The sequence below is a fragment of the Pseudomonas profundi genome, assembly GCF_008638305.1.
Lineage (GTDB): Bacteria > Pseudomonadota > Gammaproteobacteria > Pseudomonadales > Pseudomonadaceae > Halopseudomonas > Halopseudomonas profundi.
Window position 1 is genome coordinate 1 of the sequence record NZ_VTPZ01000002.1, and the last position, 226,785, is coordinate 226,785.

The window sequence follows — 226,785 nt, forward strand, 5'->3', positions numbered from 1 at the left end:
TCCATTTTGGTTTTGGACCTGTAGGAAAACCATACAAGGCGTGATCGGGACGCCGAACCGTCACGGCGATCTGGCCGCCAGGCCAGTTGTTGCAACGGCTGAACTAACCTCGGGGCGTCTTGCAGACGCCGTCGGGCCGGGGGCGACCTTCCTACAGGTGACCGTTGGGGCCAATTAATGCCATCATTTCAGCCGCTCAAACAAAACCGCTCAATCAACTGCCGCAGTATCTTCACGGTCGGATCAATACGATCCATCGCCAGGAATTCGTCCGGCTGGTGCGCCTGATCGATATCGCCGGGACCAAGAATGAGGGTCTGCATACCGAGCTGGTTGAGATACGGCCCTTCGGTCGCGAAGGCGACGCTGCCGGCGCTGTAGCCGGTGAGCTGTTCACAGGCCTGAACCAGCGGTGCATTGGCGGCGGTATCCAGCGGCGGAACGCCGGGGAACAATGGCAGATACTCGATCTGGATCTGTTGTTCGGCGGCAATAATTTTCAGCCGCGCGTTGATCTCGGCGCGTAGCGCATCAGGATCCATGCCGGGCAGCGGGCGGATATCGAATTCCAGCGCGCAGGTACCGCAAATCCGGTTGGGGTTATCGCCGCCATGAATGCAGCCGAGATTCATCGTGGGGACCGGCACAGAAAATAGCGGATTCTGCCAGCGTCGTTGCCAGTCACTTCTCAGCGCGACCAGCTCGCCAATAACGCTGTGCATGGCCTCCAGCGCATTGCGGCCGAGTGAGGGGTCGGAGGAATGGCCGGCCTGACCGGTGATTTCCACGCGCTCCATCAGGATGCCCTTGTGCACCCGGATCGGTTTCAATCCGGTCGGCTCGCCAATCACCGCATGACGAGCGTGGTGCAGGCTGCTCGCGACCAGCGCCCGGGCACCGGTCATGGAGCTTTCTTCATCAGCTGTCGCCAGTATGATCAGCGGCTGGCGAAACGGCCGGTCCAGATAGCTCTTCACGGCTTCGATGATAAGCGGAAAAAAGCCCTTCATATCGCAGCTGCCCAAGCCGTACCAACGGCCATCCGCTTCGGTCAGAGCAAACGGGTCCATGTTCCAGCGTTCGGGATTGCAGGGTACGGTATCGGTATGTCCGGCCAGCACCAGCCCGCCAGGTCCGCTGCCGAGTATCGCCACCAGATTGGCCTTGCCCGGCTGGCCTTCGATAGCCTGGATTTCGCAGGAAAAGCCCAGCTCCTCAAGCCAGCCTGCCAGAAGGTTGATCACCTCCATGTTGGACTGGTCATGCTCCGGCTGGGTGCAGCTTATGGACGGGGCTTTTAGCAGCGCTTCGAACTGCGCCTTGAGAGAGGGTAAACCCATGTGTGGCTCCTGGCGTGTGGTGTCGTTACGTCGCGGTCGCGTCGTCCAGCCAACGACCCAGAGCGGGGCGACGATCAGACGAGCCGCGATGAAACGGCAACACACCCTGGCGACGTAAGCTGAGCAGTCAGGTTACGTCACCGGGAGCGGCGAGTCAGCCGAAGATGCCAGTCAGGATAAAGAAGAACAGGATTGACAACGCGGCGCCGGCCGGCAGAGTGACCAGCCAGGAGCTGAAAATACGGCCAATAACGTGCAGGTTCAGTGCACCGATACCGCGCGCCATGCCTACGCCGAGAACCGCACCGACCAGCGTGTGGGTAGTGGACACCGGTAAGCCAATTGTGGAGGCGCCAACCACCGTAGCAGCGGTGGCCAGTTCAGCAGCGAAGCCGCGACTGGGCGTCAGTTCCGTGATGTGCTTGCCGATCGTGGCGATTACGCGATACCCATAGGTAGCGAGGCCGACGACGATACCCGCAGCACCCAGCAGCAGTATCCAGCCGGGCACCAGAGTGGTTTCGCCCATCTGGCCGCCGCTCTGCAACACGCCGACAATCGCAGCGAGGGGGCCCACCGCATTGGCCACATCGTTCGAGCCGTGGGCGAATGCCATGGCGCAGGCGGTGAAAATCATCAGCACCGCAAAGACCCGCTCCACGCTGGCAAAGTAAAAGTTCTTGTCAGCTTCAGGGTCAATCTTGATGCGTGACAGGAGAACCAGGCCCAGGCCAGTGATCAGCAGTCCAACCAGCGTAGCCAGTGCGAGCGCCTGCCAGCCCGCGATATCCAGACCAACGTGCTTGAGGCCCTTGGTCACTGTCATCAGGGTTACCAGGAAGCCCACCGCAAACATGTAAAACGGTACGTAGCGCTTGGCGTTGAGGAAGGGTTCTTCGGTGTTCAGAATCAGCTTGTGGACGCTGAGGAAGATACTGAAAGCGATGACGCCGGAGAGCAGCGGGGAAATCACCCAGCTCGAAACAATGGGCACAACGCCGGCCCAGTTCACGGCGTCAACCGAGACACCCACTGCACCGAAGCCAATCACCGCGCCGATAATCGAGTGGGTGGTCGATACCGGCCAGCCGCGTGTGGACGCGATGAACAGCCAGGAACCTGCGGCGAGGAGTGCTGCCAGCATGCCGAATACCATCTGCTCGGGGCTGATCATGCTGGAATCCAGAATGCCGCTTCTTACCGTCTGGGTGACTTCGCCGCCCGCCAGGTAGGCGCCCAGAAATTCGAATACGATGGCGATCATGATCGCCTGCTTGATAGTCAACGCCCGGGAGCCGACCGACGTTCCCATGGCGTTGGCGACGTCGTTGGCACCTACGCCCCATGCCATGAAGAAACCGAAAAGGCAGGCAAGGATCAGCAGCACGGTGCCGTATTCTGCGATGAGGGTCATAATTGAAATGCTCTGTTGGTGTGCGTGTAAGGGCTGGTCTTCGGGACTTCTGCCGTTTCGTTGAGCTGAAACGGCAACATCCTTAGCGGGCCATCAATAATTCCAGGCGATTTCCAACGCGTTGTGCCCGGTCTGCCACGTCACCAATCCATTCGATGATCTTGTACAGAAACATTACGTCTACTGGAGGGAGATCCTTTTCCAGCTGATACAGCTCTGCGCGCAACTTGATCTGCAAGTTGTCGGTTTCGTGCTCGATACGATCGAGTTCATCAATCAGCTTTTCAACCAGGGTTACTTCGCGGCCGGAGAAGCCTGTTTCCAGCAATTCGTCGAGCTCGTTCATCGCGCGCAAAGCTTGCGCTGCTGCGTCTACTGAACGACTGACAAAAGCTTTGAAACCGGCCTGCAAAGGCCCTGGAATGGTCATCCTGCGGCCCAGCATCAGGCCGGCGATATCCTTGGCGCGGTTGGCTACTTTGTCCTGTACACTCAGCAGTTCCAGCAGGTCCGAACGCGGCACTGGCAGAAACAGACTCTTGGGCAGGTGTACGCGGACATCTTTTTTCAGCTTGTCTGCGGCGCGCTCCAGCTCGGCGATTTCCTGCTGGATACGTTCGGCCTCGATCCAGTCATCTGCGATAACGGCGTCGATAAAGTCGTTCAACTTCGCGGCGCACTCATGAGCCTTGGCAATATGCAATTGCATGGGGCCGATAGGCGAGCGACCGAACAGGCTTAGAAAAGGATTGTTGGGCATGAAGGCTCCAAGGCTTTTTAAGGCCGCAAATTATAGATGGTGATCCCCGCCACGTCACCCAAGCGGTTCGACGTCGCGTCCGGCGAAACTATACAGAGAATTACCATGGTCAAAGAGACAGAAATCAAACTCCGTGTAACGCCCAAAACCCTGGCGGCACTGCGTAAACACCCGCTGTTAGCCGAGCGGCTATCCGGCGAATGGCATTCCGGTCCCCTGTACAACCAATACTATGACACCGCTACACGGGATCTTGCCGCAGCCAAGGTTGCCTTGCGACTGCGACGCGATGGTGATCAGTATATACAAACGTTGAAAAGTCGCGGTCAGAGCGTCGCCGGTCTGTCCGAACGCAACGAGTGGGACTGGCCGCTGAACCAGGATCATCTGGATCTCTCGCTGCTGGACGACAGCTGTTGGCCACAGGCGCTGGCCGATCTGGATCTGAGCCAGCTGCAGCCCTTGTTCACCACTGATTTCCAGCGCACCCGAGCGATGATCAAGTGGGAGCGCGAAGGCGAGCCGGTTGAAGTGGAAGTGGCGCTGGACGAAGGCAAGGTCATAGCCGGTGAGCATGAGGAGCCGATTTGCGAGCTCGAGCTGGAGGTGCGCCAGGGGCCGGCCGTCGCCGTGCTTGAGCTGGCAGCACGCCTCGCCGCCGACCTGCCATTGATGCCTTGCGACATCAGCAAGGCCGAGCGCGGTTACCGACTGTTCGATCCGGCCAGTTATGCACTCAAGCCAGCCTTTGCCCAGTGGAGCGCCGAGTCCACGGTGGACGAGGTCATTGCTGGCGCTGGTTGGCAACTGCTGGGGCACACCCAGCGGTTGGCTGAACAATATCGCCACACCGGGCAATGGAAGTTGTTCCGCGATCTGACTACCCATCTCGGTGTATTGCGCGCCTATTTTGGCGTGTTCGATCTGGCCCTGCCGCGCTCTGCCGGCCAATCCTTTGTACAACCGCTTGATCAACTGGTCGGTGCATTTCGCCCGCTGGCCCTGGCTGGCTGGGCCGATGACGAAGAAGGGCAGGCCGTGCGCGACAAAGCGCCTGCATTGTTCGATGAAGTGATTCAGGATCGCGCCTGGGGTGAACTATTCATATCGCTGGCTTTGTGGCTGCACCAATCCGGCTGGAAACAGGCGCGCCCGCCGCGCGGCGACAAGATCGGCGCGCTGGCAGTGCCGCGCTGGCTGATTGCGGCGGTCGCCAAGGAAATCCAGAGTCTCGTCGTGCCCCACCACAATGACCCGGATTCGGCGGTCAGCGAGTGGATGGATCAGCAGCCGCGGCTGGGCCGGTTGTATTTCCTGCTGTCCGGTTTCCGTCAGTTACTGGAAGTGCCCGAAGCTGATCGCCTGTTCGGTGAACTGAACAAATTACAGGCTTTGCTTGAACAGTACCCGCTGATTGATGCAGAACAGCGACCGGCCCTGCTGGCTGCGCTGCGCAAGCAGGGTCAGCGTTTGCGCCGGTTGGATGCCTGGAGAGAGCTCAACAACTGAGAGCCGAAGCCGGAAAGGGAGAGACGGATGCTGCATCTGAAGGAACTGGCGATAGCTGAAAGTGACCGCTTGCTGGACCTGACCGACCTGCTCAAGGCGTTGGTGGGGCAGGGGCGGATGGATATCGACACGGCCGAGCAACTGAGCACGCTACGGCGCTCTGCTGTTGGTGAGACCCAGTCGCTGCATCCGCTCGAGTTTATCGCCACGCAGCATCTCGACGATCTCTCCCGGCCGGGCAAAGAGCTTGACCTGGAAAGCCTCAGCCGCTGGCTCGCCGCCGAGGCGGGTCAGCCGTACTATCGCATCGATCCGCTGAAGATCAACGTCGCCGAGATCACGCCGCTGATGTCCTTCGCCTTCGCGCAGCGGCACAGGATCCTGGCGGTCGAGGTCAATGAGCGCCAGGTAACCATTGCCAGCGCCCAGCCCCTGGTAACCAGCTGGGAAGCCAATCTTAACCACGTGCTCAAGCGCGAGATACTGCGCGTCGTGGCCAGCCCGGCAGACATTCAACGTTACTCGCTGGAATTCTACCGCCTGGCACGCTCGGTCAGCGGCGCCAGCAACAGCGAGCAGAAGAACACCAGCATCGGCAACTTCGAGCAGCTGTTGAATCTCGGCAACATGAGTCAGGAGCCGGACGCCAACGATGCGCACGTGGTCAACATCGTCGATTGGCTGTTCCAGTACGCCTTCGAACAGCGCGCCAGCGACATCCACATCGAGCCGCGCCGCGAGACCGGCAGCGTCAGGTTGCGCATCGACGGTGTGCTGCACACTGTCTACAGCTTCCCACTGCAGGTGGCAGTGGCGGTGGTCAGTCGGCTGAAAACGCTGGGTCGGATGAATGTGGCGGAGAAGCGCAAGCCACAGGACGGTCGTGTGAAGACCAAATCGCCGCAGGGCAATGAAGTCGAGTTGCGGCTTTCCACCTTGCCGACGGCCTTTGGCGAAAAGATGGTTATGCGGATCTTCGATCCGGACGTCCTACTGCGCAGCTTTGATCAGTTGGGGTTTTCCGCCGAGGACAAACGCCGCTGGCAGCATATGGTTGGCCAGCCCAATGGCATCGTGCTGGTAACCGGCCCCACCGGTTCCGGCAAGACAACCACCCTGTACACCACCCTGAAAAAGCTGGCGACACCTGAAGTAAACGTCTGCACGGTGGAGGATCCGATCGAGATGGTTGAGGAAAGCTTCAACCAGATGCAGGTCCAGCACAATATCGATCTCAATTTCGCCAGCGCGGTGCGCGCGCTGATGCGCCAGGATCCGGACATCATCATGATCGGCGAGATACGCGATCTGGAAACCGCTGAAATGGCGATTCAGGCGGCGCTGACGGGGCATCTGGTGCTGTCTACCCTGCATACCAACGATGCGCCCAGCTCGGTCAGCCGTCTGATTGAACTCGGCGTGCCGGCCTACCTGATCAAGGCAACGCTGCTGGGCGTCATGGCCCAGCGTCTGGTGCGCACCCTGTGTCGGCACTGCAAGGTCCCGACGCAGGTGGATGCCGCGGCCTGGCGCGAGCTGACCCGACCCTGGAATGCGCCGCTGCCGGCCAATGCGCACAGCCCGGTTGGCTGTCCGGAATGCCGGGAAACCGGCTATCGGGGTCGAGCCGGTGTGTATGAGCTGATGCCATTAAGCGACAGCCTCAAGCCGCTGGTGCAGTCGGATATCGAGCTCAACGCACTGCGTCGCCAAGCCTACAAGGAAGGCATGCACAGCCTTCGTCTGTCAGGCGCGCAGAAAGTCGGGGCCGGTTTGACGACGATTGAAGAAGTGCTTCGCGTGACGCCAACCAGCCAGCAAAGCTGAACGATCAGCGCTGGCAGTCTGGCAAAATCGCCGCGAACGGCCGAGCCGGCTGCTTGTGGCGACCCCCTATCCATCCCTAGAATGCCGGCGTTTGCCGCTAACGAGTCCGTATTCATGAACTACCGCCACAGCTACCACGCCGGCAATCACGCTGACATTTTCAAGCACGCCGTTCTGTTGCGCATGGCGACGCTGATGCAGCGCAAGGAAACGCCGTATTGTTATCTGGACAGCCACGCCGGCACGGCAATGTATGACCTGGAAGGGGAGGCTGCCGGGAAAACCGGCGAATACCGAGACGGGATCGCCCGCCTGTGGGAAAGGGATGACCTGCCGGATATGTTTGCCGATTTGCGCAGCGCTGTAGCCACGCACAACCCGGACGCAGCCTTGCGCTATTACCCGGGTTCACCACAGTTGATTGCCGACGCGCTACGCGACCAGGACCGCATGATCCTCAGCGAGCTGCATCCGGAAGACGCGGCCACCCTGCGCGAGCATTTCAGTCATGACTCGCGCATTGCTGTGCACCAGCGCGATGGCTACGAGCTGGCCAAGGCCTTTCTGCCGGTCGCCGAGAAACGTGCCCTGTGGTTGCTGGATCCGCCCTTCGAAAAGGAAAACGAGCTGGCGCGCTGTCTGGCCTCGATGCAGACCGCGATCCAGCGTATGCGCCAGACTGTCATCGCGCTCTGGTACCCGATCAAGGACCAGCGTCTGCTACGGGATTTCTACCGCCAGATTGGTGACTCCGGACTGCCCAAGGTGCTGCGCGTGGAGCTGAATGTGCGTCCGGCTGATAACCAGCTCGGTCTGAACGGTTCCGGTCTGATGTTGGTGAACCCGCCCTGGCCGCTGTGGGAAGAGCTGGACACCGCCTTGCCATGGCTGGCAAAGGTCCTGGCGCAATCCGGTGAAGGGGAATGCCGGATGGATTGGTTGGTCGGTGGGCCCTAAACCCGCGCCCGGACTGGGCGCAGGCTGGACAGCAGGTCAGTCTTCCAGCTTGAAGGTCAGGCCGGCATGCTCGGTCAGCCGCTTGATAAGCCGCTCGCCCATGGCTGGGGCCGTGGTCCAGATACCGCCGGCAGTATCGGTGGCATCGCGAACCAGGCAGATTGCACTTTCGGCAATCATGCGTGATGTCGAGCCGTAACCAGGATCACGCTTGCCAGACACGCTGGCCTTGATGGTCTTGCCGTCATCGGACTCGCCGATGAACAGAATGTCGTAATACCCGTTCTCGCGCTCCTCTGCAGTCGGGCCTTCGCCGGGTTTCGGGGCCTTGTCGCTGGACAGCGAACGGTCCGATGCCACCGCCTCGGCCATGGCTTTTCCCTGATCGCCAGGGCCGGTCAACAGCATTTCGTCGTAGACGAAGTTCTCACCGTAGGCGTGGCCGAGCAGTGCGTTCGAGCGGTGCACATTGCGTGTGTTGATCGCCGCCATGATGAAAGGCGCTGCCCAGCTATCCAGGCTCTCGTCATATTCCGGCTTGCTTGCCGGCGGCTGTTCGGGCCCGGTGAAACCCGGCGCCAGCGCAAAGTGATTACTGAGCAGCTGATATATTTCCGGATTGGCCTTGGCCGCCGCCGTGGTCGCTTTCAGACTGGCCGCAGTTCCTCCAGAGAAGGTGCCTTTCATTTTCCGTACCCGGCCCTTGACCCGTGACGCCGGCGAGCCGAGCTGCTCATTTGCGGCCTGCTGCAGAAAGTAGACGCCCAGATCGAATGGGATCGAGTCGAAACCGCAGGAGAATACGATGCGCGCCCCGCTAGCTCTGGCGGCGTCGGCATGCGCGTCGATCATCTGACGCATCCAGGCTGGTTCGCCACATAAATCCACATAATCGGTGCCGGTTTCCGCGCACGCAGCCACCAGTTCGGAGCCATACAGCTGGTAAGGTCCGACGGTTGTCAGGACCACGCGAGTGCGCTCGACCATTGCATAAAGGCTGGCGGGGTCGCTGGTATCGGCGACCACCAGAGGCGTTCCCTGCGGAGCGCCGATCTCGTCGCGCACGGCGGCCAGCTTCTGCGCATTACGGCCCGCCATCGCCCAGCGCAATGCCTTGTCGTCGGCATATTCCTGCGCCAGGTATTCAGCGACGAGACGGCCCGTATAGCCCGTCGCCCCATAAACCACTACGTCGAATTCCGGTGTTTTTCGCATTTCCGGCTACCCTGTCAGATACGGTTGATGTCGGCTGTCTGCCGTGTCGAGACAATAGTCTGGCACAGCCAGGTGTTTCGTGGCGCGTCTGTTGTTTGGCATAACAGGTGATTTTGCGTCAGAGCAGGCGTAACAGCTGCGTGTGAAAGGCTTCAAGCGCAATTCATTTTCCCGATCGAGGGAACATTGCCGAGCCGAGGGTGGTCAAGAACATTGTAAAACACCACTTCGCTGATTCGATTTAGGAGCAAGCACATGGTAGCTGCGAATTTGGATAAGGCCGCTGATTCGGTAAAGAAAACCGTAAACAGCGAGGAAAGTTCGAAGGAAATCGATTCTGGTAAGGACGCGGTCATGGCCGCTTTCGACAAACTGATGGAGGCCAAGTCGCATTTTCTGCACGCTGCGGAAACGTCTGGCCTGGACCTAAAACACGGAGCATCGGATCAATTTATGAAAGGCAGAGAGCAAGCACAAGCACAAATCCAGCAGTACACCGGTCAAGCTACCAGCTTCATCCGGGAAAAGCCCCTGACCTCGCTCGGCATCGCCTTTGCAGCCGGTTTCGTTGTCTCCAAGCTATGCACTAAATCCAAATGAGCGAGATCCCGGATGAGTCCAGGCCGGGCGAAGGCGAGACGGCAACAGGTGAGGCGGATCTGCAGACGGAACTGAAAGCACTGGCCGAATGGGCCAAGCATGCTGCCCTGACCGGAAAGGATTTGGGCAAGCTGGCTTTCACGGAAATTCGCCTGACCATGGCCGAAAGCGGACGGATTGCCGTTCTCGGTCTGGCCATGCTGCCCCTCGCCATGCTGGCCTGGATAGGTTTATCGGTCCTGCTCGGTTGGTGGGCCTATGTGCCCAGCCAGTCGGTAACCCTGGGGTTGGTGGCGTTCCTTGCAGTACAGATCATTCCGATGCTGATTATGCTGACGATGATCAAGAGCTCCAGCAAGAACCTTGGCTTAACGACGACCAAGCAGCATATTCACGCGTTCAGACAAGGAATCAAAGATGGCGCGCAAAGACCTGATCAATGAGGTCAAGCAGATCAACGAGCAGCTCAAACTCGAAAGGGGATTGCTGAAGCTCGAGGGGATGCAGCGGATGGCGTTTCTGAAACGCCAGTCGCCGCTCTGGATTCTTGGCGGCGGACTGGCAGTCGGGCTGGCTGCAGGTCTGTCCGGCACTCTCGGACGCAAGAGTCTGCTGGCATTCAGCATTGAAGGCCTGCGATTGTGGCGTATCGCCACGTTGTGGATGCCCTCATCCTCATCGGCGCTGGAAGGCGATGCATGACCGACGAGAACGGCAGGGAGCCGTTCGCTGACCACCGCGCCCCAGCCCCGATCGATCCTGAAGCTCAGCTAGACCCGATTGCTATTCCCGCCTCCCAGCCCGGAACGGTTTCTCCGACCGTCTGGCTGGTGGGGCTTGCGGCTGTCTACACGCTATATTTCGCCAAGACGCTGTTGATGCCCATAGTGGTAGCGATGCTGTTTTCGTTATTGCTCGGCCCGCTGGTTACCGGCCTCAAGCGCATTTACGTTCCGCGGACGGTGTCTGCGGTCGTCATCATGGCCGTGCTGCTTGGCCCCTTTACCCTGCTTGTTATGCAGCTGACTGAGCCTGCCCAGAAATGGGCAAAGCAGCTGCCTGACCTGTCCGAGCAGCTCACCGAGCGGCTGGATGAATTTACCGACAGCCTTCAGTCTGAACGCAAATCTGCGCCGACCACGCCGTCACCTCCACCGGCGCAAGCCGAAGAGGAAGAAGACAGAGGCTTTCGTTTGTTTGGCTGGTTCCGAGGGGATAAGGAAGAGGAGCCCGAACCGGAACCGCCCCCGGTCGTAGTCGAACCGCCGTTGGAGGAGGACGACCAGGTAAGTGCCCGCATACGGCAGGGCGGCATGGAAGCGGTGATTTCCGTGCTGAGCGCGACTCCGCTGGTGCTTGCCCAGCTTGTGACCAGCGTGATCCTGATACTGTTCCTGTTGATTTTCGGGCCCAACCTGTTTGCCGCCTTCGTCGATGTGTTTCCGCACGCCCGGGACAAGCGCATGACGATCATGCTGGTGCGCGAGATCCAGCGTGAGCTGTCGCGTTATATCCTGACAGTGAGCATCATCAATAGCTGCCTGGGCCTGGTAACCGGCGGGGCCTTGTGGCTGTACGGCGTGGAGGACGCGATGCTCTGGGGAGCGCTGGTGGGCCTGGCAAACTTTGCCCCCTATGTGGGTCCGATCCTGGCGATGATCATATTGGCGATAGCCGGGCTGGTGCAGTATGGGCCGGAGCTTGCGGCACTGATGCCGGTGCTGATCTTTTTCTGTATCAATCTGGTCGAGGCGCAGTTCGTGACGCCAATCATGCTTGGCCGCAATATGCGACTCAATCCGCTGGTAGTCATGGTCTGGCTTATTCTGTGGGGCTGGATGTGGGGCGCGGTGGGTGTCCTGCTGGCAGTGCCGCTGCTGGTATGCCTGAAGCTCGCGGCCGCACGCATGAACATTCTGCCGGACTGGGTGCGGGTGATCGAAACCCGGGCTTGATAAGCCCGGGACGATAAGCAGTGCCTCAGGCTGGCTCGGGCGCGCGACTGACCAGAGCCAGCGCTGAGATGATCAGCAGGCCACCCAGCAGCATGCGCAGCGTCGGCTCTTCGCCGAACAGATACCAGGCAAACAGAATGCCGTACACCGGCTCGAGTGCGAAGAACAGGGATGCCACACGCGCCTTGAGCACCGTCAGGCTGGCAACGAACAATCCATGCGCCAGGCCGGTGCAGAACAGCCCGAGCAGGGCCAGCCATACCCAGTCCAGCGCATCGATTTTCATTAACGCAGTACTGGTGAATGGCAGCAGGCAAACCAGAATCACGATGTTCTGCCAGAACGCTACCTGTACCGCATGGAGGTGCCCGCTGGTCAGACGATTACCGACTGATACCGCAGCGAAGCAGAAGCCCGACAGGATGGCCCATAGCAGACCGGTCGTGGCGCCGTGAGAGAGATCAAACGCCGGGGCGACCAGTACCAGGCCGATACAGATCAAGCCCACCTTGAGCAGATCGCGGGGGCTGGGTTGTTCGCGCCAGAAGATCATCTCGAGAATGACCACAAAGGCCGGGAAGCTGGCGAATCCCAGGGTGCCGATGCCAACGCCAGCGATCTTGACCGCGTGGAAGAAGGTCAGCCAATGCACGCCGAGAAAGAAACCGCACATTGCCAGCTGCAGGAATCGCTGCCGCGTCACGCCACGCAGTATCGGGCGAGTAAACAGGCGGGCGAAGAGAAATAACGCGCCCACGGCAAACAGCGCCCGGCCGAATACGATCACCATCGGGCCGGCCTGGATCAGCTTGCCGAATATGCCGGTCAACCCGAACATCAATGCTGCGACATGCATGCTCAGCAGGGCGCGACTATGGGTCATCGGCATCATGCTGGGCAGAATGTGCGCAGGGCGACGGGATCATTCATCGTTGCTTCCCGGAAATCGATAGCTTTCGCTCGCGTCTGACTCGCGGATGATGCGGCCCGCGCGCAGATCCCGATAAACCGAGGCGCGCATGATCATCATCGAGGTAACCGGCGCGGTTAACAGCAGAAAGGCCGAGATCAGCAGCTCATGCAGCACCAGTCGGGTTTCCAGGCCGCTGAAATAGAGCATGGAGGCGAGCAGGACGCAGCCGGTACCGAGCGTGATGGTGATGGCCGGGCCGTGGACACGCTGGTAAAAGCTGGGCAATCGCAGCAGGCCGAGGGCGCCAATCAGGATGATCAGACTGCCCAGCAGCAATAGCAGCACGAAGGGGACAGCCAGCCAGAGCGGAAGATCGATATTTACCACGCTCATTCGATGATCTCCCCGCGGGTAAGAAACTTGGCCAGTGCAATCGAGGAAACAAAACCGGTCAGGGCGATCAGCAACGCCATCTCGAAATACACATCATTGGCAAAGCGAATGCCCATCACAAGCGCCAGGATCATGCCGCACATCCACAGCGTATCCAGCGCCAGCACGCGATCCTGGGCACTAGGCCCGAGTAGCAGCCGGATGGCGCAGAACAGCATGGCCAGCATGGTGCAGCCCTGGGCGAACAGAATGGTCAGGGTCAGCAATGTCGTCATGGGTTGCCCTGTTCGAAGATTTCAATGAGTGGTTGTTCGTAGCGGGTCTTGATCATCTCGACCCACCAGTTGGCGTCGTGCAGGTCAAACACGTGCAGAGCCAGGTCATTGCTGTCCGGCATGATCTCCACCCAGACTGTCCCCGGGGTCGAATTGATGATGCACGACAAAACCGCCAGCCCGTAAGGGTCGCGCAAATCCAGCGGAATACGTATGAACTGTGAGTTCAGATGCTCGTGTCGGGTAAACAGAATGATCCGGCTAACGTTGAAACTGGAGCGGATGATTTCCTTCAGCGACCAGCCGGCCAGCCGAAGCATCACCATCGGCTTCTTCACGACCACGGTGAATGGCCGCAGCGGGCGGGACAGAATGGGCGCGGCAATGGCCAGCAGCGCGCCAATCAGCAGCTGTCCCGGGGAAAGGCTCTGATTGAGCAGTAACCACATGATCAACAACGCCGCCGAGAGGATCGGCGATGGCAGCCAACGGCTCATTCGCTGCCCTCCGGGTTGACAACGCCGGGGACCGTTGGCGCGGACAGCACCCGCTGCGTGTAATCGGCAGGGTGATGCAGACCGATCGACACGCGGTCCAGATAGCTGCGCAGTGGCCCGGCCTGAACCGTGATCACCACGCAGAGAAACAGCAGGCTGGCCACTGCGCCTGCCTCGGTCAGCTGCAAGCGCGGCGGGGTGGATTCGGTCGCCCAGAAGGTACGTACGCCATAGCGCATCAGCGAAATGATCGCGGCCAGTCCGGAAACAATGATCAGTGCCATCAGCATCCAGGCTGCCAGGTTGCCGGTGTCTGCGGTCAACGCGGACAAACCGTAGGGGTTGAGCATGGCATGGAACAGGCTGAACTTGGCGATAAAGCCGGACAGCGGCGGCAGGCCCGCTATGATCAATGCGCAGGCAAAGAAGGCCAGGCCGAGGAACGCCATCGCCGCGGGTATCGGTACGCCGGCCGAGTCGGCTTCCTCGGGTGCATCGCCTATGGCAAACGCCTCCATAGTTAGTGCCAGCATGGCGGCACTGGGCTTGCGGATACGGTCGATCAGTTCGATCAGCATGACCAGCGCGGCGACCGCCAGCGTCGAACTGAGCAAATAGAACAATGCAGCGCTGATCACGTTGGGCTGGCCGTAGCCAATGGCGGCAAGCAAGGTCCCGGAGGAAATGATCGCGCTGTAGCCTGCCATGCGGCCCAGCTCCTGGCTCGCCAGCAGCCCGATGCTGCCAAACGCGATGGTTACCACGCCAATAACCAGCAGGGCGTTGGCGCCCAACGCACTGGCGACGCCGGCATGATCGGCAAATACCAGAAGCCATAACCTGAGCAGAACATAGACGCCGACCTTGGTCATCAGCACCAGCATGGCTCCGACGGGGGGCGAGGCCGCCGAGTAGGTGGTCGGCAGCCAGAATCCCAGCGGCCATACAGCGCTCTTGGTGAGGAAGGCCACCGCAAGAATGGCTGCGCCGGTCTCCAGTAACAATCGATCAGTAGGCGTCAGCCCGGTGAGCCGCGTGGCCAGGTCGGCCATGTTCAATGTGCCAGCTGCAGCGTAGATCAGTGCTACGCCGATCAGAAAAAAGAAGGAAGACACCAGGTTGATCACGATGTACTGCATGCCCGCGCGCACCCGCGCGGCATTGAATCCATGCAGAACCAGACCGTAGGAAGCGGCCAGCATGATCTCGAAGAACACGAACAGGTTGAACAGGTCGCCCGTCAGGAAAGCGCCGTTGATACCCATCAGCAGGAACTGGAACAACGCATGAAAATGCACGCCGGTGCGGCTCCAGCGGGCGTAGGCATAGAGCAGCGAAGCCAGCGCTATGACGGCTGTGAGCAGCAGCATGGTGGCGGCCAGGCGGTCGGCCATCAGCGCGATGCCGAAGGGCGTAGCCCAGTTGGCCGCGAGGTAGACGCCGATGTCCCGTGGCCAATGTTCGGTGTCAGTCAGGTAGACCAGCGCCGCCGCGTTGGCCAGCAGCGCCAGGCAACTGATCAGGTTGATGGTGAACTTCAGCTGATGGCTGCGCTGGTTGATGATAACCAGCGCTGCAGCACTCAATAGCGGTAGCAGTATGGGCGTCAGCAACAGCTGGTCCAGCCAGTGGCTGCTCATACGTCCGGCTCCCGGCCTTCCACATGGTCCGTGCCGGTCATCCCGCGTGAAGCAAGCAGTACCACCAGGTACAAGGCGGTCGTAGCGAAGCCGATAACGATGGCCGTGAGCACCAGCGCCTGGGGCACCGGGTCGGCGTACAGCGCGGGATCAATCGGGCCTTCTTCGAGGGTGAGCGGCGGCAGATTGATCGACAACCGGCCCATGATGAAGATGAACAGGTTGACGGCGTAGCTCAGCAGCAACAGCCCGGTTATGACCTGAAACGTCCGGGGGCGCAGGATCAGCCAGACGCCCGAACCGAACAGCACGCCAATGGCGATGGCGATGACGACTTCCATTAAAGGATCTCCTTGCTGGACGGCGCTGATTGCACTGATGTTCCGACAGGTACCCGGTGGCTGCGCACCGACTGGTGGGCAAGGGCGATGAGGATCAGCATGGTGCTGCCGACGACCACGCAAAACACGCCCAGGTCAAAGAGGAATGCGCTGGGTAGGTGCACTTCGCCAAAGACAGGAAGGTCAAGGTGCGCTGTATGGCTGGTCAGGAAAGGATAACCGAGCAACCAGGCGCCCAGCCCCGTCGCTGCGGTGAGTGCAAGCCCGGCAGCAATCCAGCGGTGCGGCTGCAGGCGCAGATTCGCTTCGACCCAGGCGGTGCCGGCCAGCATGTACTGGATGATAATGGCTACCGAAAGGATCAGGCCCGCGACGAAGCCGCCACCTGGCAGATTATGTCCGCGCATGAAGAAGTAGGCGGCCACCACGCCAAAGATCGGTAGCAACAGGCGCAGGTATACGCTCGGCACCATCAGGTAGCCACTGTTGGCCTGTTGTGCCGGCGTCTGGCGGGTCGCCGGATCAATGCTGTTGGCCTGCTGCGCTGGTATCGGGATGCTTTCAGGGGCGGGGCGGAATCGACGCAGCAGCGCATAGACCGTGAGCGCCACAATGCTCAGCACGGCAAGCTCACCGAAGGTATCGAAGCCTCGGAAATCAACCAGCAGCACGTTCACCACATTGCTGCCGCCGCCTTCGCTGAGCGCGCGCTCAAGGAAGAAATCGCCTATGTTGCTACCAGTCGGATGCAGCAGTACCAGATAGCTGAGCGCAGCCATCCCGGTGCCCGCGACCACTGCGAGGATGAAGTCCCGGGTGCGTCTGGTGCGTGCCATCCGGTTTACCCTGGCCTCGGTTTCTCGGTTCAGAATGCGCGGCGGTAGCCAGCGCAAGCCAAGCAGGATCAACACAGTGGTCACGGTTTCGACCATCAACTGGGTCAGTGCCAGATCGGGCGCTGACAACCAGAGAAAGGTGATGCTGACGACTATGCCTGTACCGCCGACCAGCATCAGTGCAGCCAGACGGTGATATTTGGCTTGCCAGGCGGCGGCCAGCGCGCAGGCACAGCCCACCATCCACATGGCAGCAAAGGGCAGGTTGAGCGTCTCGGGTGTTTTCAGATCCCAGCCATGCGGCACTATCCAGCTAACGGTCAGCGCAACAAACACGCCGGCCAGCATCATCAACAGGAGCTGCGGTTGCAATCGACGCGTACCAAGCAGCTTTTCAAGCCGCGCTGAGAGAGCCATCAGTTCGAGCATGGTGCTTTCATAGGCCTGCTTGCCGTTGAACCGGTGCAGAAACGGCACGCTGTCGCGCTGGGTCAGCCCGAAGCGGGTACGCAGCAGAGCGTATAGCACTACGCCTCCGGCCAGCGCGATCAGACTCATCAGCAACGGCATATTCAGCCCATGCCAGACGGCCAGGCTGTAGGTCGGCGTTTGCACGCCCAGGACCGCTTCGACAGCGTTGTGCAGCAGCGGGCCGATGGTCAACGCAGGCACAACACCGACGATCAGGCAGGACAGCACCAATAGCTCGACCGGGAGGCGCATCCAGCGTGGCGGTTCGTGCGGCGTACTGGGTAAATCCACCGCCGTCGGGCCGAAGAACACGTAGATGAAACGCAACGAGTAGGCGACGCCAAAGATGCCCATGGCGATGGCAACCAGCGACATCCACCAGTTGCTGTCAGAACCGACTTGAAGTGCTTCGGCGAAGAACATTTCCTTGGAGATGAAACCGTTGAGCAACGGCACACCGGCCATGGCTGCGCTGGCGACAATGGCCAGCGTGGCGGTATGCGGCATGGGACGGTAGAGCCCGCGTAACCTGCGCATGTCGCGGGTGCCGCACTCGTGATCGATGATGCCGACCGCCATGAAAAGCGAGGCCTTGAAGGTGGCGTGGTTAACCGTGTGGAAGATTGCCGCCACCATCGCCAGTGGCGTTCCGATGCCCAGCAGGGCGGTGATCAGGCCCAGGTGACTGATAGTCGAATAGGCCAGCAACCCCTTGAGGTCATGCTGGAAAATGGCTATGAAAGCGCCGATCAGCATGGTGCAGATGCCGGCGCCGCCAATGATCCAGGCCCACTCCGGCGTGCTCGCCAATACCGGCCAGAGCCGCATCAGCAGGAATATGCCAGCCTTGACCATGGTCGCCGAATGCAGAAAAGCCGAGACGGGCGTGGGCGCGGCCATGGCGTGCGGCAGCCAGAAGTGGAAGGGGAATTGCGCACTCTTGGTTAATGCGCCCAGTGCAATCAGTACCAGCGTGGTCAGATACAGCGGATGGTTGCGGATCGTGTTTCCGGAGGCGAGTACCACATCGAGATTGTAACTACCGACGATATGCCCGAGCACCAGAACCCCGGCAAGCAGACAGAGGCCGCCGGTTGCGGTAACCGTAAAGGCCATGCGCGCGCCGCGCCGCGCATCGGCGCGGTGGTGCCAGTAACCTATCAGCAGAAACGACATCAGGCTGGTCAGCTCCCAGAACATGACCAGCTGGATCAGGTTCCCTGAAAGCACAATCCCGAGCATCGCGCCCATGAAGGCCAACAGGAACGCGAAAAAGCGCGGGACAGGATCCTTCGGCGACATGTAGTAACGCGCATAGAGCACTACCAGCAAAAAGATACCGAGTATCAACAGGCTGAAAAGCCAGGCCAGACCGTCCATGCGCAGGATGAAATTGAGGTCCTGCCCGGGCAGCCATTCAGCGGTAAAACGCACCACCTCGCCGTTACCGATAGCCGGCAACAGATACAAGGTAATGCCAAACCCGATGAGCCCTACCAGGCCAGCCAGCCACGCTTCGGTATTGCGAGCGTTGGCCGGCAGAAACGCCGCGACGACACTGCCAAGAAAGGGTGCGAGGATGAGGATCAGTAACAGCATGGCTACTCAGGAAAGAATGGTTCAGTGCCGTGTCTGGCAATCGGCGACATGCCGGGCCCTGCATGGTACGCGCGGTGCGCTGACCGTACGGCCATAATCAAGCGACCGAAATTACCATCTCATCCGGAAATTACGCAACGTATTGATCTTCCGGGCATTCCTGCAGTCATGCGAAACGACCGGTCGATTCACGAGCGAGGCGGCATGCATACACCTGTCCCGCCGATACCGCAGTAACCGCCCGGATTTTTATCAAGATATTGCTGATGGTAACTTTCGGCATAGTAGAAGCTTTGAGCCGGAACAATTTCGGTGGTCGTGTCCGGACGGCCAGCGGCGGCCAGTGCCTGGGAGAACAGCGTGCGACTGGCTTCGGCAGCCTCGCGCTGAGCCTCGTCAGTGAGGTAGATACCTGAGCGATACTGAGTGCCGGCATCATTACCCTGGCGCATGCCCTGCGACGGATCATGGCCTTCCCAGAACACTTTGAGCAGGTCATCAAGGCTAACCCGCTGCGGATCAAACACCACAAGCACCACCTCATTGTGGCCGGTCATGCCCGAACACACCTCTTCGTAGGTCGGGTTGGGCGTCACCCCGCCGGCATACCCCGCTGCCGTGGTATACACACCCTCTAGTTGCCAGAACAGGCGCTCGACGCCCCAGAAACAACCCATGCCAAAAATGATGTGCTGCATGCCATCAGGGAAGGGCGGCTTGATAGGCGTACCGAGAACGGTATGGGTCTCGCTCGTGGGAATCAGCCTATCGCGGCCAGGCAAGGCTTCCTCTGCAGTGGGTAGGCGCATCTTATGTTCGGGAATGCTGCGGAAGAACATGGGCAGGCTCCTGCTGAGGACTTGAAAAGGGACGATCGCGACATGATCTCGCCGGACCGGGGCAGTGTCCAGCGCAAAGAGCCGGATGGACTCAGCCTAGCACCTGAGTCAGTAATTCCGATGGGACGTCGCCCATGGCCACAAAATGCCCGTTGAGCCAGGATTCCCGTGTGGGATAGGCGAAGCGTCGGCCATCCAGTCCGATCACCTGTCCGCCTGCGCCTTCGACAACCGCCTGTGCAGCAGCGGTGTCCCATTGGCTGGTGGGAGCCAGCCGCGGATACAGATCAGCCTGACCTTCGGCAACCAGACAGAATTTCAGGGAGCTACCGACGCTGACCTGCTCGATCTGCTGCAGCGTTTGTATGCGCGACAGCATGGCTTCCTGTTCCGGGCTTGAATGGCGACGACTGGCGACTACCACGAGTGGGGTAGCGGCGGGCCGGCAATGGATGGGTTCGGCGGGTTCGTTGCCTAGCTGGCGCCATGCGCCCAGGTCCTTCCCGCCCCAGTAGAGTGTGTTGCGGGCTGGCGCGCCAACGATGCCGAGCACCACCTGGCCGTTGTCAATCAGGGCAATATTGACGGTGAATTCGTCAGTACCGGCGATGAATTCCTTGGTTCCGTCGAGCGGATCGACCAACCAGAAGCGCTGCCAGCTCATACGCTCGGCCAAGGGTGCGTCAGTATCTTCTTCAGACAGCACGGGAATGTCGGGTGTCAGCGCATGCAGGCCGGCGACGATCATATGGTGCGCAGCCAGATCGGCGGCAGTCACTGGCGAGTCATCCGGTTTGTCAGTTACTTCAGGATTGTGTCGCCACCACTCGAGCGTGCGATCGCCAGCCCGACGGGTCAGGGCGCAGAGTTCCTCAACGTTTGTGGGGAGGGTCATCGCTTCAGCTCGCCGCGCTGTTCAAGCAGATCGCGCACCAGATACAGTCCGGCCAGAGCGCGGCCCTCGCTGAAGTTTTCCATCGCGGTCAGCTCTGACAGCGCATAGAGATCCACCCAGTCCACCCGTATCGGCTCGGGTTCGTCACCGGGTAAACGTTTTTCATAGAGGTCGCGTGCCAGCACTACGGAAATTTGCTGGCTCATGTAACCCGGAGACAATGAAAGATGGGTCAGCAATTCGAGTCGCTCGGCACCGAAGCCGGCTTCTTCCATCAGTTCGCGATTGGCCGCATCGAGAACGTCTTCGCCCGGCTCGACCAGTCCTTTAGGCACCGATAACTGGTAGCTGTCGAGGCCGCCGCAGTACTCCTCGATCAGCAGTGCGGTGCGGTCGTCCTTCAATGCAATGATCATGACCGCGCCATAACCCTGACCTTTGTTGATCAGGCGTTCATAGGTGCGTTCCACGCCATTGCTGAAGCGCAGCTGGACTTGCTCCACGGTAAACAGCCGGCTCTTGGCAACGATCCGGGCGTCGAGTGTCTCGGGCTTCTGCGGCATGGGGGCTCCGTGGTGGACTGATCAAGGCTTGGGTATCATAGCGGCACATGCCGCAAAGCCCAACCGCCGATGCTTAACTGGAACGAGATCGACACCGTCCTGCTGGATATGGACGGAACCTTGCTGGACCTGCACTTTGACAACCATTTCTGGGTGGAATATCTACCGCGTCGCTATGCCGAACATCACGGTCAGCCCGTGGAATGGGGCAAGGCAGAAATATATCCGCTAATGGCTGAAAAACAGGGCCAGCTCGACTGGTACTGTCTGGATTTCTGGACCCGCGAGCTGGGCGTGCCGATCGTCGAGCTCAAGCGGGAGATCGCGCATCTGATCCGCTTGCGTACGGATGCCGAAATCTTCCTCAAGGCGCTGCAGAAGAGTGGTCGGCAGGTGGTCCTCATCACCAATGCACACCGCGATTCGCTGTCTTTGAAAATGGAGCGTGTCGAGCTGATGACCTATTTCCAGCGGCTGATCAGTTCCCATGATTTCGGCTTTCCCAAGGAGGCGCAAGCCTTCTGGCACGCCTTACAGGACGAAGTGCCCTTCGATCCGCAGCGCACCCTGTTCATTGACGACAGCCTGAATATCCTGCGTTCGGCCCGCGATTACGGCGTGGCGCATCTGCTGGCGGTCCGCCAACCGGATAGCCGCGGCGCGTTGCGCGATACCGAGGAATTCGACGCGGTCGATGACTATTCGGTGCTCACTGAGGCGCTTGGTCCCCGGAGCGGGTAGGGGAACAGCCTTTCCCTGCATGGGGTCAAAAGCTCACCTGGTTTGAGTGAGGTTCCCATGCGCAATGATACAGGCGGTACACCACCACCGAGTCGTTCGCTGCTATACGCGCTGCCCATCGGCGTTGGGGTAATGGCCGCGGTAGACGAAATCATCTTCCACCAGATCCTGCAGTGGCACCACTTCTACGATCTGGCTACCCCGACCATCGGCATAATCACCGACGGGTTACTGCATTCCGCCGAGCTGATCGCCATGGTGGCGGGGCTCTTTCTGATCGTCGGACTGGCGCGTCGGGGTGTGTTGTTCAGACGCTGGGCCTGGGCCGGTTTCTTTCTGGGCGCGGGCGGCTTTCAGGTGTTCGATGGCATTGTCAGTCACAAGGTGCTGCGTATCCATCAGATCCGCTACAACGTTGACCCGCTGATGTACGACATCGTCTGGAATGCGATCGGTTTGATACTTATCGCCATCGGCCTGTGGCTGTATCGGCAGGCGAGCCGTAACCCGGTTGGCGCTGGTCGCACTATGGGGTATTGAGCGTGTTTGCCTGGTTCGCCTCGGGCTTGATCATCATCCTCGGCCTTGCCTACCTGGGCGCCGCTATGCAGCAGTGGCGGGCAGGGCGCAATTGGAGCCTGTTGCGCGTGACTGCCTGGCTGGCCGGATGTCTGTTGTTGGTCCAGGCGTTGGCGCCGGGGGCCATGCTGCTGGCGCACCACGATTTTCGCTGGCACATGGCGCAGCATCTGGTGATTGGCATGCTGGCGCCCCTGGCGTTGGTCTTGGCAGCGCCGATCACATTGTTGCTGCGCTCGCTACCGGTCAGCGCCGCGCGCAGGGTCACAACGCTACTGCGCAGCGCGTACGTCAGGTTCATCTCACATCCATTGGTTGCGCTGATACTGAATGTTGGCGCGATGTGGCTGCTGTACCTCACGCCGTTGTATCTGGCGTCACTGGAGTCAGCCTGGTTGCACGCGTTCGTGCATATCCACTTTCTACTGGCGGGATATCTGTTCTGCTGGTCGGTGCTCGCCGGGCCGGATCAGGCGGCGCATAGCCCGAGCTTCCGGTGCCGGATCGCCGCGCTGTTTCTTTCAATCGCGGCACATTCGGTCCTGGCCAAGCTGATGTACGGTTATCTATGGCCACGCAACGTGCCGCACGACCCTGAGCAAATCAGGGCGGCGGCGCAGCTGATGTATTACGGAGGGGATTTTGCCGAAGTGCTATTGCTTGTCGCCTTGTTCGCGATGACCTTTAGCAGGCGCGGCAATACGCGGCAGGCAGATGTGCGGGCTAACGCTAACGGCTAGCCCGCGACCGATCAGCCCTTGCCCTTGGTGCGGGTCTGGTTGGGGCGGCCGTTCTTCTCGATGTATTCGATGATCAGGCCGGCGACATCCTTGCCTGTTGTGGTTTCGATGCCTTCAAGCCCTGGCGAAGAATTCACTTCCATGACGACCGGGCCGTGATTCGAGCGCAAAATATCCACGCCCGCCACATTCAGCCCCATCACCTTGGCCGCACGCACAGCAGTCATGCGTTCTTCAGGGGTGATCTTGATCAGGCTGGCGCTCCCGCCCCGGTGCAGATTGGAGCGAAACTCGCCGGGCTTGGCCTGACGTTTCATTGAGGCGATAACCTTGTCGCCAACGATCAGGCAGCGAATGTCCGCGCCGCCCGCCTCGCGAATGTATTCCTGCACCATGATATTGGCCTTCAGGCCCATGAAGGCTTCCAGTACGGACTCGGCAGCCTGTTCTGTCTCGCACATGACCACACCAATGCCCTGGGTGCCTTCCAGCAATTTGATGACCAATGGCGCGCCGCCAACCATGCTGATCAGATCGGGGATATCATCGGGGGAATGCGCAAAGCCGGTCACCGGCAGACCCACGCCCTTGCGCGCCAATAGCTGCAGAGAGCGCAGTTTATCCCGTGAGCGGCTGATGGCGACGGACTCATTCAGCGGAAACACACCCATCATTTCGAACTGTCGCAGCACCGCCGCACCGTAGAAGGTAATCGAGGCACCGATGCGCGGGATGATCGCGTCAAAGGCCTCAAGCTCCTCACCCTTGTAGTGAATCGAAGGCTTGTGGCTGGTGATGTTCATATACGCGCGCAGCGTATCGATAACCCTGACCTCATGACCGCGCTCGCGACCAGCCTCTACCAGGCGGCGGGTGGAATACAGGTTGGGGTTGCGCGACAGTACCGCAATTTTCATGATTATTCGTTCAGCCTTCAGAGATTTTGGAAGTTTGGGGCTTGTCCTGTACGAAGCGTACCCCTGGATTGATGACCAGTTGGCCGTCGAGCATTGCGCGACAGCCAATCAACACCCGATAACGCATTTCCTTGCGGCAAGTCAGGGTGAATTCCACTGACCAGGTCCTGTCGCCCAGTACCATCGGCGTGCGAATGACGCAGCGCTCCTGCATATGACCGTTGGAACTCTTGATTCGTTTGGTATCGATGAGAGGTGCTTCGCAGGCTTGCTTGTGTGGCTTGTGCAGGCTGCCGGCATGGGCATTGAAACGTACCCAGGGCTGGCCGTCGCGCTCGAAATGTTCGATATCGCTGGCATGCAATGCCGATGTTTTCGCGCCGCTGTCGACCTTGGCGATCAACTGGTTGATACCCAGCTCCGGCAGGCCGATCCATTCACGTAGACCTATCACGGTGAGGTGATCAAAGGTTTTCAATGGCGCTACCTCATTTTACGGCCCGGATGGGGCGCATCATGGGGCAACTCATGAATTACCACAAGACTGTTAAACTGACGTCGTGAGTATAGGAAGCGCTGAACAATTCCTTGCGCTCTCTGGCTATCAGGCTGGTTCGCAATCGAGGCGCGGTTTTGAAGCATGCCGGGGCCTGTCGAGAAACCGCAACGACGAGTGCGGGCCAGCCTGAAAGCCCCAAAGGGCGCGGCCTGAAGCGCGCACCTGCTGCGTTGTGCTTCTTGTTAAGGGCTAAGGCCATTAACTGCGAAGCAAGCCTTGCAACTGCACGCTTCAGGTCACGCAGAGAATGCAAGGAATTGTTCAGCGCTTTCTTAGTTATTCGACAGCTGGAATCGAGGTCTGAATGAATGCAGGACACTGACAGGATTCGTCTGGATAAATGGCTTTGGGCCGCCCGTTTCTACAAGACCCGAGCGCTGGCCAAGGCGGCGATCGAAGGCGGAAAGGTGCAGGCCCAGGGTGAGCGGTGCAAGCCCAGTAAAGAGCCGCGAGTCGGCGACGTCTATGAGGTACGCCAGGGTTTCGATACCCGCACGGTAGTAGTGCGCCAGCTAAGCGGGCAGCGGCGAGGTGCGCCCGAGGCGCAACTGTTATATGAAGAGACGCCGGAGAGCATCGAGAAACGCGAAACGGCCGCAGCGCAGCGCAAAGCGATGGGGGCCGGCAGCCTGATCAGCGAGCATCGTCCGACCAAGAAGCAGCGCCGTCAGATCCATAACTTTCGCGACGAGCGCAATGCATCCGCCGACGACTGATTGGTATACTTCGCTGTTTTGAAAAGGCCGAAAATCATGCAGCTTCAGGACGTTTCCCAGCGTTTTCTATTTGAGCAGGCGGACGTGCGCGGCGAGCTGGTATCGCTCGACCAGAGCTACCGCGAGGTTCTCGCGAAACATCCCTACCCGGAATCCGTCAAATCGCTGCTTGGCGAGTTGCTGGCCGCAGCGGTGTTGCTATCCAGCACCCTGAAGTTTGAAGGGCTGCTGGTTCTCCAGGCGCGTTCCTCCGGTCCGCTCTCGACGCTGATGGTTGAGTGTTCGAGCAACCAGGAGGTACGCGGCATCGCCCGTTATGCCGACTCGCTAGAAGGGGAGCAACTGGCGGAGCTGATGCCGGACGGCATTCTCGCCATCACTATCGACCCTGATAACGGCCAACGCTATCAAGGCGTGGTATCGCTGCAGGGCACCACGCTGGCCGAGGCCCTGAATGGCTACTTTGAGAGTTCCGAGCAGCTGGCGACCCGGTTTCGTCTGCTTGCCGATGGGCGTATCGCCCGCGGCTTCATGCTCCAGGCATTACCCGCCGATCGGCAGACCGATACCGATGAGCGCCGTGAGACCTGGACACACCTGAACGTGCTGGCAGATACGCTGAAGCCGGAAGAACTGATGGCACTTGATAACCAGACATTGCTGCATCGTTTGTATCATCAGGAAGAGGTGCGTCTGTTTGACGCACTCCCAGTGGTATTCAAATGTAGCTGCTCAGCGGAACGATCCGGCAAAGCGCTTGTCAGTTTGGGGCGTGAGGACGCATTGGCATTGCTTGAGGAGCGGGGTGGGGAGGTCACTGTGGACTGCCAGTTCTGCAATACCCGGTACCGCTACGATCGCCAGGCACTCGATACCCTCTTCGAGGCAGCCGAAGAGCATGCGAAGGGTCTTCACTGATGCATGATGGGTTCCGATGATGTTAAACACATCGCGTTATGGATGTTGTCTATGCGTTGTCGGGGCCAAATTGAGCGCGGATGTCTTTTTTTTGGCATAATGGCGCGCCTGCGCGGTGGGCCAGCGCAAAAACCACTGGGAAACATTGAAAACCATCAAGCACAGGTCAGGCAAAGCGAAACGACAGGGTTTCAACGCAGTATGACCGAGCATAGTAGTTTTTCAGCGGTTCCCTAGCATTTATTAACCAGATATCCCCCACGTGCTGAGACCGGTCCTATCGGTCTTCATGGAGATTTCGGTCAAAGCCGAAGAGGACGACGTTAGATGACGCAAGCTACCAACACTGTTTATACCGACCTGAGCATCGCCCACCTGATTGAACTGGCGATCCAGCGCAACGAGGGGCATCTGGCTGACAACGGCTCGCTGGTAGTCGAGACTGGCGCTCGCACCGGCCGTTCACCAATGGATCGATTCATCGTTGACGAGCCAGGCACCAGCAGCGCTATCGCCTGGGGCCCGATCAACCGTCCGTTCCCGGCGGACAAATTCGATCCGCTGTGGGATCGCGTCGCTGCCTACCTGGCAGAGCGTACCAGCTTCGTTTCGCACGTCCATGTTGGTTCCGATCCGGAACACTACCTGCCGGTCGTCATGACCACCGAGACTGCCTGGCACAACGTTTTCGGTCGCACACTGTTTATCAATGCACCGCGCCACAACCCCTCCGACAAGCCCGAATGGCAGATCATGAATGCGCCGCATTTTGTCTGCGATCCCGAGCGTGACGGTACCAACAGCGATGGTTGCGTCATCATCAACTTTGCCCAGCGCAAGGTGTTGCTAGCCGGCATGCAGTACGCCGGTGAAATGAAGAAAGCGATGTTCTCGGTGCAGAACTTCCTGCTGCCTGCCAAGGACGTGCTGCCGATGCATTGTGCCGCCAACGTGGGTGACGAGGGCGATACTACGCTGTTCTTCGGGCTGTCCGGTACCGGCAAGACCACCTTGTCAGCAGATGAATCGCGTAACCTGATCGGTGACGATGAGCATGGCTGGGCCGAAGGCAGCGTGTTCAACATCGAAGGTGGCTGCTACGCCAAGTGCATCGACCTGTCGCAGAAGAACGAGCCGGTCATCTGGAATGCCATCAAGTTTGGCTCCATCGTCGAGAACGTGGTTATCGATCCGGAAACCCGCGTCGCCGATTACACCGACGTCAGCCTGACACAGAACACCCGCGCCGCGTACCCACTTGAGCACGTTGAAAAGCGGGTTCTCGAGAATCGTGCCGGCGAGCCCAATGCGATTATCTTCCTGACCTGTGACCTGACGGGCGTGTTGCCGCCGGTATCGATCCTGAATAACGAGCAGGCCGCCTATCACTTCCTGTCGGGCTATACCGCGCTGGTGGGTTCCACCGAGATGGGTTCGGGTAGCGGCATCAAATCTACCTTCTCTACCTGCTTCGGCGCGCCTTTCTTCCCGCGTCCTGCCGGTGAGTATGCAGAGCTGCTGATCAAGCGCATCAATGCTTTTGGTAGCAAGGTATACCTGGTCAACACCGGCTGGACCGGTGGCTCCTATGGCGAAGGTAAGCGTTTCAGTATTCCGACCACACGGGCGATCATCGCTGCCGTGCAGTCTGGTGCGCTGATCGGCACCGAGACCGAGCACGTACCGGTTATCAACCTGGATGTGCCAAAGTCCGTTCCGGGCGTTGACAGCAAGCTACTGAATCCGCGCAACACCTGGGTCGATCCGGCCAGGTACGATGCGGCTGCTCAGGATCTGGCGAAGCTGTTTGTCGAGAACTTCAAGAAGTTCGAGGTTTCGCAAGAGATCGTTCAGGCTGGGCCGCAGCTGTAATCCAGGCTTGACAAAGCCGTAAACAGAACCCGCCTATTGGCGGGTTTTGTGTTTAAACGGACGCTCTGCAGGCAAGGAATCAAAAGCTTCAAATAAAGGGTTGACACCCCCGCGCTGACCGGTAAAATGGCGCGCCTCAGCAGGGGATATGTGACGCAAGTCATTGCTTCTACTGAGGGTTTGAAGAAGTAAAGTTGTACAGGTAATTCCGCGATAGCTCAGTTGGTAGAGCAAATGACTGTTAATCATTGGGTCCCAGGTTCGAGTCCTGGTCGCGGAGCCATCTGGCAATATATCGGGGTATAGCGCAGCCTGGTAGCGCGCCTGCTTTGGGAGCAGGATGTCGGGAGTTCGAATCCCCCTACCCCGACCATTTTTGAGAATGGGTCGTTAGCTCAGTTGGTAGAGCAGTTGGCTTTTAACCAATTGGTCGTAGGTTCGAATCCTACACGACCCACCACTCAAATATCTGCAGTATCCAGTATCGTCCTGGTACGCCCTTTTATCCGTTTCATCCTGTCACTCAGCACTCCTCTGCAGTCCCATTCCGATCAGTTTTCCACTGGCCGTGCTTGCCTGATGGTTGTTGCTGTGCCTATGGTAGGGCTCGTTCAAGCCTGACCGGAACCGTCCAATGACCTATACGCTGACGCCTACCCGTGCTGCCGAGCTGATCCGCATGACGCTAGGGCATGTGCAGCGCGAATATCCGCATTCAGAAGGGGTGCGGCTCAATTCCGAGACTGACCTGGCCGCGCCTCGCTGCAACCATCCGGTGTTCTTTGGTAGCTATGACTGGCACTCCTGTGTTCATAGCTACTGGCTGCTGGCGCGACTGCTGGCCAGCTTTCCGGATCTGGATGCGACAGATGAAATTATTGCGCTGTTTGATCAGCAGCTCACCGCCGAGAATGTCGAGCAAGAGCTGGACTGGTTCCGTGCGCCGGGCAGGGGAGGGTTTGAGAGGCCGTACGGCTGGGCATGGCTGTTAGGCCTGCATGACGCCCTAAAACAGCTCCGTCATCCCCGTGCGGGGCTCTGGGCGGGCAACCTCCAGCCGCTCGCAGAGTTTCTTTCAGGCAGCTTTATTACCTATCTGCCCAAGCTCGGTTTCCCGGTGCGCACCGGCACGCACAGCAATACCGCCTTCGCCATGTTGTTCGCCTATGACCATGCGTTGCGAACGGAGAATGCCGTCCTGCGTGACCTGGTGGCGCGCCGCGCTGAAGCCTTTTATCTGAGCGATGCGCAGTACCACGGCTGGGAGCCAGGCGGAGAAGACTTCCTCTCGCCAGGCTGGCAGGAAGCCTTGTTATTGCAAAGAGTACTCAGCCGCGGGGACTTCCTGGAGTGGTTTGCCGGTTTTCTGCCAGAGTTGGCGGAGGGCCGGCCGGCCAGTCTGTTTATGCCGGTTGAGCCGGCAGACCGCACTGACGGACGCCTCGCGCATCTGGACGGACTCAATCTGAGCCGCGCATGGTGCTTGCGTGAGCTTGCCCTGGGGTTGGACGAATTCGATTCGCGGCAGGCGGTGCTGGAGTCAACCGCGCAGCGTCATTTACAGGCGGGCAGTACCCACCTGCAAGACGACTACATGGGCGAGCACTGGCTCGCCAGCTTCCTGTTGTTGGCGTTGGGTTACTAGGCTCTGCTGCTTCAACGTACCCTCGATGAAACGGCGACAGACCCTAAGCGCCTCAGTGCAGCTTCAGGCGCGGCTCGGTACTGCGCCCGATGCGATCGCTCAGCATCAGCATCATGGTCCTGGGCAGCCCGTAGAGCGCCATCTGATGCATACGGTATAGCGAAACATAGAACATCCTCGCCAGCTTGCCCTCGAGCATCACGCTGCCGGTGAGATTGCCCATCAGGTTGCCCACCGCGCTGAAGGTGGACAGGGAGATCAGCGAGCCGTAATCGCGGTAGGTGTATTCCTCCATTGGCTTGCCATCAAGCAGGCGGCGGAAGTTTTTCGCCAGCAAGGTCGCTTGCTGATGTGCTGCCTGCGCGCGTGGCGGGACAAATTTGCCTTCCTCCCGGGCCGGGCAGGAGGCGCAATCGCCAAACGCGAAAATGTGCGGGTCATCCGGAATCTGCAGTGTACGGGTAACCAACAGCTGATTGATGCGATTGGTTTCCAGTCCCAGCTCGGTCAGAAATTTCGGCGCGCGAATCCCCGCCGCCCAGACTTTCAGCGAAGCCGGGATGGTCTCGCCACTGGCCAACAGCAGGCCATCGGCCTTGACCTCTTTTACTGGCGAACCGGTATGCAGTTTCACGCCGAGATCTCTCAGGGTCTGGGTCACCGGTGTGCTGATCCGCTCTGGCAACGCGGGCAGCACGCGCGGTCCGGCTTCGACCAGATTGATATTCAGATCCTCTGGTCGGATGCGATTCAGGCCGTAGGCCTGAAGCATCTGAGCGGCATGATGCAGCTCTGCGGCCAGTTCGACCCCGGTCGCGCCCGCACCGATTATCGCCACGTTGATCTGTTCCGATGGTGCATCGTTCTGGCTGGCCTGGGCCTTCATATACTGGTTGAGCAGCAGACGATGAAAGCGTTCGGCCTGCAAGCGGGTATCCAGGAACAGACAATGTTCCGCAGCACCCTGGGTATTGAAATCGTTGGTGGTACTGCCGACGGAAATCACCAGGTAATCGTAACCGAGACGACGTTCGGGGATCAGTTCATCACCGTGCTCATCCTTGAGCGGTGCCAGGATGACCTCGCGCCGCTCGCGATCCATGCCGGACATGCAGCCAAGCTGGAATTCAAAATGATTCCACTTGGCCTGAGCGACGTAGTTGAGTTCGTCTTCAGTCGAATTCAAGGATCCGGCGGCCACCTCATGCAGCAGCGGCTTCCAGATATGGGTCATATTGGCATCGGCCAGGGTGATATGGGCTCGCTTTCGCTTCCCCAGGGTACGGCCGAGGCGGGTGGCCAGTTCAAGGCCCCCGGCGCCGCCTCCTATTATCACTATCCGGGGAGGGGCAGTTTGCAGTTCTGATTGCGACATGGACGAGACTCTTGCAATTAAGGAATCGTTCGTCAGTCGTCATGTCCTTCATATATGGACAAGCGTTGCCAGAAAGCGCGCGATCAAGCCGAGACCGATTACCGAACCGATTATCACGGCCAGCAGTAACCACACTCTGAAGGGCTTGCGTTTAACCTGGTGAATCGGGGAGGCAAGGTATTCATCGACCCGTTTCTGGTCTTCAGGATATAAGCGACTTGGCATGGCATGACCTTTTTGTGGTGTGCGCAATTCGATGTTGCGCGCTCAGGCTTGACTGACTATGCCCGCATTCTATTATGCGGATGCACAGAATGCATCTCACAGAATTTTTTCCTGCTCCAGTTCCAACATACATCGGTTTGGGTTGCTCACGCCGATTCTTTCATCGCCCGGCTCTGCACCCGTCGCAAAGACCGGCCCTGCTCGACGGAGCAGCTGCACATCCAGAGGTCTCTATGCTTGCAGCCAGCCTGCTAACCGGTTTTCAGTCCATTGTCAGTCTGCTGCTCTATGGCGGTGTATTGCTCTGGGCGCTGGCCCATGCGCCCTGGGTTGAGTTGGCAGCCGACACGCGCAGGCAGCATTTGCTGTACGGCAGCGTCTTTCTGTTGTGTGTGCTGTGGCTGATGCGCCGCGAGTTCGATAGCGGCCTGACCTTCCATTTCATCGGCATGACGGCCGTTACGCTGCTGCTGGACTGGCCGCTGGCGATAGTTGCCGGCACGTTGGCGCAGGTTGCCATGGTTATCCTCGGCATGGACGATGCGGCAGCCTTCGGTGCCAATGGACTGGTACGTATTCTCGGCCCGGTTGCGGTGACGATAGTCATCAGCCAGGCGCTTGAGCGCAGCAAACCCAGCAATCTGTTCCTGTATATATTCATCAGCGGTTTTTTTGCCGCCAGCTTTGCAGCGGTGGCTGCCGTGTTATTGGGTATGGGCATGTTGGGCTGGTCCGGCAATCTGACGCCTCCTGACACGCTCGTGGAGTTTTTTGGCTACATGCTGCTGGTGATGTTTCCGGAGGCATTTATCAACGGCATGATTGTTTCAGGGCTGGTGGTGTTCTGCCCCGAGTGGGTAGAAACCTTCAATGCTGACCGTTATTTCCAGGAGCCACACGACAAACCTTGAGCCGGATCAATGGTTGAATGCGGCGGTTGTGGTGCAATCAAATCCTGTTCACGCTTTTTGAGAGGGCTGCGCATGTCTGTCTACACACTGGCAAAAACCATCATGCAAGACGCGAGCGAGCAGGCCAGAACGGCCGGTTATAGCGAGCAGGATCTGGCGCGTGCCTTGATGAGCGAGCTCATTGCCGTCTACAAACGCGAGCGTAGTGACCAGGACATTGCGCATGAGCTAAACTTCCTCGCCGAGAACCTCGACGAGGATGCCGAATACGCTTTCATGCGACCGTGAATTAGCGCAACAGCACTTCGATCGTGCCATCGGCGCTGACTGTTACGTCCGCCTGACCGCTCTCGACGGAGGGTGCTGACATTTCCTTGTCGGCTGCCATTGCCATGGTCCGGGCACGGAACAAGGCAGGGGGCTGCGACATCTGCGAGTTCAGGTTCAGGTGCACGACTTTGTAACCGCTGCCACCCAGGCCGCGGGTAGCCAGATCAGCGCGCGCCTTGAATGCCTCGATGGCTTTCTGCATCAATTCGTCCTCGGTAGCGCGGCGGGTCACGGGCGACAGGCTGAACTGCATGCTACCAAGGCTCAGGTTACCCATGAGTTTGCCGGTCAGTTCGGTCAGTACCGCAAAGTCGCTACCTTCCAGCACAATTTCCCCGCGCTCGCGCCAGGCAACGATATTTTCACCTTCCTTGTCATATACCGGTTGGCTGCTGCGGTTGCCGCTGGAAACCTTGACGCCTTGCGCCTGTCTGGCGATGTCCAAGCCGCGATTCAGGCGTGTGGTGATGTTCTCGGCAAGTACTGACGGCTCCTTGTCCTGCTCCTCCGCGAAGAACGTCACGCGCAGGGTGTCGTGGGTGACTGATTGCTGAACTTCGGCGCGCAGGGCGACCTGGTTGTAGCGCTGTTCGTATTGGTCGGCCAAAGCAGGTACTGACGCGCAAGCCAGGCCAAGCAGGACGGCGGCGAAAAAAGGATGAGGCATGGAGTTCTCCTTGAAAGTGCAGTGCAGGCAGTGCTCAACGAAGCGGGTTCGCTGAGTAAGCGAAAAGGGTATCCTGCCGATGTTATAGATATATAGATACCAGCGCTTATCGATCTTTCCCTGACGCCGCGAGGAAAGACCAATCAAGGCTGGGGCCCAACACTGGAGCGCTAAACACAATGCAGCGGTTTTTCATCAGTCCCAACACCCTTGCGCTGTCTCCGACTCGTCAGAACCTCTGGCGTCTGATTCTTATTCGGTTGCTGGTCTGGGTTGCTCAATCATTGTCTGTCGCGGGCGCATACCTGAGCGGCTGGTTTCCTCTGCCATGGCTGCCCCTGCTTATCACGCTCGGCATATCAGCGCTGGTATCCGTGCTGACGGTTTTGCGCCTGAGTCGCGGCTGGCCAGTGACGGAGCCGGAGTACGGTCTGCAGCTGCTGTTCGATATGCTGGTGCACAGTGTTCTGCTGTACTACTCCGGCGGCCCCACCAACCCCTTCGTTTCCTATTATCTGGTGCCCCTGACTATCGCCGCCGCTACCTTGCCATGGTTCTACACGCTGCTGCTGGCATGTGTTGCAATCAGCGCCTACAGCCTGCTGCTGGTCTGGTACAAACCGCTGGACGCCTTCGAACTGCCGGTGGTCAGCCACATGATCAACCTGCACGTGATCGGCATGTGGCTGAACTTCGCCATGAGCGCTGCGTTAATCAGTTTTTTTGTGGTGCGCATGGCTGCAGCCCTGCGTCAGCACGCTGACCACCTGGCCGAGCGCCGCGAGCAGGGGCTTCGGGATGCCCAGCTGCTCGGCATCGCCAGTGTTGCAGCCGGCGCAGCACATGAGCTCTCGACCCCGTTATCGACCATGAGCGTGTTGCTCAAGGACATGCGTGCCGATTATGTCGCTGACCCGCAAATGCAGGAGGACCTGACGCTGCTCCAGCAACAGGTCGCTCAGTGCAAGGAGAGCCTGCAACACATGGTGCGCACCGCGGAGGATGATCGGCTCAAGCCGCGCCGACGGGAGCGGGCAGATGCCTGGCTGAACACAGTGCTCGCGCGCTGGCATCTGATGCGTCCCGAGGCAAGCTGGCAATGGAAGCCTTTACCTGAAGGCGAGGTGCCCTGGATTCAGACCGGTCCGGAGCTTGGGCAGGCGCTGCTCAATCTATTGAATAATGCTGCCGACGCCTGTCCGAACAATATCCAGATCGAGCTGGTCTGGGACGCGGACTGGCTACGATTGCGCATTCGCGATTATGGTCCCGGGGTGCCGCTGCATATAGCGGAACAGTTGGGTACGGCCTTTCTGACGACCAAGGGCAAGAAAGGCTTTGGATTGGGCCTGTTTCTCAGTCAGGCCGCGGTTGAGCGCCTCGGCGGCAGCGTTAGGCTTTATAATCAGGACGGAGGCGGCACCCTCACCGAGGTGACTCTGCCAACCGCAACGGAGGTGGACCTATGACTGACGAGAGTACCGAAGAGCAGCCGCTACTGTTGCTCGTTGATGATGACCCGACCTTTACCCGGGTACTCGCCCGCGCGCTGGCGCGCCGGGGCTTGCGCGTTGAGACGGCAGGCGGGGCAGAGGAAGCCATGCAGCTGGCCAAACAGGAGCGTCCTGATTTCGCAGTTCTGGACCTGAAAATGGAAGGTGAATCGGGTCTGGTGCTGATGCCGCGTCTGCTGGAGCTCTACCCCGACCTGAAGGTGGTGATTCTCACCGGGTACTCGAGCATCGCCACCGCGGTGGAAGCGATCAAGCGAGGAGCCTGCAACTATCTGTGCAAGCCAGCAGATGCCGATGACGTTCTGACTGCGTTGCTGTCCGATCAGGCCGACCCCGACACCTTGGTGCCTGACCACCCAATGTCCGTTGATCGCTTGCAGTGGGAGCACATCCAGCGCGTGCTGGCGGAGCACGAAGGCAATATTTCCGCAACCGCCCGAGCCCTCGGTATGCATCGGCGCACCTTGCAGCGCAAACTACAAAAACGCCCGGTACGTCGTTGACGCCCGGGCGCTTGGCAAATGGTTGATGCAGCGCATCAACCATTTAGATGACGTCAGCTGTTCTGACGGATTCCGCAGATAATCCACGGCTGGTTCTCGCCGGCCGCACGCTCCAGGCGCCAGCTCTCATCGAACCAGGTGCCGTCGTCTTCAGGCGTGTCGCGATCCAGACCGGTAAAGCCGACCGTGGCTATCGCACGCCCGTCGATCTCATCTACACCTTCAAGACGAACCTGCAGCTGTTCGACAAAACCGTTCGGCATCGGAGGATTGTCGCTGCGGGTAGCCAGCAGTTCTTCCAGTAACGGCGCATCCACGTATTCAGCCATGCCCTCTACATCATTGTCGCGCCAGTGCCGCTGCAAGGTGAAGAAGTGTTCTTCAGCGCCACGCAGGAAGCGTTCGCTATCAAACCAGGCAGGTGTATTCACCGGTGCTACGCTGGACGCTACCGAAGCGGGCGCCGTCGGTGCGGGGCGCGGCGGTTCGATCGGTAATTGGCGGAAGTGCCCCCCACCGGCCGGTTGCGGCTGTGGTTGACTCGCCTGGCGGCGCGCAAACAGCTTGAACAGCATGAAGGCGATCAGGCCGACGATAAGGATGTCCAGCAACTGGATGCCCTGGAAACCGTCACCGAAAAACATCGATGCGAGCAAGCCACCCGCGGCAATGCCTGCCAGCGGACCCAGCCAACGACTGGCGCCGGACGCAGCACCGGGCTGCTGCTGATTGCGCGGTGCCGCTTGTTGGTCCTGGGATTGTTGCTGTTGACGCTGAGCCGGTTGGCTCTTGTGCGCCGGAGCAGAACCGAACGCTTTGCCGCCGCCAAATCGGCGTGCTTCGGCGTCCGGAACAGTCAATCCGACCATAAGGAAGACAGTAAAGAAAGGTATCAACCAGCGCATGTGCGTTACTCCAATTTGATCAGCCGAAATAGTGCCAAACACTATTGGTCACTGACCAGCTTTAATGTGTATCGTTGTGTCAATCCCACACTATACGGGAGCCTCTGGAACGCGTTGTGAGTGATTAAGGCAAGGCGCAACCAGGTGCACCGCCAGAGCTGACACGCGCAATCGTTTTGCCGGTTGGAATCTGTCAGGTGCAGTCTGCTATCCAGGGCTTCAGGCGAGGACAGCATGTTTACACGAATGCATTCGGAAAACGTTCAGGCTTTGCATGTTTTTGCTGACCAGGCGACCGGCCTCGAAGCCGTTATCGCTATTCACAACACCCGACTGGGGCCGGCGCTGGGCGGTTGCCGTTACCAGGCCTACGCTGATTTCGATTCCGCCGTGGCGGATGCAGTACGGCTGGCTCGCGGTATGAGTTACAAGGCAGCTCTGGCTGGGTTGGAGCAGGGCGGGGGCAAGGCGGTGATTATCCGCAAGCCGCATGTAGACAATCGTGCCGCGCTCTTCGAGGCCTTCGGCCGCTGCATCCAGTCCTTGCGTGGCGGTTACATCACGGCGGTCGATAGCGGCACCAGCAGTGAGGATATGGACTGCATCGCGCGTGAGACCAGCTTCGTGACCAGTACCACCCAGGCCGGTGATCCCTCTGCGCATACTGCGCTGGGCGTGCTCGCGGGCATTCGCTCAGCAGCGCGTGAGCGTCTGGGGCAGTCCTCGCTGAACGGCGTGCGGGTCATGGTGCAGGGGCTGGGCAATGTCGGCTATGCGCTGGCGGAGTTACTGGTCGCTGAAGGGGCAGAAGTACTGGCTGCGGATATCGATCCAGGCAAGGTGCGTCTCGCTGTGGACGAACTGGGCGTGCAGCCGGTTGCTCTGGATGCTGTGTGTGAGTCTCCCTGCGATGTGTTTGCACCCTGTGGACTGGGCGGTGTTCTCAACCCTGACACCATCCGGCAACTGCGCTGCGCCGCCGTGGCCGGCTCGGCCAATAATCAGCTGGTTGATGCCGATGCCGCCGACCTGCTGGACGCTCGCGGCATACTGTACGCGCCGGATTACGTGATCAACGCTGGCGGGCTGCTATATGTAGCGCTGACTTACAAGGGAGAGCCAGCGAGTACTATAGCCGGACGCATCGACAGCATCGGTAGCCGGCTGGACAGCATTTTCGCGCAGAGCGAGGCCGAAGGTCGCTCACCGGCGACCATCGCGGATCGCCAGGCCGAAGACATTCTGTATCCCTGAAGGGCAGAGGGACGTGGCTGGCCATGCTGATCTGAACCTGGGAGTGGCCGGGCTCCATGGAGAGGTCCAGCGCGACGTCTGCATAGCCGACCAGCCTAGTACGAGCTGGTGCCCGAGCCACCCAGAAAGCGCTCGGGCATCGCGGTTATTTTCCTGGGACTTGCTCCTTCTGCGCCCGAGCGAGCGCAAAAACCCAGCCAACAACTCCGGCCTAACCCTTCCAGCTTCCAGCCTTGAGCCTCCAGCTTTAGCCCTTGTCCAAACGGAAACGTTTGCGCAGTTGCGCGTCGAGCATTGAGGTAGGCAGCCAACGTTTCAGGCTGACCATCTTCCGGCTGTTGGCGCCGATCAGCGCTTCCTCCGGGCGTAGCGGATTCTTGATATAACCCATCAGCTCCACAGCAAAGTCACGGGCCGGCGTCGAGTCGCCTTTTTGCGAAGCCATGGCGCGTGCCTGGACGCCTTTTTCCCAGGGCTTGAACCAGGAATTGTCGTCGATGGTAATGGCGGCTGTGGCGTTGTTACCAAAGTCGGATGCAATGGATCCCGGTTTGACTGTCAGCACCTTGATTCCGAACGGCGTGAGCTCAAGACGCAGAGCATCGGACAGCGCATGCAGGGCCGCCTTCGAAGCGCAGTAAACACCGGAGAAAGGCGTGGTGGTTACGCCGGAGACGCTGCCGATATTGACGATCAGACCCTCGCTTGCACGAAGCAGATCGGCCGTAGCGCGCACCAGCTGGAGCGGAGCAAACACGTTGGTGTCGAACTGCTTGAGCAGCGTCTCGCGATCAGCATCAAGCACCGGGCCCATTGCACCGTAGCCTGCGTTATTGACGAGCACATCCAGCCGGCCGGCTTCGTTTTGCAGGCGTGCGGCGCAGGCAGCGCGCTGTTCGGCATTGTTCACATCCAGCTCTACCGCGACCGCGCCACGTTCGACCAGCGCCGAAAGGCTGCCAGGTTTACGCGCGGTGGCCCAGACCTGGTACCCCGCGTCGATCATTACCTCTGCCAGCGCTTGGCCAATGCCGGATGAGCAACCGGTTATCAATGCTACGGGTTTGTTCATGCTGCGATCCTGATTGTTATTAGTTATTGAAATTCGGCACGGACGTCGTCCATCCGATAGTCCAGATCCGGTGCCCGATAACCGGTGCGCAGACGAGGCACCCGGTAACAGCCCGTCCAGTCACCGTCGGGGGGAATCGACTGGTCAACGCGGTAAGTGGCGGCGGTGGTACTGGTATCTACCAGATTGGTGTTGAATCCGGGCTGTGCGGCCAGCAACCGCCAGCTGATAAGGGTAACGGTATGCGCGCTGTTGTTGATGATATCGACGCGCAGTGGTTTACCGAACTCGCAGGCGTCTGGTGCGTAGGCGACGCTCATATCCAGCTGATCCGCTCGTCGGCCGTCTAGCCACTGCATGGTCGCAACGATAGCTCCGAGCAATAGCGCCAGGCCAACAAGGACCAGACTCGCAGGAACCATGGGCCGCGGGAAGCGTACCAGCAGGATCAACCAGGCCAATAGCAGGACAATGCCCAATGCCATGAACAGCTCCTTGTGTGGAATGGTTGGTAAGTGTGACGTCCGGACGACTCTAACAGACCTGGCGCTTTGTGGATGACCAGCCGAATAATTCACAACTGTTATCGAGGCAGGCCTGAGCCAGCTCTTCGGTTGCTTCGCCGCGCAGTTCGGCCAATTGGCGACAGATTTCCGGTAGGAACTCGGGGCTGTTGCGCTGGTATGCCTGGAAGCTGGGGGCCATATCCGGCGCATCGGTTTCCAGTACCAGACTTGATTGAGGCAGTTCAGCAAGGGTCCGACGCAAGCGTGTGGCCTGCGGCCAGGTCGCCGCGCCGCCGAGACCGAGCTTGAATCCCAGCTTTATATATTCTCTGGCTTCTTCGCGGCTTCCTGCAAAGGCGTGCACTATGCCCGCGCGTTTCAGACGAAAGCGTTTGAGGGTGGCAATCATTGGCGCATGGGCGCGACGAACATGCAGGAGCGCAGGCAGATTGAAATCACTGGCCAACTGCAGCTGCGCCTCGAGCAGCGTCTGCTGTCGCTCACGGTTCAGTTCGGGCAGGAAGTAGTCGAGCCCGATTTCTCCTACCGCGCAGCACTGCGGATGACCGGACAGGGCGGCGAGGCGCGTCTGTAGCGCGTCGATATCCTCTTTACGGTGTTCGCCGAGAAAAACCGGGTGCAGCCCGAACGCCCCGAACAGCGCCGGATCTGACAGAACCAGTTTCCATAACCGGTCCCAGTTGGACCCAGTGATGCCCATGATCAGAATCCGCTCGATTCCTACGGACTTCGCATTACTTATAACTTTCTCGCGATCCGCGTCAAAATCCGGACAGTCGATATGAGTATGGGTATCGATATAACGCATAATTGACATATTCAGAGAGTAGGTTGCTAAATAGCATGGCACATTTAGCCGGGTCTGATTCGAATGCAGACGTCCCGGAGCGAAGTGCACGCTTTCAGTGCAGTGCCTGAATGATGGCACAACGCGGTGCGCTGAGACGAAGAGAAATTGGTTGGATAATCTATAAAATCTAGATATATCAAATGCATGCAGCGATGGTTCGCTTTTTGCTTGGGTGATTTGGTCCTGATCGGGTAGCCCCGCTCAGAGTGTCGTCCATGGAATGGATGCTGCCCCATGTTTGATTTGTCGGACCGGGAATCCCCGGAAGGCGACATTAGCCGGGAGACGGTTTTCTGTCAGTAGCAGATCGCAAACGGAGTGTGATAGGCATGATCTACAAAACTAACTGGGTACGTTCGGGTGTCGGCATGTCGGTAGCGGTGATATGTCTGATGGCGACTGCCTTCGGGATGCAGGCGCGTCATGAACTATCCGCACAGGGAGACGTAACCTCGATATCCAGTCTGCGCTTGTGTTATGAAGCCGCTCAGCCGGGCATCAAGAGTGGTCAGCAACAGGTGTCTGATAGGTTTACATCAGCCCGTCGCTGTGGAGAACTGGCACAGTACAATGCTTTCGACAGTTGGACTTCGGGTACTGTCGCTTCACAAGCGCAACGCATCCCGGATGGTGATTGCCTGGCAGGTCGTCGGTCGAGCCGGGGCAGCGTGCATCAGTCGGCATTTTTACACGCTGGCTGCGAGAAAGCCCTGAACGGCAGTTTATCGCAGCAGGCCGAGCGGTACTGGTTCTGATTGGGGCTTTGCTTGAATGGTAGATAGCGACCCGTTTTGCCGGGCCGCTCGATAACAGCAGATTAGTGCGTTTCCCGTGTCGCGCGGAAACGTATATCCGGCCAGCGCTCCTCGGTCAGGTTCAGGTTGACGCGCGTGGGCGCAAGGTAAGTAAGATGCCCGCCACCGTCTATGGCCAGATTCTCCATGGCCTTGTTCCGGAATTCCTCAAGTTTCTTCCTGTCGCCTGATTCAATCCAGCGCGCTGACCAGACGTTGATCGGCTCGTAGAGGCACTCAACCTTGTATTCTTCCTTGAGCCGGCTGGCGACCACATCGAACTGCAATATTCCCACGGCGCCGAGGATGATGTCATTGCTGCGCTCGGGGAAGAACACCTGCGTTGCGCCTTCCTCGGCCAGTTCCTGGAGGCCCTGACGCAGTTGCTTGGATTTGAGCGGGTCCTTCAGGCGTACACGGCGGAACAGCTCCGGAGCGAAGTGCGGGATGCCGGTAAAGCCGATCTTCTCGCCCTGGGTGAATGTATCGCCGATCTGGATGGTGCCGTGGTTGTGCAGACCAATGATGTCGCCCGCCCAGGCTTCTTCCAGGTGCTCGCGCTCGGAGGCGAAGAAGGTCAGCGCATCAGGCATGCGCATGTCCTTGCCGGTGCGCACATGGTGCATTTTCATGCCTTTGTCGTAACGCCCGGAGCAGATACGCATGAAGGCGATACGGTCCCGGTGCTTGGGGTCCATGTTTGCCTGGATCTTGAAAACGAAGCCGGTGAAAGTATCCTCGACCGGTTCCACGGTCCGCTCGTGAGCGGGGCGGGGCAGCGGTGCCGGGGCCCAGCGGACGATGGCATCAAGTACCTGCTCAACACCGAAGTTACCCAGAGCGGTACCGAAAAAGACCGGGGTCATCTCGCCGCGCAGGAACGCAGCCTGGTCGAACTCATGGCAAGCGCCCTGAACCAGCTCCAGTTCATCGACAAAATTGTCGTACAGATCACCCAGGTGTGAACGGGCCTCATCCGAATCGAGCTTGTGGATGATGCGCGCCTCGGTACGCTCATGCCCATGGCCTGGCTCGTAGACGATGATGTGGTCCTGGGACAGGTTGTACACGCCCTTGAAATCGCGATAGCAACCGATCGGCCAGGTGATGGGAGCGGCCTTTATGTTCAGTACCGACTCGATTTCATCCAGCAGCTCGATGGGGTCGCGGATATCACGGTCCATCTTGTTGATGAAGCTGACGATGGGCGTGTCGCGCAGACGGCAGACATCCATCAGCGCGATGGTACGCGGCTCGACACCCTTACCGCCGTCCAGCACCATCAGCGCTGAATCCACAGCCGTGAGTGTGCGATAGGTATCCTCGGAGAAATCCTCGTGACCGGGGGTGTCCAGCAGGTTGACCATGCAATCACGGTAGGGGAACTGCATCACCGAGGTCGTAACAGAGATGCCCCGTTGTTTCTCCATCGCCATCCAGTCGGACGTGGCGTGACGATCGGATTTACGCGCTTTTACCGTGCCTGCCACACTGATCGCCTGGCCCATCAGCAATAATCGTTCGGTAATGGTGGTCTTACCCGCGTCCGGGTGAGAAATAATCGCAAAGGTGCGGCGTTTGCCAACCTCGCGCTGAATAGCGGTGTTTGTCATCTGTTGAATCTTCTGATGTGCGGGCGATAGGGCCAACCGGGCGGCATACTGTATATCGGGGTTGGATACGCGCAGGGGAATAACCTGGCCGGCATTTTCGTTGATTTCGCGTCATGACTCAATGCATGGCTGCATACAGGCGGATACGGCGTGGAAAAGACCGAGTCATGACACCGGTTTTTTGTGGGAGGGTCGCCCCCGGCGCGACGGCGGCCGCAGGACGCCCGGGCTAAACGTCGATCTCGCTGGTAACAGGCGGCGCCAATACCAGCTGATCAAGCATTACATGCGTACCGAAGTGAAATCCCTGCGCATAATCCACTCCGATCGAGGATACCGCTTCCAATATCGCGGCATCCGCCACGTATTCCGCAATGACCTTCTTTCCCAGGAAGTGTCCCATCTCGGTAATCGACCGGACCAGCGCAAAATCGACCGGGTCCTCGGCGATGTTGACGACAAAAGACCCGTCGATCTTTATGAAGTCCACTGGCAGGCGTTTCAGATAGGAGAATGACGATTGCCCGACGCCAAAGTCGTCCAGCGAGAAGCGGCAGCCGATGCCGCGCATCTCGTTGATGAAATCGGAGGCATCTTCGAGATTGGCGACAGCCGTGGTCTCAGTAATCTCGAATATGAGCTTGTCCCGTGGGACCGGATAGCGGATCAGGGCGTCGAACAGAAAATCGGTGAAGGTCTCATCATTCAATGAATGGCCGGACAGGTTGATGGAGAAGCCACCAAGATGCTCAAGGCCCGGCAGGTGTTCGGTCATCCAGCCGAACACGGCTTCAATCACCCAGCGATCGACGGCCGCCATGCGATTGAACTCCTCTGCAGCCATGATGAATTCGCCCGGCGGCAAATGGTTGCCTGAGTCGTCCACCACTGTCAGCAAAATTTCATAGTGCGGCAACACGGAGCCTTGAATCGGATTGATCGCCTGACACCGGAGCTTCAGCGAGTTTTCATCGAGCGCGCGATTTATGCGGGTTACCCAGTTCATTACCTCGTTTCGCTCTTCGAGTCGGGCATCGCCTGGATGAGCGACCTGGATCTTGCGGCGGCCGGCCTTTTTGCTGATCTCGGCAGCGACCTCCACCGTTCTCAGCAATTCCATTATGCGGTCGTTGGTATGGTCGAAACCGAGCAGCGCCATCGCGGTATTGATAACAAAGCTGTGACCGCCTTCCTCGAAACGTGTGCTTTCGATTTCAACCTTGATTGCCGAGGCAAGCTGGAAGCCTTCGACTTCGGCATCGAGCGGAACTACAACGCCGAATTCGGCTGCGCCGATGCGGCCGACGATTGCTTCGTCACCGGCGACAGCCTGTAAGCTCCGCGAAAGCTCTTGCAGCAAGCGGTCACCGGCTTCGTAGCCGCAGGTGTTATTGACCAGTTTGAACTGCAATATGTCGATGAAGATGAGCGTGTGGCGTCGCTGGTGCTCCTTGGCGTTGGCGACACTCTGGGCGATGCATTGGGAGAATTCCCTGCGCGTGCACAAACCGGTGAGCTGGTCATGAGAGGCCTCAAACGCCAGTTTCTCGTAAATCTTTTGTACCAGCGTGTCCAGGCCCTGTTCAACGGCTGGCAGAGCGGCATGTTCAAGCGCAGAAAGTGAGCGGTGGCGCAGCTTCTGAGCCATTTCATGCAGGGACAATTCAGCGACTTTCTTGCCCTGCTGGTTGGCCAGAATGAACTGGCTGAAGTCATCCGCTACCCAGGCAAGCTGATACAGGACCGGGGATTGTGGCGGCGCCAGGCATTCCAGCCATTGGCCCTTGCGCAGCCCCTTGGCCCGCTTGATCCAGCGCAGGGCAGTCGCATCGTTCTCGTTCGGCTCCTCCTCAGGCTCCGTTGTGCTGCGATACACCAACGAGGCGAACGCCTGTCCGTTCAGCAGATTTTCGATATTTTCAAGGAGTTGTTCATGCCGGCCCTCGGCATCGTGCACCTTGGCCAGGCCCTTGCCGATCAGCCTGAGCAGGGCATCGATGCGGATCAGGTTGCCGGACGCTTCTTCAGCATCAGAAAGCGTGCGCGCGACCAGCTGATCGACAATCGCCAGCGTCAGATCCCAGGACCTGCTGTCATCGCCCTGCCTGAACAGGCACAGCATCATCAAGCCTTTCCAGCCGTGTTCGAGCAGCTCAAGCACCGGAGCAGGGACCGGGCGGGACCCGAGTCGACGAACAAGCTCGCGATCAATCAGCTGATGGGCTTTGCGAATCCGTTGCTGGCCGTCGGCCGCTTCCGCAATGCGGCGCAGGTTGCGTTCGACGAGTCGTTTTTCCTTGGCGACGAGCTGGTCGAGGATAAGCAGCGAGCGGGTGAACCCTTCGTCATCACTGCTCTCAAGGATCGTGGTGATCGCGTTAATCACCGCGGCCTTGTTGTGCGCGGCGTGCGTGCTGCCTTGATCCGACAACAGGGCTATATGGTTGACCGCCTGGCGCGCAGGGTGGAAGTCGGCGGTGAACAGGCTCTGGTCCTTGAGCATCACGCGCAGGACCGGCACCTCCAGCTTGCGCACTTCATCGCGCAAATCGTCTGCAACCTGATCGCTCTGCACGATGTTGTCGAACAGGTTTTCGATCATATCGGCAGAGTCTTCTTCAAACTCTGACAGCTGCACGCCCGGATCGCTGGCTTCAATCAATTGCTTGAGTGCGCCGGGCTTTGCCAGATCGGCATGCTGCGCAAGCAATTGTTGTTGCATCTGCTGCAGTGCTGAAAGAGTCGCACGACTCGGCTGGGGCGGCTCCGCTGGCTCGTCGGGCAACGTTAGCCGCCCGGCTGTGCCGTTATTCAGGCGCTTATGCGCGGACCACAAGCGCGTGGCGGTGTTGAAGGCGCTCGGTGTTGCTTTCGCATCACCAGGCGCTGTCTTCGGGGCATCGGCCTGCACCGGCTGCTGCGGTTCAGGCGGCGGGACAGGAGGCGTGATCTTTGCCTCGGCTTGCGGCGACTCCTGGTCCCTGCTCGGGTCGCTGGCCTTGCGCTCGCGTATGGCCTGTTCAGTCAGATACTGCTCTACATCGATATCGGGGAGTACGCCGGCCTCGATAAACAACCGGTTCAGGCTGCGGTAGAGCGTGGCAAGATTGCTTAGCAATACATCGTAAAGCACCTTGAAGGCAACGACCTGAACCTTGCCGGTGAGGCGCCAGTCACGAGTGACCTCGGCGAACCCGTAACACAGCGCACTGGGCGAGTAGGGGTTGTAACAGTGAGATGCGTCGGGCGAGCCAAATGCCGCATCCAGCCGCAGCTGCAACTCAAGCAATTGTTCCCGAAGGATGATTTCGGCCTTGGAGATGGCCTTGCGGATGACCAGCCAATCCTCGAACTCATTCTTCTCGACCAGGGACAGTCCGGCGCGCTCGTTACGGGGTTTCCGCGCTTGCCAGGCCTCAATGAAGCGACCATCGGCCGCCTCCGCCGCGTCCGCACTGATCTTCGCTGAAAGGTCAGGTACAAGATGCATCTGCTGCGTACGGATGATGCCCAGCGTGTCGAAGAAAGGTTGCTGAGCCGTCTGGCTGCGTTGACGGTCAGCTTCGGTGATCAGCGCATCTTTGAGAGTGCCTATATATTCCGGGAAGCAGCGATTGAAAAACTCTGCGACGTGATGGTTGGTCCTTTTAATCAGCTGCGCCTTGCTGAGTGGATCAAGCGGTTGCTGCGTCGGCGCGACGATGTTTACCGCCGGCGCTGACTGTTCCACGGCGAAGAGTCTGGCTGCGCGTTGAATATTGAGTACGAAACGAGAATCCTGCTGCGCCAGCTGCAAGCCGATGCCCTGACGGCTGACATGGGCCACACTCACGTGGACTGCGATATTCCTGCCCTCGAGCTGGTAGATAACCGTGGCCCGCTTGTCGACCTTGAGCAACCCGCGGAGTCGGCCCAGCTGCCCGGCGCCTGTCAGTATTACCAACATGCCGCCCTGGCTGAAATCGCTGATCACACAGTCAAATTCGTCCTGGTCGCCTAGCACTAGCGTGCCGGCAATCGAAGCTGATTGACGGGTGAATTTACGTTTTTCCGCCGTCACGATTTCCCCGGTTGGCTGTCCTGTTCCTGCACGATCCATTCTAGTGCATAGGGATCGGGTGCATAGGTACGATAATTCAGTTCGCATGGTCAAAGCCAGCCATGCGCGGATTTCCTGTGAAGAAGATCGCGGCGCTGTGCGCTGGGCGATTCGGGGATCATACGCTAACGGTTTGTGCGTTGTGATTGGCGCAACCGGAGCAGCTATCAAATGCCCGTGCCTGGCGAGGCACGCATCCGGTTTCAACTGTCTGTTCCGGGGCGCAGCAGCAGGGTGTAGCGCGACCGCCGGTTCGCTCGTTGCGGAATGCAGCGCCGATGCCATGGTCTACTCTGAACAGCAATCAAGTGGCCAGGGGGTGGCGCGCCTGCCTGGCTCCTGGTTGGATTGAAGTGTCCGCAGGGAGATTTTCGGGACGGGTATTGACCCCGTGTACGCAAGGTTCTATGGTTCGCCGCGAACGTTGAGGCTGGCACGATCCATACGGCTCAAGTACTGACGACGAGACAGCAAGACCGCAGGTTGCGGGCTTATTGCTTTCGGCGCACGCCTTGGGAAGTAGGCGAACCAAAGTGGGGATACTGATCAGACGTTCGCACCCCCGGGTTGTGTGTTGGCTACGCGTTCAGAGTCGCTTCCGTCGGAAGGCGCCGCTCTCTTTTATCCGAGAGTCAGGCCGTCTGTCTGCCCTGCATCTGATCATCCATGTCCTCACCCGCCCCGAAACTGAATTCGTAGCTTTGGAGCCATGCCATGTCTATCAAACTTGAAGACTACTTCGACAAAGAAACTTTCAACCGCATCAAGCAGCGTGCCGACCAGCATGAAACGCCCTTCCTGGTGGTTGACCTGAAAACCATCGATCGCGCCTATGACGAACTGGTCGAAGGCTTTCCTTTCGGCAAGATCTACTACGCGGTTAAGGCCAATCCATCGAACGAAGTGCTGAATCTGCTGAAGAATAAAGGTTCGAACTTCGATATCGCCTCCATCTATGAGCTGGAGAAGGTCATGGCGCTGGGCGTCAAGCCGGAACAGATCAGCTTCGGCAATACCATCAAGAAGTCCCGCCATATTCGCGCTTTCTACGAAAAGGGCGTGCGTCTCTATGCCACCGACTCCGAAGCTGACCTGCGCAACATCGCCAAGGCTGCGCCGGGCTCCAAGGTCTATGTTCGCATTCTGACAGAGGGCTCAACCACGGCCGACTGGCCGCTGTCACGCAAGTTTGGCTGCCAGACCGATATGGCCATGGACCTGCTGGTGCTGGCCCGCGAGCTGGGTCTGGAACCCTATGGTATTTCCTTCCATGTCGGCTCCCAGCAGCGCGATATTGGCGCCTGGGATGCCGCCATCGGCAAGGTGAAGGTGATCTTCGAACGTCTGAAGGAAGAGGACGGCATTGTTCTGAAGATGATCAACATGGGCGGTGGTTTCCCGGCCAATTACATCACCAAGACCAATACCCTTCAGGTCTACGCTGAAGAGATCACCCGGTTCCTGCACGAGGACTTTGGCGACGAACTGCCCGAGATCATCCTGGAGCCGGGCCGCTCGTTGATTGCCAATGCCGGCATTCTGGTCAGCGAAGTGGTGCTTGTGTCGCGCAAGTCGCACACCGCTTTGGAGCGCTGGGTGTACACCGACGTCGGCAAATTCTCCGGCCTGATCGAGACCATGGACGAGTCGATCAAATTCCCGATCTGGACAGACAAGAAAGGGGAGCTTGAGGAAGCAGTGATCGCCGGACCCACGTGCGACAGCGCCGACATCATGTACGAGAACTACAAATACGGCCTGCCGCTGAACCTCGCCATCGGCGACCGTATGTACTGGCTCTCCACCGGCGCCTACACCACCAGTTACAGCGCCATCGAGTTCAACGGCTTCCCACCGCTGGAAGCGTTTTACGTTTGAGCCAGAGGACGCAGCGGGTCCGCCTGCTCTTTTTGTGAGAGGCTGCGGGTCCGCTGTCTTTTGTAGGAGGGGCGACCCGCCGCGATGGCGTCCGCGGGACGCCTTATGGTTCACCAAAACGACCAAGTCTCCCTTCACTCACAAACCTCGAACCAGCCCAGCCCAGCTCGAGGCTCCTTCAGCTCCTTCTTTAACTAAGCTTCTGAATATTCGCCATCAGCTCACGCAGCGCCTCGATATTGTCCTTCGGATGCACCGCATTCTCGAAGCTGCACAGCTGCTCGAAATTCGCCGCTACATCTTCCGGGCTATACCCCTCGTCCGGGTTGAAACCGATACCCAGTGAACGCTCCCAACGCACCTTGCCCATCCAGCCACCGCCAACTTCGAACAGGCTGCCGGTTTCCTTGCACTGTTCTGAGCAGAGAAAGGCCACCAGCGGGCTGACCAGCTCCGGCTTCAACTTTTCGAACGCACCAGGCGGGAACAGACCTTCGGTCATGCGCGTACCGCCAGTCGGGGCAATGGCGTTGACGAAGATGTTGTTCTTGCGGCCTTCGATTGCCAATGTGCGCGTCAGACCGTAAAGGCCCAGCTTGGCCATGCCGTAGTTGGCTTGTCCGAAGTTACCGTAGATGCCGGAAGTCGAAGCAGTGAAAATGATCCGACCGAAGTTGCTGTCCTTCATATACGGCCATGCCGCATGCGTGACCTTGTAGGCGCCTTCAACGTGGACCTTGTAGACCAGATCCCAGTCAGCGTCGGTCATCTTGGCAAAACTCTTGTCACGCAGGATGCCAGCGTTATTGACCACCACGTCGACACGGCCAAAGTTATCCATCGCACACTGCACGATCTTGTCGCCGTCGATTACGTTGTCCGGGTTGGCTACCGCAGTGCCGCCGGCGGCCTTGATCTCTTCAACGACTTTCAACGCCGCTTCGCTGTTCGCGCCTTCGCCCTGTGCGCTACCACCCAGGTCGTTGACGATGACCTTGGCGCCATGCTTGGCGAACAACAGCGCGTGCGCACGACCAATACCGCCGCCGGCGCCGGTTACGATGACGACCTTGTCGTCAAAACGGATATCGCTCATGAAATGCTCCTAATCTATACGGGCGTTGAAAAAGGACTGCCAGTGTTAAACACTTGTTTCAATTCGCCAAGGGATAAGGTCAACGTGAATAGCCCGGCATAAGCCGGTGAATATCGGTTCGTGCCACGTCCTGAACGGCCGCAGGCGAGGAACCGCTGCAGAACGCGAATCTAACGGAAGTACGTCACAAAACGTGCGCTGCGCGAAAACTTACACCTGAAATCCAATCCAATACTACTGCCGCCTATGCCGCACAGCAGAGCGGCTGCGCCTATCTGCACCAACAGCTAACGGTCCGAGACTATAAAAATGAAACGACTTCTCCTGCCAGCATTCGCTGTTTCCGTTTTCGCGTTAGCGGGTATCGCCGTATGGGTCCATGCTGGGCCACCATCCGAAGTGTCTGCTGCCTATCTCGGGGTTGAGCGTCAACTGGCCGATCTCGAGTCGCACACAGTTGATATTCCTGGCTTCCAGGTGGCCTATCTCGAAGGCGGCACGGGGGAACCGTTGCTTCTGATTCACGGTATGGGCGCCAACAAGGACGAGTGGAACAGGGTTGCCTATCACCTGACGTCCCACCATCGGGTGATTGCGATAGACCTCCCTGGGTTTGGCGACAGCGACAAACCGGCCGGTGGACAGTATTACACGCCTGATCAGGTTCGCTACCTGAGCGACATTATTGAGGCGCTGGGGCTGGACAAGGTGCATCTGGGTGGTAACTCCATGGGCGGCCGCATTGCTGCTGCCTATGCCGCCCAGTATCCCGACAGGGTTGAAAGTCTATGGCTGCTGGCGCCGTCGGGCGTCATGAGCGCCCAGCCCAGCGAAGTGATAAAGCGCCTACAACGCGGCGAGCAGTTGCCACTGGTAGCGAGCAATCGTGAAGAACTGGACGAATCACTCAAGTTGACCACACAGCAGCCGCCTTATTATCCCGATCCGGTCAAGGATGCCTTTGCTGAAAGCGCCGCCGAGAACTACAGGCTCCACAGCCGAATCATGGCAGAACTCAATCAAGAGGCGGCAACGCAGCCGCTCGAACGCATCGCCGCAGGCCTGTCAGTCCCCACGCGTATTGTATGGGGCCAGGAAGACAAGCTGTTCCATCACTCCTCGGCTGAGGTCCTGCACAACCTGATCGACGGCAGCTCTGTATTTCTGGTCCCCGACACAGGCCACCTGCCGATGATGGAAGCGCCGGCCGAAGTGGCGGAAGACTACCAGGCGTTTCGAGCTTCGTTTGGGGAGCGTTCTTAGCGAGGCAACAGAATGCTAGGCGGCTGGGGCCGCACACGGGCGTGGACGATAGGCCTGTCTGCGGCTTACCGTCGGGCGAGCAAGGCAACTTGCTCCATCGGTATTTTTATTAAGGAAAAGTGATGTACGCACCAGCATATCCTCAGGACGAACTCAGCCTCTTATACCCCGGTGTGTATCTTCTGCATGGCAGCATCAAGATGGGGCCCGGAATGTGGATGAATCGAAACATGATCGTGCTCAAGAACGGAGACGAGTTGACCTTGGTTAATCCAGTGCGCTTGACGACCAGTTCTATCTCGATACATATAACTGCGAATTCTGGGAGCAGGAGGGTCAGAAACCGTACAAGATTCCGCGGCCCTTGTTGGCGAATGTGCAGTTGTGATCATGGAAGCCGAATTCGAACACAGCGATTCGATTATGGAAACGGTAACGGTTAACAAATCGAGTGATGAGTGGCAAGTGGTTGGCTATATTGTCAAGTAATACACTTGGTAATCGCAGGCACGGCGATGCACATTCCATTGCGCCTTCAGCTTCATTCCAGGGCTGCGCATGCTGAGGGCGTTAACTCCAAGGATCGAACATGCAACTATTAGCGAAATCAGATGCGGCGATATTACAAGTCGTGAGTCCATTGATGGACAACCTGATGGAGGGCTGCACCGAAATCGACTACGAAAAGCACACCAAAGACTTTTCCTCGCGCATAAAGATCCAAATGTCGCCGAGCAGGCTCGGGTCTTAATTGGGGTCAGTTGAACATTCTTTGCTAAAGTTCCGGATCGTTGACATCACCACGCACCTCCAGAAAGCGCGGGACAACAAAGCACATTCCTAACAACTGGTTCAAACCGTTCGCTCTGCTCACTGGGACGGGCTGAAGCCCGCCCCTTAACCAAACGTTGGACGACAAGAAATTGGGGGGTTGAATCGGCGCAAGTAAGCAGTATGATATTGTCATACTTCCTGATTTGTTAGGAGCTCAGCCATGAGCATGCACCGGAAGACCATCACGCTGACTGAACAGCAAGACGATTGGGTGAAGGGCCAGATTGAGAGCGGTCACTTTGGCAATGATAGCGAGTATATCCGCGATCTCATCCGGAGAGACCAGCAGGCCAAAGAACGTCTTGCCACGCTGAGGCAGGCCCTCGCTGAAGGTGAGTCAAGCGGGAAACCTAAGCCGCTCGACATATCGGCCATCAAAGCGGCTGGCCGTAAGCGAATGAAGGCGTCGGATTAGTGCTTAGGTTAACCGTCACGCCGAAGGCGGAATCTGATCTCACCGGAATCTGGATATATACCTGCGAAGAATGGGGGGTTGATCAGGCGGATAGTTACCTGGATCAGCTTGAAGCAGGAATGAATCAGCTGATTAATCATCCATCTCTCGGCTCTAACTACGCCCATGTTCTTCCCGGATATCGCAGATTGCAGGTAGAGCATCACGCTGTTTTTTATCAAGTGCTAGAGCCGCAAGTGCTCATTGTTCGTGTTCTGCACGAGGACATGGATGCACCGCAAAGGCTTCTGGATTAGCTGGCGGCTACCTTTTGGTGCAGCGCATGTTTTCCATCTAGGTTCCGTGCTGTTGTCGCCCACGTCGTCGATGGCTTCTTAGTCCACACCTCGATGATTGGCGCATCTGGGATGGAAAGCTTCCGCTTGCCCCGCCCCGCCAGCCTTGATTAACATCTGGCGGCCGCGCTGCCTAGCGCCTCTATTCTTCCTTGGCGGCGTATTTATCTTTCATCAGATAAGCATAGGCAGTATTGAAGGCAACCTCCTGATAGGCCTTGAGGTCAGTTTCGGCATAGTCAATCTGGATCGGGTTGCGCTTCAGTGATTCCTTGATCTCGGTCGGCGACATGATTATCACGTCCAGATCGCTGATCAGTTCGATGGCTGCTTCCAGCTTGAAACCGACCGCGCCGCCAGCAAATTTGCCCTTCATCGGTCGCTGCCGGACAACCACACGGTCTACCTTGTAATCCTGCATCAACTTGGCGAAGGTCTGCTGAAAATAGCGCAGCTCATGTGTGCTGTTGATGTCTGTCAAGGTCAGCCGCCGGGAGCGAAAATCGGGCAGCTCAAAAATTTCGTCTGTCAGCGACAACAAACATACGTTCACGTCATTACTGCTGATTTCAACACCACACACTTTCATAGAGCACCCGGTTTGGCTAGACCCGCGCATTGTAGCGCAAATTTGCGAGGTGATTTTGGGTGTTGTCGCCAATTGTCTCCAGACCTCATCTGGCGGCGCTGACAACCTCGCTGTGGTTCTTGAGTGCTTGTTCTTTACTGTCTAAGATAGCTGGCTTTATCCCAGCTCAGGACCGCCGCATGAACGATGCCAAATCGCTACCTCCCTTACCGGATAGACTGTCGAGTAATCCCCGTAGCCCGCATTACGTAGAAGCAATTTTCGAACATGATATTGGCATTCTGTTGAATGGAAAAGAACGTACCAACGTCGAGGAGTATTGCATCAGCGAAGGCTGGATAAAAATCCCTTCGCCTAAGGGATTGGACCGCCGGGGACAGCCACTACTGATCACGCTAAAAGGTACGGTTGAAGCCTTTTACAGCTAAACCAAACCCCCAGATACTTTCTGTATGACGCTTGGATTATATGAAAACCAGGAATTGAAATTTGACTAACAATGATATTTTACGCCGCTTACGCTATACATTTGATTTAAGAGATGCCGCTGTGGTCGATATATTCGCCTTGAGCGATATTGACGTGAGCGAAGAGCAGGTGGCTGCCTGGTTGAAAAGAGAGGAGGACGACGGATACCTCAGAATGAATGACAGTGACATGGTAGCTTTTCTGAATGGTTTTATTAACTTCAAGCGTGGCAAGCGTGACGGAGCGCAACCACCGCAAGAAAAGCACCTCAACAATAATATGGTATTGCAGAAATTACGGATTGCTCTTAATTTGCAGGCTGAAGGCGTATTGCAGATGTTAGAGCTGGCCGGATTTCGTTTAAGCAAGCATGAACTAAGTGCTTTTTTTCGCAAGCCGGAAAATAAGAATTATCGAGAATGCAAAGACCAGATCCTTCGCAAGTTTCTGCTCGGCATTCAGCTTCATTTGAGGCCTGGTGAGGTTGATCCAGAGTTACAATAAAGCCGTCCATTTCGCCCGTTAGCTGCCCCAGGAAGCCATGACCATCGAGTACAGAACCAACGCCCTGGTTACCACCGACGAATTCATAGACTTGCTGTTGCGGTCCACGCTGGGGGAGCGGCGACCTGTGCAGGACCGTGAATGCATGGAGGGCATATGATCGCCGGTATCAACCACATCACCTTTTCGGTCCGGGACCTGAGCTCGTCAATCGAATTCTACCGTGATCTTTCGGGAATGAAGTTACATGTCTTCTGGGACACAGGCGCTTATCTGACGGCAGGTGATACCTGGGTATGTTTGAGTTTAGGACAGGCTGACCCCGCCAAGGACTACACGCACATCGCTTTCAGTGTCGGCGAAGACGCGCTCCTGGGGCTACGAGCGAAACTGGACTCTGCTGGCATTGAAAAATGGAAGGTAAATACCAGCGAGGGCGACTCCATCTATTTACTCGACCCAAATGGGCATCGCCTTGAGCTCCATTGTGGAACATTGGCAACCCGCTTGGCTGAGCTGGAGCGCTCACCTTATAAAGGGATGGTGTGGTATTGAAATAACATACTGATTCGGCAGGAACGCAGCTCCGCCGCTCCAGCCCGCCCAAAGCCGGCCGACCGGTGGAAAACCACAAATGGATGCAGATACGACAAGAACAAAACCTCTGTCGACGCGCGAGCAAGAGCCAATCCCACTGACTGCACGTGAATTGGATCAACAGTTCCCCGGCGTTCTGGATGGGATTTCGCTTTTGGGAGGTGGCGCGAATGTCATCCTGCAATTGGCGCGGCCCGGGGTAGGCTACGGCGTGCTGGAAAGCCGTGTAGAAAGCGGGCAGATATTCCGTCGTCCTCTCAAGCGAACGCGCACGACACTGACCTATCTCGCCGTAGCCCTGGCCGGTACGAACCAAGAAAAACAGGCGTACCGGCAAGCGGTTGATGAAGTGCATGCGCAGGTTTATTCAACACCGCAGTCACCTGTGCAATACAATGCCTTCAATCACGACCTGCAGTTATGGGTGGCGGCTTGCCTTTACTGGGGTTTTGCTGACACCTGGCGTCAGTTGCGCGGCGAGCCCGATCCGGCAACGGCTGGCAGCTTTTATCAGCGTGCCGCTGCATTGGGGACCACACTTCAAGTACCACCGGAGCGTTGGCCGTCTGACCTTGCGGCTTATCAGACCTATTGGCAGCAAGCGTTGGCGCGGATCCATATCGATCCTCCGGTGCGCGCCTATTTGACCGACATTGCAGAGCTGAAATTTCTGCCCACAGTATTCAGTCGCAGCTTGGGGCCGCTGAATCGTTTCATTACTGCCGGCTTTCTTCCGCCTCAGGTGCGTGAGGAGATGCACTTTACCTGGGGAGAAAAGCAGCAGAAAAAATTCGATAGACTCATATCGACTGTCGGACTTGTGAACCGCTGCCTGCCCCGGGTTATTCGTCAATTGCCTTTCCTCGTTGTGCTCTGGGATTTTCGTCGGCGTCTGCGCAATGGGGCACCGTTTATATGACGGGTAAGCCAACGACGGATGCCGTGTCAGGTCGTCCCACCGCTCTGCTTTCTATTCGTCATTCGCAGCGGGCAAGCAGGCTGGAACTCTAGAGACCTGACGCTAGACTCCAAATAATGAGACTGCTCACGTAAAGGATTGTCTTCCGTTAATGCCGCAGTCTTTCAAGCTTACTAGCGCGGCGGCGAGGCGTGATGCGACATGACTATCTCAGCAAAAAACACGATTTGCCTCTGGTTCAACGGCGATGCCGAAGACGCGGCACGGTTTTATGCCGGTACTTTTCCCAACTCTTCCGTAGAGGCTGTTCATCGTGCGCCGGGCGATTTTCCTGCGGGTAAGGAAGGTGACGTTTTGACCGTTGAGTTCAGCGTCATGGGTATTCCTTGCCTGGGGCTCAACGGCGGGCCGGCGTTCAAGCACGACGAGGCGTTTTCGTTTCAAGTCGCTACAACTGATCAAGCCGAGACAGATCAGTACTGGAACGCCATCATCAACAACGGCGGCCAGGAGAGCGACTGCGGTTGGTGTAAAGACAAGTGGGGGATTTCCTGGCAGATAACCCCTGTCGCCTTGACGCAAGCAATCACCAGCCCGGATCGAGCCGCCGCCAAGCGCGCCTTCGACGCAATGATGACGATGCAAAAAATTGACATAGCGACGATCGAACAAGCATGCCGTGGCTGAAGCTTGAGACTACCGGTGTGATGATGGGCGGCCCGTTGCTCAGTGGACGCGCACCGACGCAGCAGTAGAATAGGACTACACATCGCGCGGCGTCAGGCCCCTCTGGAGAGTACATGTCGGAAATCAAGTTCACGAAAGACGAGAAGGCAGTCATCGTTCACAAGGTTCAGCGCTACTTCACCGAAGAGCTCAAGCAAGAAATTGGTCAATTTGACGCGGAGTTTTTGCTCGACTTCTTCTCCGGAGAGGTTGGTGCATATTTTTATAATCGTGGGCTATCCGACGCTCAGTTAGTTCTGTCCAACAAGCTCGATGACTTATCCGAGTCGATCTGTGAACTTGAGCGTCCCACGGAATTTCGGAAATAAGCATAGCAGTGCCGTTTGGGCGAACGGAGGAGATCGAAGGAGTCGACAGGGCCCGCCACACACGAGCGAAAGGCATTGCCGAACCCTATGGTCATCCAGTGACTTGCGGGCCGTTAGCCGACTTGATTGCTCTAGAACGGCATTTCCGCCTAAAGCGTAAGGTTAATCCGCCGATACAGTGAATGCTGGTATTAAACGGACTTTGCCTGGGTGGGCTTCCAGCTTCCCGAGTGCACTATCGCTGGAGTTGACTATGTTCAAGCTGTTCCGCAATCTTGGCTTTCGCTGGAAGCTGACCCTGCCACTGGGTTTGCTGGTGGCGCTGTTCTGCGCGCTGGGTGGCGTTTCGTTCATCGCTGTGAAAGATCTTTCCGCCCGCCTTCAATTATTTTCTTCTGCCCTGCTACCGCAGGCGACCGCCCTGCTTGAAGCCGACCGGGACCTGTATCAGGCGCTCGTGGCCGAGCGCACGCTTGTGCAGCTTGCCGGTAACGGCAGCCAGCCGAGCCTGGAAGCCGAGCATCGCGAAAATATGCAACAGGCCTTCGACCGCGTGCAAGCCTTCGCCAGCACGACGGAATCGATGCAGGCCAGGGCGCTGGCGGACAGGTTCTCCCAAGCTTTTGACGCCTGGAAGCGTGGTAGTGAAGAGGTCGTTACCCTGGCGCGCAGCTCATCTTTTGCAGATAACGACCAGGCTCACGAGCTGAGCTTTGACACTTCATACGAGCGCTTCAGCGCGGCGCGCGAGCTGATCGATCAGATGACCCAGCAGGTCGATAGCCAATCCGCAGCAGAAGTCGCCGCAGCCGAAGCGGCCGTTGCGCGCGATACCGGCATCTTCAGTACGGTCGCGCTGGTCGGGCTGGTCATTTGCGCGTTGCTGATTGCCTTTCTGCCGGGCCTTATTCTCAAGCCATTGCTGGCGATCCTTGCACGCATTCGCGATATCGCTGATGGCGAAGGCGATCTGACCAAGCGTGTCGAGGTCACCTCTACTGACGAAATTGGCCAGCTCGGGCAGAGCGTTAATCTGTTCCTTGAACAGCTGCAGACACTGATCCAGCAGGTGGCCGACTCGACCATGCAGGTCGCCTCGGCCTCGCAGCAGATGAGCACCATAGCCGTGACCCAGCAACAGCTGGTGAGCGAGCAGTATATGGCAATCGATCAGGTCAGCACCGCAGCCACGGAGATGAGCGCGGCCATTCACGAAGTATCAGGCAACGCCCATAACACTGCCGAAGCCGCACGGCAGGCGGACAAACAGGGGCATACCGCATCGGAGCTGGTCGGACACACCATGGGTGCGTTGCGCAGATTGGCCGGTGATGTAACCGAGGCCGCGGGCGTGATCAACCGTCTTGAGCAGGATAGCGAGCGGATCGGCGGCGTGCTGAGCGTAATCCAGGCGATTGCCGAGCAGACCAATCTGCTGGCGCTGAATGCCGCGATCGAGGCGGCCCGTGCGGGGGAGCAGGGCCGTGGTTTTGCGGTGGTGGCCGACGAGGTGCGGGCTCTAGCCGGTCGCACGCAGGCCTCCACGCAGGACATCCAGAAAATGATAGAAAGCCTGCAGGCAGGCAGTGCCCAGGCAGTCAGCGTGATGCAGCGCAGCGCAGCAGTAGCGGCCGGAAGCGTGGATCAGGCGGCAGGCACCGAGCGCGCGTTGGGTGACACGGCCCAGGCGGTAGTACGCATTAACGACATGGCTACGTAGATCGCCGCGGCCTGCGAAGAGCAGAGCCAGACCACCGAAGAAATCGCCCGGAACATTAGCGGCATCCGCGATCTATCGAACCAGGCTGCACAAAGCTCCGAAGAAAGCCGCGGCGCGAGCAAGTCTCTGGCGCGTCTGGCAGAGGGTCTGCAACAACAGGTAAGGCGGTTCAGAACCTGATCGCACCCCTGGTATCAGTTGAACATTCGTCGAACCCCGGTGGGCATGGATCCCGCTGCTATAATCGATTAACCGTTCAGCCAGCCAGGGTGTGAGAACATTATGGTGGAAGCAAATAGTAGCCCTAAGGTCGATTCAAACCGAAGAACAAGTCCAGCGGCCTTTTTCCGTGGGTTCTTGCGGGAGCCGAGTCAGGTGGGTTCGGTTATCCCCAGTTCGCGATTCCTGGAGCAGCGAATCGTCGATGCTTCCAGACTTTCTACGGCCAAGCGGGTGGTTGAGCTAGGACCGGGTACCGGTGGCACCACGCGAACGTTTCTACAGCACCTTGCCCAGGATGCGCAGCTGCTTTCAATCGAACTAAGTCCTTACTTCCATGAACTGCTTGGCGAGATCGCAGACCCGCGCTTCACCAATCACCTGGGCAGAGCCGAGGATCTCGCCGCGATCCTGGCGTTGCACGATATGGGGAAGCCAGATGTGATTATCTCCGGCATTCCCTTCTCGAAAATGCCGAAAGCGGTTGCTACCCGCGTTGCGCAGGCGGTGAAGGACAGCCTGGCCGAAAATGGGCGTTTCATTGCGTATCAGTTTCGCCGGGATGTAGCCTGGGTTACCGACCCGATCATGGGGGCGCCTGCTTCGTGTACGCTGGAACTACGGAATATCCCGCCGATGCGGGTTTATAGTTGGTTAAAGACTGCAAGTGGCTGAGCCGGTTACCACAGCGGATACGGGGGTTGTTCGGGGAGCCACAGGATCAGATCCTTTCAGGAGGCTTCCCTGAACGTCGGAATCTATATCTACGACAACGCAGAGGTCCTGGATTTTTCCGGTCCCTTCGAGGTGTTCTCGACGGCCAACCGGATTTCCGGCCCCACCGAGCCGTTCAAGGTGTTTTTGCTGGCCGAGGACACGAAACCTGTTATCGCCCGCGGTGGGTTTAGCGTCAATCCGGATTATGCGTTGGACCAGCATCCCGGTATTGATGTACTGATCATCGCTGGAGGGGTGCATGCCGACCAACTGATCAAGCCCGCCGTCATCGATTGGGTGGTGAAGCAGGCAGAGAGGGCGCGGATTGTCGCTTCGGTATGTACCGGCGCCTTCATTCTCGCCGAGGCTGAATTGCTGTCAGGCCTGGACGTAACCACCCACTGGGAAGACCTTGCCGAGCTCGCCAGCCGATACCCTGAACTCAGGGTGGTAGAGGGCAGACGCTGGGTCGACACAGGCAGGTGCGTTACGTCGGGCGGTATCAGTGCAGGCATCGATATGAGCCTGCACCTTGTCTCCAGACTGGGCGGCATGGCGTTAGCCAAGCTAACTGCAAGTCAGATGGAGTTTGATTGGCCCTAGGGTCAGCGCCAATACCAGCGCAGAGGCATGGTTTGCTGTCCCGTTGCGCAACGACAAGCGGCATGACGGTCCGCCTTGCGCAAGGTTCAGCTATGGCTATTCATCTACAGCGAAGGCATCCACCGGCTTGTCGAAGGAAATAAACAGCACACAATCTTCCTCCGACTGGCAGGTTGCTACGTGGGGAAGCTCCGGCGGACCATAGGCGTAGGTCCCTGGCTCCATCACCACAGGTTCCTGATTATCGTAATCCACCCTCATTTTACCGGACAGCAATATCATGCGTTCTGCGGAGGTGTGCCAGTGGTGCGGTGCAGTAGTGTCGCTGCGCAGGCGGAAGAGCACATCGGTGTTCTCCTTCCTGGGGTCGCCCTGCAGTACGGCCAGACCGCAAGAATCCGGCATAAAGGCGGGGCAAGGACCCCATTCAATGTCGGCACTCGCATGATCCCGAATAAAGGCTTGCTCATCTGCGGCAATCGACCAGCCGCCCGCCAGGAGCAGTGCGCTCATGATGCCTATTCGCACCGAGAGTCGGGTCATTGATTTTTCGGTCATTCGCAATGATTCCATGATTGTTCCTCCTCTTTGTTAATGGACTCCCATAGTGGTCAAATGATTTCGGAAACCTCGAAACTGATTGGCGACAGGGCGATCAATGCCGGGCTCCGTATTAGCGAAAGTCATCGGCCAGATCGCTGTCACGCGATGCTTTCATCTCGTTTGCTTGGTACTGAAGGCCTTTGGTAGGCGCGTTTTGAGGGGCAGGGAGGAGGCAGGACGCTGTGATTTGTGGTGGGAAATGCGAAGGAAGGGGAGGAGTGATTGGGGCAGTGGCGGAATAGCTGAGTACATCAACCATTCCGCCCGAGCAGGGTCAGATCAGTTCAATCGCCACCGCAGTCGCTTCGCCGCCCCCGATGCATAGCGAGGCGATGCCGCGCTTGCCACCAGTTTTCTGCAGGGCGTTGATCAGCGTCACGATCAGGCGCGAACCGGTGGAGCCGACCGGGTGGCCCTGGGCACAGGCGCCGCCGTAAATGTTGACCTTGGCGTGATCAAGATTGTGCTCACGCATCGCCAGCATGGTCACCATGGCGAAGGCTTCGTTGATCTCGAACAGGTCCACATCATCCTTGCTCCAGCCAGTCTTGTTGAACAGGTTGCTCATGGCACCGATCGGGGCCAGCGTGAATTCGCTTGGATCCTGGCTCTGGGTCGCATGGCCGACGACGCGGGCCAACGGCTTCAGGCCGCGACGCTCGGCTTCGGCGGCTGTCATCATGACCAGGGCGCTGGCGCCATCGGAAATCGAGCTGGCGTTGGCTGCGGTAACCGTGCCGTCCTTGCTGAACGCCGGACGCAGGCTCGGAATTTTCTCGATATTGGCATTGTGCGGTTGCTCGTCGTCCTTCACTACCACCTCGCCCTTGCGGGTCTTGACCGTGACCGGGACGATTTCGCTGTCCAGCGAGCCATTCTCGATGGCAGTTTTGGCGCGCTTCAGCGATTCGATGGCATAGGCGTCCATATCTTCACGGCTCAGGCCGTTGCTGTCCGCGGTTTCCTGGGCGAAAGAGCCCATCAGCCGACCGGTGCGGGCATCTTCCAGACCGTCGAAGAACATGTGGTCCTTGATCTCACCATGGCCCATGCGCAGGCCGTTGCGGGCTTTTTCGATGAGGTAGGGCGCGTTGGACATGCTTTCCATACCACCGACAACCATGACCTCGTTGGTACCGGCCTTGAGTGCATCATGCGCGAGCATCACGGCTTTCATGCCGGAGCCGCAGAGCTTGTTGATAGTAGTACAGCCGGTGGAGGCGGGTAGGCCGGCATTCAGGCTGGCCTGGCGGGCCGGGCCCTGCTTTAGACCAGCGGGCAATACGCAGCCCATGATGACTTCCTGCACATCTGCGCCCTGAATGCCTGCTCGCGATACGGCTTCGCGGATGGCGAGTGCGCCGAGTTCTACTGCCGACACGCTGGCCAGACTGCCCTGAAAACCGCCCATGGGTGTGCGGACGCCACTGACAATAACAATGCTGTTATCAGACATGCTCTACTCCTGGTATGTGACTGAGTCGGTTATTCAGCCGGGTTGAGGGCGCAGATTATACTCGGTTTTCGCAAGTTCATACTTTGGAACGATAGGTAGGCTGTGCTGACGTTGGCTATAGTCCGATGACTGGTAAGCTGCGACATTTGCCAAAACCTAACAACTCAAAAAGAAAAAGCAGGCCATCCCATGTTGAACACTCGCATTCTCAAGCCAACCGATAACGCCCACTCCACCCCGTTGTTGATCAAAAGTCTGCTGCTGTCCGGAAGCCGCTACGAGCGTAGCCAGGAAATTGTCTACCGGGATATCAGCCGGTATGATTACGCGACCTTCAATGAGCGGATCTGCCGCCTGGCCAACGCTTTGACTGCCGCCGGGGTCAAACCGGGCGATACGGTGGCGATGATGGATTGGGACAGTCACCGTTATCTCGAGTGCATGTTCGCCGTTCCCATGATTGGTGCTGTCCTGCACACGGTCAATATCCGTCTCTCGCCCGAGCAGATTCTCTACACCATGAACCACGCTGAAGATATCTTCGTGCTGGTTAACAGTGACTTTCTGCCTATCTATCAGGGCATTGAGAGCGGTCTTACTACCGTAGAGAAGACCATCCTGCTGACCGATGGCGATAGCAAAACAGCCAAAATGGCAGGTCTGGTAGGCGAGTACGAGGAGCTCCTGGCCGCCGCAGAGCCAAGCTATGAGTTCGAAGATTTCGACGAGAACTCCGTTGCGACCACCTTTTATACCACCGGCACCACGGGCAACCCGAAAGGCGTGTACTTCACCCACCGTCAGCTCGTTCTGCACACTCTGACCCAGGCTGGCACCATGGGCGGGCTAGACAGCGTGCGCCTGTTTGGCAACCGCGACGTGTATATGCCGATCACGCCGATGTTCCACGTACATGCCTGGGGCATCCCCTATACCGCGACGTTGCTTGGCGTGAAGCAGGTCTATCCCGGTCGTTACGAGCCAGAATTGCTGTGTCAGCTGATCAAGAACGAGAAGGTTACCTTCTCACATTGCGTGCCGACCATTTTGCAAATGCTGCTCAATGCAGACACAGCCAAGGGTATGAGCTTCGATGGCATGAAGGTCATCATCGGCGGCAGCGCGCTGAACCATGGGCTGTATAAGGCGGCCACCGCGACGGGCATGACCCTGTCGGCAGCCTATGGCATGTCCGAAACCTGCCCGTTGATCTCTGCCGGGTACATCAATCTTGAGCTTGAAGCGGGCACTCAGGAAGAACGTGAGACCTTCCGCTGCAAGGCCGGCGTGCCAGTGCCGCTGGTTGATGCACGCATCATGGACGCCCAGGGCAATTTTCTGCCTAAAGACGGCACTACCCAGGGTGAGCTTGTGCTGCGCGCTCCCTGGTTGACCCAGGGATATTTCCGCGAGCCGGAGAAGAGCGCTGAGCTGTGGCAGCACGGCTGGATGCATACGGGTGACGTGGCGACCATCGACGAGATGGGCTTTATCGATATCCGCGACCGTATCAAGGACGTGATCAAGACTGGCGGTGAATGGATCTCTTCCCTTGAGCTTGAAGACTTGATCAGCCTAAGCCCGGCGGTGAAAGAAGTGGCTGTGGTCGGTGTGCCTGATCCGCAATGGGACGAGCGGCCCTTTGCGTTGATTGTTCCCGCTGAAGGTCATGAGATGAACGCCCGGGTGTTGCGCGATCACTTGAAGAGTTATGTCGATGAAGGGCGCATCAACAAATGGGCAGTCCCCTCGCAGATCGCGACTGTTACCGAAATACCCAAAACCAGTGTAGGCAAGCTCGACAAAAAACGGATTCGTGTCGAGATCGGGCAGTGGCAGGAAAGCCAGGCGCCGTTCCTCTCCACCATCTGATCCATGTCGGCGGGTCTCACATTGGTGCCGGCCCGCCTCGATTCTCGCTTGCAGCCTTATCAGCGCATCTGGTTGTCGTGTTTGAGACAGGATGCAAATCTGTACCAAAATCATACTTTGGATTGATCCCGGATACCGGCGACTTGGTTATAGTTCGCCGCTGTATCCGTTCCGTGCTGCGCGTTATCAACGCGTCGACTGCGCCACCGTCAATACCTCAGGGTCTCCCTGATTCCGCTAGCAGAGAATTCATGATGAAACCTACGCTTCTGAAAACCGCTGTCCTGGCTGTTGCCATTGCCGCGGGCAGTGTCCACGCAGCCTCCGAGCAACAAATTGCTGAACTGGGCAAGAGCCTGACACCGATTGGTGCAGAGAGGGCCGGTAACGCGGCAGGCACCATCCCTGAATGGGATGGTGGCCTGGTACCTGATGCCGGAGAGTTCAAGGATGGTTTTCTGACCAACCCTTATGCCGGTGACCAGCCGCAGTTCGTCATCACGGCTGACAACTACGAGCAATACGCTGAACAATTGGCCCCGGGCCAGATAGCCATGTTCAAGCGCTATCCAGAAACCTACCGCATGCCGGTTTACGAGACCCAGCGTAGCGTCGGCATGTCGGATGAGATCTATGAGGCCGCCAGGCACAACGCCGCCCAGTCGCAACTGGTCAAGGACGGCAATGCGGTCACCGGCTACAAACTGGCGCATGCTTTCCCGATCCCGTCCAATGGCCTGGAAGTCATCTGGAACCACATCACCCGCCTCCGCGGTCATTCCTTTGAGCGTGTGGTTACCCAGGCGACCCCTCAGGTCAACGGTAGTTTCGGCATCGTCCGCTTCGTTGAGCAATACGCCCTGCCAGCAGCGTTGAGCGATTACGACGCCGAGAGCATGGGCAACATCCTTTATTACTTCAAACAGCAAGTCACCGACCCGAGCCGTCTGGCCGGTAACGTATTGCTGGTGCACGAAACCGTCGATCAGGTCGAGACCCCGCGTATGGCGTGGATCTACAACGCTGGCCAGCGCCGTGTGCGTCGTGCTCCGCAGGTGTCCTATGACGGCCCAGGCACAGCCGCCGACGGCATGCGTACTTCGGACAATCTGGATATGTTCAACGGTGCCCCTGATCGCTATGACTGGGAGCTGGTCGGCAAGCGCGAGCTGTTCATTCCTTACAACAGCTACAACCTGGGCTCGCCGGAGCACGAGTACAGCGACATCATCAAGGCCGGTCACATCAATCAGGATCTGACCCGTTACGAGCTGCACCGGGTGTGGGAAGTGGTTGCGACCGTGAAGCCCGATCAACGGCACATCTATGCCAAGCGTCACTTCTTTATCGACGAGGATTCCTGGCAGGCTGCGCATATCGACCACTACGATTCCCGCGGGACCCTTTGGCGCGTAGCGGAAGCCCATGCCCTGCATCGCTACAAGGATCAGGTGCCTGGCTACGCTCTGGAGACGCTGTATGACCTGGTCGCCGGTCGTTATCTGGCAATGGGCATGAACAACGAAGAGAGCCGGGATTACGATTACAGCTATCGTGCCAGCTCACGGGAGTTCACCCCGACAGCGCTGCGCCAGTCCGGCGTACGCTGATCCACTCTGACCTGGCGGCCCCTTGAGGCTGCCAGGTTTTTTCTTTTGCGCCGGTTCCCGGTAGCGATACAAACTGCATGACCCACAGACCGTGCAACCGATACACTTGGTGCCATGGTTTCGACGATTCCCCTGCACCCCGGCAAGATCTATCGGCCTCCGTTACCGGCCGACCATTTGCCCCGCCCCGAGCTTATAGCACTACTTGAACAGGCCGCTTCACGTCGGCTTGTAATGGTTTGCGCGCCCGCCGGTTTCGGCAAGAGCACATTGGCGATTGAGCTCTGTGAAGGCCTGTCTGCTTCGCGTCGCTCCGTCTGGATCTCCCTCGATCATCACGACGCTCTGGCAGGGCAGCTGTTGCACAGCCTGATAGCTGGCTTGCGTACTCTCTATCCGGAACTGGGCGAACCGGAGCTGGCACTGCTGCAGCAAAGTCACAGTGAGCAACCGCTGGCATTGGAGCAGCTCACGTTGTCTGTGCTGGATAAGCTCAATCAGCGCCACCCGGCTGAACAATCCGTCGTGCTGGTGCTGGACGACTATCACCTGGCTCAAAATCCGCAGTGCGACCGCCTTTGCGCGTTGTTGCTGGAGCGCTTGCCTGCCTCGTTTCAGCTGTTGCTGACCAGCCGGCAGCGGCCGGACTGGCACCTGGCACGCCTGCGTGTTGCCGGCAAGTTGCTCGAAATAGGCGAAGCGCAGCTGCGTCTGAACGAAGAAGCAGCCGCAGCTTTCCTGAGCCGTGCGGGCATGGTTGCGAATGATCCCGAATGGTCTCGGCATATGGTCGAGCGGAACGAAGGTTGGATCGCCGGCCTGCGGCTGGCGACGGTTGCAGCGGAACAGGCGGCTGCTGTCGGATACGCCCGTAACCTGCCGGTCATGCCCGGGCCGCTGATTGGAGAATATCTGCTTGAAGAGGTGCTGCAGTCACTGCCGGAGCGGGTGCGGCAGTTTCTGTTTGCGATTGCCTGGCTGGATCGGTTCTCGGCGCAGCTGTGTGATCGGGTTCGTGATCGCAACGATAGCCGGGAGATCATCGACTTCCTGTTACAGCACAAGGTCTTCCTGGTGCCTCTGGATCAGACGGGTGACTGGTACCGCTTTCATCATCTGTTCTCCGACTTCCTGCTCGATCAGGTCGTCAGGACTGATCTGCAGCAACGTCAGCTGGCGCATGCGCGTGCGTGCCAGTGGTTTAAAGAACAGGGTCGGATCAGCGAGGCGGTCGAGCATGCGTTGGCCGCTGAAATGCCTGAGCAAGCAGCGGGCCTGGTTCAGTCTTTGCCCCTCGATCAGCTGCTGGCGGCGCAGCCGGTGGCCATGCTCCTGCGCTGGAAGGCTGAATTGCCAGCCGTTCTGCAGGGCAGCTCGGCGCAGCTGGTTCTGGTACATGCCTGGACGCTCGCGCTCGCGTGTCAGCTGGAGGATGCCGAAGACATGCTGAGCCGGCTGTCACGTTTTATGCCACAGCCGAACGCCACCGGGCAGGCGACTTTGATTGGTCAGGCGCTGGTTTTGAGGAGCTACCTGGCGCGGGCGTCGGGACGGATCTCCGAGGCTGTCGAGCTGGCTAATCAGGGACTGACATGCCTTGCGGACGCGGATGCCGGTAGTCGACTTATGGCGATGCTGACCCTGGCCGAAGGCGAGCTGAGCCGACACCAACTGGAAGCGGCCCGGAGCTGGGCCAGCAACGCCATTGAATTGGCTCAGCGAATAGGTGATCCGCTGTTCGAGGCGCAGGTGGCGCTATTGCGTGCGCGGCTGTTACAGGCGCGTGGCAAGGTAGAACGCGCAAGACAGTTAATAACAGCGCAGCGCACCGACCTTGCAAGACGCCCGCTGCGCTCGGATGAATCACCCATTCACGCCCGGCTAATGCTCTACGAAGCGCACCTGCTCAGTCTGCAGGGCGAGCGCAATGTTGCCGCCGCGTTGCTGCGCGAAGGGATCGCCGAGGCGCGGCGTCATCGGGATGTCTTCGTTCTGGTGGGCTTTTGCCAACAGGCAGCACTGCAAGCTCAAGTCGATGGGGCGGTGACTGAAGCCTTCGAGACCCTGGCCGAGGCTGAGCGGCTGATGTATCAGTGGGACATTCCGCCGGTTTATTATCTGGGCTGGATTACCGCCATCAAGAGCGACTTGTGGATCAGCACAGGGCGCCAGGAGCTGGCTGAGCAGTGGTTGCCCCGCCTGTACCAGACCTATTGCGCCGAAGCGTCGGCTGCTCCGCCGCCTGTTTATCACTCCTTGCCGGTTCTGGTAGGCCTGGTTCAAGCGCGCCTGTTATGGGTTCAGCAGGAGCCGGCGGCCTGCGAAGCGCAACTGCAGATCTTGCTGGTCCGTGCGCGAAGGGCAGGCGAGCGTTTGCAGGAGCTGAATGTACTGGTCTATCTGGCATGGTTGCAGTTGGAGGGCAGCCGGCCAGGGGAAGCAGAACAAACCCTGCGTCGGGCGCTGGCACTTGCTGAGGATGACCGGCTGATCGGTTGTTTTTTCCCCTTGTTGCGTGGCGCGCCGGCCGGACTTGGAGAAGCATTGCGCCGGGCGCCCGAATCGGCGTTGCGTGAAGCGCTGTGTGCCCGGCTACCCGCCAGAGATGCCCCCGACGTGTCGATTCCTGCTGCGATGAATGAGCCGCTTAGCGCCAGGGAGCTGGAAGTGCTGCGTTGCATCGCATTGGGCTATTCCAACCAGCAGATCAGCGAAACCTTGTTTATTTCGCTGCATACGGTCAAAAGCCACGCGCGGCGCATCAACAGTAAACTCGGCGTGGCGCGACGCACCCAGGCGGTGGCGCAGGCCAAAACGATTGGCCTGTTAACCTGAGAGCAGGCCGGGCCGCCTGAAGATCTCTGCACGTGGTTAAAAGGCATTTGATGTATCCTTTTTATTCCAATTAATTGTGCGGAGCCGCGAGCCATGCCAAGCCTGAATCGCCAGATCATTATCGCTGCCTGTCTCGGTGTGCTCGTTGGCTGGCTGTTGAGCGGTATGCCGGACGAGGCAGGCATCAGGGAAGGGGTGCTATACGCGAGTACCCTGGCCGGCAGCGTGTTTATCGGCCTGCTGAAAATGATCCTGGTGCCGCTGATCTTCACCTCCATCGTGGTGGGGGTCGCCAGTCTCAGGGCGCATCACCAGGTGCATCGAGTCTGGGTCACGACTTTGGTGTATTTCGTGTCGACCCTGGCGCTGGCGATGCTGGTGGCATTGATCGCGGCGAATATCTTCAAGCCGGGCGCGGGGTTGTCATTATCCCTGTTCGCCGAGGCGATGGAGAACTTTGAAGCGCGGCAACTGACTCTTTCAGAGTTCTTCCTGCACTTTTTCACCAACCTGTTTCAGAACCCCTTCACAGCCTTTTCCAACGGCAGCATTCTCGCTGTGGTGGTGTTCGCGTTGTTTCTGGGCGTCGCCCTGGTGTCCGGTGGCGAGCGCTACGCAAACATCCTGCAGGTGATGGAAGAGTTTCTCGATCTGATGCTGCGCATCGTCGGCTGGATCATGCGTCTGGCACCCATCGGTATCATGGCGTTGTTGATACGGCTAGTGGCCGAGCAGGATACGTCTTTGTTGGTTACCATGCTCGGGTTCATCGTTCTGGTATTTGCGACCACCATTTTTCACGGAGCAGTGGTTCTGCCAGCAATACTTTATGCCGTCGCGCGCAAGTCACCCCTGTGGCTCTGGCGCGGCGCGCGTGAAGCATTGATTACCGCCTTCGCCACCAGTTCCAGCGCCGCTGCGCTGCCGATCTCCATGCGCTGCGCGGAACACAATCTTGGCGTACGACAAAGCGTTGCCGGCTTCGTTTTGCCGCTGGGCGCAACCATGAATATGGATGGCACCGCGCTGTATGAGGCTGCGGCTGCGCTGTTTGTCGCCAATCTAGTCGGCATCGAGCTGAGTTTTGCGCAACAGATGGTGGTGTTCTTCACCGCCATGATCGCATCGACCGGTGCGCCCGGCATTCCCAGCGCGGGCATGGTTACCATGGTCATGGTGCTGCAGGCAGTGGGACTGCCCGCCGAAGCTATCGCCATCCTGCTGCCGATTGATCGTTTGCTGGACACCGTGCGCACGGCTGTGAACGTAGAGGGCGACATTGTGGGCAGTGTGGTGGTGCAGACTGTGACGGATCGGGCTGAGGCGCGTGTAACGGGTTGATAATAGAAGGTAAAAAGCTAAACCCGTAATCCCCCCTAGCCCCCCTTTTTCAAAGTGGGGAACGGTCCGAGCAGCGGCTGCATCGATGTCCAAGGATTAGTCCGAGCAGCGGCTGGCATTATTGCCGGCATGCATCGCTATCCGTAAACGGAGACCTAGCCGGATCACAAAACCAGTCCCCCACTTTGAAAAAGGGGGGTTAGGGGGGATTCGCTTTTGCGAGGTGTGATTTCAGCCCCGAAGCCCAAGCCGATTCTCGAGCTCAACACATATCACATTCAGGACATCCTCCAGCTCAACCAGCACTTGGCGATTATCAAACCGGACGACCTTCAAGCCCAACCCTTCAAGCTGAACAGTACGGCGCTGGTCCTTGACCAGTTCAGCAGGCTCGAAATGCTGACCGCCGTCCAGTTCGACAACCAGTTTCGCCGCGGCGCAGTAGAAATCGGCGATATACCCAGCTAGAGGTTTCTGCCGGTAGAACTGTACGCCCAGCACCTGCTTGCGACGTAGCCTGGCCCAGAGCAATTGTTCCGCATCAGTCATGTCCTGGCGCAGCGCTCGCGCTCGTGGTTTGAGTTCTTTCTTGTATGGCAACATGGTTCGTCCCTGACGTTGACAGGGAAACCCTAGCGCCATCGCCTGCCCCAATCCAGCAACGGATATCAAGGCTGTGAAATGCATGTTGAAACCCGCAGCCGTTGCGGCCATCCTTGCCGACTCGTGCATTTTTCATAGGACCCGCTCATGCAAGCCCCCAGCACCGCCCTGATTCGCGAAACCTTTCCCGTCGGCCCGTTGCAGTGCAACTGCACCATTATCGGCGACCCGGTAACCGGCAAGGCGATTGTGGTAGATCCAGGCGGCAATCATCAGATGATTCTCGATCGTCTGGAGGCGTTGGGGCTGAAGGTGGTCAGTATCATCCATACCCATGCGCACCTGGATCACTTTCTCGCATCAGGCGAGATGAAGAAAGCGACGGGCGCGACCTTGCACCTGCACAAGGAGGATCAGTTCCTCTGGGATAATCTGGAGATGCAGTGCAACATGTTCGGCATCCCTTACACGCCCGTCCCGGCCCCGGATCAGTGGCTTCAGGATGACGAGGAGCTGGCATGCGGTTGTGGGGTGGCAATGCATACTCCGGGACATACCCCCGGTTCGATGAGCTTCTGGTTCCCCAGGGATAAACTGCTGATTGCCGGCGACACGCTGTTCCGTGGCGGTATAGGTCGCACCGATCTGTGGGGTGGTGACTCGAAGGCCATCGAGCAATCCATACGCGGCCGCTTGTATAATCTCGATGAGGAAGCCGTCGTGGTAACCGGACATGGTCCGGATACGCGCATTGGTGATGAAATGCGAGCTAATCCCTTTGTTCGCGCATGAATACTGGCAGCGGTTTTACTCGTTCTTTACGTTATGCATACACTGCTGCGATGTTGGCGATGTATTCTCTCGCATAACTCGTGTTACTACGTTCAAGGAAATATTATGAAGATTAAAGGTTTGATGGTTGCCGGTCTGTGTTCAGTGGTGCTGGCGGGCTGTACCTCCAACCCTTATACGGGTGAGCGCCAGGCGGGCAAATCCTCTATTTACGGTCTCGGCGGCGCAGCCGCTGGTGCCGTTATCGGCGCCGCGACGTCCAGCAAGAAGGATCGCGGCAAGGGCGCGCTGATTGGCGCTACCGTGGGCGGCGCAGCGGGTGCGGGGTATGGTTATTATGTAGACCAGCAAGAAGCTCGCCTGCGTCAGGAACTGCAAGGTTCAGGTGTTCAGGTCATCCGTAACGGCGACAATCTGCAGCTGGTTATGCCAGGCAACATCACCTTCGCCAGCAGCTCTTCGGATATTTCCAGCAGCTTCTACCCGACGCTCAATTCACTGGTTCGGGTGTTCAAGGAATTCGACCGTAACGGCATCGATATTGTTGGGCATACCGACAGCACCGGCTCCATGGACCTGAACATGCGTCTGTCCCGTGAACGTGCCACCAGCGTTGCGTCCTACCTGACAGGTCAGGGCATTGCCGGTCCGCGTATCAGCAGCAGCGGAGTTGGACCGAGCCAGCCGATCGCGAGCAACGACAGCCAGTCGGGTCGCGCTCAGAACCGTCGCGTTGAAATCAACCTGCGCCCGCTTTAAACCTTCAGTGTCGGGCTGACCCTGTGGGTCAACCCGGCATGCGCGTAAGCCGCTCTGAACCCTAGCGCTTTGCGCTGGGATATTCCCGGTGCAGCTCATCGAGCAGCACATCCTTGTCCTGCCACAGACTACTGATCCAGCCCTGGAAGTGTTCCCGGAACAGCTGGTCGTTCTGATAATCCTGACCGAGAAACTCGGCTGGGATCGGACGTAGCTCGCAACGCATGACCACCTTGCGAACCCGGCCACTCAGCAGATCCCAGAAGCTCGGGCTGCCGTCGGGGTAGTGGATGGTGATGTCGACCAGCGAGCGCAATTGTTGCCCCATCGCATCCAGCACGAAGGCCACGCCGCCGGATTTTGGGCGCAGCAGATGGCGGTAGGGTGATTGCTGCACGGCGTGCTTGGCAGGTGTCAGGCGCGTGCCTTCGAGAAAGTTGAACACGGCCACTGGCGTTGTCATGAACTTTTCGCAGGCGCGGCGGGTGGTGGCCACGTCCTGCCCGGCTTTTTCCGGATACTTGTCGAGATAGGCTTTGGTGTAGCGTTTCATGAACGGGAAATCCAAAGCCCACCAGCAGATGCCGATGATCGGAACCCAGATCAGCTCCTGTTTCAGGAAGAATTTGAGCATGGGCATGCGCCGATTCAGATTATGCTGCAGCACCAGAATATCTACCCAGCTTTGGTGATTGCTGGTCACCAGATACCAGCCGTCGTAGTCCAGCTGGTCGCGGCCCGTAACATCCCATTCGATGTTGCCGGTCAAGCGCATCCAGCCGCTGTTACACAACATCCAGAACTCCGCGATGCGAATCAGTATCCGGGTGCACAGAGTTTGCAGCGGTTTGTACGGCAATAGCTTGAGCATTGCGAGGGGGAACAACACGCTGAAGCACAGCAGTGTGTTGATGATCAGCAGCAGGGAGGCAATGATGCCGCGAAGGGGCGCGGGCAAAAATTTCAGCATTCTGATTGCTCAATAAATGACCCGGCGCTGACGCCGGGTTTGGGTCCGTTTTCATTTATCGCAGCCGCATCGAGGCGGCAGCAGATCCTGGGTTACTTGTTATTGTCGGCCTGAATAGCGGTGAGGGCGATGGTGAAGACGATGTCATCCACCAAAGCCCCGCGAGACAGATCGTTGACCGGCTTGCGCAGGCCCTGCAGCATCGGGCCGACGCTGATGACATTGGCGCTGCGCTGCACAGCCTTGTAGGTCGTATTCCCAGTATTCAGGTCCGGGAAAATGAATACAGTGGCCTTGCCGGCCACCGGGCTGTCCGGTGCTTTTTGCAGGCCGACGCTGGCGATGGCCGCGGCATCATATTGCAGTGGGCCGTCAATCAGCAAACCTGGCTCCCGCTCACGGGCGATCCGCGTGGCTTCGCGAACCTTCTCCACATCCAGTCCGGTTCCGGATTCCCCGGTCGAGTAGCTGATCATTGCGACGCGCGCCGGGATGCCGAAGGCCTCAGCTGACCGGGCACTCTGGATCGCGATCTCCGCCAGCTCGGTCGCATCCGGATCGGGGTTCACCGCGCAGTCGCCATAGACCAGCACTTGCTCGGGCAACAGCATGAAGAATATCGAGGACACCAGGTTGTACCCGGGCGCGGTCTTGATCAGCTGGAACGCCGGGCGGATGGTGTTGGCGGTGGTATGGATGGCACCTGAGACCAGGCCGTCGACTTCATCCAGCGCGAGCATCATGGTGCCCAGCACCACGTTGTCTTCCAGTTGCTGTAGCGCCATGGGCGCGTTCAGACCACGGCCCTGGCGTAGCTCGACCATGGGCTCGACATACCGCTCGCGAATGACATCCGGGTCGAGGATCTGCAGCCCTTCAGGCAGCGTAATGTGTTGCACCCGCGCCACCGCTTCGACAGCTTCGGGTTTGGCCAGCAGAACGCACTGTGCAATTCCGCGGCGCTGACAGATCGCCGCAGCCTGCACGGTCCGGGGTTCGTCACCCTCGGGTAGCACGATGCGTTTGCGTGCCTGTTGCGCCCGGCGCACCAGCTCATAACGAAACGCCGGCGGCGACATGCGTACTTCGCGCGGCGTTCCGCAGCGTTGTTGCAACCAGGCCTGATCGATATGCGAGGCGGCGAAATCGGTGACCATTTCGGCGCGCTCCAGGTCATCGACAGGTATTTCGCGATTCATGCGGTCCAGCAGGGACGCGGTGGCAAAGCTGCCGGTCGGAACGGTGATGATTGGCAGGCCATTATCCAGCGCGGGCTGACATAGCTGCATGACGCGTGGGTCAGGGGTGATATCACCCGTCAACAGCAGCCCGGCCAGCGGTGTTCCGGACAGGGACGCCAGGCTACTGGCGATAATGATGTCGTCGCGGTCGCCGGGCACCACCAGCAAGGTGCCGGGCCGGAACAGGTCGATGGTATTGGGCACGGTGCGGGCGCAGAGGATGATGTTCATGACCCGGCGGGTCTGCATGTCGCCGGGATGCAGGGTGCCGGCGCCGAGCAACGCGGCCACGTCAGCGGTGCGCGGCGCATTGAGTTCATCTTTCCAGGGAATACAGCCGATCAGGCGGAAGTCGCCGGTATCCAGCGCACCGGATTGTTTTTTCAGCGCCTGGGAGAAATCCTTCAGCGTGCGCTTCAGTTCGGTCCGGTCGGCGGGAATATCATCGCCGGTATCCAGGCCCTGCACCTTGTTGACAATCACGCCGATGACCTTCGGATCCTGCGGCCCGCCGAAGCTGTGCGCGTGCAATTCGATACGGTTGGCCAGGTTGGCGAGATTATCGTCGTCGGGCGCGGAGACCAGTATGACGTCCGCGTCCAGGCTTTTCGCCAGGTGATTATTGATGCGCGCGGCATAGCTGGCCTGGCGGGTCGGGACCATGCCTTCCACTACCACGACGTCCGCATCGATTGCGGCCTGCTGATAGCGGCTGATGATGTCCTCAAGCACACCGTTGAGATCGCCGACCGCCAGACGATGCTCGACATCCTGCAATTCAAGTGAAGCCGGCGGCTTCAGACCCAGCGTGCGGGAAATCAGCTCGCTCGAGCGTTCCGGCCCTTCGTCGCCGGGGTGTGGCTGGGCGATCGGCTTGAGAAAGTGGACACGCAAACCGGTGCGCTCAAGGGCGCGGATCAGACCAAGGCTTATGGACGTCAGGCCTACGCCAAAGCCTGTAGGAGCGATAAAAAAAGTATGCATGGTGTTCCTGTTTCAATGAGTAGGTGCGGAATCCAGCAGGGAGAGACTTTCCTCTCCGATCTGACGCTCTTCGTCAGTGGGTACCACCAGAATAGCCGGTGAGTCCGGCATCTGAATCGTGCCGGCCTGGCCGCGCGGTAGACTATTGTTGCGCTGCGTATCGATTTGCAGGCCGAAAATCCCAAGGTGGCTGGCAGTAAGCTCACGCACCAGAGCCGAGTTCTCGCCGATGCCCCCGGTAAATATCAGACCGTCCAGACGCGGCAGCGCCACCGCCAGCCCGGCCAACGATCGGGCCAGTCGATAACAGAACACGTCAATGGCCAGTTCTGCGCCGACATGCCCTTCGGCGCGCGCTTCCACCAGCTGGCGCATATCGTTGGACAGCCCGGACAGACCAAGCAGGCCACTTTCCCGATTCAGCAGTTTTTCGATACGCAGAAAATCCCAACCGAGGGTGCGCACCAGGTGGAAATGCAGATTGGGGTCGACATCGCCACTGCGCGTGCCCATCACCAGTCCCTCCAGTGGCGTCAGTCCCATGCTGGTATCCAGGCTCTTGCCATCCAGCACGGCACAGGACGAGCAGCCATTGCCAAGATGCGCCGTCAGCCAGGCGCCTTCGCCGGGCTGCCGTCCGCTCATCAGGCTCGCCTGGTTGGTCACGTAGTGATGACTGGTGCCATGGAAGCCGTAGCGCCGCACACTGTGCTGTGTGTAGAGCTCTTCGGGCAGGGCATAGCGGTAGGCGCGCGGCGGCATGCTCTGGTGAAAGGCGGTGTCGAAAACGACGATATGTGGTGTCTCGGTGAACACCTTCATTGCCGTCTCAATGCCCATCAGGTTGGCCGGGTTATGCAGCGGAGCGAGGGGCGCACTGGCGCGGATGGCGGTGATCACCCTGTCATCGATAACCTGTGCGCAGGTGAAATGCTCGCCTCCATGCACCACGCGGTGGCCTACTGCGCTCAACGGTTGGTCGGCATATTCGTCAATCAGCGGCAACAGGCTGGCCATTGCCGTAGTGTGTTCTCCATCGGCCAGATTGATCTGCTGTTTACTGTCGCCGGCCTGCCAGTTCAAGGTGGCGTTGTCCGAATACAGCCTTTCAGCCAGACCACTCAACAGGGGTTCATCGACGCCCTCACGGCGCAGGGCAAACTTGATGGACGAGCTACCACAATTGATCACCAGAACCAGCCGACTAGACATGTACATTCCGTTTCGCTGAGAAGTGTACGACAGATATTAGCGGGTTTTGCCCGGGCGTTGGGCATCTGCGGCCACTCGTCCCATGTGTCGGTCAAACCGTGCGTTTCGAGTTCAAGGTGCGTAGACTAGCTGGCTTATTGAAAACGACAGGGGCCGAACTATGCAGATTGCTGCCAAAAAAGCTGTATCGATTGACTACACTTTGACCAACGATGCAGGTGAAGTTCTCGATTCATCCGCTGGCGGTACTCCGCTGGTTTACCTGCACGGCGCGGGTAACATTATTCCTGGTCTTGAGCAGGCGCTCGAGGGCAAGCAGGAAGGCGACCAGGTAAATGTCACCGTCGAGCCTGAAAATGCATACGGCGAATTCAGTCCTGAGCTGGTTGCGGTTCTTGGCCGTAACATGTTCGAAGGTGTGGATGAGCTGGAAGCAGGTATGCAGTTTCATGCGTCCGGACCGGACGGCGGAATGCAGATCGTGACCATCACTGGTGTCGAAGGTGACGAAGTCACCGTAGATGGCAACCACCCGCTGGCAGGTCAGCGTCTGACGTTCGACGTCAAGGTTGTCGGTATCCGCGATGCCAGCGATGAAGAGATGGAGCACGGTCACGTGCACGGCGAAGGCGGCGTGGAGCACTAAGCTCAAGCTGCTATCGTCCGTCAGGACGGCAACACGAAAGCCTCCTTATTACGGGGGCTTTTTTGTGGGCGGTAGTTTGGCCTTGTAATCCTTCGCGATAGCAGCCTATCAATTTGAGTGATTAAGCGTGGCAATGCTATCAGGCTGAAATGACCAGTCGTATAGTGACGCCCATGAACAGTATTCAGGACAAGCGCGCAAGAATTCTCGAAGCTGGCACCAGTGTCATGCTGCGCAAGGGGTATAGCGGCACGGGCGTGCAGGAAATCACCCGGAGCGCTGGCGTGCCCAAAGGCTCCTTTTACCACTATTTCGAGAGCAAGGAAGACTTCGCGGTTCAGGCCCTGCATTTTTACTATCTGCCGCGACTGGAGCGGTTTGCCCGTGCTCTGGATGACCAGGACGTCTCGCCTCGGGAGCGAATCCTGCGATTCTATCGGGATCTGGTAGGTCACTTTGCCAATCAGGGCGAGCCCTCCAGCCAGTGTTTTATCGGCAGCCTCTGTCATGAGATGGCTGACGAGAGCCAGCCAATCGGTTGTGCCGCCAGCGCTGTGTTCAAACGATCCAGCGAGCTGCTGGCTGGCTGCCTGGAAAAGGCCCGGGAAGCGGGCGAGCTGGCTGTCGAACAGGATCCTGCTGCCCTGGCGGGATTTATCGGCGCGGCCTGGGAGGGCGCGCTGCTGCGCATGAAGCTGGACCGGCAAGTGGCTCCGCTGCGCGCTTTTATTGATCAACTGGAAAGGCTGTTGCGTCCCTGATCACCCACTAATGGATACGAGACGACCGGTCATATTGGTTGGCGTCGCGTGCTTGTCACACTTTCTACAATCGCCAGGAGTAACTGATGGCTGCTGATATTCGCCCGCTGTTCCAACCCTTCACCATGGGTCCCTTGACGCTGAAAAACCGTATTGTCATGCCGCCGATGACCCGCCATTTCTCACCCGGCGGCATGCCGACTGCAGCAGTTACCGACTACTATCGCCGTCGCGCCGAAGCGGGCGTTGGCTTGATCATCACCGAAGGCACCACAGTTAACCACCCAGCCTCCTCCGGTGCCGGTGACATCCCCTGGTTCCATGGCGAAGCGCTGGCGGAGTGGAAAAAAGTCGTTGATGCCGTGCACGCCGCTGGCGGCAAGATAGCGCCGCAGCTGTGGCATCTGGGCAGCGCACGCCGTCTCGGCAGTGAGCCCAATCCGACCGTGCCAGCCTATGGCCCGATGGAAAAGATCAGCAAGGGCGTCAAGGTCGTTCACGGCATGACCAAAGAGGACATCCAGGACGTAGTGAGCGCCTTTGCCCAGGCTGCCCGCGATGCCAGGGAGCTTGGTTTTGATGCCATTGAGCTGCATGGCGCCCATGGGTATCTGATTGATCAGTTTTTCTGGGAAGGCAGCAACCAGCGCACCGACGAGTATGGCGGCAGCATGGAAAACCGCGGCCGTTTTGCGCTTGAGATCGTTCGCGCAGTACGCGACGCGGTGGGACCGGATTATCCGATCATCTTTCGTTACTCGCAGTGGAAGCAGCAGGATTACACGGCGCGTCTGGCGCCTACCCCTGAATTGCTGGAAGCTTTCCTCGCTCCGCTGGTCGAGGCGGGCGTGGATATATTCCATTGTTCACAGCGTCGTTTCTGGGAGCCCGAGTTCGAAGGCTCCGATCTGAACCTGGCAGGCTGGACCCGGAAGATAACCGGCAAGCCGTGCATCACTGTCGGCAGCATCGGGCTGGACGGGGAGTTTATCCAGTTCATGGTGGATACTGACAAGGTAGCGCAAACGGCCAATATCGACGATCTGCTAGAGCGTCTGAGTAACGATGAATTCGATCTGGTTGCGGTGGGCAGGGCGCTGATTGTCGATCCCCAATGGGCGGCCAAAGTGCAGGAAGGCAGGTTCGACGAGATCCTTCCGTTTAGCCGCGAAGCGCTGAACACGCTGGTGTAAGGCGGCAATAACCGGTGCCCGGCGATAAGGCAGGGCACCGGTGTGTAATCAGGGAGGTCCGTTCATGGGCCGTTCGCGCACCCATAACAGCGTCGATCCGGCCACGGCCGTTGGCATCACCAGCAGGTTGACCAGCGGAATCAGCATGCCGACATACACCGGCAGACCAAAGCCAAGTGACAGGGCCCTGCGGCCCTTCATCCAGCGCAGCATGTCAATGAAACTGACCTTGTCGTTGTCCGCCTGATAATCCACGTACTGCACGGCCATCATCCACACGCCGAACATCAGTAACAGCGGCGATGCAACGAGATTGACTACCGGGATCAAGGTCAATAGCAGTAGCGCGATCAGGCGCGGCAGGTAATAGCTGATCTTGCGCAATTCCCGCCCAATGCTGCGCGGGACCGTCATCAGGATCTCGGTGTAACTGGTGGGCGGACTGACCAGGCCCCGCTCCTGTTCAGCGATCTTCTCGGCGAGAAATCCGTAAAAAGGCGAGGCAATCATGTTGGCCACCAGGCTGAAACTGAAAAACAGAATCAGCAAAATTACCAACGCAAAGAGTGGCCAGAGTAGCCACTCGACGAAGCTGAGCCAATCCGGCAGGGTGGGTACGAGCCGGTCCATCCAGATATTGAACTGCCTGATGCCCCAGCTGATCACAGCGATAAAGAGGGCAAGATTCAGCAAAAGCGGGATCAGGATAAAGCGTCTCAAACCTGGCTGGCGGATGGTTCGCCAGCCTTCCTTGAAGTATTCGGGGCCACGTAGCGGCGCCGGTGTGTTGGCCATGCGTTGCATTCCTTGAATAAGTGGGCGGTCAGGTGAATGTACGAACCAGCTTATAGGCGTAAACTATCCGCTTCATTGAGGCTATGAAATATCCCATCTGCCTGTCGGTGAACTAGGATTCGTCGATCCATTTGCCGCCGAGGCGCACAAGGAGTTTGCATCATGAGTGTTCTGGTCAATCGTCCCGCTCCGGATTTTATCGCCCCGGCCGTACTGGCTGATGGCGCGATCGTTGAGGAGTTCGATTCTGCCTCATTGCGCGGTAAATATGCGGTGGTGTTCTTCTGGCCGCTGGACTTCACCTTTGTATGTCCTTCCGAGATCATCGCGCACAACAACCGCATCGACAAATTTCGCGCACTGGACGTAGAGGTGGTCGGCGTGTCGGTTGATTCGCAGTTCACTCACTACGCCTGGCGCAATACGCCAGTCGAGAAGGGCGGCATCGGACCCGTAGAGTTCACCATGGTCGCAGACGTAAAACACGAAATCACCCGTGCGTACGGGATCGAACATGACGACGGCGTTGCGCTACGCGCCTCGTTTCTGATTGATCGCAACGGCATCGTGCAACATCAGGTAGTAAACAACCTTGCGCTCGGGCGTGAAGTCGATGAAATGATCCGCGTTATCGAGGCGCTGCAATTTACTGAAGAACACGGTGAGGTCTGCCCGGCTGGCTGGCGCAAAGGTCAGAAGGGGATGAAAGCCGACGCAGAAGGTGTTGCAACCTACCTCGCAGAAAACGCCAAACAACTTTGAGTTTTGTGAGCGGTCAGCAGGGCTTACTCCTTCGCCAGGCTACCGCTCCTTTTAAATTTCGCACACCGCGCATGCGGTGCCTAGGAGGCATTGATGTCTGAAGTTCGTCATTCCCGTCTGATTATTCTGGGCTCTGGCCCGGCCGGTTACAGTGCGGCGGTATACGCTGCGCGCGCCAACCTCAAGCCATTGCTGATCACTGGCATGCAGATGGGCGGTCAGCTGACTACCACCACCGAGGTCGATAACTGGCCGGGTGATGTGGAAGGGTTGCAGGGGCCGGACCTGATGGAGCGTATGCGCAAGCACGCAGAGCGGTTCGAGACCGAAATTCAGTTTGACCATATCAACAAGGTTGACCTGGCGAATCGCCCGTTCACCCTCTGGGGCGACAGCGGTGCTTACACCTGCGACGGGTTGATCATTGCAACAGGCGCCTCCGCGCGTTACCTGGGCCTGCCCTCTGAAGAAGCCTTCATGGGCAAGGGCGTTTCGGCCTGCGCTACCTGTGACGGCTTTTTCTATCGCAATCAGGATGTGGCTGTCATCGGCGGCGGCAATACCGCAGTGGAAGAGGCGCTGTACCTGGCCAATATCGCCAGGAAGGTCACCGTTGTCCATCGGCGGGAAATTTTCCGCGCCGAGAAGATCCTGGTCGACAAGCTGCTGGCCCGGGTATCCGAGGGCAAGATCGAGCTGCGCCTGAATGCCACGCTCGACGAAGTGCTGGGCGATCAAAGCGGTGTGACCGGTATGCGCATCGCGCATAACGAAGGCGGCACCGAGGACATCGCCCTGAGCGGTGTCTTCATCGCCATCGGTCACACCCCGAACACCGGTCTGTTCGAAGGTCAGCTGGACATGAAAGACGGCTACCTGAAAATCAAGAGCGGCACAGAAGGCAACGCCACCGCAACCAACATCCCGGGCGTGTTCGCCGCCGGCGACGTCGCCGATCACGTCTATCGCCAGGCCATTACCTCGGCTGGTGCCGGCTGTATGGCAGCGCTGGATGCCGAGAAGTTTCTGGACGAGCAGTAAGCGGGGCGTAGGGCTATGGAGGGCCGGGTTCCATCCCGGCCAGCGCAGTTGCTGCAAGGCGCGCTGTATCGAGATGGAACTCGACACTCCATAGGTCAGCGTTCAATAGCCTCGCTGCGAGCGTTGTACGCTGGGTTGGCGTGAACGAGCGATACGGCGAGGTAACTGAATACTGGACTGGTTTGGAGCCGGCGGTGTGGGCACGAGGCCTTTCCCCTCGAAGCCTTTGGCGTAGGGGCGCGTATTTGACCGAGTCGGTCAAGCCCCAAGCTTGCCCCTGAACATTCGGGCTGCGAGGCAACGTACGGGAACTGTAGACAACAAAAAACCCGCACAGGGCGGGTTTTTCGGGGTGTTTCGGGTCTTGCTGATACCATCTTAAAACTACAGATGGTGCCTCGAGGGAGAATCGAACTCCCACTCTGTCACCAGAAACGGATTTTGAATCCGCCGCGTCTACCAATTCCGCCATCGAGGCTTTGCGCTTCAAGCAAGCCGGCGCGGAGTATACGAATCGGATGCGGGCGAGGTCAATGGTTTGATACCAGTATTTCCGCTAATATACGCGGCCTTTTCATCCCCACCGGATCGACCTCAGCATGCGTGTCAGCGATTTTCAATTTGATCTCCCGGATGACCTGATTGCTCATCATCCGTTGGCCGAGCGGCGGGGCAGTCGCCTGTTGTGTCTGGACGGCCCGTCCGGCGAGCTGGAGCACAGGCAGTTTGTTGATCTGCTTGAGTTTCTACGTCCTGGAGATCTGATGGTGTTCAACAACACCCGGGTTATTCCGGCGCGGCTGTTTGGCCGCAAGGAAACTGGCGGTCAGCTGGAAATCCTCATCGAGCGCGTACTCGATTCGTATCGCGTGCTGGCCCATGTGCGTTCCAGTAAGTCGCCGAAACCCGGCAGCAGGATTGTGTTGGATGGTGATGCCCAGGCTGAAATGCTCGGCCGGCATGACGCCTTGTTCGAGCTGGCATTCAATGAGCCGGTGCTGCCACTGCTGAACCGCGTTGGACACATGCCCCTGCCGCCCTATATCGACCGTCCGGATGAAACCGCGGACCGTGAACGCTACCAGACTGTCTATGCGCAGCGTGAGGGGGCGGTCGCGGCACCCACCGCGGGTCTGCATTTCGACAACCAGCTGCTTGAGGCCATTGCCGAGAAGGGCGTGGAAACAGCGCAGGTGACACTCCACGTCGGGGCGGGCACCTTTCAGCCAGTTCGGGTAGAGCGCATCGAAGAGCATCACATGCACAGTGAGTGGCTGGAGGTCAGCCAGGCAGTGGTTGACGCCGTCAATGCCTGCAGGGCGCGCGGTGGACGTGTCGTCGCAGTGGGTACAACCAGCGTGCGATCTCTGGAAACCGCCGCGCAGGACGGCGAGCTGAAGCCTTTCAGCGGCGATACCGATATTTTCATCTACCCCGGCAAACCCTTTCATGTGGTTGATGCGCTGGTAACCAATTTTCACTTGCCGGAGTCAACGCTGCTGATGCTGGTCTCGGCATTTGCCGGTTATACGCAGACCATGGCGGCTTATCGCGCCGCTGTCTCCGAGCGCTACCGTTTCTTCAGTTACGGTGATGCCATGTTCATCACCCGCAACCCGGCCGCAACCGGACCCGAGGATATTCAATGAGTCATATGCAGTTCGAATTGTTGGCCACCGATGGCAAGGCCCGTCGTGGCCGGCTGACTTTTCCGCGGGGTGTGGTGGAAACGCCAGCTTTCATGCCCGTAGGTACATACGGTACGGTGAAAGGCATGTTGCCGCGCGACGTTGAAGCGATTGGCGCGCATATCATCCTTGGCAATACATTCCACCTCTGGTTACGACCCGGTACCGAGGTGATCAAGAAGCACGGCGACCTGCATGATTTCATGCAATGGAAGGGGCCGATCCTTACCGACTCGGGTGGATTTCAGGTGTTCAGCCTGGGCGCGATGCGCAAGATCAAGGAAGAGGGCGTGTATTTCTCCTCACCCGTTGATGGTGCCAAGGTGTTCATGGGGCCTGAGGAGTCAATGCAGGTCCAGCGGGATCTGGGCTCCGATATTGTCATGATCTTTGATGAGTGCACGCCTTACCCTGCCGAGGAAGACGTAGCGCGCCGTTCGATGGAGTTGTCATTGCGCTGGGCCAAGCGTTCAAAGGCTGCCCATGAAGGTAACCCGTCGGCGCTGTTCGGGATCGTACAGGGCGGTATGCACGAAGATCTTCGCATGCGTTCGCTGGATGGGCTGGAGCAGATCGGTTTCGACGGACTGGCGATTGGCGGGCTGTCGGTAGGCGAGCCCAAGTCTGAAATGATACGGGTGCTGGATTTCCTGCCGCCGAGAATGCCTGCGGACAAGCCGCGCTATCTGATGGGCGTAGGCAAGCCGGAGGACCTGGTTGAAGGTGTGCGTCGCGGGGTCGATATGTTCGATTGTGTGATGCCAACCCGCAACGCGCGTAATGGTCATCTGTTCACCGATAGCGGCGTGATCAAGATCCGCAATGCGGTGCATCGTCATGACGATTCGCCACTTGATCCGGGTTGTGATTGTTACACCTGCCAGAACTTTACCCGGGCCTATCTGCACCATCTCGACAAGTGCGGCGAAATGCTTGGCAGCATGCTCAATACCATCCATAACCTGCGGCACTATCAACGTGTTATGGCCGGTTTGCGCGGTGCCATTCAACAGGGTACATTGTCCCGCTTTGTAGATGATTTCTACGCTCGGCTCGGCCTGCCGGTACCTCCTCTTGAGGCTTGAAAAGCGCCAGGGAGGCCCCATTATTCTTTTCTTGCGCGTTCATAACAGGAGCTACACATGAGTTTTTTCATTCCCGCCGCCATGGCCCAGACCGCTGACGGAGCTGCGCCTATGGGCGGCGGTTTCGAGTGGGTTTTCCTGCTCGGCTTTCTGGTCATTTTCTATCTGATGATCTGGCGCCCCCAGGCCAAACGTGCCAAAGAACACAAGAATCTGATCGGCGGCCTCAGCGTCGGCGATGAAGTGGTTACCGGTGGTGGCATCCTGGGCAAGGTTCGCAAAGTCACCGACGAGTTCATCGTGCTTGAAGTGGGCGATGGCCATGAATTGAAATTCCAGAAGGGCGCTGTAGTCGCTGCATTGCCGAAGGGCACGCTGAAAGCCATCTGATTCGTCAATAATCATCTTTCCGGGCGCCTCAATTGGCGCCCGGATCGTTAGCGGGCCCTCACATGCTCAATCGTTACCCTCTCTGGAAATACCTGCTGATCCTCGTGGTCCTCGGGCTCGGGGCAATTTACGCCTTGCCCAACCTCTATCCGGATGATCCGGCCATACAGATTTCCGGCGCAAGCTCTACCCAGACTATCAACGAGAACGACCTCTCGCGCATCGAATCGGCGCTGGAGCAGGCCGGAATCGCGACTAAGGGCGTCGAGGTTGCAGACAACGACAGTTCCGGCCTGGTTCGTCTGGTTAATCGCGGTCAGCAATTGCCGGCGCAGGACGTGGTCAAGCGCACTCTGGGTGGCGACTACATTGTGGCGCAGAACCTGGCGCCAACCACTCCCGAGTGGTTGATGAATATCGGTGCTGGCCCTATGACTCTCGGCCTGGATCTGTCTGGCGGGGTGCATTTCCTTCTGGAAGTCGACATGGAAAAGGCGATTGAAAACCGCCTGAATGTCTACGAAAGCGAAGTGCGCAGCTTGCTCCGCGGTGAGCGCGTGCGTTATCGCAGCCTGCCGAATCAGGGCAATATGTTGCAGTTCGGCTTCAACGATGACGAGGAGCTTGACCAGGCGCGCCGGATCGTCTCCCGGCAATTCACCCAGTTTCAGATCACCACCGGCACGCGTCAGAATCTTCAGGTGCTGCAGCTGACCCTGACCGATGCAGAGCTGTCGGAGATTCGGGATTACGCTGTCAGCCAGAACCTGACCACCGTGCGCAACCGGGTCAACGAGCTGGGTGTCGCCGAGCCGCTGGTTCAGCGCCAGGGCGCCAATCGCATCGTGGTTGAGCTGCCTGGTGTGCAGGATACGGCCGAAGCCAAGCGGATTCTCGGCAAGACGGCGAACCTGGAATTCCGTCTGGCTGCCGAGCCGAATGCGCCGCGCGCCACGGTGGAAAGCTTCGAGTTCCGGCAGGAGGGACGGCCACCGGCGGATATCGAACGCAGTATTATTCTCACCGGTGATCAGGTCACGGACGCCCAATCGAATTTCGACGAGAACGGCCGGCCGCAGGTGAATATCCGCCTGGATGGCCATGGCGGCGAGCTGATGACCCGTGCCACGCGCAATAATATCGGTCGCGGTATGGCGGTGCTCTTTATCGAGCAGCGCCAGATCAGCCGCGAGGTCCAGCAGGAAGTCGACGGCGAAATGCAGACTGCCGAGGTTCCGGCTTTCGTTGAAGAAAAGTCCATTATCAGTCTGGCGACCATCCAGAGCACGCTCGGTAACCAGTTCCGCATTACCGGTCTGGATTCCCCGGCTGAGGCCTCCGAGCTGGCGTTGCTGCTACGCGCTGGTGGTCTGGCGGCACCGATGCATTTTGTCGAAGAGCGGACCATCGGCCCGAGCCTGGGTGCAGAAAACATCGCCAAGGGCATTTCGGCCACTCAGGTCGGCTTTGTTCTGGTGCTGATTTTCATCCTGGTGTTGTACAAGGCGTTTGGCCTGGTCGCTGGCGTTGCGCTGACGTTCAACCTGGTGCTGTTGCTGGCGCTGATGTCCATGTTGGGCGCTACGCTAACGCTGCCGGGTATTGCAGGTATCGTACTGACGCTGGGCATGGCGGTGGATGCCAACGTACTCATCTTCTCCCGTATAAAGGAGGAGATTGCCGCGGGCATGACTCCGCAGCGCGCATTGCATGAAGGTTATGACAAGGCGTTCTCGGCGATCATTGACGGTAACCTGACTACTTTGCTGGTGGGTGTGATCCTGTTTGCCATGGGTTCTGGCCCCATCAAGGGCTTCGCGGTTACGTTGTCGCTCGGGATCCTGACCTCGATGTTCAGCGCCATCATGGTGACACGTGCCATGATCAACTTGTCCGTCGGTGGACGTGACATCAAGAAGCTGTGGCTGTGAGGGCTCATCATGCTGACTAAAAACACCATCAAATTCATGAGCCTGCGCAAGTTCTTCTTTGCGGTCGCAGTGGTCCTGATGATCGGTTCCATTGCCAGTCTGGCTATCAAACAGCTCAATCTGGGTCTGGACTTTACCGGTGGCGCGCTGATCGAGCTCAATTACGCTGAGCCGGCTGATCTGGAGTCGATCCGTGGAACGCTTGCCGACGCGGGTTGGGACGGTGCGGTCGTGCAGAACTTCGGCTCCTCCCGCGACGTTCTGATTCGACTGGCCAGTGAAAACCCTGACCTGGGTGCAGAAATCGCGCGGCTGATTCAGACTGAAGAGGGCGGCGACGTTACGATAAAGCGCGTCGAGTTTATTGGCCCACAGGTGGGGGAAGAGCTGCGCGACAAGGGCGGCCTGGGCATGCTGCTGGCCATGGGTGGCATCCTGCTGTACGTGTCCCTGCGCTTCCAGATGAAATTCGCGGTTTCCGCGATTGTGGCGCTGGTGCACGATGTCATCTTTACGCTTGGGGTGTTCTCGTTCTTCGGTCTGTCCTTCGATCTGACCGTCCTCGCTGCGCTGCTGGCGGTGATCGGTTATTCGTTGAACGACACCATCGTGGTATTCGACCGGGTGCGGGAAAACCTGCGATTGATGCGCAAGACGGAGCTGGAAGAGGTTATCGACATCTCCACCACCCAGACGCTGGCGCGGACCTTGGCGACGTCGGCTTCGACTTTGCTGGTGCTGTTCGCTCTGTACTTTTTCGGCGGTGAGAATATTCAGGGCTTCGCGTTGGCGTTGATAGTCGGGGTGGGTATCGGTACCTACTCCTCGATCTATGTGTCAAACGGTCTGCTGATGACGATGAACCTGACCCGCGAGGATCTGATCCCGCCGCAGCTGGAGGAGGCAGCGGTGGATGATCGTCCGTGAACCGGCGTTGAGGCGACATTAAAAAACCCGGCTCTGCGAAGAGCCGGGTTTTTTGTGTGGCGTTACCGCTGCCAGAGCAAAATCAGCGTTTCATTGCCGGTGTCAGGTGCGGCTGGATAGCAGTGAGCACCGCCTTGAAACACTTGGGGTTGCCGGCCACGACATGGCCTTTCTCGAGGAACAGGTGGTTGCCGGTGAAGTCGCTGACCAGACCGCCGGCTTCCTGAATAAGCAGACTGCCTGCAGCCATGTCCCATTCAGCCAGACCGAACTCCCAGAACGCGTCGTAGCGCCCCGCGGCGACGTACGCCAGATCCAGGCTGGCAGCGCCGGCACGGCGGATGCCGGAAGTTTGTCCCACCAGGCTACGGAACATGCCGAGATAATTGTCCAGTGCGTCGAGCTGGTTTTCCTTGAATGGAAACCCTGTTCCAAGCAAGGCGCCTTCCAGGCTCTTGCGTGCGCTGACGCGCAGGCGTTTGCCATTCAATGCGGCGCCACGACCGCGACTGGCGGTGAACTCTTCCTGACGGACGGGATCCAGTACGACCGCGTGTTCAATGCGACCTTTGATACGGCAGGCGATGCTGACGGCGAAGTGAGGCACGCCGCGTACAAAGTTGGTGGTGCCGTCCAGAGGGTCGATGATCCAGACCACATCGGCGCCTTCACCGCTGCCAGGCTGAAAGCCGGACTCTTCGGCATGGATGCCATGGTCCGGATAGGCTTTGCGCAAATGGTAGATGATGGTCTGTTCTGCAGCTCGATCGACTTCGGTGACGTAGTCATGCGCCTCTTTTTCGTTGACGGTCAGAACATCAAGACGTTCTATGGAGCGGTAGATCTGTTCTCCAGCGCTGCGCGCGGCGCGCAGGGCGATGTTCAACATGGGCTGCATACGTGTATCTCTTCAGAAGGAGCTGGAAAAGCGGCGAATTGTAGCAGATTTGTTGGCGTTTAGTCGCCGCTGCGACAAACGCAACAGTCTTGATGCGAATGAACAGCGTAGTCATGGCGTTCAGGCTTTTGTACCATGCACGCCTTATTTTCCTCAGAGCATTCCGGGAGTGTCCAGTGTTCGACAGAGTTCGCGTGGTCTTGGTCAATACCAGCCATCCCGGCAATATCGGGGGTGCAGCGCGGGCCATGAAGAATATGGGATTGACCCGTCTGGTGCTGGTGGATCCGGAGCGCTATCCCGATCCGAACGCGCAGGCCAGAGCATCCGGTGCCGACGATGTACTAGCCGGCGCACAGGTCGTCGCCACGCTGGAAGAGGCTATTGCCGACTGCACGCTGGTGATGGGCACCAGTGCCCGCGATCGACGGATCCCCTGGCCAGTGGTTGATCCCCGCGAGGCGGCTAGCAAGGTACTGGATCAGCTCGAGGAGCTGGACAGCGCCGAGATCGCCCTGGTGTTCGGTCGCGAGGACTCGGGGCTGACCAGTGAGGAACTGCAGCGCTGTCAATTCCACGTACATATCCCGTCGAACCCTGAGTTCAGCTCGCTGAATCTGGGCGCGGCTGTGCAGGTGCTGGCCTATGAGCTGCGCATGGCCTACCTGCAACGCCAGGGTCAGCCGACCAAAATGCACAAGCTGGAAACCACCAACCGCCAGAACGAGATCCCGGCCACGGCTGAGGATCTGGAGCGTTATTTCACGCACCTGGAGCAGGTGTTGATGGAGATCGGATTCCTCGATCCGGCAAAGCCGCGCCAGTTGATGCCGCGTCTGCGCCGCTTGTACGGCCGGGTGCAAATAAACCAGGTGGAAATGAATATATTGCGCGGTATCCTGACCGAAACCCAGAAAGCCATCGGCGTACAGGCGTCCGGTGAGCGGAGACGTTAAGCCAATGTTCAAGCGCATGAAGGAAGACATCGCCAGCGTGTTTCACCGGGACCCGGCGGCCCGTAATACGCTCGAGGTGCTGTTCTGCTATCCAGGGCTGCACGCCATTTGGCTGCATCGGCTGGCGAATGCTCTGTGGGTTCGAGACGCTCGGCTGCTCGCGCGAATGGTTTCCAATTTCGCACGCTGGGCGACGGGTATCGAAATTCATCCCGGCGCGAGGCTCGGCAGGCGATTCTTCATCGATCACGGCATGGGCGTAGTGATTGGGGAGACAGCCGAAATCGGCGATGACGTTACGCTTTACCAGGGTGTCACGCTGGGCGGAACCAGCTGGAACAAGGGCAAGCGCCACCCGACGCTGGAAGACGGTGTGGTGGTTGGCGCGGGGGCCAAAGTGCTTGGTCCCTTTACGGTAGGCGCGGGTGCGAAGATCGGTTCCAACGCCGTGGTCACCAAGGCAGTGCCTGCCGGCGCTACTGCTGTCGGTATCCCTGGACGCATCATTCTCAAGGAGCCCGCCGCTGCGGCCGACGCCAAGACTGCCAAGCGTCAGGCAATGGCTGAAAAACTCGGCTTCGACGCCTATGGTGTGACCAACGATATGCCGGACCCGGTTGCCAAGGCGATCGGCCAGATGCTCGACCATCTGCATGCTGTCGATGGCCGGCTCGAAGGAATGTGCGACGCGCTCAAGGAGTTGGGCAGTGATTACTGCGCCAAGGATCTGCCGACACTGAATGATGAGGATTTCGAGGCGCTCAAGGATGAAGCCTCAACCGAAGATGAAGCCGTTGCAGCCGAGTCGGCTCCGCAACAGGCGCAGCGCTGAGGGTTCCATGAAACTTCCGATTTATCTTGATTACGCAGCGACTACTCCGGTCGATCCGCGCGTTGCGGAAAAGATGATGGGATGTCTCACCATGGACGGCAATTTCGCCAACCCGGCATCGCGCTCGCATATCTATGGCTGGCAGGCCGAGGAAGCGGTTGAGCTGGGGCGTCGACAGGTAGCTGATCTGGTGGGTGCCGACCCGCGCGAGATTGTCTGGACTTCCGGCGCCACTGAATCCAATAACCTGGCGATCAAGGGCGTGGCGCGCGCCTTGCGTGATCGCGGCAGCCACATTGTGACGTCGCGCATCGAGCACAAGGCGGTGCTCGATAGCTGCAAGCAGCTTGAGCGCGAAGGCTTTGACGTCAGTTATCTTGAGCCTGGTGCTGAGGGTGTCATCCCGGTCGAGACGCTCGAGGAAGCGATTCGCAGCGACACCGTGCTGATCACTTTGATGCATGTAAACAACGAAATCGGTACGATCAACGATCTTGCGGCGCTGGGAGCCGTTGCGCGCGAGCGTGGTGTGCTGTTTCACGTGGATGCGGCGCAGTCCACCGGCAAACTGCCCATAGATCTCAAGACGCTGCCAGTCGACCTGATGTCATTCAGCGCGCACAAGACGTACGGCCCCAAGGGTGTCGGTGCATTATTTGTGCGTCGCTCGCTCGATGTGCGTCCTGATGCGATCATTCATGGCGGTGGTCATGAGCGTGGCATGCGCTCCGGGACGCTGCCGACGCACCAGATAGTCGGAATGGGCGAGGCTTTCGCCATCGCCGGCGCGGAAATGAAAACTGAGCGCGAGCGTATCAGCAGCTTGCGCGATAGCCTGATGCAAGGGCTGAGCGGATTATCCGGCGTGCATCTCAATGGCAGTGCTGAGCAGCGTATCCCGCACAATCTCAATCTCGCTTTCGAGGCCGTGGACGGCGAGCTTTTGCTGCTTTCTTTACGCGACCTGGCGCTGTCCACTGGTTCTGCCTGCACCTCGGCCACGGTGGAGCCTTCCTACGTGCTGCGCGGTATCGGTTTGCCTGACGCGTTGGCGCACAGCTCCATTCGCTTGTCGCTGGGTCGCTTCACCAGCGCCGAGGATGTTCAGCGCGCAGCGACAGTGCTGTGTGAAGTGGTCGGGCGCCTGCGCCAGGCTGGCTAGTCTGGCTCAGGCTTTTGTTTCCGGATAAGACCGGCGCCGCTGCTGTTACGTATTTCCATGCAACCTGCGTATAATCCGCGGGTTAACAAATCCTTGTAATCCACTATCCTCAACTTATCTATCTGGAGAGTTTCATGGCCGTTGAACGCACCCTGTCCATTATCAAGCCCGATGCCGTTGCCAAGAATGTCGTTGGTCAGATCCTTAGCCGCTTCGAGCAGGCCAATCTGAGCATTGTTGCTGCAAAAATGGTACAGCTGTCACAGGCCGACGCTGAAGGCTTTTATGCCGAGCACAAAGAGCGTCCCTTCTTCAAGGATCTGGTTGGCTTCATGACTTCCGGTCCGGTTGTTGTCCAGGTGCTGGAAGGCGAAGGCGCAGTCCTGAAGAACCGTGAGCTGATGGGCGCTACCAATCCGAAGGAAGCCGATGCCGGCACTATCCGTGCTGACTTCGCTGAATCCATCGACGCAAACGCTGTACACGGGTCTGATTCCACTACCTCCGCGGCACGTGAAATCGGCTACTTCTTTGCTGAAACCGAGCTGTGCTCACGCACTCGCTGATCAGCAATTATCCATACCAAAGTGATGTGAACGCCATGACTGATGCAAACGGCAAAATCAATCTGCTGGGTCTGACCCAGCCGAAAATGGAAGCCTTCTTCGAGCAGCTCGGGGAAAAGCGTTTTCGTGCCGGTCAAATCATGAAGTGGATCCATCACTGCGGTGTGGACAGCTTTGATGATATGACCAATATCAGCAAGGCCCTGCGCGAAAAGCTCAGGGCTGTTGCTGAAATTCGCGGCCCGGAAGTGGTCAGCGAAGATATTTCCAAGGATGGCACGCGCAAGTGGGTGGTGCGCGTGGCGTCTGGTAGCTGTGTTGAAACTGTCTATATTCCGCAGAACGGGCGGGGCACTCTGTGCGTTTCGTCCCAGGCTGGCTGTGCGCTGGACTGCAGTTTCTGCTCGACAGGCAAGCAGGGTTTCAACAGCGACCTGAGCGTGGCCGAAATCATTGGCCAGGTGTGGGTGGCGAACAAGTCTTTCGGTAGCGTTCCGGCCACGGCGGACCGGGCCATTACCAACGTCGTGATGATGGGCATGGGTGAGCCTTTGCTTAACTTCGACAACGTTGTGGATGCCATGACGCTGATGATGGATGACCTGGGCTACGGTATATCCAAGCGCAAGGTGACCCTGTCCACTTCGGGTGTGGTGCCGATGATCGACAAGCTGGCGACGGTGACCGATGTGGCACTGGCATTGTCGTTGCACGCCCCGAATGACGAGCTGCGCAATCAACTGGTGCCTCTGAACAAGAAGTACCCCCTGAAAATGCTGCTCGAAGCGTGCAACAACTATATGAGTCGGCTCGGCGAAAAACGCGTGCTGACGGTTGAGTACACGCTGCTCAAGGATGTGAACGACCAGCCTGAGCATGCTGAGCAGATGATCGAGTTGCTGCGGAACACGCCGTGCAAGATCAACCTGATCCCGTTTAACCCGTTTCCGCATTCCGGTTACGAGCGCCCAAGCAACAACGTGATTCGCAGGTTTCAGGATATTCTGCACAAAGCGGGTCATAACGTGACGGTGCGCATAACACGGGGCGAAGATATCGATGCAGCCTGCGGTCAGTTGGTCGGCCAGGTGGCCGACAAGACGCGCCGCAGTGCGCGCTATATTGCGGTTCGACAGCTCGCAGCTGATGAGCAGGCAGAGCTGCAGCAATCAGCCGTTGGCCGCTGATAGCCTACCACCGGCAAGGTAATTCTATGATCAAGCCTGTAGTCGCAATATGGATATTGAGTCTGGCGTTGAGTGGCTGTGTAACGACTGGGGATCAGTCGCGCAAGCCGTCCGATCCGAAAGCGGCGCGCGACGCCTATATTCAGCTCGGCCTGGGATATATGCAGCAGGGCGAAACCGACAGGGCCAAGGCGCCTTTGAGCGAAGCGCTGAAACTGGATCCGAATTCGGCTTCGGCCCATACCGCGCTGGCGCTGGTTTATCAGCAGGAGGGCGAATATCCTTCGGCGGAGAAGCATTTCCGTTCAGCGCTGCGTATTGACGGTAACAATCCGCGCATTCTCAATAATTACGGTGCCTTTCTGCTGAGTCAGGAGCGGTATGAAGAGGCGCTTGAGCATTTCGAGAAAGCCTCCACCGATACGCTCTACAGCGAGCGCTCCAGAGTGTTCGAGAATCTGGGGATGACGCATCGGATGATGGGCAATACCGAGCAGGCAAAAGCCAGTTTCGAAAGGGCGTTACGGCTTAACAGTCGGCAGCCGCAGTCGATGCTGGAGTTGGCCAAGCTGGAATTTCAGGAGCAGAACTATGTTCCTGCCTGGGAGTATTACCGACGTTTCGAGCAGTTGTCGGGGCAGAACGCATCCAGCCTTTGGCTGGGCGTCCAGCTGGCACGCCGGTTCGGCGACCATAATCGTGCCGCGAGCTACGCCTTGCAGTTGCGTCGTTTGTATCCCTCAAGCGCAGAGGCCAGAGCGCTCAAGGAGTCTGAATCCTCATGAATTCCCGCGAGTTTGATACCACTGGTAGCCAGTATTCGCAGGGAGCCCTGGACGCCGGGGCTGTGTTGCGCGACGCACGGTTGCGTCATGGCTTGAGTGAAGACGAGGTGGCCAGCAGCCTGAGGCTGTCTCCGAAAATCCTCGAATATATCGAAACGGGACAGTTCGAGCGGTTACCGGGCGAGACGTTCGGGCGGGGTTATATCCGCGCTTACGCGCGTCTGATGAATCTCGACGCGGACCCGCTGGTGCTTGAATACGATCGGCAGATGGGCGTCAAGGAACGCGCACGCGCGGTGCATGGAATCGACAAGACTGATCGCTATACAGCGGGGCGCAGTAACAGAATGTGGCTGCGCCGCGGTGCGCTGATTATTTTCCTGCTGATAGCCGGTGCGGTCTTCCTGTGGTGGTATGAAAACCGCGAAGCTGAGCAGCCCGCTGTTTCGCAGCTGGACGAGCGTCTGTTTGAAGAAGTGCTGGTGGACTCGCTGCCATCACCGGTGCCGTTGCCAGGCGTACGGCATGCGGCAGGTCAGTATATTGCCTTGATCGAGCCTTCGACGCCCGGCTTGTTACAGGTCGCAGCGGTCGAGACGGACGCAGCCGGTAACGTCCAGCAGACGGCAGAGCCAGCGGCCGAGCGGACCGAATCGGCGGACGATTCCACGGCAAACGCTGAGCAGCCGATTGAGGCAGAGCAGACCGAAGCCGCCACGGACGCGCTGTCAGCAGGGCGGGCAACCAATGGACTGCACATGCGATTCAACGATACCTGCTGGGTACAGGTCAGTAGCGCGGATGGCAAGGCGCTGCATACCCAACTCATGCAGGCGGAGCAGTCGCTCGATATCGATCATGAAGGCCCGCTGCAGGTCGTCATCGGAGCTATCGAAGCCGTATCCGCCATCGAATACCAGGGCACCAGGCTGGATACCGCAGCGTACAAGCCAGCGGGTGTCGTCCGGCTCAAGCTGGGCCAGTAGGAGTTAAAAACATGCACCAGGAATCACCTATCAAACGCAGAGTCTCACGCCAGATTCGCGTGGGCTCGGTACTGGTTGGCGGTGATGCGCCTATATCAGTACAAAGCATGACCAACACCGAAACCTGTGACGTGGCCGCGACCGTCGACCAGATCCGCCGCCTTGAAGCGGTCGGCGCGGATATCGTCCGGGTTTCGGTGCCAAGCATGGAGGCGGCTGAGGCTTTCGGCCAGATTCGCAAACAGGTCTCGATTCCGCTGGTTGCCGATATCCACTTCGACTACAAGATTGCGTTGCGAGTGGCGGACCTGGGCGTGGACTGTCTGCGTATCAATCCGGGCAATATCGGGCGCGAAGACCGGGTTCGGGCGGTTGTCGATGCGGCGCGACATAACGGGATTCCTATCCGGATCGGTGTAAACGCCGGATCGCTGGAGAAGGATCTGCAGAAGAAATACGGCGAGCCTACCCCGGCGGCGCTGGTCGAATCCGCACTGCGCAATGTCGAGTTCCTCGACAAGCTGGATTTCCAGGAATTCAAGGTCAGCGTCAAGGCCTCGGATGTATTCATGGCGGTCGGTGCTTACCGTTTGCTCGCACAACAAATTGAGCAACCATTGCATCTGGGCATCACAGAAGCAGGTGGATTGCGCTCGGGTACGGTGAAGTCCGCTGTGGGCCTGGGAATGCTGCTCGCCGAGGGGATCGGCGACACCATTCGTATTTCGCTGGCGGCTGACCCGATTGAAGAGATCAAGGTCGGGTTCGATATCCTCAAGTCGCTGCGGTTGCGGTCCCGGGGCATCAATTTCATCGCATGCCCGAGTTGTTCGCGCCAGAACTTCGACGTGGTGAAGACCATGAACGAGCTGGAAGCGCGTCTCGATGATGTGCTGGTCCCGCTGGACGTCGCGGTTATCGGGTGCGTGGTCAATGGTCCGGGTGAAGCCCGCGAGGCCGATATCGGCCTGACCGGCGGCTCACCGAACAACCTGGTATACGTTGATGGCTCGCCGAGCGAGAAACTGGTCAATGAGGGCCTGGTTGACCGTCTGGAATCGCTGATTCGCGACAAGATTGCCGCCAAACAAGCACTGGATGCCAACACCATCATCCGCGGCTGATTAAGGAAATACGCTTTGAAGACCCTGCAAGCCGTGCGCGGCATGAACGATATCCTGCCCGCCGATAGCGCCCTGTGGCAATATTTTGAACGCACCGTGGCGGACCTGCTCGCAGGCTACGGTTACCAGCAGATCCGTCTGCCGATTGTGGAACCGACCGAGCTGTTCAAACGCTCCATCGGCGAAGTCACTGACATCGTCGAAAAGGAGATGTACACCTTCGCCGATCGTAACGGTGATTCCCTGACCCTGCGTCCCGAAGGGACTGCCGGTTGCGTTCGGGCAATGCTCGAGCATGGCTTGCTGGGTGGGGGCGTCAGTCACAAGGTGTGGTACACCGGCCCCATGTTTCGTCATGAGCGTCCGCAGAAAGGCCGCTATCGCCAGTTTCAGCAGATCGGGGTCGAGACTTTCAATCTCAGTGGCCCGGACATTGATGCTGAGCTGATTATTCTCAGCTGGCGCCTTTGGCAGAAGCTCGGTTTGGCGGAGGCGGTAACCCTTGAGCTGAACAGTCTCGGCAGTTCGGAAGATCGGGCCCGTTACCGTGAGGCGTTGGTCGAGTATCTAAAGGCCCGGTTCGAGCAGCTGGACGAGGACAGTCAGCGTCGGCTGGAAACCAATCCGCTACGGGTGCTCGATAGCAAAAACCCGGATACCCAGGCGCTGCTGGTCGATGCGCCGAAACTCGCCGATTATCTGAACGACGAAGCGCGGCAGCATTTCGAAGGGCTGCGGGCGTTGCTTGATAGCGCGGGTGTGCCCTACGTCATCAATCCGCGGCTGGTCCGCGGGCTGGATTATTATGGCCTCACCGTTTTTGAATGGGTGACCGACAAGCTCGGTGCTCAGGGCACAGTCTGTGCTGGCGGCCGGTATGACGGTCTGGTTGAACAGCTCGGCGGTAAACCCGCGCCGGCTGTGGGGTTTGCCATGGGTATGGAGCGGTTGTTGCTGTTGATCGAAACCTTGGGCAAGATCCCCGAGGAGCTGTCCCGTCAGGTCGACGTCTATATGGTCATGCTTGGCGCCTCCGCAGCAACGGCAGGCTTCCGACTCGCAGAACAACTACGGGATGCCTTGCCCGGTCTGCGGCTTGTAGTGCATTGTGGCGGCGGCAGTTTCAAGAGCCAGTTCAAAAAGGCGGATAAGTCGGGCGCACTGTATGCCCTTATCTTGGGTGAGGACGAAACCGCCGCGCAGCAGATCGGGCTCAAGCCATTGCGCGATCGCAGCGAGCAGGAAAATATTGCCTGGCAGGACCTGCCGGCACGACTTAAACAATTGTTGTGAGCAGTACGGCAGCGCAAATAATTCGGGAAGGAGCGTAGGGTGGCTTACCAGACAGAAGAAGAACAGGTAGAGAAAATCAAGGAATTGTGGCAACGGCATGGTATGCCGTTGCTCACCGGCGCGATGCTTGCCCTGGCGGGCGTATTCGGCTGGAACGCCTGGACTGATTATCGCGACACCCAGGCAGCCAATGCTTCGGCGTTATACCAGACGATGCTTGAGTCGGTATTGGGGCAGGAAGAGACCACTGTTGAGGGGCGTACCCGTGCAGCAGAACTGGCGCAGCAGTTGCGCGATGAGTATCCGGGCTCGCGTTATTCCCGCTACGCAGGATTGATGCAGGCGCGGCTTGCGGTTGAGGCAGGGGATTTCGCCACGGCTGAGCGTTTGCTGAACGAAGTCGTCGAAAATGCTGATGACGAAGCGCTGAAAGAAATCGCCAAACAACGTCTGGCGCGGGTGCTGGCCCAGCAGGAGCGGGCAGAGGAAGCGCTCGCGTTATTCGACTCGGAAGTGTCCGGGCCATTGCTGGCCGGACGCGAAGAAATACGCGGCGACTTGCTGCTGGGCCTTGGCCGTACCGAAGAAGCCCGTGAAGCTTATCAGTCCGCGCTCCGTGCAATACCTGATCGGCAGGCCCGCCCCCAGTTACAGCTGAAAATCGACGATCTGGCGGAGGAAGCCTAGTGAAGCAGATGTCCCGATACCTTGCCATTGGCGTGGCAGCCATCATGGTTGCCGGCTGCGGTAGTTCCGGCAAGAAAGAGCTGCCGCCGGCGGAGCTGGAAAAATTTACCGCCGAGGTTGAGCTGGAGCGGAGCTGGAAACGCAATATCGGCGTGGGTCAGGGTGATCTGTACAACAATCTCAAGCCGACGCTGGATGGCCTGGCACTGTATGCTGCCGACGCCAAGGGCCGTGTCATTGCCATGGACCGGGACGACGGCTCGGTACGCTGGCAGACCAAGCTGGATGAACGCACCTCTGGTGCGGTCGGCGCCGGTGGCGGTCGCGTATTCGTCGGTACGCTGGATGGCGAAGTGATCGTTCTCGATGAAGAGGATGGCAGTGAGTTGTGGCGTGCTGAAGTGAGCAGCGAAGTGCTCGCGCCGCCGCAAACCAATGGCGACGTGGTCGTGGTACAGACGCAGGATGACAACATTGTCGCGCTGGACATCTCTGATGGTGATCGCCGCTGGCTGTACGAATCGAGTCTGCCAGTCCTGACCGTGCGTGGGCATGCCACGCCAGTCGTCAGCTTGCAGCAGGTCTATGCGGGCCTCGCCAGCGGCAAGGTAGTGTCGCTGGCAGCCGAAAATGGCGTGCCGATCTGGGAGCAGCGTATAGCGCAGCCCCAGGGCCGTTCGGAACTGGAACGCATGGTCGATATAGACGGCGATCTGCTGCTGGATGACCGGACACTGTACGTTGCAGCGTTCCAGGGCAATCTGGCTGCGTTGAATGCTGAAACGGGCGAGCCGCTGTGGCAGCAGCCTGCTTCCAGCTACGGCGGCCCGGGTGTTGGCTTCGGCAGTGTCTATCTCAGTCACTCCGATGGAGCCGTCGAAGCATTTGATGCCAACCGTCCGCGTACGCTGTGGCGCAACGAGGATCTGCTGCGCCGGAAGCTGACTGCGCCGGTTGCTTTCAGTAGCTACGTGGCGGTCGCCGACTACGAAGGTTATGTGCACCTGCTGGCCCAGACGGATGGTCGGCTGGTCGGCCGGATACGCGTTGACCGCAAGGGCGTGCGGGTAGCACCTGTTGTTCAGGGCGACACGCTCTACGTTTATGGCAACAGCGGTGATCTGGTCGCGCTCAAACTGCGCTGATCACAAAAAAGGTTATACTTTCCCGGCCGTTGCCCATTAGGGGGCAGCGGCCGTTTTGTTTTTGTCGGCACGCCAGGCGTGCGCGGAGTAATCATGGTTCCTGTAATCGCTCTGGTGGGGCGTCCCAACGTCGGAAAATCCACCCTGTTCAACCGTCTGACCAAAAGCCGTGACGCTATCGTCGCTGATATGTCCGGGCTTACCCGCGATCGCCAGTATGGCGAAGCTGTCTGGCAGGGCAAGAAGTTCATCGTGGTGGATACTGGTGGTATCAGTGGCGACGAGCAGGGCATCGATACTGTCATGGCCGGGCAGTCATTGCTGGCTATTGAAGAAGCTGATGCAGTGCTGTTTCTGGTCGATGCGCAGGCTGGTCGTACCGCCGCTGACGAAATGATCGCAGAGCACCTGCGCAAGCGGGACAAGCACACCTTTCTGATCGCCAACAAGCTGGATGGCGCGCAACAGGACTCCATTGTCGGCGAGTTCTCCTCCCTGGGCCTGGGAGCGCCTATTGCGATCGCAGCCGCGCATAATCGCAACATCAACCCCATGCTGGAAGCCGTATTCGGTGATGAGGGCGTTATCGGTACCGAGCTTGATGAAAACGGCGAGCCGCTAACGCCGCGCGTAATCAAGCCGATAGGGACCAAGATTGCCATTATCGGGCGGCCTAACGTCGGCAAGTCGACGCTGGTCAATCGCATGCTGGGTGAGGACCGAGTGGTCGTATTCGACCAGGCAGGGACGACCCGCGACACTATCTATATCCCGTATCACCGGCACGACAAGCCATACACCCTGATTGATACAGCGGGGGTGCGACGTCGCGGCAAGGTGTTCGAGGCGGTCGAGAAGTTCTCGGTGATCAAGGCTTTGCAGGCCATTGAAGATGCCAACGTAGTGATCTTCGTGGTGGATGCGCGCGAAGGCATAGTCGATCAGGATCTGCATCTGCTCGGTTTCGTGCTTGAGGCGGGGCGTGCGCTGGTCGTTGCGGTCAACAAGTGGGACGGGATGGATGAAAGCGAGAAGGACTACGTCAAGATCGAGCTGCAGCGTCGGCTGATCTTCACTCAGTTTGCTGATCTGCACTTCATCTCGGCCTTGCATGGCAGCGGCGTGGGTCTGCTGTACAAGTCGGTGGACAAGGCCTACGAAAGCGCCATGACCAAGATCCCGACCAAGCGCATGACCGAAATCCTGGAAGCCGCTGTGGCAGAGCATCAGCCACCCTTGGTCAACGGTCGCCGGATCAAGCTGCGTTACGCGCACCTCGGTGGTTCGAATCCGCCGATCATCGTTGTTCATGGCAATCAGGTCGACGCTGTTCCGCGCTCCTACACCCGCTACCTGGAAAACACCTTCCGTAAAGTGCTGAAGCTTGCGGGCACGCCGATTCGGGTGGAATACAAAGGCGGCGATAATCCCTTCGCTGATCGCAAGAACGCACTGAGTGAGCGCCAGGTCAACAAGAAACGCCGTCTGATGAGTCACCACAAGAAAGCCGAGAAAAAGCGCAAGGACAAGCGCTAACGCGATGCGCAGGGTTTCCTGGGTTGTTGAGCGCCTGCTCAACGACGGGCCCTGTAGCAGCTGAAAGCTCGGCGTAGCGCAGGCGCGCTACATCCCCAGGGGTCGCAGCGTGGCACGTGGAGGCTTCCCCGGGGTTGTAGCGCCTGTTCATCGACGGGCCCTGTAGCAGCTGAAAGCTCGGCGTAGCGCAGGCGCGCTACACCCCCAGGAGCCGCTTGTGATGTGCGGGGTTGCCTGGGGTTGTTGAGCGCCTGCTCAACGACAGCTCCGCCGCAGCTGAGGAACCCGACCTAGCGCAGGTGTGCTTCAGGCCGCTTGCCTTGCCGCTTCGCCCAGTGCGCGGTTCAGTGCGCTAAGCAGCGCGCGGAAGCTTGCAGTGGTCAGGTTCTCGTCGATACCCACACCGTGCAGGGGTCGTCCGTTATCCAGACGTATTTCCACATAGGCTGCGGCCTTGGCGTTGGTGCCTGAACCGATGGCGTGCTCGTGGTAGTCCATGATCTTTACCTGATCAGGCAGGCCGGCCACCAAAGCTTCCAGAGGACCCTTGCCCAAGCCTCGCCAATGTTGGGTTTCCCCTTCGTTGAGTATTTCCACATCCACCGCGCTGGTGCCGTTCTCCTCCTGCAAGCGATGGCGGATCAGTGCGTAGGGCGTGCTGGCTTGCAGATATTCCTGATCAAGCAACTGGTAGATCTGGTCGGCGGTCATTTCCAGCCCGAGGCGATCGGTTTCACGCTGCACCACTTGACTGAACTCGATCTGCATGCGGCGGGGCAGGCTGATGCCATACTCCTGCTCGAGCAGATAGGTAATCCCGCCCTTGCCTGACTGGCTGTTGACCCGGATAACGGCTTCATAGCTGCGGCCGATGTCCGCCGGGTCGATGGGCAGATATGGGACCGACCAGATACCATCAGGATCCTGCTGGGCGAAGCCCTTGCGGATCGCGTCCTGATGCGATCCGGAAAACGCGGTATGCACCAGGTCACCCACATACGGATGGCGCGGATGCACCGGCAATTGATTGCACTCCTCGACTACCTTGCGCACTGCATCGATATCGGAGAAGTCCAGCCCCGGATGCACGCCCTGGGTATACATGTTCAGGGCGACGGTCACCAGATCCACGTTGCCGGTACGCTCGCCGTTGCCGAACAGGCAACCCTCAACCCGATCCGCCCCGGCCATCAGGCCAAGCTCGGTAGCGGCCACGCCCGTGCCGCGATCGTTATGCGTGTGCAAACTGATCAGTACGCTGTCACGCCGATTGATATGCCGCCCGAACCATTCGATCTGGTCAGCATAGATATTCGGTGTTGCAGCTTCGATGGTGGCCGGAAGGTTGAGGATCAGTTTGTTCTCAGGGGTGGGCTGGAATACATCAATCACAGCGTTGCATACCTCCACCGCAAAGTCGGTTTCGGTGGAACTGAACACTTCCGGTGAGTACTCGAAGCGCCAATCAGTCTCGGGGCGCTCCGCGGCTAGCCGGGTGATGATTTGCGCTGCGCTGACCGCAATATCCACTACGCCAGCCTTGTCCTGGTTGAAGACAATGCGGCGGAAGCTGGGCGCAGTGGCGTTGTAATAGTGAATAATCGCGCGCTTGGCGTTCTTGACCGAATCAAAGGTGCGCTCAATCAGGTCCTCGCGGGCCTGGGTCAATACCTGGATGGTCACGTCATCCGGAATATGGCCGCCTTCGATGAGCTCACGTACGAAGTCAAAATCAGTCTGTGAGGCAGACGGAAATCCGACCTCGATTTCTTTGATGCCCACCTGCACCAGCGTCTTGAAGAAGCGCATCTTCTTGTCGGCGTCCATCGGCTCGATAAGCGACTGGTTGCCGTCGCGTAAATCCGAGCTCAACCAGATAGGTGCTTCGGTAATGGTCCGCGATGGCCACTGGCGGTCCGGGATGTCCAGGGTTGGAAAGGCGCGGTAGCGGCTGGATGGGTTATCGATCATTGGCATCTTGTGAATCCTGTTCGGGTTTGGCCTTTTGGGCCTGAAAAATAAGAAGGCAGCGCTGGGTAAGTCTGTGTGTCAGGTACGCAGTCGTGCACTGACCAGACGAAGGCAGGCGTATTGGCGCAAAGTGAAGCGGATAGTTGATGTTTGCATGGATGAACACTATCGAGGGGGATGATATATGGCAAGCCAGTAATGAATAACGCTGGTTTCCAGCCTTATCCATTGGTTTTCGGCAATAATATTGCAAAGCGTGGCCTTTATCGTTGCGAGGATGGCGCAGCTCTGAAAAGGTCTGAGCGCAAAGGCTCAGACCGGGTATCTCAGGTGCCCAGCGACGTCACCCCGGGTTCGGACTCTGCGTTAGCCGCGCTCGGCAGGCGAATATCTCGGAGATCGCGCAGGTCCATGCCGCTGGGGTGCTGATACACGCGCAGCCCGAACTCCGGCAGGATGGCAAACAGGTGGTCGAAGATATCCGACTGGATGCCTTCATAGACGCCCCATGAAACCGTATTGGTAAAGCAGTAAATCTCCAGCGGCAAGCCATCGGCCGTCGGGTTCATTTGCCGCACCATCAATGTCATGTGCTGATGAATGCCGGGATGGCTGCGCAAATACCGCTCGACATAGGCGCGGAAGGTGCCGATGTTGGTGATCCGGCGGGTATTGACCGGCTCCTTGCCCTGCTCAAGCAACTCCTTGTTCCAGGCCTCGATCTCGTCCTGTTTTCCGTTGAGATATTCTTTCAGCAGCCGGAAGCGCCGCAGGTGGCTGGTTTCATCACTGTCGAGGAAATGAACACTTTGCTGGTCCAGCATGATGCTGCGCTTGATGCGCCGGCCACCGCTTTCCTGCATGCCGCGCCAGTTCTTGAGTGGCTCGCTGATCAGCCGTTTGGTAGGAATAGTGGTTATCGTTTTGTCCCAGTTCTGCACCTTGACGGTATGTAGTGCGATATCGATCACATCGCCGTCGGCGCTGAGCGCCGGCATTTCGATCCAGTCACCGACGCGCAGAATATCGTTGGAGCTGATCTGCACGCTGGCGACCAACGAGAGCAAGGTGTCCTGGAAGATCAGCATGAGGACCGCAGCCATTGCCCCCAGACCCGACAGCAGGATGAGCGGTGAGCGGTCAATCAAGGTGGCGATCATCAGAATGGTCGCAAGTGCATAAATCACGATATTGACGATCTGCACGTAACCCTTGACTGGCTTGAGATGCGCCTTGGGCCGCCTTTCGTAGATCGTGTTTATCAATGTCAGTGTATTGGTAATGGCCAATGCGATGGTGAGGATGATGAACGCACTGCACACGTTACGTACTACGATGACCACGACTTCCGGCATGCCCGGAACCAGTCCGATCCCGACAGACAGGATGATGGCTGGCACGACGTTGGCGAGTCGCGAGATGACATGTGACTGGCGCACTTCGGAGGAGCCACTGCCCAGGGGCGTCGCTCTGATCAGGCGCAGCAGGCCGCGGATCAGGACTTTCTTGACGATCCAGTTGGCTATCCAGGCGGCCAGGATAAGTAGCCCCAACGCAATCACTGTGTACAGGTAGGGGTAGTGCTCAAGCCATTCCTGGGCATCGGTATAAAGATCGATCATGGTGCTCTCGTTAGAATCAGTGACAATGGTGATGTTGAATAACCCGAACAGGGCTCAGGGCGTGAAAGCGCCAATGAATATTGCCGGGTCGACCCGGACATTGTTCAGGCTGACGTTCCAGTGAAGATGGGGGCCGGTGGCGCGCCCGGTTGCACCGACCTTGCCGACCTTTGCGCCACGCGCCAATTCATCGCCTACTTGCACATCGATGGCAGACAGATGACAGACCATGCTTATGAGCCCCTGGCCGTGGTCAACGAAGACGGTTTTGCCGTTAAAGAAATAGTCGCCAACAAGGATAACCTTGCCCGCCGCAGGCGTTTTGATCGGCGTGCCGGCAGGCGCAGCGAAATCCAGACCTGAATGCGGATTGCGTTCCTCCCCGTTGAAGAAGCGACGCAAGCCGAATGCGCTGGACAGCCGTCCCTCAACCGGCCGGTCGAACAGAAGATTGCTCGGCTGCCGTGGGCTGAAGGTCTGGTAGGCGCTGGTCTGTTCCACCAGCTCCCGCTGGATGCGCTTGAGCCGTGCGGCATCAGGTGTCACCTGTTGCTGATTCTTCAGCGTGATGTGTTGGGATTCATATTCTCTGGTCTCGACCTTGAACGGCACGCGGACGCCGCCCGCCAGGACAATGTGCTCGGTGCCCGCAGAGACGCTTAGGGGAATGCCCGCGATGGCAATCCAGCGCGAGCCGTCCTCCCGAATGACCAGCAGCGGATTGTCGCGATACCTGGCACGGGGCGCCTGTGGCTGTTCCGGCAGTTCGATGACGGCTACGCCCCCGGGCACCGGTTTGTTGAGCAGCCGGGTAAGGAAGCCATCAGCCAAAGCGGAAAGGCTCAGGCAACTTAATAAACACAGAAGGATCAGTTGGCGAATCATGTTCAGTCTAATAGGGGAAGTGTGTGTGGCTCGGATGAGTCTGATTCGACCCGAAGCGCGAGGCGCCCGTCGCTGAGGCGAGCTTCAAGGCGCTGTCCCGGCCGTGCATCAGTGTGACTGCGCACGGCGCGGCCCTGCTGATCAAGCAAAATACTGTAGCCGCGTCCAAGCGTGGCCAATGGACTGACCAGATGCAAGGTCTGGCCGAGATTGCCGAGTCGCTGACGACGCGCCTCAAGCGATTGGTGCATGGCCCGCGGCAGGCGTTGATCCAGATGCTCTAATTGCTGGCGCAGCAATACAAGCGTCTGGCCCGGGTGCTGCGCCTGCAGCCGCCCTTGCAGGCGCTCGAATCTTTGCGTGAAACGCAATTGCTGCTGCATCTGTGCGCGGCGCAGACGCAGCTCCAGGTCGTCCAGCTTTTGCGCCTGCTGCGCGAGCCGCTCGCCAGGATGGCGCAATCGCTTGCGCAGGTTATCCAGAGCCGCTTGCTCACGACCCAGGTGGGCGCGCATGCATTGGCGCAGCTGGCGCTGTACGCGCTCAAGTTGCAACAGCATCGCCTGTTGATCGGGGCTCAGCAGTTCAGCAGCGGCCGAAGGGGTTGGAGCCCGCACGTCAGCGACAAAGTCACTGATGGATACATCTGTTTCGTGTCCGACAGCGCAGACTGTCGGCGTAACGCAGGCATGCAGCGCACGGGCAACAGTCTCCTCGTTGAACGGCCAGAGATCTTCCAGCGAGCCGCCGCCGCGGGCCATGATCAATGCATCGAAACCGCTACGGTCGGCCAGCTGGAGGGCTCTGACAATTTGTGGTGCGGCGTCGCGACCCTGCACGGGTGTCGGTACCACTACCAGCTCCACGAAGGGCGCACGGCGACCGAACACACTAATGATGTCGCGCACGGCAGCACCACTGGGCGAGGTAATGACCCCGATGCGCCGTGGGTGGGTCGGCAATGCCCGCTTGCTGGCAGCATCGAATAACCCCTCGGCCTGCAGTTTGGCCTTGAGCGCCTCGAACGCCTGGCGTAACGCGCCGTCTCCGGCCGGCTCGATGCTGTCGAGGATCAGCTGATAGTCGCCGCGCCCCTCATAGAGGCTTACGCGGCCGCGGGCGCGGATCAGCAGCCCGTCACGCAGATCCAGGCGAACCCGCGCTGCATGCTGGCGAAACAAGGCGCAGCGCACCTGAGCCTTGCTGTCCTTAAGGGTGAAGTACATGTGCCCCGAGGACGGGCGCGATAGATTGGACAGCTCGCCTTCGACCCAGATACGCGGAAATACCTCTTCCAGCAGGCCGCGCGCACGCGCGTTGAGCTGGCTGACGGTGAGAACTTCGCGCTCGGTATTCAGGCGCTGGAAAATGGCATTGTCATTCATCGGTGCATCTTAACGCGTGTTAACGTCTGAACACAGCGGCTGGCGCGCGCGGCCAAGCATCAGCAGTCCTGAGATAAAATCGTCCGCCTGAGTGATTCCAATTGAGTGCCACCCAGCTGATAGGTATAATGACGCGCTTCCATTTTTCCCGCTCGGGAGCCTCCGTTATGCTGCGAATAAGCCAAGAAGCCCTTACCTTCGATGACGTTCTGTTGGTGCCAGGTTATTCTGAAGTACTGCCCAATGATGTCAGCCTCAAGACCCGGCTTACCCGGCGTATCGAACTGAATATTCCGCTGCTGTCTGCTGCCATGGATACCGTGACCGAAGCCCGGTTGGCGATTGCCATGGCCCAGGAAGGAGGCATGGGAATCATCCACAAGAACATGACGATTGACCAGCAGGCTGCTGAAGTTCGCAAGGTCAAGAAATACGAGTCGGGCGTGGTCAAGGATCCGATTACCATCGACGCCAGCGCCACGGTGGGTGATCTGATCGAACTGACTCGCCAGCACAGCTTCTCTGGTGTGCCGGTACTGTCCAACGGCGGCCTGGTGGGTATTGTCACCGCCCGCGACGTACGCTTCGAAACGCGTATGGATGCGTTGATCAGCGACGTCATGACGCCCCAGGACAAACTGGTAACGGTCAAGGAGGGCGTCAGCGCCGCCGAGGTGCGCGAACTGCTGCACCGTCACCGGATCGAGAAAGTGTTGATCGTCGATGACGCTTTCCATCTCAAGGGCATGATGACCGTCAAGGACATCGAAAAAGCCCGCGCCTATCCCAACGCTGCCAAGGACGATCAGGGTCGCTTGCTGGTCGGAGCCGCGGTTGGCACTGGTCAGGAAACGGCTGACCGCGTAACGGCACTGGTCGCAGCCGGGGTCGATGTGGTGGTAGTCGACACTGCCCACGGCCACTCCAAAGGGGTGATTGACCGCGTTCGCTGGGTAAAAGAAAACTTTCCCGAGATCCAGGTCATTGGCGGCAATATTGCCACTGGCGCAGCCGCGCTGGCGCTGGCCGAAGCAGGTGCCGATGCGGTCAAGGTGGGTATTGGCCCGGGCTCCATCTGCACTACCCGTATCGTGGCGGGCGTCGGTGTGCCTCAGATCTCGGCAATTGCCGATGTGGCCGCAGCCCTGAAGGATACCGAGATTCCCTTGATCGCCGATGGCGGCATTCGCTTTTCAGGCGACCTGTCCAAAGCCATTGCCGCCGGTGCTTCAGTTGTGATGATGGGTTCGATGTTTGCGGGTACCGAAGAGGCACCAGGCGAAATCGAGCTATTCCAGGGCCGCTCTTACAAAGCCTATCGCGGCATGGGCTCGATGGGTGCCATGGCTCAGAGTCAGGGATCATCCGACCGCTACTTCCAGGATTCCAGCGCCGGCGCAGAGAAGCTTGTCCCCGAGGGCATTGAAGGTCGTGTGCCGTACAAGGGATCACTTGGCGCCATCATCCATCAGTTGATGGGCGGGCTGCGTGCGTCCATGGGCTACACTGGCAGCGCCTCGATCCTGGAGATGCGCAGCAAGCCGGAGTTTGTCCGGATCACTGGAGCGGGCATGAGCGAATCCCACGTGCACGACGTGCAGATCACCAAGGAAGCGCCCAATTACCGGGTGAGTTGATTGAACTGATCCTGCCCGCGTTCAGCGCTGCGGCAGGCTCGCCTGAGTTTCCAGCAAATAAAGGTGCCGGAAGCGGGCGGCGGGATGCGAAGTCACTTCGCCGTCCCGCTACCGGCTTCCGGCTTTTGGCTACACGCTCTTTCCGAAGGAAAGCACATGATTCACGATATTCACGCGCACCGGATCCTGATCCTCGATTTCGGCTCACAGTACACTCAGTTGATCGCCCGCCGCGTACGCGAGATCGGTGTCTACTGCGAAATTCGCGCATGGGATATGGACGAAGCGGATATTCGTGCTTACGCCCCCAAAGGCATTATTCTGGCTGGCGGACCGGAATCCGTGCCGAACGAGGGCTCACCACGTGCGCCAGAAGTGGTATATGAACTGGGCGTGCCAGTATTGGGCATTTGCTACGGCATGCAGACCATGGCTGCGCAGCTCGGCGGTAGCGTCAAGGGTTCTGACAAGCAGGAATTCGGCTATGCGCGGGTGGATATCGTCGGCAAGAGTGCGCTGCTGGACGGTATAGAGGATCACGTCGACGCCGATGGCATGTTCGGGCTGGACGTGTGGATGAGCCATGGCGATAAGGTAATGGACCTGCCTGAGGGCTTTCATATCATCGCCAGCACGCCCAGTTGCCCGATCGCGGCAATGGGCGATGAGAGCAGACACTTCTACGGCGTGCAATTTCACCCTGAAGTAACCCACACCAAGCAGGGCTTGCGTCTGATGTCGCGCTTCCTGCTGGAACTGTGCGGCTGCGAAGCGCTGTGGACGCCGTCCAACATTGTCGAAGACGCCATCGCTACAGTGCGCGATCAGGTCGGCGACGCCAAGGTGCTGCTGGGGCTTTCCGGTGGCGTGGATTCCTCAGTCGTCGCTGCCTTGTTGCATCAGGCTATCGGTGATCAGCTTACCTGCGTATTCGTTGACAACGGTCTGCTGCGCCTGCACGAGGGTGATCAGGTGATGGCCATGTTCGCCGAGAACATGGGTGTGAAGGTGATCCGTGTTGATGCCGAGGATATGTTCTTGTCCAGGCTGCTGGGCGTGACGGATCCTGAAGAGAAGCGCAAGATCATTGGCCGCAGCTTCATCGAGGTATTCGATGAGGAAGCGACGAAGCTGGAAGGTATACGCTTCCTGGCCCAGGGCACTATCTATCCGGATGTGATCGAGTCGGCCGGCGCCAAGACAGGCAAGGCCCACGTGATCAAATCTCACCACAACGTGGGCGGCTTGCCGGACGACATGGCATTTGATCTGGTTGAGCCACTGCGTGAGCTGTTCAAGGATGAAGTGCGCAAGATCGGTCTGGAGCTTGGGCTGCCCTACGATATGGTCTACCGTCATCCGTTCCCCGGGCCCGGCCTGGGCGTGCGGATTCTGGCGGAAGTGCGCAAGGAGTATGCTGAGATTCTGCGGCGTGCCGATCACATCTTCATCGAAGAACTGCGCCGGGCTGACCTCTACCAGAAGACCAGCCAGGCGTTCGCAGTGTTCCTGCCAGTGCGCTCGGTCGGAGTCGTTGGCGATGGTCGTCGTTACGAGTGGGTCATTGCGCTGCGCGCGGTGGAAACCATCGATTTCATGACGGCGCGCTGGGCACATCTGCCCTACGAGTTCCTTGAACTGGTATCGAACCGCATTATCAATGAAATCAGTGGTGTATCACGCGTCACCTACGATATCTCGAGCAAACCGCCGGCGACTATCGAGTGGGAATGATGTTGGCGTGACGGACTTGGTCTAGAGAGCCCAGAGAGCCCCGCTTTTACAAGCGGGGTTTTTGTATGTGCTGCTGGAGGCCGCTGCGAGGTGTCTTACTGGCTAGGCTGTTTGTCTCGCGCCTGCAGCACCTGCAGTGTCCAGGGTAGCAATTCGGCGACGAGCTTTTCGCTGGCTTGACCGTATGCGGCGACCACGCCGGGCAGCTGCTCGTTTTTCAGAGTCTGGCGGGTAACGAATGTCCGGTCCGAGAGCACCCGCAGCGTGCCAGCTTCCACCAGGCGTGCGTCGAGCTCGATAACTACTTCCGTGCCGTCAGCGTATACCACCTGAAAGCGGCGCAGATTGCTGCTCAGGTGTACGTCGGCGTGCAGTCCGTGCTCGTCGGTACTCACCGTAGCGATACCGCCATGCTGATTGAATGACTGGGCGATGTATTCACGCAGCAGGGCCGGAGAGGGGTCGGACCAGCGAGCGCCCTTGTAGGTTTTCAACTCGTGCCCGTCAGGATTGACCAGAATACGCGGGCCGGCCAGAGCAAAGCCGGTCAGCGGCGTGTTGATCCGCAGTGACAAGGGTATCGCTTCACCAGAGTCTGCGGTGTGCATTGGCGGCGCTGGAAACTGGTATACCGTCACGGGTTCGGATTCAGGCAGCACGGTGCAGGCGCCGAGCCACAGCAGGCCGCCGATCAGCGTGCTGGTGCCAAGCAGGCGAGAAAGCATGTTCACGGTTCGAACTCCTCAAGCGAGTCGCGACCCAGAATGAAACGGGTCGGGTTGTCTTCGAGTCGACGAGTTATATTGCGCAGCGACGACAGGCTGCCGCGTAGCTCGCTGATCGCCGGTTCCAGCTGGCCGAGCCCGCGCATGCCATTGGCAAACGCCTCGCTATTCTCGGTCAGCATGTTCTCCAGCACCGCGCTGGTACGTGCTATCGAGTTCAATGCCTGGTCGGCGCCATCGAGGGTTCTGCTGCCTTGTTCGGTGAGTAGCGTGTTGGCATTGCTCATTAGCTGGTCGGTCTGCTCGAGGGTTCGGGTTGCCTGGGCGCTGATCTTGGTCAGCTCGGCCAACAAGGACTCAAGGTCTTCGCCCTGACCGGCAATCACGCCGGTGGCGCGCTCGATTGAAGCGAGTGTATTGCCGATGCGCTCGACGTTCTCCTCGGAGAGAATGTCGCGGGCGCTGGCGACGAGCTGGTTGATATTGGTCATCAGGTCTTCGCCGTTGGCCAGCAGTGTCGAGATAGGCGAGGGCGACGCGACAATCACTGGCGGCTCGCCGTTCGGGGCGCGCAATGGTGGGCTTTCGGGAGTGCCCTGGCTAAGTTCGATAACGGAAGTGCCGGTGATGCCCGTAAGCTGCAGGCGTGCCTGGGTGTCCTGCTTGATCGGAACATCCGGTTCGACCCGGATATTCGCCAATACCTTGCGCGGATCCTCGGGATCCAGGCGCAACCGGGTGATATCCCCGATGCGGATGCCGCTGTATTGCACTGCGCTGCCGGTGGACAGTCCTGTCACCGTCTCGTTGAAGATGACCACATATTCCTTGTAAGCCCGGCTGGAGCTGGCGTTGCTCAACCAGATGGCGAAGACGATGGCTGCCGCTGCGGCAAGCAGGGTAAAGAGTCCGATCAGTACATGATGCGCGCGGGTTTCCATCAATCTCACTCCGGTTGCTGGGGCAGGCTGGCAGCGTTTGCCGCGGACCGACCGCGAGGGCCATGAAAGTAATCCTGAATCCAGGGGTTGTCGGTGGCGGCTACGCGGTCCAGGCGATCAGCTACCAGCACTCGCTGTTCTGACAGCACCGCTACGCGATCGCATATCGCATACAGCGTGTCCAGGTCGTGGGTGACCAGAAATACGCTAAGGCCCATCGCGTCGCGCAGTGTCCTGATCAGCTGGTCAAAGGCGGCGGCGCCAATCGGATCGAGCCCCGCCGTGGGTTCGTCCAGAAACAGTATGTCTGGATCCAGTGCCAGCGCACGGGCCAGCGCCGCGCGTTTGATCATGCCGCCTGATAATTCAGACGGGTATTTGCTCCCTGCGTTCGGCGGCAAGCCAGCCAGAGCGAGTTTCATGCATGCCAGATGTTCGGCGTCTTCTCTGCTCAGGCCGGCATGTTCGATCAATGGCAGGGCGACATTTTCGCTGACGGTCAAGGACGAGAACAGTGCGCCGCGCTGGAACAGCACGCCGAAACGCTGCTCCAGACGCGAGCGTTGCTCGGCATCGAGCCGGGCAAGGTCCTGCCCGAAGACCTTGACGCTGCCAGCATCCGGCGGTTTGAGCCCTATGATCGAACGTAACAGTACCGACTTGCCGGTTCCGGAGCCGCCTATCACGCCGATGATCTCGCCGCGGTGAATATCCAGGTCGAGATTCTCATGGATAACCTGGCTACCGAACCGGTTAACCAGGCCGCGTACTTCCACCAGCGGTGTGTGATGTTCGTGGCTCACCAGCCCATCTCCATGTAGAAAAGGGCGGCCATGGCATCTACCAGAATCACCACAAAGATGCATTGCACGACCGCAGAGGTCGTATGTTCGCCGACCGACTCCGCGCTACCGCTGACCTTGAACCCTTCAAGGCAGCCGATGATCGCGATGAGGAAGGCGAACACCGGCGCCTTGGCCATGCCGAGCACAAAGTGCTGCATGTCGACGTTCTGCTGCAGAATGCCGATAAACATGGTGGGTGATATATCCAGTGCCAAAGCGCAGACCATGCCGCCGCCGAACAACCCCGACAGGATGGCGATAAAGGTCAAGGCTGGCATGGCAACCAGTAATGCCAGTACCCGCGGTATCACCAGCAGGTCGAGCGGGTTCAAGCCCAGTGCGCGGATGGCGTCGATCTCCTCGTTCGCCTTCATCGAGCCGATCTGGGCGGTAAAGGCGCTGGCCGTGCGACCAGCCATGAGGATGGCCGTCAGCAGCACACCGAACTCACGTAGAAAGGAAAAGGCGACCAGATCGACCGTGAAAATACTCGCGCCGAACTCCGCCAGTACGGTGGCGCCGAGGAAGGCGATCACTGCGCCCACCATGAAACTCAGCAGGGCGACTATCGGTACGGCATTGAGCGCTGTCTGTTCAATCTGGGCCACGACCGCGGTGATTCGCCAGTTGCCAGGCTGCAGGAGATTGCGTGCGAGACCGGCTAGCGTCAGGCCGATAAAGCCGAGCAGTGAAATCAGGTGCTCCCAGAACAGAAGCATGCTCTTGCCCACCTGCGCGAGCATGTCGCCAAGCGCATTTCCGGGTGGTCGAGGTGCGCTCTCTGGAGCGAGGCTGCGGGCAATGCGACGTAGCAGGATGCGACGTTCTTCCGGCATGTTTGGCTGCTGTTCGGCAGCGGTTTCGAGTAATTCGCTACCCAACAACTCAGCCAGCAGCTGACCGCCGGCCGTGTCCAGCTCGCCCAGACCGCTGAGGTCGGCTCGCATGAGAGCGGTCTTGGCGCCGCCATGGCCTGCAATCAATTGGCGCAGCTCTGAGTAGTACTGCAAAGTCCAGTCGCCGGTGATGACCAGATGCAGCGCGTCGCCCGGGCAATGGGACAGAAAAGGATTTTCGGGGAGCGCCGGCATGTCAGGATCCCGAGGTTAGCCCTGCACTGAGCGTGCAGGGGCAGCCGTTAGCGCTTGTGCTTGACGCCGTATTCTTCCGACAACGTGCCGGGGCTGTCTTCCATTTTGGGAGCGTAGTCGCGCGGCGGCTCGAAGCTGTCAAACACCGGTTCAAGCCGTTCGCGTCTGCTGGTATGGATGGGATCGGAATCGTCCTCCAGCGCTGCGAGCAAGCGCTGGCGCGTCATTTCGTCAGGAGCGAGGTTAACCGCTCCCTGGGTCAGATGCGCTTGCATTTCCTGATGGCTACGGTTGAGTTTCGATACCAGGCTCGCGGTTGTATTGAAATGACTGGCGACTTCCTGCTGGTATTCCTCGAACCGCAGCTGCAAACCCTCAAGCTGGGCTTGAGTACCGGTTCCGCCGCTGCCGCCGACGCCTTTGGTCAGGCGGGCAATGACTACGCCAATCACGATGCCCAGCGCCAGGGAAATAAGTACTGCAATCCAGAGGTTTTCGTTTGGTTCCACCTTGGTTCCTCATTAAGTCGATCACTGCATGGGGTTACGGTAACGGCATTTGCACAACAAGGCTAGGGTCTGTTGCCGTTTCATCACGAGCCGCGTTGCTGTGTCAAATGGCGCCAGGCAAGGCGCGGGACGCAGGTAATGGTTGTTCCCTTGCCAAGTCCCGCAACGCCGCATGGCGTCATTTGCCGCGCAACCCGAAGGGACGGGACCCGTTTAGCGCAGCACTGCGTTACTCGTCGCTCATTTGGAACAACCAAATTTCACTCCTCGCGCCTTGTTCTGCACTAAACGGGCCTCCGTCGCGGCCGCGATGAAACGGCAACAGACCCTAGAGTCTGTTGATCTTTGTGTCGCGCGCGCCTGCGCCCGGGCAGCAGGACTTTGTGCGGCAGATCTAATGAAGCGCCTGGTTGTACATTCGAGGCGCTTCCGGCGTGTATGTCAGCCGGACCACCTGATAGTCTTGTGAGCATGCGACGCCATTTGATCGTAAACAGTCACGGGAGCGGGCCATGAGTCGAAGAGCAGAACAAACCCAATTGATAGAAGGGCCCGCCGGCCCGCTTGAAATGCTGGTAAGTAAAGCAGAGGGTACAGACAGGGTAGCCGTGATCTGCCATCCGCACCCTTTGCAGGGTGGCACCATGCAGAACAAGGTCGTACATACGTTGACGCGGGCAGCGCGCGATCAGGGCGCGAGTACCATTCGGTTCAACTTCCGTGGCGTCGGGAAAAGCGCTGGCGCGCATGCCGACGGCATCGGTGAGGTAGAGGACTGCCTGGCGGTGATCGCCTGGGCGCGAGCCAATCTCGGCATGGACAAGCTTTGGCTGATGGGGTTCTCCTTTGGCGGCTACGTGGCTGCTGCGGCCGCCAGTCGATTGGATAGCTGGCCGGCGCGCCTGGTGTTGGTCGCCCCTTCGGTAGAAAAGCTGCCCTTTGACAAGTTGATGCCGCTGGCAGGGCCGGCCGCCGTCATGATGGGCGAGGCGGACGACGTGGTCGCGTCCTCCGCGGTATTCGAGCTGCTGGAAGGCAAGCCGGGCGTAGCCATGGAGCGCTTTGCTGATACCGGGCATTTCTTTCACGGTCGGCTGGTCGAGCTCAAGGAAGCGGTGGAGCTGTACTTACGTCAGATTGCCAACGCCGGATCTGACGGTTAGAGTATCGGCCCTCCCGGTATCCCAGTGGACCCAGCATGACGCCTCTTTCACGCTATCAGGCGGACCTCCAGCGTCCGGACTTCTTTCACGATCCTGCCCAGGAAAATGCCGTACGCCACTTGCAGCGGTTGTATGACGAACTGGTGGCCAAGGAGTCCGCCAGGCCGGGTTTGATCGGCAAGTTATTGGGCAAGAAGCCGGAGCCTGTGAAGGGGTTGTATTTCTGGGGCGGCGTAGGGCGCGGCAAGACTTACCTGGTAGATACCTTTTTTGATGCGCTACCGTTCGAGCGCAAGATGCGCACGCATTTTCACCGTTTCATGCAGCGCGTTCACCATGAGCTGGATAAGCTCAAGGGTGAAAAAAATCCCCTTTCACTGATTGCCAAACGCTTTGCTGATGAAGCACGGGTGATCTGTTTTGACGAATTCTTTGTGTCAGATATCACCGACGCAATGATCCTCGGAACCCTGATGGAGGAGCTGTTTCACAACGGCGTTACGCTGGTGGCAACCTCCAATATCGTACCTGACGGGCTGTACAAGAACGGCCTGCAGCGCGCTCGCTTTCTGCCTGCCATTGCTTTGTTGAACAGTCACACCGAAGTGGTGAATGTTGATAGTGGCGTGGATTATCGGCTGCGCGCTCTGGAGCAGGCGGAGCTCTACCATTGTCCTCTGGACGATCAGGCTGAAGCCAGTCTGCGTCGCAGTTTCGAAAGCCTGGTGCCGGAACTGGCTGATGTGGTCGAAGGGGAAACGCTCACTGTTATCAATCGGCCGGTGCAGTCGGTCCGGGTGGGTGATGATGTGGGCTGGTTCGAGTTCCGCGAGCTGTGCGACGGCCCCCGGAGCCAGAACGATTACATCGAGCTGGCGAAGATCTTTCACGCGGTATTGATAGCCAATGTCGAGCAGATGGATGTGTCCAAGAACGACATGGCGAGGCGCTTCATCAATATGGTTGACGAGTTCTACGACCGGAACGTGAAACTGATCATCTCCGCGGAGGTCGAGCTGAAAGACCTGTACACCGGTGGTCGACTCGAGTTTGAGTTCCAGCGCACCCTCAGCCGCTTGCTGGAAATGCAGTCCCACGAGTTCCTGTCGCGTCCGCATAAGCCGTAACTGAAAAGGCCACCTCAAAGGTGACCTTTTCAATAGCGCAGGGTGTCGGCGTCTAGGGGGCAGGATTGGGCTGGCTACGGTGGATAGCCGCTATGGCCTCGAGAATGGCATCAGACAGCCCCATATTGATGCTGCTCAGGTTGCGGTTGAGCTGGTCCATGTTGGTGGCGCCGATAATATTGCTGGTCACGAATGGCTGGCGTGTCACGAAGGCTAGCGCCATCTGCGCCGGGTCCATTCCATGATCACGGGCAAGCTGCACGTAACGCGCGCAGGCGTGTTGCGCTTCCGGATTGGTGTAACGGATGAAGCGGCTGAATTGCGTGAGCCGCGCTTTCTCCGGTCGCAGGCCGTTCAGGTATTTGCCGGTCAGGGTGCCAAAAGCCAGCGGGGAGTAAGCCAGCAAGCCGGTCTGTTCGCGCATCGACATTTCTGCCAGGCCCACTTCGTAACTGCGGTTGAGCAAATTATAGGGATTCTGGACCGATACGATGCGCGGCCAGCCGCGGGTTTCTGCCAGATGCAGGAATCGGCTGACACCCCAGGGCGTCTCGTTCGATACCCCGATGTGACGAATCTTGCCGGCCTGTACCATTTCATCCAGCACCTCCAGCGACTCTTCAATCGGAGTGAGCTGCTCGTCGAGGTCATGGCGATAGCCGAGATCGCCGAACATGTTGGTGCTGCGGTCTGGCCAGTGCAGTTGGTAAAGATCAATGTAATCGGTATGCAATCGCTGCAGGCTGGCGTCCAGCGCTGCGGTAAGGTGCTCCCGGTTGAAACGTGTCTGGCCGCCGCGGATGTGGCGCATGTCCCGGTTCGGTCCGGCAATCTTGCTGGCGAGTATCCATTTGTTGCGATTTCCACGCTCGCGGAAATAGTTGCCGATGATGGTTTCGGTGGCCGTATAGGTTTCACCGCGTGGCGGGACGGGATACATCTCGGCGGTATCGATGAAATTAACGCCGGCATCGCGGGCGCGGTCGATCTGTGCAAACGCTTCTGACTGGGTATTCTGCTCACCCCAGGTCATGGTGCCCAGGCACAATGCACTGACTTTGAGCTGGCTGCGGCCGAGAGGGCGGTATTGCATGGGCGAGACTCCTGCTGCTGGCGAAAGCCTTTATTAGTACCACGGCTGGAAATAAAGGTTGAAATTTTTGCCTCCCTTGGCATAATGCCCGCCACTTTCGACAGGATGCCTAGCCTGTCGTGGTTTACAGCGCAGATGCCACCAGACCCACAGAGCCCCCACTGAGTGTCTGTCTAGGCTTTGTTGTCTTGTAAAAACACATTTCATTCTGTAAGATTCGCCCTCTTGTTTATTAGAGTGGCCTCTGAGGCTAGGATTAATGAAAACCTTTAGCGCCAAACCGGAAACCGTCAAACGTGATTGGTACGTAGTAGATGCCAGTGGGCTTACCCTGGGTCGTCTCGCTACCGAAATCGCTACACGTCTGCGCGGCAAGCACAAGCCCGAATACACCCCACACGTCGATACCGGTGATTACATCGTTGTCGTTAACGCCGAAAAGGTGCATGTGACCGGTAAAAAGGCTCAGGACAAGATCTACTACAGCCACTCCGGCTTCCCGGGTGGTATCAAGTCGATCAATTTTGAAAAGCTCATCAATCGTGCTCCCGAGCGCGTGATCGAGTCTGCCGTAAAAGGCATGTTGCCGAAAAACCCCTTGGGTCGTGCAATGTACCGCAAGATGAAAGTGTACAAAGGTGCAGCTCATCCGCATGCGGCTCAGCAGCCTCAAGAACTCAAGATTTAAGGGATCTCATTATGTCGGCAACACAAAACTACGGTACCGGCCGTCGTAAGACTGCCACTGCTCGGGTCTTCCTGCGTCCGGGTAACGGAAACATCTCCATCAACAGCCGCAGCATCGAGAACTTCTTCGGTCGCGAGACTGCGCGCATGGTCGTTCGTCAGCCGCTTGAGCTGACCAATAGCACCGAGAAGTTTGATGTTTACGTCACCGTCAAGGGTGGCGGCAGCTCCGGTCAGGCCGGTGCGATTCGTCACGGCATTACTCGTGCATTGATGGAATATGACGAGACTCTGCGTGGCGAACTGCGCAAGGCTGGTTACGTGACTCGCGATGCCCGTGAAGTTGAGCGTAAGAAAGTCGGTCTGCGTAAAGCACGTAAGCGTCCGCAATACTCCAAGCGTTAATTCCCGCGCTTGCGTCACCAGCGCCCGGTCTCCCAAAAGGATGCCGGGCGTTGTTGTATCTGCGACATGGTGTCACGCGCCTGGGGCGCTGCATGTATAAGCCCCGAATGACGCGCTCTGGCAGCGGGTTGCGCCGTAGAGTTGGGATGGATATCTCCTTGTCAAAAAAGGGCTTTTTCATTACCATCTGTTTCATTTTGTGCAAGCAGTACAAAAAATTTCAAAGCCTTGTAAAAAGGCCTGTTTAGCTGATGGGAGACGACTGGATGAGTAATGACGGCGTTAATAACGGCCGGCGTCGCTTCCTGGTGGCAGCCACGAGTGTTGTAGGCGCCGCCGGTGTAGTGGGGGTAGCAGTTCCCTTTGTGGGGGCCTGGTTCCCGAGCGCCCGAGCCAAGGCGGCTGGTGCGCCGGTGAGGGTGAATATCAGCAAGCTGGAGGCAGGTCAGCAGATCGTTGCCGAATGGCGTGGTCAGCCGGTGTTTGTGTCTCGTCGAACGCCCGAGGCATTGGCGCTTCTCGAGGAGAACACAGGCATCCTCGCCGATCCTCAGTCCGAGTCCTCCGTTCAGCCCGAATACGTCGATGCTGCGACCCGTTCCATCAAGCCTGAAATTCTGGTGGTGATGGGTATCTGTACTCACCTGGGTTGTTCGCCGCTATTCCGTCCCGAGGTTGCTTCAGCTGACATGGGGACAGAGTGGAAGGGTGGTTATTTCTGCCCGTGCCATAGCTCCCGCTACGACATGTCCGGTCGGGTACATCGGGGCCAGCCGGCACCGCTGAACCTCCCGGTCCCCCCGCATTCCTATGAGACCGACGATATCCTCGTGATCGGTCTGGACCAGGAGACAGCCTGATGAGCAAGCTTTGGACGTGGGTTAACGAGCGGATGGCGGTCAACGAGGTGATCGAGAATCACCTGACCAAGTATTACGCTCCCAAGAACTTCAATTTCTTCTATTTCTTCGGCTCGCTGGCAATGCTGGTGCTGGTTAACCAGCTTATTACCGGTATCTGGCTGACCATGAGTTACGAGCCGTCCGCGGCTGGCGCGTTCGCCTCTGTCGAATACATCATGCGTGATGTGGATTATGGTTGGCTGTTGCGCTACCTGCACTCCACTGGTGCTTCCGCCTTCTTCGTAGTGGTCTATCTGCATATGCTTCGCGGCATTATGTATGGCTCCTACCAGAAGCCACGCGAGCTGGTGTGGCTGTTTGGCATGCTCATCTATCTGGTACTGATGGGTGAGGCATTCATGGGTTATCTGCTGCCCTGGGGCCAGATGTCCTATTGGGGTGCTCAGGTAATCATTTCGCTGTTCGGGGCGATTCCATTCATCGGTCCTGATCTGGCGCAGTGGGTACGGGGTGATTATCTGATCTCCGGCATTACTCTGAACCGCTTCTTCGCGCTGCATGTCATTGCATTGCCAATCGTGCTGCTGGGGCTGGTGGTATTGCACCTTATCGCGCTGCATGAGGTGGGCTCCAACAACCCGCTTGGCGTCGATATCAAGAAAGCCAAGGACGAGTCGGGCAAGCCGCTGGACGGCATTCCCTTCCATCCTTATTACACCGTCAAGGATATCGTTGGTGTCGTGGTCTTCCTGTTCGTGTTCTGCACCATCGTGTTCTTCTTTCCGGAGATGGGCGGGTATTTCCTGGAGCATCCTAACTTCGAAGTAGCCAACCAGCTGAAGACGCCTGACCATATTGCTCCGGTCTGGTACTTCACGCCGTTCTACGCCATTCTGCGCGCCGTACCGGCAATTGGTGGCTCTGCATTCCCGGGTGTACTGGCAATGGGTGCTTCGATCGCGGTGCTGTTCGTACTGCCCTGGCTGGATCGTAGTCCGGTCCGCTCTATCCGTTACAAGGGCTGGATGAGCAAGCTATGGCTGGCTATTTTCTGCATCGTATTCGTGATTCTGGGTATTCTGGGCGCTATTCCAGGTAACGATACCCGGACGCTGATTTCGCAGATTTGTACAGTCCTGTATTTCGCCTTCTTCATACTCATGCCGTTCTATACCCGCATGGAGAAGACTAAGGCCGTTCCGGAGAGGATTCCTGGCTAATGAAAAATCGACTAATTGCCCTGTTATTTGCCCTGATGCCCTGTGTTGCGCTGGGCGCTGCCAGTGGATACGAGCTGGACGAGGCCAATATTGATCTGACCGACAAGGCTTCACTGCAGGATGGCGCACGTACTTTTGTTAACTACTGCATGGGCTGCCACTCCGCTCAGTTTCAGCGTTACGAGCGTGTAGCTACGGATCTGGGTATCCCTGAAGAGCTGATGCTGGAAAACATGGTATTCACCGGTGCGTTGATCGGTGAGCACATGGAAAACGGCATGCGGCCGGAAGATTCCAAGGTATGGTTCGGCGCTGCGCCGCCGGATCTGACCATGGTTTCTCGCGTGCGTGGTGAGGACTGGTTGTACACCTACATGCGCACCTTCTACGCAGATCCCTCGCGTCCGCTGGGTTCCAACAATATGGTCTTCCCGAATGTCGGCATGCCTAACGTTCTCGCCGAGCTGCAGGGGCATCAGGTTATCGGCTGCAAGGCGATGCCGGTCATGGAAGATGGCAAGGCGATGCGCGATACGCTGACAGGTGAAACTGTTCAGGAAGAGCAGTGCGATGTGCTGACGGTAGTGCCTGGTACTGGCACTCAGACCGAAGAGGAATTCGACGAGACAGTTCGGAACCTGGTCGCCTTCCTGGCTTACTCGGCTGATCCGATCAAGCTGGAGCGCCATCGTATCGGTATCTACGTGCTGCTGTACCTGGCTTTCCTGTTCATCTTTGCTTACCTGCTGAAACGTGAGTATTGGAAAGACGTTCACTGATCCTCTGCTTTAACTGGATCAATTGCGCGCGCCCTTAGGGGCGCGCGCCTGTTTCTGGGGTATAATGCCTGCCTAATTGATAGCGGCCGGGGTATCTCTGGTCAGCGCGGTCGTGGCATCGCATGCAGGCTGCTACCGCAACGCGCTAAGGATGAGGGTTGATATATGGGTGTTACCGCCAGCAAACGTTCGTCGATGGCTTTTTTCTCAGATCCACGGGACCATTATTGTCACCGCGTGCGCATTGTTCTGGCAGAGAAAGGGGTTACCGTCGATGTGATCAACGTCGAGTCAGGCGATCATCCGCAGGAGCTTATAGAAAACAATCCCTACAACACTGTCCCAACGTTGCTCGATCGTGATCTGGTGCTCTACGAGCCCAACATCATGATGGAGTATCTGGACGAGCGTTTCCCGCACCCTCCATTATTGCCGGTCTATCCTGTGGCCCGTGCCAATACGCGCTTGCTGATGTATCGGGTGCAGCGTGACTGGTGCAACCTGGTGGACGTGATCGCTGACCCGAGGACGCCGGCCGCGGCTGCGGCGAAAGCCCGCAAGGAGCTGCGTGAAAGTCTGACCGGGGTCGCTCCGGTGTTCGCTGAAATGTCTTTCTTCATGAGCGACGAATTCAGCCTCGTGGATTGCTGCATTGCACCGATTCTCTGGCGTCTGCCCATGCTGGGGATCGAGCTGCCCAAGCAGGCGAAGCCCTTGCAGGATTATATGGACCGCATCTTTCAGCGTGATGGCTTTATTGGAAGCCTTTCGTCCGCTGAGAAGGATATGCAGTAGCCATTCATTCTATTTTCAGGAGGCATGCATGGCTCAGATGAGTTCAAGCCGGCCCTATCTGGTGCGGGCGCTGTACGAGTGGATTCTCGACAATCAGTGCACCCCCTATCTTCTGGTTAATGCAGAGTATCCGGATACCGTAGTGCCCGACAGTTTTGTTGAAGGCGGTCAGATCGTTCTGAATGTATCGCCCAGCGCGATCCGGCATCTCGAAATGGATAACGACAAGATCAGTTTTGACGGTCGTTTCGGTGGCCGCCCGCAGCAGGTGTGGTTGCCTGCTCAGGCTATTATGGCAATCTATGCGCGCGAGAACGGGCAGGGCATGGTCTTCGAGATAGAGCCGGTTACGCCGCCGCCTGAGGACGACAAGGGTGGAGCCGATGACGCCAGGCCGGAAGCCAAGCCGTCCGGGCGTCCGTCACTGAAAGTTGTCAAATAGAAGGATTTGTCGAAGCTGATCGGGCTTCGATTGAGGATGGTGTGGGCCGGCTGCTGGATGGCCGGCCCGGATTTTCAGTCAATGTACTCGAATAGTTTCACGATACGCTGCACTCCACCTACCTGTTGTATTGCTTGCACCGCCAGATCGGCTTCGCTGCGTCTGACCAGCCCCATTAGATAAACCACGCCCGCTTCAGTGACGACCTTGATACGCCGCCCCGGTATGTTGCTGTCCGCTAACAGGCGGCTCTTGGCGCTGGTGGTAATCAAGGCGTCGTTGTTGCGCGCCAGTAATGACAGTTTCGGACCGACTGTGAGTTCGTTGTGTACCACCTTGACGCGCTGCACTTCGCTGGCGACCCGCGCCGCGGTCTTGCGCAATGCTTCGGTCGGTACCTGGCCGACAAGCAGCACTACGCCGTTGAAGCTGGTTACCTCGATGCGTGAGTCACGCTCTAGTGCTACGTCGGCCTTGGCTATGTTGACGCTCGTGCGGGTTTCGATCAGTTGATCGTCAATGGTGCTGCCGAGCGTTCGGGTGCCATGGTCGCCCTGCATAGGCGTGTCCCGGGTAGCGGTCAGCACGCCACTGCATCCGGAAAGGGTTGCCACTACCATCAAAATGCAGATTCCTCTGAGCATCATTCTTCACTCCCGAACAGCTGCCGATCAATCAGGTCGCACAGGCAGTGAATGGCGAGCAGGTGTACCTCCTGTATGCGCGCGGTGGAGCGCGCCGGTACGCGAATTTCGACGTCTTCCGGAAGCAGCAGGGAGGCCATTGCGCCGCCGTCCCGTCCGGTGAGCGCAACCACCAGCATGTCGCGGTCGTGTGCGGCCTGGATGGCTTGAAGCACGTTGCCGGAATTCCCGCTAGTGGAGATGGCCAGCAATACATCACCCGGCTGTCCAAGCGCACGAATCTGCTTGGAGAAAATTTCTTCGTAGCTGTAGTCGTTGGCAATGGAGGTGACGGTCGAGCTGTCTGTTGTCAGCGCGATAGCCGGCAGGCTGGGGCGTTCACGCTCGAAGCGATTAAGCAGCTCCGAGGAGAAGTGCTGCGCATCCCCGGCCGAGCCACCGTTGCCACAGGAGAGCAGCTTGCCTTCATTCAGCAGGCTGTTGACCATTACCTGGCTCGCCTGTTCTATGCTTGGTCCTAGAGCTTCCATGGCTCTGGTCTTGGTTTCGATACTGTCTGTGAACAGTTGCCTGATGCGGTGCTGCATATCCATAGGAAGGAACTCGTTAGCAAGTAAAAGCTTCGCGGATCCATCGATAGGATGCAGGATCCGCAGGACTGCCATCGGCGGCAATGACGTCGAAGCGACAGGGCTGGTCGGCCAGATGGGGATGGGTCAGTAGATAATGTTGAGCCGCAGCGATAACGCGCTTTTGCTTGCGTCGGTCGACTGTCTCCACCGCGCTGCCCCATTGGCCCGTGCGCCTGAAGCGTACTTCGACGAATACTACTGTATCTGCGTCGCGCATGACCAGATCCAGCTCACCCAGCTTGCAGCGGTAATTGCGTGCCAGGAGCCGCATACCCGCTTTGACGAGGAGTTGCTCTGCGAGACGCTCGGCCTGATTGCCAAGGATCTGCTTGGCCGTCAGGCGGATCATGGCGCGCTGATGACCTCGTCGACCGGAACGATGCGGCCTTCACTGATCACGCCCCAGCCGAGGCTGCGGTGCACGCGACCATCTGCACTCAGCGACAGACGCCCCGTCGCACCTTCGATGCTGGCTTCTTCGTAGCGTTGTAGCTGTGGCAGGCGGCTGAATAAGCGCTGAGCATCGGCGCCCATGGCGTACAGGCGTCCCATCGGGCCAGTTGCCTGAGGCCAGCTGCTACTGACGGTCTCGTACAAGGCATCCGAACGGGTGAGCAACCAGGGAATCTCCGCTACCAGCAAGCCGTCGAGATCAGCGTTGTCAGCAGCGTCCGCACCTAGTTGGTAGGCGTGTGAGGTGGCGTAAACCGGCAGATCGGCTGCGTATTGAAAGGCCAGCGTCGGTTTGATCTGCCGGGCCTGTTGTGGCGTGGCGGCAAGGAACAAGGCGTGCAGATCCTGGCGCGGCGTAGGCTGCACCACCACTTCGTTGCCCAGCGTACTCTGGATGCGGGCGCCGCGTTGCTCGCTCTCGCGGATATTCAGCAGGTCTGCAATCTGGCTTGAAATGGTTGCAGGTTCGTTGATTATCTCGCGACCAACCAGCTTGCCGCCCAGAGCTTCCCATTCGGCCCGGAACGCCTCGAAGGAACGCTGGCCCCAATCGGTCTGAGCGGCGAGTACTGCCATGTTTCTGTGCCCATCGTCCCAAGCTCGCCGTGCGGCGGAGCGGGCCTCGTCTTCAGGTGCGAGGCCGAACTGGAAGAGTGTCTGATCGGAGCTGATCGAGCTATCGGTATAGTTAAGCGCGAGAGTCGGCAAGGGAAGTTCTGTCATACCCGCCAGGCGGCTCACCTGATCGCGCTCCAGCGGTCCGATTACCCACTGCACGCCATCGGCCTCGGCGTCGCGATAGAAGGCCATCAGGTCAGCATACGCCGTGCTGTCATAGAGGCTGACTTGCGGCTGCTCCAGGCCTTGACTGTGGGCCTGGTATTGGGAGGCCATGAACCCATCTCGAAGGGCTTGGGCTGCACCAGCCAGCGGGCCCTCGAAAGGCAGGAACAGGGCGATATGGGTAGGGCGATTGGCATGCAGCTCGAGCAGCTGAGCAATCGAGTCAGGCATCAGCCTGGCTGCAGGATGGTCGGAAAAGGTTTCCTTCCACTTGTTCACGCTTTGCACCTGGAGATCCAGATTGCTCTGTTCCCGGCTAATCAGGGCCAGCTGCACCCAGCCAGCGAACTCGCCTGTGGCCTCGCCAGCCGCCTGGCGGAGATCTTCCAGCGGGGCGCGATTGAGATCTTCCCAGATCGCCTGGCGGTTCGCTTCACGTTCGCCCGGCGGAAGCATGCCGTCAATGAAGGCGCGCTCACGGGCGGCATTCAGCGGGTCGCCAGTAGCCTGGAAGGCCTCTGCGCGCAGCTGCTGAATGGCCAGCTGCTCTTCGATTGGCTGAGTCTCAAGATGGATCATCGAGGGATGTCGCAGCGCGAGCAGCGCCGCTTCCGGCTGCTCCAGCGCCAACGCGCTACGCGCCTGGAGTTCGGCGAAACGTAGCTGCTGGTCCGGTGGCAGTTCGCTCTGCGGAATCCTGCTGAGGATGCTGCGAACCCGTTCAGGCTGATTGGTGCTCCACGCGGCCTGTGCCGCATACAAACGCAGCAGGTACGCTTCGGCGCCAGAGTAGCGCTCGGCATCCTCGAGAATCTCTTCTACCGTCGCATCCGGTGTGCGCGGCAGATCGGATAATTGAGAGGGCGGTGGGGTTGCGCAGCCCCCAAGCATTACGGCAATGGCCAGGGCTGTAAGCGACAGGCGATTCATGCGGGGCATCAGGCAATCCTTACACGGTGAGCCTTGCTGGCAAGGCTCCGTAACTGTGAGGCAGTCATTGTAACCAAGGGGCAGGGTGACCGCCATGCGCTTCGCGGGAACCTGCTCACGTCCTGTACAATGCCGGCTTCAGTCTCGTTTTCAGGTAATGATATGTCTGCCAGCGCCGGTACCCTGTACGTTGTCGCCACGCCAATTGGCAATTTGCAGGATCTCACGCCAAGAGCATTGAAAGTGCTCCGGACTGTGCAGCTGATCGCCGCTGAAGACACCCGTCACAGCGCCCGCTTGCTGCAGCATTTCGGAGTGACCACCCCGACCACCGCCTGCCACGACCATAATGAGCGGGACAAGAGTCAGCGCCTGATCGAACGCATGCTTGGAGGCGAAGACATGGCGTTGATATCCGACGCAGGGACGCCGTTGATTTCCGATCCTGGCTACCACCTGGTGCGTCAGGCCCGCGAAGCCGGGATTCGGGTCTGTCCTGTCCCGGGCCCCTGTGCGCTGATAGCTGCCCTCAGCGCAGCGGGTCTGCCGTCTGACCGATTCGCCTTTGAAGGTTTTTTGCCGGCGAAGTCCCACGGTCGGCGGTCGCGTATTCAGGCGCTGAGCACTGAGTCCCGCACCTGGATGGTCTACGAGGCGCCGCATCGGCTGCTTGAGTGCCTTGAGGATATGCTTGCTCTGCTTGGTGCTGCGCGGCATGTAGTGCTTGCCCGGGAGTTGACCAAAACCTTCGAGACAATAAAGGGCGCGCCGCTCTCCGAATTGGTCGAATGGGTGCGTAACGATTCTGATCAGCAGCGGGGTGAGTGCGTCCTGGTGATTGAAGGCATGCCGGCACTGCCGGAGGGCGAGGGCCTGGATCCGGAGGCTGAACGCGTCCTGGATATCCTGCTGGCCGAGTTGCCCGTGAAGCAGGCTTCGGCCCTCGCTGCCCAGCTGACCGGGGTAAAGAAAAACCGCTTGTACCAGATAGCGCTGGAAAAGGCAGGCAAGGTTTAAGGCTGGAGGCTGCAAATTGGAAGCTGGCCGGGAAAGGGTGCCGACGGTGCTTTTTGCTGGTTTGGAAATTCTTTTTGCTGAAAGGCTTGTTGTAGAGCGTTACAAGAGTGCTTGCTCATCGCGAGGAAGCTGGTTAACCTTGCGCCCAAGAGTTGGCTGGACAGTCGCCGTACCGCTTGCGGTAGGGAGGAAAGTCCGGGCTCCATAGGGCAGAGTGCCAGGTAACACCTGGGGGGCGTGAGCCTACGGAAAGTGCAGCAGAAAATATACCGCCTAAGCGCGCAAGCGCCGGTAAGGTTGAAATGGTGCGGTAAGAGCGCACCGCGCAGCTGGTAACAGTCTGTGGCTAGGTAAACCCCGCTCGGAGCAAGACCAAATAGGAACCCGTTGGTGTGGCCCGCACTGGGTTCGGGTAGGTTGCTAGAGGCAGTCAGTGATGGCTGTCGTAGAGGAATGACTGTCCTCGACAGAACCCGGCTTACAGGCCAACTCTTATTTTTTCCCGCCTATCGCATTCCTGTTTCTGCCCAAAAATTATCCCTGGTAACAGTTCACATTAAGTTTCACTCATATCTGATTGAAACGTCAATATTTTGTCTGACGCCCTCGTCCCCGTATACCACAGTATTGCTCCGCTTTTTTGCTAACCCTTCGTCATTAAAGGCTTTTCAGTGAAATGCTCACTTGACGGTCTATTGGCGCATTCCTATAGTGTGCCGAAGTGGTGTGATGTGGACGAAAGTGGGATTTTTTGGCAAGGATAGCCATTCAGTGGGGGTAGCAGGAGCGTGTTTCGAGGAACGAGTGCCATCAATCTGGACGCCAAGGGGCGCCTCGCCATGCCGGCTCGGTATCGCGATCGGCTGCTCGAGTCCTGTGGTGGCCACTTGATTGCGACGATTGCCCTCGAAGAGCGCTGCCTGTGGATCTATCCGCTGCAGGAATGGGAACTAGTAGAACAGCAGTTAAAGAAGGCCCCCAATATGAACCCTGCAGTAAAGCGGCTGAACCGGTTGTTGATAGGTAACGCCAACGAGATCGAGCTGGACGGTAACGGTCGTTTCGTAGTGCCGCCGTTGCTGCGCGAGCACGCCGGTCTCGACAAGAAAGTCATGCTGGTTGGTCAGCTGAACAAATTCGAACTGTGGAGTGAAGACGAATGGAACGCGACTACCGAAGCCTATCTTGAGGTGCAGGATGCTGGCGAATTGCCGGTTGAGCTGCAGTCGCTGAGCCTATGAGTCAGACTCCCGTGTTCCAGCATATAAGTGTCCTGCTTGAAGAAGCGCTCAAGGGTCTGGCGGTGCAGCCGGACGGGTTGTACGTGGACGGTACATTTGGCCGAGGAGGCCATAGTAGAGCCATTCTCTCGAAGCTTTGCAAAGACGGACGGCTCATCGGTTTTGATAAGGACCCGGAGGCAATTCGGGTCGGAACTCAACTGGCGGCCGATGACGGCCGCTTTGTCGTTGTACGCCGCAGCTTTGCCGACATGGCTGAAGAGCTGCGTCAGCGTGGTTTGCACGGTCAGGTCAATGGTGTGTTGCTGGATCTGGGCGTGTCCTCGCCCCAACTCGATGACGCCGAGCGCGGCTTCAGCTTTCTGAATGATGGTCCTCTGGATATGCGCATGGATCCTGCTCAGGGCCAAAGCGCGGCGGAGTGGATCAACAGCGCCGACGAAGCGGATATTGCCACTGTCCTGAAAGAATACGGCGAGGAACGTTTCGCCCGGCGGATGGCGCGCGCCATTGTCATGCGCCGTGCCGAGCAGCCTTTTACCCGCACTGCCGACCTGGCGGAAGTCATCAAGGTGGCCAATCCTGCGTGGGAGAAACACAAGCACCCGGCGACCCGCGCTTTCCAGGGCATTCGCATATTCATCAACCGGGAGCTGGAAGACCTGGCTGACGGCCTCAAGGCAGCGCTTGATGTATTGGCGCCAGGCGGCCGGCTGGTGGTGATCAGCTTCCATTCGCTGGAAGATCGCCTGGTCAAGCAGTTCATGCGCCGCGAAGCCAAGGGTGCGCCGATTCCCCGCGGGTTGCCCATACGTGAAATCGATATCCCGGTCAGCATCAATCTGATCGGCAAAGCCATCAAACCCTCGGCCGAAGAAGTCGCGGGTAATCCACGTGCCCGCAGTGCGATGCTGCGAATCGCGGAGAAGCGCTGATGACTGAGCAGATGCCGCTTCAGGAACGCACTGGTCTGCCACGTAGCAGTGGCTGGCTGATGGTGGTCGGCCTGCTGATTCTGATCAGTGCGCTGGCGGTGCCCTATAGCGCCCATTGGAGCCGTACTCTGCTGAACGAACTCGATGCCGAGATGAAGCAGCGCGAAAAGGCGCAGGCCGATTGGGGCCGGCTGGTTCTCGAGCAAAGCACCTGGACCGCCCATCACCGTGTTGAAAGCATCGCCCGCAGCAAACTCGACATGCGCGTGCCGTCGGCGGTCGAAGTGGTACTGGTGAAGCCATGATCAGGATCAAGCCCAATGGCAGCCTGCACCCGTGGCGATTCCGCATCGTCATCGGTGCGTTGGGCGTCTGTTGCGCGGTCATTGCCTGGCAAATCGTGCAGCTGCATGTGCTTGATGGCGGGTTTCTGCGTAACCAGGGCGACAAGCGCAGTCTGCGCCATGTGCCGATCACCGCGCATCGCGGGCAGATTACCGATCGTAACGGCGAGCCTCTGGCAGTCAGTACGCCGGTGCTGACCCTCTGGGCCAACCCGACACAGCTGATCCATCAGGAACAGCATTGGCCCCAGCTGGCCGAGGCGCTGGGAACTGATCTGGCCACCTTCAGAGAGCGGCTGAAAGCCAACGCCGAGCGCGAGTTCATCTACTTGCGTCGCCGTATGACGCCGCAGGATGGTGCCGCCGTCGTCGCCCTCAAAGTTCCCGGTGTTTACAGCCAGGAAGAGTATCGCCGATTCTATCCGGCAGGTGATGTCACCTCGCATCTGGTCGGCTTTACCAATGTCGACGAGCACGGACAGGAAGGTCTCGAGCTTGCCTATAACGAGTGGCTGCAAGGTGTTCCGGGAAGCCGTCAGGTGTTGCAGGATCGTCGCGGCCGTTTGATCAAGGATGTGCAGGTCGTCAAGAATGCCCGTCCCGGCAACGACCTCGCCTTGTCCATCGATTTGCGCCTGCAGTATCTGGCCCACCGGGAGCTGCGCAAGGGGCTGGAAGAGTTCGATGCCAAGGGCGGCTCCCTGGTAATGATTGACGTACGAACCGGTGAAGTCCTGGCCATGGTCAATCACCCGAGTTACAACCCCAACAATCGCGCCAATCTCAAGCCCGAGATGATGCGCAACCGCGCGCTGATCGATGTGTTCGAACCCGGTTCGACCATGAAGCCGTTTTCCATGAGCGCTGCCCTGGCTACAGGCCGCTGGAAAACCACTGATGAAGTAGACGTCTATCCTGGCACGCTGAGGATTGGTCGCTACACCATTCGCGATGTTTCCCGCGCGCCGGGCGGCAAGCTGGATCTGGCCGGTATCCTGCTCAAATCAAGTAACGTTGGCATGAGCAAGATTGCTTTCGATGTTGGCGGTCCGGCCATCCGTGAAGTTATGCAGGGCGTGGGGCTTGGCGAATATTCCGGCCTCGGTTTTCCGGGTGAGCAGGTCGGCAATCTGCCCAGCTACCGGGAATGGGGTCAGGCCGAAACCGCAACGCTATCGTATGGCTACGGTTTGTCGTTGACCACTGTTCAGCTGGCGCAGGCGTATTCCGTGCTGGCCAATGGAGGACGCAAGGTTCCACTGTCGCTGTTGCGGGTCAAGGATGTCCCGGCGGGTGAGCAGGTCATTTCCGCGGATGTCGCCAAGGCGGTCCAGGGAATGTTGCAGCAGGTTATCGAAGGCCAGGGCGGAACGCATCGCGCGCTGGTCCCCGGATATCATGTCTCCGGTAAGAGCGGTACCGCACGCAAAGCCAGTCATACCAGCAAGGGTTACAAGGAAGACTCCTACCGCTCCCTGTTTGCCGGCTTCGCACCGAGCACCGATCCGCGCATCGCCATTGCTATCGTAGTCGACGAACCCAGCAAGGGCGGCTATTACGGCGGGCTGGTCGCAGCGCCGATATTCAGTGATCTGATGGCCGGTGCGTTGCGGCTGATGAACATCGCACCGGATAACATGCCGGAGCTGCAGCAAGTGGAAATCCCCCCGACCAAGGGAGGGTTTCGCGGATGATGACTTTGCGTCAGCTATTTCCGGAGTGGCAAGGCCAGGATGTCAGAGTTACAGGCCTTGCGCTGGATAGTCGGCAGGTAAAAAGCGGCTATCTGTTTCTGGCAGTGCCCGGACTGAAAGTGGATGGCCGCGATTACATCGGCCAGGCCATCGAAGCGGGCGCGGTAGCGGTTGCATATGACGCCGCCGGCGATTGTCATTATGAAGGCGCCGTGCCAATGCTGGCTGTGCCGCAGCTGGCTGGCCAGATTTCCGCGATTGCCGGCCGGTTCCATGGCGAGCCTTCCGCCGCCCTGACGCTGGTCGGCATAACCGGAACCAACGGCAAAACGTCGGTCAGCCAGATGCTGGCGCAGGCATTGAACGAATTGAATACGCCTTGCGGTGTGATCGGGACGCTGGGTAGTGGCATGCCGGGTGCGTTGATTGATCATGGTATGACCACGCCCGATGCGGTGAATGTTCAAGGTCAACTCGCGCAATTGCGCGACGCTGGTGCCGAAGCGGTGTGTATGGAAGTGTCATCCCACGCTCTGGACCAAGGCCGGGTCGCCGCGCTCGGTTTTGACGTTGCTGTATTTACCAATCTGACGCGTGATCATCTCGACTATCACGGCGACATGGACAGCTATGAAGCCGCCAAGGCTCGCCTGTTTGATGCTGCCGGGTGCCACGCGGTGATCAACCTCGATGATCCGGCCGGGCGTCGCCTGGCGGAGAGCTGTCCGCCGCGCAAGGGCACCGCACGGCTGCTCGGTTACAGTCTGCGGGATACTCCCGCGCTGCTGCACTGCAGTGAGGTGCGCTATGACGACGCGGGCATCCATGCGTTGCTGCATTTCGAAGGCGAGCAATCGACCCTCCATAGCGAATTGCTCGGCGACTTCAATCTCAGCAATCTGCTGGCCGTGACAGGCAGCCTGTTGGTGCTCGGATTCAAACTGCCACAGGCTGTAGAACGCGCTGCCGGGCTGCGCGCTCCCGCCGGCAGAATGCAGCGTCTGGGCGGCGGTTCGCGCCCTCTGGTTGTGGTCGATTACGCTCACACGCCCGACGCATTGGAGAAGGCACTGACTGCCCTGCGTGCCCACGTTAGTGGCCGCTTGACGTGCATATTCGGCTGCGGTGGCAATCGGGACGCGGGCAAGCGACCGCTGATGGGCCAAATCGCCGAACGCTATGCCGACCGTGTGGTTGTAACAGACGACAACCCCCGCAACGAACCGTCCGCAGGCATCATCGGGCAGATCTGCCAGGGTCTCGGCAAACCCCAAAACATCACAGTCCTTGCCAATCGTGCCGAGGCGATCGCGCACACCATCAGCCGCGCGCACCGCGAAGACGTCATTCTGTTGGCCGGCAAGGGCCACGAAACCTATCAGGAGATAAACGGCGTGCGCCACGCTTTTAACGACATCGAACAGGCCGAACGTGCCCTGCTGCAGTGGGAGGCGAGTCATGCTTGACGCCATGCGCCTGTCCGATCTGGTCAGCCCTCTCGCTGCAACCCTGAAGGGTGTTGACGCCGAGTTTGACAGCGTCGCCTTTGACAGCCGCGCGATTCAGCCGGGTGGCTTGTTCGTCGCGCTTGCGGGAACGCGCACCAATGGTCACGACCACCTGGCCGATGCCCGCGCGCGCGGCGCAACCTGTGCGATGGTCGAATATCTGGTGGAAGATCCGCTCCCTCAGCTCCTGGTGCACGATAGTCTGCGCGCGCTGGGTCAGTTGGCCGGCCTTGCCCGAGCTGCCTATAGCGGCCCGCTGGTGGCAATAACCGGCTCCAGCGGCAAGACAACCGTCAAGGAAATGGTCGCTGCGATCCTGCGTCCGCTTGGCTCGGTGCTAGCGACTCAGGGCAATCTGAATAATGAGATCGGCGTCCCGATGACGCTGCTTGGCCTGAGCAATGAACACCGCTACGCCGTTATCGAGATGGGCGCTGCAGCCCGTGGCGATATTGCGTACAGCATGGAGATCGCCAAGCCAACGGTTAGCGTATTGACCAATGCAGGCAATGCACATGTCGGCCGCTTCGGCAGCCTGGACAATATTGCCAAAGCCAAGAGCGAGATTTTCAGCTGCCTGAGCACCAAGGGCAAGGCCGTGATCAATCTGGATAGCCCCTGGTTCGAAGACTGGTACCAGTTGCTGGGCAAGCGCAAGAGCTACGTGTTCAGCCTCAAGAACCCGACAGCTGAAGTGCGCGCCGAGTCAATCAAGCTCGATGATCGCGGATGCCCGGGCTTTCTGTTGGTAACGCCTAAGGGCGAAGTCAATGTTCAGCTGAACTTGCTGGGCCAGCACAACGTTGCCAATGCACTGGCAGCTACGGGGGCCGCCCTGGCGCTGGATGTCGAACTTGAATACATCCAGCGCGGTCTGGCCAGTGTTCAACCGATGCAGGGCCGCGCGGCCAGTCGCCAGGGTCGGCAGGGCTCCGTCATCATTGATGACAGCTACAACGCCAGCCCGGCTTCGGTGAAGGCGGCGATTGATCTGCTCGCCTGCTTCGATGGGCGTCGTATTCTGGTTCTGGGTGATATGGCAGAACTGGGCGAGTGGGAGAGCGACTGCCATCAGGAAATTGGTGAACACGCACGCCAGCAGGGCCTCGATGGGCTTTATGCGGTTGGCCGGCTGTCCGCCCTGGCTGCGAATCGCTTTGGCGAAGGTGCACAGCAGTTCGCCAGCAAGAGCGAACTGGTCGAAGCGCTGAAAGCACAGCTTGGCCCGGACGTTCGTGTGCTGGTCAAGGGTTCGCGCAGCGCAGGCATGGAGGAGGTGGTCGCAGGATTGGTCGCCACTGTGGATGACGATAACGACAGGAAGGTCGGCTAATGTTGCTTTTACTTGCCCAATACCTGCAGCAGTTCCATACCGGATTTTCGGTATTTCAGTACCTCTCGCTGCGGGCGATTCTGGGTGTACTTACTGCACTTGGCCTGGCGTTGTTCGTAGGCCCCTGGATGATCCGTTCGTTGAGTTTCCGGCAGATCGGCCAGTCGGTGCGCAATGATGGCCCGCAGTCCCACCTGTCCAAGGCCGGTACTCCGACCATGGGCGGCGCGCTGATATTGGTGGCTATCGCTATCGCCACGCTGTTATGGGCAGACCTGCGTAACATCTATGTATGGGTCGTGCTGGGTGTCACGCTGGCATTCGGCGCGATCGGCTGGGTGGACGATTACCGTAAGGTCGTAGAGAAGAACTCACGCGGCCTGCCGTCGCGCTGGAAGTACTTCTGGCAGTCAGTGTTCGGGCTGCTAGCCGCCGTGGTGCTTTATATGACTGCCAAGACGCCGATCGAAACCACCTTGATCGTGCCGTTTTTCAAGCATGTCGAGTTCCAGTTGGGCATGGGATTCATCGTCCTGACCTATTTCGTCATTGTTGGCTCGAGCAACGCCGTGAACCTGACTGACGGGCTGGATGGCCTGGCGATCATGCCGACGGTTATGGTAGGCGGGGCACTCGGCATTTTTGCGTACCTTTCAGGTAACGTGCGTTTCGCCGAATACCTGCTGATTCCCCATGTCCCGGGCGCTGGCGAGCTGATCATCTTCTGCGGTGCGCTGATTGGCGCCGGGCTAGGATTCCTCTGGTTCAACACCTATCCCGCTCAGGTCTTCATGGGCGACGTGGGCGCGCTGGCACTCGGTGCTGCACTGGGCGTGATCGCCGTGATCGTCCGCCAGGAAATCGTACTGTTCATCATGGGCGGCATTTTCGTCGTCGAAACACTCTCGGTCATTGTCCAGGTCGCGTCGTTCAAGCTGACCGGCAGGCGGGTGTTTCGCATGGCCCCCATTCACCACCATTTTGAATTGAAGGGCTGGCCCGAACCCCGGGTCATCGTGCGTTTCTGGATCATCACCGTCGTACTGGTGCTGATCGGATTGGCCACCCTGAAGCTGCGCTGAGGAAGACACTGTGTCACTGATAACCACGGACAAGAAACGGATCATCGTCGGGCTCGGCAGCACCGGGCTTTCGGTCGCCCGTTTTCTGGCGGGCCGTGGGCTGCCTTTCGGCGTGGCGGATACGCGTCAGCACCCACCGGGCCTGGATCAGCTGAAACGTTTTGCACCGATGGCGGATCTCCATCTCGGTGAGCTGGATGCGGACGTACTGTCTTCGGCTGCGGAGCTGGTGGTTAGCCCGGGTATCGCCTTGTCGACACCGGCGTTGCAGCGGGCGCACGAGGCCGGCGTCAAACTGGTGGGTGATATCGAACTGTTTGCCCGCGAGGCCAAGGCGCCGATCATCGCAATTACCGGCTCGAACGCAAAGAGCACAGTGACCACATTGGTTGGTGAAATGGCATACGCTGCTGGCATCCGCGTGGCGGTCGGCGGCAACCTCGGCACGCCGGCACTGGACCTGCTCGACCACAACGCTGGCCTGTATGTGATCGAGCTTTCCAGCTTTCAACTGGAAACCACCGAGCGGCTCAATGCCGAAGTGGCGACGGTCCTGAACGTCAGCGAAGACCACATGGATCGCTACGCCAATCTGGCGGCTTATCACCAGGCCAAACACCGGATCTTCAGCGGCGCGCGTCAGGTCGTCATCAACCGCGACGACCTGCTCTCGCGGCCGCTGGTGGCTGATCAGTTGCCGCAATGGACCTTTGGCCTGTCGCGCCCCGACTTCAAGGGCTTCGGTCTGGTTGAGGAGGAGGGCGAAACCTGGCTCGCCTTCGAATTCAAGGCGCTGATGCCGGTTGCCGAGCTGAAGATCCGCGGCGCGCATAATCAATCAAACGCGCTGGCCGCGCTGGCGCTGGGTCATGCGGCTGGGCTGCCGTTCCCGGCCATGCTTGATGCGCTGCGCAGTTTCACCGGCCTGCCACATCGTTGCCAGTGGGTCGGCAAGCATTCCGGCGTGGATTATTTCGACGATTCCAAGGCAACCAATGTGGGTGCCGCGCTGGCCGCTATCAATGGCTTTGGCGCCGACCTGGACGGCAAGCAGGTATTGATTGCTGGCGGCGATGGCAAGAGTGCTGATTTCGCGCCGCTGCGTGAGCCGGTCAGCCGCTATTGCCGGGCCGCCGTATTGCTGGGTCGCGATGCGGCGGAGCTGGGTCAGGCGCTGGGTAATGCTGTACCGGTTATCCGTGTCGACTCGATCGAACAAGCGGTTACTGCGGCCGCTGATGTGGCACAGCCGGGTGACATAGTGCTGCTGTCTCCGGCCTGTGCCAGCCTGGATATGTTCAAGAACTTCGAAGAGCGCGGCCGTCTGTTCGCCGAAGCGGTAGGGAGGCTGACACATGATCTTGACTGATGTGCTGCAGCGCTCCGCCGCACCGTTGCTGGGTGAGCGGCGTTTCGACATGGATATGCCGCTTCTGGTAGCAGCGCTGTGCCTGCTCGGTCTGGGTGTGGTCATGGTGACTTCATCGTCCATGGAAGTGGCCGCCGGCCAACTGGGCAACCCGCTGTTTTATATGATCCGTCAGCTGATCTATCTGTTGATTGGTGTTGGCGCGCTGGTAGCGGTGTTGTCCATCCCGGTGAATCTCTGGCAGCAATTTCGCTTTCCGTTGTTGTTTGTGGGATTCGGGTTGCTGATTGCCGTGTTGATTCCTGGCATCGGTCGTGAGGTCAACGGTAGCTGGCGCTGGATCGCGGTTGGCCCGATCAACATTCAGCCGTCCGAGCTGGCGAAGCTGTTCGCGGTCGTATTCCTGGCCGGCTATCTGGTGCAGCGTCAGAAAGAGGTCAAGGAAAAGTGGTTTGGCTTCATCAAGCCATTCATGGTGCTGGGCCCGATGGCCTGGCTGCTGGTCATCGAGCCGGATTTCGGCGCGACGGTAGTATTGATGGGCGCCGCCACCGGCATGCTTTTCCTCGGGGGCGTCGGCCTGTTCCGTTTCACCCTGCTATTCGGCTCGCTCGGTGCGCTCGGCGGGCTTCTGGTGGCTTTTGAACCGTACCGGCTGCAACGTTTGACCAGCTTTCTGGATCCCTGGACCGACCCATTCGGTACCGGTTATCAGCTGACCCAGGCGTTGATCGCCTTTGGGCGCGGCAGCTGGCTGGGCACGGGTCTGGGCAATAGTGTGCAGAAGCAGTTTTACCTGCCCGAAGCGCACACCGACTTCGTATTCGCCGTGCTGGCCGAAGAGCTGGGGCTGATCGGTGCGCTGGCCGCCTTTGGTCTGTTGGTGTTCGTGGCGATTCGTAGCCTTTATATAGGGCTGTGGGCTGAGCGCGCTGGTCGGCTGTTCTCCGCCTACCTGGCGTACGGTCTGGCCATCATGTGGTGCGGCCAGATTCTGATTAACGTTGGCGTGAATGTCGGGCTGCTGCCGACCAAAGGGTTAACCCTGCCATTCCTGAGCTACGGGGGCAGTTCCCTGGTGGTGTGCTGTATCAGCCTGGGCCTGTTGCTGCGGATCGACTGGGAACGCCGTCAGGCGTTACGGGAGGCCGGCAATGAAAAATAGCGTGCTGGTCATGGCTGGTGGTACCGGAGGACATGTGTTCCCCGCTTTGGCCTGCGCGCGTTTGCTGCGCGACAAGGGCTACGACGTGCATTGGCTGGGTACACGGCGCGGTATCGAAAGCGAGTTGGTGCCTGCCGCAGACTTCCCGATCCACTACATCGACATCCAGGGACTGCGCGGCAAAAGCAAGGCGGACCTGTTGAAGGCGCCGCTGAGCCTGATCCGCGCTCTGCGTCAATCACAGCAGGTGATTCGGTCGGTGAAGCCTGCCTTCGTGCTGGGCGCCGGCGGATATGTCACGGGTCCTGGTGGATTGGCTGCCTGGATGAAGCGCATTCCTGTGATCATCCATGAACAGAACGCAGTGGTGGGCACCGCCAATCGCATGCTGGCGACGATCGCCGCACGCCGCTGCGAGGGCTTTCCCGGCAGCTTTGCCAATGACAGTAAACGCCGCAGTACCGGTAACCCGGTGCGTGAAGAAATTTTCCAGGTACCGGCAATGAGTTGGGACGGCCAACGTCGTCCACGCCTGCTTGTACTCGGTGGCAGCCTTGGCGCGCTACCGCTTAACCGCATGCTGCCTGAAGCTATGGGCGCAGTGGATGCATCCAGACGGCCGGAAATCTGGCATCAGTGCGGCAAGCTGCACATCGAGCTGACCAGCGAGACGTACAAGGGCGCTGACGTCGAGGCGAAAGTCGAGCCTTTTATTGCTGATATGGCTGCGGCCTATGCCTGGGCTGATCTGGTCGTGTGCCGGTCCGGCGCGCTGACTGTGTGTGAGCTCGCTGCAGCAGGTCGACCTTCATTGCTGGTCCCGTTGCCCCACGCGATTGACGACCACCAGAGCGCGAATGCGCGTTTCCTGGCCGACTATGGCGCGGCGGAGCTGTTGCCCCAGGCGACACTGACCAAAGAGCTACTGGCTGAACGAATGGAATACCTTTTTACCCATCCGGAGATTTTGCAACAGATGGCAGACAATGCCCGTAACCAGGCCGCACCCAACGCAACCGCAGACGTGATCAACGCTTGCCTGGAGGTCGCCCGTGGGTAATAAACCCCGCTCCCAGGCGACTTTCGCTCTGCCGGAGATGCGCCGCATCCGCCGTATCCATTTTGTCGGCATCGGTGGAGCAGGCATGTGCGGCATTGCCGAGGTGCTGTTGAACCTGGGTTATCTGGTTTCCGGTTCGGACCTCAAGCGCTCGGCAGTCACCCAGCGTCTGGAAAGCTTTGGTGCGCGGGTGGATATTGGTCATCGCCCGGAAAATGTTCAGGAAGCGGATGTGCTGGTGGTGTCCAGCGCGATCAATACCCAGAACCCGGAAGTCTCGGCCGCACTGGAGCGCCGCATCCCGGTAGTGCCGCGTGCCGAAATGCTTGCTGAGCTGATGCGCTACCGGCATGGCATCGCCGTAGCTGGCACGCACGGCAAGACCACGACAACCAGCCTGATCGCCTCGGTGCTGGCGGCTGAAGGCCTGAGTCCGACCTTTGTGATTGGTGGGCGATTGACCAGCGCAGGCACCAACGCACAGTTGGGCGAGAGTCGCTACCTGGTCGCCGAAGCGGACGAGAGCGATGCGTCCTTCCTGCATCTGCAGCCCATGGTGGCCATCGTCACCAATATTGATGCCGACCACATGGCGACCTATGAGGGCGACTTCAATCGGCTCAAGCGCACCTTTATCGAATTCCTGCACAACCTGCCTTTTTACGGTCTAGCTGTGCTGTGCATCGATGACCCGGTCGTGCGTGAGATTCTGCCGCAGATCAATCGGCAGTTTATTACCTACGGCCAGTCCAGTGATGCGGATGTACGCGCGGTGGACATCCATCAGAGCGGCATGTCGACGTATTTTACGGTGCAACGCGACGGCCACGATGACTTGAAGCTCTGGGTCAACATGCCAGGCGTACACAACGTGCTGAATGCGCTTGCAACGATCGCTGTGGCCACCGATGAAGGCGTTAGCGATGCGGCAATCGTCAAAGGCCTGACCGGATTCGAAGGTGTGGGACGGCGGTTCCAGGTATACGGCGATTACGCGCTGGACGGCGGCGAAGTGATGCTGGTTGACGACTACGGTCATCACCCCCGCGAGGTTGGGGCAGTGATAAAAGCCGTGCGCGCTGGCTGGCCCGAGCGACGTCTGGTGATGATTTATCAGCCGCACCGTTACAGCCGCACGCGCGACCTCTATGAAGATTTCGTGCAAGTGCTGGGCGAGACCAATGCCTTGCTGCTGATGGAAGTCTACCCGGCCGGAGAAGAACCGGTACCGGGTGCGGACAGCAAACAGCTATGCCGCAGCATCCGCCAGCGGGGCCAGATTGATCCGATTTATGTGGAGCGGGACGCTGACGTCATGCCGCTGCTGAAAGCGGTGTTGCAACCTGGCGATATTCTTTTGACCCAGGGCGCTGGCGACATCGCCGGACTGGCACCACAGCTGGCCGAAGCGCTGACACGCTTGAGCGCGCAGGGAGGGCAGGTCTGATGATTGAACCGTCCCAGTTCGGCAAGGTCGCAGTCCTCTACGGTGGCACGTCCGCCGAGCGTAAGGTATCGCTGAAATCCGGCGCTGCCGTGCTGGAGGCATTGCGCGGTGCAGGCGTCGACGCCTATGGCATCGATGCAGGCGCGGACCTGGCTCAGCAGCTGATCGCGAACCGTCCTGACCGGGTGTTTATTGCCCTTCATGGTCGTGGCGGTGAAGACGGTAGCCTGCAGGGTCTGCTTGAAAGCCTGAAGATTCCTTATACCGGTAGCGGCGTGATGGCCTCCGCGCTGGGTATGGACAAGCTGCGTACCAAATTGATCTGGCGCAGCCTTGAGCTGTCCACACCCGAGCATGCCTTGTTGCGCGACCGCGCCGACTGCCCGTCGATCATTGATTCGCTGGGTACGCCGTTGATCGTCAAGCCGGTCCATGAGGGTTCGAGCATCGGCATGGCCAAGGTCAATAACCTGGCAGAGCTCGAACAGGCCTGTGATGACGCCCGCGCCTATGACGACCAGACGCTGGTCGAACAATGGATTACGGGTGCCGAGTTCACTGTCGCGATTCTGGATGGCCGTGCGTTGCCGGCGATCCGCCTGAGCACGCCGCACAGCTTCTACGACTACGACGCCAAGTATCTGGCCAATGACACTCAATATCAGTGTCCCTGTGGCTTGCCCGCCGATAAGGAAGCCGAACTGGCAGAGCTGTGTCTGCAGGCATTTCATGCCGTGGGTTGCCGGGGCTGGGGCCGCGTAGACGTTATGCAAGACGAGGCGGGGCGTTTCTACCTGCTGGAAGTGAATACTGTGCCCGGCATGACCGATCACAGTCTCGTGCCCATGGCGGCTGCGGCCGCGGGGATGACATTTACCGATCTGGTGCTGGCGATTCTTGCCGGCACCGGGTATTGAGGGCCGGATCATGTTGGGGTTGATGGTGCGTGATCAGCGTACGAGCAAGTCCCTGGTGCGACGTCAGTCGCCGGCTCGGGGTGCTGTGCGCGTCGTAACACCAGCTCCACGCAAATGGTCCCGCCCGAATCTGCGTTGGCCCAGGCTGCAGGGTCTGGGCGAACGGATGCAGCAGGTGATGTGGCCAGTGCTGCTGTTATTGCTCGCGGTCGGCCTGTACGGGCTTGGCACCCGGCTGATGCCCCAGGCAGACCGGGCGATTAGTGTGATCAGTGTTGAAGGCGACCTGCAATATATCGACCGTGACGCGGTGCAGGAGGTTATCCAGCCGTATCTGGATGAAAGTTTTCTCGGCATCGATATCGACGGGCTGAGTGCCGAACTCAACGCCATGTCCTGGGTAGCCGGGGCGTCGGTAAAACGGGTGTGGCCGGACCGCCTGGTGGTCAACCTGGATGAACAGCTGCCGGTTGCGCGGTGGGGCGATACCGCACTGTTGAATAATGCGGGTGAGGCGTTCTCGCCTGAGCGTATCGACCGCTTCGATGAGCTCCCGCGGCTGACTGGTCCGGAGCGCGCCAAGCGCAGGGTCATGCAGAATTATCAGCAGTTCAACCGTCTGCTGCGGCCTTACGGTCACGGTGTGGCTGAACTGGAACTCCGCGAGCGCGGCAGTTGGTTCATGACCACCCGCGACGGGATCCAGATACTGCTCGGACGCGATGACGTAGTGGAAAAAATGAAGCGATTTCTGACCATCGATCAGCTCGTGTTGTCAGAGCGGCGGGATCAGATAGCGCGGGTTGATCTGCGCTACAGCAACAGCATGGCAGTAGCCTGGCACGAGCCGGCTGCTCAAGATGAAACGGGAGAGTAACCGAAAGATTATGGCTAGCAAGCAGGGTACCAGGATGATAGTCGGGCTCGATATTGGCACCTCCAAGGTGGTCGCGCTTGTGGGTGAGATTGGCTCGGACGGCGAACTCGAAATCGTCGGCATTGGCTCTCATCCCTCCCGAGGTCTGAAAAAAGGCGTGGTGGTCAATATCGAATCCACTGTGCAGTCGATCCAGCGCGCGATTGAAGAAGCGGAGCTGATGGCTGGCTGCCAGATTCATTCTGTATTTGCCGGGCTGGCAGGCAATCACATTCGCAGCCTGAACTCCCACGGCATCGTGGCGATTCGTGACCGGGAAGTGGTCAAGGCCGATATCGAGCGCGTTCTTGATGCAGGCCAGGCCGTTGCAATTCCGGCTGACCAGAAGGTGTTGCACATCCTTCCGCAGGAATACGTGATTGATAACCAGGAAGGCGTGCGCGAGCCGCTGGGCATGTCCGGCGTGCGCCTGGAAGCCAAGGTGCATCTGGTGACCTGCGCGCTGAATGCAGTACAGAACATCGAGAAGTGCATCCGCCGTTGCGGGCTGGAAGTCGAGGATGTGATCCTCGAGCAGCTCGCATCCAGCTACGCCGTACTCACCGAGGACGAGAAAGAGCTGGGCGTGTGCATGGTCGATATCGGCGGCGGCACCACTGATATTGCCATCTTTACCGAAGGGGCTATCCGGCATACGGCGGTGATCCCGATTGCCGGTGATCAGGTCACCAACGATATAGCGATGGCGCTGCGTACGCCCACGCAGTACGCCGAAGAGATCAAGATCCGTTATGCCTGTGCCTTGGCCAAATTGGCCGGGCCGGAAGAAACCATCAAGGTCCCGAGCGTGGGCGAACGTCCGCCCCGCGACCTGTCTCGCCAGGCACTGGCGGAGGTGGTCGAGCCGCGCTATGACGAGCTGTTCACCCTGATCCAGGCTGAGCTGCGTCGTTCAGGATTCGAAGACATGGTTCCCGCCGGCATCGTATTGACCGGCGGGACCGCAAAAATGGAAGGCGCCGTGGAATTGGCAGAAGAGATATTCCACATGCCGGTACGCCTCGGCGTACCACAGGAATTCAAGGGACTGACTGATGTGGTCCGTAACCCCATCTATTCAACAGGGGTCGGCTTGTTGCACTACGGCATCAAGCACCACGAGCAAGGTAGCAGTAGCCCGGAGCAGGGCAAAACATCGCCGTTGGGACGTATGAAGAAGTGGTTCCAGGGCAATTTTTAAACAGACCCGTTAAAGCGGGCCGAAATAACGAAACGAGTTAAAACTCAGGAGATGGAACCATGTTTGAATTAATTGATAACGTTCCTCAAAACGCAGTTATAAAAGTAGTGGGTGTCGGTGGCGGCGGCGGTAATGCGCTCCAGCACATGGTCATCAACAATGTCGAAGGCGTGGACTTTATCTGCGCCAACACTGATGCACAGGCGCTGAAGAACATCAGCGCACGTACCGTGCTGCAGCTCGGCTCCGAAGTCACCAAGGGCCTGGGCGCTGGCGCGAACCCTTTGATCGGCCGTGAAGCGGCCATCGAAGACCGCGAGCGTATTGCCGAGGTCCTGCAAGGCTCGGACATGGTCTTCATTACCGCAGGTATGGGTGGCGGTACCGGCACCGGTGCGGCGCCGATCGTTGCTGAGGTTGCCCGCGAAATGGGCATTCTGACGGTTGCGGTAGTGACCAAGCCGTTCCCGTTCGAAGGCCGCAAGCGCATGCAGATTGCCGAAGAGGGCATCCGCGAGCTGAGTCTGCATGTGGATTCCCTGATCACCATTCCCAACGAGAAGCTGCTTACTGTTCTTGGCAAAGACGCCAGTCTGCTGGCTGCTTTCAGCAAGGCCAACGACGTGCTGCTCGGCGCAGTACAGGGCATTGCCGATCTGATCATGCGTCCCGGTATGATCAACGTCGACTTTGCCGACGTGAAAACAGTCATGAGCGAGATGGGCATGGCCATGATGGGTACCGGCCACGCGAGCGGCCCGAACCGTGCGCGTGAAGCGGCTGAAGCGGCTATCCGCAGCCCGCTGCTGGAAGACGTGAACCTGATGGGCGCTCGCGGCATTCTGGTCAATATCACTGCCGGTCCGGACCTGTCTCTGGGTGAGTTCTCCGAGGTGGGTAGCACTGTTGAAGAGTTCGCCTCAGAGACTGCTACAGTAGTAGTAGGCACAGTGATTGACCCTGAGCTGCGTGACGAGCTGCGTGTGACTGTCGTTGCAACAGGCCTGGGTCCGCGCATCGAGAAGCCGGTCAAGGTCGTCGACAATACATCCGCCACTCACCACCGTCAGGCCGAAGGCACTACGCCGAACTACCGTGATCTGGACCGTCCAACTGTCATGCGCAACCCGACTGTTGGGGGTAATGCTGCGGCGGCGCGCCTGAGCCAGCCGGCCGAAGATCTGGATTATCTGGATATTCCGGCGTTCCTGCGCAGGCAGGCTGACTGAGAGATAGACTCTGTCAATCACTCGTATAGGTCTGATCAGTATTCAACAAAGGCGTGTTTTGCTATGATGCACGCCGACTTGTTGAAAACTATTCGCAACTAAGCGGAACCCGTACATGATTAAGCAACGCACACTGAAGAACATCATCCGGGCCACTGGTGTTGGTCTGCATTCGGGTGAGAAGGTGTATCTCACGCTGAAACCCGCGCCAGTGGATACCGGGATTGTGTTCTGCCGAGTGGATCTTGACCCTGTGGTCCAGATCCCGGCGCGTGCCGAGTTCGTAGGCGAGACGACCATGTCCACCACCCTCATAAAGGATGGTGCCAAGGTCGACACCGTTGAGCACCTGCTGTCCGCCATGGCGGGCCTGGGCATCGACAACGCATACGTGGAACTCAGCGCCCCAGAGGTGCCGATCATGGACGGCAGCGCCGGGCCTTTCGTATTCCTGATTCAGTCTGCAGGAATCGAGGAGCAAGACGCGGCCAAGCAGTTCATCCGCATCAAGCGTGAAGTAACGGTTGAAGAAGACGGCAAGACAGCGACCTTTGTCCCCTTCGAGGGATTCAAGGTGGCTTTCGGTATCGACTTCGATCATCCGGTATTTCGTGGTCGTAGCCAGTTCGCCAGCGTGGATTTCTCCAGCACTTCCTTCGTCAAGGAAGTCAGTCGTGCGCGGACCTTCGGGTTCATGCGCGATATAGAATATCTGCGCTCACAGAATCTGGCGCTCGGTGGCAGCGTGGACAACGCCATCGTGGTGGATGAATACCGTGTGTTGAATGAAGACGGCCTGCGCTATGAGGACGAGTTCGTAAAACACAAGATACTCGACGCGATCGGCGACCTGTATCTGCTGGGCAAGAGTCTGGTTGGTGAGTTCCGTGGATTCAAATCTGGACATGCTCTGAATAACAAGCTGCTTCGTTCTCTGCTTGCTACCAAGGATGCGTGGGAAATAGTAACTTTCGAAGACGCCGGTACAGCGCCCATCTCCTTTATGCGCCCGGCGGCTGCGGTCTAAACCGTTTCGTTTCGTTTCTGCGGCCACTTATGTGGCCGTTTTTTTTGCCTTCAGAGCCCTGGAGCAGAATGCAGGCCGCCAGGCTTTCCTCCCGTTTTTGGCTACTTCACGCGATGTTGAACTAAAAGCACTGCGCCAGCTCAGATAGCTGTGAGCCGATGGGTCTTCAGTCGCTCTCGTGATGCCTTGCCAATCGCTCAAGCGCTGCTCTGAGTGATGGGTCTTCAATCTGAACTGCCGTTTCTCGCAGGCTGGCTGCGGCTACCCTGGAATGCTTCATTTTGCGAACTGGTGGTGCCTTTTTGACCAGTGGCGGTTGAACCTTGCAATGTATTTTCGTTAAGGTTGCAAACTCTGTGTACGCCTGCAATTGGCGTATCAGCCGTTTTTGCTGGTAGCGCATCCGGGTCGCCCAATGGCTGTCCGTGACCACGAGTCGGAGAACACCATCGCGCAAGGATGCAACACGGCAATGCTCACGCGCAGCCGGTTCCATGACTGTTTCCAGCAGTATCTGCAGGCGCTCAACTGCTCGAGCCTTTGCGAACAGGCCTTTCAGGGTCGAATGGGTGCGTATCAAGTCACCAGGTTGGCGAGCATCCAGCGGAGTAAAAGCCATGAGAGAGAGCGAACCGGAGTTATTGAGCAACAGGCATCCTATCAGAATGACGAAGCCAGTTGTCTGGGGATCATGACGTGAACATTATTATACTTACTGACCGCCACGGCTCCGCCAGGGCCCTCACTTTAAGCACGCCCTGGGTAATTCTTGCAGCGGTAATCATTCTTGCAATGCCCGCCGCAGCTGCCGTCCTGACCTGGCAGGCGCTGGATTCCAGGCCTACCTTGTCCAGCCAGGTTGTCGATTATGACCAGTTGTGGCATGACACACTGCAGGAGTATCAGGCCGACGCCTCTTCCGAAGAATCCCAGGCCCAGCTGGAACGCATGACCCAGCAGCTGGGACGGCTGCAAACCCGACTTACCCGTCTGGATGCGCTCGGCGAACGCCTGACCGAGCTGGTCGATATGTCCGACGGTGAGTTCGATTTCAATACCGACCCTGGCATGGGTGGTCCTGAGTTGCGGAAGGACAGCATGCGCTATGAAGGGCCAGAGGTTCAGTCGGTGATCGATCAGTTGGCTGAACGTATCGACAATCGCACCCAGCAGTTGAGACTGCTCGAAGAGCTCGTGCTCAACCGCCAGACCGATGCCAACGCGCTGCTCGATTTCAAACCCGTGTCCGAGGGCTATATATCTTCGGGCTTTGGTCGGCGTACCGATCCTATCAGCGGTCACATGTCCCACCACTCCGGTCTCGATTTCGCCGCGCCACGCGGCACGCCGATACATGCTGTCGGAGCGGGTGTGGTAACGTTCTCGGGGCGCAACGGGGCGTATGGCAACATGGTCGAGATCACTCACGGAAGTGGCCTCAAGAGCCGCTACGCCCATGCGCACAAACTCGAAGTCGCGAAGGGTGACCTGGTAAAGAAGGGCGAAGTCATTGCCCAGGTCGGATCGACCGGACGCTCTACTGGCCCGCATCTGCACCTGGAGATCTACAGCAATGGACGGGCCGTGAACCCCGCGCGTCATATTGCTTTGAAATAACCCTGCTGCATTCCTTTCTCCGCCGTACCAGCCCGCGCTTTCCGAGTCGCGGGTCAGTTATCTGAGCGCCAAAAGTCTGCGCTCCTTCCGTTACCTGTTTGTCCGTCGTGGTAGGCTGCGCTGCGACGTGTCTGTTGCCAATCGGCCGCATGCTCGGGCTGATTTTCGTGCGGTTTATTGTCTCGTCGGATTCAGAGTAGAATGCCAGATCCCCGGCAACGGCCAGGTCGGATTGATCTGGACCCGCCCACCATCAAACGGATATCGAAGTCGACTATGTTTGCGCCTTTATTGAAGAAACTGTTTGGAAGCAAGAACGAGCGTGAGCTGAAGCGTATGAACAGGATTGTCAGCGCTATCAATGCTCTCGAAGAAAACCTGAACTCGCTTAGCGATGAACAGTTGAAGGCTAAAACAGGCGAATTCAAAGAGCGGGTCGCCAAGGGCGAGACCCTTGATCAGATACTGCCGGAAGCCTTTGCTCTGGTGCGCGAAGCCAGTAAGCGCATCCTGGGCATGCGCCATTTTGACGTCCAGTTGATCGGTGGCCTGGTACTGCATGAGGGCAAGATCGCCGAGATGAAGACCGGTGAAGGCAAAACCCTTGTGTCTACGCTGCCGGCCTATCTCAATGCGTTGTCCGGCAAGGGGGTGCACGTTGTCACGGTAAACGATTATCTGGCGCGTCGGGACGCAAACTCGATGCGTCCGCTGCACGAATTTCTCGGATTGACTGTGGGTGTGGTGGTTCCCTTTCAGGATCCGATGGAGAAGCGCCAGGCCTATCAGTGCGATATTACCTACGGCACCAACAATGAATTCGGCTTCGACTACCTGCGCGACAATATGGCGTTCCGGCTGGAAGACAAGGCCCAGCGGGAGCTGAACTTTGCGATTGTCGATGAGGTGGACTCGATCCTGATCGACGAGGCGCGGACGCCGTTGATCATTTCCGGCCCGGCCGAAGACAGCTCGCAGATGTACACGGCGATAAACAAACTGATCCCCATGCTTAAGCGGGGTTATCCTGCAGAAGAAGGTCAGGAAGAAGTCGATGGCCATTTTTACATCGATGAGAAAACCCGGCAGGTCGAGCTGAATGAAGGCGGTCACCAGTACGTCGAGGAGTTGCTGGTGAAAGAAGGCCTGCTGCCTGAAGGCGACAGCCTTTACGCAGCACAGAATCTCGGGCTGCTGCATCATGTTCATTCAGCACTGCGGGCGCACACCCTGTTCCACCGCAATGTTGAATACATCGTCCAGAATGACCAGGTGTTGCTGGTAGATGAGCACACTGGCCGTACCATGCCGGGCCGTCGTCTTTCCGAGGGGCTGCACCAGGCCATCGAGGCCAAGGAGGGGCTCAAGATCCAGGCTGAGAGCCAGACGCTGGCCTCTACCACTTTCCAGAATTACTTCCGTCTGTATAACAAGCTGTCCGGCATGACTGGCACAGCCGATACCGAGGCGTTCGAGTTCCGCCAGATCTATAACCTGGATGTGGTCGTCATCCCGACCAACAAGCCGATGATCCGCAAGGATTACAACGATCTGGTCTATCTGACCATCGAAGAGAAATTCGCTGCGATTGCCGCTGACATCAGAGGATGTCGGGAAAACGGTCGTCCGGTTCTGGTCGGTACCGCTTCGATTGACTCCTCGGAAGTTGTCTCCCAGTTGCTGAATAAGGAAGGTATCGAGCACAAGGTACTCAACGCCAAGTACCATGAGAAAGAAGCGGAGATCATCGCCCAGGCGGGCCGTCCAGGCGCCGTCACCATTGCAACCAACATGGCAGGGCGCGGTACTGACATTATCCTCGGCGGTAGCTGGGAAGCGGAAATCGCCAGCCACGAGGATCCCTCTCCGGAAAAAGTCGCGCAAATCAAGTCCGATTGGCAGGAGCGTCACCAGCAAGTACTGGATTCCGGCGGCCTGCACATTATCGCCTGTGAGCGTCACGAATCACGGCGTATCGACAACCAGCTGCGTGGTCGTTCCGGTCGTCAGGGTGACCCGGGTTCCAGCCGCTTCTATCTGTCCCTGGAAGACAATCTCATGCGCATCTTTGCCTCTGACCGGGTGAAGAACTTCATGAAAGCGCTGGGTATGGAGAAGGGCGAAGCGATTGAGCATCGTATGGTTTCCAACGCGATCGAAAAAGCGCAGCGCAAGGTCGAAGGCCGCAACTTCGATATCCGTAAACAGTTGCTGGAATATGACGACGTAGCCAACGAACAGCGCAAGGTGATCTACGGCCAGCGCAATTCCATCCTCGCTGCAGAGAACGTCGAAGACACCATCACTGCGATTCGTGAAGACGTAGTCGCGTCAGCGGTCAGCCAGTTTATCCCACCGCAGAGCTTGCCTGAACAATGGGATGTGTCGGGCCTGGAGCAACACCTGGCGAACGAGTTTGCGCTCAAGCTGCCCGTACAGGAGTGGCTGGACGAAGACGACCGCTTGCACGAAGAAGGCTTGCGTCAGCGTATCCTTGAAGAGTTGGTAAAAGCCTATAAGGAAAAGGAAGAAATGACTGGCGCCGACGCGCTGCGGACTTTCGAGAAGCAGATGCTGCTGCGTGTACTGGATGACCTGTGGAAAGAGCATCTGGCAACCATGGATCATCTGCGCCAGGGCATTCATTTGCGCGGCTATGCGCAGAAGAACCCCAAGCAGGAATACAAGCGCGAAGCCTTCAACATGTTTGAAGAGATGCTCGAGTCCATCAAGCACGACACCATCCGCATCCTCAGTCACGTCCAGGTTCGCCGCGAAGACCCGGCTGAAGAGGAAGCTCGCCAGCGCCGCCAGGCTGAAGAAATGGCCAAACGCATGCAGTTCAAGCATGAAGAAGTCGCCCCGGTAGGCGAAGAGCTTGATCAGGAAGAACAGAGTACTGCGGCACCGACTGGCGCTCCGGTTACCCGGGAAGGCCCAAAGGTCGGCCGCAACGATCCCTGTCCGTGCGGGTCCGGCAAGAAATACAAACACTGCCACGGCCAGATCTGATCTGAAGCCGGCAAACCGGAGCGCCGCGTCCGGATAGCAAGTCCGGACTCCGGGAGGGTTGAGCACCACGGGCCGCGATCGGACTAGACCGGCAGCGTCAACGGATATAACGCTGATCGGGATAAAACGCTGCGCTTTGGAGGGCCGTGCTTCACCTCGACCTGCAGCGTTGCAGGTGAGCATGCGCGCTATGGAAGGTCGAGTTCCATCTCGACCAGCAGCGTCTCCCGCGAGCTCCTTGGCCGGGATGGACCCCGGCCCTCCATTGAACGTGCCGTCCCCACCTGTCATGCCGGCAAGCACGGGAGTCCGCATCTCGGACCGAAACCCTCTCTGATTACTCAACAACCTACGCTGCTCACTCTATGCGCCATCGCTCGCTCAGCTGTATCATCCCCGCTTTGAATCCCAATTGGAGATAACCCCATGGCAGTCGGACTTGGCCCGCTTCCAACCCTTCATCCGGTCCCTGGTTTTCGTCTTGGTATCGCCTCGGCAGGCATCAAAAAGCCCGGCCGCAAAGATGTGGTAGTGATGGAAGCAGTTGAGGGCTCGACGATTGCTGGGGTGTTCACCACCAATGCGTTCTGCGCCGCTCCGGTTACCCTGGCCAAGCAGCATATGCAGGCCGCCCCGCGCTATTTGCTGGTCAATACTGGCAATGCCAATGCCGGCACCGGCAAACCTGGTATGCAGGCCGCACAGCAGACGTGCGAGACTCTGGCTGGGCTGGCGAAGGTATCTTCCGAACAGGTGTTGCCCTTCAGCACCGGTGTGATCGGCGAGCTGCTACCGGCAGACAAAGTGATTAGCGCGCTGCCGGCTGCCCTGGAGAACCTGAGCCCGGATAATTGGGCCGCAGCCGCCTCAGGCATCATGACCACCGACACCTTGCCCAAGGGCGCGAGCAGGCACCTACAGCTTGCAGGGCAAACGGTGACCATCACTGGCATCTCCAAGGGCGCGGGGATGATCAAACCCAACATGGCAACCATGCTTGCGTACGTAGCCACCGACGCCAAGGTGGCTCAACCGGTATTGCAAAGCCTGTTGCGCGAAGCGGCTGATCTCTCTTTCAACCGCATCACCATCGACGGCGACACCTCGACCAACGATTGCTGCATGTTGATCGCGACGGGGCAGGCCGACATGGCGCCAATCAGCGATACCGCCGGTGCGGAATATCAGGTGCTGGCCGAAGCAGTAAAATCCATCATGCTCGAGTTGGCCCAGGCAATTGTCCGGGACGGTGAGGGCGCGACCAAGTTCGTTACGGTTCAGGTGAACGGCGGCGGCAACCGCGATGAGTGTCTGGATGTAGGATACGCTGTGGCTCATTCTCCGCTGATCAAGACTGCGCTGTTCGCCTCAGACCCGAACTGGGGGCGGATTCTTGCCGCGGTAGGCCGTGCTGGCGTGCCGGATCTGGACGTGGAAAGGATTAACGTTTATCTGGATGATGTTTGTATCACGCGCAGCGGTGGCAGGGCGGAAGAGTACTGCGAAGAACAGGGCGCCAAGGTAATGGCTCAGGCAGAAATCACCATCCGCATCGAGCTGGGCCGGGGCGATTTCAAAGAGACGCTTTGGACAACTGACCTCTCCCACGAATACGTACGTATCAACGCTGAATACCGTACCTGAACACCAAGCGAGACCCTCGCTTGAGGGCCTCGCTGCTGCGTCAGCTAGAGCAATATTGTGTATCTATCACTTCGCGTTCCAGTCGCACGCGACCAATCCGGTTGATAATGAGCTTTCTGCCCTCCGCCTCGGCTTTGCGAGGACAGAAGCGGAAGGTTCCCGCCTGAAAACCACCATTCAGCAACACTGACTCGCCGTGCGGGTTGTAACGTACATAGTTCGCGACGTTGGTGTTGGCGTGAACGAAGGCGACATCGGCCGGAATGTCTTCACGCAGCAGTGTCTCTCCAGCGTCATGAACCCCATTGTTGTTTCGGTCGAGGAAAATGCGCCAACCAGCGTTCCAGTCAGCGCCAATTGGCGAAACGGTCACCGGCCGATTTCGACGTACTGCTTCGGTGCGGGTGTAGTTCAAACCGCGCACCAGCCCGTTAACGCCATCATCCATTCGCTGACTGTCGATTACAGTGCCAAACGCAGGCACCCCAATTGCGAGCATGATGCCGAGAATGGCGAGCGCCACCATCAGCTCCAGTAAAGTAAATCCGTAGGACCGCATGGCCCGTCCTCCTTGACGTAAGCGGGCTACAGCCATGTGCCCGGAATGAACCGAAGCGGTTCGATACGGGAATTGTAGGTCAGCCATTCGTGATGGATCCGACCTTCCGTTGGGTTTGTGTGCGAGTTCTCGTTGGGATTCGGTCAGATGATCAATCTGTGCTTGGATGGACATTCTTTCTGTCTGGAGTCCTTTCTCCGTGTCTTTCTGACGATAGGACGCAGCGGATCAGGTGAACTGACACCGGTTGTACGGACACCTGGTTAAGAGACAGCGTTTCGTTGCTCATACTCGAATGGCGTCATGTAATCCAAGTAGGAGTGCCGGCGCTGTCGGTTGTAAAAAATCTCAATGTAATCGAATAAGCTTTGTCTAGCCTGCTCACGAGTCCGGTAGCGGTGGTGCCTCACGTGCTCAGTTTTCAAGGTGTGGAAGAAGCTCTCCATCGCTGCGTTATCCAGGCATTTCCCCTTGCGGCTCATGCTAGGCTCGATACCGTTTCTGGCTAGGATTGCTTGATACTGGCCAGTCCGGTACTGCACCCCTTGATCGGTGTGGATCAACAGTTCGCAAGGTTTGCCGCGTCGACCTAATGCCATTTCCAAGGCATCTGTTACTAGGCTTCGATTAGGACTTCCATTCATCGCCCAACCTACGATCATTCTCGAGTACAGGTCCATGAACACTGATAGATATAGCCATCCTTCAGCGGTGGAGATAAAAGTGATGTCACCCACCCAGCGTCGGTTTGGCCCAGATGCTGAGAAACGTCTGAGCAGTTTGTGTTCTGCAATGTGTTCAAAAGTCCGGCCTCCGCAAGAGCTCTGCCACACTTTGGCTTGAACTGTGACTAGCCCTGCCTGGCGCTTTAGCTTCGCAATCCGATTCACGCCAGCCTGTATGTCCTTGCTCAGCAACTCTCTGCGAATTCGGATAGGCCCATAGGTCTGGCGGCTCTGCCGATGAACCTCCTCGATCTGCTGCAAAAGCGCTCTGTTGGCCTTTAGCCGCGTAGATTCAGGTCGTGCTTGCCAAGCGTAGTAGCCGCTTCGCGATACGCACAGGGAGCGGCATAGGGTGCGCACTGGATAATACTTCCTGTGATCCCGAATAAAGGCGTACTTCACACAAGGCTCTTGGCAAAGTACGCCGCGGCCTTTTTTAAGATTTCGTTCTCCTGCTTCAAGCGTTCATTCTCGCGCTTGAGCTTGGCGAGCTCACCCTCCTGGCCAGCGGGTCGCCCCGCCCCTGGAAACGCATCATCCGACTTCGTTTCCAGCTCACTTTTCCACTTGTAGAGCTGGTTCACCCGGACGCCCAGTTCACGAGCTAGCTGGGTGCAGTGCTTGTTGGAATCCGACATCTGACGGACAGCTTCGCGCTTGAACTCAGGGGTGAAGCTGCGATAGTTGCGTTCGGTTGTCATGGTCCACCTCCCATACTCTGGGTATAGTCACTTTTGAGGTGTCCGTACAACCGGTGTCAGTTCAAGGCAACAGCATTTCTCCCCCTTTCCGATCAGAGTACTCTGTGACTGGATCCGAATAAAAAGCATGTCCCGAGGCGTACCCATGCAAGCTCTACAATCTCCCAATATCTTCTTCCGCCGCGTAATTTTTGATGTGACCGCCACCGAATGCCAGGTGGCAATGGAAGATGAGCATCACTACTTTGTACTCAATATAGGGCATGACGGCGAGCGCATAACCTCGGTCACCAGCACCGCACGTCGCACTCCATGGACCATCTGTCCACAGGCCGCGGCCAAGCTGCAGGAGTTCGTCGGCCAACCACTGCGTCAACGCATCGCTGTCAACCTGTCGGATATTGACGGCAAACAGCAATGCACCCACCAGTACGACCTGTTGATGGTCGCGCTCTCACAGGCGCTACGCCCAGGGCGACGCGAATATGTAGTGAGAGTGATTGGTGCCATGCACGAACACCGTCACGCGCAGCTGTGGCTCGATGGCGAGCAGCTGCTGGACTGGCGACTGCGTGGCACGCTTATCGACAGCAAGGACCAGTTTGACCAAAAAGACCTGCGCAGCATATTCCCCTGGGCAGAAGAGGAACTCGACGACCGGTTGCTCGAAGCGCTATACGTTCAACGACGCGCGGTCATGGTCGCTGCGAGCAAGGGCATCGATCTGGATCAGATCCGGGATGCGGGCCAGGTGCTGAAGGCACGCTCCGGGGCCTGTTTTGTGTTTCAGCCTGAGCGGGCTGCCAGTGCAGTGCGTGTGATTGGTAGCACGCGGGATGATGTGCATCAGGCGGCGGATTTGTTGGTGGGGTGGGGCGAACCGGCGGGAACGATCTAAATATTCGCAAGACTTCCGCCCCAGCATATCCAAGTCGAATAAAGCTGCTGGTCAACCTGGATTTACCGTCTGTCTGCTTAAAAGGGTAATCAGCGCTGGTACTGGCTAGGATGGCATCGATGAAAAATGGAGATTTTGCTATGGATCGCATACGGGGTTTCACCCTGCTTGAGTTGATGATTACCCTGGTGATCGCAGCCGTAATTTTGGGTTTGGCTGTGCCTTCCTTTCAAAACACTATTTCCCGGAACGCGGTCAAGGCAACGACCAGAGATCTTGTCTCCACCCTGAATACCGCCCGAATGCAATCGATGAGCAGCCGAGCACCGGTAACGGTGAAGCCGGCCGCTGGCGGGTGGGCTGATGGCTGGGAGCTCGTGTATTCGTCCTCGGTCGAACCTGACCGCACCTTCGAGCCGTCCCGCAAAGCTAAAGTCATATCAGCTGCCAACAGTTTGCTATTCCGAGCTGAAGGCGGGTTAACGGGCGCCGCTAACACTCTGTTTGTATGCCACGCCGATTCAAGTATCCCCGGGCGGAAGATCACAGTGTCGTTTCTCGGCAAAGTGACCACCGCTATCGACAGTTCAAAGTGTTGAATATGAAAAAGCCTTCAATGATTACCTCGCAACGAGGGATTTCGATGCTCGAAGTGCTCATTGCGCTGCTGGTCTTATCAATCGGTGCACTGGGGTTCGCCGCTATTCAGTTGGTAGCCATGCAGCATGCGGAAGATGCGAACTACCGAAGTTACGCAATGCTTATTGCGCAAGACGCGGTCGAACGTATACAGAGCAATCCGGACGATGTCGAAAGCTATCTGAGCGCAACCCCTCCTAGCCCGCCGGCCACTGCTCCGAATCAAGCGTGCACAAAATGCGCAGCAACTGACGACATGGCCCAGTTAGCATGGTCTGCGAGTCAAAGCTTACCTAACGGGCGAATCAAGATAGACGAATGCGACTTCAACGGAATGTACTGCGTCGTGCTCAACTGGGGAGACAAGGCTGAGGATGGCGCCAAGAACATCGACGCATGCATGACCGGTGCTGGAATCAACTCATCTATGGATTCCAATTGTCTCGTAATGGAGTTTAGTCGATGAGAAATTCCCAGTTAGGTATCAGCCTAATCGAGCTGATGATTGCGTTGTTGCTAGGTCTTGTGTTGAGTCTGGCGGCCGTACAGTTACTGTTAACCAATCAAAGGACCTTCTCTCTCCAGGATGCCGTTACCAGCCTGAATGAAGACGGCCAGATGGCACTCAGATATATAGCGGCCGATATTCGTAATGCTGGACGAGCCGGTGGCGATATCGGGTTCACACAACCCGTCATCCTGAATTTGTCTGTAGAGAACGATGAGAGTGAGCTAGTCAACTTTTCCGCTGCAGATGGGGCAAGTGGGGGGAATGATACTCTTGCGGTGAGTTATCTAGGCTTGTCAGCTTGCCAGGGCGCGGATCTTACCCAAGGGGGCGCCCAACCGGAAGGAGCCATCGTAGTAAATAGATACTACGTGGAGAACGGCGCGTTGCGTTGTGCCAGCTTGCGCAAACTGGGGCCGGCGTCAGGTTATGAGCTCTTGTCTCCCGAATCCGTTGAGCTGTTGCCCGGTGTCGAAAGTTTTCAGGTTCTGTATGGCTTGGACGACGAGAAAGATGGAGATATGGGCACAAAACGTTTTGTGACCGCAGGAGCCCTCGGAGCGGACTCGGTGGTTACATCAATCCGCATCGCACTTTTGATCCGAAGCAATGATAGCACCCTCCCGGTTCCGTCAGGGAGTCAGACGCTCAATGTGCTAGATGAAACTGTCACGAGCCCAGGCGATCGTGCGATCCGTCGCGTTTTTACTACCACGACTAACTTGCGTAATGTCTATTGGGAGAGCATCTGATGTCCAAAGTTTTTACGGATGGTCAGCAGCGGGGCTCCGCACTTATCGTCTCATTAGTTATTTTGCTTATGGTTTCAGTGCTGGGCTTGTCCGCAATGCGAGCCAGTATCTTTTCGACCAAGGTGTCTACAGGTGTTCAGGCAGACACTATGACGTTTGATGCTGCCGAATCAGCCATCTCCTTGACCTTTCAGAAGCTCGAAGAGTTGACGAACAAGCAATTGTCGACGGCGGTGCTCAATGGAAAGTCCATGCAGGCCTGCGTTAATTCTGATGGAATCTTGAAGAATGAGGCCTGTGCAGAGTCAGATCATATGGACTCCCGCCAGTTGTTGCGAGCCGGCAGCTACATTACACATCTGAAAAATCGCTGTCGTATGGTTTCAGGGAGCGACATCGAATCATATCGTGACTACGTAATTGATGTCCTTGGGGAAAGTGAAATGCCATCCTACGATATTGAAGATAACCACTTGCAAGAAGCTCTGAAATTCGGGCTGGATTGTATCGAAATTTAATCGCGAGGTTCTAAACATGGAAGCTCTGGCCCGTATATTGACAGCAGCTGTGCTTACGCTTGGCACTATGGTCGCTCCGTCCACTTCATTAGCAGAGGACGTAGAAATTTACTACTCGGATGTTCTTTCCGACGACTCAGTTAATAAGAATGTTGCCAATGTTCTAATCATGCTTGATACCTCCGGCTCCATGCGGAACTGTCAAACAGGCAGTGGCGCAACATGGTGTGATGATCGACCAAATCGGCGGATCAATATTCTGCATGATGTGATGGAAAATATTCTTGATGATGCAGCCGAAAATATAAATATAGGATTAGGGCGGTTCGACGGAGACAGCGGTGGAAGAATAATTCTCCCGGTAATGCCAGTTAATGAAAAAACCCGACCCCACTTTGATCAAGCTTTGGATGATATAAACCCTCGTCGTAATTCCGAGCAAAAGGGTGATGTAATGCCTCGTGGAGGTACGCCCACTTCGCTTGCGTTTGATGAAATGGCAAAGTATATGCTTGGTAAGAAAAATGATGTTTATTACGACAATGACGGCGGGCAGTACTGTGTTGAGGACGAGTTCGAGGAGCAGTGTACAACTGATATTGAGTACTCTGATGGCGTGCCTGTTGATTATTGTGATGAGGCAACGCCTGGATGCAGTGTAAACCTAGTATCGGAGCGCCTTGCTCCGGGTGCTACATGTGACCCCGATGCGGATAATTGCGAGATCCAGTATGATCCGCCGGTAAGCCGTTTTTTCTGGGAGTCACCCGCTTGCTCGCCTAAAGGCCCTTTATGCTTACAGTCGAACTGGTATCTGGGGGTCACGTATCAAGTCGGGCATTACTATCAACAGACACGAACTTACTCGCAGAGCGAGGTCGCAAACGAAGTTACCTCATGCGAAATGGTAAAAACTGGCAAATGTGCCAAGTTTGCGCAAATTGAATCTGGTTCTAATTATGTGTCCCCGATAGTTGAGGCTAACCAGTGCGAAAGCAATCATGTAATTCTTTTTACTGATGGAGAGCCTTCAGGAGACGATCCCAGGTCTGTAGATTTGGTATCGTGCAATAATAACTCCTATAGCTGTCAGGTCAATATTGCGAAGCTTCTGGATCGCGATAGTAATGCGGTAAAGAGAGCAATAAAGACGCATAATATTGGTCTTCATATGAGTGCGTCCACTTTGGAGAATATGCAAAAAGTCTCTGGTGCCGGGGGCGGAAGTACTTATAATTCCGATAACGCAGAAAGCTTGTTGTTGGCCTTCAAAAAAACCTTAGATCTGATCGCCGATGAAGCCAATACAATGGTCTCTCCGGGCGTAGCGGTGAGCCAGAGCGAGCGATTCCAGCACTTGGACGAGATGTACTATGCATTGTTTAAGCCTATCCAGAGCAGTTATTGGCAAGGCAATCTCAAGAGATACAAAGTCAGTATCGATAAGGAAGGGGAGTCATCTGTCCTGGATGCGCAGGGCCGCAATGCGTTAGATGATACAGGCGCATTTTCATCTGGTTCTCGCAGCTGGTGGGGTGCAGAAAACGATGGAGCGGATGTGCTAAAAGGCGGTGCGAGGGGAAGGCTGGCTTCCTCTTCCCGCCGTCTGTTTTACTCTCCATCTCCGGGCGGAACACTGAAGCGTTTTAACTTGAGTGACCTCACCAACGCTGAGTTGTTGTTGCCTGCCGAAGCGACTGATGCAGTGCGCCAAAACGTAGCTAATGAATTGTTGAACATGTGGGGCGATCCGCTGCACAGCCAGCCGATCATGGTCAATTATGGCGGGACTACGGTTGGTGAAAACTTCATTGAGGACAATACTGTTTTTGTGTCTACCAATGCTGGCATGCTCCACGCGATAGACACGAAAACTGGTGACGAAAAATTCGCTTTTATGCCTTACGAATTTATTTCTCAGGCATCTAGTTTTACCGTTAATCGCTTGCCGTTGAAAGCTGGAAATAAACGGCAGACTTATGGTCTTGACGGTACGTGGACAGCTTGGCGTCAGCGCGGTGCCACGGTTGAGTCGGCACCTTCCCAAGTAATGCTGTACGGCGGTATGCGTAGGGGAGGTAATAGTTACTTTGGACTGGATGTTACTAACGTGACAACACCTGTCCTAAAGTGGCAGATTACTGGCGGAACGGGAGATTACAAAGATCTTGGCCAGACGTGGTCTACACCTAAAGTCGCTCGCTTCCCCACCGCAGACGGCGGCAGTATTCCGGTCGTGATATTCGGAGGCGGCTATAGCCCCGACGATCACGACGAGCATAAATCTCGGCAAAACCAGGATGCCAAAGGCAATGCCATCTACGTTGTCAATGCTAACTCTGGGGAGCTGGTGTGGTCCGCCGGTGGTCGGAGCGGCAATGTTATGACCCACGTTAACGAAATGACCCATTCGATAACGGGTAGCTTGGCAGTTGCAGACTTGAACTCAGATGGTGTGGTGGACCACCTTTATTACGCTGATCTCGGCGGTCAAATTTTCCGTGCAGATATCGATAGTTCCAAAGAGTTAGCCCACAAGGTTGTGAAGCTGGCTAATCTGGGTGGTAGCGGTGCGGACCATCGTCGCTTCTATGAACAGCCAACCGTTGCTTTTGTGTCGAATGGTAATAACCCTTCCCTGTTCATCGCTGTCGCCTCGGGCTATCGTGCTCATCCTTTGAGTACCGTCAGCAAGGAAGCACTTTTCGTGTTGCGTGATCACCAGCCCTTTGGTGGTACTGCGCGTACCGCAGCCGGGATTGCCGACTTTAGCGATATAACGTCGGGGACACTGCCTGACTCTACCAAGCGGGGATGGTTCTACTATTTAGAGCACACGGAGGGTGAGAAGGCATTATCCTCTCCGGTGGTTTTTGATAACACGATATTGTTCACTACGTATTCCCCTAATGTAGAGACTGAAGGTGAACGTGATCCTTGTTCGGTTAACTATGGTGCTGCGTTTATTCACCGGGTTGATTTGTTAACGGGCGAGCCTGCTAAGCGTGATGATGAGGAAGCGCCAAGCCGTCGTCAAAGGCTCGGTCAAACAGGGTTGCCTCCTCGTCCGACTGTTTTGCTGGGCGAAGATGGCAGGACAGCAGTTCTTGTTGGCAGCGAGCCGATCGGCGGAACGAAATCAAGCCTCCTCGACAAGCTGCGCAAAGGCCGGTGGATGCAACTGACACCTTCTGCAGCCGGTGCGATCAAGCTGCCTGCCGACGCTGAAGACGACACTCCCTAAGGAGGTTGACGGTGAATATGGAAAAGCAACCTGACAGTCAAAGGGGCTTCACACTGATCGAGCTGATGATAGTGGTAGTGATCATCGGCATCTTAGCCGCAATTGCGTACCCCTCGTATACCAGATTCATTCAAAAGAGCAGGCAGGCTGAGGTTCAGGGGCAAATCATGGACTTCGCTAGCCAGCTGGAGGCTTTCAGGTCCAAGAACCTTGAGTATCCGGCCAACGAAACCGCGGCTAAGCCGTTAGGGGGTGAGTTGTATTCCAATGCGCTTTTCAACACGGTTTATGCGAGGAGTGATCGGCATGCATTTACCATTACATCCAGCCCAAAGGGAATGATGTCGGGCACTGATACCATGAAGTTCGATAGTAAAACCGGACAATCCTGGGATAGCCCGTAAGCGCGTTATCAGAAACGGCAGCCTCGGGGCTGCTGTTTCGCTTTCTGTTTATTTTTCTCTGTTAGTTAGCCGGGGCAGCTGAATCGTTCTCAATCCCTTCGGTGAGCATGGTAATACTGCATCTGTAGCTGTCACGCATTGTGGCGATGGATGGCTACGGCTAGAGCAACTGCCTCTTTGCAATTTAATTTCCACGCATTCATTGACGCACCTCCTGATCCCCAAGCATTCACCGCGCCAATCCACCCCCTCCGCATTGGCGCTATCGCCCCCGCTTGGATAGTCTCAAGTCACAACAAAACCAAGCCAGAGTGCTTACGCCGTGAATAAATCACAAATAATGGGGGTGACATTGGCTACTGTCCTGTTGTCTGCGCAAGGTGCTGCTGCGGAGCTGCCCGAACCCGAGTCGGTGCGCACTGACCGTTTGCAGTTGATGGTAGGTTTCCCGCCGCCAGCGGAGAAGCAAATCACTCACGCCGGATTTATGCGGCCCTATCCCAATCCCCGTTGGAGCTTTCACCATGCGCGGGAGCTGTTTCCGTCTCGGCGTGTGGCCCGTGGTAATGAGGGCGTGTTTGTTTTGCCACGCGCTGACGGGTTGGCGCAGACAATCGCCGAGCTGACCTTTACCGGGCCGGATGGCGAGCCGATGAGCTTTGCCCAGTACCTGGATTCAACCTACGTCGACGGCGTGCTGATCATGCAACACGGCAAGGTGCTGTTCGAGCGCTATCAGGCCGGGGTGCCTGAGGATGAGCCACATATTCTCTGGTCGGTGACCAAATCAGTGGTGGGACTGCTCGCGACGCAGTTGATCGAGGAGGGCGAACTGGATCCCGATGCGCTGGTTGTTCGCTATCTGCCGGAGCTGGAGAACAGCGGTTGGCGAGGGGCGACGGTGCAGCAGGTGCTGAACATGACCGCGGATATCGATTACAGCGAGGTCTACGCTGATCGTACCTCCGATGTCGCCAAGTATTCACGGGCCGCTGGTATGAGCGCGGTGCCTCATGACTACACCGGTGCGCGGGATCTGTATAGCTATTTGCCGACCATTGGTCCTGGCGTGGATGATCACGGCAAGGCGTTCCGTTATCGCACCACGCATACGGAGACCCTGGGCTGGATCCTTCGGCGAGTCACTGGCCTGTCCACGGCGGCGCTGATCGAGCAGCGTATCTGGAGCAAGCTGGGTGCGGAGCAAGATGGTTATATGCTGCTGGATTCGAAGGGTACCGAGTGGGCGGGCGCGGGTTTCAACGTGACGCTACGTGATCTGGCCCGCTTTGCTGAGATGGTGCGCTTGGATGGACAGTTCAACGGCCAGCAGGTGGTGAGTCCCGGGGTGGTTCAGATGATCCGCGAAGGTGGGGACCGGGAAGCATTCAAGGCAGCCGGACGGGATTTCCAGCCGGGCTATTCCTATCGCAACCAGTGGTGGATCAGCCATAACGACGACGGCGCGTTCGAGGCGCTGGGTGTGCATGGCCAGATGATTCACATTAACCCGGCGGTCGGGATGGTGATGGTGCGGTTGTCTTCGCACCCGGTTGCGACCAGTGCCGAGACGATGCCCGCAACCATTTCGGCAATGGCGGCGTTGGCGAACCTGTTGCGCGCAAACGCGGACTGATAGCGCTCGTGCAGTAGAAGCTCGGAGGGTAAAGCCCTTCGAGCTAGCGCTTTGAATACCCCTCATCGTACTGTTCTGACCAGCTGCACCCTATGTTCTGACCGTGCAGCTGGTCCCGCATGCCCGTCCCGCTGGCACATTCAATCAAGGCTAAAGGCTGCCGTCGTTACCAGCGCTGGTTTGTACAGCAATGCCTTGCGACCCTTTGCCCCCTTCTGTTGTCAGAATCCCTAACAACGCTCTAGAACGGTCCAGGTTGATCAGGGGTGGCTGCGGGTTTATTTCTGTGGCAGCACATCCCGATTGTTGATCGTGTTTCCTTTACCCAATCGGAGCTTATCCATGCAGTCGACGCTGCTACGCAAGCACAAGCCAGGCACTCGCCTTAACAAAGCCCGCGCTTTCACCTTGATGGAGCTGCTGATTGTCATCGTGATTGTCGGCATTCTTGCGTCCATCGCGCTACCGTCATATCAGGCCTATATCAAGAAGAGCCGGGCCAAAACCGCGGCGGCTGATCTCGTCTCACTGGCCGCGGTAGTGGAGGGGCGGTTCCAACGCTCGCTGGCGTACCCGACGTCTGATATCAACGGCACCGCAGCGCTGAAATCAGCGTTCGGCCAGTGGAGCCCCGCCCAGGCTGAGCATTTTTCCCACGCCTTCATCGCGGGCTCACCCTATCGGTTGACCGCGACAGGTAGCGGCCCGATGCAGGGCTGTACGCTGAGTCTGGATGCTGAGAACCAGCGTACGGCATCACCCGAGTGCGGATTCACCTCGTGGTAGTTCGGGGTCGCAATCTGCAGGCGGGCTTCACCTTGATCGAGCTGGCGGTGGTGCTCCTGATCATCGGGTTACTGGCGTTGGCCGCTTCGCCCCTCACGTCCTCCTGGACGACCAATTCGGATCTGCACACCGCGGCGGGTCAGCTGAATCAGGCTTACAACCATGCGAAAGCGGCGGCTCTGCGTAACGCTTCGGGTGCTGTGGGCGATGAGCCAGCGGCACGTATCGCCTTTGATCCTGCGGTCAGGGAATTGAAGGTGTGTAAAACCCCGACCGGTGCCTGCAGCAACGTACTGTGGCGAGCCACTTTACCCTCCGGCGTGAAGCTGAGCCTGACGGGGGTGAGTCTTCCTGTTGAGCTGAACAATCGCGGGCAGCCCGTTACGCCGTTCACGGCAAGTCTGTCCAAGGGAGGTGAGACTGATGTTCACACATTCAATTGATTCGACGTCGCGGTCCCCCCAGCGAAATCAGCAGGGCGTCTCGCTTATCGAGGCGCTGATCAGCGTGTTGTTGGTGGCAATCACCGGTCTGGGTCTGGCGTTCATCACTGCTCAGGGGCTTTCTACACAACGCTATGCGACTACGCAAAATCAGGTGCTTTTGGGCCTGCGCGAAGCGTTGCTTGCAGAGCCCGACGTCACATCAATAGACGTGGCCGGGAGCGCCGTCGGCTTCAGTCGTGAACTCGAGACACTACAGCTGCAAGTGCGCATCGGGAATGTCGAGAAGACTGTCTCTGTCGAAACCGATACGCTGGTTGTGACGGACGACCCCGGCGGTCTGATTGGCGGTGACGGCGCTTTCCGGCTTGGGTACTAGACTCATGATTGTCGGGACGCAAAGCCAGCAGCGGGGTGTATCCCTGATCAGCCTGATGATCGGGCTGCTGATCTCGCTTATTGCCGTGGTGGGCATGATGGCGCTGTACCGTACGGTCGTACACACCACGGCAGAGTCGGGCAGTTATGCACGCCTGACCGGCGATCGCTCGGCGGCTGTGCTGACGGCGCATGTGCATTTGCAGGAAGCTGGATTCGGCATCGATGAGGCACGCTTGGGAGCTGATCTCGCGTTCTGTTCCGGCAACCTGGCGCAGGGGTTGTTGACCATTGGTACCTGCTCCACCAGTCGCCGTGGCACGTTGTTGTTATGGCGCACGCAATCTACCGGGGAGCGCTGCGCCGGGCTGTATATGGCGCCCACCGGTGATTTGCAATACTTGAAACCCCAGCCGTGCGCAGGCGCAGCGCTGGGAGGCGCCTGGCAGCAGCAGGACCGCGTCAGGCTCTATACCAAAAGCCTGGACGGTGCGGTTTTTGATTCAATGGAGTTGCGCGAGGAGAGCTGCCAGGCGCTGGGTGTGGCCGGCGCGGGTGCCCTCAAGGTGAACCTTGTCGCCCATCATCCGGTGGCAGAACAGTACGATGCCGCCGGCCCCGACACCTTTGTGCTGATCAACAGCAGTACCTGTCTGATTAACTTCCAGTGAGGCCAGGATGACTCTTCCATTTGCGGCCAGAAAGCAGCACGGCATCGCCACCATACTCACCGTGGTATTGCTCGGCCTGTCGCTGGCGTCCGCTACTCTGGTGGGCGTTTCACATTTGCGCTCCAGTCAGGAGCTCAGTACCAGCCTACATGCGCAAACCATGGCACAGAAACGAGCGTGGTTGGCCGCCGATGCGTTTGGCGATTTTCTGAAACAAGTGATACAGGATCAAGCTGATTGGCAGACCTTCGACGAGGCGGCTCGAACGCAGCCCGCCTCCTTGCAGATGGGCGGATTGGACGGAGTGGCGCTGCGCCTCGCCAGCTACGACGACACTCTGCCTTCTGCCCGCACGCTGGCGCTTCACATAACCGCCACCGCTGCACAGGGTTCCCGCGCCGCCGCATCTACCACTCTGGAAGCGGTGTATCAAATCACACCGCCAGGGGTGACCGAGGGGGAGGGCCCGCAACCGGACCGTCGCGTCATCCAATTCCGGGACGGTCTGAACATCAGTGGCGATCTGCGCGTGCTGACGCTGCCCGGTGAGAGTTACCAGATCACTGTGGATGGCGACGTGAATCTGGGAGGGTTATCAGCCGGCGGGATCGATGTGATTCGTTCCACCAGGTCGATCCGCTTTGTTGGGGGCTCTTCCACTGACTTCAGGGAGATGCACGCCAACTGTGACGTGCAGCTGAGTAACGGCGCGTTCAGCGTGGAGACCGTCAAGGCGACACGTAATGCCTGCCTGGCTAACACCATCAACAGTCAATCGATCGTTGCAAATGGCTCGGTTGAGGTGACTGGCGGTGTGCATGGCGATATTCGTGCATTGGCCAACAAGCCGGCGGGGGGGGCGCAGTGCGCAGCCGGAGCTGCGCAGCTTTGCGCAATCACGCCGACCTTTGGTGTGCGCACCAGACCGTCACCACGCATCGCGAATATCTATTCCAGAAACCACGTTGAGTTCCACAGCAGTGTCAACGTGGGGCGGGTCCAGGCGGAAGGTGACCTGATGATAGAGGGGTGCTCGCCAGATTGGACCACGGCTACCTACGGCGGCAGTTTTGCGAATAATCCTGCCTGCAGCCGCTCGGCTACCAGAATCACTCAGCCTATGTTGCTGGATCCGGTGCCCGCTGTGGAGGTCGGGCCGGAGGTCTTCGACGCCAATGCGCTGCGTGATAACGCCAACTACATCTATTCGACAACAGATGCGGGAGTGCGAGTCAAGATCCAGAACGTCGACGGGATTCGGGACTCGGCGGACGAGCTCAACCCGTTGGACGTACGCCAAAACGGTTACTACTTTCGTGCCGCCAATATCATCGACCCCACTAACCCGGGCTGGACCAGCCGCACCGTGGCCAGTTACGCCTGTATCAACAACAACGCGCCGTCGCGCCGCGATGAAACGGACGGACATTGTCTGGCGCAGTTAGGGCGCTCGCATAATCTCACCACCCCTTTACCCCAGCTCAGCAGCAACAATGTCTGGCGTTTCAACGGTGACAGTCACGCCCCGGGCATTGTTCTGGTCGAGGGCGATATGGAGATCGGCAGCGGTACTTACACCAATACGTTCATCGCGACGGGCAATCTCCATGTGACCACTGCAGGCGGGGCGGTATTTGCGCTGAATTATGCTGGTCGCGACGGCGTCACTGTAGAAGGCCATACGGCCATGGGCGTATGCAACAATTCCATCTATCCATTCCGGCCGACGGAGTTCTGCAAGGATGGCGGCTATGACCATCGCGCTTATGGCGCGATCGGTAACTATGCTCTGCTCGCAGGGAGTTGCCCGCCAGGCAGCCCGGACGGTTGTGCCAGCAATCTTTATTCGGGTGGAGATATTCGGGTCGAGAAAGCCGTATTCGGCGCTACGAAAGCGGGCAATCTGTTCAGCAGTTCCGGTAGCGCCAGGCTTTACGGGTACGTCTCGTCGCTGGCCCAGCGCAATAACGGTACGACTATCAACATGATGGGGGCCAGCACGACCATTAATCTGCAGGTCCCGGTCGAACTGCAGGAACGATATGATCCCGCCGGCGGTGTTGTGGTCAACGAAGGTGGCGGCACGAGCGGAACGCCCGGCGAAGCGACACCGGGCGCTGTCGAGTTGCGTTGGGGGCGCTACCTGTAGTTTTGTTGGATTGGGGCGGGTGAGATCAACGGCGCTTGCTGCCCATTGACCTCACCCTGACCGGTTATTGTGCCGCTACGCGCCAGACCGTATTCGACAGGTCGTCCGCAACAATCAGCGCGCCGCGTGGATCTACGGTCACCCCAACAGGCCGGCCACGTGTGGTGCCGTCCTCATCGCGAAAACCCGTGACAAAGTCGACCGGTTCGCCGGATGGACGACCATCACTGAAGGGCACAAAGATGACCTTGTAGCCAACGGGGTCCTCGCGATTCCAGCTGCCATGCTCGCCAATGAAAGCACCTTCAGAAAACTCCGCGCCCATTACCTCTGACGAGAAATCCAGGCCGAGTGCGGCCACATGTGAGCCCAGGCTGTAATCGGGGGTAATGGTTTCGGCCACCTTGTCGGGGTCCTGCGGGCGTACCCGCGGATCGACATTCTGGCCCCAATAGCTATACGGCCAACCGTAGAAACCACCCTCCTGCACAGAGGTAAGGTAGTCCGGCACGAGATCAGGTCCGAGTTCATCTCGCTCGTTTACCGCTGCCCAGAGTTGATCGGTTCCGGGCTTGATAGCGAGCGCGGTGGGGTTGCGCAGACCTGTGGCGTAGGGCTTGTAAGCGCCAGTCTCGGTGTTGATTTGCCAGACCATCGCCCTATCTACCTCAGCCTCCATGCCGCGTTCGGTGATATTGCTGTTGGAGCCTATGCCGACGTACAAAAAGCGTCCGTCGGGGCTGATAGTCATTGCCTTGGTCCAGTGATGATTGATCTCGGAAGGAAGGTCGACGATCTTTTCCGGCGGGCCACTGGCCTGGGTCTGGCCTTCCTCATAATCGAAGCGCACCAGGGCGTCCTGGTTGGCGACATACAGGTTGCCATCGTAGAACGCGAGCCCATAAGGCGCATTGAGATTGTCCGCAAAGACGCCCTGTTCTTCGTACGTGCCGTCGCCATTGCTATCGCGCAGCAATGTCAGCCGGTTTCCGCTTTCAACAGAGGTGTTGCCCTTGGCCTTTATATACCCGGCGATCACGTCTTTTGGCTTGAGTTTTGGAGCGTTCCCTCCGCGGCCTTCGGCCACCAGAATATCGCCGTTGGGCAGCACCAGTGTCTGGCGAGGAATCTGCAGCTCTGTGGCAATGGCCGTTACGGTGAATCCATCCGGGACGATTGGCCGTTTATCGCCCCATTGTTCCGGTTCGGCAATTTCCATACTCGGCAACAGGCCGCGCTGGGGTTCGGGTAATTCGGGGTCGGGACCATGTAGATTTGCCGATTCCTGTTGTTCCCCACCACAGGCGCCCAGCATCAACGTCAGTAAGCTCAACGATAGCGTTTTCGAATATTTCATTCTGCTGCTCCCGAGCGAAGGTTCGTAAGGCCAACCCAGGTGGCGGCACAGGCGAGCAAGGTGACGATAACTGAAAGCACAAGGCCGGTGGGCATGATCGCCCAGGCGTCCTTGGCGTGCTGAAGCGCGTTGATGAAACCCAGGATCCAGGTCGCAATCAGGAGAATGAGATACAGAACGTATTTCCCACGTTGGGCGCCGGCGCGAAATACGCCAATGATCGCGCATAGTATCGCCAGACCGTTGAATACCAGGCCGCCAGCGAGCAGCCAGGAGGCGAAATTGCTCCATTGAATCTGGAAGGTATTGAAATAGGCGATATCACTCAGCAGCGCGCCAAGAAAAAGCGGAATGGTGCTGGCGAGTAGGGTGGCGTGTAATGGGTGTATCGTTTGGTGCTGATAATGTCGGTCGACAGTCGCGGTCACGGCGGATTCCTCATTGCTGATCCAGTGATGCCCTGGAGCGGGACGCGCTCTAAAGCATTGCAAAGTTGTGCGTGCAAGGGCGTCGTACTGCCGGAGTATAGTTCACCGCGACCCGCTGGCCAGGCGGGTTTCCATTAATGCAGCGGATTCCGCGTGAAGATGTAAAACGAATGAACTGATGCCGCTTTCCGGATCGTTAAGCGCTAAGCGCTAAGCGCTCGCTGACTTGATACGCCCGTCTGGCCCTGTTTCGGTTATTGAGTCATATCGTCTGAATGGTCCTGAATCTCATCGCAGGCCTTTTGCTGCTCATCTTTGGACAGGCCTTCCCATCTCGCTTCTGCTTCTCTCATGCCTGCCATATAAGCCTGCTCGAAGCTGTCCTCGTCCATGCCATTTTTTGCCAGGGTTTGCTGCTGTTGCGACTTGAGTTCATTGAGCTGCTCTTCCGAATAGCCTCCGCATATCGAAGCAGTCAGATGCATGGCACCGCCGAATTTCGCCAACTGTGTTTGCGAGTCGTCCACCGGCGGCGTCTCCTGAGCCTGGCTGATGCCAGAAGCGCAGACCAGCGCGAGAGCGGACAACAGGGCAAGGCTGGTGCGCTTTTGGGTTTTGAATATCGACATAAGCATTCCTTGTGTGATCGCAGGGATAGGTCTGCAACTGCGTTGGACCCTGTCGTGGGGGAAAATGCTCATAAGCGTGGCGGATTATTGGTGGACTGTTTCGAAGGTCCGGCGGTTCTCGCAATTCCCGCAAAGCGAGTGCAGCCCCGACGCACGACCGAGACAGGTGATAACTCAGTGGCTAAAGCGCCCGGAACGCTGGATGTACATGGACCCAGCGCAATACATAGAGCGCTGAAAATAGATGCTTCGTGCAGCTAGACTTTACATAATTACTGCAATACGCCCAGATTATTGACAGCCGTCTCGGCTCCACCGGAGAGGAAATTATGAGCATCGGTAAAGAGTTCAAGGCTTTTGCAATGCGTGGCAATGTCATCGATATGGCAGTGGGTATTGTCATTGGTGCTGCGTTCGGCAAGGTGGTGTCGTCATTTGTAGACAATATCGTGATGCCGCCGCTGGGGATGTTGATTGGTGGGGTGGACTTCAGTGACTTGGCCATTGTGTTGAGGGAAGCCCGAGGCGATCTGGAAGCAGTCACCATAGGCTACGGTGCTTTTATCCAGAGTGTCGTTGATTTTCTTATCATTGCTGCAGCGATTTTTGTTGCAATACGGGTGATGAACAGCCTCAAGCGCAAGGAAGAAGAAGCGCCTCCAGCGCCGGTTGTGCCTAGCATCGAAGAGGTGTTGCTGACGGATATCCGTGATCTGCTCAAGGGGCAAGCAAAAAGCAGCAACCGTGACGGGTAAAACTCCCTTCAAGGAACACTCATAGTAGGACGAAGTTGTCGCCTTGGCTCTCGTTGGGTTTTTTGGCGGGTGATGCTCCATTGTAGTAACTATTGATTGAAGCTGATAATGGCACTTTGCACTATGTCGAACCTAGATGCACCATCTCAGCGCATCGGTGAAGTTGCGAAAGTTGCAGTTATTGTTGTGGATATTGCCTAATTGGTTGATAAATAAAGGTTTAAAAAAGCTGGCAAGCTTAATGCTAAAGACTTCATACCAACTTTCTTCGCACCTTGGATTAAGCAAACATGGAGTACTACCGCATGATGAAAAAACTTGCCGCTGTCGTTGCCGCTGCCAGCTCGATTGGTTTTGCCAGCATTTCTCAGGCTGAAGCCTTTGATACTGCTGTGGGAGAGCTCGATGTAAGCATGACCGCTACGCTTGCCAGCGATTACATCTGGCGCGGCCAGTCTCAGACCGATGGCTCTGGTGCCGTTCAGGGCAGTCTGGATATCGCCCATGAAAGCGGCCTGTATGTCGGTGCCTGGGCGTCCAACATTGATGGCTCGGAGGACGGCTTTGACGGTGCGAGTATTGAGATCGATTATTACGTCGGCTACGGCGGAGACATCACTGATAACGTCAGCTATGACCTCCAATGGGCCACCTATACCTATCCGGGGAACAGTTCCTGGGACGTGGATGAAGTTATCGGCAGCCTCGCATTCTACGGTTTCAATACAGGCGTGAAGTATGCGTATGAGGTTGATCCGGAGCCGCTCTATTATTTCCTCGATTACGGTTTCAGCCTTCCATATGAGCTGGGTCTCGGACTGCACTATGGCTATGCCGATGCCAACGACAGCGAGGTTGACAACTATAGTGATTGGGCCGTAAGTCTCGGCAAGAGCATGCTGGGTCTTGATCTGGCGCTAATGTATTCAAATACCGATATTGACGGTGGTTGCAATGGCAACTGCGATTCAAACGTAACCTTCTCGGTATCCAAGACACTCTGATTCGTCGGCGTTTGCTACGCCCCGGACTCATCGTCTGCATTTACGCCGGTTCCGCTCTCGGGCCGGCGTCTTTTTTACTTCCTCCGAACGCTCCAGAGCTGGTCGTGGCCAGAGCTTTGCGCCCCTGGCGTTATCCCGCCCGGCACACTGCTTGTGCAGTATCAGAAGGCGCGCTGTTATCATCCAGTGATGTACCCCTGATGAGCGCTAACCGATGAAAAGCTGGATATTCCTTTCCGTGGCAATTGTCGCTGAAGTGATCGGGACCACCGCATTGAAAGCGAGCGCCGGGTTCAGCAAACCATGGCCGTCGGTGCTGGTTGTGGTCGGTTACGGCATTGCTTTCTACCTGCTGGCGCTGACGCTGCGCACTATCCCGGTGGGTGTCGCCTACGCCGTCTGGTCAGGCGCAGGCATAGTGCTTATCACTGCGGTGGCCTGGCTGCTGTTTGGCCAGAAGCTGGACCTGCCAGCGTTTATCGGGATGGGACTGATCATTTCAGGTGTGATCGTCCTGAACGTGTTTTCCAAGGCGGTGGTGTAGTCAGGATGCGGTCCGTGGCAGGCCTGGTCTGAAATGTGGTTAGGCAGGTAACGTGGTTGTGGCTCGCCGGCCGGTCTATTTGGTGCCCATCCGGTGAGCTTTCTGGTCCCGCTGGGGGGCCCGTTACCCGAAGGCAATCCGGGTCACCCGGCGGTTTATGATTCCAATACGCTGCAATGCCGAGACGCAGGATGTTGAGAATGGTGCCGTCCTGCTTACCGCTGCACCAACTTCTCAATAAGGCTGACGAAGCGGTCCATGTAGCTCTTCACGAACTGATGGCTGTCTTCGCCGATCTCGCCGTTCTCGGTAATCAGGCCGGGGCGGAATTGCAGATAGGCTTCACCGCCCAATACCACCGAGCCAAGAATACCCATGATTTGACGAAGATGCTGCTGGGCCAGCGCTGCGCCCATTGCACCTGGCGATGCGCCGGTGATAGCGACGGGCTTGTCGAACCAGACGTTCTTGTCCATCGGCTTGGAACCCCAGTCGAGGGCGTTTTTCAGCACTGCGGGGAGCGATCTGTTGTGCTCGGGTGTGACAATCAACACTGCATCGGCTGCACGGATCTCGTCAGTAAAACGGTTCACGCTGGCTGGGCGCTCGCCTTCCAGATCAAGGTTATATAACGGCAGGTCATCAATCTGGGGGTAGCTGACCTCGATGTGGCCGGGCAGCAGTTTGGCAATAGCTTCGGCTAATTGGCGGTTGGTGGATTCGAGGCGGTTGCTGCCTACGATAATAGCCAGGTGGTAAGTACTCATAGTTGACTGTCTCCGTTCAGCGTCGGGCGAGCTATTCGCCGACTGGCTTGGTTGCTTTGATGGGCCATTATTGGACAGGTAATCAGATATAAAAAGGGCAATAATTGCTGGATTGTTATCGATTAATTGGATTGTTTGCGTCGATTTTGCTACATGGAGAAAAAGGCTGCTTGTTTCCCGGCACAATAAAAAGGCAGCCTCAGGGCTGCCTTTTTGTTCCGCGATCACGTTCCGTGGCTTGTCAGTGGCCATGTAGGCGATTCAACGCCGCTCCAGCAGAACCCCCGACTCCATATGGTGGGTATAGGGGAACTGGTCGAACAGTGCGCAGCGGGTGATGCGGTGGGTTGCGTTCAGCTCTTCCAGGTTAGCGGCAAGTGTCTCGGGATTACACGAGATGTACAGAATACGCTCATAACCCTTCACCAGATCCAGCGTGGCGGGGTCGAGGCCAGCGCGGGGCGGGTCGACGAATACCGTGCCGAAGTTGAAGTCGTTCAGCTCGATGCCGCGCAGACGGCGGAATTCCCGTACTCCGGTGAGTGCCTCGGTGACTTCTTCGCTGGCCAGGCGCACCAGGGTTACGTTTTCAACCCCGTTGGCTTCCAGGTTTTCAACCGCCGAGTATACCGAGCGCTTGGCCAGCTCCGTGGCCATTACGCGGCGGAAGCAGGTGGACAGCGGCAGGGTGAAGTTACCGTTGCCGCAATAGAGTTCAAGCAGATCATCATCGTTCTGGCCGGCGGCCTCAACGGCCCAGCTCAACATGTGCTGGTTGACCTGGCCGTTGGGCTGGGTAAAGCCGCCTTCAACCTGCTGATAGCGCCAGGTGCGCCCAGCGACGGTGAGTTCTTCCTGCACGTGATCACGCTGCAGAACACGCTTGCGTCCGCGGCTGCGACCGATCAGCAGGATATCGAGCTGTTCGGCCAGCCGCTCGGCAGAGGCGTCCCATTGCTCATCAATCGGGCGGTGATAGCAGAGCGTGACCAATGCTTCATTGGTGAGCGTGGTGAGAAATTCCACCTGGAACAGCTTCTTGCCCAGCACCGGGTCGGCTTTGCAGGCTTCCAGTAAGGGGCCCATCAGCTCGTTGATGCGTTTGCTGGCTATTGGCAGCTGTTCGATCAGTATCGGTTTATGTTTGTCGCCCTGCTCGAACATGGCGTAATGCGGAACGCCACCTTCATACCACAGGCGAAACTCGGCGCGTAGCCGGAAGTGTTCCAGTGGCGAGGTGAACACCTGTGGCTCGGGCGCACCGAAAGGGGCGAGCAGGTCAACCAGGCGCTGGCGCTTGGCGGCGAGTTGCTGGTCGTAGTTGGCTGGATCGAATTGCACGCCCATTAGCTGAACAACGCCAGTTTGATAACGAACAGACCGGCCAGTGCGTACAGGCTGAGGTTCAGGTCCCGATGCCGTCCGGCGAGCAACTTGATGACAACCCAGGCGATAAAGCCAAGGGCGATGCCGTTGGCAATGGAGAAGGTCAGCGGCATGACCAGCGCAGTGATCACCACCGGAGCAGCTTCGGTCAGATCCTCCCAGTCGACCTGTACCAGTCCGCCCGTCATGAGGACGGCGACAAAGAGCAGGGCCGGTGCGGTGGCGAATGCTGGAACAGCGCCAGCCAGCGGAGAAAAGAACAGGCAGAGCAGGAATAGCAGGGCAACTACGCAGGCAGTCATACCGGTACGGCCGCCGACCGCTGTCCCGGCTGCGGATTCTACGTAGCTGGTGGTGGTCGAAGTACCCAGCATCGAGCCAGCCATGGTTGCCGTGCTGTCGGCCATCAACGCGCGGCCAAGACGCGGCAGATTACCGTTCTCGTCAACCAGCCTGGCCCGTTGCGCCACACCGATGAGCGTTCCGGATGTATCGAACAGGTCAACGAACAGGAAGGCGAAAATGACGCTGACCAGACCGATATCCAGCGCCCCGCGCAGATCCAGTTCCATGAAGGTGGGTGCCAGACTGGGCGGAGCAGACATCAGCCCGTTTGTCTGGGAAATTCCGCTAAGCAGGCTGATACCCGTGATGAGCAGTATTCCTATCATCACTGCGCCGGTTATCTTCCGATAGGACAACGCAACAATCACTGCGAATCCCAGAGCGGCCAACAATGGCGCTGGCTGGCCGAGATCGCCGAGCGTGACCAGGGTGGCCGGGTGATCGACCACGAACCCTGCGTTTTTCAGCGCGATCAATGCCAGGAACAGCCCGATACCCGCGGCGATGGCTGAGCGCAGCGGCAGGGGGATGCTATTGATGATCCATTCGCGAACCTTGAAGATGCTCAGCAGAAAGAACAGAAAGCCGGAGATGAATACCGCGCCAAGCGCGACCTGCCAGCTGTAGCCCATCGACCCGACGACGGTATAGCTGAAAAAGGCGTTCAGGCCCATGCCCGGAGCCAGCGCTATCGGATAGTTGGCCCAGAGGCCCATGATCAGTGAGCCGATCGCGGCGGCCAGACAGGTCGCTACGAAGGCGGCGCCGGGGTCAATACCGGCATCGGCCATCATCATGGGATTGACGAAGACGATATACGCCATGGTCAGGAAGGTGGTTACGCCGGCAAGAATTTCGGTGCGTACCGTAGTGCCGTGGGCTTTGAGTTGGAACAGCTTTTCCAGCATGGGAGGTCTCGGTTAGGTGGGGCCGAAAACGCGGCATTTTATCCTAGTTGGATGCGATACAGAAACAAAACGGCTGGCTGAGTGAGTTGGCTGTTTGCGCCTGACCCAGCGGCTGATCCATTGATGGGCCCGGTGTGGGTGAATTCGGTCACGGATTATGTCAGGCTTTACGGCTAATCAATCGGCGGAGACAGCCATGAGCAACGAAATCAATACCGACGAACAGCGCGTCAGCTATGGCATAGGCCGCCAGATGGGCGACCAGCTGGTATCCAGCGGCATCCCGGATCTGGATATCAATCTGGTCCTCGCTGGCCTGCGTGACGCATTCAATCAACAGCCCAGCCCGGTCGATGAAGAAACCATGCAGACCGCATTCCAGGGTTTGCAGCAGAAGATGGCTGTCGTGGCAGAAGAGTCTGCCCGCGCCGCTGGTCAGGCCGGGGCGGAATATCTGCAGCAGAACGCACAGCGTGAGGGTGTCGTCACGCTGCCTTCCGGCCTGCAATATGAGGTCATTAACGAAGGCACTGGCGCTACGCCGGATGCCAGTTCAACGGTGCAGACTCATTACGAAGGCACCCTGATCAATGGCGAAGTCTTCGACAGTTCCTACAAGCGCGGCCAGCCGGCCGAATTCCCGGTGGGTGGTGTAATCGCCGGCTGGACCGAGGCACTGCAACTGATGAAGGAAGGCGCCAAGTGGCGGCTATATATCCCTTCCGAGCTGGCGTACGGCGGGCGCGCTGCGGGCAGCATTCCGCCGCACAGCACGCTGGTGTTTGATATCGAGCTGTTGAAGGTGCTTTGAGGTAGCTTGGCGAGGGGGGGGTGAGCTGCGCTGCGCTGAATCCCCCCTGGCCCCCTTTTTTTCAAAGAGGGAATATCCGTGCGAGCGGCAAAGGTTGTGCGGTGTCGGACGGAGTGGTTTTCCAGGCGGGGCGCCGCTGGTTTTAGTTAAAACGGATAATCAGCTACCAGGGCGTGAGTCAGTACTTTCGGTCTACGGCGAAGCGCGCAAGCTGCTCCAGGGAATCCCGAAACTCGGATTCAGGCAGAACCTGCAGCAGATTGACGGCTTCTTCGCTCATTTCGCGGGCCAGCTTTTCGGTATATTCAAGCGCGCCGCTTTCGCGTACCGCTGCCTGGATTGCTTCAATTTCATCCGCGCCGCCTTTCTGTATTGCTTTTCTAACCAGCTGCGCCTGCTCTTCCGTGCCTTCGCGCATGGTGTAGATCAAAGGGAGCGTAGGCTTGCCTTCAGCCAGATCATCGCCGACATTTTTGCCCATGGCTTCAGCGTCTCCGCTGTAGTCCAGCAAGTCGTCGATCAGCTGGAAGGCGATACCCAGGGCGTCACCGTATCGACGCAGGGCTTCTGTCTGCTCGGCGGTTGCGCCGGCAAGCATGGCGCCGGTATGGGATGAGGCCTCGAACAGCATTGCCGTCTTGCTGCGAATGACCTTCATATAGGTGGCTTCGTCAGTATTGGCGTCACGCACCTTGGTCAGTTGCAGTACTTCACCCTCGGCAACCACGTTGGTGGCATTGGCCAATACGCGCATGATCTCCATGTCGCCCATCTCCACCATCAGCTCGAAGGCGCGGGTAAACAGGAAATCTCCGACCAGGACGCTGGGTGCATTACCCCATAGCGCGTTGGCTGTGGAGCGGCCGCGCCGCAGGTCTGACGTATCTACTACATCGTCGTGCAACAGTGTGGCGGTGTGCAGAAATTCGATAATGGTCGCCAGGCTGTGCTGGCGCGGATCGTTCATGCCGCAGGCGCGGGCTGATAACAGTACCACCAGTGGTCGCAGGCGTTTGCCGCCGGCACTGATGATATAGCTGCCGATTTTTTCTACCAGCGGAACGCGTGAATGCAACTGACGCATGATCAGTTGATTGACGGCTTCAAAATCGTCCGTGACCGCAGTGTAAAAAGGCAGGGTTGTCATTGACCGCACGCTTTGTGGTGTGTTGCGCGGCATGCTAGGCGGCAGGCATTGCGCTGTCAAGAAAAGCGGCTGGGAATGGGCTTTCTGGCGTTGCCCGTCGCGTTTAGGGATGTTTCAGCTGCCGGAAGCGGTCGCTCAATGGCCACCCCTGATGCGGCACGCATGTTCGAATTCCCTATAAATGCACGGCCGCTTTCTTCGGCATGCCCCTTGGGACAAGGTAAGGCTTGCTCACGGGGCGCCATTTGCGTAGAATCCCCGCCCCTGAAAACCCGATTTACAGCATCCCTGTTTTGACAATGGCAAGGTAGGGCCCGATAGGCGGGTTCACTTGCAGCCATGCCGGCCACTAACGATTATACCCAAGCGCCGGGTGAGCAGGATTACGGAGAAAGCATCATGTACGCAGTGATTGTTACCGGTGGTAAGCAATACAAGGTCACCGAAGGTGAATACCTGAGAGTTGAGAAGCTGGACGTGGAAACCGGTGCCAGCATCGATTTCGATCGCGTACTGCTGGTCGGCAACGGCGACGATATCAACATTGGCGCGCCGGTTGTTGAGGGTGCCAAGGTGACTGCTGAAGTTAGCGCCCATGGCCGTGGCGATAAGGTCCGGATCATCAAGTTCCGTCGTCGTAAGCACCACATGAAGCGTCAGGGCCACCGTCAGTGGTACACCGAAATCAAGATCACCGGCATCTCTGCCTAAGCCCATTGAGGAGATAAACACCCATGGCACACAAAAAAGCAGGCGGTTCCACGCGCAATGGTCGCGATTCAGAATCCAAACGATTGGGCGTCAAGCTGTTTGGCGGCCAGGTAGCAACAGCTGGTAATATCATTGTTCGCCAGCGTGGTACTGAGTTCCACCCCGGCAAAAACGTCGGTATGGGCAAAGACCACACTCTGTTTGCCAAGGCAGACGGCGTGATCAAATTCGAAGTCAAGGGTGAGTTCGGTCGCCGCTACGTGAATGTCGTAGCCGCTAACTGATCCCCTGATGGATTTGAGAAAGCCCCGTCTTGCGACGGGGCTTTTTTGTTTGTAGCTTGATTCCTTAATTCCACCCATCCCGTCAGGGAGGGAGCAAGATGAAATTTGTTGATGAGGTGTCCATCACGGTCAAGGCCGGAGATGGGGGTAATGGTTGCATGAGCTTCCGTCGGGAAAAATTCATTCCCAAGGGCGGCCCTGACGGTGGTGATGGTGGTGATGGCGGCTCGATCTATCTTGAGGTCGCGGATAACTGCAATACCCTGGTTGATTACCGCTACACGCGGCGTTTCAATGCCAAGCGTGGTGAGAATGGTCGCGGCAGCGATTGTACCGGCGCCAAGGGTGAGGATATGGTTCTGGCTGTGCCGATCGGTACGACCGTCATTGACGCCGGCACCCAGGAAATCATCGGTGACCTGACCGAGCCGGGCCAGCGCTTGCTGGTGGCGCAGGGCGGTTTTCACGGCCTGGGTAACACGCGTTACAAGTCCAGCGTCAATCGCGCGCCGCGGCAGACCAGTCAGGGCAGTCTGGGCGAGCAGCGTGATCTCAAGCTTGAGCTCAAGGTGCTGGCGGATGTGGGTCTGCTCGGACTGCCGAATGCCGGCAAGAGTACGCTGATTCGTGCCATTTCTGCTGCCAAGCCCAAGGTTGCGGACTATCCCTTCACGACCATGGTACCGAACCTCGGTGTCGTCGATGTCGGGCGCCTGCGTAGCTTCGTGATCGCCGACATTCCGGGCGTTATCGCCGGCGCTGCGGAAGGCGCGGGTCTGGGCACGCGTTTCCTCAAGCACCTGTCGCGTACCCGGTTGCTGTTGCACCTGGTTGATATGGCACCAATGGATCAGAGCGACCCGGTTGAAGCAGTGGAAACGATCATCCACGAACTGGGCAAGTTCAGTCCGTCCCTGACCCTGCGCGAGCGCTGGTTGGTGTTGAACAAGGCGGACCAGTTGCTGGAAGACGAGCAGCAGGCAATTCTTGATGATGTTGTCGAGCGCCTGGAATGGGAAGGCCCGGTATTTGTGATATCGGCTGCGGAGCGGCAGGGTACAGAAGAGCTGGCCAAGGCCGTGATGAACTGGCTTGATGAGCGGACGCGGCGCCTGGAAGACGACGAAGAATATGCCGCAGAGATGGCCGAGCTGGACAAGGCAATCGAAGATGAGGCGCGCGCACATATTCAGGCTCTCGATGACCGACGTGCTCTGCGCAAGCAGGGGCTGAAGGCGCGCGAGGATGAAGATGACGACGATGATGATGAAGACGATGAGGACGGTGCGGAAATCATCTACGTGCGTTAATTTGGAAGCTGCTTCGGCAGCTTCTTCTCTGTTCACAACGGAAAAAGCAGCATGCGACAGAAGGTAGCCGACGCGCGACGTTGGGTGGTCAAGATTGGAAGTGCCTTGTTGACGAGTGATGGCCGAGGACTCGACCAGGGCGCCATGGCAGTCTGGGTAGATCAGCTGGTAGCCCTGCGCAAGAGCGGGGCAGAGCTGGTGCTGGTGTCGTCGGGCGCGGTAGCGGCAGGTATGAGCCGCCTGGGTTGGACTGAGCGGCCGCGGACTATCCATCAGATGCAGGCTGCAGCAGCTATCGGTCAGATGGGGCTGGTGCAGGCCTGGGAGTCGAGCTTCCAGGCGCACGGTCTGTCGACCGCTCAGGTGCTGCTAACTCACGATGACCTGTCGGACCGCAAGCGCTACCTCAACGCCCGCAGCACCTTGCGGGCGTTGCTGGATCTGGGCGTGATTCCGGTGATCAACGAAAACGATACCGTGGTAACAGACGAAATTCGTTTCGGTGACAACGACACGCTCGGCGCCCTGGTGACCAATCTGGTTGAGGCGGATCTGCTGGTTATTCTTACTGACCGCGACGGTCTGTTCACGGCGGATCCGAGTACGGATGCCAATGCTGAACTGATAAGCGAAGCCATGGCCGACGATTCCAAACTGGATGCGATGGCGGGTGGCAGTGCGGGTGCGCTCGGGCGCGGTGGTATGCAGACTAAATTGCGTGCCGCGCGACTGGCGGCGCGCTCAGGTGCAGGTACGGTCATCGTGGGCGGGCGCATCGAGCGCGTGATCGAGCGGCTGCAGGCGGGAGAGGAGCTGGGTACTTTGTTGCGGCCGGAAAAAGGCATGCTTGCTGCGCGTAAGCAGTGGCTGGCCGGGCATCTACAGACGCGTGGTCGACTGCTGATCGATAAGGGCGCAGTCGCTGCGCTGACGGCGGGGCGACGCAGCCTGTTGCCGGTCGGTGTGACTGCGGTGGAGGGCAACTTCCGGCGGGGTGAAATGGTGGTATGTGTCGGGCCGGATGGTTCTGAGGTTGCCCGGGGGTTGGTGAATTACAGCTCCCAGGATGCTGCGCGTATCATCGGCCAGTGCACGGACTCGGTACAGCAAATTCTCGGGTACATCGACGAACCTGAGCTGGTCCATCGGGATAACCTGGTGCTGGTGTAGGCGGGCGTGCTGCTGGTAAACCGCATCGACTTTCGTGTCTGATTGCGGTTTGCCCGGTAGTGAGGCTACTCGACGCTGCGAAACACCCATAAAAAAACCGGCTCATTGAGCCGGTTCTTTCATCAACAATTAACGCTGGATCAAGCGGCGGTAGCCATTGCCTTGATGTGTGCGTTCAGGCGGCTCTTGTGGCGAGCGGCCTTGTTCTTGTTGATGATGCCTTTGTCAGCCATGCGGTCGATAACCGGGACGGCTGCAGTGTAGGCGCTTTGTGCTTTCTCAAGATCCTTGGCGTCAATTGCCTTGACGACGTTCTTGATGTAAGTACGGACCATGGAGCGCAGGCTTGCATTGTGAGTGCGGCGCTTCTCGGCCTGCTTGGCGCGTTTCTTGGCTTGAGGTGAGTTGGCCACCGTCGTGCTCCTCAGAAAATCTGGATGAATAAGGTATAAATAAGGCCGCGTACTATGCCGCTGCCCTACTGTATTGTCAAGACCCGTCAGGCGCTCTGAGACGTCGGACCGGGAAGCCGCGCATTGTACATCCAGTACGCAATGAATGTCAGGTTTTGTTCGCTCGCATGACGGCCGTTCGAACGCTATGATCGCGCTTTTATTCGGCGTCGCGTTCCATGACAGATACCACTCCTCCAATCGCTCCCGTTCCTAGGGCCCCCAGTTTGCTGCGCTCGGGCATGGTTGTCAGCATCATGACCATGCTGTCGCGGGTGTTGGGGATGGTGCGGGACGTGGTCGTTGCGGCGTATTTTGGTTCGCAGTCAGAAGCTGATGCTTTTTTTATAGCCTTCAAAATCCCCAACTTCATGCGCCGGTTGTTTGCCGAAGGGGCATTCAATCAGGCGTTTGTGCCGGTTCTGTCCGAGTATCGATCCAGGCGTAGCCTCGCCGAAGTGAAGCAGCTAGTGGATTATGTGGCCGGTACGCTAGGGATTACGCTGGTGGCGATCACCGCGATCGGAGTCGCTGGCGCGCCCTTGCTCATCACCCTGTTCGCCCCGGGCTTTTATGGCGATACCGAAAAGCTGGGGTTGGCCGCCGACATGCTGCGGATCACATTTCCCTATCTGCTGCTGATTTCGCTCACAGCGCTCTGTGGTTCCATTCTGAACAGTTACAATCGCTTCGCGGTACCGGCCTTTACTCCGGTTCTGCTGAATCTGAGCATGATCAGCGCAACGCTGTTCCTGACGCCATACTTTGATCAGCCGATCATGGCGCTGGCATGGGGTGTCCTCATTGCTGGCGTGGCGCAGTTGCTGTTCCAGTTGCCGTTCCTTGCGCAAATACGACTGTTGCCTGTACCCAAACCGAATCGCAGGGATGAAGGCGTAAAGCGCATCATGACCCTGATGCTGCCCGCTTTGTTCGGCGTTTCGGTCAGCCAGATCAACCTTTTGCTGGATACCGTGCTGGCATCGTTCCTCGAGACCGGCAGCATTTCCTGGTTGTATTACGCTGATCGGCTATCCGAGTTGCCGCTGGGTGCTTTCGGCATCGCCATCGGTACGGTTATTTTGCCTGCCCTGTCTCGCCAGCATGCCGGAGATGACCCCAAGGCCTTTGCCAAAACACTGGATTGGGCGGTGCGCATGGTGCTGCTGGTCGGCTTGCCGGCGGCGCTTGCGCTGTTGCTGCTCGCTGAGCCGCTGATCGCCACGCTGTTTCACTACGGCGCCATGACCGAGCGCGACGTGGTCCAGGCTGCAGGCGCGTTGCGTGCCTATGCGCTGGGCGTCATGACCTTCATGCTGATCAAGGTGTTGGCCCCCGGCTTCTTCGCGCGTCAGGATATGAAAACGCCGGTGAAAATTGCCGTGACCTGCATGGTTTTCAATATGGGCTTTAACCTGATCCTGATCTGGCCGCTGGCACATGTGGGCCTGGCGCTGGCCACCTCGCTATCTGCGTTGTTGAATGCCGCATTGCTCTGGTGGGGGCTGCGTAAAGCTGGCATATTCCAGGCGCAACCTGGGTGGATGGGTTTCAGTATCCGCCTGGCGCTGGCGTGTATCGCCATGTCCGCCGTCGTGCTCTGGCTGGTCCCCGATGTCGAGCAGTGGTTTGCCTGGGAATGGCAACAAAAGACCCTGGAGATGGCGATCCTGGTAACTGCCGGTATTGCTGCCTTTATAGTCACGCTGCTTCTGGCGGGAATGCGCATGCGACACCTGCGGCACTGAGTCGCCGCCTTGCCTGTTGTAGGAGGGACGACCCCGGCCCGACGGCGTCCGCAGGACGCCCTGGGGTTTGGGTCGGGTTATGCTAACCTGGCCTTAAAACCCCTAATTGCCGGTTTCAGTCGAGATCGCGCCTCCCGCAAATTGTCGTCCTGAGCTAGAAGTAAACCTGTGGGAGGGGCGACTCGCCGCGATGGCGTCCGCAGGACGACTTGGGTAAAACTTTACTAACTGACCTGTAGACTCGTTTATGCCTAGTTGGCCTTCTTAACCGCTGGCCTTGCGGCCAGATCGCCGTGGGTCACGCCTCCCACGAATGTAATCCGAACTCGTAATCACACCGCAGCCTTCCGATGACGCCGGCCCTTCTAACCCTGTATACTTTCCGGCTTTGATCTCTCTACCAATCAACGAGCATTATGGAACTGGTCCGCGGCCTACATAACCTGCGGCCCCGACATCGGGGTTGCGTGGTAACAATCGGTAACTTCGATGGTGTGCACGCCGGGCATCAGGCCATTCTCGAGCGCTTGCGCTCGCATTCAGAGCGGCTTGGTCTGCCTGGATGCGTGGTGATATTCGAGCCTCAGCCCCGGGAGTTTTTCGCTCCCCAGGCGGCGCCGCCCCGTCTTACCCGTCTGCGTGACAAGCTCGCCCTGTTCGAAGAGCAGGGCATCGATCGCGTGCTCTGCCTGGCGTTCAATCGCCGTTTACGCGAACTCAGCGCTGAGGAGTTCGTGCAGCAGGTACTGGTCGACGGGCTGGGCGTGAAGCATCTCGAGGTGGGGGACGATTTCCGCTTTGGCTGCGACCGTTCAGGTGACTTCGCTTTCCTGCAGGAGAGCGGCAAACGCCACGGCTTTACCGTCGAGTCCACCAATACCGTTGCCGAGAGCGGCGAGCGTATCAGCAGCTCGCGGTTGCGCCAGGTGCTGGAAGAGGGCGATTTCGAGCTGGCCGACCGCTTGCTGGGTCGCCCATTCAGTATCACCGGCCGTGTTCTGCATGGTCAGAAGCTCGGGCGCCAGCTCGGTGCTCCCACCGCGAACGTCCAGCTCAAGCGTCTGCGCGCTCCGCTGAACGGTGTCTACCGCGTCAGCATGGAGCTCGACGGCGTGATTCAGAAAGGGGTCGCCAACATTGGCACCCGTCCCACGGTAGAAGGCGAAGGCCAGCCACACCTCGAGGTTCACCTGTTTGATTTCGATGGTGATCTCTATGGCCGCCGCGTCACCGTGGTGTTTCATGAAAAACTGCGTGAAGAACAGCGATTCGAGTCGCTGGAAGCCTTGAAGTTGGCAATCCAGGCTGATTTTGCCGCCGCCCGGGCCCAGTGGGGCCTTTGACGAACCAAGTGTGGATTAAATGACTGATTATAAAGCGACGCTGAACCTGCCCCAGACGGCATTTCCAATGAAGGCTGGCTTGCCCGTGCGCGAGCCGGAAACCCTCGAGCGCCTGAACAGCATTGACCTCTACCAGAAGATTCGCGAGATCAGCCAGGGTCGTCCGCAGTTCGTACTGCATGACGGCCCGCCCTATGCCAACGGCAGCATCCATATTGGGCACGCGGTGAACAAGATCATCAAGGACATGATCGTTCGGTCCAAGACCCTGTCCGGCTTTGACGCGCCCTACGTGCCAGGCTGGGACTGTCATGGTCTGCCGATTGAGCACAAGGTAGAAATCACCTACGGCAAGAACCAGCCCGCCGACAAGACCCGCGAGCGCAGCCGCGAATACGCCGCCAAGCAGATCGAAGGGCAGAAGGCCGACTTCGTCCGCCTGGGCGTTCTGGGTGAATGGTACAACCCCTACAAGACCATGGAATTCCCCAACGAAGCCGGACAGATCCGCGCGCTGGCGAAGATGGTTGAAGGCGGTTTTGTGTTCAAGGGCCTGAAGCCGGTGAACTGGTGCTTCGATTGCGGCTCGGCCCTGGCCGAAGCTGAGGTCGAATACCAGGACAAGCAATCCGACGCCATCGACGTTGCCTTCGAAGTTGAAGATGCCGGCCAGCTCGCTGCCGCCTTCGGTCAGGCTGCGTTGAGCAAGCCGGCCAGCATGGTCATCTGGACGACCACGCCCTGGACCATTCCGGCCAACCAGGCGCTGAACGTCCACCCCGAATTCATTTATGCGCTGGTGGATACCGGCGACAAGCTGCTGGTGCTGGCAGAGGAGCTGGTTGAGTCCTGCCTGCAACGCTACGAGCTGCAGGGCGAAATCATCGCCCGCTGCGAGGGCACTGCGCTGGAGAATATCCGCTTCCGCCATCCGCTGTACGAGCGTTTCTCGCCGGTCTATCTGGCGGAGTACGTTGAGACCGGATCCGGTACCGGCATCGTGCATTCGGCCCCTGCGTATGGCGAGGACGACTTTCGTACCTGCAAGCATTACGGCATGGATAACGATGACATTCTCAGTCCGGTGCAGAGTCACGGCGTCTATGTCGCGGATCTGCCGTATTTCGGCGGTCAGTTTATCTGGAAGGCCAACCCGGCCATCGTCGAGAAACTGCGTGAAGAAGGCGCATTGCTCAAACACGAGTCGATTCAGCACAGCTACATGCATTGCTGGCGTCACAAGACGCCGCTGATCTACCGCGCGACGGCGCAGTGGTTTGTCGGCATGGACAAGGTTGTCAGCGACGGCAGCTCGCTGCGTCGCCGCGCGCTGGATGCCATCGAACAGACACAATTCGTTCCGGCCTGGGGCCAGGCGCGCCTGCACGGCATGATCGCCGGACGCCCTGACTGGTGTATCTCGCGTCAGCGTAACTGGGGCGTGCCGATTCCGTTCTTCCTGCATAAGGAAAGCGGCGAGCTGCACCCGCGTACCGTCGAGCTGATGGAAGAAGTGGCCAAGCTTGTTGAGCAGGCAGGCATTGAGGCCTGGTTCAGCCTCGATGCCGCCGAGCTGTTGGGCGTCGAAGCCGAACAGTACGAGAAGATCAACGACACGATGGACGTCTGGTTCGATTCCGGCACCACCCATTGGCACGTGATGCGCGGCTCGCACCCTATGGGGCACGAACAAGGCCCGCGCGCCGATCTGTATCTGGAAGGCTCTGATCAGCATCGTGGCTGGTTCCACTCTTCGTTGCTGACCGGCTGTGCCATCGACGGCCAGGCCCCGTACAAAGGCTTGTTGACCCACGGTTTTGTGGTCGACGAGAACGGTCGCAAGATGTCCAAGTCGCTGGGCAACGTGGTTGCGCCGCAGGAAGTGAACGACAGCCTGGGCGCGGACATTCTGCGTCTATGGGTGTCGTCGACGGACTATTCCGGTGAGATGGCTGTGTCCAAGCAGATCCTGCAGCGCAGCGCCGATGCCTATCGCCGCATCCGCAACACCGCACGCTTCCTGCTCTCCAATCTGAACGGTTTCGACCCGAAGGAGCACTTGCTCGCACCCGAGCAAATGCTGGATCTGGACCGTTGGGCAGTCGACCGCGCGCTGCTGTTGCAGCAGGAAATCATCGAGGCCTACGACACCTACAAGTTCTGGAACGTCTATCAGAAAGTGCACAACTTCTGCGTACAGGAGCTGGGCGGCTTCTATCTGGATATCATCAAGGATCGGCAGTACACCACTGGCGCTGACAGCACCGCGCGTCGTTCCTGCCAGACCGCGATGTACCACATCGCCGAGGCGCTGGTGCGCTGGATCGCGCCCATTCTGTCCTTCACCGCCGAAGAGCTGTGGCAGTACCTCCCCGGCGAGCATAACGACTCGGTGATGCTCAATACCTGGTATCAAGGCCTGACTGCGCTGCCCGCCGATGCAACCCTGGGCCGTTCCTTCTGGGAGCAGGTCATGGAGGTCAAGGTCGCGGTCAACAAGGAAATGGAGACCCAGCGCAATGCCAAGGTGATTGGCGGCAACCTGCAGGCCGAGGTAACCCTGTTTGCCGATGACGCGCTACACGCGAGCCTGACGGAACTTGGGGATGAGCTGCGCTTCGTGCTCATCACCTCGCGCGCCGATCTGGCGCCGCTGTCCGAGGCAGGCGAAAACGCCGTCCAGACCGAGCTGCCTGGCCTGAAGCTGAGCCTGATCAAGTCCGGACACAGCAAGTGTGCGCGTTGCTGGCACTTCCTTGCCGACGTCGGCAAGCACGCCGAGCATCCCGAAATTTGTGGCCGTTGCGTAAGCAACATCGAAGGTCCGGGCGAGGTGCGCCAGCATGCCTGATTGGCGGCGCAGTGGGCTGGTATGGCTCTGGTTGGCAGTGGTGGTAATAGCGCTCGATCTGCTGACCAAGTGGATCGTCGCCGGCCAACTGATCCCATATCAGAAAGTCCATTTGATCGAGGATTTCTTCGCGATCACGCTGGCTTTCAACACCGGCGCCGCGTTCAGCTTCCTGGCTGACGGCGGCGGCTGGCAGCGCTGGTTCTTTATCGCCATTGCGGTGGGCGTCAGCGTCATGCTGCTGGTCTGGCTGGCGCGCCTCCCCAGGGAAAAAACCATCGAGTCGGTGGCCCTGGTGCTGGTGCTGGGCGGAGCGCTCGGCAACCTCTACGACCGGATCGTGCACGGACACGTCGTCGACTTCATACTGGTCCACTGGCATAACAGCTGGTATTTTCCGGCTTTCAATGTCGCTGACAGTGCGATTACAGTAGGTGCTGCGTTGCTGATATTTGATATGTTTCGGTCCGAGAAGAAAGCTGCCTGAACTTAGTCGCCGCCACTTGAGCGTGCCAGCGGTTCATCAGACAAACATCGGCCGACTAACGTGCACGGAACCAACTCCCCCCTTTGAAAAAAGGGGGGCAGGGGGGGATTCCAGCGGACCACAAGGACCAACCGAATCCCACCACACCACCAAGAGACACAACCATGACCGACATCCGCATCAGCCAAGACACTGAAGTCACTCTACACTTCACGCTCAAGCTACCGAGCGGCGAAGTGGTTGATTCAACCGTCGACAAATCGCCAGCCACCTTCAAAGTCGGCGACGGTAGCCTGCTTCCAGGCTTCGAACAGAGCCTGTTCGGCCTCAAGGCCGGCGACAAACGCTCCTTTGATATAGACGCAGAGCGCGGCTTCGGACCAGGCAATCCACTCAACATCCAGACCGTCCCCCGTGGCCAGTTTGATGAAATGGAGCTCGAACCCGGCCTGCTGGTGATCTTTCAGGACGCTGCCGGCGGTGAATTGCCTGGTGTGGTCAAAACGGTCAACGAAACCACCGTTGATGTGGATTTCAACCATCCACTCGCCGGCAAGACCATCACCTTTGATGTCGAAATTATTGAAGTAAAACCTGCGTAACCTGTACGCATCCACTACGTCCGAGGCTTCCATGCAGATCAAACTGGCCAATCCCCGCGGCTTTTGCGCCGGCGTCGACCGCGCCATCGAGATCGTGAACCGCGCCCTTGAAGTGTTCGGGCCGCCGATTTATGTGCGTCACGAAGTGGTGCACAACAAATTCGTGGTGGAAGATCTACGCAACCGCGGCGCCATATTCGTCGAAGAGCTCGATCAGGTGCCCGATGATGTGATCGTCATATTCAGCGCCCACGGTGTCTCCCAGGCGGTTCGTCAGGAAGCCGACAAACGCGGCTTGAAGGTGTTTGACGCAACCTGTCCGCTTGTCACCAAGGTGCATCTGGAAGTCAGCAAATACAGCCGCGACGGCCGCGAATGCATCCTCATTGGCCACGCCGGGCACCCTGAAGTCGAAGGCACCATGGGCCAGTACGACACCAGCAAGGGCGGCTCGATCTACCTGGTTGAAGATGAAACGGACGTCGCCGAACTGGATATACGCGACCCATCGAGCCTGGCTTTTGTGACGCAAACCACCTTGTCAATGGATGACACGGCAAAGGTCATCGATGCGCTGCGTGAGCGTTTCCCTGCTATCGACGGACCGCGCAAGGATGATATCTGCTACGCCACACAGAACCGCCAGGACGCCGTCAAACAGCTCGCCGCCGAGTCTGATCTGGTCCTGGTAGTAGGCAGCCCTAACAGCTCCAACTCGAACCGTCTGCGTGAACTGTCGGAGCGTATGGGCACACCGGCTTACCTGATCGATGGCGCTGAAGAGATTCGTGCCGAGTGGCTGGAGGATGTGGGAAGCATCGGCATTACTGCGGGAGCGTCAGCCCCAGACATTCTGGTGCGCCAGGTGATCGATCATCTGCATTCGCTGGGTGCGACAGACGCGCAGGAGCTTGACGGGCGGCCGGAAAATGTTGTGTTCAGTATGCCCAAGGAACTGCGAGTTGTGGAGGTCGAGTAGGGCTGGTTGTTGAGCTTGCTGAGTTCTGAGATCACAACGAAACCCGGAATCCCCCTAGCCCCCTTTGTCAAAGGGGGGATCAGATTGTGCGCTTTTATAGCTATATGCGTTGTCCAGGCTGTGTCAGCAAGTCAGCAAGTCAGCAACAGAAAAGCCGTGCATTGCTCTAAGCTCGCCAGATACGCCGACCAAGTGTGCGCACTGCCCATGCTTCTTTACCAAGGGGATGGTTCGTGCCCTGTGCTCGGTGCGTGTATTGGCTACTTGAAATGTAGTGCTCGGTTTTCCTACTATCTCGCAAGTACAGCAAATGCGCGCAAATTGCACCAAGACATCAGGCTGCTCAGTCCAATTCCCCCTTTGACAAAGGGGGCTAGGGGGATTTGCTTTTCAGCCCGGCAATTCCCAGATCCCACGAATACCCGCAACGCCCTGACCACCCACTTCAAACGCCCGCTCCAGATCCGCTAAACCAAGCCCACCAAGCAAGTACACCGGCATATTTACCTGCGCAATCAGCTCAGCAGCACGATCCCACCCAAGCGGTTTTGCATCAGGGTGACTCTGTGTCGGCAGTATTGGCGACAGGGTAACGAAATCGACCCCAGCCCGCGCAGCCAATCCCAACTCCTCAGCATCATGACAGGACGCCGCCAGCCAACCGTCAAACCCGTCCCGCTGCCGGCCTGCGGCCGCCATCATACGTAACTGGGACGAAGTGAGATGCCATCCGGCCCCGGCAATGGATGGCGGCACGTCGCCCTTGAGCATAAAGGTAAAATCCGTCCCAAAGCGCTCCACGACAGCATCCGCCCAAGCTTGATACTCATCCGCAGCAAGCTGCGTCTGCCGCAACTGAACCACCCGTACACCTCGCCGCCGCGCACTCTCCAGCCCACTCAGCAGAATGCCCAAATTGGCGACATCAGGCGTTACGAGATACAGCTCAGGCAGTCGCGCGGCGGCGACGATGGGTACATTCGCTTCAGGAAAGGAATATTCCTTGAGATACGCCGGAGCCACCCAGCGCACCGGCTGACCCTCGGCACCATGCGCTTTACCGGTGAACGCAGTCACGCGCCACACATCAAGCCGTACAGACTTATCCGAATAGTCATGACGAATATCCAGCAGCGGACGCGCCTCGGTTATCTCGACCCCAAGCTCTTCACGCAACTCTCGCCGTAGCCCATCGAAACGCGATTCACGGTCCTCCAGCTTACCCCCAGGAAACTCCCACAACCCGCCCTGATGCGCATGATCGGGTCGTTTGGCTATGAGAATTTCTCCGGTAGGGTTGTAGATGACCGCAGCCATCACGTGAATACGTCGCATCAGCAGCGCATCCTTACCTAGTCCCGCTCCGGGAAATCCTCGGAGAACAGGTCCTGTTCCAGTTCATTGCCGGGAATAGCATGCTCTTCTGAAGCCCATGCGCCCAGGTCGATCAGGCGGCAGCGATGGGAGCAGAAGGGGCGGTCGGGAAAGCTGTCGTCCCAGGTTACGGGTGCTTTGCAGGTGGGGCATTCTACGGTCAGGGTCATGATCGGGCTCCTTCGGCGATTGCCAGGTAGCGTTGATGGAGCGCGTCCACTTGCGCGTGCAGAGCGGCCAGGTTCTTGTCGTTGGTAATGACGTCATCGGCATGCCGCAAACGGTCATCGCGCTTGGCCTGTGCCTGCATGATGGCTTTGATCTGTTCTTCTGACACCTGATCGCGCTGCCTGGTGCGGGCGATTTGTATCTCTTCGGGTACATCGACCACCAGTACACGTTGCGTCATCTGATACCGGCCGGATTCGACCAGCAGCGGCGAGACCAGCAAGGCGTAGGCAGAGGTGGCAGAAGCGAGGTCGCTGATGATCTCATCGCGGATCAAGGGATGCAGCAATTGTTCGAGCCAGAGGCGCTGTTCGGGGTCTCTGAATACCTCTTCGCGTAGCGCAGCGCGATTCAGGAAGCCGCCCTCCAGCAACATGTGTTGACCGAACCGATCAACAATCTGGCTTAATGCGGGGCGGCCCGGCTCTACGACGACGCGGGACTTAACGTCCGCGTCCACAACATGAATACCATGAGCCTGCGCGAAGCGGTCGGCGGCGGCGCTCTTGCCGCTGCCGATTCCGCCGGTCAATCCAATGATCATTCTATAATCCGGCAAATCTGAGATAGGTGCCGGTAATTGTGTCACCCCAGATCAAGGCAATCCACCCGGCAATCGCCAGGTAGGGGCCGAAGGGCAGGGGAGTGGCGTTGGAATCGCCGCGGCTTTTCAGAATGATGATGCCGAGAATCGCGCCGACGAGAGATGAAAGCAGGATGGTTAGCGTCAATACCTGCCAGCCACCCCAGGCGCCGATCATTGCCAGCAGCTTGAAATCCCCGTAACCCATGCCTTCCTTGCCGGTGATCAGCTTGAACAGCCAATACACGGACCATAAGCTGAGGTAGCCGAACACGGCGCCCCACAAGGCAGTATCGAGATCGGTAAACACGCCGAAGCTGTTGACGATCAGCCCCAGCCACAACAGCGGTAGAACGATGACATCAGGAAGCAGCTGGGTGTCGGCATCGATCAGGCTCAGCGCGACCAAACCCCAGGTCAGCACCAATAGCCCGCCGGCCGCCCAGCCGAAACCAAGCTGCCAGGCCACGACCATGGATAGCGCAGCCGTCAGCAGCTCAACCAGCGGATAGCGCGGGCTGATGCGGTTATTGCACTGGCCGCAGCGGCCGCGCAGGAATACATAACTCACCACGGGCACGTTTTGCCAGGCTTTGATCTCGGTCTGGCAATGCGGGCAATGGGAATGGGGCAGAACGAGATTGTAGGTAGGCTCGTCGGGGTGCTCAGTGCCAGGCTGGAGAATCTCCCGCGCCTGTATGCGCCAGTCCCGCTCCATCATGCGCGGCAAGCGGTGGATCACGACATTGAGAAAGCTGCCGATGATCAAACCCAGCAGGCCAGCAAGCAAAACAAAGGCCAGCACGTGGCTGGCCAGGTAATCAATAAGAGTCATGTTTTATACAACAGAGCCCAGCTGGAAGATTGGCAGGTACATGGCGATGATCAAACCGCCGACGAGCACCCCGAGCACGCTCATGATCAGAGGTTCCAGCAGTGTGGTCAGGTTGTCGACCTTGTTATCCACTTCAGCCTCGTAATAGTCTGCGACCTTCTCAAGCATGCCATCGAGGTTACCGGATTCCTCGCCGATGCCAGCCATCTGCACAGCGAGTGAGGGGAACACGTTGGTGGTGCGCATCGAGAAGTTCAGCTGGGAACCTGCCGATACATCTTCCTTGACCTTCATCACAGCATTGCGGAAAACCACGTTACCCACCGCGCCACCGACCGAGTCGAGCGCATCCACAAGCGGTACACCGGCAGCGAAGGTGGTGGAGAGGGTGCGGGCGTAACGCGCCACGGCGGCTTCGTAGATGATCTTGCCCACGACGGGCGCCTTGAGCAGCGCCCGATCCTGTGCGTCGCGGAACTTGAGGGATTTCCGGTTAACCTGCGTATAGACGTAGCCCAGCACAATCAGGCCGATCAGGATAATGAACCACCAGGACTGCAGCCATTCAGACAACCCGATGACGAAAAGCGTGAAGGCCGGCAACTCGGCACCGAAGCTTGAAAACACTTCCTTGAACTGTGGAACCACCTTCAGCAACAGGATCGCCGTTACCACGATGGCAACGACTACCACCGCGATCGGGTAGGTCATGGCCTTCTTGATTTTGGCTTTCAGCGCTTCGGTCTTTTCCTTGTAGGTCGCGATCCGGTCCAGCAGGGATTCGAGTCGGCCCGATTGCTCACCGGACTCAACCAGGTTGCAGAACAGATCATCGAAATACTTGGGATGCTGACGCAGCGAATCCGCCAGCGTATTACCGGCGGCTACATCCGTTTTGATGGTGTTGACGAGTTTGGCCAGACTGGGGTTTTCAGCACCCTCGGCGATGATCTCGAAGGCCTGCACAATAGGCACGCCGGACTCCATCATGGTCGCTAGCTGACGTGTGAAGAAGGCGATATCAAGGGGTTTGATCGCCTTGCTACGTTTGCCGAACAGGGTGGAGCTTTTGTTGATCCTGGTAACGAGAATGCCCTGCTTGCGCAGCTGGGCCTTGATCAGCGCTGGGTTGGTTCCCTGGATTTCGCCGGAAATCTTCGTGCCCTTGCGATCCTTGCCTTCCCATTTGAAGGGATAGATCTTAGGTTCCTTGGCCTTCTTTTTCGCCGGGGCCGGCTTCCTTTTTAGCGCTGCTGCTTGCTGAGCCATGACTTAATCCTTTGTCACTCGGTTAACTTCCGCCAGACTGGTAACACCCTGTTCTGCTTTCATCAGGGCCGACTGGCGCAAGCTTCTGAAACCTTCCTGTTGGGCTACGTCTGAAATCTGAATAGAGTTGCCGTCTTCCATGATGATGCGTTGCATGGCTGGCGTGATTTTTACCACTTCATAAATACCAACACGCCCTTTATAACCGTCTTTACAGTTTTCGCAACCTACTGGCCCGTAAATCGTCAACCCTGCATCAATTTTTGCGGGGCTGTAGCCTTCTTCGATGAGCGTCTCGCGCGGCACCTCGAAGGGCGTCTTGCAGGTCTTACAGAGCCGACGCGCGAGGCGCTGGGCGATGATCAGGTTGACGGATGTGGCGATGTTGAATGAGGGCACGCCCATGTTGCGCAAACGCGTCAGGGTTTCGGCCGCGCTATTGGTGTGCAGCGTGGAAAGCACCATGTGACCGGTCTGCGCCGCCTTGATCGCGATCTCGGCGGTCTCCAGGTCCCGGATCTCCCCGACCATGATGATGTCCGGGTCCTGACGCAGGAACGCACGCAGCGCCTTGGCAAAATCCAGACCCTGCTTGGGGTTCACGTTGACCTGGTTGATGCCTTCCAGGTTGATCTCCACCGGATCTTCTGCGGTGGAGATATTGCGTTCCATGGTGTTGAGGATGTTCAGACCGGTATACAGCGACACCGTCTTGCCCGAACCAGTGGGCCCGGTTACCAGAATCATGCCCTGGGGCTTCGCCAGTGCGGAGAGGTACATTTCCTTCTGGTCTTCTTCATAGCCCAGCGCATCGATGCCCATCTTGGCGCTTTCAGCGTCAAGAATACGCAGCACCACCTTCTCGCCCCAGAGTGTCGGCAGGGTGTTTACCCGGAAATCGATGGCCTTGTTCCGCGAGATCTTCATCTTGATGCGGCCATCCTGCGGCTTGCGCCGCTCGGCCATATCCATGGATGACATGACTTTCAAGCGTGCCGCGATGCGCACGCCAAGCTGCACCGGCGGCTTGGCTATCTCATGCAGAATGCCGTCAGTACGAAAGCGCACGCGGTACATTTTTTCATAGGGTTCGAAATGCAAGTCCGATGAGCCCATGCGCACCGCATCCAGCAGCATCTTGTTGACGAAGCGCACGATAGGCGCGTCGTCCGCATCGCCGGTACCGGTCGCTTTGGCATCTTCGGTTACCGACTCAACCTCAAGGTCATCCAGGCCCGAGTCATCCATATCCCCAAGCCCGCCAGTGGGGCTTTCCAGATACTTGTCGATGGCGGCGTGGAGCTTGTCGTCTTCGACCATGACCGCATCAGTCATCAAGCCGGTATTGAACTGGATATCGCTCAACGCCTGCTGATTGGTCGGGTCGGACATGGCCAGGAACAGCCGCGAGCCCCGCTTGTATAACGGCAGCACGCAATGCTGGCGGATCAGTTTCTCGCTGACCAGTTCCTGCGGCTGATGATCCTTATCCAGTGACCCGAGATCAAAAAACGGATAGCCGAATTCGTCCGCACAGGCCATCGCCAGGTCGCGTGAACTGGCCAGCTTGTTCTGTACCAGATAGGTAATGAGGGGAATCTTGTCTAACGTGGCCTGTTTGCTGGCCTTGCTGGCAACGGTTGCGTCCAGCAACTGATCCTGAACGATCCTTCGTGCCAGACCAGAGAGCGCGGGGGTATCCATAGGCGACTATTGGTCTCGGAGCTGTGTTGGCTGTATAGCGTTTTATCGGCTGACTATATTACAGGTTTAGGGCCGTGCACACCGTTGGGGATGAAAAGCGGCTGGGCGGCGGGTGCGTGAGGTGACGTTTATTGTCAGCTTTGGTCGGAATTTGGAAATCGGATGGTTGCCTGGGGCTGATTTCGTGTGCTGGCGCCTACGGTTGGAAAAGTCAGTGATTCGTTGTCAGGTGCGCAGTATGCGGCCTGGTTGGCATTTTGAGCGGCGATTGTCGCTTCGTAAAGGCGGTTCGGCTGGGTTGGCACGCGGGGTGCTTAGTGTGTCGCAGCCCAACGGCTAAATCACATAATGGAGTTATAAGATGAAAGCTCAAATGCAGAAAGGTTTTACACTTATCGAACTGATGATCGTGGTCGCGATTATTGGTATTTTGGCGGCGATTGCTATTCCGCAGTATCAGACCTATGTAGCTAAGTCCCAAGTCAGCCGGGTGATGTCTGAGACCGGTAGCTTGCGCACGGCGGCCGAAGCTTGTTTGTTGGATGGAAAAACAACTATTGGCACTGGAGCTGGCCAATGTGATATAGGTGCAACGGATTCTAATTTGCTGACAGGTGGTACGCCTACAGTTACATTGACCACTACCCCGGCCACAATCGTAGCGAACTTTGGAGACAGTGCAGCTACCGCGTTGGCTAGTGATAGCTTAACCTGGGAGCGTTCGGCGGCAGGAACTTGGACATGCTCTACCACCGTGGATGATAATTTCAAACCCGCAGGTTGCACTGGTTCCTAACCAGCGTCGTTATAATAAACACCCCGCTCCAAGCGGGGTGTTTTGTTTGAGGTCGTGGCATGACTACAAAGTTACTCTTACAAAAAAACTCTAAGCTACGTTTCGAGTTTCTTCCGAAAACTATCATGTCAATATTGCTAACGTTTGCTATTCCAAACGGGTTGCTTTTTTTGTTGGCGCAATGGATGGGGGTTGGGCGGGATCTCATCAATCTGGATTATTCTCTTATCGTGGTGTTGGTTGCGGCGAATATATACTTTCTAGCAATTCCGCTGTTTCTATTATTTTTACTAGTAGACTTATTCAATATTTTCGGTCAAGTCTATCCATTTGTTAGGTTAAATGACGCGCTTTACTTGGTGAGGTTTATATTATATGGTCCTGGTTATTACAGAATTGCTTTAGTGTTTATCGGATGTGCTGCACTGTCTAGCGTATGGTTTATGCTTACATGGGGAAGGGTTTCATTGTCGTCTGCACTTTTCGCCTTCAATGCTTCATTGGTCGGTTATATGTTTAATGTTTATGGTGAAGGCGATGACGTTAACAGATTTTGGAGGGTGTCTAATTCGCATATTGTAGGCAGTCAGGCGTTGTATTTTTATGAGTACAGGTCTAGAGGGTTTATTCAATCCTATTTTATTGATAATAAAGATGTTTTATTGCCAGCGGAATATTCTAGAATAACTGAGGCGCTAAATGACAGTGAGTCGCTTCTTCCAGAAAAGATTCTATTCATCGTGAATGAGTCATGGGGGGTTCCGCTAAATAAAGATATACAGAAAGAATTGGTTGCTCCGTTAAAGAAAGTTTCGGAAGATAGGGTTTTCGAGTTTGGCGATTTGTCGTTTGTTGGAGCGACCGTGGCGGCGGAGTTAAAAGAGCTCTGTGGTCTGCACCCGATACATTTTAATCTTTCCAAAGTTACCGTTGGGTTCGAAGAATGTCTACCAAATAAAATGAGGGCGCTGGGTTATTCTACGAGTTCTTTCCACGGTGCGGTAGGGCTGATGTATGATCGCATACATTGGTACCCCAGAGCGGGTTTCGATAAATCGATATTCTACGAAAGTAGAGCATGGGAAAAGCGTTGTTATTCATTTCCTGGGGCTTGTGATTCGGAGCTGGCCGCGTATGTTGCCGAAGAACTTGGTCAAGAAGGGAAGCGCTTTGTATACTGGCTTACGTTAAATACTCATTCCATATACGATGATAGGGATTTGGAAGTAGATAGTTTTTCTTGCGAAAGCTTTAATATTTCCTCGGGAGAGGTGTGTAGAAATATGAAATTGCAGGCTCAGTTCTTTCATACGGTTTCGCGTATGCTCCAAGACTATGATCTGGCTGATGTGGAGGTTGTCGTGGTGGGCGACCACGTTCCTCCTGTATCAATCCTAAGTGAGCAGGAAGAATCATATGAGACTGGTAAGGTTGGCTGGGCGAGGGTGAGCTCTGCGACAGTTAGCCAAACTCAGGATGCTGCGGTAGCTCATCGGTAATCACGAACCATGGGCCTTGCTGCGTACGAAAATATGCCGTTTCGGCCGGACTTCTGGATCGGTATCCAGCGTTCCCAGCGGAAACCGTACACCTCGGGTTTGGCATCAAACCTGGTGTAGAGGCTGGAGCTGCAAACTGTAGTTAATTGGGGTCAGATGAGAATGGCACTTGCTTAAGCGCTAAGTACTTGAATTGAAATGAAAAGGCTGACTCGGAGTCATATGGTGAACGCGACCAAGCGATCACCCAACTCCGGAGCCAGCCTTTCTCCACCGCTGAAGGATGGCTATATCTATCAGTGTTCAAGGACCTGTACTCGAGAATGATCGTAGGTTGGGCGATGAATGAAAGTCCTAAAAGTCCTAATCGAAGCCTAGTAACAGATGCCTTGGAAATGGCATTAGGTCGACGCGGCAAACCTTGCGAACTGTTGATCCACACCGATCAAGGGGTGCAGTACCGGACTGGCCAGTATCAAGCAATCCTAGCCAGAAACGGTATCGAGCCTAGCATGAGCCGCAAGGGGAAATGCCTGGATAACGCAGCGATGGAGAGCTTCTTCCACACCTTGAAAACTGAGCACGTGAGGCACCACCGCTACCGGACTCGTGAGCAGGCTAGACAAAGCTTATTCGATTACATTGAGATTTTTTACAACCGACAGCGCCGGCACTCCTACTTGGATTACATGACGCCATTCGAGTATGAGCAACGAAACGCTGTCTCTTAACCAGGTGTCCACACAACCGGGGTTAGTTCAGGTGAACATTAATTTCTCGCTGGCTTTTCAGTCTGCATAGAACCCTGTCGGCGAGCCCGAACGCGGCCTGAGACGCTCACCAACCCCAGAGTATCGCTACGCATCTCATCGGGCTTGGGTCGTAGGCGAACCTTCGCAACCAAAATTACGGTTGCTTAACCGGCCGCCCGACTTTTCCCCGTCCGGCCAGCTTACCCGTCAGCATCTCGATCTGATTCCGGAATCGATCATTGCCTAGAGCCAGCCCACTGCGTGTTGATTGGTTGATTTCTTCAATGAGTTCGACCGGTAGTTGCTCGGTGAACAGGGCGCGGTAGGCTGTTTGTCGGCTTTCAGCTGTCGGGCCGAGCTTGTGTAAAGATCATGTGGAGCGAGTAACATCGACGGCTTGCCATGCGCATTGCTGCGGTAGCTGCTCCAGCGATATTCGGCGGGAGCGGCTACTATGCCCGCCCTTACTGGATTCATCTCGATATAGCGTTGACAGGTGAATAGGTAGGCTTCGGAATCAACCAGGCAGGAGCGATAGCGACCTTCCCATAAGGTGCCGGTGCGGCGATAGCGGCGGTTGAAGTAGCGCACGTAGCGGCGGCCGAGGGCCTGCATCAACAGGGAAACGCTGTTGAAATCGACTGGCGTTGCGAGGACATGGATATGGTTGGTCATGAATACCCAGGCATGAACGGCAACACCATACTCGGCAGCGTAATCGGTCAACCATTGAGCAAAAATATACATGTCTTCGTCGTCACCGAAACACACCTGACGGTTGTTTCCGCGTTGGATGATGTGCTGGGCGATACCTGGGTAGGAGAGGCGTTGGCGTCGTGCCATAAGTACGTCCGTGTAGCTGCAATCAGTCCTCGATTATGCTCGATGATGGTCGCATCCGTTGAATTGGGGTTGCGGTGTTAGTTGTTGAGTGTGGCTGAATAGTTGGGCTTGGCGCCATGGTCGGAGCGGAAACCGATTCGGTCAGGACGTCCGGCGTTTGATTTGGGCATGCTTGGGCAACTGGTATTGCTCAGACTTCATCAAGAGACCGGGCAATAACCGCTGCGAAAGCTCTGAAATCAGCCAAATGACGTGAGGCGATGGCATGGACAATTGCCCAGTCCAAATCATCATAGTTGTGCACCGCAATATTTCTAAAACCTACGGACTTCTTCATCCGGTCCGCGAGCTGACGGTCCAGCACTTTCGCGTCTGCCATCCGGTCAAAGGTTTCTCCCATGGTATTGGGAGGCGTTTGGTCCAGGCTTGATAGCATGTGAGCGCCCAGATCGACACACATCTGAACGGCTCTGCTCAGATTCAAGACAATTACGTCCTGCAGGTCCAGGTCGGCTAGAAGGTCTACTTCGTTCGCCGGACACTTTTCACTGACGCGGTTAAGGCATCGGTATACCAATCGAGCTTTTGCCAGGAAACCTCTGAATAACTACTGCGCTCGGCCATGCTGCGTTGAAATCCTCCTCAAAATGCTCATTTACAACACGTAAACTGGTGCGCCAGGCCGGTGCGCTTTATCGTCGGATTTCGCCTTGCCTGGCCTTCGCTCGCTACGTTATTCAGAGGCTCCCTAGATAACTAGCTTGTCCATGACACTGCGCTCCGCGAGCATTCTGCGTACGTAAGGCAGAAAGTCTTCGCTATCGAATATGTGGCGCCGCATCAGTTCGGCGTGCAACGTGTCGGTGCCTTTCAAGCGGATCCCGTGGCGTAGAATCTGCCCGAGAAGGGGTTCTCCAGTTTTACGCAGATCGATCAAGTCTATTGGTCGACCGGTTGCCAGGGCGATTTCTTCAACCAGGGAGATCTTGGTCTAGACAGTCAAAGGAGCACGGGTTTGCACGGCTATATCCGCATCGCTAGTGGAGATTGCACTGCCTGCGGCCATCGATCCGAACAGATAGGCTAGCTGTATATCTGGATGCTCGGCTAACACGTTTTGAATCTTATCCAGCGACATATTTGGCTATCCTCAGTCGGTTGAGTTCTGAGTGTATACGCCTGGGGGTGTAGTGCGCCTGCGCTACGCCGGCCTTTCTCGCTTGTATGAACCCTGTCAGCGAGTCCGAACGCGGGCCGAGGCGCTCACCAACCCCAGGTTGTCGTACCATTCCATCCATGAAGAGCGGTAGCCGCGCGCTTTGCGTAGCAGGTTGTCTTGTTTTGCCATCTCAAGGCTTAATCGCCACCTTCAACACCCCATCCCGCTGATTCCCAAACAGGTCATAGGCGTCAACGATGTTATCCAGCTTGTACTCATGGGTAACCAGCGGCCCTAGATCCAGCCGGCTGGATTCCAGCACGTTCATAAGGCGACGCATGCGTTCCTTGCCGCCGGGGCAGAGGGCGGTGTTGATCTTGTGATCGCCCAGCCCGGCGGCGAACGCGCCGAGGGGGATTACGAGGTCTTCGGAGTACACACCCAGGCTGGACAGCGTGCCGCCGGGTTTGAGGACTTGCAGTGATTGGGCAAAGGTTTGCTGGGTGCCGAGGGCTTCAATGGACGCGTCCGCGCCACGGCCACCGGTGAGCTTCATGACTTCGTCTACAACGTCGCAGTTACGGTAATCGAGGGTGATGTCAGCGCCCATCTGGCGGGCCATACCCAGGCGGTGATCGTTACCGTCGACGGCGATGATGGTGGTGGCGCCGAGCAGTCTGGCGCCGGCGGTGGCGCAGAGGCCGATCGGGCCCTGGGCGAAGACGATGACGGTGTCACCGATACGGATATTGGCGTTTTCTGCGCCTTTGAAGCCGGTGGACATGATGTCAGGGCACATCAGCACCTGTTCATCGGTCAGACCGTCGGGAATAGGTGCCAGGTTCGCTTGAGCGTCCGGCACCAGCACGTATTCGGCCTGGGTGCCATCGATCATGTTGCCGAAGCGCCAGCCGGCGGTCGCCTTGTAGCCATGGCAGCCGCACCTGCCATCGGCAGTCAGATAGCTGCCATCCTGCGAGGCGAGGCCGTCCTGCGCCGCGTAGGAATTGAAGTTGGGGCAGATGGCGCCGGCGATAACACGCTGGCCTTCCTCGTAGCCCTGCACCGCCCTGCCGAGTTTTTCGATGACGCCGACGGGTTCGTGGCCGATGGTCAGGCCCTTGGCAACAGGATATTCGCCTTTGAGAATGTGGATGTCGGTGCCACAGATAGTAGTGGTGGTTATGCGGACCAGCGCCTCGTTGGGCCCGACGTCGGGGATGGGCTTGTCCGCCAATTCGATTCGTCCGGGCTCGATAAAAATCGCCGCCTTCATCATGTCAGCCATGGGAATGCCTCCAGAGAGTGGAGCAGATCATCAGGTGATGATCCGCATAATCCACTTCAGCCTAGAACAGTCTCGCCTTGGTTGGCCTGACCTGGGTCATGAATCGACCGACTCAGCGTCGGGCGAAGCGCTCCACCAGTGCCGCTTGAGCCTTGGCCGTATTCGCCAGCTCATCGCTGAGATCGGCACTGCGGTTCGACTGGGTGGAGGTGATGTCCGATAGTTCGGCAATGCTGGTGATGTTCTGGCTGATCTCTTCGGCGACGGCGCTTTGCTCTTCGGCGGCGCTGGCGATCTGCCCAGCCATTTCGTTGACGCGTTCGATCGCGGCGCGGATGCCTTCGAGTGCTTCGTCAACTTCAACTACCCGGGCGCTGCCAATCTCGGCCTGCTCATGGCCGGTTTGCATGGTATCCACGGTGCGTTTGGCGGCCGATTGCAGGTTGCCGATAAGGGTATGGATCTGTCCGGTTGAGGCGGCGGTGCGGCTGGCCAGGGCGCGCACTTCGTCAGCTACTACGGCAAAGCCGCGGCCTTGCTCACCGGCCCGGGCGGCTTCGATCGCGGCGTTAAGGGCGAGCAGGTTGGTCTGTTCTGCAATGCTCTGGATCACATCCACCACGCCGCCAATTTCACGGGCATCTTCAGACAGGCGATTAGCGACGCTGGTGGCCGAGCGCACGGACTCGGAAAGTAGTTCGATGGCCTCGCGGGCTTCGCTGGCAACCTGTTTGCCGTGTTGGGCCAGTGTGCTGGCGTCGGCTGTGGCGTCCGCCGCGCGGTGCACATTGCTGGTTACTTCCTGGGTTGCCGCCGCCATCTCGTTAACGGCGGTAGCCACCATGTCCGTCTCCTGACGCTGGCGCGCCAGTCCCTGATTGCTGCCGTGGGCCAGATTGCTTGCTTCGCCGGCCTGGGCCTGGAGATTGTTGGCGCTGTCGAGTATCCGCGCGAGACAGGTGCGCAGCCGGGCCTGTTGGCTGTGTATGGCCATTTCCAGTTGGCTGAGGGCGCCATGGTTGGGTGTATACATCTGTGCCAGCAACGGATCGGTTATTGCGTTGTCAGCCGTGTCGATCACCCGTCGCAGCGTGCTGTCGCTTACCCGTTTGTGTCCGAACCCGGCGGCAATTCCCAGCAGGCAGCCAGTGGCAATGCCCCAGCCTCCGAAGCCCAGCGTCAGCCCGCCGGTTACCCCGGCCATGGCCACTGCAAGCACAGTCGGTTGCAACAGGCCTGACCAATCGAACGCCACGCCGTTGCGCCCTGTGTTCAGTCGGGCATATATCGCTTCGGCACGGCGGATCTGGTCCGGGCTGGCGTTAATACGAACCGACTCGTACCCGGCAATCTGGCCTTTATCCCAGACCGGCGTCACGAACGCATCGACCCAATAATGATCGCCATTCTTGCAGCGATTCTTGACGATGCCCATCCAGCTGCGCCCGGCTTTCAGGTCGCGCCACATCTGTTCGAACACAGCGGCCGGGGTATCGGGATGTCGCACCAGATTGTGCGGACTGCCGGTCAGCTCTTGTCGCGTGAACCCGCTGACTTCAACGAAGGCGTCGTTGCAGTAGGTGATCTTTCCACCGATATCGGTTGTGGAAATCAGACGGTATTCGGGGTTGAAGCTGCGTTGACGCTGGGTGACGGGTTGGTTATTGCGCATGAAGATCCTGAGACGGAGTGAATATTTTCAGAGGAGTCTGGGCAGCCGTGACGCTGGCTACATTGCTTCGATCCAGAACATTGGCTGCGACTGCTCGAGAGGTCTTGTAAAAGCCCCTTTGCTTGCTGGTTGTATCGTCCGCGTTGCGATTTTCTTGAGAGTTTTCTAATGGTTAACACTTCGCGCTGCTTTCAGATAATCGAAACCAGATCATCACCGCTCCGTCATCTGCGACTGTTTCACTCAGGGTCCCGACAAGAATCTTAAGAGGACCTGATGATGACCACTGATACGACCGATACCAGCCGCCGCAACCTGTTGAAAGGCGGCATGGCCCTGGCTGCCGCTGTTCCCTTCGTAACGACCTTGCAAGCGTTCGCCACGCGTCAGGCACATGCGGCCAACCCGTTGCCACGCATGGCCGGGCCCTACGGCAGGTTGAAACCCGTTAAAGACATGACCACAGGGCTGGAGCTTTTGCAGTTACCTGACGGCTTCAATTACAAGACGTTCTCCTGGACCGGCGATCTGATGATCGATGGTCAGCCGGTGCCCGGTTCGCACGACGGTATGGGCGTGGTAGGCGTCAACAAGGGACGCGGCGGGCGCGAGATTGTACTGATCCGTAACCACGAAGTGGGCAGCAGCTCGCGGGGCATTCCAGCTCCGGCCATTTACGACACTGTTGCGCTGGACAATGGCCAGCAGCCGGGCGGCGGCAATACCACCATTCGTTTTCCGGTAGGCATCGGTAAAGAGGTAACTACCGAGCCGAGCCTGGGCGGCACACTGGTCAACTGTGCAGGCGGTGTTACGCCCTGGGGTACATGGCTGAGCTGTGAGGAAACGACAAGCGACCTGACGGCATCCGGCGGCCGTAAACATGGCTACGTGTTCGAAGTGCGGCAGAAGGCTGATGAAACCACTGGCCAGCCCATTGTGCAGATGGGCCGCTCCAAGCACGAAGCTGTCTGCGTTGATCCGGACACCAGCATCGTTTATCAGACCGAGGATCAACGGAACGTTGCCGGCTATTACCGGTTCATCCCGGATAACACCAGCAAGCGTGCGGGCGCGCTGGAAGAGGGTGGCCGTCTGCAGGCTGCCAAGGTCAAGGACGTAGACGGGACCATGTTGCTGGCACCGAAGCTGGGTGATGAATATCAGCTCGAATGGGTCGATATTGCCGATCCGGACGCGGCACCGCAGGGCAGTGCCAGTGGCCCCTATTCGCAGGCCAGGGCAGCCGGTGGCCTGACCATGAGCCGCGGCGAAGGCATCTGGTATCACCAGGGCAAGGCCTACATTGTCGATACCAGCGCCGGCCGCGACGGTCAGGGGCGCGAAGGCCAGGGCGAGGGCTGTGTATGGATGCACGATCTGAAGACTGATCGCATCAGCTGCATTTTTGCTTCCAACGACTCCGTCATCGCCAACAATCCGGACAACATCACCGTCAGCCCCCGCGGTGGCGTGTTGCTGTGCGAAGACGGTGGCGGCGTACTGGATGATTACGGCTTTGGTGAGCGGTTGATCGGCCTGACCCGCCGCGGTGAGTCGTACATCTTCGCCAAGAACAACATCGTTTTCAACGATGTCGAGGCAGCGTCCGCTGGTAAAAACGTGCCGGGTGGCGATTACCGTAATCGGGAATTCGCTGGCGCGTGTTTCGATCCGAGCGGGCATTTCTTGTTTGTTAACGTGCAGACCCCGGGTATCACCTTCGCAATCTGGGGGCCCTGGAAGCGCGGTTCGCTGTAGCGCTCCGGTTCTGCCAATAGCGCCCGCCTTCTGGCGGGCGCTTTGGTAGAAGGCAATAGGCTACTATTCTGATTTTGCAGCAGAATCAATAACTTGCCTTAACGTGGATCCTGTCACAATTCGCCTAACCCATTCGGGTGAAATCGCCTCGGTTACGTTGAATATCGAAAATTCGCTTCTAGACTCCCTCGGGTGCTCGTCGTCCGTGCCTGGATGAGGACGCATACACTCCAAAAAAAATAATCGTAGTCGGAGCCGTAATGAACAACAAAAATATATCGAAGTCGTTCCTCTCTATGCTCGCAGCCGGAGCGCTGTTATTTTCCGCGTCTGCCATGGCTGGCAACCCAACTGTTCCACCCGAAGATGTCACCGATGAATATCAGCGCGGGCCGAACCCGACTGAAAGTATGCTCGAAGCGCGCGACGGTCCGTTCTCGGTGCGAACGTCCCGTGTGTCCGGGCTGGTCAGTGGTTTCGGTGGCGGCACCATCCATTATCCCACTGGCACGACCGGTACCATGGCGGCTATCGTCGTGATTCCGGGGTTTGTGTCGGCGGAGTCATCCATCGAGTGGTGGGGGCCGAAGTTGGCTTCGCACGGCTTCGTGGTCATGACGATCGACACCAACACGGGTTTTGATCAGCCGCCGAGCAGGGCGCGTCAGATCAACAATGCGCTGGATTATCTGGTGGATGAGAACAACACCTCGCGCAGCCCCGTCAACGGCATGATCGACATCAACCGTCTGGGTGTTGTGGGCTGGTCGATGGGCGGTGGCGGTACCCTGCGTGTGGCTTCGGAAGGGCGCATCAGTGCGGCTATTCCCCTGGCTCCATGGGACACCACGAGTTTCCGCGACGTTCAGGCGCCTACGCTGATATTCGCCTGTGAGTCAGATGTGATTGCACCGGTTCGCCAGCATGCTGACCGCTTCTACGAGCAGCTGCCAAGTGGGTTGTCCAAGGCCTTTGTTGAGCTGAACATCGGCTCCCACTACTGCGGTAACGGTGACAACAGGTACAACGACCAGCTCAGCCGTCTGGGTGTGTCCTGGATGAAGCTGCACCTGGACAAGGATCAGCGCTTTGCGCAGTTTATCTGTGGTCCGGATCACGAGAGTGATCGCAATATCCAAGAATTCCGCAGCACCTGTCCGTAAGCAGATCCTGGGTATCTGACACTCTGGCTCGCAAGGGGCCAGAGTGTCTCTATCGGACCCTAGGTCCCCCGCCCCTTGCTGATTTCTTCTCACTCCCTTCCTACCAGCCCGTCCCGCCTGTTCAATTCAAGGTCATCGGGATCCAGTAGCTGGCACCGTTTCAGCCGTTCGGCGCAAAGACGCGCAGGTAACGCCGGCGCCAACTACGCTGAGTCTGGACACATCCCCAATCTGAACAGGAGTTAACGCCATGCGTCGCACTCTGATGTTTGTTGCTGCCGCTGTCTTCTCGCTTCCGGTCCTGGCCATGCACTGCCCCAAGGATATGGCCGAGATCGATGCCATGCTCGAAAGTAACCCACCCGCCGATACAGAGGTGCGCGAGCGCGTTGCCGAGTTGCGTGCCGAAGGTGAAGAGCTGCACAACGCTGGTAAACACGAAGAAGCTGTCGAGGTATTGGGCGAGGCGCTCGAGCTGCTTGAGAGCACCGGCTAACGCCAATCCTGGCCCGGTTGTTGGTGGTCGGGCCGGGTTGTTCCACACGCTTTGGTGCATCAACCGATTCCGGTTTATCCAGACCTGGCGGTTCGCCATCAAGGCCCGTTTCGCTTGGGGCCAATAACGGTCAGCAGGTTGAGCAAAGCAGCTGGCGAAATGAAATGATTGGGGGCCAGCCGGTCCTGCTTCGGCCGGCTCGATAGTTTTTTGACGTACGGTCAAATTATTGGCCTGATCCTGTTTCGCGATGTTTTACAAGCAAAAAAGTTCCGGATTATCAACGAACTAACCCGTTTGTGACTGGTAAGGCAGAACAGTCAAAACGGCAAAATGTCTCCCTCCTCGCTGTCCTATAATGCGGCAATTCGGCGCAACCCCATTGCAATTACCCGCTTATATGCTTGATTGAATACACAGCGCACGCACCCCTTTGACACCAAATCAGGATGTGTCTCGGCACGTCCATTTATCCGGACGAGGAACCGTTCCATGAAGCAACTCACCCCCATGGATTCGCATTTTTTTTATTTCGAAACACCGAACCAGCCGATGATGATAGGAAGTCTCTGGCTATGCGATCAAAGCAGTGCGCCTGGCGGGCTGGTGAGGCACAAGGACATTCTTCAATATGTATCCGACCGGCTGAATACCACCTCCTATTTCCGCCGCAGACTGGAGCAGGCACCTTTTCAGCTGGACGATCCCTACTGGCTGCAGGATGAGAATTTCGATCTGGAATATCACGTGAGGCATGTTGGCTTGCCCCAGCCGGGGGACTGGCGCCAGCTCTGCATCTTCACGGCGAGAACCATGTCGCGCAGCGTGGATATGGAGCGCGCGCCATGGGAGATCTACATTATTGAAGGGGTGAACAATGTAGAGGGAGTGCCGGAAGGGAGCTTCGCTGTATTGATCCGCTTTCATCATGCCTATGTGGATGGCAAGTCGAGCTTCGAGCTGAGCACCGCCATGATGGAAAGTACAGCTGCTCACGAATACGGCCGTCGCGACCGGGTGGAGATAGCCGAGCGCGCGCCGACCCGGCTGGAAATGTGGGCCCGTACGACGCCGCGCATGCTGTCGCAGTCCTACCGTAGCTTCAAGGCCAGCCTGCTGTTCGGGCGCAAGAGCGCAGAGCTTGCCTGGCGTCTGCGTGATGAAGAACACCTGGAAAAGCTCCGCGCACCCATGAGCATTTTCAATGCCGCAGTCACACCGCACCGGAGCTACGGCGGCTATGCCTGGAGCATCCCTGAGCTCAAGCGAATGCGGATGTTGCATCAGGGCGCCAGCCTTAACGATGTCATCATCGCCATTATTGCCGGCGGCATGCGACGGTACATGCAGATGCACAACTGTTTGCCGGAGAAGACCTCGCTGGTGTCCATGTGTCCGGTTTCGATACGTCCTGAAGAGGCTCGCCATGATGGCGGCAATCTGGTGTCGGCCATGTATATCCCCATCGGTACGGACATAGAGGATCCGCTGGAGCGGTTGGCAGCGATACGCGAACGAACCCGTAAAGGCATACCGTTGGCCAAGGAAGTGCTCTGTGACCTGAGCAATGCAGCAGGTGAAATGATTCCGCCCTATGTCCGCGCACTGGCAGGTTGGGTGGAAAACAAGACGCGCATCGCGAGCAAGGTTCCGTTGTTCAACACGGTGATTACCAACGTACCCGGATTACCGGGCATGGAGCCCAAATATTTCGCAGGTGCGACGATCTCCTCAGTATTTCCGCTCGTTCCGGTGTCTGATGGTATGGCGATAAGTCATGGCATTACTGGCATATACGGGTCGTTGAATGTCGGTGTGCTGGCTGACCGCAAGGTGGTCCCGGATATGGATAACTATATCGCATGCATCGATGCATCCACCCTTGAGTACAAGGGGTTGCTGGAACAGCTGGAGCGGCCATCCGTTGAGGAGGTGGCGCAGGCCGAGCTGGTCCAGGCCATCGCAGCGGAGATGGTTGCCGAAACGCTTGAACAGGCGGCGCCGATTGATGGCGAGGCGATAGTTGAGGCCAGCGAACCGACCGCCGAGCTGGAAACGGAAGCGGGTTCTGATACCACGGCTGAGCCGGTGGGCGGCCAGTCTGACAAGTCGAAGCGGGAGAGAATCGCCGCTTCCAATCCGCGGCAGCGGCGCAAGCGAGACGCCATCAAGCCGGCGGCCGAAAGGCGTAACGCCGGCGTTTGATACCAGCCCCGTATTCAGGGGGTGATCCTAGTGCGAGGTGCCAATGAAAATATTACAGCGAACCCGATCCAGGCAGGTGTTGAAGGAAATGGAAACCGCGACCAGTTATCGGCAGTGGTCCGAGCTGGCGGCTCGTTACGACGCCGATAATGGTCTGGATGACTGGAAGCGGGACGATGTCTGTGAGAGCTATGATTATCAGGCGATTCGTTATCGACTGGAGATAATCAAGGACCTGCGGGCACGCGAGGAATACCACAAACTGCTGTTCAGCTTGAATGAAGGCATTCACGGCAACTATGGCGGTATGGGCAAACCTTCGCTGTACAACAAGGCCAAGCTTGGCACCAAGCACTTGATCACCAACTACATCAACGAGTTGTGTGCTGCGCTGCGTGATCTGAACGAGGTAGACGATTCAGTCATATCTCTGGAGGAAAAACAGGACTTTTTTGTCAGAGCAAGCCACTGCTACGGCCGTTCAGCCCTGATGTTGAGCGGCGGTGCAGTGCTTGGCTACTTTCATGCAGGTGTGCTCAAGGCGCTGTTTGACGAGGGGCTGCTCCCGGAAATTATCTCGGGTAGCAGCGCCGGTTCGATTCTCGCCGCAGCCGCCTGTTGTCATACCGATGATGAACTCACTCATCGCCTCGGTCTGGATAATCTGCATGACGATGCGGACGAAACCGAAGCGATAAGGCCGAACCTTCTCGGTGTGGTGCGTAAGCCGAATATCGACGCGGACAATCTGCGCGATTACCTGGCCAGAATTTTGCCGGATCTTACTTTTCAGGAAGCATTCGAACTGACCGGCCGCAAACTCAACATCACCGTGACCGGTCTGTCGACACGTCAGGCACCGCGGCTGTTAAACGCGACCACCTCGCCCAACGTATTGATTCGCACGGCTGTTCAGGCGTCCTGCGCCATTTACGGTATTTATCCGCCGGTCACGCTGCAGTGTCGTAACGCTGACGGCAAGACCGTGCCTTATCTGCCGGGCGACAAATGGATAGATGGCTCCTTCGCCGACGACCTGCCGGCCAAGCGTCTGGCGCGGCTATATGGCGTCAACCATTTCATTTCCAGCATGACCAATCCTGCCGCGCTGGCGATTACACCTGACCCTGATGCGGCGCCGAGCCTGTTGCGCAACGTGATGAACTATCAGGCAAGCTTCATCAAGCATTCGACGGCCGAAGCGCTGCGCTTTACCCGTGACAACATTCGCATCAAGTCGCCGGTACTAAGTCTGATGCAGCATCTGACCTATGGGGTGCTGGCGCAGGAATACACCGCTGACATCAATATTTTCCTGCGTAACCGCTGGGATCACCCGTTGCGGCTGCTGGCGCCGCCTTCCCGCGAAGCCATGCACCGCCTGATATATGAAGGGGAGCGCTCTACCTGGGAAAAGATTGAAATGGTGCGCAACTGTACCGCGATCAGTCGTACGCTGGATGCGATCCTGCATTCGCGCGGCTGGGAGAAGTAGGCGTTCAGGCTTGTGTCCGGCTGGCCAAGGTTTTCTAATCGTGGCTACTGCAACACAATGTCTCCTTCCCTAGCCATTCGGATACAGCCATGACGGAACAACCTCTGCCTCTACAAGGGCGACGCATCGCCCTACCTGAAAGCCGCGAGCTTAATCTGTTCGCGGATATGTTGATCAAGCGTGGCGCAGAGGTGCTGCGTTGCCCCCTGGTATCCATTCACGATGCGCCGGACCAGGCGCCTGTGCTCGAATGGATCCGCACTTTTGTAGCCCAGCCGCCTGAAGATCTGGTCCTGCTTACCGGTGAAGGATTGCGGCGGCTGGTCTCTGCGGCGGAACGCGCCGGTGGCTCACTGCGCGATGACTTCGTCGGTGCGCTGGCAAACGTCCGCACCATCACCCGCGGCCCCAAGCCTGGCGCGGCATTGCGCAAGATCGGATTGAAAGCTGATGTAGCCGCCGTTGAACCAACCACCGACGGGGTCATTGCCACGCTTAAAGCGGAGAACCTGCAGGGACGGCGTATTGCTGTTCAGCTGTATGGCACTGAGCCCAACCTGCCATTGATGGACTTCCTGCGCGGTGCGGGCGCCATTGCCAGCAGCGTTTCGCCCTATGTCTATGCCGACGATATCGAGAACGAGCAAGTCGAGCGCCTGGTGGATGCCTTGATTGGCCGCGAGGTCGACGCCATCGCCTTCACCAGCGCTACCCAGGTGCGCCGCCTGTTTCAGGTGGCGCGGCGTCACGTCGGTGAGGCGGCGCTGCTGGATGCGTTTGCCAGCATCGTGGTCGCTTCGGTTGGTCCGGTGGTGACCGAGGAGCTGGAGCAGCGCCAGGTGCGCGTTGATCTGATGCCTGAGAGTAGTTTCTTCATGAAGCCCCTGGTGCGTGAGCTGGTAAAGGTAATGGGCTCAGGGCCCGATGCGTCCCTGACCTGACTGGCATTCACTCGCCGCGCGCCGGAATCGGTTGTTTACTCTTGTCAGGCTCCGGCTGCGCGGCAACAATGCCGGGAACAAATATGCTCCGCTCAAGGACGTTCAATGACCGATACACCAGTACCCCTTCGCCTCACTCCTGAACAGCTCACCGTCCCCATCGACCTGGATAGTCTCGGTTTCGTTACCACCGATGATCTGGAACCCTTTCGCGGCATTCTTGGCCAGGAGCGGGCGGTTGAAGCCTTGCAATTCGGGGTGGCAATGCACCGCCCGGGCTATAACGTATTTGTCATGGGTGAGCCGGGTACTGGACGTTTTTCCTACGTCATGCGCTACGTGCAGGCCGAGGCCAAGCGCCAGGTCGCACCCAATGACTGTATTTTCGTCAACAACTTCGACGAGCCACGCGAGCCCTGGGTGGTGAGTCTGCCGCCGGGGACGGCTGGCGAACTGATCAGTGATATTGAAAAGCTTATCGATAACCTGCTGGCGACCTTTCCCGCGGTATTCGAGCATCCGGCGTTCCAGCAGAAGAAGAGCGCCATTGACCGCGGCTTCAACCAGCGTTACGACCGCGCCATTGATTCGGTGGAGCGGCAGGCGCTGGACAAGAATGTAGCCATCTACCGCGACGCACAGAACATCGCGTTTACGCCAATGAAGGATGGCAAGGCGCTGGACGAGGCCGAGTTCGCCCAGCTGCCGGACGATGTGCGCGAGCAATTCCATGCCGATATCGCGGCACTGGAGGAGATACTCAACGAGGCGCTGTCGAGCCTGCCGCAATGGAAGCGCGAGTCCAGCAACCAGCTGCGCGAGCTCAACGACCAGACCATCACCGACGCCATACAGCCATTGTTCGAGCCGCTTGTTGAGCGCTACGCCGGCAATCAGGCGGTTTGCGACTATCTGCAGGCCATGCGGCAGAACCTGTTGAAGACGGTGATCGATCAGTTGGTCGAAGAACGGGGTCTGGAAGTGCGACCCGATGCGTACAAGAGGCTGCTCCTGATCGAGCAATATTGCCCGAGCCTGATTGTCGGGCATTGCGATACGGGCGGGGCGCCGGTGGTGCACGAGCCGCATCCTTCCTATGACAACCTTTTCGGCCGCATCGAGTACAGCTCCGAGCAGGGCGCGCTGGTGACCAGCTATCGGCACATTCGCCCGGGTGCGTTACACCGGGCCAATGGCGGCTATCTGGTGCTGGAAGCGGAAAAACTGTTGAGCGAGCCCTTCGTCTGGGAAGCGCTCAAGCGCGCCTTGCACGCCCGTCAGCTGAAAACCGAGTCGCCCTGGGCGGACATGGGGCGTTTGACCACAGTCACGCTGAATCCCCAGGTGATCCCGTTGGCGGTCAAACTGGTATTGATCGGCTCGCGCCAGGTGTATTACGCATTGCAGGAGCTGGATCCGGACTTCCAGGAAATGTTCCGGGTGTTGGTGGATTTTGATGAAGACCTGCCGCGCACACCGGAAAGCATTGAAGGCATGGCCCAGCTACTCAAGACCCGTACCTCCGAGGAAGGGCTGGCGCCACTGACCGCCGCCGCCGTTGCCCGGGTGCTGACCTACAGTGCGCGTTTGGCAGAGCACCAGCGGCGCCTGTCAGCGCGCATCAGCGATATCTTTCAGCTGGTCGCTGAGGCCGACTTCATTCGCCAGCTGGCGGACGATGCCTTGATCGACACGGCGCATATCGAACGGGCGCTGCGGGCCAAGGAAGGACGTACCGGGCGCGTCAGTGCGCGTATTCGTGAAGATATGGTGTCCGGCGTGATTCTTATCGATACCGATGGCGCAGCGGTTGGCAAGTGCAACGGCCTGACGGTTCTGGAGGTAGGCGATTCAGTCTTTGGCGTGCCTGCGCGTATCAGTGCGACCGTCTACCCGGGCGGCAACGGTATTGTGGATATCGAGCGTGAGGTGAGCCTGGGGCAGCCCATTCACTCCAAGGGCGTGATGATCCTGACCGGGTACCTGGGAAGCCGTTTCGCACAGAATTTCCCGCTGGAAATTTCCGCCAGCATCGCGCTGGAACAGTCCTACGGGTATGTGGACGGGGACAGCGCGTCACTCGGTGAAGTATGCGCACTGCTCTCCGGCTTGTCGCGCACGCCGTTGAAGCAGTGCTATGCGATCACCGGCTCGATCAACCAGTTCGGCGAGGTGCAGGCCGTTGGTGGCGTCAACGAGAAGATCGAGGGCTTCTTCCGACTGTGTCACGCCCGCGGGCTCACGGGAGAACAGGGCGCGATTATTCCGCGTTCCAATGTGCCCAATCTGATGCTCGATGAGACCGTTCTCGAGGCGGTGAGGGCAGGCCAGTTTTCGGTGTATGCCGTGAGCCATGTGGATGAAGCGATGGCGCTGCTGGCGGGTCGCGACGTGGGCGTCAGTGATGAAAAGGGAGACTTTCCTGAGGGTACGGTCAATGCCCTCGTGGTAGCGCGCCTGCAGGAGATTGCCGAGCGCGAACAGGAGAGTACTGAGCGAGCCGTAGAAGCGCTGGTTGCCGAAGCATCCGAAAAGAACTGATCAGTCCCTGATCAATACAAGCCAGGCCTTGTACGGTCTGGCTTGTGACACCCTTTCCCATTCTTGCTAACAGACTTATCCACAGTTTTTGTGCATGGTCCTTTGGTCTATCAGTTCGCATATTTCCTGTCAATCACCCGCTCTGAAATCTGGGTACAATCCCGGCGAAAAAAAGTTCCCGGTATTTTGGTGAGCGTTATCTCACTCTCCACTATTTGCCCGGCTGATGTGCGGCGCGATGTCTGGTCTGGTATTTGATATATAGAGTAACTGATTGAAATATAACTATATTATCGGAAGCGCCAGATTTTTGTTCGCTTACAACAAAACGCGCTTATGCCTCACAATTTTTTGTCACTTCCGGCTCTGTTTGCTCAAAATTGTGCAATTTACCCGATTTGACGGGGCGAAATCGGCGCGGTGATCGCTTTTTGATCGATTTTGGCGGAGGCTGCAGAAACGGGGCTTTGGAGCAGTTGGTACAGCTCTGCCCACAGAGTTATCCACAATATCTGTGGACATGATTCGACGGCTTTCGGTTGCACGAAACCGGGCATGGTATCGAGCCATCAAGGGTCCAGTTATATCTGGATAAGCGGCATTACCGCGAGCAATCGCGTCACGGGAATGTGGGGTTTCGGAGTGTCGAGTTCCATCTCGACAAGCGGCGTTACCGGCGAGTGCTTTGGCCGGGATGGAACCCGGCCCTCCATAAAGCGTGCAACCATGAAATCGCGTTCGATCTGAATCAGCGGCGTTACCGCGAGCGCTATGGCGGGGATGAGCCCTCGGCCCTGCTTCAGTTTGAGGCGCGCAGCACCACGAACTTTGAGGTGGCGGAAATCTGCTCCACTCGGCCGAACCAGCGCTTGAGCTTCACGTGATAACCAAGATGCCGGTTACCCACAACAATCAGGGCGCCATCTGGCATGAGTACGTTGCTTGCCTGTTCGAACAGGCGCAGCGCTATTTCATCACCCACTACCTGTTGTTGGTGAAAAGGCGGGTTGCACAGGATAAGTTCCGCGCTGTTGTCGGGCATGCCCACCAACCCGTCTGCCACCAGAAACTCCGCTGAGCGGTCCGGGGCAGCAGCCTTCATGTTGATGCGTGCCGAGGCGATTGCCGTATGGGATTCGTCAATGAAGGTAAGTGACGCCTGTGGATTGTGCAGCGCGGCCATGATGCCGACGGCTCCGTTGCCGCAGCCAAGATCAATGATCCGCACCGGTCCCGGGTCCGAGGGTATGCATGACAGCAGCGCGCGTGTGCCGATATCGATGCGCTCACGGGCGAATACCCCCGGCAGGTTGGTCAGCTGTATGCCGGTCTCCGGCAACTCGTAGGCTGTGGCGAGCCGGGGCGTTTCGGGATGCAGGTCAGCGTCGAACCTGGCGGTCAGCAGGCGGGCTTTTTTCCAGGCCAGCGACGCCTGATAGGGGCCGACATACTTCGCCAGCAAATCACCGGCACTGTGCGGCAGATGCTTGATCATTGCGCCGGCGATCACTTCGGCGCCTGACGCCAGGTGCGGGCGCAAACGTATCAGTTGATCTTCCAGCAGTGCCAGGCTCTTGGGGATGCGTAACAGCACGCGGTCATAAGGCCCGTCGAGTTCGCTCTGGCTATCAATGATCTTTACTGAATCCGGTTGCAACTGATTGGCGAGCAGGTTGTTGTGTATCGCCACGCTGGCCAGGTGCGAATCGGTGAAGCTGTGCGGGCTTTGGCCAGCCAGCGCGCAACTCAACGCCCCGAAATTGTCGTTGATTACCAGCGGAGCTGCGGCCGTGCCCGGGTTCTGCGCCAATGTTTGCAGTAAATACTGATCCGCCGCATCGAAGGCTTGCAGAGTCGGATTGCTGGTGGGCGGGTAACGTTCGAGCTGGAGCGTGCCGAAGGGCGTTTCACAGGATTGCATGGGGTAACCGGATTATCGCGGAAGGGCACGCATTATAGCCCACCGAACACTGCCCTGCGTGCGGTGCCCTGTGGGCGGGCTTGTCTGCCATTCATTTTCTTATTGCAGCTCTGTTTCCAGGGTATCGCACAGGGTCCTGAGTACGGCGATGCGTGCATAGCGCTTGTCTTCAGCCGGAATCAAATGCCATGGTGCGTTTTCGGTGCTGGTCTGGTCCACAATGTCATCAATGGCTTGCTCGTAGGCTGGCCATTGCTTGCGATTGCGCCAGTCTTCATCGGTCAGCTTGTAACGCTTGAGTGGCGATGTTTCCCGGGCCTCGAAGCGCTTGAGTTGCTCCTCAGCGGTAATCGCCAACCAGAATTTGACCACGATAATGTTCGCCTCCTGCAGCTGCCGCTCGAAATCGTTGATCTCGGAATAAGCGCGTTGCCAGGCCTCCGGTTCGGCGAAGCCCTCAACCCGCTCGACCAATACCCGACCGTAGTAGCTGCGATCAAATACGGCAATTGAGCCGGGCGCGGGCAGGCGGCGCCAGAAGCGCCATAAATAGGGATGGCTGCGTTCTTCGTCAGTGGGTGCGCTGGTACCAAAAACACGGAACCGCCGCGGATCCAGGCACTGTGTGATACGTCGTATTGCGCCGCCCTTGCCAGCAGCGTCAGTACCTTCGAACACCAGTAGCAGGGCGCGCTGGGCGAAGCGGGGATGCTGCACCAGTTCGCGCAGTCTGGCCTGTTGTTGTTCAAGTTCATCCTTGTAGACAGGCTTGTCGAGTTTGGCGGAATAATCCAGCTGGCGCAGGTGCCGAGTGGTGGAGGGGCGATATTCAACCGGCGGATCGCCTGTTGGGGCTTGCTGCATGGCTTTCAGCACGATCTGACCGATGAAGATGTCGCGATAGTTCGGATCATGGCTGCGCACGCGGATCCAGGGCGCCTCGGCTGTTGAGGTGAGCTGGCTCATCAGCTCCGCGCCGGCGCGTACCCGCTCATAATCCGCTGCGCTGAAATCGCCCCATTCACGCATCGCGACGGTTTCGTCAAACAGCTCCGGCGCAGGAGGTGCCCGGTTAGGTTCGTCAGGCGTCAGATGCAGCCACAACTTGATGATCGCGACGCCTTCGTTGATCAGCACCCGCTCGAAGCGCACGATTTCTTCCATATCCTTGGCAAACTGTTCTTCTGTGAGCTTGCCGCTGCTGAGCAACATCAACGGCTGGTGATACCAGGAGCCAAGATAAAAGCCGATCTGCCCCGCTGGGGGCAAGCTGCTCCAGTAGCGCCACAGCCGTGGCATCCGCCGTTCAAGCCCCTCAGGCAAACTGAACGCGCGGGTATCGAGGAAGCGGTTATCGAGGCGCTCATAAAACGCGTAAATGGCCTCGGCCTTGCCAGCAAAGTCGTTGCCGCTGATCAGAACCAATACCGGTCCGCGTCCGGATTTGCGCAGCTCGTACTGGGCTTCGAGTAGCGCCTCGGTGAGCGCTGCGTTCTGCTCTTTGAAGGATTTCTTGTCGATCGCGTATTCAGTCATTAGCTTTCCCGTTGCGCGGAGCTGGTTGGCCGTCGCTGCGTGACAGAGTCTAGTGTGCCTGCTGCCAGTCACTGTGGTCGGGTAATTCAGCGCGACTGGCCATACAATGTGCCTTTTGGCCGGTACCGACCCGTTCGGATAAAATATCGACCGGCTTTCGCGGTGCAGGGTTCATGAGAGGGTGAGATGGCGAAAAACAAGCGGATCTATGGCTGCACGGAATGCGGTGCGACATTCAGCAAGTGGGCGGGGCAATGTGGTGAATGCCAGGCCTGGAACACGCTGGTTGAAACCGTAGTCGATACCACGCCCACCGGCGGCAGTGCCGGGCGAACCTCGAATTGGGCAGGGGAGCTGGCGCAGGTCAAAACCCTGGCCGAAGTCTCCACCGAAGAGATGCCCAGGCAGCCAAGCGGCTCTTCCGAGCTGGACCGCGTGCTCGGTGGTGGGCTGGTGGCCGGGTCGGTCGTGCTGATCGGCGGTGATCCGGGAATCGGCAAGTCCACTATTCTGTTGCAGACCTTGTGCCGTCTGGCGCAAACCATGCCAGCGCTGTACGTGACCGGTGAAGAATCGCAGCAACAGGTGGCCATGCGCGCCCGGCGTCTGGCATTGCCTGAAGACAAGCTGATGGTGATGACCGAGACCTGTATCGAAAGCATCATCGCCACGGCGCGCCGCGAGAAGCCCAAGGTGATGGTGGTCGACTCGATCCAGACGATCTTCACCGAACAGTTGCAGTCCGCCCCCGGCGGCGTAGCCCAGGTGAGGGAGAGTGCTGCGTTGCTGGTGCGCTACGCCAAGCAGAGCGGCACGGCGATCTTTCTGGTTGGACACGTGACCAAGGAGGGCTCGCTGGCCGGCCCGCGAGTGCTTGAGCACATGGTCGACACCGTGCTGTATTTCGAAGGCGAATCGGATGGCCGGCTGCGTATGCTGCGGGCGGTCAAGAACCGTTTCGGTGCTGTAAACGAGCTGGGCGTTTTCGCCATGACCGATAAAGGTCTGAAGGAAGTGTCCAACCCCTCGGCGATATTTCTCTCACGTTATGAGGCGCCCATTCCCGGTAGCGTCGTCATGTCCACGTGGGAAGGCTCGCGTCCCATGCTGGTCGAGGTACAGGCGCTGGTGGACACCAGTCATCTGGGCAATCCACGCCGGGTAACCCTGGGGCTGGATCAGAATCGCCTGGCAATGCTGCTGGCTGTATTGCACCGGCACGGCGGCGTACCCACCTATGATCAGGACGTATTCGTCAACGTGGTTGGCGGGGTGAAGGTGCTGGAAACCGCATCGGATCTGGCGCTGCTCGCCGCCGTGATGTCCAGTCTGCGTAACCGGCCCCTGCCGATGGATCTGATGGTCTTCGGTGAGCTTGGTCTGTCAGGCGAGATTCGGCCGGTGCCCAGCGGGCAGGAGCGTTTGAAAGAGGCCGCCAAGCATGGGTTTGCCAAGGCCATTGTGCCCAAGGCCAATGCACCAAAGGAGTCACCGGAAGGAATGGAAGTGATTGCCGTGACGCGCCTGGATGAAGCGCTCGACGCGATCTTCGACTGAGGAATCTCCGAAAACTACTGCGCTTTTTAGAGATTCCTTACTTGTCAGAGCAGTGCCGCCAGTTCCCGGTCCAGCAGGTCGGCATCGCCAAGATTCAATGCAAGCAACCGTCTGAGATGGCTGACTGAATCCAGATCGATATGTTCGCAGCGAAAGCCGAGCAGGCCTTCTTCGGAGTGCACCAGGCGGACTTCCATGCTTATCTGACTGCCCTCGTCGAGATCGATGGCCACGACGAAGGGCTCAGTATTGCGGCTGGCCTCCCAATCGGCGGGCTGGGTGACCAGCAATCCGCGCAGGGAAATATCCACAAGCTGAACGGAAGTGCTCCAGCCGTCCTGTTGCAATCGGGTCACCGCATCGAACGGGACCCGGGTAAAGCGACGCCTGTCATCGCTCATGGAATGCCTCCTGTGGCCTGCCATACAGCAAGCCCATTACAGATTTCATACCACTATAGCGTCTTTGATGAAAATCAGACCACGCCCTGGGCCAGCATCGCGTCGGCTACCTTGACGAAACCGGCAATGTTCGCGCCTTTCACGTAGTCAATGTAGCCATCCGCTTCGGTGCCGTATTCTTCACAGGCCTTGTGGATGCACTCCATGATGTTCTTCAGCTTGCTGTCGACTTCTTCGCTGCTCCAGTTCGTGCGAATTGCGTTCTGCGACATTTCCAGACCGCTTACCGCAACGCCGCCGGCATTGGCTGCTTTGCCCGGTGCAAACAGAATGCGCGCCTGCTGGAACACATCAATCGCTTCCAGCGTGCTGGGCATGTTGGCGCCCTCACTGATGCAGAAGCAGCCATTCTCGACCAGCTGGGTGGCGGCGACGCCGTCGAGTTCATTCTGCGTGGCGCAGGGCAGGGCAATGTCACAGACCAGCTGCCAGGGCTTTTGCTTGGCCAGGAACTCGCTACCGGTTGCGGCTGCGAAATCCACCAGGCGACCGCGGCGCTCGTTCTTCAAGGTCATCAGTGCTTCCCACTGCGCCTGGGTCATGCCCTCGGCGAAATACAATGTGCCGCCGGAATCGGATACGGAAATCACTTTGCCGCCCAACTCCATGACCTTTTGCGCAGCGTATTGCGCTACGTTGCCTGAGCCGGAGATCGCAACGCGCTTGCCTTCGAAGGAATCACCCTTGCGCTTGAGCATCTCATCGGCGAAATAGACGCAGCCATAGCCGGTCGCTTCGGGGCGAATCAGGCTGCCGCCGTAGCTCATGCCTTTGCCGGTAAGGACCGATGTGAACTCATTACGCAGGCGCTTGTACTGGCCATACAGATAGCCGATCTCGCGTGCACCGACGCCGATATCGCCGGCCGGGATGTCCAGATTCTCGCCAATGTGGCGCGACAGTTCGGTCATGAATGACTGGCAGAAGCGCATGACTTCGCCGTCAGTCTTGCCCTTGGGATCGAAGTCAGAGCCGCCTTTACCACCGCCCATGGGCAGGGTGGTCAGCGCGTTCTTGAAAACCTGTTCAAAGGCGAGAAACTTCAATACGCCCAGGTTGACCGACGGGTGAAAACGCAGGCCACCTTTATACGGGCCGATAGCACTGCTCATCTGTACACGGTAGCCGCGGTTCACGTGTACCTGACCACGATCGTCAACCCATGGCACGCGGAAGATAATCACGCGTTCGGGCTCGATAAGCCGTTCGATAATGCCACTGTTCAAGTACTTCGGGTTGGCTTCCAAGAACGGCCAAAGCGTGGACAATACTTCTTCAGCAGCCTGATGGAATTCAGGTTGACCCGGATCACGCAGCTTGAGATGTGCCAGACAGGAAGCAAGAGTATCGGTCATGGAAAGAGTCACTTTTAGGCAAGTTTTTGACGAATTGGCGCAACTCTACCAGAACCGCTAAGGTGCAGAAAACCAGACTTACAAAAATAATGCTATTTTTTGGGGCATCCGGGGAACCTTGTAGCACAAGGCCTCCAAGGGAGTGGGCGGGTTGAGCATGCTGCTCATGCCCTGGATTGGTGCATGAAGCGAAGCGGGAAGCCGTAGCCGGCTTCCCTGTTCCACTGAGGTCAGGCTCAGGCGAGTTTCTTGTAGCGAACCCGGTGAGGCTGCGTTGCGGATTCGCCGAGGCGCTTCCTGCGATCAGCTTCGTAGTCGGTGTAATTGCCTTCGAAGAAAACGACCTGGGAGTCATCCTCGTAGGCGAGGATGTGCGTGGCGATGCGGTCAAGGAACCAGCGATCGTGGGAGATCACGATGGCAGAGCCAGGGAAATCCAGCAGCGCTTCCTCGAGTGCACGCAGGGTTTCCACGTCCAGATCGTTGGACGGTTCGTCCAGCAGCAACACGTTGGCGCCCTGTTTCAGCGTCATCGCCATATGCAGCCGTCCGCGTTCACCACCGGAGAGATCCTTGACGAACTTCTGCTGGTCGGCGCCCTTGAAGTTGAAACGGCCGACGTAGCCGCGCGATGGCATTTCGTGATTGCCGACCTTGATGATGTCGTAACCGTCGGATACCTGCTGCCACACGGACAGATTGCCGTCCAGGTTCTCGCGGCTCTGGTCGACGCTGGCGATCTGCACGGTGTCGCCGATGTCGATGTTGCCTGAGTCAGGCTGTTCCTTGCCGGTAATCATGCGGAAAAGCGTGGATTTGCCCGCGCCATTGCCGCCAATAACGCCGACAATGGCGCCCTTGGGTACGCTGAACGACAGGTTGTCAATGAGCACCCGCTCGCCATAGCGCTTGCTGACATTGTTCAGCTCGATGACCTTGTCGCCCAGACGTGGACCGACCGGGATAAAGATTTCGTTGGTCTCGCTGCGCTTCTGGAATTCCTGCGACTGCATTTCTTCGAAGCGTTGCAGACGAGCCTTGGATTTTGACTGGCGGCCTTTGGGTCCTTGGCGTACCCACTCCAGCTCGGCTTTCATCGCCTTGGCGTGGGAAGATTCCTGCTTGGATTCCTGGGCCAGTCGCGCTGCCTTGGATTCGAGCCACTGGGAATAATTGCCTTCGAAGGGAATGCCATGGCCACGGTCGAGCTCCAGAATCCAGCCGGCGACGTTGTCGAGGAAGTAGCGGTCGTGGGTGATCGCGACCACGGTTCCGGAAAAATCGTGCAGGAACTGTTCGAGCCAGGCGACGGAGTCCGCATCAAGGTGGTTGGTCGGCTCGTCGAGCAACAGCATATCGGGGGCTGACAACAATAACCGGCACAACGCCACGCGGCGCTTTTCACCGCCGGACAGATGCTCGATCTGAGCGTCCCAGGGAGGCAGGCGCAGTGCATCGGCGGCCACTTCAAGCTGGCGCTCAAGGTTGTGTCCGTCCGATGCCTGAATGATTGCTTCGAGCTTGGCCTGTTCGGCAGCAAGGGCGTCAAAGTCCGCATCGGGCTCGGCGTAGGCGGCGTATACTGCGTCAAGGCGCGTCTGGGCTTCTTTTATCTCGCCGACCGCTTCTTCCACGATGTCACGAACTGTCTTGCTCGGGTCAAGTTCTGGCTCCTGCGGCAGATAACCTATCTTGATGCCGGGCATCGGCCGTGCTTCACCATCGATTTCAGTGTCAACTCCGGCCATAATCCGTAGCAATGTGGACTTGCCTGAGCCATTCAGGCCCAGCACGCCAATCTTGGCGCCGGGAAAAAACGACAGGGAAATGTCCTTGAGAATCTGACGCTTCGGGGGGACAACCTTGCCCACCCGATGCATGCTATACACATATTGAGCCATGGATACGTAACCTGTTGACTATAGAACGAGCTGGATTGTCCGTGGGCGGACAAATTGCAGGCAAGGCTAGCCCAACTGGTCGAGGAGGGCAAACCTCCTCCACCCGCTGGGCGCGGCCGGACATTTGTCAGTGGGCGCAGCTGTGGGGTGATCGTGATTAACCGACCAGAGCCGGCTGACTCCAACCCCAGGCCTGCCCAGGTATCGATCACCGGTCGCCCGGCCGCCGGACTGGCGCTGGTCATTCTGGCAGCGGTATTGCTCGCTGCATTGATGGTCTGGCAGGCCTGGCATGATTTCACGCTGGTTCGCAGTCAGCATCAGACGCAGATAGAAGAAAGCGTGTGGCTGACGGCCGAACAGGTCGGCCGCAATCTCGAGCTGAAATCCGTGGCGATCGAACAGTTGCTTGCGACGCAGCAGGACAGTGCTGCTGCGTCCCCGATGCAACTGATAAACGGGCTTGAAGAAGTCATTCGCGTCGATCTCAGTGAAGCGGATGCGGTTCACCCCGATCAGCCATGGATGCGAGTGGTGCACCGGCTGGCGTTGAGTGAGCAAACCTACACGGTCGCAGCCGACCCGGTTACCGGCCTGTTGCACTGGATCGTTGCCAGCCGTAACCCGGGCGAGTACTGGGTACTATTGGTCAGCGAACAGGCCATCGCCGAGCTGGTGTCGGCGTATCCGTCGCGCGGTTACACCTGGCTTCTTGAGGATACGGCCAGTGTGCGGGTGCTGGCGCGGCAGCGGACCGACCATCTGATATTTCTTGAGAACGCGCAGATGACGCGCGAAGAACGACAGCGGGTCTATGTCAGCGCGCCGGTCGAGGGCACGCTTTGGCAGGTTCGTGGCCTGGTCGATGAGGGCTACTACCGGCAGCAGCTCGGCCAGTTGATCAGCGCCAAGGCGTTGGTAGTGGCCGCGTTTACGGCAGTATTGCTGTTGATTCTCTGGGTGCTGTCGCAAATGCAGCGGACCAATCGCAGTCTTGAAGCATTCAACGCGGAATCCTACCGAACCCTGCAGCAGGCGGAGCGCCGTTACCGGGATATTTTCCAGAATGTCGATATGGCCCTGGTGCAGCTGGATCTCGCCGGCCTGCTTGGCTTTCTCGAGCAGCAACACCTGGCCAGCAGTGAAGAGCTGGATGTCTGGCTGAACAACAATCCACAGCGACATGACGAGCTGATGGGCCCGATCCGCGTGATCGACGCCAATCAGAATATGCTGGACCTGTTGGAGCTCGACTCGGTTGCCGCGCTGCAACAAGCCGTACAGCATAACCGCAAGCAGAAGATCGAGCGTAGCGGCTTCCGTTACGGTCTGGTCGCTGCGCTGGTAAACCGACAGACACGCTTCGAGATGGAAACACCGTTGCGGTCAGTCGGCGGCATCCTGCGCTACGTCTGGATAGTGATGCGGTTGCCGCCACAGATTGAAGAGCTGAACGCGGTAACGGTGAGTATTGCCGATATCACCGAGCGCAGACGCATTGAAACGACCATGTCCGAGCGCGAGGATTTCTGGGCCGGGGTGGTCAAGGCCGTGCCAGATATCGTTTACATCAAGGATGTTCAGCACAACCAGGTGGTGTTTGCCAACCGCTCCCTTGCACGATCATTAGGCTATAGCCGGCAGGAAGAGGCAGCGTTCCCGGCGGACCCTCAGCAGACCTTGTTGCATCCGGATGACGTCGAATATATGCAGATCAACCGCAATCTGCAGCAAGTATTGCCCGATGAGAAAATCCTCGACTGGCGCATTCGCTGGCGCCGCCGCGATGGCGGCTGGAACTGGTTCGCCCTGCGGGTAAAGGTCATGTCGCGGCTGCCTGACGGGCGAGTGCATCAGGTTATCGGCACGGTCAAGGATGTAACCCACCAGACAGGTATCACCGAGAGTCTGAAGACCAGTGAGCAGCGCTATCGGCTACTGGCTGAAAACATCAGCGATGTCATCTGGTCTACGGATATGGACTTCCGGCTCGACTATGTCAGTCCCTCGGTAATCGGCGTGTTGGGCTTCAGCCCCGAATTCATCATCACCAACGGTTTTGAAGAAGTTGTCGCGGGTAAACGTTTCACCCAGTTCATCACCGCGCTGGTACGCGAGATCAGGCCGCAGCTGGCAGATCCGGCGGCAGCGGAACGTTTGCGTCATGAGGGTTTCAATCGCCATACCAGTTTCGATTGCATCAAGGCTGATGGACACACCTGCCCGGTCGAACTACGAGTATCGCTGATGTGGAGCCCATACGGCCGGTTTCTCGGGTTGCTGGGTATCGCCCGCGACATTACCGAGCAACGGCGCACAGAGAATCGTCTGCGCATGGCCGCGACAGTCTTTGAAAATACCACCGGCGCGATTGTGGTTACCGATCCGGCTGGTTATATCGTTCAGATCAACGAGAATTTCAGTCGCATCACTGGCTATACGCCCGATGAGGTGCTCGATCAGTTGCCTTTGCTGCTGGCTTCCGACTATCACAAACCCGCTTTTTACCAGGAGCTCAGAGCCGAGCTTCGCGCAAACGGCCGATGGGAAGGCGAGATCTGGCAGAAACGCAGAAACGGTGAAGACTACCCGACCTGGGCAGGTATCAGCGCTGTGCTTGATAGCGATGGCGACATGGTCAGCTATATCGGGTTCTTCGTGGACATCAGCGAGCGCAAGGCAAGCGAAGCACGTATCGAAAGCCTGGCATATTTCGATGCGCTGACCGGGCTGCCCAATCGCACCCTGTTCCAGGATCGGCTTGCTGGCGCATTACAGGTTGCCGAACGTCGCAAGGAATGGGTGGCAGTATTGTTCCTTGATCTCGACCGCTTCAAGCCGATCAATGACACGCTGGGGCATGCGGCCGGCGATACCATGTTGAAAGAGGTTGGCCGACGGCTGCGCTCATGCATTCGTGAGAGCGATACCGTTGCGCGTATGGGTGGCGATGAGTTCACCATGCTGCTCATCGGCCTGCAGACGCGGGACGCCGCACTTAAGGCCAGTATTCATGTAGCGGAAAAAGTACTGCGGGCGCTCGCGCCGGGCTTCCTTTTGCAGCAGAAGGAGTTTTTCATCAGCGCCAGTATCGGCATTGCCCTCTATCCGCAGGACGGCGTTGAAACGACCGTGTTGCTGAAGAACGCCGACACCGCCATGTACCATGCGAAGGAAATGGGCAAGGACACCTTCCGCTTCTATCAGGCGGAGATGAATGCCCGTGCAGCTGAACGCCTGAATCTGGAAAACGACCTGCGCCGCGCCTTGCACAACGACGAGTTCACGCTGGATTACCAGCCGCAGTTCAGTTGCTCGGACCGTCACCTCACCGGTGCGGAGGCGTTGCTGCGCTGGAGCCATCCTGAGCTTGGGAATGTGTCGCCGGCGGTGTTCATTCCTATCGCCGAGGAGATAGGCCTGGTCAGCGCTCTTGGCGATTGGGTGCTGGATCGCGCTTGTCGCCAAATGGCCAGTTGGCACGACGCTGGTCATTTGCTGCCGCGTCTGGCGATTAACCTGTCTGCCCGGCAGTTCAGCGCAGGGCGCCTGGCCGAACAGGTCGCCGAGGTCATCAGTCGGTATCGACTCGAGCCCGGTTGCATCGAGCTGGAGCTGACCGAAAGCATCCTGCTGCAGGATGTCGAAGACACCATGCGAACGCTGGCCAGTCTCAAAGAGCTGGGCGTGCAGATTGCGATTGATGATTTTGGGACCGGCTATTCGTCGCTCAAGTATCTCAAGGACTTCCCCATCGACACCTTGAAGATTGATCGCAGCTTTATCCATGCGATGTATGAAGGCAGCCGCGATGCGTCATTGGTGCAGGCAATCGTTGCCATGGGACGAAGCCTGAAGCTGAGGGTGGTTGCCGAGGGCGTGGAAGGACCGGGACAACTGTCGTTGCTGCGCAATTTCGATTGTGACGAGGCGCAGGGCTTTCACCTGGGCCGCCCAGTGCCGGCTGATGAGCTGCTGGAAACCTGGCTGCAGGGCACATGAGTGGGTTTCGCGAGGGGGCTGAGCGCTTTTCATGTGCCAGCTCGCCCGCGTTGAGGTAAAATGCCGCCTCTTTTCGAACGACCTAGCGGGGGCCGTCACAATGTTTAGCCGTTCCAACGATATCGCCAGCTTCGATGCCGAACTCTGGGAAGCCATGCAGCAGGAGGCTCAGCGTCAGGAAGAGCATATTGAGCTGATCGCATCCGAGAACTACACCAGCCCGGCCGTCATGCAGGCGCAAGGTTCTGTACTGACCAACAAGTACGCCGAAGGGTATCCGGGCAAGCGGTACTACGGTGGTTGCGAGTATGTAGACGTCGCGGAACAGCTGGCCATTGATCGGGCCAAGCAGCTGTTTGGCGCTGATTATGCCAACGTCCAGCCGCACGCCGGCTCCCAGGCCAACAGCGCGGTATTCCAGGCACTGCTGACGCCTGGCGACACAGTGCTGGGCATGAGCCTCGCTCATGGCGGCCACCTGACACACGGCGCCAGCGTGAATTTCTCCGGCAAGCATTACAACGCGGTGCAGTACGGCATTAATACTGATACCGGTCTGATCGACTATGACGAGCTGGAAGCGCTGGCCGTCGAGCACAAGCCGAAGATGATCATCGCGGGTTTCTCAGCGTACTCACAGATCCTGGATTTCCCCCGTTTCCGCGAAATTGCCGACAAGGTTGGCGCGTACCTGTTCGTCGATATGGCGCATGTGGCGGGTCTGGTGGCTGCCGGGGTGTATCCGAACCCGGTGCCTTACGCAGACGTAGTGACCACTACGACGCATAAGACCCTGCGCGGTCCACGTGGCGGTCTGATTCTGGCCCGCTCCAACGAGGCGCTGGAGAAGAAGCTCAACTCTGCTGTGTTCCCGGGCGGGCAGGGCGGTCCCTTGATGCACGTGATCGCCGCCAAGGCGATCTGTTTCAAGGAAGCGATGAGCGACGAATTCAAGACCTACCAGCAACAGGTAGTGAAGAACGCCCAGGCTATGGCGGAAGTCTTTATCGGACGCGGTTTTGACGTGATCTCCGGCGGGACCAAGAATCACTTGTTCCTGTTGTCGCTGATCAAGCAGGACATCACCGGCAAGGACGCGGACGCTGCGCTCGGCCGTGCGTTCATCACTGTTAACAAGAACGCGGTGCCGAACGATCCGCGCTCGCCCTTTGTCACCTCAGGGCTGCGCATCGGTACCCCCGCGGTCACCACGCGCGGTTTCAAGGAAGAGGATTGCCGTCAGCTGGCTGGCTGGATCAGCGATATTCT

209 protein-coding genes, 4 tRNA genes, 1 other RNA gene and 2 pseudogenes (1 of these 216 only partly in view) are annotated in these 226,785 nt (G+C 58.1%); 138 read left to right on the forward strand and 78 right to left on the reverse strand.

Annotation, left to right across the window (positions count from 1 at the left end):
• Positions 1-188 precede the first annotated feature (188 nt).
• The 3 genes from argE to FZE95_RS03005 form a co-directional block, all read right to left on the reverse strand.
• On the reverse strand, positions 189-1,340 hold the full coding sequence (gene argE, locus FZE95_RS02995; RefSeq protein WP_150299360.1) for an acetylornithine deacetylase: 1,152 nt from the start codon (positions 1,338-1,340) through the stop codon (positions 189-191).
• A 154-nt stretch (positions 1,341-1,494) separates the two neighbouring features.
• Positions 1,495-2,754, reverse strand: a complete 1,260-nt coding sequence (locus FZE95_RS03000) for an inorganic phosphate transporter (RefSeq protein ID WP_150299361.1) — start codon at positions 2,752-2,754, stop codon at positions 1,495-1,497.
• An 82-nt stretch (positions 2,755-2,836) separates the two neighbouring features.
• Positions 2,837-3,514 carry a TIGR00153 family protein gene (locus tag FZE95_RS03005; RefSeq protein WP_150299362.1) on the reverse strand — a complete coding sequence of 226 codons (678 nt, stop codon included), beginning with the start codon at positions 3,512-3,514 and terminating at the stop codon, positions 2,837-2,839.
• Between the two features lie 105 nt (positions 3,515-3,619).
• Here FZE95_RS03005 and FZE95_RS03010 point away from each other — a divergent pair, with 105 nt between their 5' ends.
• The 3 genes from FZE95_RS03010 to FZE95_RS03020 all read left to right on the forward strand — a co-directional run bounded on the left by FZE95_RS03010 (position 3,620) and on the right by FZE95_RS03020 (position 7,807).
• Positions 3,620-5,023, forward strand: a complete 1,404-nt coding sequence (locus FZE95_RS03010) for a CYTH domain-containing protein (protein WP_150299363.1) — start codon at positions 3,620-3,622, stop codon at positions 5,021-5,023.
• A gap of 27 nt (positions 5,024-5,050) precedes the next feature.
• On the forward strand, positions 5,051-6,850 hold the full coding sequence (locus tag FZE95_RS03015; RefSeq protein ID WP_150299364.1) for a GspE/PulE family protein: 1,800 nt from the start codon (positions 5,051-5,053) through the stop codon (positions 6,848-6,850).
• 114 nt (positions 6,851-6,964) lie between these two features.
• Positions 6,965-7,807, forward strand: a complete 843-nt coding sequence (locus FZE95_RS03020; protein ID WP_150299365.1) for a 23S rRNA (adenine(2030)-N(6))-methyltransferase RlmJ — start codon at positions 6,965-6,967, stop codon at positions 7,805-7,807.
• 36 nt (positions 7,808-7,843) lie between these two features.
• Here the strand turns inward: FZE95_RS03020 and FZE95_RS03025 are convergent, their stop codons facing one another.
• Positions 7,844-9,022, reverse strand: coding sequence for a saccharopine dehydrogenase family protein (locus tag FZE95_RS03025; RefSeq protein WP_150299366.1), 1,179 nt, complete (start codon positions 9,020-9,022; stop codon positions 7,844-7,846).
• Between the two features lie 255 nt (positions 9,023-9,277).
• Between FZE95_RS03025 and FZE95_RS03030 the strand changes: the two genes are divergently transcribed.
• The 4 genes from FZE95_RS03030 to FZE95_RS03045 are packed head-to-tail and all read left to right on the forward strand — an operon-like array spanning position 9,278 to position 11,577.
• Complete coding sequence (locus FZE95_RS03030; RefSeq protein ID WP_150299367.1) at positions 9,278-9,622, forward strand: hypothetical protein; 345 nt, start codon at positions 9,278-9,280, stop codon at positions 9,620-9,622.
• On the forward strand, positions 9,619-10,065 hold the full coding sequence (locus FZE95_RS03035) for a hypothetical protein (protein ID WP_150299368.1): 447 nt from the start codon (positions 9,619-9,621) through the stop codon (positions 10,063-10,065). Before FZE95_RS03030 ends, FZE95_RS03035 begins: the two co-directional genes overlap by 4 nt.
• The gene (locus FZE95_RS03040; RefSeq protein ID WP_150299369.1) at positions 10,040-10,324 is read left to right on the forward strand and encodes a hypothetical protein; all 285 of its coding nucleotides are present in this window, start codon (positions 10,040-10,042) and stop codon (positions 10,322-10,324) included. Before FZE95_RS03035 ends, FZE95_RS03040 begins: the two co-directional genes overlap by 26 nt.
• The gene (locus FZE95_RS03045) at positions 10,321-11,577 is read left to right on the forward strand and encodes an AI-2E family transporter (RefSeq protein WP_150299370.1); all 1,257 of its coding nucleotides are present in this window, start codon (positions 10,321-10,323) and stop codon (positions 11,575-11,577) included. The genes FZE95_RS03040 and FZE95_RS03045 overlap by 4 nt, the downstream gene beginning before the upstream one ends.
• A gap of 25 nt (positions 11,578-11,602) precedes the next feature.
• Here FZE95_RS03045 and FZE95_RS03050 read toward each other — a convergent pair whose 3' ends face one another.
• The 10 genes from FZE95_RS03050 to nudE form a co-directional block, all read right to left on the reverse strand.
• Entirely contained in the window at positions 11,603-12,460 is an 858-nt protein-coding gene (locus FZE95_RS03050) for a DMT family transporter (RefSeq protein ID WP_150299371.1), read from the reverse strand.
• A 39-nt stretch (positions 12,461-12,499) separates the two neighbouring features.
• Complete coding sequence (gene mnhG / locus FZE95_RS03055) at positions 12,500-12,883, reverse strand: monovalent cation/H(+) antiporter subunit G (protein ID WP_150299372.1); 384 nt, start codon at positions 12,881-12,883, stop codon at positions 12,500-12,502.
• Positions 12,880-13,158, reverse strand: coding sequence for a K+/H+ antiporter subunit F (locus FZE95_RS03060; protein ID WP_150299373.1), 279 nt, complete (start codon positions 13,156-13,158; stop codon positions 12,880-12,882). Before FZE95_RS03060 ends, mnhG begins: the two co-directional genes overlap by 4 nt.
• The gene (locus FZE95_RS03065; RefSeq protein WP_150299374.1) at positions 13,155-13,655 is read right to left on the reverse strand and encodes a Na+/H+ antiporter subunit E; all 501 of its coding nucleotides are present in this window, start codon (positions 13,653-13,655) and stop codon (positions 13,155-13,157) included. The genes FZE95_RS03060 and FZE95_RS03065 overlap by 4 nt, the downstream gene beginning before the upstream one ends.
• A complete protein-coding gene (locus tag FZE95_RS03070; protein WP_150299375.1) occupies positions 13,652-15,295 on the reverse strand; it encodes a monovalent cation/H+ antiporter subunit D in 1,644 nt (547 codons plus the stop codon). The genes FZE95_RS03065 and FZE95_RS03070 overlap by 4 nt, the downstream gene beginning before the upstream one ends.
• Positions 15,292-15,636, reverse strand: coding sequence for a Na+/H+ antiporter subunit C (locus FZE95_RS03075; RefSeq protein WP_150299376.1), 345 nt, complete (start codon positions 15,634-15,636; stop codon positions 15,292-15,294). The genes FZE95_RS03070 and FZE95_RS03075 overlap by 4 nt, the downstream gene beginning before the upstream one ends.
• Positions 15,636-18,542 carry a monovalent cation/H+ antiporter subunit A gene (locus FZE95_RS03080; protein WP_150299377.1) on the reverse strand — a complete coding sequence of 969 codons (2,907 nt, stop codon included), beginning with the start codon at positions 18,540-18,542 and terminating at the stop codon, positions 15,636-15,638. Before FZE95_RS03080 ends, FZE95_RS03075 begins: the two co-directional genes overlap by 1 nt.
• A gap of 188 nt (positions 18,543-18,730) precedes the next feature.
• On the reverse strand, positions 18,731-19,381 hold the full coding sequence (gene msrA, locus FZE95_RS03085; RefSeq protein WP_150299378.1) for a peptide-methionine (S)-S-oxide reductase MsrA: 651 nt from the start codon (positions 19,379-19,381) through the stop codon (positions 18,731-18,733).
• 91 nt (positions 19,382-19,472) lie between these two features.
• Entirely contained in the window at positions 19,473-20,276 is an 804-nt protein-coding gene (gene cysQ, locus FZE95_RS03090; RefSeq protein ID WP_150299379.1) for a 3'(2'),5'-bisphosphate nucleotidase CysQ, read from the reverse strand.
• Entirely contained in the window at positions 20,273-20,839 is a 567-nt protein-coding gene (gene nudE / locus FZE95_RS03095; RefSeq protein ID WP_150299380.1) for an ADP compounds hydrolase NudE, read from the reverse strand. The genes cysQ and nudE overlap by 4 nt, the downstream gene beginning before the upstream one ends.
• 69 nt (positions 20,840-20,908) lie before the next feature.
• Here nudE and yrfG point away from each other — a divergent pair, with 69 nt between their 5' ends.
• The 3 genes from yrfG to FZE95_RS03110 are packed head-to-tail and all read left to right on the forward strand — an operon-like array spanning position 20,909 to position 22,899.
• Positions 20,909-21,580 (forward strand): GMP/IMP nucleotidase, encoded by a 672-nt coding sequence (gene yrfG, locus FZE95_RS03100; RefSeq protein WP_150299381.1) that lies wholly within the window; start codon positions 20,909-20,911, stop codon positions 21,578-21,580.
• A 57-nt stretch (positions 21,581-21,637) separates the two neighbouring features.
• Positions 21,638-22,120 (forward strand): DUF2243 domain-containing protein, encoded by a 483-nt coding sequence (locus FZE95_RS03105; protein WP_150299382.1) that lies wholly within the window; start codon positions 21,638-21,640, stop codon positions 22,118-22,120.
• 2 nt (positions 22,121-22,122) lie between these two features.
• Positions 22,123-22,899 carry a cytochrome c oxidase assembly protein gene (locus FZE95_RS03110; protein ID WP_218573634.1) on the forward strand — a complete coding sequence of 259 codons (777 nt, stop codon included), beginning with the start codon at positions 22,123-22,125 and terminating at the stop codon, positions 22,897-22,899.
• 11 nt (positions 22,900-22,910) lie between these two features.
• Here FZE95_RS03110 and rimK read toward each other — a convergent pair whose 3' ends face one another.
• Both rimK and rimB read right to left on the reverse strand, forming a co-directional pair.
• Complete coding sequence (gene rimK / locus FZE95_RS03115) at positions 22,911-23,816, reverse strand: 30S ribosomal protein S6--L-glutamate ligase (RefSeq protein WP_150299383.1); 906 nt, start codon at positions 23,814-23,816, stop codon at positions 22,911-22,913.
• A 10-nt stretch (positions 23,817-23,826) separates the two neighbouring features.
• Positions 23,827-24,294 (reverse strand): retropepsin-like aspartic endopeptidase RimB, encoded by a 468-nt coding sequence (gene rimB / locus FZE95_RS03120; protein WP_150299384.1) that lies wholly within the window; start codon positions 24,292-24,294, stop codon positions 23,827-23,829.
• Between the two features lie 389 nt (positions 24,295-24,683).
• On the opposite strand from rimB, the gene FZE95_RS03125 reads away from it, so the two are divergent.
• The 7 genes from FZE95_RS03125 to FZE95_RS03155 all read left to right on the forward strand — a co-directional run bounded on the left by FZE95_RS03125 (position 24,684) and on the right by FZE95_RS03155 (position 29,526).
• Complete coding sequence (locus FZE95_RS03125; RefSeq protein WP_150299385.1) at positions 24,684-25,091, forward strand: RNA-binding S4 domain-containing protein; 408 nt, start codon at positions 24,684-24,686, stop codon at positions 25,089-25,091.
• 36 nt (positions 25,092-25,127) lie between these two features.
• Positions 25,128-26,009, forward strand: coding sequence for an Hsp33 family molecular chaperone HslO (gene hslO / locus FZE95_RS03130; RefSeq protein ID WP_150299386.1), 882 nt, complete (start codon positions 25,128-25,130; stop codon positions 26,007-26,009).
• A gap of 327 nt (positions 26,010-26,336) precedes the next feature.
• Positions 26,337-27,881: a phosphoenolpyruvate carboxykinase gene (locus FZE95_RS03135; RefSeq protein WP_150299387.1), complete on the forward strand. Its 1,545-nt coding sequence runs from the start codon at positions 26,337-26,339 to the stop codon at positions 27,879-27,881.
• Positions 27,882-28,088: 207 nt separating this feature from the next.
• A tRNA-Asn gene (locus FZE95_RS03140) sits at positions 28,089-28,164 on the forward strand.
• 13 nt (positions 28,165-28,177) lie between these two features.
• Positions 28,178-28,254: transfer RNA gene (locus tag FZE95_RS03145), tRNA-Pro, on the forward strand.
• A gap of 11 nt (positions 28,255-28,265) precedes the next feature.
• A tRNA-Lys gene (locus FZE95_RS03150) sits at positions 28,266-28,341 on the forward strand.
• Positions 28,342-28,515: 174 nt separating this feature from the next.
• Positions 28,516-29,526: a DUF2891 domain-containing protein gene (locus FZE95_RS03155; RefSeq protein ID WP_150299388.1), complete on the forward strand. Its 1,011-nt coding sequence runs from the start codon at positions 28,516-28,518 to the stop codon at positions 29,524-29,526.
• A gap of 52 nt (positions 29,527-29,578) precedes the next feature.
• Here the strand turns inward: FZE95_RS03155 and FZE95_RS03160 are convergent, their stop codons facing one another.
• Positions 29,579-30,901, reverse strand: coding sequence for an NAD(P)/FAD-dependent oxidoreductase (locus tag FZE95_RS03160; protein WP_150299389.1), 1,323 nt, complete (start codon positions 30,899-30,901; stop codon positions 29,579-29,581).
• Between the two features lie 48 nt (positions 30,902-30,949).
• On the reverse strand, positions 30,950-31,126 hold the full coding sequence (locus FZE95_RS03165; RefSeq protein WP_150299390.1) for a DUF3094 family protein: 177 nt from the start codon (positions 31,124-31,126) through the stop codon (positions 30,950-30,952).
• Between the two features lie 233 nt (positions 31,127-31,359).
• On the opposite strand from FZE95_RS03165, the gene FZE95_RS03170 reads away from it, so the two are divergent.
• Positions 31,360-32,037: an energy-coupling factor ABC transporter permease gene (locus tag FZE95_RS03170; protein WP_150299391.1), complete on the forward strand. Its 678-nt coding sequence runs from the start codon at positions 31,360-31,362 to the stop codon at positions 32,035-32,037.
• A 72-nt stretch (positions 32,038-32,109) separates the two neighbouring features.
• Complete coding sequence (locus tag FZE95_RS03175) at positions 32,110-32,325, forward strand: hypothetical protein (protein WP_150299392.1); 216 nt, start codon at positions 32,110-32,112, stop codon at positions 32,323-32,325.
• 1 nt (position 32,326) lies between these two features.
• Here the strand turns inward: FZE95_RS03175 and FZE95_RS03180 are convergent, their stop codons facing one another.
• Complete coding sequence (locus tag FZE95_RS03180) at positions 32,327-33,034, reverse strand: SIMPL domain-containing protein (RefSeq protein WP_150299393.1); 708 nt, start codon at positions 33,032-33,034, stop codon at positions 32,327-32,329.
• 194 nt (positions 33,035-33,228) lie between these two features.
• On the opposite strand from FZE95_RS03180, the gene FZE95_RS03185 reads away from it, so the two are divergent.
• Together FZE95_RS03185 and FZE95_RS03190 are read left to right on the forward strand one after the other, a co-directional pair.
• Entirely contained in the window at positions 33,229-34,503 is a 1,275-nt protein-coding gene (locus FZE95_RS03185) for an ATP-binding protein (RefSeq protein ID WP_371923565.1), read from the forward strand.
• Positions 34,500-35,051, forward strand: a complete 552-nt coding sequence (locus tag FZE95_RS03190) for a response regulator transcription factor (RefSeq protein ID WP_150299395.1) — start codon at positions 34,500-34,502, stop codon at positions 35,049-35,051. Before FZE95_RS03185 ends, FZE95_RS03190 begins: the two co-directional genes overlap by 4 nt.
• A gap of 53 nt (positions 35,052-35,104) precedes the next feature.
• Here FZE95_RS03190 and FZE95_RS03195 read toward each other — a convergent pair whose 3' ends face one another.
• Positions 35,105-35,956 carry a Tim44 domain-containing protein gene (locus FZE95_RS03195; protein WP_150299396.1) on the reverse strand — a complete coding sequence of 284 codons (852 nt, stop codon included), beginning with the start codon at positions 35,954-35,956 and terminating at the stop codon, positions 35,105-35,107.
• A gap of 234 nt (positions 35,957-36,190) precedes the next feature.
• On the opposite strand from FZE95_RS03195, the gene FZE95_RS03200 reads away from it, so the two are divergent.
• Positions 36,191-37,210, forward strand: a complete 1,020-nt coding sequence (locus tag FZE95_RS03200) for a Leu/Phe/Val dehydrogenase (RefSeq protein ID WP_150299397.1) — start codon at positions 36,191-36,193, stop codon at positions 37,208-37,210.
• A gap of 247 nt (positions 37,211-37,457) precedes the next feature.
• Here FZE95_RS03200 and FZE95_RS03205 read toward each other — a convergent pair whose 3' ends face one another.
• The 3 genes from FZE95_RS03205 to FZE95_RS03215 are packed head-to-tail and all read right to left on the reverse strand — an operon-like array spanning position 37,458 to position 39,617.
• Positions 37,458-38,282 carry an SDR family oxidoreductase gene (locus tag FZE95_RS03205; RefSeq protein WP_150299398.1) on the reverse strand — a complete coding sequence of 275 codons (825 nt, stop codon included), beginning with the start codon at positions 38,280-38,282 and terminating at the stop codon, positions 37,458-37,460.
• A gap of 23 nt (positions 38,283-38,305) precedes the next feature.
• Positions 38,306-38,767: a hypothetical protein gene (locus FZE95_RS03210; protein WP_150299399.1), complete on the reverse strand. Its 462-nt coding sequence runs from the start codon at positions 38,765-38,767 to the stop codon at positions 38,306-38,308.
• A gap of 49 nt (positions 38,768-38,816) precedes the next feature.
• Positions 38,817-39,617, reverse strand: coding sequence for a TatD family hydrolase (locus FZE95_RS03215; protein WP_150299400.1), 801 nt, complete (start codon positions 39,615-39,617; stop codon positions 38,817-38,819).
• Between the two features lie 371 nt (positions 39,618-39,988).
• Between FZE95_RS03215 and FZE95_RS03220 the strand changes: the two genes are divergently transcribed.
• Positions 39,989-40,414 carry a hypothetical protein gene (locus FZE95_RS03220; RefSeq protein ID WP_150299401.1) on the forward strand — a complete coding sequence of 142 codons (426 nt, stop codon included), beginning with the start codon at positions 39,989-39,991 and terminating at the stop codon, positions 40,412-40,414.
• 62 nt (positions 40,415-40,476) lie between these two features.
• Here the strand turns inward: FZE95_RS03220 and FZE95_RS03225 are convergent, their stop codons facing one another.
• Positions 40,477-42,066, reverse strand: a complete 1,590-nt coding sequence (locus tag FZE95_RS03225) for a peptide chain release factor 3 (protein ID WP_150299402.1) — start codon at positions 42,064-42,066, stop codon at positions 40,477-40,479.
• 229 nt (positions 42,067-42,295) lie between these two features.
• Complete coding sequence (locus FZE95_RS03230; protein ID WP_190324482.1) at positions 42,296-46,126, reverse strand: DUF1631 family protein; 3,831 nt, start codon at positions 46,124-46,126, stop codon at positions 42,296-42,298.
• Between the two features lie 753 nt (positions 46,127-46,879).
• Here FZE95_RS03230 and FZE95_RS03235 point away from each other — a divergent pair.
• Positions 46,880-48,043, forward strand: a complete 1,164-nt coding sequence (locus FZE95_RS03235; RefSeq protein WP_150299404.1) for a type III PLP-dependent enzyme — start codon at positions 46,880-46,882, stop codon at positions 48,041-48,043.
• 190 nt (positions 48,044-48,233) lie between these two features.
• Here FZE95_RS03235 and FZE95_RS03240 read toward each other — a convergent pair whose 3' ends face one another.
• A complete protein-coding gene (locus FZE95_RS03240) occupies positions 48,234-49,139 on the reverse strand; it encodes an SDR family oxidoreductase (RefSeq protein WP_150299405.1) in 906 nt (301 codons plus the stop codon).
• Between the two features lie 309 nt (positions 49,140-49,448).
• Between FZE95_RS03240 and FZE95_RS03245 the strand changes: the two genes are divergently transcribed.
• The 4 genes from FZE95_RS03245 to FZE95_RS03260 all read left to right on the forward strand — a co-directional run bounded on the left by FZE95_RS03245 (position 49,449) and on the right by FZE95_RS03260 (position 51,947).
• Entirely contained in the window at positions 49,449-50,402 is a 954-nt protein-coding gene (locus FZE95_RS03245; protein ID WP_150299406.1) for an alpha/beta fold hydrolase, read from the forward strand.
• Positions 50,403-50,723: 321 nt separating this feature from the next.
• A complete protein-coding gene (locus tag FZE95_RS20025) occupies positions 50,724-50,891 on the forward strand; it encodes a DUF4019 domain-containing protein (RefSeq protein ID WP_223824966.1) in 168 nt (55 codons plus the stop codon).
• A 505-nt stretch (positions 50,892-51,396) separates the two neighbouring features.
• Positions 51,397-51,651 (forward strand): type II toxin-antitoxin system ParD family antitoxin, encoded by a 255-nt coding sequence (locus FZE95_RS03255; RefSeq protein WP_150299408.1) that lies wholly within the window; start codon positions 51,397-51,399, stop codon positions 51,649-51,651.
• Positions 51,651-51,947: a type II toxin-antitoxin system RelE/ParE family toxin gene (locus FZE95_RS03260; RefSeq protein ID WP_150299409.1), complete on the forward strand. Its 297-nt coding sequence runs from the start codon at positions 51,651-51,653 to the stop codon at positions 51,945-51,947. The genes FZE95_RS03255 and FZE95_RS03260 overlap by 1 nt, the downstream gene beginning before the upstream one ends.
• Positions 51,948-52,128: 181 nt before the next feature.
• Here the strand turns inward: FZE95_RS03260 and FZE95_RS03265 are convergent, their stop codons facing one another.
• Entirely contained in the window at positions 52,129-52,605 is a 477-nt protein-coding gene (locus FZE95_RS03265) for a DUF3010 family protein (RefSeq protein WP_317845772.1), read from the reverse strand.
• 149 nt (positions 52,606-52,754) lie between these two features.
• Between FZE95_RS03265 and FZE95_RS03270 the strand changes: the two genes are divergently transcribed.
• The 10 genes and pseudogenes from FZE95_RS03270 to FZE95_RS03315 all read left to right on the forward strand — a co-directional run bounded on the left by FZE95_RS03270 (position 52,755) and on the right by FZE95_RS03315 (position 59,377).
• A complete protein-coding gene (locus FZE95_RS03270; protein ID WP_150299411.1) occupies positions 52,755-53,003 on the forward strand; it encodes a DUF3297 family protein in 249 nt (82 codons plus the stop codon).
• A gap of 61 nt (positions 53,004-53,064) precedes the next feature.
• The gene (locus tag FZE95_RS03275; RefSeq protein ID WP_150299412.1) at positions 53,065-53,547 is read left to right on the forward strand and encodes a YehS family protein; all 483 of its coding nucleotides are present in this window, start codon (positions 53,065-53,067) and stop codon (positions 53,545-53,547) included.
• 156 nt (positions 53,548-53,703) lie between these two features.
• The gene (fos, locus tag FZE95_RS03285) at positions 53,704-54,102 is read left to right on the forward strand and encodes a fosfomycin resistance glutathione transferase (RefSeq protein ID WP_150299413.1); all 399 of its coding nucleotides are present in this window, start codon (positions 53,704-53,706) and stop codon (positions 54,100-54,102) included.
• A 79-nt stretch (positions 54,103-54,181) separates the two neighbouring features.
• A complete protein-coding gene (locus tag FZE95_RS03290; RefSeq protein WP_150299414.1) occupies positions 54,182-55,063 on the forward strand; it encodes an oxygenase MpaB family protein in 882 nt (293 codons plus the stop codon).
• Between the two features lie 207 nt (positions 55,064-55,270).
• The gene (locus FZE95_RS03295) at positions 55,271-55,750 is read left to right on the forward strand and encodes a VOC family protein (RefSeq protein ID WP_190324496.1); all 480 of its coding nucleotides are present in this window, start codon (positions 55,271-55,273) and stop codon (positions 55,748-55,750) included.
• A 113-nt stretch (positions 55,751-55,863) separates the two neighbouring features.
• Complete coding sequence (locus FZE95_RS03300; RefSeq protein ID WP_150299416.1) at positions 55,864-56,118, forward strand: DUF2164 domain-containing protein; 255 nt, start codon at positions 55,864-55,866, stop codon at positions 56,116-56,118.
• Between the two features lie 253 nt (positions 56,119-56,371).
• Positions 56,372-57,160, forward strand: a pseudogene (locus tag FZE95_RS20165) (HAMP domain-containing protein); the annotation flags it as partial.
• Between the two features lie 318 nt (positions 57,161-57,478).
• Positions 57,479-57,838 (forward strand): annotated as a pseudogene (locus tag FZE95_RS20170) (methyl-accepting chemotaxis protein); the annotation flags it as partial.
• Between the two features lie 375 nt (positions 57,839-58,213).
• Entirely contained in the window at positions 58,214-58,732 is a 519-nt protein-coding gene (locus FZE95_RS03310; RefSeq protein ID WP_223824945.1) for a class I SAM-dependent methyltransferase, read from the forward strand.
• Positions 58,733-58,801: 69 nt separating this feature from the next.
• Entirely contained in the window at positions 58,802-59,377 is a 576-nt protein-coding gene (locus tag FZE95_RS03315) for a DJ-1/PfpI family protein (RefSeq protein WP_150299419.1), read from the forward strand.
• A gap of 96 nt (positions 59,378-59,473) precedes the next feature.
• Here the strand turns inward: FZE95_RS03315 and FZE95_RS03320 are convergent, their stop codons facing one another.
• Entirely contained in the window at positions 59,474-59,950 is a 477-nt protein-coding gene (locus tag FZE95_RS03320; protein ID WP_223824946.1) for a cupin domain-containing protein, read from the reverse strand.
• A 304-nt stretch (positions 59,951-60,254) separates the two neighbouring features.
• Entirely contained in the window at positions 60,255-61,436 is a 1,182-nt protein-coding gene (locus FZE95_RS03325; RefSeq protein WP_150299420.1) for an acetyl-CoA C-acyltransferase, read from the reverse strand.
• Positions 61,437-61,625: 189 nt separating this feature from the next.
• Between FZE95_RS03325 and FZE95_RS03330 the strand changes: the two genes are divergently transcribed.
• The 4 genes from FZE95_RS03330 (at position 61,626) to FZE95_RS03345 (ending at position 69,094) form a co-directional block, all read left to right on the forward strand.
• Positions 61,626-63,308 (forward strand): fatty acid--CoA ligase, encoded by a 1,683-nt coding sequence (locus FZE95_RS03330; protein ID WP_150299421.1) that lies wholly within the window; start codon positions 61,626-61,628, stop codon positions 63,306-63,308.
• A gap of 254 nt (positions 63,309-63,562) precedes the next feature.
• Positions 63,563-64,918 carry a DUF1329 domain-containing protein gene (locus FZE95_RS03335; protein WP_150299736.1) on the forward strand — a complete coding sequence of 452 codons (1,356 nt, stop codon included), beginning with the start codon at positions 63,563-63,565 and terminating at the stop codon, positions 64,916-64,918.
• 114 nt (positions 64,919-65,032) lie between these two features.
• The gene (locus tag FZE95_RS03340) at positions 65,033-67,753 is read left to right on the forward strand and encodes a LuxR C-terminal-related transcriptional regulator (protein WP_150299422.1); all 2,721 of its coding nucleotides are present in this window, start codon (positions 65,033-65,035) and stop codon (positions 67,751-67,753) included.
• Positions 67,754-67,846: 93 nt separating this feature from the next.
• Positions 67,847-69,094 (forward strand): dicarboxylate/amino acid:cation symporter, encoded by a 1,248-nt coding sequence (locus FZE95_RS03345; protein ID WP_150299423.1) that lies wholly within the window; start codon positions 67,847-67,849, stop codon positions 69,092-69,094.
• A 231-nt stretch (positions 69,095-69,325) separates the two neighbouring features.
• Here the strand turns inward: FZE95_RS03345 and FZE95_RS03350 are convergent, their stop codons facing one another.
• On the reverse strand, positions 69,326-69,697 hold the full coding sequence (locus tag FZE95_RS03350) for an endonuclease domain-containing protein (protein ID WP_150299424.1): 372 nt from the start codon (positions 69,695-69,697) through the stop codon (positions 69,326-69,328).
• A gap of 147 nt (positions 69,698-69,844) precedes the next feature.
• Between FZE95_RS03350 and FZE95_RS03355 the strand changes: the two genes are divergently transcribed.
• Positions 69,845-70,489, forward strand: coding sequence for an MBL fold metallo-hydrolase (locus FZE95_RS03355; RefSeq protein WP_150299425.1), 645 nt, complete (start codon positions 69,845-69,847; stop codon positions 70,487-70,489).
• Between the two features lie 105 nt (positions 70,490-70,594).
• Positions 70,595-71,248: an OmpA family protein gene (locus tag FZE95_RS03360; protein WP_150299426.1), complete on the forward strand. Its 654-nt coding sequence runs from the start codon at positions 70,595-70,597 to the stop codon at positions 71,246-71,248.
• 61 nt (positions 71,249-71,309) lie between these two features.
• Here FZE95_RS03360 and FZE95_RS03365 read toward each other — a convergent pair whose 3' ends face one another.
• From FZE95_RS03365 to FZE95_RS03375, 3 genes are all read right to left on the reverse strand, one after another.
• Positions 71,310-72,218 carry an acyltransferase gene (locus tag FZE95_RS03365; RefSeq protein WP_150299427.1) on the reverse strand — a complete coding sequence of 303 codons (909 nt, stop codon included), beginning with the start codon at positions 72,216-72,218 and terminating at the stop codon, positions 71,310-71,312.
• 92 nt (positions 72,219-72,310) lie between these two features.
• Entirely contained in the window at positions 72,311-74,443 is a 2,133-nt protein-coding gene (pta, locus tag FZE95_RS03370; RefSeq protein ID WP_150299428.1) for a phosphate acetyltransferase, read from the reverse strand.
• Between the two features lie 12 nt (positions 74,444-74,455).
• Entirely contained in the window at positions 74,456-75,655 is a 1,200-nt protein-coding gene (locus tag FZE95_RS03375) for an acetate kinase (RefSeq protein ID WP_150299429.1), read from the reverse strand.
• Between the two features lie 160 nt (positions 75,656-75,815).
• On the opposite strand from FZE95_RS03375, the gene FZE95_RS03380 reads away from it, so the two are divergent.
• From FZE95_RS03380 to FZE95_RS03390, 3 genes are all read left to right on the forward strand, one after another.
• Positions 75,816-76,301, forward strand: a complete 486-nt coding sequence (locus FZE95_RS03380; protein ID WP_150299430.1) for an FKBP-type peptidyl-prolyl cis-trans isomerase — start codon at positions 75,816-75,818, stop codon at positions 76,299-76,301.
• A gap of 173 nt (positions 76,302-76,474) precedes the next feature.
• On the forward strand, positions 76,475-77,062 hold the full coding sequence (locus FZE95_RS03385) for a TetR/AcrR family transcriptional regulator (protein WP_150299431.1): 588 nt from the start codon (positions 76,475-76,477) through the stop codon (positions 77,060-77,062).
• Between the two features lie 86 nt (positions 77,063-77,148).
• Positions 77,149-78,255 carry an NADH:flavin oxidoreductase gene (locus tag FZE95_RS03390; RefSeq protein WP_150299432.1) on the forward strand — a complete coding sequence of 369 codons (1,107 nt, stop codon included), beginning with the start codon at positions 77,149-77,151 and terminating at the stop codon, positions 78,253-78,255.
• 48 nt (positions 78,256-78,303) lie between these two features.
• Here the strand turns inward: FZE95_RS03390 and cysZ are convergent, their stop codons facing one another.
• Positions 78,304-79,050, reverse strand: coding sequence for a sulfate transporter CysZ (gene cysZ, locus FZE95_RS03395; protein ID WP_150299433.1), 747 nt, complete (start codon positions 79,048-79,050; stop codon positions 78,304-78,306).
• A 162-nt stretch (positions 79,051-79,212) separates the two neighbouring features.
• Here cysZ and FZE95_RS03400 point away from each other — a divergent pair, with 162 nt between their 5' ends.
• The gene (locus FZE95_RS03400) at positions 79,213-79,812 is read left to right on the forward strand and encodes a peroxiredoxin (RefSeq protein WP_150299434.1); all 600 of its coding nucleotides are present in this window, start codon (positions 79,213-79,215) and stop codon (positions 79,810-79,812) included.
• A gap of 93 nt (positions 79,813-79,905) precedes the next feature.
• Positions 79,906-80,853, forward strand: coding sequence for a thioredoxin-disulfide reductase (trxB, locus tag FZE95_RS03405; protein ID WP_150299435.1), 948 nt, complete (start codon positions 79,906-79,908; stop codon positions 80,851-80,853).
• A 391-nt stretch (positions 80,854-81,244) separates the two neighbouring features.
• On the opposite strand, the gene FZE95_RS03410 is transcribed toward trxB, so the two are convergent.
• A tRNA-Leu gene (locus FZE95_RS03410) sits at positions 81,245-81,331 on the reverse strand.
• Positions 81,332-81,452: 121 nt separating this feature from the next.
• Between FZE95_RS03410 and queA the strand changes: the two genes are divergently transcribed.
• The 5 genes from queA to secF all read left to right on the forward strand — a co-directional run bounded on the left by queA (position 81,453) and on the right by secF (position 86,874).
• Positions 81,453-82,502: a tRNA preQ1(34) S-adenosylmethionine ribosyltransferase-isomerase QueA gene (queA, locus tag FZE95_RS03415; protein ID WP_150299436.1), complete on the forward strand. Its 1,050-nt coding sequence runs from the start codon at positions 81,453-81,455 to the stop codon at positions 82,500-82,502.
• A gap of 5 nt (positions 82,503-82,507) precedes the next feature.
• Complete coding sequence (tgt, locus tag FZE95_RS03420) at positions 82,508-83,626, forward strand: tRNA guanosine(34) transglycosylase Tgt (RefSeq protein WP_150299737.1); 1,119 nt, start codon at positions 82,508-82,510, stop codon at positions 83,624-83,626.
• 57 nt (positions 83,627-83,683) lie between these two features.
• Positions 83,684-84,016 (forward strand): preprotein translocase subunit YajC, encoded by a 333-nt coding sequence (gene yajC / locus FZE95_RS03425; protein ID WP_150299437.1) that lies wholly within the window; start codon positions 83,684-83,686, stop codon positions 84,014-84,016.
• Positions 84,017-84,078: 62 nt separating this feature from the next.
• Complete coding sequence (gene secD / locus FZE95_RS03430) at positions 84,079-85,947, forward strand: protein translocase subunit SecD (protein ID WP_150299438.1); 1,869 nt, start codon at positions 84,079-84,081, stop codon at positions 85,945-85,947.
• 9 nt (positions 85,948-85,956) lie between these two features.
• The gene (secF, locus tag FZE95_RS03435; protein WP_150299439.1) at positions 85,957-86,874 is read left to right on the forward strand and encodes a protein translocase subunit SecF; all 918 of its coding nucleotides are present in this window, start codon (positions 85,957-85,959) and stop codon (positions 86,872-86,874) included.
• A gap of 82 nt (positions 86,875-86,956) precedes the next feature.
• Here the strand turns inward: secF and suhB are convergent, their stop codons facing one another.
• Positions 86,957-87,772: a type III secretion system regulator SuhB gene (gene suhB / locus FZE95_RS03440; protein ID WP_150299440.1), complete on the reverse strand. Its 816-nt coding sequence runs from the start codon at positions 87,770-87,772 to the stop codon at positions 86,957-86,959.
• A 176-nt stretch (positions 87,773-87,948) separates the two neighbouring features.
• Between suhB and trmJ the strand changes: the two genes are divergently transcribed.
• The 12 genes from trmJ to der all read left to right on the forward strand — a co-directional run bounded on the left by trmJ (position 87,949) and on the right by der (position 100,031).
• A complete protein-coding gene (trmJ, locus tag FZE95_RS03445; protein WP_223824947.1) occupies positions 87,949-88,728 on the forward strand; it encodes a tRNA (cytosine(32)/uridine(32)-2'-O)-methyltransferase TrmJ in 780 nt (259 codons plus the stop codon).
• 4 nt (positions 88,729-88,732) lie between these two features.
• On the forward strand, positions 88,733-89,560 hold the full coding sequence (gene cysE / locus FZE95_RS03450) for a serine O-acetyltransferase (protein ID WP_150299441.1): 828 nt from the start codon (positions 88,733-88,735) through the stop codon (positions 89,558-89,560).
• 7 nt (positions 89,561-89,567) lie between these two features.
• A complete protein-coding gene (locus FZE95_RS03455) occupies positions 89,568-90,722 on the forward strand; it encodes an IscS subfamily cysteine desulfurase (protein WP_150299442.1) in 1,155 nt (384 codons plus the stop codon).
• Between the two features lie 134 nt (positions 90,723-90,856).
• Positions 90,857-91,288 (forward strand): nucleoside-diphosphate kinase, encoded by a 432-nt coding sequence (ndk, locus tag FZE95_RS03460; protein ID WP_150299443.1) that lies wholly within the window; start codon positions 90,857-90,859, stop codon positions 91,286-91,288.
• A gap of 35 nt (positions 91,289-91,323) precedes the next feature.
• A complete protein-coding gene (gene rlmN / locus FZE95_RS03465; RefSeq protein ID WP_150299444.1) occupies positions 91,324-92,475 on the forward strand; it encodes a 23S rRNA (adenine(2503)-C(2))-methyltransferase RlmN in 1,152 nt (383 codons plus the stop codon).
• A 26-nt stretch (positions 92,476-92,501) separates the two neighbouring features.
• Complete coding sequence (gene pilW, locus FZE95_RS03470; RefSeq protein WP_150299445.1) at positions 92,502-93,260, forward strand: type IV pilus biogenesis/stability protein PilW; 759 nt, start codon at positions 92,502-92,504, stop codon at positions 93,258-93,260.
• Entirely contained in the window at positions 93,257-94,246 is a 990-nt protein-coding gene (locus FZE95_RS03475) for a RodZ domain-containing protein (protein WP_150299446.1), read from the forward strand. Before pilW ends, FZE95_RS03475 begins: the two co-directional genes overlap by 4 nt.
• An 11-nt stretch (positions 94,247-94,257) precedes the next feature.
• Positions 94,258-95,370 carry a flavodoxin-dependent (E)-4-hydroxy-3-methylbut-2-enyl-diphosphate synthase gene (gene ispG / locus FZE95_RS03480; protein ID WP_150299447.1) on the forward strand — a complete coding sequence of 371 codons (1,113 nt, stop codon included), beginning with the start codon at positions 94,258-94,260 and terminating at the stop codon, positions 95,368-95,370.
• A 15-nt stretch (positions 95,371-95,385) separates the two neighbouring features.
• Positions 95,386-96,663, forward strand: a complete 1,278-nt coding sequence (gene hisS, locus FZE95_RS03485) for a histidine--tRNA ligase (protein WP_263398678.1) — start codon at positions 95,386-95,388, stop codon at positions 96,661-96,663.
• A gap of 39 nt (positions 96,664-96,702) precedes the next feature.
• Positions 96,703-97,350, forward strand: coding sequence for a YfgM family protein (locus tag FZE95_RS03490; RefSeq protein WP_150299448.1), 648 nt, complete (start codon positions 96,703-96,705; stop codon positions 97,348-97,350).
• A gap of 8 nt (positions 97,351-97,358) precedes the next feature.
• Positions 97,359-98,495: an outer membrane protein assembly factor BamB gene (bamB, locus tag FZE95_RS03495; protein WP_150299449.1), complete on the forward strand. Its 1,137-nt coding sequence runs from the start codon at positions 97,359-97,361 to the stop codon at positions 98,493-98,495.
• Between the two features lie 93 nt (positions 98,496-98,588).
• Complete coding sequence (der, locus tag FZE95_RS03500) at positions 98,589-100,031, forward strand: ribosome biogenesis GTPase Der (RefSeq protein WP_150299450.1); 1,443 nt, start codon at positions 98,589-98,591, stop codon at positions 100,029-100,031.
• 306 nt (positions 100,032-100,337) lie between these two features.
• Here der and leuA read toward each other — a convergent pair whose 3' ends face one another.
• The 4 genes from leuA to xseA all read right to left on the reverse strand — a co-directional run bounded on the left by leuA (position 100,338) and on the right by xseA (position 105,894).
• Positions 100,338-102,008: a 2-isopropylmalate synthase gene (leuA, locus tag FZE95_RS03505; protein ID WP_150299451.1), complete on the reverse strand. Its 1,671-nt coding sequence runs from the start codon at positions 102,006-102,008 to the stop codon at positions 100,338-100,340.
• Positions 102,009-102,328: 320 nt separating this feature from the next.
• Positions 102,329-103,624, reverse strand: a complete 1,296-nt coding sequence (locus FZE95_RS03510; RefSeq protein WP_150299452.1) for a mechanosensitive ion channel family protein — start codon at positions 103,622-103,624, stop codon at positions 102,329-102,331.
• A gap of 54 nt (positions 103,625-103,678) precedes the next feature.
• A complete protein-coding gene (locus FZE95_RS03515; protein ID WP_150299453.1) occupies positions 103,679-104,509 on the reverse strand; it encodes a peptidoglycan DD-metalloendopeptidase family protein in 831 nt (276 codons plus the stop codon).
• A 2-nt stretch (positions 104,510-104,511) separates the two neighbouring features.
• A complete protein-coding gene (gene xseA, locus FZE95_RS03520; protein ID WP_150299454.1) occupies positions 104,512-105,894 on the reverse strand; it encodes an exodeoxyribonuclease VII large subunit in 1,383 nt (460 codons plus the stop codon).
• Between the two features lie 167 nt (positions 105,895-106,061).
• Between xseA and guaB the strand changes: the two genes are divergently transcribed.
• Together guaB and guaA are read left to right on the forward strand one after the other, a co-directional pair.
• Complete coding sequence (gene guaB / locus FZE95_RS03525; protein WP_150299455.1) at positions 106,062-107,531, forward strand: IMP dehydrogenase; 1,470 nt, start codon at positions 106,062-106,064, stop codon at positions 107,529-107,531.
• A 156-nt stretch (positions 107,532-107,687) separates the two neighbouring features.
• Complete coding sequence (gene guaA / locus FZE95_RS03530; protein ID WP_150299456.1) at positions 107,688-109,265, forward strand: glutamine-hydrolyzing GMP synthase; 1,578 nt, start codon at positions 107,688-107,690, stop codon at positions 109,263-109,265.
• A 95-nt stretch (positions 109,266-109,360) separates the two neighbouring features.
• Here the strand turns inward: guaA and FZE95_RS03535 are convergent, their stop codons facing one another.
• Genes FZE95_RS03535 through FZE95_RS03555 form a run of 5 tightly spaced genes read right to left on the reverse strand, consistent with a single transcriptional unit; the run spans position 109,361 to position 113,376 of the window.
• Positions 109,361-109,990 carry an ABC-type transport auxiliary lipoprotein family protein gene (locus tag FZE95_RS03535; RefSeq protein WP_223824968.1) on the reverse strand — a complete coding sequence of 210 codons (630 nt, stop codon included), beginning with the start codon at positions 109,988-109,990 and terminating at the stop codon, positions 109,361-109,363.
• A 2-nt stretch (positions 109,991-109,992) separates the two neighbouring features.
• Positions 109,993-110,931 carry an MlaD family protein gene (locus FZE95_RS03540; protein ID WP_150299458.1) on the reverse strand — a complete coding sequence of 313 codons (939 nt, stop codon included), beginning with the start codon at positions 110,929-110,931 and terminating at the stop codon, positions 109,993-109,995.
• A gap of 5 nt (positions 110,932-110,936) precedes the next feature.
• Positions 110,937-111,734, reverse strand: a complete 798-nt coding sequence (locus FZE95_RS03545; RefSeq protein WP_223824948.1) for an ABC transporter ATP-binding protein — start codon at positions 111,732-111,734, stop codon at positions 110,937-110,939.
• Positions 111,731-112,867, reverse strand: a complete 1,137-nt coding sequence (locus FZE95_RS03550) for an MlaE family ABC transporter permease (protein ID WP_150299460.1) — start codon at positions 112,865-112,867, stop codon at positions 111,731-111,733. The genes FZE95_RS03545 and FZE95_RS03550 overlap by 4 nt, the downstream gene beginning before the upstream one ends.
• A 47-nt stretch (positions 112,868-112,914) precedes the next feature.
• Positions 112,915-113,376 carry a YhcB family protein gene (locus FZE95_RS03555; protein ID WP_150299461.1) on the reverse strand — a complete coding sequence of 154 codons (462 nt, stop codon included), beginning with the start codon at positions 113,374-113,376 and terminating at the stop codon, positions 112,915-112,917.
• A gap of 512 nt (positions 113,377-113,888) precedes the next feature.
• Here FZE95_RS03555 and FZE95_RS03560 point away from each other — a divergent pair.
• Positions 113,889-114,539, forward strand: coding sequence for an alpha/beta hydrolase (locus tag FZE95_RS03560; RefSeq protein WP_150299462.1), 651 nt, complete (start codon positions 113,889-113,891; stop codon positions 114,537-114,539).
• Positions 114,540-114,574: 35 nt separating this feature from the next.
• The gene (zapE, locus tag FZE95_RS03565; protein WP_150299463.1) at positions 114,575-115,666 is read left to right on the forward strand and encodes a cell division protein ZapE; all 1,092 of its coding nucleotides are present in this window, start codon (positions 114,575-114,577) and stop codon (positions 115,664-115,666) included.
• Positions 115,667-115,718: 52 nt separating this feature from the next.
• Here zapE and FZE95_RS03570 read toward each other — a convergent pair whose 3' ends face one another.
• Positions 115,719-116,759, reverse strand: a complete 1,041-nt coding sequence (locus FZE95_RS03570; RefSeq protein WP_150299464.1) for an NADP(H)-dependent aldo-keto reductase — start codon at positions 116,757-116,759, stop codon at positions 115,719-115,721.
• Between the two features lie 259 nt (positions 116,760-117,018).
• On the opposite strand from FZE95_RS03570, the gene rplM reads away from it, so the two are divergent.
• The 7 genes from rplM to FZE95_RS03605 all read left to right on the forward strand — a co-directional run bounded on the left by rplM (position 117,019) and on the right by FZE95_RS03605 (position 121,950).
• On the forward strand, positions 117,019-117,447 hold the full coding sequence (gene rplM / locus FZE95_RS03575) for a 50S ribosomal protein L13 (protein WP_150299465.1): 429 nt from the start codon (positions 117,019-117,021) through the stop codon (positions 117,445-117,447).
• An 11-nt stretch (positions 117,448-117,458) separates the two neighbouring features.
• Positions 117,459-117,851 carry a 30S ribosomal protein S9 gene (gene rpsI / locus FZE95_RS03580; RefSeq protein ID WP_150299466.1) on the forward strand — a complete coding sequence of 131 codons (393 nt, stop codon included), beginning with the start codon at positions 117,459-117,461 and terminating at the stop codon, positions 117,849-117,851.
• A gap of 266 nt (positions 117,852-118,117) precedes the next feature.
• Entirely contained in the window at positions 118,118-118,711 is a 594-nt protein-coding gene (gene petA / locus FZE95_RS03585) for a ubiquinol-cytochrome c reductase iron-sulfur subunit (RefSeq protein ID WP_150299467.1), read from the forward strand.
• Positions 118,711-119,934, forward strand: coding sequence for a cytochrome b (locus tag FZE95_RS03590; RefSeq protein WP_150299468.1), 1,224 nt, complete (start codon positions 118,711-118,713; stop codon positions 119,932-119,934). The genes petA and FZE95_RS03590 overlap by 1 nt, the downstream gene beginning before the upstream one ends.
• Entirely contained in the window at positions 119,934-120,713 is a 780-nt protein-coding gene (locus FZE95_RS03595) for a cytochrome c1 (RefSeq protein WP_150299469.1), read from the forward strand. The genes FZE95_RS03590 and FZE95_RS03595 overlap by 1 nt, the downstream gene beginning before the upstream one ends.
• 165 nt (positions 120,714-120,878) lie before the next feature.
• On the forward strand, positions 120,879-121,508 hold the full coding sequence (locus tag FZE95_RS03600; protein ID WP_150299470.1) for a glutathione S-transferase N-terminal domain-containing protein: 630 nt from the start codon (positions 120,879-120,881) through the stop codon (positions 121,506-121,508).
• A gap of 37 nt (positions 121,509-121,545) precedes the next feature.
• Entirely contained in the window at positions 121,546-121,950 is a 405-nt protein-coding gene (locus tag FZE95_RS03605; RefSeq protein ID WP_150299740.1) for a ClpXP protease specificity-enhancing factor, read from the forward strand.
• Positions 121,951-122,024: 74 nt separating this feature from the next.
• On the opposite strand, the gene FZE95_RS03610 is transcribed toward FZE95_RS03605, so the two are convergent.
• Genes FZE95_RS03610 through FZE95_RS03625 form a run of 4 tightly spaced genes read right to left on the reverse strand, consistent with a single transcriptional unit; the run spans position 122,025 to position 125,401 of the window.
• The gene (locus FZE95_RS03610; protein ID WP_150299741.1) at positions 122,025-122,594 is read right to left on the reverse strand and encodes a BON domain-containing protein; all 570 of its coding nucleotides are present in this window, start codon (positions 122,592-122,594) and stop codon (positions 122,025-122,027) included.
• A complete protein-coding gene (locus tag FZE95_RS03615) occupies positions 122,594-123,187 on the reverse strand; it encodes a phosphoheptose isomerase (RefSeq protein ID WP_150299471.1) in 594 nt (197 codons plus the stop codon). The genes FZE95_RS03610 and FZE95_RS03615 overlap by 1 nt, the downstream gene beginning before the upstream one ends.
• Positions 123,188-123,200: 13 nt before the next feature.
• Entirely contained in the window at positions 123,201-123,575 is a 375-nt protein-coding gene (locus FZE95_RS03620; protein WP_150299472.1) for a YraN family protein, read from the reverse strand.
• Complete coding sequence (locus tag FZE95_RS03625; RefSeq protein WP_190324485.1) at positions 123,572-125,401, reverse strand: penicillin-binding protein activator; 1,830 nt, start codon at positions 125,399-125,401, stop codon at positions 123,572-123,574. Before FZE95_RS03625 ends, FZE95_RS03620 begins: the two co-directional genes overlap by 4 nt.
• 153 nt (positions 125,402-125,554) lie before the next feature.
• Between FZE95_RS03625 and rsmI the strand changes: the two genes are divergently transcribed.
• The 18 genes from rsmI (at position 125,555) to lpxC (ending at position 144,877) form a co-directional block, all read left to right on the forward strand.
• The gene (gene rsmI / locus FZE95_RS03630) at positions 125,555-126,409 is read left to right on the forward strand and encodes a 16S rRNA (cytidine(1402)-2'-O)-methyltransferase (protein ID WP_223824949.1); all 855 of its coding nucleotides are present in this window, start codon (positions 125,555-125,557) and stop codon (positions 126,407-126,409) included.
• Positions 126,410-126,557: 148 nt separating this feature from the next.
• An RNA gene (rnpB, locus tag FZE95_RS03635) (RNase P RNA component class A) lies at positions 126,558-126,906 on the forward strand.
• A 291-nt stretch (positions 126,907-127,197) separates the two neighbouring features.
• A complete protein-coding gene (gene mraZ, locus FZE95_RS03640; RefSeq protein ID WP_150299475.1) occupies positions 127,198-127,650 on the forward strand; it encodes a division/cell wall cluster transcriptional repressor MraZ in 453 nt (150 codons plus the stop codon).
• Positions 127,647-128,585: a 16S rRNA (cytosine(1402)-N(4))-methyltransferase RsmH gene (gene rsmH / locus FZE95_RS03645; RefSeq protein ID WP_150299476.1), complete on the forward strand. Its 939-nt coding sequence runs from the start codon at positions 127,647-127,649 to the stop codon at positions 128,583-128,585. Before mraZ ends, rsmH begins: the two co-directional genes overlap by 4 nt.
• Positions 128,585-128,890 carry a cell division protein FtsL gene (gene ftsL / locus FZE95_RS03650; RefSeq protein WP_397387084.1) on the forward strand — a complete coding sequence of 102 codons (306 nt, stop codon included), beginning with the start codon at positions 128,585-128,587 and terminating at the stop codon, positions 128,888-128,890. The genes rsmH and ftsL overlap by 1 nt, the downstream gene beginning before the upstream one ends.
• Positions 128,887-130,623: a peptidoglycan D,D-transpeptidase FtsI family protein gene (locus tag FZE95_RS03655; protein WP_150299477.1), complete on the forward strand. Its 1,737-nt coding sequence runs from the start codon at positions 128,887-128,889 to the stop codon at positions 130,621-130,623. The genes ftsL and FZE95_RS03655 overlap by 4 nt, the downstream gene beginning before the upstream one ends.
• Complete coding sequence (locus FZE95_RS03660; RefSeq protein ID WP_150299743.1) at positions 130,623-132,089, forward strand: UDP-N-acetylmuramoyl-L-alanyl-D-glutamate--2,6-diaminopimelate ligase; 1,467 nt, start codon at positions 130,623-130,625, stop codon at positions 132,087-132,089. The genes FZE95_RS03655 and FZE95_RS03660 overlap by 1 nt, the downstream gene beginning before the upstream one ends.
• Positions 132,082-133,464, forward strand: a complete 1,383-nt coding sequence (locus FZE95_RS03665; protein ID WP_150299478.1) for a UDP-N-acetylmuramoyl-tripeptide--D-alanyl-D-alanine ligase — start codon at positions 132,082-132,084, stop codon at positions 133,462-133,464. The genes FZE95_RS03660 and FZE95_RS03665 overlap by 8 nt, the downstream gene beginning before the upstream one ends.
• On the forward strand, positions 133,464-134,546 hold the full coding sequence (mraY, locus tag FZE95_RS03670) for a phospho-N-acetylmuramoyl-pentapeptide-transferase (RefSeq protein WP_150299479.1): 1,083 nt from the start codon (positions 133,464-133,466) through the stop codon (positions 134,544-134,546). Before FZE95_RS03665 ends, mraY begins: the two co-directional genes overlap by 1 nt.
• Positions 134,547-134,556: 10 nt before the next feature.
• Positions 134,557-135,915 carry a UDP-N-acetylmuramoyl-L-alanine--D-glutamate ligase gene (gene murD / locus FZE95_RS03675; RefSeq protein ID WP_150299480.1) on the forward strand — a complete coding sequence of 453 codons (1,359 nt, stop codon included), beginning with the start codon at positions 134,557-134,559 and terminating at the stop codon, positions 135,913-135,915.
• Positions 135,905-137,080, forward strand: coding sequence for a putative lipid II flippase FtsW (gene ftsW / locus FZE95_RS03680; protein WP_178101024.1), 1,176 nt, complete (start codon positions 135,905-135,907; stop codon positions 137,078-137,080). Before murD ends, ftsW begins: the two co-directional genes overlap by 11 nt.
• Entirely contained in the window at positions 137,070-138,140 is a 1,071-nt protein-coding gene (murG, locus tag FZE95_RS03685) for an undecaprenyldiphospho-muramoylpentapeptide beta-N-acetylglucosaminyltransferase (RefSeq protein WP_150299482.1), read from the forward strand. Before ftsW ends, murG begins: the two co-directional genes overlap by 11 nt.
• Positions 138,141-138,177: 37 nt before the next feature.
• A complete protein-coding gene (gene murC, locus FZE95_RS03690; RefSeq protein ID WP_150299744.1) occupies positions 138,178-139,587 on the forward strand; it encodes a UDP-N-acetylmuramate--L-alanine ligase in 1,410 nt (469 codons plus the stop codon).
• Complete coding sequence (locus tag FZE95_RS03695) at positions 139,587-140,504, forward strand: D-alanine--D-alanine ligase (RefSeq protein ID WP_150299483.1); 918 nt, start codon at positions 139,587-139,589, stop codon at positions 140,502-140,504. The genes murC and FZE95_RS03695 overlap by 1 nt, the downstream gene beginning before the upstream one ends.
• A 10-nt stretch (positions 140,505-140,514) precedes the next feature.
• Entirely contained in the window at positions 140,515-141,381 is an 867-nt protein-coding gene (locus tag FZE95_RS03700; protein WP_150299484.1) for a cell division protein FtsQ/DivIB, read from the forward strand.
• A gap of 10 nt (positions 141,382-141,391) precedes the next feature.
• The gene (gene ftsA, locus FZE95_RS03705) at positions 141,392-142,621 is read left to right on the forward strand and encodes a cell division protein FtsA (RefSeq protein ID WP_150299485.1); all 1,230 of its coding nucleotides are present in this window, start codon (positions 141,392-141,394) and stop codon (positions 142,619-142,621) included.
• A gap of 59 nt (positions 142,622-142,680) precedes the next feature.
• Positions 142,681-143,850 (forward strand): cell division protein FtsZ, encoded by a 1,170-nt coding sequence (ftsZ, locus tag FZE95_RS03710; protein WP_150299486.1) that lies wholly within the window; start codon positions 142,681-142,683, stop codon positions 143,848-143,850.
• Between the two features lie 115 nt (positions 143,851-143,965).
• Complete coding sequence (gene lpxC / locus FZE95_RS03715; RefSeq protein WP_150299487.1) at positions 143,966-144,877, forward strand: UDP-3-O-acyl-N-acetylglucosamine deacetylase; 912 nt, start codon at positions 143,966-143,968, stop codon at positions 144,875-144,877.
• Positions 144,878-145,043: 166 nt separating this feature from the next.
• Here lpxC and FZE95_RS03720 read toward each other — a convergent pair whose 3' ends face one another.
• The gene (locus FZE95_RS03720) at positions 145,044-145,496 is read right to left on the reverse strand and encodes a DUF721 domain-containing protein (RefSeq protein ID WP_150299745.1); all 453 of its coding nucleotides are present in this window, start codon (positions 145,494-145,496) and stop codon (positions 145,044-145,046) included.
• Positions 145,497-145,573: 77 nt separating this feature from the next.
• On the opposite strand from FZE95_RS03720, the gene FZE95_RS03725 reads away from it, so the two are divergent.
• The 3 genes from FZE95_RS03725 to argJ all read left to right on the forward strand — a co-directional run bounded on the left by FZE95_RS03725 (position 145,574) and on the right by argJ (position 151,150).
• The gene (locus tag FZE95_RS03725; protein WP_150299488.1) at positions 145,574-146,494 is read left to right on the forward strand and encodes a M23 family metallopeptidase; all 921 of its coding nucleotides are present in this window, start codon (positions 145,574-145,576) and stop codon (positions 146,492-146,494) included.
• Between the two features lie 276 nt (positions 146,495-146,770).
• Positions 146,771-149,506 carry a preprotein translocase subunit SecA gene (gene secA, locus FZE95_RS03730; RefSeq protein ID WP_150299489.1) on the forward strand — a complete coding sequence of 912 codons (2,736 nt, stop codon included), beginning with the start codon at positions 146,771-146,773 and terminating at the stop codon, positions 149,504-149,506.
• Positions 149,507-149,932: 426 nt separating this feature from the next.
• A complete protein-coding gene (gene argJ, locus FZE95_RS03735) occupies positions 149,933-151,150 on the forward strand; it encodes a bifunctional glutamate N-acetyltransferase/amino-acid acetyltransferase ArgJ (protein WP_150299490.1) in 1,218 nt (405 codons plus the stop codon).
• A 40-nt stretch (positions 151,151-151,190) separates the two neighbouring features.
• On the opposite strand, the gene FZE95_RS03740 is transcribed toward argJ, so the two are convergent.
• From FZE95_RS03740 to FZE95_RS03750, 3 genes are all read right to left on the reverse strand, one after another.
• Positions 151,191-151,709, reverse strand: a complete 519-nt coding sequence (locus FZE95_RS03740) for a GspH/FimT family pseudopilin (protein WP_163981542.1) — start codon at positions 151,707-151,709, stop codon at positions 151,191-151,193.
• 263 nt (positions 151,710-151,972) lie between these two features.
• Positions 151,973-152,836 (reverse strand): IS3 family transposase, encoded by an 864-nt coding sequence (locus FZE95_RS03745; protein ID WP_150299492.1) that lies wholly within the window; start codon positions 152,834-152,836, stop codon positions 151,973-151,975.
• Positions 152,833-153,135, reverse strand: coding sequence for a transposase (locus FZE95_RS03750; RefSeq protein WP_150299493.1), 303 nt, complete (start codon positions 153,133-153,135; stop codon positions 152,833-152,835). Before FZE95_RS03750 ends, FZE95_RS03745 begins: the two co-directional genes overlap by 4 nt.
• Positions 153,136-153,280: 145 nt before the next feature.
• Here FZE95_RS03750 and FZE95_RS03755 point away from each other — a divergent pair, with 145 nt between their 5' ends.
• The 13 genes from FZE95_RS03755 (at position 153,281) to FZE95_RS03815 (ending at position 166,161) form a co-directional block, all read left to right on the forward strand.
• Complete coding sequence (locus FZE95_RS03755) at positions 153,281-154,033, forward strand: DUF2889 domain-containing protein (protein WP_190324487.1); 753 nt, start codon at positions 153,281-153,283, stop codon at positions 154,031-154,033.
• 119 nt (positions 154,034-154,152) lie between these two features.
• Positions 154,153-154,632, forward strand: a complete 480-nt coding sequence (locus FZE95_RS03760) for a GspH/FimT family pseudopilin (RefSeq protein ID WP_190324488.1) — start codon at positions 154,153-154,155, stop codon at positions 154,630-154,632.
• Between the two features lie 2 nt (positions 154,633-154,634).
• A complete protein-coding gene (gene pilV, locus FZE95_RS03765) occupies positions 154,635-155,138 on the forward strand; it encodes a type IV pilus modification protein PilV (RefSeq protein ID WP_223824950.1) in 504 nt (167 codons plus the stop codon).
• Positions 155,135-155,932 carry a PilW family protein gene (locus tag FZE95_RS03770; RefSeq protein WP_150299747.1) on the forward strand — a complete coding sequence of 266 codons (798 nt, stop codon included), beginning with the start codon at positions 155,135-155,137 and terminating at the stop codon, positions 155,930-155,932. Before pilV ends, FZE95_RS03770 begins: the two co-directional genes overlap by 4 nt.
• The gene (locus FZE95_RS03775; protein WP_150299496.1) at positions 155,932-156,450 is read left to right on the forward strand and encodes a pilus assembly PilX family protein; all 519 of its coding nucleotides are present in this window, start codon (positions 155,932-155,934) and stop codon (positions 156,448-156,450) included. Before FZE95_RS03770 ends, FZE95_RS03775 begins: the two co-directional genes overlap by 1 nt.
• Positions 156,451-156,466: 16 nt before the next feature.
• Positions 156,467-159,694, forward strand: a complete 3,228-nt coding sequence (locus FZE95_RS03780; RefSeq protein ID WP_150299497.1) for a PilC/PilY family type IV pilus protein — start codon at positions 156,467-156,469, stop codon at positions 159,692-159,694.
• Between the two features lie 17 nt (positions 159,695-159,711).
• On the forward strand, positions 159,712-160,098 hold the full coding sequence (locus FZE95_RS03785; protein WP_150299748.1) for a type IV pilin protein: 387 nt from the start codon (positions 159,712-159,714) through the stop codon (positions 160,096-160,098).
• Positions 160,099-160,420: 322 nt separating this feature from the next.
• Entirely contained in the window at positions 160,421-161,734 is a 1,314-nt protein-coding gene (locus FZE95_RS03790) for a serine hydrolase domain-containing protein (protein ID WP_150299498.1), read from the forward strand.
• A 342-nt stretch (positions 161,735-162,076) separates the two neighbouring features.
• Positions 162,077-162,520, forward strand: a complete 444-nt coding sequence (locus FZE95_RS03795) for a type IV pilin protein (protein ID WP_150299499.1) — start codon at positions 162,077-162,079, stop codon at positions 162,518-162,520.
• Positions 162,514-162,963, forward strand: a complete 450-nt coding sequence (locus tag FZE95_RS03800; protein ID WP_190324489.1) for a pilus assembly FimT family protein — start codon at positions 162,514-162,516, stop codon at positions 162,961-162,963. The genes FZE95_RS03795 and FZE95_RS03800 overlap by 7 nt, the downstream gene beginning before the upstream one ends.
• Entirely contained in the window at positions 162,944-163,342 is a 399-nt protein-coding gene (locus tag FZE95_RS03805; RefSeq protein WP_150299501.1) for a type IV pilus modification PilV family protein, read from the forward strand. The genes FZE95_RS03800 and FZE95_RS03805 overlap by 20 nt, the downstream gene beginning before the upstream one ends.
• Positions 163,332-164,012, forward strand: coding sequence for a PilW family protein (locus FZE95_RS03810; protein ID WP_150299502.1), 681 nt, complete (start codon positions 163,332-163,334; stop codon positions 164,010-164,012). The genes FZE95_RS03805 and FZE95_RS03810 overlap by 11 nt, the downstream gene beginning before the upstream one ends.
• Before the next feature lie 7 nt (positions 164,013-164,019).
• The gene (locus FZE95_RS03815; RefSeq protein WP_150299503.1) at positions 164,020-166,161 is read left to right on the forward strand and encodes a hypothetical protein; all 2,142 of its coding nucleotides are present in this window, start codon (positions 164,020-164,022) and stop codon (positions 166,159-166,161) included.
• A gap of 64 nt (positions 166,162-166,225) precedes the next feature.
• Here the strand turns inward: FZE95_RS03815 and FZE95_RS03820 are convergent, their stop codons facing one another.
• The 3 genes from FZE95_RS03820 to FZE95_RS03830 form a co-directional block, all read right to left on the reverse strand.
• The gene (locus FZE95_RS03820) at positions 166,226-167,518 is read right to left on the reverse strand and encodes a PQQ-dependent sugar dehydrogenase (RefSeq protein WP_150299504.1); all 1,293 of its coding nucleotides are present in this window, start codon (positions 167,516-167,518) and stop codon (positions 166,226-166,228) included.
• Complete coding sequence (locus tag FZE95_RS03825; protein ID WP_150299505.1) at positions 167,515-167,946, reverse strand: DUF2231 domain-containing protein; 432 nt, start codon at positions 167,944-167,946, stop codon at positions 167,515-167,517. The genes FZE95_RS03820 and FZE95_RS03825 overlap by 4 nt, the downstream gene beginning before the upstream one ends.
• 254 nt (positions 167,947-168,200) lie before the next feature.
• Positions 168,201-168,575 (reverse strand): hypothetical protein, encoded by a 375-nt coding sequence (locus FZE95_RS03830; protein ID WP_150299506.1) that lies wholly within the window; start codon positions 168,573-168,575, stop codon positions 168,201-168,203.
• Positions 168,576-168,904: 329 nt separating this feature from the next.
• Here FZE95_RS03830 and mscL point away from each other — a divergent pair, with 329 nt between their 5' ends.
• The 3 genes from mscL (at position 168,905) to FZE95_RS03845 (ending at position 170,878) form a co-directional block, all read left to right on the forward strand.
• Entirely contained in the window at positions 168,905-169,330 is a 426-nt protein-coding gene (gene mscL, locus FZE95_RS03835; RefSeq protein ID WP_150299507.1) for a large-conductance mechanosensitive channel protein MscL, read from the forward strand.
• A gap of 305 nt (positions 169,331-169,635) precedes the next feature.
• On the forward strand, positions 169,636-170,334 hold the full coding sequence (locus FZE95_RS03840; RefSeq protein ID WP_163981527.1) for a TorF family putative porin: 699 nt from the start codon (positions 169,636-169,638) through the stop codon (positions 170,332-170,334).
• Between the two features lie 214 nt (positions 170,335-170,548).
• Positions 170,549-170,878: an SMR family transporter gene (locus FZE95_RS03845; RefSeq protein ID WP_150299509.1), complete on the forward strand. Its 330-nt coding sequence runs from the start codon at positions 170,549-170,551 to the stop codon at positions 170,876-170,878.
• A 215-nt stretch (positions 170,879-171,093) separates the two neighbouring features.
• Here the strand turns inward: FZE95_RS03845 and FZE95_RS03850 are convergent, their stop codons facing one another.
• Genes FZE95_RS03850 through FZE95_RS03860 form a run of 3 tightly spaced genes read right to left on the reverse strand, consistent with a single transcriptional unit; the run spans position 171,094 to position 174,284 of the window.
• A complete protein-coding gene (locus tag FZE95_RS03850; RefSeq protein ID WP_223824951.1) occupies positions 171,094-171,897 on the reverse strand; it encodes an NADPH-dependent FMN reductase in 804 nt (267 codons plus the stop codon).
• A gap of 9 nt (positions 171,898-171,906) precedes the next feature.
• Positions 171,907-172,992, reverse strand: a complete 1,086-nt coding sequence (trmA, locus tag FZE95_RS03855) for a tRNA (uridine(54)-C5)-methyltransferase TrmA (RefSeq protein WP_150299510.1) — start codon at positions 172,990-172,992, stop codon at positions 171,907-171,909.
• Positions 172,992-174,284, reverse strand: a complete 1,293-nt coding sequence (locus FZE95_RS03860; RefSeq protein ID WP_150299511.1) for an NCS2 family permease — start codon at positions 174,282-174,284, stop codon at positions 172,992-172,994. Before FZE95_RS03860 ends, trmA begins: the two co-directional genes overlap by 1 nt.
• 196 nt (positions 174,285-174,480) lie before the next feature.
• Between FZE95_RS03860 and FZE95_RS03865 the strand changes: the two genes are divergently transcribed.
• The gene (locus tag FZE95_RS03865) at positions 174,481-175,095 is read left to right on the forward strand and encodes an FKBP-type peptidyl-prolyl cis-trans isomerase (protein WP_150299512.1); all 615 of its coding nucleotides are present in this window, start codon (positions 174,481-174,483) and stop codon (positions 175,093-175,095) included.
• A gap of 178 nt (positions 175,096-175,273) precedes the next feature.
• Here the strand turns inward: FZE95_RS03865 and FZE95_RS03870 are convergent, their stop codons facing one another.
• Positions 175,274-176,242, reverse strand: a complete 969-nt coding sequence (locus tag FZE95_RS03870) for a polyprenyl synthetase family protein (protein WP_150299513.1) — start codon at positions 176,240-176,242, stop codon at positions 175,274-175,276.
• A gap of 399 nt (positions 176,243-176,641) precedes the next feature.
• On the opposite strand from FZE95_RS03870, the gene rplU reads away from it, so the two are divergent.
• The 4 genes from rplU (at position 176,642) to proB (ending at position 179,717) form a co-directional block, all read left to right on the forward strand.
• Entirely contained in the window at positions 176,642-176,953 is a 312-nt protein-coding gene (gene rplU, locus FZE95_RS03875) for a 50S ribosomal protein L21 (RefSeq protein WP_150299514.1), read from the forward strand.
• Positions 176,954-176,976: 23 nt separating this feature from the next.
• The gene (rpmA, locus tag FZE95_RS03880; RefSeq protein ID WP_150299515.1) at positions 176,977-177,237 is read left to right on the forward strand and encodes a 50S ribosomal protein L27; all 261 of its coding nucleotides are present in this window, start codon (positions 176,977-176,979) and stop codon (positions 177,235-177,237) included.
• 98 nt (positions 177,238-177,335) lie between these two features.
• Positions 177,336-178,547: an Obg family GTPase CgtA gene (gene cgtA / locus FZE95_RS03885; RefSeq protein ID WP_150299516.1), complete on the forward strand. Its 1,212-nt coding sequence runs from the start codon at positions 177,336-177,338 to the stop codon at positions 178,545-178,547.
• Positions 178,548-178,598: 51 nt separating this feature from the next.
• On the forward strand, positions 178,599-179,717 hold the full coding sequence (proB, locus tag FZE95_RS03890; protein ID WP_150299517.1) for a glutamate 5-kinase: 1,119 nt from the start codon (positions 178,599-178,601) through the stop codon (positions 179,715-179,717).
• A gap of 140 nt (positions 179,718-179,857) precedes the next feature.
• Here the strand turns inward: proB and rpsT are convergent, their stop codons facing one another.
• The gene (rpsT, locus tag FZE95_RS03895; protein ID WP_150299518.1) at positions 179,858-180,130 is read right to left on the reverse strand and encodes a 30S ribosomal protein S20; all 273 of its coding nucleotides are present in this window, start codon (positions 180,128-180,130) and stop codon (positions 179,858-179,860) included.
• A gap of 218 nt (positions 180,131-180,348) precedes the next feature.
• Between rpsT and murJ the strand changes: the two genes are divergently transcribed.
• The 6 genes from murJ to ispH all read left to right on the forward strand — a co-directional run bounded on the left by murJ (position 180,349) and on the right by ispH (position 188,179).
• Entirely contained in the window at positions 180,349-181,917 is a 1,569-nt protein-coding gene (murJ, locus tag FZE95_RS03900; protein WP_150299519.1) for a murein biosynthesis integral membrane protein MurJ, read from the forward strand.
• 416 nt (positions 181,918-182,333) lie between these two features.
• A complete protein-coding gene (gene ribF / locus FZE95_RS03905; protein ID WP_150299520.1) occupies positions 182,334-183,260 on the forward strand; it encodes a bifunctional riboflavin kinase/FAD synthetase in 927 nt (308 codons plus the stop codon).
• 19 nt (positions 183,261-183,279) lie between these two features.
• Complete coding sequence (gene ileS / locus FZE95_RS03910; RefSeq protein WP_150299521.1) at positions 183,280-186,111, forward strand: isoleucine--tRNA ligase; 2,832 nt, start codon at positions 183,280-183,282, stop codon at positions 186,109-186,111.
• Positions 186,104-186,598, forward strand: a complete 495-nt coding sequence (gene lspA, locus FZE95_RS03915) for a signal peptidase II (RefSeq protein ID WP_150299522.1) — start codon at positions 186,104-186,106, stop codon at positions 186,596-186,598. The genes ileS and lspA overlap by 8 nt, the downstream gene beginning before the upstream one ends.
• Before the next feature lie 164 nt (positions 186,599-186,762).
• Complete coding sequence (fkpB, locus tag FZE95_RS03920) at positions 186,763-187,200, forward strand: FKBP-type peptidyl-prolyl cis-trans isomerase (RefSeq protein WP_150299523.1); 438 nt, start codon at positions 186,763-186,765, stop codon at positions 187,198-187,200.
• 31 nt (positions 187,201-187,231) lie between these two features.
• On the forward strand, positions 187,232-188,179 hold the full coding sequence (gene ispH, locus FZE95_RS03925) for a 4-hydroxy-3-methylbut-2-enyl diphosphate reductase (RefSeq protein WP_150299524.1): 948 nt from the start codon (positions 187,232-187,234) through the stop codon (positions 188,177-188,179).
• A 390-nt stretch (positions 188,180-188,569) separates the two neighbouring features.
• Here ispH and FZE95_RS03930 read toward each other — a convergent pair whose 3' ends face one another.
• From FZE95_RS03930 to pilB, 6 genes are read right to left on the reverse strand one after another with little or no spacing between them, the layout of a single operon-like run.
• The gene (locus FZE95_RS03930) at positions 188,570-189,514 is read right to left on the reverse strand and encodes a Nudix family hydrolase (protein WP_150299525.1); all 945 of its coding nucleotides are present in this window, start codon (positions 189,512-189,514) and stop codon (positions 188,570-188,572) included.
• A gap of 17 nt (positions 189,515-189,531) precedes the next feature.
• The gene (gene yacG / locus FZE95_RS03935; RefSeq protein WP_150303146.1) at positions 189,532-189,723 is read right to left on the reverse strand and encodes a DNA gyrase inhibitor YacG; all 192 of its coding nucleotides are present in this window, start codon (positions 189,721-189,723) and stop codon (positions 189,532-189,534) included.
• Positions 189,720-190,325, reverse strand: coding sequence for a dephospho-CoA kinase (gene coaE / locus FZE95_RS03940; protein ID WP_150299527.1), 606 nt, complete (start codon positions 190,323-190,325; stop codon positions 189,720-189,722). The genes yacG and coaE overlap by 4 nt, the downstream gene beginning before the upstream one ends.
• 1 nt (position 190,326) lies before the next feature.
• On the reverse strand, positions 190,327-191,199 hold the full coding sequence (locus tag FZE95_RS03945) for a prepilin peptidase (RefSeq protein ID WP_150299528.1): 873 nt from the start codon (positions 191,197-191,199) through the stop codon (positions 190,327-190,329).
• Between the two features lie 3 nt (positions 191,200-191,202).
• Positions 191,203-192,468 carry a type II secretion system F family protein gene (locus FZE95_RS03950; RefSeq protein WP_150299529.1) on the reverse strand — a complete coding sequence of 422 codons (1,266 nt, stop codon included), beginning with the start codon at positions 192,466-192,468 and terminating at the stop codon, positions 191,203-191,205.
• Between the two features lie 3 nt (positions 192,469-192,471).
• A complete protein-coding gene (gene pilB / locus FZE95_RS03955) occupies positions 192,472-194,172 on the reverse strand; it encodes a type IV-A pilus assembly ATPase PilB (RefSeq protein WP_150299530.1) in 1,701 nt (566 codons plus the stop codon).
• 361 nt (positions 194,173-194,533) lie between these two features.
• On the opposite strand from pilB, the gene FZE95_RS03960 reads away from it, so the two are divergent.
• From FZE95_RS03960 to FZE95_RS20035, 3 genes are all read left to right on the forward strand, one after another.
• The gene (locus FZE95_RS03960; RefSeq protein WP_150299531.1) at positions 194,534-194,968 is read left to right on the forward strand and encodes a pilin; all 435 of its coding nucleotides are present in this window, start codon (positions 194,534-194,536) and stop codon (positions 194,966-194,968) included.
• A gap of 59 nt (positions 194,969-195,027) precedes the next feature.
• Entirely contained in the window at positions 195,028-196,467 is a 1,440-nt protein-coding gene (locus tag FZE95_RS03965; RefSeq protein WP_150299532.1) for a sulfatase-like hydrolase/transferase, read from the forward strand.
• A gap of 242 nt (positions 196,468-196,709) precedes the next feature.
• Entirely contained in the window at positions 196,710-197,198 is a 489-nt protein-coding gene (locus FZE95_RS20035) for an IS3 family transposase (RefSeq protein ID WP_150299750.1), read from the forward strand.
• Between the two features lie 264 nt (positions 197,199-197,462).
• Here the strand turns inward: FZE95_RS20035 and FZE95_RS03980 are convergent, their stop codons facing one another.
• The 5 genes from FZE95_RS03980 to FZE95_RS04000 all read right to left on the reverse strand — a co-directional run bounded on the left by FZE95_RS03980 (position 197,463) and on the right by FZE95_RS04000 (position 202,181).
• Positions 197,463-198,062 carry a transposase gene (locus FZE95_RS03980; protein WP_223824952.1) on the reverse strand — a complete coding sequence of 200 codons (600 nt, stop codon included), beginning with the start codon at positions 198,060-198,062 and terminating at the stop codon, positions 197,463-197,465.
• 190 nt (positions 198,063-198,252) lie between these two features.
• Entirely contained in the window at positions 198,253-198,639 is a 387-nt protein-coding gene (gene hepT, locus FZE95_RS03985) for a type VII toxin-antitoxin system HepT family RNase toxin (protein ID WP_223824953.1), read from the reverse strand.
• Positions 198,640-199,053: 414 nt separating this feature from the next.
• Positions 199,054-199,200 carry a nucleotidyltransferase domain-containing protein gene (locus FZE95_RS20040; protein WP_223824954.1) on the reverse strand — a complete coding sequence of 49 codons (147 nt, stop codon included), beginning with the start codon at positions 199,198-199,200 and terminating at the stop codon, positions 199,054-199,056.
• Positions 199,201-199,411: 211 nt separating this feature from the next.
• Entirely contained in the window at positions 199,412-200,509 is a 1,098-nt protein-coding gene (locus tag FZE95_RS03995; RefSeq protein WP_150299534.1) for an NAD(P)-dependent alcohol dehydrogenase, read from the reverse strand.
• Positions 200,510-200,621: 112 nt separating this feature from the next.
• Positions 200,622-202,181 (reverse strand): methyl-accepting chemotaxis protein, encoded by a 1,560-nt coding sequence (locus FZE95_RS04000; protein WP_150299535.1) that lies wholly within the window; start codon positions 202,179-202,181, stop codon positions 200,622-200,624.
• A 276-nt stretch (positions 202,182-202,457) separates the two neighbouring features.
• Between FZE95_RS04000 and FZE95_RS04005 the strand changes: the two genes are divergently transcribed.
• The 7 genes from FZE95_RS04005 (at position 202,458) to FZE95_RS04035 (ending at position 212,783) form a co-directional block, all read left to right on the forward strand.
• Positions 202,458-203,942 carry a PhoX family protein gene (locus FZE95_RS04005; protein ID WP_223824955.1) on the forward strand — a complete coding sequence of 495 codons (1,485 nt, stop codon included), beginning with the start codon at positions 202,458-202,460 and terminating at the stop codon, positions 203,940-203,942.
• Between the two features lie 260 nt (positions 203,943-204,202).
• Positions 204,203-205,105, forward strand: coding sequence for an alpha/beta hydrolase family protein (locus FZE95_RS04010; protein ID WP_150299537.1), 903 nt, complete (start codon positions 204,203-204,205; stop codon positions 205,103-205,105).
• Positions 205,106-205,355: 250 nt separating this feature from the next.
• Positions 205,356-205,601, forward strand: coding sequence for a hypothetical protein (locus FZE95_RS04015; RefSeq protein ID WP_150299538.1), 246 nt, complete (start codon positions 205,356-205,358; stop codon positions 205,599-205,601).
• Between the two features lie 492 nt (positions 205,602-206,093).
• Positions 206,094-207,806, forward strand: a complete 1,713-nt coding sequence (locus FZE95_RS04020; protein WP_150299539.1) for a wax ester/triacylglycerol synthase family O-acyltransferase — start codon at positions 206,094-206,096, stop codon at positions 207,804-207,806.
• Between the two features lie 43 nt (positions 207,807-207,849).
• Positions 207,850-209,301 (forward strand): DUF3336 domain-containing protein, encoded by a 1,452-nt coding sequence (locus FZE95_RS04025; protein ID WP_150299540.1) that lies wholly within the window; start codon positions 207,850-207,852, stop codon positions 209,299-209,301.
• Positions 209,302-209,390: 89 nt separating this feature from the next.
• Positions 209,391-210,242, forward strand: coding sequence for a uroporphyrinogen-III synthase (locus tag FZE95_RS04030; RefSeq protein ID WP_150299541.1), 852 nt, complete (start codon positions 209,391-209,393; stop codon positions 210,240-210,242).
• Between the two features lie 105 nt (positions 210,243-210,347).
• Entirely contained in the window at positions 210,348-212,783 is a 2,436-nt protein-coding gene (locus FZE95_RS04035) for a Lon protease family protein (protein WP_150299542.1), read from the forward strand.
• A 799-nt stretch (positions 212,784-213,582) separates the two neighbouring features.
• Here FZE95_RS04035 and FZE95_RS04040 read toward each other — a convergent pair.
• Entirely contained in the window at positions 213,583-214,704 is a 1,122-nt protein-coding gene (locus FZE95_RS04040) for a methyltransferase (RefSeq protein WP_150299543.1), read from the reverse strand.
• 99 nt (positions 214,705-214,803) lie between these two features.
• Positions 214,804-216,240, reverse strand: a complete 1,437-nt coding sequence (pap, locus tag FZE95_RS04045) for a polyphosphate:AMP phosphotransferase (RefSeq protein WP_150299544.1) — start codon at positions 216,238-216,240, stop codon at positions 214,804-214,806.
• A gap of 186 nt (positions 216,241-216,426) precedes the next feature.
• Between pap and radA the strand changes: the two genes are divergently transcribed.
• Positions 216,427-217,797: a DNA repair protein RadA gene (gene radA / locus FZE95_RS04050; RefSeq protein ID WP_150299545.1), complete on the forward strand. Its 1,371-nt coding sequence runs from the start codon at positions 216,427-216,429 to the stop codon at positions 217,795-217,797.
• Between the two features lie 44 nt (positions 217,798-217,841).
• Here radA and FZE95_RS04055 read toward each other — a convergent pair whose 3' ends face one another.
• The 3 genes from FZE95_RS04055 to ettA form a co-directional block, all read right to left on the reverse strand.
• Positions 217,842-218,198 (reverse strand): PilZ domain-containing protein, encoded by a 357-nt coding sequence (locus tag FZE95_RS04055; protein ID WP_150299546.1) that lies wholly within the window; start codon positions 218,196-218,198, stop codon positions 217,842-217,844.
• A gap of 74 nt (positions 218,199-218,272) precedes the next feature.
• Positions 218,273-219,613 carry an NADP-specific glutamate dehydrogenase gene (gene gdhA, locus FZE95_RS04060; protein WP_150299547.1) on the reverse strand — a complete coding sequence of 447 codons (1,341 nt, stop codon included), beginning with the start codon at positions 219,611-219,613 and terminating at the stop codon, positions 218,273-218,275.
• A gap of 236 nt (positions 219,614-219,849) precedes the next feature.
• Entirely contained in the window at positions 219,850-221,514 is a 1,665-nt protein-coding gene (gene ettA / locus FZE95_RS04065) for an energy-dependent translational throttle protein EttA (protein WP_150299548.1), read from the reverse strand.
• Positions 221,515-221,667: 153 nt separating this feature from the next.
• On the opposite strand from ettA, the gene FZE95_RS04070 reads away from it, so the two are divergent.
• Positions 221,668-225,516, forward strand: a complete 3,849-nt coding sequence (locus FZE95_RS04070) for an EAL domain-containing protein (RefSeq protein WP_150299549.1) — start codon at positions 221,668-221,670, stop codon at positions 225,514-225,516.
• Between the two features lie 100 nt (positions 225,517-225,616).
• Positions 225,617-226,785, forward strand: partial view of a serine hydroxymethyltransferase gene (glyA, locus tag FZE95_RS04075; RefSeq protein ID WP_150299550.1) — the 5' portion only. The gene runs 88 nt beyond the window's last position; 1,169 of the gene's 1,257 nt are visible here — the first part of the coding sequence; the start codon lies at positions 225,617-225,619; the stop codon falls past the right edge of the window.

What these genes read in the sequence shown, in the direction of transcription:
- argE (WP_150299360.1), bottom strand. Translation starts at nt 1,340, where the DNA reads ATGGGTTTACCCTCTCTCAAGGCGCAGTTCGAAGCGCTGCTAAAAGCC.
- FZE95_RS03000 (WP_150299361.1), bottom strand. Translation starts at nt 2,754, where the DNA reads ATGACCCTCATCGCAGAATACGGCACCGTGCTGCTGATCCTTGCCTGC.
- FZE95_RS03005 (WP_150299362.1), bottom strand. Translation starts at nt 3,514, where the DNA reads ATGCCCAACAATCCTTTTCTAAGCCTGTTCGGTCGCTCGCCTATCGGC.
- FZE95_RS03010 (WP_150299363.1), top strand. Translation starts at nt 3,620, where the DNA reads ATGGTCAAAGAGACAGAAATCAAACTCCGTGTAACGCCCAAAACCCTG.
- FZE95_RS03015 (WP_150299364.1), top strand. Translation starts at nt 5,051, where the DNA reads ATGCTGCATCTGAAGGAACTGGCGATAGCTGAAAGTGACCGCTTGCTG.
- FZE95_RS03020 (WP_150299365.1), top strand. Translation starts at nt 6,965, where the DNA reads ATGAACTACCGCCACAGCTACCACGCCGGCAATCACGCTGACATTTTC.
- FZE95_RS03025 (WP_150299366.1), bottom strand. Translation starts at nt 9,022, where the DNA reads ATGCGAAAAACACCGGAATTCGACGTAGTGGTTTATGGGGCGACGGGC.
- FZE95_RS03030 (WP_150299367.1), top strand. Translation starts at nt 9,278, where the DNA reads ATGGTAGCTGCGAATTTGGATAAGGCCGCTGATTCGGTAAAGAAAACC.
- FZE95_RS03035 (WP_150299368.1), top strand. Translation starts at nt 9,619, where the DNA reads ATGAGCGAGATCCCGGATGAGTCCAGGCCGGGCGAAGGCGAGACGGCA.
- FZE95_RS03040 (WP_150299369.1), top strand. Translation starts at nt 10,040, where the DNA reads ATGGCGCGCAAAGACCTGATCAATGAGGTCAAGCAGATCAACGAGCAG.
- FZE95_RS03045 (WP_150299370.1), top strand. Translation starts at nt 10,321, where the DNA reads ATGACCGACGAGAACGGCAGGGAGCCGTTCGCTGACCACCGCGCCCCA.
- FZE95_RS03050 (WP_150299371.1), bottom strand. Translation starts at nt 12,460, where the DNA reads ATGACCCATAGTCGCGCCCTGCTGAGCATGCATGTCGCAGCATTGATG.
- mnhG (WP_150299372.1), bottom strand. Translation starts at nt 12,883, where the DNA reads ATGAGCGTGGTAAATATCGATCTTCCGCTCTGGCTGGCTGTCCCCTTC.
- FZE95_RS03060 (WP_150299373.1), bottom strand. Translation starts at nt 13,158, where the DNA reads ATGACGACATTGCTGACCCTGACCATTCTGTTCGCCCAGGGCTGCACC.
- FZE95_RS03065 (WP_150299374.1), bottom strand. Translation starts at nt 13,655, where the DNA reads ATGAGCCGTTGGCTGCCATCGCCGATCCTCTCGGCGGCGTTGTTGATC.
- FZE95_RS03070 (WP_150299375.1), bottom strand. Translation starts at nt 15,295, where the DNA reads ATGAGCAGCCACTGGCTGGACCAGCTGTTGCTGACGCCCATACTGCTA.
- FZE95_RS03075 (WP_150299376.1), bottom strand. Translation starts at nt 15,636, where the DNA reads ATGGAAGTCGTCATCGCCATCGCCATTGGCGTGCTGTTCGGTTCGGGC.
- FZE95_RS03080 (WP_150299377.1), bottom strand. Translation starts at nt 18,542, where the DNA reads ATGCTGTTACTGATCCTCATCCTCGCACCCTTTCTTGGCAGTGTCGTC.
- msrA (WP_150299378.1), bottom strand. Translation starts at nt 19,381, where the DNA reads ATGTTCTTCCGCAGCATTCCCGAACATAAGATGCGCCTACCCACTGCA.
- cysQ (WP_150299379.1), bottom strand. Translation starts at nt 20,276, where the DNA reads ATGACCCTCCCCACAAACGTTGAGGAACTCTGCGCCCTGACCCGTCGG.
- nudE (WP_150299380.1), bottom strand. Translation starts at nt 20,839, where the DNA reads ATGCCGCAGAAGCCCGAGACACTCGACGCCCGGATCGTTGCCAAGAGC.
- yrfG (WP_150299381.1), top strand. Translation starts at nt 20,909, where the DNA reads ATGCTTAACTGGAACGAGATCGACACCGTCCTGCTGGATATGGACGGA.
- FZE95_RS03105 (WP_150299382.1), top strand. Translation starts at nt 21,638, where the DNA reads ATGCGCAATGATACAGGCGGTACACCACCACCGAGTCGTTCGCTGCTA.
- rimK (WP_150299383.1), bottom strand. Translation starts at nt 23,816, where the DNA reads ATGAAAATTGCGGTACTGTCGCGCAACCCCAACCTGTATTCCACCCGC.
- FZE95_RS03125 (WP_150299385.1), top strand. Translation starts at nt 24,684, where the DNA reads ATGCAGGACACTGACAGGATTCGTCTGGATAAATGGCTTTGGGCCGCC.
- hslO (WP_150299386.1), top strand. Translation starts at nt 25,128, where the DNA reads ATGCAGCTTCAGGACGTTTCCCAGCGTTTTCTATTTGAGCAGGCGGAC.
- FZE95_RS03135 (WP_150299387.1), top strand. Translation starts at nt 26,337, where the DNA reads ATGACGCAAGCTACCAACACTGTTTATACCGACCTGAGCATCGCCCAC.
- FZE95_RS03155 (WP_150299388.1), top strand. Translation starts at nt 28,516, where the DNA reads ATGACCTATACGCTGACGCCTACCCGTGCTGCCGAGCTGATCCGCATG.
- FZE95_RS03160 (WP_150299389.1), bottom strand. Translation starts at nt 30,901, where the DNA reads ATGTCGCAATCAGAACTGCAAACTGCCCCTCCCCGGATAGTGATAATA.
- FZE95_RS03165 (WP_150299390.1), bottom strand. Translation starts at nt 31,126, where the DNA reads ATGCCAAGTCGCTTATATCCTGAAGACCAGAAACGGGTCGATGAATAC.
- FZE95_RS03170 (WP_150299391.1), top strand. Translation starts at nt 31,360, where the DNA reads ATGCTTGCAGCCAGCCTGCTAACCGGTTTTCAGTCCATTGTCAGTCTG.
- FZE95_RS03175 (WP_150299392.1), top strand. Translation starts at nt 32,110, where the DNA reads ATGTCTGTCTACACACTGGCAAAAACCATCATGCAAGACGCGAGCGAG.
- FZE95_RS03180 (WP_150299393.1), bottom strand. Translation starts at nt 33,034, where the DNA reads ATGCCTCATCCTTTTTTCGCCGCCGTCCTGCTTGGCCTGGCTTGCGCG.
- FZE95_RS03190 (WP_150299395.1), top strand. Translation starts at nt 34,500, where the DNA reads ATGACTGACGAGAGTACCGAAGAGCAGCCGCTACTGTTGCTCGTTGAT.
- FZE95_RS03195 (WP_150299396.1), bottom strand. Translation starts at nt 35,956, where the DNA reads ATGCGCTGGTTGATACCTTTCTTTACTGTCTTCCTTATGGTCGGATTG.
- FZE95_RS03200 (WP_150299397.1), top strand. Translation starts at nt 36,191, where the DNA reads ATGTTTACACGAATGCATTCGGAAAACGTTCAGGCTTTGCATGTTTTT.
- FZE95_RS03205 (WP_150299398.1), bottom strand. Translation starts at nt 38,282, where the DNA reads ATGAACAAACCCGTAGCATTGATAACCGGTTGCTCATCCGGCATTGGC.
- FZE95_RS03210 (WP_150299399.1), bottom strand. Translation starts at nt 38,767, where the DNA reads ATGGCATTGGGCATTGTCCTGCTATTGGCCTGGTTGATCCTGCTGGTA.
- FZE95_RS03215 (WP_150299400.1), bottom strand. Translation starts at nt 39,617, where the DNA reads ATGCGTTATATCGATACCCATACTCATATCGACTGTCCGGATTTTGAC.
- FZE95_RS03220 (WP_150299401.1), top strand. Translation starts at nt 39,989, where the DNA reads ATGATCTACAAAACTAACTGGGTACGTTCGGGTGTCGGCATGTCGGTA.
- FZE95_RS03225 (WP_150299402.1), bottom strand. Translation starts at nt 42,066, where the DNA reads ATGACAAACACCGCTATTCAGCGCGAGGTTGGCAAACGCCGCACCTTT.
- FZE95_RS03235 (WP_150299404.1), top strand. Translation starts at nt 46,880, where the DNA reads ATGTCTATCAAACTTGAAGACTACTTCGACAAAGAAACTTTCAACCGC.
- FZE95_RS03240 (WP_150299405.1), bottom strand. Translation starts at nt 49,139, where the DNA reads ATGAGCGATATCCGTTTTGACGACAAGGTCGTCATCGTAACCGGCGCC.
- FZE95_RS03245 (WP_150299406.1), top strand. Translation starts at nt 49,449, where the DNA reads ATGAAACGACTTCTCCTGCCAGCATTCGCTGTTTCCGTTTTCGCGTTA.
- FZE95_RS03255 (WP_150299408.1), top strand. Translation starts at nt 51,397, where the DNA reads ATGAGCATGCACCGGAAGACCATCACGCTGACTGAACAGCAAGACGAT.
- FZE95_RS03265 (WP_317845772.1), bottom strand. Translation starts at nt 52,605, where the DNA reads ATGCGCGGGTCTAGCCAAACCGGGTGCTCTATGAAAGTGTGTGGTGTT.
- FZE95_RS03270 (WP_150299411.1), top strand. Translation starts at nt 52,755, where the DNA reads ATGAACGATGCCAAATCGCTACCTCCCTTACCGGATAGACTGTCGAGT.
- fos (WP_150299413.1), top strand. Translation starts at nt 53,704, where the DNA reads ATGATCGCCGGTATCAACCACATCACCTTTTCGGTCCGGGACCTGAGC.
- FZE95_RS03290 (WP_150299414.1), top strand. Translation starts at nt 54,182, where the DNA reads ATGGATGCAGATACGACAAGAACAAAACCTCTGTCGACGCGCGAGCAA.
- FZE95_RS03300 (WP_150299416.1), top strand. Translation starts at nt 55,864, where the DNA reads ATGTCGGAAATCAAGTTCACGAAAGACGAGAAGGCAGTCATCGTTCAC.
- FZE95_RS03320 (WP_223824946.1), bottom strand. Translation starts at nt 59,950, where the DNA reads ATGGAATCATTGCGAATGACCGAAAAATCAATGACCCGACTCTCGGTG.
- FZE95_RS03325 (WP_150299420.1), bottom strand. Translation starts at nt 61,436, where the DNA reads ATGTCTGATAACAGCATTGTTATTGTCAGTGGCGTCCGCACACCCATG.
- FZE95_RS03330 (WP_150299421.1), top strand. Translation starts at nt 61,626, where the DNA reads ATGTTGAACACTCGCATTCTCAAGCCAACCGATAACGCCCACTCCACC.
- FZE95_RS03335 (WP_150299736.1), top strand. Translation starts at nt 63,563, where the DNA reads ATGAAACCTACGCTTCTGAAAACCGCTGTCCTGGCTGTTGCCATTGCC.
- FZE95_RS03340 (WP_150299422.1), top strand. Translation starts at nt 65,033, where the DNA reads ATGGTTTCGACGATTCCCCTGCACCCCGGCAAGATCTATCGGCCTCCG.
- FZE95_RS03345 (WP_150299423.1), top strand. Translation starts at nt 67,847, where the DNA reads ATGCCAAGCCTGAATCGCCAGATCATTATCGCTGCCTGTCTCGGTGTG.
- FZE95_RS03350 (WP_150299424.1), bottom strand. Translation starts at nt 69,697, where the DNA reads ATGTTGCCATACAAGAAAGAACTCAAACCACGAGCGCGAGCGCTGCGC.
- FZE95_RS03355 (WP_150299425.1), top strand. Translation starts at nt 69,845, where the DNA reads ATGCAAGCCCCCAGCACCGCCCTGATTCGCGAAACCTTTCCCGTCGGC.
- FZE95_RS03360 (WP_150299426.1), top strand. Translation starts at nt 70,595, where the DNA reads ATGAAGATTAAAGGTTTGATGGTTGCCGGTCTGTGTTCAGTGGTGCTG.
- FZE95_RS03365 (WP_150299427.1), bottom strand. Translation starts at nt 72,218, where the DNA reads ATGCTGAAATTTTTGCCCGCGCCCCTTCGCGGCATCATTGCCTCCCTG.
- pta (WP_150299428.1), bottom strand. Translation starts at nt 74,443, where the DNA reads ATGCATACTTTTTTTATCGCTCCTACAGGCTTTGGCGTAGGCCTGACG.
- FZE95_RS03375 (WP_150299429.1), bottom strand. Translation starts at nt 75,655, where the DNA reads ATGTCTAGTCGGCTGGTTCTGGTGATCAATTGTGGTAGCTCGTCCATC.
- FZE95_RS03380 (WP_150299430.1), top strand. Translation starts at nt 75,816, where the DNA reads ATGCAGATTGCTGCCAAAAAAGCTGTATCGATTGACTACACTTTGACC.
- FZE95_RS03385 (WP_150299431.1), top strand. Translation starts at nt 76,475, where the DNA reads ATGAACAGTATTCAGGACAAGCGCGCAAGAATTCTCGAAGCTGGCACC.
- FZE95_RS03390 (WP_150299432.1), top strand. Translation starts at nt 77,149, where the DNA reads ATGGCTGCTGATATTCGCCCGCTGTTCCAACCCTTCACCATGGGTCCC.
- cysZ (WP_150299433.1), bottom strand. Translation starts at nt 79,050, where the DNA reads ATGGCCAACACACCGGCGCCGCTACGTGGCCCCGAATACTTCAAGGAA.
- FZE95_RS03400 (WP_150299434.1), top strand. Translation starts at nt 79,213, where the DNA reads ATGAGTGTTCTGGTCAATCGTCCCGCTCCGGATTTTATCGCCCCGGCC.
- trxB (WP_150299435.1), top strand. Translation starts at nt 79,906, where the DNA reads ATGTCTGAAGTTCGTCATTCCCGTCTGATTATTCTGGGCTCTGGCCCG.
- queA (WP_150299436.1), top strand. Translation starts at nt 81,453, where the DNA reads ATGCGTGTCAGCGATTTTCAATTTGATCTCCCGGATGACCTGATTGCT.
- tgt (WP_150299737.1), top strand. Translation starts at nt 82,508, where the DNA reads ATGCAGTTCGAATTGTTGGCCACCGATGGCAAGGCCCGTCGTGGCCGG.
- yajC (WP_150299437.1), top strand. Translation starts at nt 83,684, where the DNA reads ATGAGTTTTTTCATTCCCGCCGCCATGGCCCAGACCGCTGACGGAGCT.
- secD (WP_150299438.1), top strand. Translation starts at nt 84,079, where the DNA reads ATGCTCAATCGTTACCCTCTCTGGAAATACCTGCTGATCCTCGTGGTC.
- secF (WP_150299439.1), top strand. Translation starts at nt 85,957, where the DNA reads ATGCTGACTAAAAACACCATCAAATTCATGAGCCTGCGCAAGTTCTTC.
- suhB (WP_150299440.1), bottom strand. Translation starts at nt 87,772, where the DNA reads ATGCAGCCCATGTTGAACATCGCCCTGCGCGCCGCGCGCAGCGCTGGA.
- cysE (WP_150299441.1), top strand. Translation starts at nt 88,733, where the DNA reads ATGTTCAAGCGCATGAAGGAAGACATCGCCAGCGTGTTTCACCGGGAC.
- FZE95_RS03455 (WP_150299442.1), top strand. Translation starts at nt 89,568, where the DNA reads ATGAAACTTCCGATTTATCTTGATTACGCAGCGACTACTCCGGTCGAT.
- ndk (WP_150299443.1), top strand. Translation starts at nt 90,857, where the DNA reads ATGGCCGTTGAACGCACCCTGTCCATTATCAAGCCCGATGCCGTTGCC.
- rlmN (WP_150299444.1), top strand. Translation starts at nt 91,324, where the DNA reads ATGACTGATGCAAACGGCAAAATCAATCTGCTGGGTCTGACCCAGCCG.
- pilW (WP_150299445.1), top strand. Translation starts at nt 92,502, where the DNA reads ATGATCAAGCCTGTAGTCGCAATATGGATATTGAGTCTGGCGTTGAGT.
- FZE95_RS03475 (WP_150299446.1), top strand. Translation starts at nt 93,257, where the DNA reads ATGAATTCCCGCGAGTTTGATACCACTGGTAGCCAGTATTCGCAGGGA.
- ispG (WP_150299447.1), top strand. Translation starts at nt 94,258, where the DNA reads ATGCACCAGGAATCACCTATCAAACGCAGAGTCTCACGCCAGATTCGC.
- bamB (WP_150299449.1), top strand. Translation starts at nt 97,359, where the DNA reads ATGTCCCGATACCTTGCCATTGGCGTGGCAGCCATCATGGTTGCCGGC.
- der (WP_150299450.1), top strand. Translation starts at nt 98,589, where the DNA reads ATGGTTCCTGTAATCGCTCTGGTGGGGCGTCCCAACGTCGGAAAATCC.
- leuA (WP_150299451.1), bottom strand. Translation starts at nt 102,008, where the DNA reads ATGCCAATGATCGATAACCCATCCAGCCGCTACCGCGCCTTTCCAACC.
- FZE95_RS03510 (WP_150299452.1), bottom strand. Translation starts at nt 103,624, where the DNA reads ATGATCGATCTTTATACCGATGCCCAGGAATGGCTTGAGCACTACCCC.
- FZE95_RS03515 (WP_150299453.1), bottom strand. Translation starts at nt 104,509, where the DNA reads ATGATTCGCCAACTGATCCTTCTGTGTTTATTAAGTTGCCTGAGCCTT.
- xseA (WP_150299454.1), bottom strand. Translation starts at nt 105,894, where the DNA reads ATGAATGACAATGCCATTTTCCAGCGCCTGAATACCGAGCGCGAAGTT.
- guaB (WP_150299455.1), top strand. Translation starts at nt 106,062, where the DNA reads ATGCTGCGAATAAGCCAAGAAGCCCTTACCTTCGATGACGTTCTGTTG.
- guaA (WP_150299456.1), top strand. Translation starts at nt 107,688, where the DNA reads ATGATTCACGATATTCACGCGCACCGGATCCTGATCCTCGATTTCGGC.
- FZE95_RS03535 (WP_223824968.1), bottom strand. Translation starts at nt 109,990, where the DNA reads ATGCTTTCTCGCCTGCTTGGCACCAGCACGCTGATCGGCGGCCTGCTG.
- FZE95_RS03540 (WP_150299458.1), bottom strand. Translation starts at nt 110,931, where the DNA reads ATGGAAACCCGCGCGCATCATGTACTGATCGGACTCTTTACCCTGCTT.
- FZE95_RS03550 (WP_150299460.1), bottom strand. Translation starts at nt 112,867, where the DNA reads ATGCCGGCGCTCCCCGAAAATCCTTTTCTGTCCCATTGCCCGGGCGAC.
- FZE95_RS03560 (WP_150299462.1), top strand. Translation starts at nt 113,889, where the DNA reads ATGAGTCGAAGAGCAGAACAAACCCAATTGATAGAAGGGCCCGCCGGC.
- zapE (WP_150299463.1), top strand. Translation starts at nt 114,575, where the DNA reads ATGACGCCTCTTTCACGCTATCAGGCGGACCTCCAGCGTCCGGACTTC.
- FZE95_RS03570 (WP_150299464.1), bottom strand. Translation starts at nt 116,759, where the DNA reads ATGCAATACCGCCCTCTCGGCCGCAGCCAGCTCAAAGTCAGTGCATTG.
- rplM (WP_150299465.1), top strand. Translation starts at nt 117,019, where the DNA reads ATGAAAACCTTTAGCGCCAAACCGGAAACCGTCAAACGTGATTGGTAC.
- rpsI (WP_150299466.1), top strand. Translation starts at nt 117,459, where the DNA reads ATGTCGGCAACACAAAACTACGGTACCGGCCGTCGTAAGACTGCCACT.
- petA (WP_150299467.1), top strand. Translation starts at nt 118,118, where the DNA reads ATGAGTAATGACGGCGTTAATAACGGCCGGCGTCGCTTCCTGGTGGCA.
- FZE95_RS03590 (WP_150299468.1), top strand. Translation starts at nt 118,711, where the DNA reads ATGAGCAAGCTTTGGACGTGGGTTAACGAGCGGATGGCGGTCAACGAG.
- FZE95_RS03595 (WP_150299469.1), top strand. Translation starts at nt 119,934, where the DNA reads ATGAAAAATCGACTAATTGCCCTGTTATTTGCCCTGATGCCCTGTGTT.
- FZE95_RS03600 (WP_150299470.1), top strand. Translation starts at nt 120,879, where the DNA reads ATGGGTGTTACCGCCAGCAAACGTTCGTCGATGGCTTTTTTCTCAGAT.
- FZE95_RS03605 (WP_150299740.1), top strand. Translation starts at nt 121,546, where the DNA reads ATGAGTTCAAGCCGGCCCTATCTGGTGCGGGCGCTGTACGAGTGGATT.
- FZE95_RS03610 (WP_150299741.1), bottom strand. Translation starts at nt 122,594, where the DNA reads ATGCTCAGAGGAATCTGCATTTTGATGGTAGTGGCAACCCTTTCCGGA.
- FZE95_RS03615 (WP_150299471.1), bottom strand. Translation starts at nt 123,187, where the DNA reads ATGGATATGCAGCACCGCATCAGGCAACTGTTCACAGACAGTATCGAA.
- FZE95_RS03620 (WP_150299472.1), bottom strand. Translation starts at nt 123,575, where the DNA reads ATGATCCGCCTGACGGCCAAGCAGATCCTTGGCAATCAGGCCGAGCGT.
- FZE95_RS03625 (WP_190324485.1), bottom strand. Translation starts at nt 125,401, where the DNA reads ATGCCCCGCATGAATCGCCTGTCGCTTACAGCCCTGGCCATTGCCGTA.
- rsmI (WP_223824949.1), top strand. Translation starts at nt 125,555, where the DNA reads ATGTCTGCCAGCGCCGGTACCCTGTACGTTGTCGCCACGCCAATTGGC.
- rsmH (WP_150299476.1), top strand. Translation starts at nt 127,647, where the DNA reads ATGAGTCAGACTCCCGTGTTCCAGCATATAAGTGTCCTGCTTGAAGAA.
- ftsL (WP_397387084.1), top strand. Translation starts at nt 128,585, where the DNA reads ATGACTGAGCAGATGCCGCTTCAGGAACGCACTGGTCTGCCACGTAGC.
- FZE95_RS03655 (WP_150299477.1), top strand. Translation starts at nt 128,887, where the DNA reads ATGATCAGGATCAAGCCCAATGGCAGCCTGCACCCGTGGCGATTCCGC.
- FZE95_RS03660 (WP_150299743.1), top strand. Translation starts at nt 130,623, where the DNA reads ATGACTTTGCGTCAGCTATTTCCGGAGTGGCAAGGCCAGGATGTCAGA.
- FZE95_RS03665 (WP_150299478.1), top strand. Translation starts at nt 132,082, where the DNA reads ATGCTTGACGCCATGCGCCTGTCCGATCTGGTCAGCCCTCTCGCTGCA.
- mraY (WP_150299479.1), top strand. Translation starts at nt 133,464, where the DNA reads ATGTTGCTTTTACTTGCCCAATACCTGCAGCAGTTCCATACCGGATTT.
- murG (WP_150299482.1), top strand. Translation starts at nt 137,070, where the DNA reads ATGAAAAATAGCGTGCTGGTCATGGCTGGTGGTACCGGAGGACATGTG.
- murC (WP_150299744.1), top strand. Translation starts at nt 138,178, where the DNA reads ATGCGCCGCATCCGCCGTATCCATTTTGTCGGCATCGGTGGAGCAGGC.
- FZE95_RS03695 (WP_150299483.1), top strand. Translation starts at nt 139,587, where the DNA reads ATGATTGAACCGTCCCAGTTCGGCAAGGTCGCAGTCCTCTACGGTGGC.
- FZE95_RS03700 (WP_150299484.1), top strand. Translation starts at nt 140,515, where the DNA reads ATGTTGGGGTTGATGGTGCGTGATCAGCGTACGAGCAAGTCCCTGGTG.
- ftsA (WP_150299485.1), top strand. Translation starts at nt 141,392, where the DNA reads ATGGCTAGCAAGCAGGGTACCAGGATGATAGTCGGGCTCGATATTGGC.
- ftsZ (WP_150299486.1), top strand. Translation starts at nt 142,681, where the DNA reads ATGTTTGAATTAATTGATAACGTTCCTCAAAACGCAGTTATAAAAGTA.
- lpxC (WP_150299487.1), top strand. Translation starts at nt 143,966, where the DNA reads ATGATTAAGCAACGCACACTGAAGAACATCATCCGGGCCACTGGTGTT.
- FZE95_RS03720 (WP_150299745.1), bottom strand. Translation starts at nt 145,496, where the DNA reads ATGGCTTTTACTCCGCTGGATGCTCGCCAACCTGGTGACTTGATACGC.
- secA (WP_150299489.1), top strand. Translation starts at nt 146,771, where the DNA reads ATGTTTGCGCCTTTATTGAAGAAACTGTTTGGAAGCAAGAACGAGCGT.
- argJ (WP_150299490.1), top strand. Translation starts at nt 149,933, where the DNA reads ATGGCAGTCGGACTTGGCCCGCTTCCAACCCTTCATCCGGTCCCTGGT.
- FZE95_RS03740 (WP_163981542.1), bottom strand. Translation starts at nt 151,709, where the DNA reads ATGCGGTCCTACGGATTTACTTTACTGGAGCTGATGGTGGCGCTCGCC.
- FZE95_RS03750 (WP_150299493.1), bottom strand. Translation starts at nt 153,135, where the DNA reads ATGACAACCGAACGCAACTATCGCAGCTTCACCCCTGAGTTCAAGCGC.
- FZE95_RS03755 (WP_190324487.1), top strand. Translation starts at nt 153,281, where the DNA reads ATGCAAGCTCTACAATCTCCCAATATCTTCTTCCGCCGCGTAATTTTT.
- FZE95_RS03760 (WP_190324488.1), top strand. Translation starts at nt 154,153, where the DNA reads ATGAAAAATGGAGATTTTGCTATGGATCGCATACGGGGTTTCACCCTG.
- pilV (WP_223824950.1), top strand. Translation starts at nt 154,635, where the DNA reads ATGAAAAAGCCTTCAATGATTACCTCGCAACGAGGGATTTCGATGCTC.
- FZE95_RS03770 (WP_150299747.1), top strand. Translation starts at nt 155,135, where the DNA reads ATGAGAAATTCCCAGTTAGGTATCAGCCTAATCGAGCTGATGATTGCG.
- FZE95_RS03775 (WP_150299496.1), top strand. Translation starts at nt 155,932, where the DNA reads ATGTCCAAAGTTTTTACGGATGGTCAGCAGCGGGGCTCCGCACTTATC.
- FZE95_RS03780 (WP_150299497.1), top strand. Translation starts at nt 156,467, where the DNA reads ATGGAAGCTCTGGCCCGTATATTGACAGCAGCTGTGCTTACGCTTGGC.
- FZE95_RS03785 (WP_150299748.1), top strand. Translation starts at nt 159,712, where the DNA reads ATGGAAAAGCAACCTGACAGTCAAAGGGGCTTCACACTGATCGAGCTG.
- FZE95_RS03795 (WP_150299499.1), top strand. Translation starts at nt 162,077, where the DNA reads ATGCAGTCGACGCTGCTACGCAAGCACAAGCCAGGCACTCGCCTTAAC.
- FZE95_RS03805 (WP_150299501.1), top strand. Translation starts at nt 162,944, where the DNA reads ATGTTCACACATTCAATTGATTCGACGTCGCGGTCCCCCCAGCGAAAT.
- FZE95_RS03815 (WP_150299503.1), top strand. Translation starts at nt 164,020, where the DNA reads ATGACTCTTCCATTTGCGGCCAGAAAGCAGCACGGCATCGCCACCATA.
- FZE95_RS03820 (WP_150299504.1), bottom strand. Translation starts at nt 167,518, where the DNA reads ATGAAATATTCGAAAACGCTATCGTTGAGCTTACTGACGTTGATGCTG.
- FZE95_RS03830 (WP_150299506.1), bottom strand. Translation starts at nt 168,575, where the DNA reads ATGTCGATATTCAAAACCCAAAAGCGCACCAGCCTTGCCCTGTTGTCC.
- mscL (WP_150299507.1), top strand. Translation starts at nt 168,905, where the DNA reads ATGAGCATCGGTAAAGAGTTCAAGGCTTTTGCAATGCGTGGCAATGTC.
- FZE95_RS03840 (WP_163981527.1), top strand. Translation starts at nt 169,636, where the DNA reads ATGATGAAAAAACTTGCCGCTGTCGTTGCCGCTGCCAGCTCGATTGGT.
- FZE95_RS03845 (WP_150299509.1), top strand. Translation starts at nt 170,549, where the DNA reads ATGAAAAGCTGGATATTCCTTTCCGTGGCAATTGTCGCTGAAGTGATC.
- FZE95_RS03850 (WP_223824951.1), bottom strand. Translation starts at nt 171,897, where the DNA reads ATGGCCACTGACAAGCCACGGAACGTGATCGCGGAACAAAAAGGCAGC.
- trmA (WP_150299510.1), bottom strand. Translation starts at nt 172,992, where the DNA reads ATGGGCGTGCAATTCGATCCAGCCAACTACGACCAGCAACTCGCCGCC.
- FZE95_RS03860 (WP_150299511.1), bottom strand. Translation starts at nt 174,284, where the DNA reads ATGCTGGAAAAGCTGTTCCAACTCAAAGCCCACGGCACTACGGTACGC.
- FZE95_RS03865 (WP_150299512.1), top strand. Translation starts at nt 174,481, where the DNA reads ATGAGCAACGAAATCAATACCGACGAACAGCGCGTCAGCTATGGCATA.
- FZE95_RS03870 (WP_150299513.1), bottom strand. Translation starts at nt 176,242, where the DNA reads ATGACAACCCTGCCTTTTTACACTGCGGTCACGGACGATTTTGAAGCC.
- rplU (WP_150299514.1), top strand. Translation starts at nt 176,642, where the DNA reads ATGTACGCAGTGATTGTTACCGGTGGTAAGCAATACAAGGTCACCGAA.
- rpmA (WP_150299515.1), top strand. Translation starts at nt 176,977, where the DNA reads ATGGCACACAAAAAAGCAGGCGGTTCCACGCGCAATGGTCGCGATTCA.
- cgtA (WP_150299516.1), top strand. Translation starts at nt 177,336, where the DNA reads ATGAAATTTGTTGATGAGGTGTCCATCACGGTCAAGGCCGGAGATGGG.
- proB (WP_150299517.1), top strand. Translation starts at nt 178,599, where the DNA reads ATGCGACAGAAGGTAGCCGACGCGCGACGTTGGGTGGTCAAGATTGGA.
- murJ (WP_150299519.1), top strand. Translation starts at nt 180,349, where the DNA reads ATGACAGATACCACTCCTCCAATCGCTCCCGTTCCTAGGGCCCCCAGT.
- ribF (WP_150299520.1), top strand. Translation starts at nt 182,334, where the DNA reads ATGGAACTGGTCCGCGGCCTACATAACCTGCGGCCCCGACATCGGGGT.
- ileS (WP_150299521.1), top strand. Translation starts at nt 183,280, where the DNA reads ATGACTGATTATAAAGCGACGCTGAACCTGCCCCAGACGGCATTTCCA.
- lspA (WP_150299522.1), top strand. Translation starts at nt 186,104, where the DNA reads ATGCCTGATTGGCGGCGCAGTGGGCTGGTATGGCTCTGGTTGGCAGTG.
- fkpB (WP_150299523.1), top strand. Translation starts at nt 186,763, where the DNA reads ATGACCGACATCCGCATCAGCCAAGACACTGAAGTCACTCTACACTTC.
- ispH (WP_150299524.1), top strand. Translation starts at nt 187,232, where the DNA reads ATGCAGATCAAACTGGCCAATCCCCGCGGCTTTTGCGCCGGCGTCGAC.
- FZE95_RS03930 (WP_150299525.1), bottom strand. Translation starts at nt 189,514, where the DNA reads ATGCGACGTATTCACGTGATGGCTGCGGTCATCTACAACCCTACCGGA.
- yacG (WP_150303146.1), bottom strand. Translation starts at nt 189,723, where the DNA reads ATGACCCTGACCGTAGAATGCCCCACCTGCAAAGCACCCGTAACCTGG.
- coaE (WP_150299527.1), bottom strand. Translation starts at nt 190,325, where the DNA reads ATGATCATTGGATTGACCGGCGGAATCGGCAGCGGCAAGAGCGCCGCC.
- FZE95_RS03945 (WP_150299528.1), bottom strand. Translation starts at nt 191,199, where the DNA reads ATGACTCTTATTGATTACCTGGCCAGCCACGTGCTGGCCTTTGTTTTG.
- FZE95_RS03950 (WP_150299529.1), bottom strand. Translation starts at nt 192,468, where the DNA reads ATGGCTCAGCAAGCAGCAGCGCTAAAAAGGAAGCCGGCCCCGGCGAAA.
- pilB (WP_150299530.1), bottom strand. Translation starts at nt 194,172, where the DNA reads ATGGATACCCCCGCGCTCTCTGGTCTGGCACGAAGGATCGTTCAGGAT.
- FZE95_RS03960 (WP_150299531.1), top strand. Translation starts at nt 194,534, where the DNA reads ATGAAAGCTCAAATGCAGAAAGGTTTTACACTTATCGAACTGATGATC.
- FZE95_RS03965 (WP_150299532.1), top strand. Translation starts at nt 195,028, where the DNA reads ATGACTACAAAGTTACTCTTACAAAAAAACTCTAAGCTACGTTTCGAG.
- FZE95_RS03980 (WP_223824952.1), bottom strand. Translation starts at nt 198,062, where the DNA reads ATGGCACGACGCCAACGCCTCTCCTACCCAGGTATCGCCCAGCACATC.
- FZE95_RS20040 (WP_223824954.1), bottom strand. Translation starts at nt 199,200, where the DNA reads ATGTCGCTGGATAAGATTCAAAACGTGTTAGCCGAGCATCCAGATATA.
- FZE95_RS03995 (WP_150299534.1), bottom strand. Translation starts at nt 200,509, where the DNA reads ATGGCTGACATGATGAAGGCGGCGATTTTTATCGAGCCCGGACGAATC.
- FZE95_RS04000 (WP_150299535.1), bottom strand. Translation starts at nt 202,181, where the DNA reads ATGCGCAATAACCAACCCGTCACCCAGCGTCAACGCAGCTTCAACCCC.
- FZE95_RS04005 (WP_223824955.1), top strand. Translation starts at nt 202,458, where the DNA reads ATGATGACCACTGATACGACCGATACCAGCCGCCGCAACCTGTTGAAA.
- FZE95_RS04010 (WP_150299537.1), top strand. Translation starts at nt 204,203, where the DNA reads ATGAACAACAAAAATATATCGAAGTCGTTCCTCTCTATGCTCGCAGCC.
- FZE95_RS04015 (WP_150299538.1), top strand. Translation starts at nt 205,356, where the DNA reads ATGCGTCGCACTCTGATGTTTGTTGCTGCCGCTGTCTTCTCGCTTCCG.
- FZE95_RS04020 (WP_150299539.1), top strand. Translation starts at nt 206,094, where the DNA reads ATGAAGCAACTCACCCCCATGGATTCGCATTTTTTTTATTTCGAAACA.
- FZE95_RS04025 (WP_150299540.1), top strand. Translation starts at nt 207,850, where the DNA reads ATGAAAATATTACAGCGAACCCGATCCAGGCAGGTGTTGAAGGAAATG.
- FZE95_RS04030 (WP_150299541.1), top strand. Translation starts at nt 209,391, where the DNA reads ATGACGGAACAACCTCTGCCTCTACAAGGGCGACGCATCGCCCTACCT.
- FZE95_RS04035 (WP_150299542.1), top strand. Translation starts at nt 210,348, where the DNA reads ATGACCGATACACCAGTACCCCTTCGCCTCACTCCTGAACAGCTCACC.
- FZE95_RS04040 (WP_150299543.1), bottom strand. Translation starts at nt 214,704, where the DNA reads ATGCAATCCTGTGAAACGCCCTTCGGCACGCTCCAGCTCGAACGTTAC.
- pap (WP_150299544.1), bottom strand. Translation starts at nt 216,240, where the DNA reads ATGACTGAATACGCGATCGACAAGAAATCCTTCAAAGAGCAGAACGCA.
- radA (WP_150299545.1), top strand. Translation starts at nt 216,427, where the DNA reads ATGGCGAAAAACAAGCGGATCTATGGCTGCACGGAATGCGGTGCGACA.
- FZE95_RS04055 (WP_150299546.1), bottom strand. Translation starts at nt 218,198, where the DNA reads ATGAGCGATGACAGGCGTCGCTTTACCCGGGTCCCGTTCGATGCGGTG.
- gdhA (WP_150299547.1), bottom strand. Translation starts at nt 219,613, where the DNA reads ATGACCGATACTCTTGCTTCCTGTCTGGCACATCTCAAGCTGCGTGAT.
- ettA (WP_150299548.1), bottom strand. Translation starts at nt 221,514, where the DNA reads ATGGCTCAATATGTGTATAGCATGCATCGGGTGGGCAAGGTTGTCCCC.